This window comes from Flavobacterium ovatum, from assembly GCF_040703125.1.
In the GTDB taxonomy this organism is placed as follows: Bacteria; Bacteroidota; Bacteroidia; order Flavobacteriales; family Flavobacteriaceae; genus Flavobacterium; species Flavobacterium ovatum.
The window spans coordinates 3,210,001-3,440,686 of record NZ_CP160035.1; the positions used below are offsets into that span (position 1 = coordinate 3,210,001).

The window sequence follows — 230,686 nt, forward strand, 5'->3', positions numbered from 1 at the left end:
TTTGATTGGCCTTTCACCCCTACCCACAGATCATCCCAAGACTTTTCAACGTCAACGGGTTCGGTCCTCCACTTTGGGTTAACAAAGCTTCAACCTGTCCATGGGTAGATCACACGGTTTCGCGTCTAACACTACTGACTAAAGCGCCCTATTCAGACTCGCTTTCGCTACGGATCCGTGGCTTAACCACTTATCCTTGCCAGCAACGTTAACTCGTAGGCTCATTATGCAAAAGGCACGCCGTCACCCCACGAAAGGGCTCCGACCGCTTGTAAGCGTATGGTTTCAGGATCTATTTCACTCCGTTATTCACGGTTCTTTTCACCTTTCCCTCACGGTACTGGTTCACTATCGGTCTCTCAGGAGTATTTAGCCTTAGCGGATGGTCCCGCCAAATTCAGACAGGATTTCTCGTGTCCCGCCCTACTCAGGATACCACTATCTATTATATTCATTACTTATACAGGGCTATCACCTTCTTTGGCTTTACTTTCCAGTAAATTCTAATTCTTCATACATAAAATGTCGTGGTCCTACAACCCCAACATTGCCGTAACAACATTGGTTTGGGCTAATCCGCGTTCGCTCGCCACTACTTACGGAATCACTTTTGTTTTCTTCTCCTCCGCCTACTTAGATGTTTCAGTTCAGCGGGTTTGCCCACCTATCGGTGTACTAGATCTTCAATCTAGTGGGTTGCCCCATTCAGGTATCTACGGATCAATCGGTGTGTGCCCGTCCCCGTAGCTTTTCGCAGCTTATCACGCCTTTCATCGCCTCTGAGAGCCAAGGCATCCCCCATACGCCCTTATTTTGCTTATTGTACCAATCTTAAAATTAATTAAGACCGTTTTTGTTTGTTCTTTACTATTACTAGTAAAAAACGCTTTCTACTTTTAATATTTTTCTTATCTCAATATGTCAATGAACTTTTTCTTTCTACTTTCGTAGATAGATAGTGGAGAATAACGGAGTCGAACCGTTGACCCCCTGCGTGCAAGGCAGGTGCTCTAGCCAGCTGAGCTAATTCCCCATTTTTTAAGTATGAGTTATTAGTTTTGAGTTATGAATTCATATCTCATACATTCTCAACTTCTAAAATTTCCTTTAAGTTTTTTTAAACTTATAAATTATATTTAATAACTTATAACTTTAAATTAGTTGTCTCGGACAGACTCGAACTGTCGACCCCTACATTATCAGTGTAGTACTCTAACCAGCTGAGCTACGAGACAAGGTGATTTGGGATTTATGATTTTAAATTAACGATTGCAGATCTAAATCTGAAATCAAAAATCGTTAATCAACAATCTTAAATCGTTTATCTTTAACTTAAATTTTATTCAATTTTTTTAAATTAACAGCAAGAGTAATAAATTCTTAATATTCTAAATCCTTTAGATTCTTCGTCTTTTTCCCTACCGTGCTTATAAATAAGCTAACACTAAGGCTCTAGAAAGGAGGTGTTCCAGCCGCACCTTCCGGTACGGCTACCTTGTTACGACTTAGCCCTAGTTACCAGTTTTACCCTAGGCAGCTCCTTGCGGTCACCGACTTCAGGCACCCCCAGCTTCCATGGCTTGACGGGCGGTGTGTACAAGGCCCGGGAACGTATTCACCGGATCATGGCTGATATCCGATTACTAGCGATTCCAGCTTCACGGAGTCGAGTTGCAGACTCCGATCCGAACTGAGAACGGTTTTGTAGATTCGCTCCTATTTGCATAGTGGCTGCTCTCTGTACCGTCCATTGTAGCACGTGTGTAGCCCAAGGCGTAAGGGCCGTGATGATTTGACGTCATCCCCACCTTCCTCACAGTTTACACTGGCAGTCTTGTTAGAGTTCCCGACATGACTCGCTGGCAACTAACAACAGGGGTTGCGCTCGTTATAGGACTTAACCTGACACCTCACGGCACGAGCTGACGACAACCATGCAGCACCTTGTAAATTGTCTTGCGAAAAGTCTGTTTCCAAACCGGTCAATCTACATTTAAGCCTTGGTAAGGTTCCTCGCGTATCATCGAATTAAACCACATGCTCCACCGCTTGTGCGGGCCCCCGTCAATTCCTTTGAGTTTCAAACTTGCGTTCGTACTCCCCAGGTGGGATACTTATCACTTTCGCTTAGCCACTGAAATTGCTTCCAACAGCTAGTATCCATCGTTTACGGCGTGGACTACCAGGGTATCTAATCCTGTTCGCTACCCACGCTTTCGTCCATCAGCGTCAATATATTAGTAGTAACCTGCCTTCGCAATTGGTATTCCATGTAATCTCTAAGCATTTCACCGCTACACTACATATTCTAGTTACTTCCTAATAATTCAAGCCCTACAGTATCAATGGCCATTTCCCGGTTGAGCCGGGAGATTTCACCACTGACTTATAAGGCCGCCTACGGACCCTTTAAACCCAATGATTCCGGATAACGCTTGGACCCTCCGTATTACCGCGGCTGCTGGCACGGAGTTAGCCGGTCCTTATTCTTACGATACCGTCAAGCTAGTTCACGAACTAGTGTTTCTTCTCGTACAAAAGCAGTTTACACACCATAGATGCTTCATCCTGCACGCGGCATGGCTGGATCAGGCTTGCGCCCATTGTCCAATATTCCTCACTGCTGCCTCCCGTAGGAGTCTGGTCCGTGTCTCAGTACCAGTGTGGGGGATCTCCCTCTCAGGACCCCTACCCATCGTAGTCTTGGTAAGCCGTTACCTTACCAACTAACTAATGGGACGCATGCTCATCTTTCACCGTTGTGACTTTAATAATGTCTCGATGCCGAGTCATTATACTATGAGGTATTAATCCAAATTTCTCTGGGCTATCCCTCTGTGAAAGGTAGATTGCATACGCGTTACGCACCCGTGCGCCGGTCTCTAGGTCCGAAAACCTATACCCCTCGACTTGCATGTGTTAAGCCTGCCGCTAGCGTTCATCCTGAGCCAGGATCAAACTCTTCATCGTATATTGTGCGTTTGAATAAATTCAAACTATTAATTGTCGACTCAGTTTCTATCGGTTATTATTCGAATCTCTCGACTCTATTACTCTTATTCTTGTGCTCTAACATCTCTGTTAAAGCGGCTGTCAATTCAATATGTCTAGGAACGTGTTCTTATCTTGTTTTTCCGTTTCGTTGTCATGTTAAACATGTTTCTCGAAGCGGGTGCAAAAGTAAAAAACTCTTTTGTTTCTCGCAAGAAAAATTTAAAGTTTTTTTTAGAATTTAAATCCTAATTTCTTTATTCTTTCTTACCAGTATCTCAAGGAACTTTCATCGTTTTGCGGGGTGCAAATGTAATTCGTTTCCTTTAACCTCACAAGCTTTATTTGATATTTTTTTTTGAAGAATTTCTTCCCCTTTATATCTCGTAATCCTTGCCAGTGTGTCAGTGAACATATTCGTTGTTGCGGGTGCAAAAGTACAGAGTCTTCCCCCTTAAACAATACTTTTTAAACGCCTTTTTTTAATCTTTTTTTTAATAGACTGAAAAAGCGGGGTTTGGGATTTTAGAGCTTTATAGTTTGTAGGTATTTAGAGTTATTTACGAACGGATTTTGAATCGTTTGACTCCTACCCTAATACACTATCTCTTATATAATAGGAAATGATATTGGTGGTTTGATGAACATACAAGGACGCCTACTGAATTAAAACTAACAGAAAAAGCTGCTTTAAAAATAATGGCTTACGTTCAAAAATTAGTTAATGAACAAGATCATTTAGATAATGCACCTTCACAGTACAATGCAAAAATGCAGATTTCAATACATAAATTAATATTATTTGTACCTAATACAGCGTAAAAACCGTAAACAAACTACATTTACACGGCAAAATGAGAATCAATCATGATTTGAAGTCACAATTACACGTTTAAGACTAAAAAGAAATCATTTTTAACATAATTTTACTATCCTATCTTTTACAAAATTCTATTTTTGTGACTTTAACTATAATAAATAAAATCATGAAAGAATTAGTAGCCAAAATTAACGCTGAGTTTGAAGCATTTACTGCAGAAACAGAATCTCTAATTGAAAAAGGAGTAAAAGCGGCTGGAGCAAGAGCACGTAAATCAACTTTGGAAATGGAAAAAATGCTAAAAGAATTTAGAAAACTTTCTATCGAAGAGTCTAAAAAATAATTCCATTTACAGCAAAAGTCCTTACTGATAGTAAGGACTTTGTTTTTGAAGCTTTTGAGTATTCAAGCTAAATATATTTTGAAAATCTACTCTAATTTATTTATAACTATTATAGTACATTACATTAATTAAAACCAATTAATTAGCACCTAGTAATTATTTTATTCCTACTACTATTTAACTTCCCTGCGCTACATTTTCACCATCAGCAATGGTAAGCTGCGATTCACTAAATTCACCAATTAAGGTATTTCCTAACTCATCTTTCCATTGTGTGACAACAATTTCTTCTAATCCTGGTTCCAAATCAATTACTTTCATAATTTGAACTCCAGATTCCTCCTGTACATTTTGTCCTAGTTTAAACATAAAATTATTTTTTAGTCTAGCGTTTTCCTATTATATTCTTCAGAAACCCTAATAGTAGTTGAATAATCCCAATCGAACTATTTTTGGCAATCATAAAAACAACAGAAGCCTGCTGAAACCTATTATACTATTCCCTATAGATCTTATAGGATGTTTTCAAAATACTAAATTATTTCACAATTAGCTAATTATACACAAAAAAAACAAAGCAAAACCTTTAAAAAACACATGCAAATCCAAGCTAAATAACTTATTTAAAACAACTTACATCTTTTTACCACCAATAATAATTAGACTACCATCTCAAGATCATTCACTACAAATTAGAAGGAATCAACCATAAAGTAAAACCCCAAAACGAGCTTTGCTGTTTTGGGGTTTTGTTTCATTTATATTTTCCGAATCACTTATCAGCCAATTTCCATGTTCTTACCCAGTCATATTTGGTTGTTAAATCATCAAATGATCCTGTTTCCCATATCGTATCAGCGGGATCGATTGGGTTCCAATCATACACCTCAATTGCCATAGTTATAAAGCCGTCAATATCATAATTTGTTGGAGGGGTAATCGTATAAGCATATTTACCGTCTAAATAAAACACCAACTCAGTAGCAGATTTCCACCAGCAAGCATACACAAAAAAACGATCCGTATTTTTCTCTGATAAATTTACTGCCCCTTGTATTTGTTGCGTTTGAGTAATACCCGTATCACAACCAATGGCATGTCTGAAAGCGTTAGAATGAAAGATGTTTGTATATTTTGTAGCCCAACTAGCCGTTCCACTATTAGTTTTTCCCACACATTCCTGAATATCCAACTCTAGTTTTCTAGTCACTGTAGGACAATTATTTTTCATCGCTAACCAAAACGTAGAAGACATGACCGTTTTATTTGCTTTCATTCTACACTCATAATACATTCCCAAATTCCCTGGGTTTTTGGAACGTACAATTGCTCCTCCGTGGGTATAAGTGTTCCCGTTTATCACTTCAGGACTACTCCTCTTTCTAGTGGTCACATTAAGATTACCATCTGAAACGGTCACATTACTTGGTTCAAATAACCCTGGAGCTCTACCAATCCATTTAAAACCATCATTGCTCGGATCATTAATCCATTTTGTATTATCCAAGGTAGAACCACTAAATTCATCAGACATATTTTCAACTTTTGTCCATTTTTTATCCGTTGGTGTCGGATTTACATCTACAAAGTAAGGCAAATCTGCAGAAGGTGCGTTCTTAACAACAGTAACTTTAAAACTACAAGAAACAGCATTACCAGCAGCATCTTTCACTTGAAAAGTATTCGTAGTTACTCCCACCTGAAAAGTAGCGCCAGATGCCAAACCAGCAGTTTGCGTGGTCACAGCACCTGGTAAATTATCGATGCCTGCAGGAGTAGAATAAGTCACTATCGCTGCATTTGCAGTTGCCTCGATATTTACATTCATATCTGCAACACAAATGATAGTGGGATTAACAGTGTCGGCAATAGTCTTTTCTTTTTCAGAATTTCCACTATCGCTGCTACAGGCAATAACCGTTGCGACAAATGATATCGCAAACGGAAAAAAAAGTTTATTCATTTTCATTATTCAAAGGTTTTAGTTAGTTATCCAAAAATATGATTCCCTGACTAGTTAAGAGTATTCATATGATTCAGAATAGAGCACATATGACCCAAAAAAAACTTTTTAATAAAAACACAAACTAGATCACAACTGAACAAAACCCCTTATCTTAAACAAAAATGGTACATTACAGCTCTTTTTAAAACTACAACTAGAAATGACTACTATACAAAATCGCTATTCATTAGTAATCAGTCCTCCTAACGAAATTATTAGTTTGGTGAAGTCCATGAAAGAAAAACTAGCGGAAGAAATTGGTTGGTACCATAGTAAAAACTCATTAGCACATATTACCATCAACGAATTTATGGCAACAGATAATGAAATCGAAAACATCAAAAAACAACTGATCAATATTTGCGACGGCATAAAACCAATAGACGTTCACTTAGACCACTTTAATACCTATCCTAATGGTGCTTTTTTTATCGCACCTGATGACTTTTCAATAATTGAATTGAAACAAATTATGACACAAATCCATCAATTGTTTCGCACAAAAACACTCCTTAAAAGTAATGAACCTCATCTATCAATTGGTCGCCAACTGAAGCCAGATTATATTGCTACAGCCTATCGTTTGTTTCCTTTTATCAATTTAAATTTTCGTTGTGATAGCGTAACATTACGCCGTTTCAACCCAATAATAAAACAGTTCGAAATAATAGACCGTTTTAGTTTCAATGATAATCCGAAACCTGTTTATAAACAAGGAACTCTTTTTTAAGTTTTTCTAAAAATTAATCCGTTTTTAACCAACCCGTAATACTCATTCTGGTATTTTGGGTTACTAAAACTTCATGTAGTAATTCGTCACTTTTGAAGAAAACTGTTTTGCCTTGAGTAGGACTTATTTTTTGAAGATTATTTTCCTGATGAATCAATAATTCGCCACCATCTACAGGTTGCCAATTGCTGTTTAAATAACTAATCATCGAGTATTTTCGACTTGGATTACTTTTAAACTGATCTAAATGTTTGAGGTAAAAATCGCCTTTTTCATATAAGGAATAATGAAATTCATAACCAGTAATTCCGGTATAGCAACTTTCATTTAGATAACTTACAAAAGCATCGATTTGGTCAAAAAACTCATTTTCAAAAACATTATTGTGTTTTTTATCCAACCAATAAATGGAATCGCTGCGTACAGCACTATCATAAGAAACAGCTTCTGAGTTTCCTGTTCCTGCCTCCATCAACAAACTTTGTTCTTTTAAAGAGAATAAATTCTGCTTTAAATTATTGACTAATGCATCGTTTAAAAAGTGTTCGCATATACCCACTTTATTTTCAATATAAGAAGCAATAAGAGCTTCAAAGCTATTTTCCATTTGGTTTTTTGGAGACCGCAAATACAGCCAACGCGCGAAAGTAGACTAAATTGAAATACAAATTACATTTGGCGATTTTATTATCACTAAATAAAAAAAAAGGATTTAGAGACTAATCTAAATCCTTCTTAATCAATATCATAATAACCGTTACAATTTACTGATATAACTTCCATAAATATCCTTGAACTGATACCCTGTAGCAATACGATCTTTACTCAGTTTTCTATATTCTACCATTGCCCACAAGATGAATTCCTTCATAAACAAATGGTCTTCTATGGCAAGGTCTGGTTGGTGTTTTTTAATTAAAATTTCCAACGGTACAATCGCATTCAGAATATTTTTATATTCGGCATCAGTAGTATCATCTAATAATTCGAAACCACTTTCGGCAAAAAACCATTCTATCAAATCCGTATAAGCAGTTTTTTCATTCGGCTTTTCTAGTTTTTCAATTTTCGGAAAATACATTGGAAACAATGTACTAATCGCTGCACCTAGCAAATGTTGTGCTACAAAAGCCGCTCCCTCCTGCTCTCCTTCATAAACCAATTCTACTTTACCCGTAATAGCTGGAATCACGCCCATAAAATCAGATAAGCGAACGGTAGTTTTGTCCTCACCATTCAACAAAGCTCTACGTTCCGCCGTACTCAACAAATTCTCATAAGCCGTAATACTCATTCTAGCACTTACGCCACTTTTATAATCTACATATTCACTGTCTCGTGCTTCAAAACTAATTTGCTCCAGCAAATCCTTAGCCAATGACGGAACATTTACCCTACTCGATTGTGTAGCATCCAATTTTGCTTCTTGTTCGGTAATCGTTCTCGCGATCTGCACCGTTTCTGGATAATGTGTCAAAATTTGAGAACCAATTCGGTCTTTCAATGGTGTTACAATACTACCACGATTAGTGTAATCTTCTGGGTTGGCAGTAAATATAAACTGAATATCCAGCGGCATTCTTAACTTAAATCCTCGAATCTGGATATCTCCTTCTTGCAAAATATTAAACAATGCCACTTGAATACGAGCTTGTAAATCGGGTAATTCGTTTATCACAAAAATACAACGATTGGCTCTCGGAATCATTCCAAAATGAATCACACGATCATCTGCATAGGACAGTCTTAAGTTAGCAGCTTTAATAGGGTCTACATCTCCAATCAAATCGGCAACGGTAACATCTGGCGTCGCTAATTTTTCCGAAAAACGGTCGCTACGATGCAACCATGAAATAGGTGTATTCACTCCTTTTTCAGCAATTAAATCTTTTGAAAAACGAGAAATGGGATGCAAAGGGTCATCATTAATCTCCGAACCCGTCACAAACGGAATGTATTCATCCAACAACTCCACCATCTTACGCGCCAACCTCGTTTTGGCTTGCCCACGAAGCCCTAAAAAATTGATATTATGACGAGACAAAATCGCACGCTCCAACTCTGGAATCACCGTGTTCTCAAAACCATGAACCCCTTCAAAAGTAGGTTTACCCAATTTTATTTTAGCTATCAAATTGCTACGTAATTCGTCCTTTATAGACTTCGATTGATAACCCGAAGCCTTTAACTCTCCTATTGTATTTATATTTTCTATGTTCATGTTTTTTTGTGTAGTTACTAAATTTCTGAGACCCTAAGTTGCTAAGTTTTTTTATTTTTGCCACAAGGGCACTAAGTTTTTTTATTTTTTGGAAATTTGACCTTTGATTTTTGATTTATGAAAACTACTTTACTCGCTTCTTCCTATTCGTCTCATAATCCTCAAAAATCATTTCGCCCAGACCTTTCAAGCCTGTATAAAACGCTTTTCCTTGATTGGCTTCCGTAAATTTATTGACAAATTTTTGCAAATACGGATCACTCGCAATCATAAAAGTCGTAATCGGAATGTGTAATTTTCTTGCCTGTTGTGCTTGTGTGTAGCATTTATCCACGATATACTCATCAAGCCCATTGCTGTTCATATAGTAGGAACCATCACGTTCTTTTACGCAACTCGGTTTCCCATCCGTAATCATAAAAATTTGCTTGTTGGTGTTTCGTTTTCGACGAAGCATGTCCATAGCTAGTTGTAAACCAGCTACTGTATTAGTATGAAAAGGCCCAACTTTCAAGTACGGTAAATCCTTAATCGCAATTGGCCAAGCGTCATTCCCAAAGACTAATATATCTAAAGTATCTTTTGGATAACGTGTCGTAATCAATTCAGCAAGAGCCATCGCTACTTTTTTTGCAGGCGTTATTCGATCCTCGCCGTATAGAATCATACTGTGGCTAATATCAATCATCAGCACCGTGCTCATCTGCGATTTATGCTGTGTATCTTCAACTACCAAATCGTTTTCAGTCAGTCTAAAGTCGCCCACACCATGATTTATTTGAGCGTTCCGTAAACTCTCGGTCAACGATATTTGTTCCAGTCCATCGCCAAAATGGTACTCCCGTAGCTCTCCCGTATGTTCATCACCCGTACCCGAATGTTTGGTCTTGTGATTTCCAGAACCCGAACGTTTCAAATTCCCAAAAATCTGATCCAATGCTTGTTGTCTGATGGCTCTTTCCGTCTTGGCTGTAATCCCTAAACCCCCAGAACCATCTTCCTTAACTTCATCCTTAATGTACCCTTTCTTCTTTAAATCTTCAATAAAATCATCAATAGTATAGTTATCGTCAGTCAGTTTGTATTCGACATCCAACTCTCTCAACCAACTGATAGCCTCATCAAAATCTCCCGATGTATGCGTGATCAACTCTTTGAAAATACCAAAAAGTTTATCAAACGGAGATTGCTCTTGTGCTGTATATTGCTTAAAATAAAACCCTTTTTTAAACTCGTTTTTCATACGTAGATACTCTTTGTTTTTTATTGGAATATGTAATTGCTTCGCCTATTCGCAAATACTCGAGTCGCCAATAACATTGGCATTATAAATCAAATTTTGATCATGCTCATTTCATAATTTTAAAATTACAGCTTTTTAGAGTATAGGGATAGCAAACGGTTATTAATTTTAAGTTAAAATCAACTTTTTATGCTGTCCGGGCAGGCTATCCATTACAAGTCCGCAGGAACAAGCCCATAAAACTAGGTCAAAAATGAGCTTCCTACGGTCGCTATTTTTGCCCAAGTTTTATAAAAAAGGCTTCTTCCTTTACGGGCTTTTCGTTTCTATCCTTGACAGAAAACAAAACTGCTATACAATACATTTTTCTTTGAATTTTTTAATCCTTGGAATGAATTTTGTTTTGTATTTTTGAAACCAAATCAAGCAATCACAAATGAATAGTTATTTCCTGCATAACGGAGTTGAGAGTAGCGGACCTTTCACAATAGAAGAATTAAAAACTAAAAACATCAAAGCGACCACTCCGGTTTGGTGTCAAGGTATGTCCGATTGGACTACTGCTTCTGAGGTTGAAGAACTAAAAAGTTTACTGACTGTTAATCCACCACCCATTAAAAATTTTGTTCCAGTTGTAAACCCTGTTTCTGCACCTACTCCAACACCAAAAGTAGAAACGCCTAAAACAAAAAAAAACAAAAGCATTTTTGGATTAAATAAAAGCGTCTTTACCTTTATCCTTTTTTTTGGTGTTTTAATTATCGCTAGTTTTTTCTTGAGTATGTACCAAGACAACCGTCGTGAAGCCTCCGAATTAAAAAACAAACAAACCGAAAAAAATAACGTCCAATACCGCTTGCAGCAAAAGGAAATTGAAGAACAAAAAATTCAAATGGCTATCCAAGAAAAAATTGATGCAGACCGTCTTTTAAAAGAAAAAAAAGAAACCGTTAATAATCAATTATCCAACAATCAAGAATTACTATTGACAGCCACCTCCAATTTTGAAAACTCTAAAAAGAGACTAGCTGAAGCTTCTAATTTTCAGTTTTTCAGATCAGCAGCTGAACGAGAAGAAGAAGTCAACTTTGCTCAAAAAGATGTTTCATATTGGAAAAAAGAAGTTGAAAAAATTAAAGACGAAAGCTATCAATTAAAATTGCAACTAGAACATTAACACCAAAGGGTTTAGATATATGAATCTAAACCCTTTGGTCGAATAATAATTTGATAGTCTTTTATTAAAATCTTCCATCTACGTAATACCAATTCTCATTCTCTTTTTTGAAAGTAGAAAATTCATGATGAATGTATTTTTGTCCTGAAGTATCTTGATAATAAGCTTTGAACTCCACCGTAGTTTCAGTTGTATTCAAAACTTCTAGTTTCAACCATTTATTGGTTGTTGCCCATTCTAATATATCCTTTTTATGGTGGTTTTTTCGAGTAGAAAAATGAGTAGTAGACACAAGATAATCCGCTTGTTGTGTTGCAAAAGCAGAATATCTAGAACGCATTAATTCTTCGGCAGTAGTTGTTTTTTTTGTCCCTAATAAATACGGTTCACAGCAACTATCAAAAATTTTTCTTGAACAGCAGTAACAATTTACAACTTGCATTTTTATACCTGTAAAAAAATTAATCTTCAATAGTCGGATTTATTTTTAAAAACAACTGATTTAATAAAACTTGGTATTTACTAATTTCAATTAAATCATCGTCTTCTTCAGCAAAGTCAAGCAATTCATCTAGTTGTTCACTAACTACAATTAACTTATTTCCTGCCTCGATGGTGTCATTTGCCGCTATTAAATCGATGACCTCTTGAACACTTTTTTTTATTCCTAAAAATTTATTTTCTTCCATTTTAAATCAATACACTACTCTTTGGCAGCTTTACTTTCGTTATACTTTTTAGTAATTTGTTTTAATTGCTCTTTACGATCAATTACAGCCTGCTTTGCTTTATCCTGAGCTTTGTGTAATTTATCATTATGCTTTTTTATATTCCTATCATTATTTCTCCCCATTACATTTTCCTTTTTATTGACTCCAAATATAATGTAAAACTGCGATTATACAGGTATTTATCATAACAACTATTAAAAACAAGTCTAATTTAAATTATAATTATTAGCTAAAACGATGTAATCCAGTCTATACATAATAAATAGTACTTTCTTTTTTTAACATAAAATAGACTAACTCATTTTCTCTTTACCTCTTTTTTCAAATGTCAGTTTGATAATAATTTTACTTTTATATTTATTAATTCTGTATCGTATATTCAAGACCAGTTATTTATAGAAAACAAAAGACGGCTAAAAATATTTAAAACACGATAACACACTAAAAATCAATACTATTTAAAAATAATTTAATTATTAAAGTTCTTTTAGTATCTTTAAATAGTTTACTAATTAAACCTATATAATTATGAACAGAATCATTTACATACTGTTTTCTTGTATGCTTATTAGTTGTCATGCTCAGGACAAGTCCAATAATATTCTCCTTCAAAACGAAATTGTCAGTTATACATTTGAAACCATTGCAGATGGTATTCTAATACCTTGGGGAATGGTTTTTTTGCCAGATGGCTCACTCTTAGTTACTGAAAAAAGTGGACAATTACTTCATATTAAAAACAAAATAAAAACTGAAATAAAAAATGTTCCCTCAGTATATAATCGAGGACAAGGCGGATTATTAGACATTGTTTTACACCCTAATTATATTCAAAATGGTTGGATTTATATCACTTATGCTTCCACTGAAGGCGATGGCGAAGGAGGAAATACCAAACTCATCAGAGCCAAACTGGAAAATGAATCGTTAACCCAAATTGAATATTTATACAAATGCTCTCCTAATACTACTAAGGGACAACATTTTGGTTCCCGAATTGTTTTTGATAACCAAGGCTATTTGTATTTCTCAGTAGGAGAACGTGGTGAACATTTTGTAAATCCACAAGACATCAGTCGTGACAACGGAAAAATATACCGTTTAAATGATGACGGTAGTATTCCAAGAGACAACCCTTTTGTAGGTCAAGCCAATACAAAAGAAGCGATTTACTCTTACGGTGTTCGTAATCCGCAAGGTTTGGCTAAAAACCCCATTACAGGAGCCATTTGGGAACACGAACACGGTCCTCAAGGAGGAGACGAAATCAATATTATCAAAAAAGGAACGAATTACGGTTGGCCAATCGTTACTTATGGACTCAATTATGACAGTACTATAATTAGTACCAAACAAGAAATAAAGGGAGTAGAAAATCCCCTTTATCAGTGGACTCCCTCTATTGCTCCCTGTGGAATGGCTTTTGTAACCAGCAACTTATATCCAAATTGGAAAGGTCATTTGCTTGTAGGTTCCTTAAAATTCCAATACCTAGAACTAGTTAAATTAAGAGGAACGGAAATCATCGGAAGACAAAAAATTGCAACCGACATTGGACGTATGCGTAACGTGATTGAAGGACCAGATGGCTACATCTATATAGCTGTTGAAGGAAAAGGAATTCTAAAAATTATCCCTAATTAAATACACTAATAATGCATTTTATAATAACCCTATTGTTATCAACATATATATATCTTCCAGGTCAATTTATGATCATCCATTCCGATTTAAAAAAAGATTATTCCCTTATTACTGGTCCCCAACAAAAAAATAATCCTTTGCAAGAAAGCATCCAACGAGGACAAGGAATCTATACTGATTTTTGTATCCAATGTCATTTGATAAACGGCAAGGGTGATAGCAAAAATTTCCCTCCATTAGACGGGTCAGATTGGTTCCAAAATAAAAGGCTCCAAAGTATTCATGCCGTAAAATATGGTCAAAGCGGTGCAATTATAGTCAATCAAAAAAAATACAACAACTCCATGCCTGCTATGGGGTTAAGTAATCAAGAAATAGCCGATGTGATGAATTACATAATGAATTCATGGAGCAATAAACAGCGTAAAATGGTAATAGCTGAAGAGGTCGAAAGCATAAAATTTCAGAAATAGCTAACGACTCAAAATTGAGATATTATTTAATTAAAAAAAAACTAAATAATAATAATAATAATAGTAAACTCTTTCCGTTTACATAATCGAACAGTTATTCAATACTAAATTAAAAAATATATTATGTTAAGTATGCAAGTAGGACTATTTAAAAAAATCACTCCACACAAAAATCAAACCCTTCATTATCAATAATATACCATAAGTAAAAACTTTCTTTTATACAATTAAGCGACAATTTAATTAAATTAATCGTAAAAAATTTGTTAATTAATAACATGTGTGTATCTTTCAATCCCTTTATTGCTGTAAAGCTGTAAACCATTAACAACCGACCAGAAATATGAAATTAAAATTAGTTAAAGTAAAAATATATCCACCTGTATTTTTTCTATTACTTTTCCTCCTACTTAGCATCTCTAACGGATATGCTCAATCCGCGAAAGAGGATGATTGCAATCAAAAAAAGTATGTCTCAGTAGATGTTCCTAAAACTTATGAACGAATTATCGCTAAGGGATATGAATCACTAGAAATGTTTGACTACCTAGGAAATTATTATTACAAGGTAAATGAATTAGAAAAATCAAAAACATACTTCGATATGTTGTTTAAAAAATATCATATTTCTAAAATTTCTCAAAGTAGTATTGAGATCTATAAAAAAATTATAGAGATAGAAAAATCAAAAAAATACTTAACCGCAGCGGATTAATTTTATAAAAAAAGCTTCCTACTGGAAGCTTTTTTTGTGACTTATATTTACAGTAAACTATCTTTTATCTTTAGTAGCTTTTTTCAATTCATCGCCACCTGGTATTTTCATTTTATCGGTAAGCACTGCTATTTCATTCAAATTAAAATTGCCTGTTAATGACATCAAAACGGTTTCATTATCTCGATTACCACCTTCAATGAACATCAATAATTCTTTGATCTTAGCATCTCCGGTACCCGACTTTACTACAATTCGAATATTTTTACCTGCTTCATTCACTTTCATTAGTTCTTCAAGACCAGCAGTTTTTATGTATTTATCAGCAGTTGATTTCATGTCCAATGCTGCCTTATTATTTGTAGTTGTATATACCTTTAAATTATCTAACTTTTTTATCAAGTTCATGTATTGCTGTGTTTCTTTATCAGAAGCATCGACCTTTACTTTACTCATTAAGTCAAACATCTTTTTATTGACAACTACAGCAGTAATATCATCTTGATCATTGAATTTATCCAATGCATTTTGTGAAAACACTGAAATAGAAAACAAGACAAGTACTATAGCGGTTATAAAATTTTTCATCTTTAAAAAATTGATTAATATTATTGTTTAATAAATATTTTAGCTTTAGCTATTTCGTATTCTTGAATATACATAACAGTTTCCATGCCACGATTAACATTAGTGGAAACAAGCGCCAAAGCCTTTTGAGTTTCAATAAACGCTAATTCTGGATTATCAAAGCTTCCTAAATTAGACTCTATTTTTTTTTCTTTGCAACCAACAAAGACTCCAATTCCAATAATGATCGCAATTATTGAGGGTAAAACTACTTTTTTAAGGCGCTGTGTTTTCATATTTTCAAAAATTAATTATGTTAAATATATCCACAATTTAAAACTAAAGATAGTATTTTTACGTTAATTACCTATACCTAAATAATTTTATGAAACGTAAATCACAATTTCTTATTCTTCTCTTTCTTTCTGTTTTCAGTTTCCAAAGTTGTGAAGACACTGATGATATTGCACTTCCAAAGGATTTACAAATTAATGACTTCATATGGAAAGGGCTCAACGTGTACTACTTATGGCAATCTGACGTCCCGAATTTAGGAGATAATCGATTTGCTAACCTCACCCAATACAAAGATTTTTTGGGCAATTACACTCCCGAAAATTTATTTGAAGCTTTAAGAGTAGCCAAAAGTATTGACCGTTTTAGTTGGATTGTAAGTGACTATACCGTTCTAGAACAGAGCTTTCAAGGGACAACTAAAAATAATGGAATTGAATTTAAACTTAGTCTAGATCCTAATGATAATACTAAAGTAGTTGGAATCGTTAGCTATATTATCCCAAATTCGGATGCGTCAACTAAAGACATCAAAAGAGGAGAAGTTTTCTACGGAATAAATGGTACTGCTCTTACTCTAGATAATTATAGTTCCTTATTATTTAGTTCCTCTGAAATTTACACCATGAATTTTGCTGATTTTAACGGCAGTTCCATTATTCCAAACGGAAAATCAATTGATTTCACCAAAACATTATTGGATGAAAATCCCATTCTAATTAATAAAGTAATCAATTCTGGAAGTTATAAAATAGGGTATTTAATGTACAACGGATTTTACTCTAGTTATGATACACTTTTAAATAATGCTTTTGGTACTTTAAAAACAGAAGGAATAACAGACTTAGTTTTAGATTTACGATACAATCCAGGTGGTTCTGTGCAAACAGCAACTCGATTAGCCAGTATGATTACTGGGCAGTATACAGGGCAAATTTTTTCTAAACTAACCTATAACAGCAAAAAAAGCAGTAATAATACTAATTATTTATTTCCTGATAAGATAGGAACTACCCCAATTAATAGTCTCAATTTATCAAAAATTTATATTTTAACAACTGCAGGAACCGCTTCCGCTAGTGAATTAATCATAAATGGATTAAAACCTTATATCAATGTGATTCAAATTGGTGATAAAACAGTTGGAAAAAATCAAGCCTCTGTAACATTATATGACTCTCCTGATTTTAGAGCGTCAAACAGGAATCCAAATCACAAATATGCTATGCAACCTATTGTAGCTTATACTGTAAACAAAAATGGTTTTGGAGATTATCCATTGGGTATTGTTCCTACTTACTCTTTAAAAGAATCCGTAAGTACTTATGGTATATTAGGTGATTCTTCTGAACCTTTATTGAGTAAAGCCATAGAGAAAATTACTGGTACGGCTAAAACGGCTAAACAAACTACTGAAAAACCATTCCAAGAATTGGGCGATTCCAAAACACTCTCTGGCCGAGGAGGAATGCAAATTGAATAGCAAAAAAAATCTCGTTCTAAAACAATAGAACGAGATTTTTTTGATTATCAATATAGTTTCTACAAACTAGTTATTAAAAAAGAAACCACCTGGAATAATACCTACAGCGTAAGTAGATTTTAAACTTCCAGCAGTATCATAAATAGCTATTTTTCCGTCTGAGCTATAATCCCCAGCATCTCCAGTATAGATCAAATTATTATTTACAGCAAATCCGTAAGGGCTAAAAGTAGATTCAAATAATGCCGTTGTTGGCAAACTCGTATCACTTGTATTCATTACATAAACATTTTTAGCTTGTGTAAAATAAATTTTGTTATTTTCAATATCCATTTTTCCAGGATGAGACGTCAAAGCAAAATCTAAACTAGTCGTAACTAAATTTGTTGCAGGATTAATTTTTTGGATTTTACCGGCAGATTCAGCACCTGACCACACCGATTTCCCTTGGCATAAAACATAAATTACCCCTTGATTCTCTTCAATAGCAGCAGGAACATCACCAACAGGAACGGTAGTTGATACTTTGGCCGTAGCAACATCGATAACAGATAGTGTGTTTCCAGAACCATACCCTCCTTTGTGCGCAACATATAACTTGCTGTTGTACACTATTAGTTTCTCTGGTCCTTCGGCAACTGGGATTTTTGATTCAACAAGGTTCGTTGTTAAATTAATAACCGCTACATAATCGTCAGTAGCATCATCACCATCTCCCCAATTGGTTACATAGCCTTTGCCATTGGCAAACACAATATATCTTGGGTTGTACAAATCTTTACTTATTGTAGCTATTCTTTTCAACGAGTATCTCTCTAGAACCTCAATCTTATTCGAACCATTCATTACTACATAAGCAGTTGCTCCGTTAGCATTAAAATTTTGTGCTACATCACCCAACAAACTTCCTCCGTTGTTTAGAGCAAACAACTTATTTTCTGTGGCTACACCTGCGTTGGCAAGAAACGAAATCTCAGCGTTCCCTTTAGTAAAACCGCCTTCGTTCAAAATAATCACACCTTTGTCATACGTCCCTTGTGATTTGGATTCATTATCATCATTCGTACAAGAAACCAAAGATAAAGCAGTGGCGATGCAAGCAATTGTAATTTTTTTAAAGTTCATTATTTAATATTTAATTGTTAAGGATAAATTATAATTAATTCCAGGCATAGGCCTAATTTCTACTGTTTGATAGCTTTTATTAAATAGATTCATTACCTGAAACCCTATTTTATAATGTTGTTTTTTATCTATTTCACAAAAGGCAGATAGATTAGAAACCTGATATTCTTTGAGTCTATATAGATTGTCTGCCGTTGTAAACACAGCACCATTAAACAGAAATTGATAATTAACACTCCAATTTTCAAAAGAGTAATCCAGACTTGATGTCAATTTATGATAAGGTACATAAATCAATTGTTTTTCCTTTTTCTCATCTACAGACGAGGTGTAAGCATAAGCTACATCCAAATCAAAACCGTGCTTTTTATACCTTTTCTTGTAATGTCCTATCAATTCTAGTCCTTTATTATTGACAACATCTGTATTTATAGGTTTCCAAAGACCGCTCTCATTAGGCACCCAACGAATCATATCTTTGGTATGTATGTAATAAAGCGTTGCCACAAACTGAAAAGCTCCTGTAACCAACTCCTGCCCCAACTCTACTTGCTGAGACAATTCTGGATTCAAATTTGGGTTACCGCTACCCTGCCAATACAAATCATTAAAGGTGGGAACTCTAAAGTTCTTGGAGGTATTCAACTTTATTTTGTAGTTATCCAATGGCATCACAACTAGTCCAACCGAATATAAAAAAGGAGCTTTATAATTGGTTGTTACTTCCTGCCTTGCACTTGCCTCCATTTTCAGCCTAGGGAATAGTGTATATTTTGCCAATAAACTAGCAGAACCTACTTCTCTCTTTTCGTTATTTATCGAACTCCCAAAACCGTTTATTTGTGTGTAAGTAAAACCCGAATTGAGGGTAAAATCTGTAGAGAACGAATAATCTAAATCATATTTTAGCAGCTTAGTATTGGCTCCACCTTTACTAAAATTATCCTTGTTCTTATTTTCAAAATATTTGTACTCTTCAGTGATATAAGCTGCCTTTAGGGTCGAAGTAAAATCAGTAGTTCGGGCTATCCATTCTAATAAATTTCGAGAATTAAGATCCTTATATTTACTAAGTGAAGTGGTAACTACTGTACCTGAAAAGTTTCTTTCTCCATCATACAATTGGCTATAAAAGTTGATTTTATGATTTTCATTCAATTTGTAACCAAAGTTGGTGTTCAATCCAGAATTGTAATATTCTCCGTTTTGGTTGACTTGATTTTGATTGAGATATTTATAATTGTTATCCGATTGATTTCTCGAAATACTTATTTGGGAAGCAAATTTACTATCAGAAACCCGTAGATCATAGAAATAACCTTGGGTATTGAAACTCCCCAAATTAACTCGTAACGTATTTTTGAATTGTTTTTTGAAGTTCAATTCGTTGTTCAAATGCACACTTCCACCAATTGCCGAACTGCCATAAATACCACTTCCTCCTCCGCTCCTGACAGAAATACTAGAATAACCCAATGGTGTAATGGTATTAAAATCTGTTTGTCCTAATAGTTGTGAGTTAATATTTATTCCGTTCCAAATAACTGCTGTTTGAGCGGCTGTTGTTCCGCGAAATGAAACTGAAGACACCATGCCATTACCATTTTCTTTAAAATAAAGTAAGCTGTTATAGCGCAATAAATTGGTAAGGGAATTGTAATTTTTTTCGATTACAGAATGGATCAAGACAAAAAGTTGTGGGGAAATATTTAAATAAGGATATTTGTATTTTAAAATCTTTTCCCAATGCAAGATTCTTTTAATGAGATCCTAAAATTATTACTACCTGAGATAATAATAAACTATTTTGAACTTACTTCTTATAAAAAGGAAAATGAAGCACTCCATCTTTATCTAAAAGAGATTAATTCACTACCAAAAGAATATCGTCAAAACAAATTAAGTTCAAAAGGATTCTTCGATGAAATAACAGTCCAGGATTTCCCTATCCGCGGTCATAAAGTATATCTTCATATCACTCGTAGAAGATGGCTTAATGAAGACACTGGTAAAGTTGTTTTTAGAGATTGGAATTTAGTAGCAGACGGAACTCGTGTAACACAGGAGTTTGCGTCTTTTTTAAAAGAGATCAATAGATTCTAGTCCAAATGATTGTAATACTATTGCTTCTTTCTATGGAGTTTCTGGTAGAAACCTCCAATGTCAATACAAAGACTTTTTAAGTGATTTTAAAGCTTGGGATCAAATAAAACATGCTAAAAAATGGCTTGTTTTTCCGCAAAACATTGGAAAGAACCTGTCAATAGATGAAACCTCCCTTTCAAATGGCGAACTCTATACTATTTTAACTAACAAATCTGGAAAAGGGAGAAAGGGAACTATTGTAGCTATGATTGCAGGAACTAAAGCCGATACAGTTATTGCAGTTATAGAAAAAATCGCTCTTAAACAACGAAATCTAGTTCAGGAAATAACTTTAGACATGGCGGGAAATATGAATTTGATTGCCAAAAAATGCTTTCCTAATGCAACTCGTGTCACAGATCGATTTCATGTTCAAAAACTAGCTACAGAGGCTTTACAGGAAATCAGGATTAAATATCGTTGGGAAGCTATCGATCAAGAAAATAATGCTATTGAAAAAGCAAAAAAAAGCAAATCTAATTTCGAATCTCAAATACTTTCAAATGGAGATACACTTAAGCAATTACTCGCTAGAAGTCGTTATTTCTTATACAAAAACAAATCAAGATGGACGCATAACCAAACGCAACGTGCCACTTTATTGTTTGAATTATATCCAGACATTTTAAAAGCATACGATTTAGCACAAGATTTGCGTACTATCTTTGAAAAAACAACTGACAAAATCATTGGGTTTGCAAAACTAGCCAAATGGCATGAAAAAGTAGATCAATCCGGATTCAAATCTTTCGGCACAATCTCTCGTACAATTACAAATCATTATCAGACCATATTAAATTATTTTGACAATAGAAGTACTAATGCCTCTGCAGAATCATTCAATGCCAAAATAAAAGCATTCAGATCAAAATTCAGAGGAGTTAGAAATATAGAATACTTCCTGTTTAGACTAACTAATATATATGCTTAATTTGTTCCACTCCACAGGTTTTCGTTATGATCCTACAGAATCAGCTATTTTTTTGATTTGAAGAGAACTAGAATAGTTACGTAAAGCTACATCAGTAATCACCACCTCCTGCAAAGAAATAGGTTCCTTGGTTTGAGAGACAATCAGTTGACTTATCAAAAATAAGCTGTAAAAAAAAGTTTGTTTTGCTTTCATCTATTTGAAATCCCTTTTTCCCGAGAGATTTGTATTTGTTAAGAATAAAGGCAGGTCTCCTGGCTTGCGTCTTGTTGTTTACCTTCCCACTCGCCGCGGCGAGCAGTGGTTTTGTAGATAACAACAAGCTTTGTAGCTTACAGTTGCGGGTACAGCTTAGGATTAACGATTTTAGATTGTAGATTTATGATTTTCGATGTATTTCAATCTGGTATCAAATATCTGCTTTCAGGTCTCGTTCACCTAATTCCCTTTTAATGTTGTTTTTGGTTAAAAAAAACAACAACCTTAAATTCTCGACAAAGGTAAATGATAAAAAAACTAAAAAGCAAATTTTATTTCAAAGGAGTATACTTAATCAAATTTGAATGAATATAATTGTTCTCGCTAGCCATGATAGTCCCGAAGCTTCGGGAGATATCCTCGTGTGAAACGAAGAGATAAAGGCGAAAGCAGGAACCCAATATTATAATGGAAACTAAAACATCTGCTCCAAAATAAATTAGTCTTTTTTATAATTTCTCCTACCTTTGTGCCAAAACTTGAAATAAAATAATGAAATTCATTCCCTATAAAATCCTTTTTACTTGCACTTTTTTCATTTTAATGAGCTGCAAAAAGTCGGATAAAGTACAAGCTGAAAGCGTTCCAAATATGACTAACAGTATCGAGTACGCATCGAGTTTAGCCATTTATAAAAAAGAAGGGTATTCTGTTGTAAAAATCATCAATCCTTGGCCAAATGCTACTAAAAACCTGACTTATATTTTAAAAGAAAAACAGACTACGCTTCCAGATAGCTTACAAAAATATCCTGTAATTACAGTTCCCTTACAATCTATTGTAGTGACATCAACAACGATTATTCCGTATCTCGAAATGTTAGGAGTTGAAAATAAATTGGTTGGATTTCCGCATACAGATTACATTTCGTCCGAAAAAACAAGAGCCTTAATTGATCAAGGAAAGATTAAAAATCTAGGTCAAAATGAAAAATTAAACGTCGAGCAATTAATTGATTTATCACCCGAATTGATTGTGACTTTTAGCATGGACAATCACAATCCGATGATTAAAAATTTAGAAAAAAGCGGTTTAAAAACACTTATTCAAGCCGACTGGATGGAACAAACTCCACTTGGAAAAGCGGAGTGGATTAAGCTTTATGGAGCTTTGTTAGGTAAAGAAACAGATGCTCAAAAACATTTTGATCAAATTGTAAAAGACTACCAAGATGCGGTGGCACTAGCAACTATGACCAATGATCAAACATCTGTTTTGTATGGTTCTATGTACCAGGATCAATGGTTTGTAGCCAAAGGAAATAGCTGGGTTGCACAATTTATAAAAGATGCCAAAGCAGATTATCTTTGGGCAAATTTAGAAGGTTCTGGAAGTTTGTCTTTATCATTTGAAACGGTACTCGAAAAAGCAAAAAATGCAAATTTCTGGATAGCAACCAGTTCGTTCAAAAGTTTAAACGAAATGACCAATGCTAATCCACATTACAGTCAATTTGAAGCTTTCAAGAAGAAGCAGGTCTATACCTTTGAGGGAAAAATTGGCGCTACAGGTGGTACAATTTATTATGAATTAGCACCTAGCCGACCTGATTTAGTTTTAAAAGATTATATCAAAATATTTCATCCTGAGTTACTTCCAAATTATACCTTTACCTTTGCACAAAAATTGAACTAACATTGGCTTCAAAACAATCTACTTTTCTATTATTTGCCTTGGTTGGAATCGGGTTCCTAAGCTTGTTTTTTCTAAACATTAGTTTTGGGTCTGTGACTATTCCGTGTAAAGATATTTACCACAGTTTGAGTGGCGGCCAAGCTAGTAAATCTACTTGGGAATACATCATCATCAACTATAGATTACCCAAAGCGATTACGGCGATTTTGGTCGGAATGGGACTTTCAATCAGTGGTTTGTTGATGCAAACGCTTTTCAGAAATCCACTTGCTGGACCTTACGTTTTAGGATTGAGTTCAGGCTCTAGTTTAGGCGTAGCCTTCGTGATTTTGGGAGCAGGATTCCTTCCACCTTTCTTGAGTAGTATCCTATTGTCATCTTACGGAATTGTATTGGCTTCCACCATTGGCAGCACTTTGGTTCTACTAGCGGTTTTGGTCGTTGCACAACGATTGCGAGATACCATGGCGATCCTTATTGTAGGACTGATGTTTGGGAGTTTTACCTCAGCCATTGTAAGCACACTCACCTACTTTAGCACCGCCGATCAACTGCAAAAATTTACTTTTTGGGCTATGGGAAGCCTTGGGAATTTGTCATGGAATTCGATTCTTATTTTGAGCACAGCTGTGGCTATTGGTCTATTACTAAGTCTATACAGCATCAAGCCTTTGAACGCTTTACTCTTAGGAGAAAACTATGCCAAAAGCATGGGATTGAACTTCAACAAAACCCGTTTTATTATCATCTTAGCAACTAGTATTTTGGCTGGAAGCATTACTGCTTATGCTGGCCCTATTGCCTTCATTGGACTTGCCGTTCCGCATATTGCCAAATTGGTTTTTCAGACTAGTAATCATGTGGTGTTGTTTTGGAGTACCTTGCTTATTGGTGCCAGTATTATGTTACTTTGTGATGTTATATCTCAAATGCCTGGTTATGAAATAACTTTACCAATTAATGCGGTTACGTCGCTGTTTGGAGCACCAGTCGTTATTTGGTTATTGGTTCGAAAAAGGAAATGATTTAATTGTTATTAATATTTAAAAGAATAATTATCGCTAAGGAAAATTAATTTTATTATTTGAGATATATTGGTCTTTTTTACATATTCATTATAACCTGTATGAGTTTATAAATTGAATATTTAAAAAAAGACAGTGAATTATTCACTTAACTGCCCCTAGGATTAAAAGTTATTATTTTGACTTAAATTTATGTCTTTTTGTGCCTTTGTGGCTAAAAAATCATAATCTATTATATTCATAATAGAACTTTTCTTATTATAACAAAAAAACCCTTTGATAAAAGCAAAGGGTTTGGTTTAACTAAAAAAAGCTAGTGAATCTAAATTATTGTTTTATAATTTTACTACTTAATCCTGTATCTGTTTTCAAGATATAAGTTCCTGTTGCCAAATCAGAGATGTCAATTGTATTTGTTGCAGGAAGAGTTTTTACAACAGCTCCCAACATGTTGAATATGTTAATAGTTTTACTGTCTTTTAAATCTGAAATAGTAATCGCTCCAGTTGTTGGATTAGGGTATACATTTACGAACTCTATAACTTGTTTTGTATTCAATCCTAAAGTTGCACCTGTAGAAAATTCAATTCTGTCAATTTCTAAAGTTCCTACTAATGAACTATTACCACTCGTTCTGTGCTGTACATCAAAAGTATCAATATTCCCAGTCCATGTTACTGCATTAGTTAAATTAACAACAGCAACTTCATAAGGACTTGCATCGGTCATGTTTAAAGTTAATGTTGTATAATTTGATCCATTAGTACCACTAGGAGCACTACCAGTAGAGATCCTAAGTTGATTATTTTCTGATTTGTTTCTATAATATACATGTGCATATTTAAAAGTATTTGCATTTACATAATTTGTTGGATCAGTTTTTCTTATAATTCCAACAGCGTGTGGTGCATTACCTGCGACTGCATCAGTTGTAATAATCATTTTACCTCCTGAAACTGTTATAGCAGAATTTATTGCATTGAAACCTTCGGTGTTAGTCCCATTATTAAATTCATAACTATGTTTTTCTACAACAGGTATAGTGTAGGTTGGTACAATTGTAACTGCTTGAGGTGGATTACTTGAAGTCCCACCAGTAGGTCTAAAATCATAACCTGCGCCTAATGGTGTAATATTTCCTGAAGATAGGGTTAACAATGAAATTACCCAAGTTCTAGTGTTTATAGCTGCGTCAACAGGATCAATGGATACAGTAGTAGCATTTGCAGTAGATAAGGTTCCTGCCGTAGCAACGTTTGTAGGTACGCTATTTTTGACAACAAAAAAAGCATTGTTATATCCACCAGAACCATCTCCAGGATCATTCGTCGAAGTAACCGTTATTGTTCTTTGTGCGTAAACTCCAGTGCTAGTTTCTTCTAGAATATAACCATTGTCTGAAATTACAATAGCGCTTAAAGAGGTTGCATTTGTACTTAAACTAAGATTTTGCTGTGCCTGAGAAATTGTTATAGCTCCAAGGCTAGTAACAAATAAGAGTAATAATTTTTTCATAATTGTTTTATGTTTAAAGTTTACACAAAACTATAATTCATTAGTGAAACAGGCATTCGCATATGGTTTTTACCCTATAACATATAGTTAACTTATTATAGGTCAACTACTTGTTAAGCGTATTTATTGTGGTTAAATACGATAAAATGAAAAAAAAAGCCTTTAGAAACAAATTCTAAAGGCTTTTTTGATTGTATTTTAGTTATATTTTTGGAACAATATTTTTTGGAATGTCGATTTTCTTATCATCTGCACCCAAGGCAAAAGTACTGGTGTTGTAAACGTTTTTTTGTTTCCAATCACATTCAATACGACCATCACCTAGAATAATATTTCCGAGTTTGGCTCTAAACCAATCTGTCAAAGCAATGTAGTTTTTGTCATTAGCCAGATTGTTTCGCTCCATAGGATCTTTACGTAAATCATAAAATGCCAATTGCACTTCTTGTCTTGGAGCATCCAATCCCCAACGTACGTTTTCATTTGGTTTGTATCTTCCTCCAGGTCCTCCATTCAATGGACGTGGACGCATTGAGAAAGCGAAATCCTTGGTACGCATATACGAGCGTGGACCTGCAACACTATTTATTTCACCAATAATGTAGTCTTTATTTAGTTTTGGGTTCGAATACATTTCGGCTAAATCAAATCCGTCCAAAAATTGGTATTCTTTGGCTTTCAAATCAACACCTCCAGCGGCCAAAACGGTCGGCATGATGTCTACATATTCAGCAAAGCCATCATACACTTTTCCTGCAGGTACCGCTTTTTTGTCTGACGAAACCAAAATTCCAGTGGTATGTGTAGAAAGTTCCCAAGGCGAAAATTTAGATTCAATACCTTGTTCTCCCAATTGCCATCCGTGATCTCCACAAGTGTACAAGATCATGTATTCTTGATTGTTCTTTTTCGAATAGGCTTTGAATTCGGCAATTGCTTTCCCGATGATATAATCTCCAAAAGCACAAAAGGCATAATAATCTCTGATGGCTTGTTGCTTGTCTTCATAAGAGTAGCCGTCAATTCTTAATTTATTGTATAAGTCCACCAATTGTTTTGGTAGTTTACTCAATTCTTCTTTTTTATCGAATGCTGGAATTTTATACACTTTATCTTTAAAGCGATCTCTAAATTCCTTTGGAGGCATCACAGGTGTGTGTGGGAAATGAAAACTCAAACTCGTAAAAATAGGTTTGCTGGTATCGGCACCCGCCATTTTATCTCCTAATAAGGATTGGTAAGGCTTATTTTGATTTTGCAAATAGTTACGGTATTCGGTCAAAATATTACCATCCAATGTTTTGTCTGCCGGCATAGAGTTAACTCCACCAATAATCAAAGTAGACTCTTCTCCATCGCTGGCATTGTGATACAGGATATCCAATTCTTTTTCAACAGAAGCTTTGATAGCTTTTTCTGCATCTGAGATATTATCTTCTGTAGTCCAAGATTTTTTGACATTATTCGGATAGAAAAATTGCATGCGCGTATCTATTTTAGCCGATTTTCCGTTTACTTTCCCGTAAGTCGTTTCTTTGTTCCAGTCGGTTACGCCACCTCTTTCCAGTTCGGTATCCAAAACATATTTTTGATAGAAACCTTTGTATAAGTCTTCCGTTTTTTTAGTAGCACTTTTTTTGTCAACGCTTTTATTACGGTAACCAGCCTTTCCAAACAAACTGGTTTCGTACCCGTTTTCAACCATAATCTGAGGCATCGTTTTGGTGAAAAATTCGGCCTCACCATTAAAATATTCAAAACCATAGACTCCAGAATGGTGCGGGTATTTCCCAGCTAAGATTCCGTTTCGTGATGGAGCACAAGCGGGTGAGTTGCAATACATATTCGGGAACACAACTCCCTCTTTGGCCAAAGCATCTAAGTTTGGAGATTCAATATACCCCAGTGGACTATCATTTTTTCCTGTTGTGATTTGGTTGTAATAGCCGTTGGAATCTTTTCGTTGGTCATCAGTCAAAATCCAAAGAATATTTGGTTTTTTGACTGTTTTTTGTGCCAACAATTGTGAATTGGATGCCGCAAAGCTCAATACACAAAGGGCAAATAATTTTACTTTCATAGTGTTGTTTTTTGGTTATTGAAAAGTATTGGTGTTATGATGGTATAAAAGTGTATTGGTTTAATATTCTTTTTTTGTTCATTTTCAGTCACCTTTTACTTTCGAACAAAACTAAACTAGGATGTGGTAAGTCTAGTAAATCAAATGTTTTTATCTCTATAACAAATGGATTTTTGGACGTATAAGATGCTGTATTGTTGCTCCTTTGAAGTAAAAGATTGTATTTTTCAGTCTCTAAATTATTTTTCGAATAAAATGAAAAAAAATACAATATTTACGCTTTTTCTTATACTTTTTATTTTGGTAGTAAAAGCGCAAAATCCGATTGTTCCTGCAGGGATGTATATTGCTGATCCGGAAGCGCATGTGTGGAAAGATGGCAAGTTGTACCTCTACGGATCTCGTGACGAGAGTGATGATTATTGGTGCTCTTATTCGCATCATGTATTGAGCACTTCTGATTTAAAAAAATGGACGGTGACCGAAAATGCTTTCGCATCCAAAGGCCCATACGACCAAGTTTCTTACCATGACAATTTACTATTCGCTCCAGATTGCGCCTACAAAGACGGAACTTATTATCTCTACTATTGCTCACCAGGCAAAAAATTAACCGAAGGTGTTGCGACTAGTTCGTCTCCTTTTGGACCGTTTGTGAACGGGAAACAAATCAAAGGAGCCAATCAAATTGATCCCGCTGTTTTAATTGATGATGATGGTCAAGGCTATTATTATTGGGGACAAGGCAAACCTAAAGTGGCCAAATTGAAACCTAATTTGATCGAAATAGATTCTACTACAACTACAGAACCATTAGATGCTAAAGGTAATATAGCTTTTCATGAAGGTTCTTCTATTCGAAAAATAGGAAAACTGTATTATTTTGTTTTCGCAGATGATAGCCGCAACAATAAACCCACCTGTTTGGGCTACGCAATAGGAAAATCGCCTATGGGACCTTTTGAATACAAAGGTGTTTTGATTGATAATGTGGCCTGCGATCCCGCCTCTTGGAACAATCATGGCTCAATAGAAAAATTCAAAGACCAATGGTATGTGTTTTACCACCGTTCGACTCACAATTCTCAAAAATTTCGAAAAGCATGTCTTGAACCTATTTTCATCAATAAAGACGGAACTATTGATGAAGTCGAAATGAGTTCGCAAGGAGCAAGCGCACCCCTAGATGCCACCGCAATTATAGAGGCCGAGTGGGCGTGTCACTTATCTAGTAATGTTCGGGTTACAGGAATTGCAGCGACCGATATCAAATCAGAAGGTCTTGCGGCTTTCAAAGACGGAGATTTTGTAGCTTACAAATATTTGGATTTTCCTAAAAACTGTAGTGAGTTCGAATTAAAAGCAGTAGTTCATTCAAAAATAACTATCGAAATAAGACAAGGTTCGGAGCATGGAAATCTAATTGGTACTTGTGCATTAGAACCTTCAAAGGACTATCAAATTGTAAAAACTTCGATTCGAAATGTAAAAAAAGGAAAGCAAGCGCTGTTTCTAACTTTTAAAAATGAAACCAACAGTACCGATAATAGTTTGGACTGGTTTCGATTCAATTAATAAAAAATCAAAACAACTATATAAACCAAAGAATGAAAACAGTACTATTAACTATCGTTTCTACTTTTACATTTTGTGTGACTGTACAGGCACAGGATTTAACCATTCCGCCAAAAAAGTATGCAGATTCGATTCAACTCGAAAAAGCACCTTCTAGATTGAACCAAGAATTTCCGCTTTCGGATCAAAAAAATTCTGGAAAATGGAAACTTCTAAAAGAGTATTCCGATGAATTTGATTCGAAAACTTTAAACGAAACAAAATGGTTTCCGAACAATCCTAAGTGGAAAGGTCGTGCGCCAACTTATTTTCATCCTTCGAATGTAAGTCTGGAAAAAGGAGAGTTGGTCATTAAAGTAAACAAACATGACAACGAGCAATTGCCAAAAGATTTTACGCATTCGACAGGATTTATAAAAAGTAAAAAACAATTTTTGTACGGCTATTTTGAAGCCGAATGTAAATTGATGGATGCGCCATGGGTGTCGGGTTTTTGGATGACCAATGTGGACAAAGATTGGTGGACAGAAATTGATATTTGCGAAAACGCACCTGGAGTTGTATACAACCGTCATGATTTGAATTCGAATATTCATGTTTTTAAATCGCCAGCCGATCAAGGCGATGTGAAGGCCCATTTTTCAAGAACTATCAAATATTATTTTCCGAAAGAATTGCAAGCCGATTACCACGTTTGGGGCTTAGAATGGACAGCCGAATTTATTCGTTTTTATATTGACGGAATCCTTTTTAGAGAAGCGCCCAACACACATTGGCACCAGCCGTTGGAAGTCAACTTTAACTGTGAATCCAACAAATGGTTTGGTGCTTTGCCAGACGATAAACGCTTGGACGGCGAGTTTCATGTGAAATACTTTAGAGCTTGGGATCATAAATAATTACTACAAAAACCTTAGAATTTATTATACAATGAAAAAAACTATTCAAATACTTAGTCTACTGTGCTTCATTTGCACCCTGAACGTGCATAGTCAGACCCAACAGGAGAAAGACACGAGAACCAAAAAAAGCATCAATTTTGGCTGGAAATTTCATCTGGGAGATCCCGATGGTGCTTTATACACCGAAAAACTAGACGATTCAAAATGGGAGTCTGTCAATGTTCCGCATTCATTAGAATTGACATCGATGGATTTGAACGGAAACCAAGATGACAAGTACCAAAAGACTTTTATGAGAAACGTAGGTTGGTATCGTAGAGATATTACGGTTACTGCAGATACATCCAAAAAAGTATTTCTCGAATTTGAAGGCGTGCATCAAGTAACCAATGTATGGGTCAACGGCAAACATGTGGGAGAATATGCGGTAGGAGGGTATACACCCTTTCATTTTGATATTTCGAAATACGTGACCTATGGCGGTAAAAATCAAGTAACAGTAAAGGCGGATAATCGCAAAAGCGATATCATTCCGCCCGATCCAGGACCTATGGATTATATCAAATTTGGAGGTTTGTACCGTGATGTGTATTTGGTCGAAACCAATTCTACGCACGTGACTTTCAATTGGGAATCGGATATTTCGGGACAAAATATAACAACGCCTACGGTAGACCCAATCAATTTGAATGGTACTGTAAATATCAAAACGGGAGTTCGAAATGAAACCAACCAAACGCAAAAAACTACTGTTGTCAATCGATTGGTAGACAAAAACGGACTGGTGGTTTTGAAGCTTTCGCAAACCAAAGAAATTGGTGCAGGAAATGAAGTTCAGTTTAACGAAATTGGTAGTATTGAAGATAATTTTCATTTGTGGTCAACGGATAATCCGTATTTGTACCGTGTGAATACCACCGTATTTGAAAACGGAAAATTAGTAGATGAAACCGAATGTAAAATGGGTTTTCGAAAAATCGAAATGAACAATGTGCAAGGTTTATTGCTCAACGGAAAACCGATTAAGTTAATTGGTGTCAACCGCCATCAGCATTATGGGTTTATAGGAGATGCAATGCCTAATTCGTTACATTATAAGGATGTTTTGCAAATCAAAAAACTGGGTATGAATGTCATTCGCACCGCACATTATCCACATGATAACGCTTTTATCGAAGCTTGTGACGAATTGGGGATTTTGATTTATGAAGAAGCGCCAACATGGATGTCTATTGGTAGCAATGAATGGTTTGACAACTATGAAAAAGCCGCCAGAACCATGGTGCGCAACCACCGCAACCACCCATCGGTATTTATTTGGGGAGCCGGAATTAATCATCGTGGTTATGTGCCAAGAGCGCATAATATAATGAAGCAAGAAGACCCAACTCGATTTACGGCTTCGCAAAGTAGCCGCTGGACAGGATGGCAAAACTCGGGACTGACCGATATTTTTGCACAAATGATTTATGGCGATTATTATTGGAGCGGTGACGAACCTATTCTAGCCATGGAAGGAAAACGTGGTCCCGAAGCGGTAAACGACTTTATGAGCAGCCCAATGAAAATTGGTCATATCGCGTGGACGGCGCATGCTTATTACACTTTTCACCCCAATCCAGACAAAAGAGATAAAAGTCGTAGCGGTATGATGACGGTTTTTAGATACCCAAGACCGGGACTTTTTTGGTACCAGTCGGAGTTGACCAAAGTGCCTTTTACTCGATTGGAAACCGATTGGAAAGAAGGAACTCAAGAGGTAATTGTGTACAGCAACGCCGATCAAGTAGAACTGGTTTTGAACGGAAAAATAATTGCAACGCAATCTCCAACGATCAAAGACGATTATAAAAATCTAAAGCATGCTCCATTTCATTTTAAAATAGAAAATTTCGAAAAAGGGACGCTTACCGCTAATGGTTTGGTCGAAGGACAAAAAATGTCTAGCGATACCAAAATGACACCCGAAGCTCCAGATCATATAATATTGGAATTGGATTCAGATGGTCGAAAATTGACTGCTGATGGGTCGGATATTATCGTAGGTTACGCCAAAGTAGTCGACAAAAACGGTACGATATTGCAAGATGTGGATATGGACATTAGTTTTTCGGTAAAAGGAAACGCTACTATTGTTGGGGATCAAACGGCCGCACATTCCAACCCAATGTTTACGACTCATGGGGTTGCACCCGTCCTGATTCAGGCAGGTACAGCGGTTGGGAAAATTGAAGTTACCGCTTTTGCGAAAGGTTTGAAGTCGGGCAAAGCTAGTATCATGAGTACCAAAGTAGATGACAACGCATTCGAACCAGAAACCATTCACGATTTAGAACAAGTAAAAGTAGATTTGGGAGGAAACGATCAATTGGTGCAATTTGATTGGACTCCATGGAACGGAAATGACAACAATGCAGGCATTAAAACCTTCAGCGAGATGGGTGGATTTACAGCCAAAATCGAAGCTATTGGCAAAGTTGAAAACACGAGATGGTTGGGCGAAATTAATGTTATTGGTAAATATGGATTTGCTTGCGGAGATGGTGTTTTAGGCGCGACCAAAGAGGGTTTATCGCTAGAATTAACGGGACTTAAAAAAGGAAAATACCAATTAAAAACGGTACACCATGCCCCAAGAACCAATACAGACAGTATGGATCCAAATCAAGAAAAAGCGGCGACTTACAAGATTTACCAAATTCCGTATGCTAAAAAAATAAACATCAGTACTACAGATAAAAACGGAACTACAGTAAAAGAAAACATTGTAGTAACGGAAGGAAGTGATATGCAAAATAAATCTTTTGGTAACAGTACACAGTATTTTGAATCTGACGGTATAAATTCAGTTAAAATTATTTTTAAAGACCCAAAAGGTGCGGCAGTTTGGTTGAATAATTTTGAATTGAGTCAATGGTATTAATGGCATTCATTTTATTAAAACATTTAGCATAAATCCTCACTGATGAAGACTATTAAGAGGTAAGAAACATTTAAATCATAGATAAAAAAATAAATTTTCTTACCTCATCATTTATGCAGACTTGAATAAAGTTCATGACATTCAAGTTGTATGCTTCGACTTCGCTCACAGAGGCTAAACTGTATGTTTCATGATGTTCATTATTTAAATTTATGTGTTTTATTTTACGAAAATAAAACCATCTAAAATATTTTATTTATTTCAAAGCAAAAAAAAGGAGCGTTTTTCAACGCTCCTTTCTCATTTTTACTGAATTTTATTTTTGCCAGTATGCATTCCATTCTTTCATTTTTTCTGGTCCTAGAATACGTTGTGTCTTAGGCCAATACTCTTTGTTGATTTCTTGAATTTTAGCTTTTTCTTCTTCGCTTTCCAATTTCAGTTTTTTTACATCTTGAATTCTTTGAGTTCTTTCTGCAGCCATCGCTTTAAGTTGATCAACTTGTTCAGTAGGCAAATTCAATTCTTTTGCGCCGTTCTCTAAACTTTTTTTCTCTTGCGCATTTATTGCTGAAGTACAAAGTGCTAAGGCTGCAATTACTAATAGTTTCTTCATGGTTGTTTTTGATTTAAAAATTAATATTCATTTAGGTAGTTAAAATTCTCATTAATAAATATACACTCATCATAATCTATACCTTTTTGATATAAACATAATAAGCAACATTTTCTTGCCCTTGAGCATTAATAAAACTGGCATTTAAGATGGTTTTTCCAGCTTTCAAATGCATTTTAAAATCTGCTGACAAAGCATTTGGATTGACCTTAATTTGTTCTTTTTTTTCATTTCCAAACTGAACGGTTGCCGATACATAATTCATTTTTGTACCTGCAGGAACTGGGTTTTCAAGACCAGGAAGTTCTTGTTTTGAGATTCCTTTGGCAACGGCATTAAGAGCCAATTTAGATTCAACAGGATAACGACGCAATTCAATTTCGTAATTACCTTCTTCCACAATATCCACATTCCAATATCCTAATCCCATAGATCCGTTGCGAATCATGGTTTGATTCCAAGGTTGTTTTCCTTCTTCTCCATGAACATCATGAGCAGTCAATGTAATTGGGTTTTCTACTTTTGTTCCTACTTTGAATGAAACTACATCTTTAAAAGTTGGAGCTGTTTTATTCCACCAGTTTTCATAAAAAGATTTCAATTCAGCTACTTTTTCGGGATTTTTACTTGCTAGATTATCTTTTTGCCCAATATCTGTAGAGATATTATATAAGTCTTTACCGTTAATCAATCTCCATTTATCCTGCATTACCGAAGAGTTTTTCCATTTTCTAGGCTCTTGAACCCGTTGTGAATCGGTGATCAAAATTCTATTGCTGTCAAAAGCTTTTCCTTTCAATAAAGGAACAAAACTTTTTCCTGCCAATTCTAAGTGGTCTTTTGGCAATTGAATTCCACACAATTCTGCTAGTGTTGGCATAATATCTACATGAGCAGTCAAGGTATTAATATCTTTTGACCCAGTAATTTTACCGTTTTTCCAATAGATAAAGAAAGGGACACGGTGTCCACCTTCATATTCACTACCTTTATTTCCTTTCATTCCAGCATTGTAACCTCTCACTTTTCCTTCTTTAAAAGAATAACCACTAGAAGTACCGTTATCTGTCATGAAAATTAAAATCGTATTATCAGCGATTCCAAGTTGTTGAATAGACTTTCTCAGTTTACCAAAATTTTCATCTGCATTGGTGATCATACCATAAAAGCGTTTTTGAGAATCAGATAATAAATCATCGCTTATGTCCTTATACATGTTATAATATTCGACTGGCACATTATAAGGACCGTGTGGAGCATTGGTTGCTATATAGCAGAAAAACGGTTTGTTTTTATTAGATTTAATAAAATCAATTGCTTCGCCAAAAAACACATCAGTGCAATATCCCGTGTATTTTTGTGGTTTTCCGTTTTTAAAATAAGTGTCATTAAAGTAAGTGTTCCCCCAATAATCTGGTGTTTGTTCTACTCCACCACCTTGATGCATAACAGTATGTTGAAAACCTCTGTTTTCTGGTAAAAAATCATGATTATCACCCAAGTGCCATTTTCCAAATCCACCTGTAACATATCCTGCTTGGGTAAACATATCCCCCAAAGTTTTTTCGTTTTCACGCAATAATGACCATCCTCCTACTGTGTGCCAAACCCCCACTTCATCGGCATAGCGACCTGTCATTAATCCAGAGCGAGTAGGTGCACAAGTTGGCCCTACGTGAAAATCGGTTAAATGATAACTTTCTTTATAAAACAGATCTAATTCTGGTGTTTTTATGATTGTATTTCCATGAGCTGCCACATCGCCATAGCCTTGATCATCTGTCATTACAAGAATAACATTGGGCTTGCTGTTTTTAGAAGTTTGTGCTTCATTTTTTGATGCACAGCTAATCAATAATACACTCAAAAGTGCGGTGATTTTTAGAGTTTTCATTTTTTATATACTAGTTAATATTTTTCCATTGTTGTTAATTCTGGTGAACCTCCACGATTGCCACAACCAGATGCAATATATAATGTATTATTATAAATCACGACTCCCGAGCCGTGTCTTCCTGTAACCAATTTTGGAAAAACACTCCATTCATTGGTTTTTATATTTAAGGCATCTACCTCAGCATGTGCTGGATTTTGTCTTATGGACTCTCCTCCAATTACCAAAACCTGATTTTTATACAAAGTTGCCATTGTTCCTGCTCGTTCATTAGGAAGTGGAGACTTCAAAGTTTCCCATTTGTTTTTTTTAATATCAAATACATCGACAGCGCCAATGGTTTCGGCAAATGTGTTTTTAGGCGCTTTAGACAATCGTCCTCCCAAAACATATATTTTGTCTTTAGCTAAAACAGCTTGAAAATGATCTCTCGCTCTTGGAGCATCAGGAAGTACTTTCCATTCACCTGTTTTGATGTTGTAGCTGTCCATCTTATTTTGATGTCCGTCTATATGTCCGTTTGTAATTCCGCAAGAAATATATACAATGCCATCGTGAATGACATTTCCTGTTGAACCTCTCAATCGAGCAGTAGGGATTTTATCTCCCGTAGCCCATGAATTTGTGGTTGTATTGTAGCTATAAATTACAGGAACCGGAACTTCGGCAGGATATTGGCCAGTCAAAGCACCAATAAAATAGACGTTATCTTGATAAACAACCGGTTGAAAATGGTGTAATTCTATTGGCGGTTTAGCCCCTAAACTCCATTTTTGAGTTAGAGCATCATATATACTTACCGGTCTAATTCCACGTCCTCCCAATAAATACATTTTAGAATTCACGCGTACAAAAGCCGCTTCATGACGAGCAATTGGTTTGGAGTCATCTTTTGAATTGACTTCCTGCCATTGTTTGCTTACCGATTCTGCGCTGGATTGTATCTTTCGACTACAGCCCAAAGCAATTATCAATACTCCCAAACCTGTAAAAAGGTATTTTTGTGTCAAAATTATTTTAACTTAATTATACTGAAGTAAAAGTACCCAATCTATTAAGTGACTAGGATAAGTTATGGCTATAAAGCTAGAACATATGTTTTTTCATGGGTAAAACACCAATAAAACTAGTAAAAAACAAAACAGTCTATCGATTTTATTACTTTTGCTTCAAAAATCAAACATGTCCCAATACTTCCTTGATATAAACTATAACGGTCAAATATATTCCGAAGAAGTACTTAATTTTAAGGAATTCGAAGCTTGTGTTTTTACTGATTGTGATTTCTCTGCTTGTAGTTTTACAGCGGTGACTTTTATAGATTGTAATTTTAACAACTGTAATTTTAATGGTACCAAAATCAGTCACGTTGCTTTTAGAACCGTACATTTCAATAATTGCCAAATCAAAGAAGTGAATTTTGCCATGTGTGACAAACTCATTTTTGAAATTCATTTCAACAACTGTTTTTTGGATTTCTCCAAATTTTATGCGCTAAAAATGAAAGCTACCAGTTTTACTAATTGTAGTTTAATCGCGGTCGATTTTATGCAAACTGATTTGACGGCTGTTTTCTTTAACAACTGTGATTTGTATCGTGCCGAATTTGATCACGCCAACGCCAACAAAGCCGATTTTAAAACCAGTAGAAATTATACTATTGACCCCAAAAAGACCAAATTAAAGAAAGCCGTTTTTTCGTTAGCAGAACTCAAAGGCTTACTTTTTAGTCATAATATTATTGTGGAATAATTTAGATCCGTATCTCCATCACATAATCTTCCATCCAATAGCCTTGACCGATGTCAATATTTTCTTCTTTGACAATCGAAAAACCTATTTTTTTATAAAAACCCAATGCTTTATTGAATCGATTGACGTTTAAACAAACGGATTGAGATTCATTATCTTTTGCATTTTTAGCAACATAATCGACTAACAACTTCCCCACTCCTTTCCCTTGTGAAACTGGTAATAAATACAATTTATGAATTTTGGTGGTTTGATTATTGAAATAGTGATGTTCGAAAGAAACAAAACCCAAAATCGTTTCGTTTTCTTTAGCTAGCGCAAAATAATGTCCATTGGCCGAATCCGCTTTCATTTTATCAACCGAATAAAATAAATCCAACATATAGTTCATTTGTTCGATTGATAAAATAGCGCCATAAGCTTCAGGCCAAGTCGCCTTTGCTATAGCTTGAATAATTTCAAAATCAGCTGGATTGGCTGCGGAAATTTCAATCTTATTATTTGGTAAAAATTCTGTCTTTGCGTTCATTCAGTATGATGAAATTAATTTTATTAACCTTTTTTTTTAATTGAATAAATTCTGAAGAAACATCAGTCCATTCTCTATCTTTGATTCTCATTCAAAAATACCAATTTCTAAAACTTAAACCTTTAGAATAAACCACTTTGGACTTAAAGTCCATAGATTTGGTTGGCAGACTTAAAGTCTGCAAGGATGAATTACAAAAAAAAAGAAAATTAGTCACAGATTAAATTGATTTACACAGATTAAATCCTTCTAATCCAAATAATCTGTGGCAAAAAGTTTTTAGAAGCTAAAGCGAAATGCACTAAAGTACATATTTTTTAGCTATAATTTGAGACCAATAGAACAAAACTTATTGTTTTAACCTTTCTTCTTTTCTAAACTCAAAAAAGCCTTCCCTAGATACTGAATAATATCAGAAGCGATAAAAGACTGAGTCCCCATTTCGGGCAAAGCAAGATCAGCGGTTAGTCCATGGAGGTAAACACCAATAATTGCCGCATCCAAAGAATCATAGGATTGCGCTAATAAACTCGTGATTATTCCTGTCAACACATCACCACTTCCAGCTGTTGCCAAAGCGGCATTTCCTGTTGAATTTTGATACACATAAGAACCATTAATAATATGTGTAGGCGCTCCTTTCATTACAACAATAACATTGTGTTTTATCGAAAAACTAATGGTTTTAGCCATTTTGTCTTCCTCATTTTGCCAATCCCCAACCAACCTTTTCAACTCTTTGGGATGAGGAGTGAGAATCGTTTTTGGAGATAAATAGGCTAACCCTTCTGGGTTCTTTGATAGAATATTCAATCCGTCAGCATCAATAACCATAGGGTAATAATTTTTTTTCAAAAAATTCAAAACTGCCTTCTGTGTTTGTGGAGAAATTCCCAAACCTGGACCTATCCCAATCGCGTTAGGATGAAAACCTATATTTATATTCGAAATACGTTTTTCAACATCATCGGTATACACCATCACCTCAGGATTGGCCAATTGAAGTATGTGATAACCACATCGAGGTATAAAAGCCGTTACCAATCCACAACCTGTTTTAATACAAGACTTTGTAGCCAAGACTGCTGCGCCAATTTTCCCATAACTTCCCGCAATAATCAATGCATGACCTTGAATTCCTTTATGCGTATCAAAAGCTACAGGTTTGAATCTTTTTAAAATTTCATTTTTATCAATATATTTAATCGGTCTCATTATTTGTAAATATTTACTTAAAATTACAACTAATTTTAGGAACAGTTGTGAAATTTGCACATAATTTAAACCCGAAACCTAAACTTGAAGGTCATAAATCCATATTATATAAAAACTATAAAGTCTAAGCCGTTGGGTGAAATTGGTTTTATTAGATAAATTATCGTCAGTTCGAGTGATTTTCGACAGAAAATTGTATCGAGAACTAGAATATTTATCTAATAAAACGGTTCTCGATACATTTTTTGTTCCATTTCATTACACAAAAAACACTCGAACTGACGTTTTCAATAATTTCACCCAACGAGTAAAAATCTAATCAATGTAATAAATCAAGCCTGATTTTAATTCCTTAATAAGTGATAGCTTTCACTTTGGTCAGTCCATAAAAAAGCAATAAATTAGCGACTTCAAAATCATAGACAGACAAAATGAAAAATACAGCGTTAACGCACATACACGAAGCTTTGGGAGCAAAAATGTTGCCTTTTGCAGGTTACAATATGCCTATTTCATACGAAGGAATCAATGCAGAACACGAAACAGTTCGTACTGCCGTAGGTGTTTTTGATGTTTCGCACATGGGAGAGTTTTTACTCTCGGGACCAAATGCTTTGGCTTTAATCCAAAAAGTAACTTCCAATGACGCTGCTGTTTTAGTAGACGGAAAAGCACAATATTCATGTTTACCCAACGCAACAGGCGGAATCGTAGATGATTTATTGGTTTACAAAATCAAAGACGAGCAGTATTTATTGGTGGTAAACGCCTCTAATATCGACAAAGATTGGGAATGGATTTCGAGCCAAAATGATCTAGATGTCGATATGAAAAACCTATCCGAAGATTATTCCTTATTGGCGATTCAAGGACCAAAAGCCGTTGAAGCTATGCAAGCATTATCTTCTATCGATTTAGCTTCTATCGAATATTATAATTTTGTAGTAGGTGATTTTGCAGGAATCGAACATGTAATCATCTCTGCAACGGGTTATACTGGTGCGGGTGGATTTGAAATTTATTGCAAAAACAGTGAAGCCAAACAAATTTGGAACAAAGTTTTTGAAGCTGGTGCAGCATTCGGAATCAAACCAATTGGTCTAGCCGCTCGTGATACTTTGCGTCTCGAAATGGGTTTCTGTTTGTACGGAAACGACATCAACGACACCACTTCGCCACTAGAAGCCGGTTTGGGATGGATTACCAAATTCAACAAAGAATTCACCAATTCGGCTAACCTAAAAGCACAAAAAGAAGCTGGTGTAACTCGTAAACTAGTCGGTTTCGAAATGCAAGAGCGCGCTATCCCAAGACACGATTACGAAATCGTAGACGCCAACGGCAACGAAATCGGAATCGTAACTTCGGGAACCATGTCACCATCTTTGAATAAAGGAATCGGTTTGGGTTATGTCACCGTTGAAAACAGCAAAATAGACAGCGAAATTTTCATTCGCATTCGCAAAAAAGACGCAGCTGCCAAAGTAGTCAAGTTGCCTTTTTATAAAAAATAGCAACAAGAAAACACCATTTTACCTATAAAGAACATTTCTTTTATTAACCATTAAGAGATTAAGAAGCATTAAGTCTAAATTTTCTCAATCTCTTAATGGTAAAACAAATTACAAGAACGTTGAATTTAAAAGTAAACTGGTTTAAAATCATTTGAAACTTACATAATAATTGTATTTTTGCAATCGTTAAATAAAAAATAGAAATGGGAAGAGCATTCGAATTTAGAAAAGGAAGAAAGATGAAACGTTGGTCAGCAATGGCAAAAGCGTTTACACGTATAGGAAAAGATATTGTAATGGCCGTAAAGGAAGGTGGACCAAATCCTGAAGCCAACTCCCGATTAAGAGCCGTAATCCAGAATTCAAAGGCAGTCAATATGCCAAAGGATAACGTAGAACGCGCCATCAAAAAAGCAACCGACAAAGATACTGCCAACTACAAAGAAGTACTTTTTGAAGGGTACGCACCCCACGGAATCGCCCTTCTAGTAGAAACCGCTACCGACAACAACAACAGAACCGTTGCCAACGTACGTAGCTATTTTAACAAATGCAACGGAACATTAGGAACACAAGGTTCGGTAGAATTTATGTTTGACCACACTTGCAACTTCCGTATTCCTGCCGAAGGTCTTGACCCAGAAGAACTAGAATTGGAACTAATCGATTTTGGTGCCGAAGAAGTTTTTGAAGACGAAGACGGAATCTTAATCTATGCTCCTTTCAACAGCTTTGGAACCATCCAAAAAGAACTAGAAAGCCGCAACATCGAAATCCTATCATCAGGTTTTGAAAGAATTCCGCAAATCACCAAAAAACTATCCGAAGCCGAAATGGCCGACGTAGAAAAATTGATTGAAAAAATGGAAGAAGACGATGACGTCATGAACGTCTATCATACTATGGAAGAAGCTTAAACCCTTCTCTCCTATCCACATACAAGAACTCTAGCGAAAGCTGGAGTTTTCTTTTTGGAGCTGATCCAGCTATGCGTTCCCGCTTTTTTCTGATACAAAGTAAAGGAGAAGTCTCACGACTCATACCCTATCAAATTGTCACTTACTCAAATTTCTGTTGCATAATATTTACACTCAAAGGATTTACAGTGAATGAGATACCTACGGAACAAAACAAGGGGGATTATTGGGAAAATAGCATCTTATAAACTCAAATACACTACATCATTATCAGCAATTCACCTGAAGTATTACGTACTTAAAAACACCGATTTTCTTTCTTTTACACTAAAAACATGTATTGTAATTAAATGAAACAAACAGTAGTTTTTCAAAGACTCATGTTATCCGCTATTATTTTCCCCACCTTCTGTTTTTTTTTACTTAAAACACTGTATTTATGTGTTTTACAAATTCAACAAGCTCAAATAACGCAACAAAAAGTAAGCAATTACTTGTTTATCCGTATCTGTTTTTGTACCTTAGTAATCTGTTTCAGAAGTGTTGAAATACTTACACTATATTAAAAACATAGTCAACAACATTAATTTTTGATTTTCCTATCTTAAATTAATCCGCAGAAAACACCAGTAATACCCCACTGGACACTGCCCTACTTATATATCCAATTATAAGAGACAGAAAAAACAAAATTAATTACTGCTGAAGTAAAACACAAAACTATCGAAAGCGATAAAGAAAAACTATCCTAAGAACGTCCTTCTGAACAATGATTCCCAACTATACAAACCAACACAAAACCTAATCATAGCAATAATATATTTACACTAACATTTAAAAAAATGATATTATGAAACATAGAAATACAATGACGATTGCGGTGTTTATTCTCTTAAGTAGTGGAGGACTGCAAGCACAAGAAAGCTCAACTGCAACAGGTGGAGAAGCTTTTGGAGTAGGCGGAACAACAAGCTACTCGATAGGTCAATTAGTTTACACTACTAATTCAGTAACAAACGGAAGTATAGTACAAGGTGTACAACAACCTTACGAAATTTCTACAATATTAGGCGTAAAGGAAACAACTATTCGATTAGAACTTTCTATTTATCCCAACCCTACAACCAATTATTTAACCTTAAAAACAAAGGATAGTTCTAATTTGAGCTATCACCTATACGATCTACAGGGAAAAGTAATTGAAAATAAAAAAATAATTACAACTGAAACTACTATAAAATCAGAAGAATTACCCACAGCTACTTACTTATTAAAAGTGATTAAAAACAACAAAGTAACCAAAACATTTAAAATTATTAAAAATTAAAAATCATGAAAAGAATATTTACTATAGCTGCAGCATTAATGATGACTGCAAACATATGGGCTCAAGCCCCAGAAAAAATGAGCTACCAAGCTGTTATTCGGAATGCAAGTAATGAACTTGTAAATACCCAAAACGTAGGTATGCAAATAAGTATACTACAAACTTCGGCAACTGGAACTGCAATTTACGTAGAAACCCAAACACCAAGTACTAATGCCAATGGCTTAATAAGTTTAGAAATAGGAACAGGAACTCTTGTCAGTGGAGATTTTACGACAATTGATTGGGCTAACGGTACCTATTTTATAAAAACAGAAACCGATCCTATTGGTGGGACAAGTTACACTATTACAGGAACAACACAACTAATGAGTGTTCCTTATGCATTACACGCTAAAACAGCTGAAAACTTTACAGGTAATATTACTGAAAGTCAAATTTCTGATTTAAAGCATGAAAAGATATCTAATATCCAATTAAACGGGTCTATCCTAGAAATTACTGAAGGTGGTCAAGCTTTTTCTATTGATTTAAGTCCAATTACATCTCAAGCATATTCAGAAGGATATAATTTAGGTTACGATACTGGATACGATAATGGATACGATACTGGATTTGATGATGGATACAACATTGGAGGTCCATGATTAATACGATAATGGATCAGGTAACAAATTAAAAAAACTTTAGATCACAAATGTAGTGCATTTCCTTTATAATCTACTACTTGAAACGTCTTTAGGGCATAACAGCTATTCGTTCACTCTTTTTATTTATCTTGTAAAAAAATATAAAATAGCTCTCGCGAAGCGTCGCGATTACCTGGGCTAGGGATTTCGAGGATTAAATTATTTTATATACATAAATAAACAATAAAAATTAATAGTACATGAAAACCTCAAATTTTAAACTACTTACAGTTTTAACTGCAATGATACTATTTATTGGAACATTTACATCTTGTTCTGATGATGATGGACCAACTGTAAAAATCACTGTTAACGAAGGACCTTCCGGAGATATTGGTGGAGACTTTACTGGTAATGGCGGAAATGGATCAAGAATAATTAATTGGAAAAACAACTTAGCAACGGCTGATTATAATGCTGATATTACTGCCACAGCATCTGGAACATTCCAAATGGTAGTTGCAGACGCTAATGGAACTGTGGTGCTTGATAGAAGAATTAATGGTGCAACTGAACCAGATTCTATAGATGGCGTAACAAATGCAGGAGTACCCGGAAATTGGACTGTTACTATTACGCTGACTTCATTCAATGGAGACGGTAGTTATTCATTAAGTGCTGGAAACTAATAACAATTAACACATAAATTATTAAAAGGGCTGTCTCAATTTGACAGTCTTTTTTTTTAAAATAATGTCCCGTCCTGAAATGGCGATACTCAAATAGTACCCTAATGAAGAAACAAAGTAAAACTGAAATTTGAGTACTTTAAATCATAAGCCCTCTAAATAAGTTACAATAAAAATATTAGTTATATTTGAAATACAATAGTGACGGCTCCTGTCTAAGTCTATAAATTTCGACCACGCAGATATGACGGCAGTTCATCGGTTCGTTAGCGGATTTGCAATCCGTGCCCGCAAACAAAAAACAGACTACATTCATAACAATCCAGTAAAAGAGAAAATTGTCACCTTACCCGAAGATTATTTTTTTAGTTCTGCTAGAAATTATGCAAGTTTAGACCATGATTTAGAAGTAGTTTTATTGGATTTATTTTAATTAAAAGTTTTAATCGGAATTAGAACCTTTGTAAAATTGAAAATGACTACAGCCAATCTTTGTGGGCACGGAATGCAATTCCGCGCTATCGTTGACGTTGATAGAAATTATAAAAAAAACGCTCTTCGAAGGCTTCTTGTGACAACAAAACATAATCAGGACAGCTGTGCGTACTCCCCCCGCTCTTCGAAGTCTTCATGCAACAACAAAACATAATTAGGAACGCTGTGCGAAGTCTCCTGACTTCGTACCCATTCCTATTTTCCAGACTTGTCGACAGCTTGCATATAACGGCAGTTCACCCGACCGCGCGGATATGACGGAAGTCCATCGATTCGTTAGCGCGGATTTGCAATCCGTGCCCGCACAGAAAATCAATCAAAAGAAAGAGTTATGTCAACAAAATATAAAGCAACAACTTCAGAAGAAGCATATTTTATCACCATAACAACAGTAGGTTGGCTAGATGTTTTTACAAGGTTGAATCAAAAAAAGGTACTTATTAATGCACTTCAACATTGTCAAGAAAATAAAGGATTAGAAATATATGCCTTTTGTATCATGAGTAGCCATATACATTTACTTTGCAAAACAACAAACGGTTTCATACTTTCAGATGTGGTGCGAGATTTTAAAAAATTCACTTCAAAAAAAATAGTTCAAACTATTATTGAAGAACCAGAGAGCAGAAGAGAGTGGATGTTGGAGTTTTTTCAAAAAGCATGCGATCATCTTAAACGAGAACAAAAATATAAGGTCTGGCAAGATGGTTATCATGCAGAACACATTTACAGTAACTCGTTCATCAAACAAAAAATAGATTATATTCATAACAACCCTGTAAAAGAGAAAATTGTCACCTTACCCGAAGATTATTTTTTTAGTTCTGCTAGAAATTATGCAAGTTTAGACCATGATTTAGAAGTAGTTTTATTGGATTTATTTTAGTTATAAGTATAACTAGGAATTAGAACTTTTGTAAAGAAGTTAACCGCAGCCAATCTTTGTGGGCTCGGAATGCAATTCCCCGCTATCGTTGACGTTGATAGAAATTATAAAAAAAACGCTCTTCGAAGTCTTCTTTTGACAAATGCAATTCCGCGCTACCCGACCGCGCGGATATGACGGAAGTTCATCGGTTCGTTAGCGCGGATTTGCAATCCGTGCCCCGCTCTTCTAAGTCTTCATGTAACAACAAAACATAATTAGGAACGCTGTGCGTACTCTCCTGAGTACGTACCCATTCCTATTTTCCAGAGCAGTCGACAGCTTGCATATAACGGCGGTTCATCAGTTCGTTAACACGGATTTGCAATTTAACGTGTTTATAACAGTTTGGTATACATATTTGTTATGAAACAAAACCTGAAATTCTTTCAGAATGACAAGATTGAGGAGATACTTTACGTGATTGCTTTCCCGAATATCGGGACAGGCTATTCGTCGCAATGACTAAATCAAAAACAAATTTAGCTCGTCTACCCTACTTTCTAATGGAACTACACGATTTGTCAAAATTGGTTAAATGTAAGTTAAAAAGCACGAAGGCAATTTTTTATATTAAAAAAAAGTCGTGATTTGTCTTAAATAACTTAAATTTTAAAGGAAATGAAAAAAAAATTATTAGTAGCGCTTATTGCAGTTATGGGACTAGCAAATGTTACTGCTCAAGAAGTTCAATTTGGTGTTAAAGGTGGTTTAAACTTTGCATCCCTTCAAGGAGATAATACTGCTGGAACAAGTACCGTAACGGCTTTTAATGTTGGTGTTATGGCAGAAATACCATTGTCTGCCAAATTTTCTTTCCAACCCGAATTACTATTTTCTGGTCAAGGATTTAGTTTCAATGATAAAATCAATGCGTTAAATTATTTAAACGTACCGTTAATGGGTAAATATTATGTAACCAAAGGATTGAGTATTGAAGCTGGACCACAAATTGGTTTTTTACTATCGGCAAAAAATGATAACACAGATGTGAAAAATTTATACAAAAGCGCTGACATTGGTGCCAATTTTGGCTTAGGTTATAAACTTAACAACGGACTGAATTTTGGAGCACGATACAATCTTGGACTATCGGACATTAATAGTACTACTAGTAAAAATGGAGTAATTCAATTATCTGTTGGTTATTTCTTTTTCTAAAACGTACAGATTCACGCTATTTATGAGGCTGCCTAAAAAGGGCAGCCTCATTTCTTTTAATCAATACCTAGTTCATCCAAAACTTTCAATCTCTTTTAAAAAAAAACAATTTTTTAATTTCAATTCACTAATTTGTGCTTATTATAACGATGACTATGAAATCAATATCAACTGACCAAATAAAAGAAATTGCGGAGCACATAGATATGGGCTTACAATGTTATTATAATGCAAAAAACAACAAACTTCTTTTCATTCCTAAAGATTTAGATTACGATGATGATATGGCCGAGTGTTGGCAAGAAGAAATAGACACTTTAGGGAACAACCCAAAAGATTTTATAGAAATTGAAGCACCAGAAAGTCATGATTCCTTCAGAATAATGAAGGATTTTACGAACAGTATTGTAAAAGATTCTGTTTACCAAAATCAACTTTTCAATATACTAGAAAACAGAAAACCATTCGCTAATTTCAAAAATAGTATTGAAAATTCATCCTATAGTGAAGATTGGTTTTTGTTTAAAAACAATTGGATGATTCAATGGGTTGAAAGCCTAATTGAACTAAACAACGAAGAATTCGAATAATAAAAACACGGCTCGAACTACTATCTTTATATAGACCACACTACACTTTCAAAGCTAAAACAAACTCATGACAGCTAAAGAGTTCATTGAAACTTTAAAAATAATCGCTCAAGATTATTCGGGAGAAATTCCGAAAAGGGAATTATTTTCATTAGCAAAAGAATATCAGTACATTTCTGTATTGGAAGTTATAAAACTACTACAAGATGACAATGAGAATCATCGACTAGGAGCGGTATCTATTTTGGATTGGAAAGCCCGAAATAAGAAAACTTCCGAAGAAGAAAAGAAAGAAATATATAGAGCCTATATTGACAATCACAAATGGATCGACAACTGGGGTTTGGTAGATCGAGCAGCACCTTATGTAGTTGGAGGATATTTGTATAACAAGGATAAAGCAGCATTATACGGTTTAGCCAAATCCAAAAACCCAATGGAACGAAGAACTGCTATAGTAAGTACCTATTATTTTATTCGAAAAAATGAAATAGAGGACACCTTTAAAATTGCTAAAATCCTTGTGAATGATTCCGATGAATATGTCCAAAAATCTGTGGGAAGTTGGATAAGAGAAGCTGGAAAACGAAATGAAGAAAAACTAAAACACTTCCTTGAAAAACACGCTACAGAAATGCCGAGAATTACGCAGCGGTATGCTATTGAGAAATTTGACAAAGCAACTAGAGAACATTACCTCAAATTGAAATAACTAAAGAGAAAGACTACCAGAAAGAACAATAGTATTCAATGGTTTCTACTTGATTAACTTTTTTTTATCTCATTTAATTTAAATTTCCAAGCTGAATGATGATTCTAGTTCACAAAATTAGTACGGATTTAAAACCTGAAAAAGACTTATTCACCGATTTCCGTTTGTACTACAAATTTATTCTCATGAATTTGTGATCACACACTTTTAAGAACTGACTAAGAAATTTACTTTTAAAAGTCATCATCCCTAAATTTTTAACACCAAATAGCCTGTCATTAGGGTAACAATGGCTAAATAGTGAAATTTAATTACTAAATTACACCCCATTTAAATTGCAAAGGACTTCGCAACCTATACATATAAACGGCTGGGACATCTAGTTAATTAAAACACTGCTATTTAAAGAATACCGTTCTATGGAACGTTTTAAATTATACCATCTTATGACAAACAACATTCTGATTGAAAACCAATATAAAAGATCTAGTTTATTTGAAAAAGAGAATGTCAATTATTTAGTTCGTATTTTAAAGCGATTTAATACCGTACCCAAGATAAACAACATCAATATTATCACCTCAACCAGTGAGCCTACTATTTTTAGAATCGTTCCCAACAAATCGATTATAATTGGTACGCATTTCTTGGACAAACCCATTTTGGCCCTAGTTTATTTAAGATATGGAATCGAATGGCAACTCTGGTATAAAGCTCTGAATAACGAAAAAGAAGATACTGTTTTATGCGATACTGCGGCGCTTGAAGTGACTCGAATATTTTATAAACTACTTCCTAAAGACGATAAAGAAAAATTAGAAAATCTAGATTATCTTTTAACAAATTTAATTAAAAATGAAAACCATTTAGAGCCCGAATGTTCATTACAACACGAAGGACTACAAGCTTTTCATGGATTGAAAACTTCTGAAAATGAATGTAAAGAATCCTGGAAACCAATTGTTGAAAATCTAGCAAAACCTACCGAATATTTATTGATGTCTGGAGGAGATTTGCGATTGAATATTGACGAAATTCATTTGCTTAATAAATATGGCTGTCGTCCGTTCCCTAGGCCTGATGCATTTACTTTTTCGTCGTCAACAGCATCAAGTGTTTCCAATTTCGCCTATGATAAAACAGACAAAGTAAGAAGCATATTGATTCGAAATAGCTTGAAAAATGGGTTTAAAAAAGCATCTATAGAGTTTTCTGAATTGCTAAAAACCAATCTTAGAAAAATATTCAAATTAAGTGAAGAATGTGAAATAATTTTTTCTCCATCGGGTACCGATTCGGCTCTTCAGATTGCGGCAATCACTCAAATTATTTCCGATAAAGAGATCACACATATTTTAGTGGCTTCTGATGAAACTGGTAGCGGTGTGGCTTCGGCATTAAAAGGATGCCATTTTGAAAACACAACAGCTTTAAATCATCCAATCAAAAAAGGGGATAGAATTGAAGGTTTTAGAGAGGTCGATTTGATTAAAATTCCTTTTAGAGATGAAAATGGCGCTTTAAAATCGGCCAGTCAACTAGATGAGGAGGTATTTAATGCGGTTTCAAAAACCAATGAATTAGGCAGGTATGTAGTTTTGCATACGATGGACCAATCAAAATTAGGGTATCAATCTCCTACTGACGAATTAATTAAAAAACTGAACTCACTCGATAGCTTATCGATTCAGATTATTGTCGATGGCTCGCAACTTAGATTAGACCCAAGAGACATTCAAAATTATCTAAATAAAGGGTATATAGTGACCATTACAGGAAGTAAATTCTTTACTGGCCCTCCTTATTCCGGTGCGTTAATTCTACCTGAAAATGTTAATAAATCAATTCAATCTGTAAAAAATAAGCTACCTGAAGGTTTAACCCAATATTACAATCATTCGGAATGGCCCACATCGTGGTTCTGCTCTAATGAATTATCAGATGGCTTTAATTATGGTTCCTATATGCGCTGGAATGCAGCCATAGTCGAAATGATTCGATACTATAAAACTCCCATTTTATATAGGAATATGGGAATTGAAATGTTTTGCAATTTTGTGGAAGACTCCATAAAAGATGCCAGTTTCCTTGAACTGATTTATGATGATGAAGTCAAAACAAACAATTATAATAGTAAAGAGTTTGGAATAAGAAATATCCGTACTATTTTCCCTTTTTTCATTCTTAACAACAAGGAAGCGTTATCTGTAGAAAAAGTAAAAAAACTCTATACTTTATTAAACTCGGATTTATCTGATCAGTTTGAAGATTCTTCAATTGAAATCATTAGACTTGCTGCTCAAAAATGCCATATAGGCCAAGCGGTTAATGTAAAATATGCTAATGATATTGAAAGTGCTGTTTTAAGAATTAGCTTGGGTGCAAGAGTTATTTCTGAAAGTTGGGTCAATAGAGATATTAGTCTCTTTTTTAGAAATATAGAATTACAAATGAATCAAATCACGATTACTATTAAAAAGATAGAATTAATACTCAGTAATCCTGAATTATTAGATTAAAATTTCATTATAAGTATTAAATATAATTTGCTGAGTTGTCTCGCTGAGCGAAGTCGAAGCGTACCACTTGTGTGCCTTCGACTTCGCTCAGGCTGACATAAATAGTAAGATTAAAAAATCACGTTTTTCCATGATATGAATAACTACTTTTAAATATTATGACAATTTAGATCAAAAAAAAAGTCCCATTTGCAAACGCAATGGGACTTTTAAATTTATACAATTTCAATTTATTTTATCATTTCAATTTTTTGAGCTTCTTCTTGGTGTACACTGTCAAAGAATCCTTGTTCGTTCATCCAGTCGTCACTAAATACTTTACTCATATAACGAGAACCGTGGTCTGGAAAAATAGCGATGACATTACTGTTGGCGTCGAATTCTCCTTCTTCTGCGTATTGCTTAATCGCTTGTAAAACTGCTCCCGAAGTATACCCTACAAACATTCCTTCTTTTCTAGTGATTTCTCTAGCAGCGTGAGCACTCTCTTCGTCGGTTACTTTCATGAATTTATCAATAACATCAAAGTTAGTTGCTGTAGGAATTAAATTTTTACCTAAACCTTCAATACGGTATGGATAAATTTCATCATTATCAAATTCTTTGGTTTCATGATATTTTTTCAAAACAGAACCAAAAGCATCTACCGCTAAAATCTTGATATTAGGATTTTGTTCTTTCAAATACTTGGCTGTCCCAGAGATTGTTCCTCCAGTACCACTACAAGCTACTAAATGTGTGATTTTACCGTTAGTTTGTTTCCAAATTTCAGGCCCAGTACTTTTATAATGAGCATCAATATTCAATTGATTGAAATATTGATTGATATAAACAGATCCTTTGGTTTCTTCATGTAATCTTTTAGCAACACTATAATAAGAACGTTCATCATCTGCCGCTACGTGAGCAGGACAAACATAAACTTTAGCTCCCAAACTGCGTAACATATCAATTTTGTCCTTAGAGGACTTTGAGCTTACAGCCAGAATACAGTTATACCCCTTAATAATACTCACCATAGCTAAACTAAAGCCCGTATTACCAGAAGTAGTCTCTACTATTGTATCACCTGGGGATAATATACCTTTTTTTTCTGCTTCTTCAATAATGTACAAAGCTATCCTATCCTTAGAAGAATGTCCCGGATTAAAAGCTTCTACCTTAGCATAAAAGTTTCCTTCTAGGCCTTCAGTCACTTTATTTAGTTTAATAAGCGGGGTATTGCCTATTAGTTCTAAAACATTATTATAAGCATTTATTTCTTCTTTCATAAAAAAATAGTTAATCAACGTTAATTTTATTTAACAATGATACATTGCAAATTTAACAAAAAAATCCGATTAGTGTTTAATTTTTTCTAAATCTAGTAAAAAACTAAATTCCTTTGCTAATTCTTTAAGAGCTTCAAATCGTCCTGAAGCTCCTCCATGACCTGCATCCATATTTGTATCAAGATACAATACTGTATCCTCTTTTTTTGCTATTCTCAACTTAGCCACCCACTTTGCTGGTTCCCAATATTGCACTTGTGAATCATGTAAACCAGTTGAAACATACATATGGGGATATCTTTGTTCTTTGATATTATCATAAGGTGAATACGATCTCATATAATTGTAATATTTTTTCACATTTGGATTCCCCCATTCATCGTATTCCCCAGTTGTCAAAGGAATAGTGTCATCTAACATAGTAGTCATAACATCTACAAAAGGAACTTGCGCAATGATTCCATTATACAATTCTGAAGCTTCATTGATAATCACTCCCATTAACAAACCGCCAGCTGAACCGCCTTCGGCATACAAATGTGCTGGACTAGTATAATTTTGTTCAATGACATATTTAGAGCAGTCAATAAAATCTGTAAAGGTGTTTTTCTTACTTAACAGCTTTCCGTCTTCATACCATTGCCTTCCTAAATCTTCCCCTCCGCGGATATGTGCAATTGCATAAATAAATCCTCTGTCTAATAATGACAAACGAGTGGATGAAAAATGAGCATCCATAGAATGGCCATAAGAACCATAAGCGTATAGCAACAATGGATTTTGGCCGTCTTTCTTTAGCTCTTTACTATATACCAATGAAATTGGAACTTTAGTTCCATCAGTAGCCGTAGCCCAAACACGTTCTTCTGTATAATTATTTTTATCAAATTGTCCTCCGAGAACTTGCTGCTCTTTTAATACTTCTTTTTCTTGAGTTCTCATATTGAAATCAATAATTGAAGCAGGAGTAGTCATTGACTGGTAACCATATCTTAATATTTCCGTTTCAAAATCTACATTCGTTGATGTGTAAGCAGTATATGTTTCACTACCAAAAGGTAAATAATATTCTTCCGTACCGTCCCAAGACATGATTCGGATTTTATTCAAACCTCCCGTTCGTTCTTCGAGAACTAAATAATTAGCAAAAAGCTCAATATCTTCTAATAAAACATCCTCTCTATGCCCGATTAGCTCTACCCAATTATCTGAAGTAGTAGCCCCTTCATGAGTTTTCATTAATTTAAAATTCTCAGCATCATCTTTATTGGTCAGAATATAAAAGCTGTCTTTATAGTGATTGATGCTGTACTCTACTCCTCTTTTTCTTTTTTGGAACATTTTAAATTTCCCATCAGGAGTGTCGGCATTCAAAATACGATATTCCGTTGTAATAGAACTTCCGCACTCAATAGCCAGATACTTTCTAGATTTTGATTTAGCTATATCAACACTGTAAGTATCATCTTTTTCAAAATACACCAAAACATCTTCTTCTTGTTTGGTTCCTAATTTATGTTTCAAAATTTTATCAGAACGTAAAGTAACTTCGTCTTGTGAAGAATAAAAAATAGTATGATTATCATTTGCCCAAACGGCAGAACCTGTTACATTTTCAATCTTGTCCGATAAAATTTCGTTGGTTTCCAGGTTTTTTACTTGAATCGTATAAATTCTTCTACCTATTACATCCGTACTAAAAATAGCCATTGTGTTATCAGGACTGATACTCATTCCACCTAACTTAAAATAAGGTTGACCTTCTGCTAATTCATTACAGTCAAAAAGAATTTCTTCTTTTGCCGAAAGGCTCCCTTTTTTTCGAGCATAAATCGGGTACCCTTTTCCAATCTCAAAACGCGTTATGTAGTAATAATCGTTATAAAAATAAGGAACAGATTCGTCATCTTCCTTAATACGGCTTTTCATTTCCTCATACAATTCCTTTTGAAAGTCTTGAGTATGAGCGGTCATCTCTTGATAATATTCATTTTCTTTATTAAGATAATCAATAACTTCTGGATTTTCGCGGTCATTTAACCAAAAATAATCATCAATTCTAACGTCATTGAATTTTTCTAGCGTAGTAGGTATAACTTTTGCAACAGGTGCAGTTCTGGTTTTTATCATTGGTATGATTTCGAATTTTGATACGATCGATGGCAAAAATAACATAAGCCAACGGAATCACAGCCTGTTTTAACCTAATTTAACATTGTGAATTGATTTGAATATATTAATTTAGCCTTATAAACTGCTAAAAGAAATAAAAATGGATTTAATGGGAATGATGGGTAAATTGAAAGAGACCCAAAATAAAATAGAAGCTACTAAAAAACGTTTGGATACCGTTCTTGTTGACGAACAAAGCACAGATGGTTTATTTAAAGTGACCATGACCGCTAATCGAAAAATAACAGCTGTATCTATTGCAGATGAATTATTGGAAGATAAAGAACAACTAGAAGATTACATCATCTTAGTCCTTAACAAAGCGATTGAAAAAGCCACTAAAGTTAACGAATCGGAACTAGATGCTGTTACAAAAATGGATATGCCTATGATTCCAGGAATGGATAATTTATTCAAATAAAATACAGATAATTTAAAAACTAAAAAAGCATGAAAAAATTAATTTCATGCTTTTTTTAGTTTTATTAAACTTCTAATTTCCCAAGGATTTCCAGAACGTATCCATGCATGACCTCTCGATAATCTAAATGAGTAACAATGCGAAGTTTACCTTGTCCCATTGTACTTATTGATATGTTTTTGAGTTTAAATTTTTCTACAATTAATTTTTCATTGTATTGTGGTTTTATGGTAAAAACAATGATATTCGTTTCTACAGGAGCAATATGTTCCACCCAATGCGTTTTTCTTAAAACTTGAGCTATTTCTTTGGCCCTACGGTGGTCTTCGGGTAATTTTGAAATGTTATTTTCTAAAGCATACAAACCTGCTGCTGCTAAATAACCTACTTGTCGCATTCCTCCACCTAATATTTTACGGATTCGCAAAGCTCTATGGATAGTCGCTTTATCTCCTAACAATACCGAGCCAATAGGCGCTCCCAATCCTTTGGACAAACAAACCGAAATCGTATCAAAGAGTTGACCAAATGCTTTTGGATTTTGCTTTTTTTCCATTAAGGCATTCCAAATTCGGGCACCATCTAAATGGAATTTTAAATTATTAGCGACACAAACAGCTTTAATTTTTTGCAAATCCTCGAGTTCATAACAAGCACCTCCACCTTTATTAGTCGTATTTTCAACACAAACTAAACTCGTTAGGGCACTATGATAAAATTCTGGATTATTGATAGATTGTACTACCTGATCGGCGGTAATCATTCCTCGATGACCATCAATTAAACTAAACGATGCGCCACTATTAAAAGAAGCACCTCCTCCTTCATAAAGATAAACATGTGAGTTTTTATCAGCAATGATTTGATCTCCTGGATTGGTATGTAATTTAATAGCCGTTTGATTAGCCATAGTTCCTGATGGAAAAAACAATCCTTCCTCCATACCAAATATCTGAGCCACAGTAGCTTCTAGTTCTTTTACTGTAGGATCTTGTTTGTAAACATCATCCCCTACTTGAGCGTTAAACATACACTCCAGCATTTCGAAATTGGGTTTAGTAACAGTGTCACTAACCAAGTTTATTTCCATATCTTTCTATATATATACAAATACTCACAAGCCACGACTTGTGTCTTTGCTAAATTTTTCTATTTTTGTGGCACAAAATTACAAATTTTATGACAACTACCGAACAAATTAAAGGTATTGTAGAGCGCCTTGGTGCGTTGAGGAGGTATCTTTGACGTTGATGCCAAATTAATCGAAATTGCAAACGAAGAAGAAAAAACTTTTGCTCCTGACTTTTGGAACAATGCAAGAGAAGCAGAACTTATTGTTAAAAACCTGAGGTCCAAAAAGAAATGGATTGAAGATTACAATAAAGCGATAGAGTTGACTGACGAATTGCAATTAGCCTACGAGTTTTACCGTGAAGGAGAACTCACCCCAGAAGAACTAGATGAACAGTATGCAAAATCTGAAAATCATATTGAAGCCATAGAATTCAAAAATATGCTTTCAGATGAAGGTGATTCACTTAGTGCAGTTATACAAATTACAGCTGGAGCTGGAGGAACTGAAAGTTGCGACTGGGCAGAGATGCTTATGCGTATGTACATGATGTGGGCAGAAAAAAACGGGTACAAAATCAAAGAACTGAACTTTCAAAAAGGAGATGCTGCAGGAATTAAAACAGTAACTCTAGAATTTGAAGGTGATTACTCTTTTGGGTATCTCAAAGGTGAAAATGGCGTTCATCGTTTAGTACGTATATCACCCTTTGATAGTAATGCCAAAAGACATACTTCTTTTGCGTCCGTCTATGTTTATCCCTTAGTGGATGACACTATAGAAATTGAAATCAATCCTGCTGATATCGAAATTACAACTGCTCGTTCCAGTGGAGCTGGTGGACAAAATGTAAATAAAGTAGAGACTAAAGTTCAGTTGGTACACAAACCTTCTGGAATCCAAATTCAATGTTCTGAAACACGTTCACAACATGATAACAGAAGTAGAGCCATGCAAATGTTACGTTCTCAGTTGTATGAAATTGAATTAAAGAAGCAACAAGAACAACGTTCTGATATTGAAGCGGGTAAAATGAAAATTGAATGGGGCTCTCAAATTCGTAATTACGTGATGCAACCTTATAAATTGGTAAAAGACGTTCGTACAGGTTACGAATCTAGCAACGTTGACGCTGTAATGAATGGTGAAATCGATGAGTTCTTAAAAGCCTACCTGATGATGATGGGACAAAAAGAAGAAGAATAAAGTTCTCTTTTATTATTACATATCAAACCCGACAGTTTAAAACTGTCGGGTTTCTTTATTTAACTTTACATTATTTGTTTAGCCAAATGAAAAAATACTGTAGTTTTTAAATTACATTTACAAAAACAGCGCTACTAATAGCTAATAAACCTTTCGATGAAAAAAAATAAAATCGTATTGATTCTCTTTATGATTTCTGTTATTTCTTATGCACAGAAACCAATCTTTACTTCGGCCAAAGTAAAAGCCGCCACTGTATATTCAAATGCTGCAGAGTTAACTCAAAACACGACAGTAAACCTTCCTGCTGGAACGAGTGAAATTGTCATCAAAAATGTGGCGAATAATTTAAACGAAAGTACCATTCAAATTGGGGCTCCAAGTTCCGTAACTATTCTTTCGGTTCAGTTTACCAATAATTACATTTCAGAATTTGAAATTGATGAAAGTAATCCTGCCATAAAAAAAGTGCGTGACAGTATTACATTGGTACAAAAAGAAATAAAAAAAATTCAGATTCAAGTGCTGTCCAATACACAGACCATTGCATTATTAGATAAAAACCAAACCGTTTCTGGAATAAATTCTGGTCTAAATGTAGCCGAATTAATGAAAATGGTCGAATATTATAAAACCAAAAGAACGGAACTTGAAATTACAGTTGTAGATTTAAAAGAGAAAGAGACTAATTGGAACAAAAGGCTTATCATTTTAAACAACAAATTAGATTTCAACACTAAAAATGAAGAGAAATCCTCTTCAGGAAAACTGATTTTACAAGTCATGAATGAAGTTGCGGGAACTGTTCCTTTGAATATAACCTACATCACGAACGCTGCTAATTGGAAACCATTTTACGACTTACGAGCCGAAAGTATCAAGGAACCAATCAATATGATGTATAAAGCGCAACTGGTACAAACTACCGGAATTGATTGGAGAAAAATACAACTAACGTTATCCAGCGGAAATCCAAACCAAAATAATCAAGCTCCCGAATTACAACCTTGGTTTTTGAGATACAATCAGCCTATAACTTATGCTAATAAAAGTGCTGAATTAAATGAAGTGGTTGTAATAGGTTATGGTACGCAAAAAAGAAGCAGTCCTAGTCAAATTTCAAGTGTTTCTAACTACACAACAATCAATGAAAACCAACTCAATGTTTCCTTTGACATTGAGATCCCTTATGATATTCTATCCAACGGGAAAGTACATAGTGTTGCTTTGAAAGAAATTAAATTACCTGCAACATATAATTACTATGCTGCTCCAAGACTTGACAAAGAAGCTTTTTTATTGGCTGAAATAATTGATTATTCAAAATATAATCTTTTAAAAGGAGAAGCTAATATCATTTTTGAAGGTATGTATGTTGGAAAAACGACGATCAATCCAAATCAAACTGCTGATACTTTAAAATTAAGTATGGGTAGAGATAAGAAAATCTCCATCACACGCGAAAAAATAGTAGATAAGTCGGGAACAAAATTCTTATCTTCATACAAAGAACAAACGTTTACTTATGAGATTACTGTTCGAAACAACAAAAAAGAAGCTATTGAAATACTATTAAAAGATCAATACCCATTGAGCAATGACAAAGAAATAACAATCGAAATTTTAGAAAAAAGCAAAGCCAAAGTCAATGAAGAAACAGGGATTCTAACTTGGGAATTAAACCTTACCCCTAACGAGACAAAAAAAATAAGGCTTAGTTATAAAGTAAAATATCCAAAAGATAAAGATATCAGTAACTTATAGAAAGTCTTAATAATAATTTAGCTAAAAACACAAACCCGAAAGTTCAAATGGACTCTCGGGTTTTCGTTTTTACCACTAAAACAAATTCATTCAAATCGCAAAACATTTTTCTACTTATCTCTTATTCTTCAAACAATCATGATATAAGTTTGCCAAAAAATTAGGAATACCTAAATCAAATCACTTATTTTGAAACTAAATAACGAACTACATTATGAAATCATATTCTATTTTAGAAATAAATGAAGTCCTTCAAGGAATTATCCTGGGGGATACTCAACAAAACATAACTGCTCCTGAACAATTAGAAGTTGCCAGTAATACTGAGATTTCATTTATTGGAAATAAGAAATATGAAAAACTTTGGGCTACCTCTAATGCTTGTGTTGCTATTGTCAACGAAGATATTTCTATAGAGCCAGGTGAAAACAGAGCTTTTATTAAAGTTAAAAATGCTGATTTAGCGATGTCGCAAATCTTAGAACTTTTTGCTTTTCCAATGCCTGAATTTGATTCCGAAATTCATCCTTCAGCAACTATTGATATTACAGCTACTATTTCAACTGGAGTAAAAGTGGGTGCTGGTTGCTATGTGGGACCTAAAGTCGTTATTGGTAAAAACTCTATTATTTATCCAAATACAACCATTTTGGATGGTACCACTATTGGTGAAAACACTGTAATTTGGTCAGGAACTGTCGTTAGAGAACGATGTCATATTGGCAATAATTGTATTATTCATCCCAATGCTACTATTGGTGCAGATGGATTTGGTTTTCGTCCATGTCCTGAAAGAGGATTGGTAAAAATCCCGCAAATTGGAAATGTAATCATTGGAAACAATGTTGAAATAGGTGCCAACAGTTGTGTTGACAGAGGAAAGTTTAGCTCGACTGTAATAGGTGACGGTTGTAAGATTGACAACTTAGTACAAATAGGTCACAATAGTAAACTAGGTCGTTTTTGTATTATGGCAGGAAATAGTGGGTTAGCCGGTTCTGTTACACTAGGAAATGGAGTCATGATTGGCGGAAGTGCTTCTATCAAAGATCATACAACTATTGGTGATGGTGCTATTGTAGGAGCTGGTTCAGGAGTTACAGGCGATATTCCTGCAGGAAAAACAATGCTAGGATATCCAGCAGTTGAAGCGCGTGACGCACTCAAACAATGGGCTATATTGAAAAGATTAGTAAACGATTCTAAAAAATAAATGTTTTTTTTTTCATTAGAATCACTCTATAATTGAATGTTTTTATTTTATTTTTGAATAAAACAAAAGCCCTTTAATATGAAAAAAGCCCCGATACTAAGCCAAAAAAATATTGAAATAGCTGGAACAATATTAGGTTGGACTGCAGTATTAATTCAACTCTACCTCATTATAAATAACCGAATAGCTTCAATCCCTGAAACGCTTATTCGGTTTTTTAGTTTTTATACAATCCTAACGAATATCTTAGTTGCTTGTTGTTTTTCAATTCTTTGGTTAAAGCCCGAAAACGGACTTTATTCCTTTTTCAAAAATTACAAAATACAAACAGCGATTGCAGTTTACATAAGTGTTGTGGGATTGGTGTATAATGCAATTTTACGATTTTTATGGAATCCAACTGGTTTACAGTATATTGTTGATGAACTACTCCATTCAATTATTCCCGTTTTATATCTAATTTATTGGTTTAATTACCACCAAAAAGAACGTCTAAATTTCAAACCTGTTATTAAATGGCTTATTTACCCTTTAATTTATCTTCTTTATATTTTAATACGGGGTCATTTTTCAAACTATTACCCTTATCCGTTTATTGATGTAAACATTCTTGGATACAATAAAACATTCTTAAATAGTACATTTCTATTTGGCTTCTTTGGACTAATTTCAATTCTGTTTATTGGAATATCGCGTCTCATTAGCAAAACAAAGACTCCTTAAAAGTAAATAAGTTGGAATGACTGAATTCGAATTGTTTTTTTTAATTATAAAACTCCATTTTCCTGAAATCTTATTCTAAATTTTCACTGGATTTTGTAATTTAGCCCTGCATTATAAAACTCTCACTTCACATGGATTTAAACTTCAATAAAAACGAAGATCACAATAAACTATTAGTATCCGATTTAAAACAAAAGTTTGCAAAAGTAAGATTAGGAGGAGGTGAAAAACGCATCCAAAAACTTCACAATGAAGGTAAAATGACTGCTCGTGAACGCATAAATTACCTACTTGATAAAGAAGGTAAAGTAATTGAAATTGGAGCTTTTACAGGAGAAGGAATGTATGCAGAACATGGCGGTTGTCCTTCCGGAGGTGTGGTAATCAAAATTGGGTATATCCGAGGAAAGCAATGTATTGTTGTTGCCAATGATGCCACAGTGAAAGCAGGCGCTTGGTTCCCTATTACTGGTAAGAAAAACTTAAGAGCACAAGAAATCGCCATGGAAAATCGCTTACCTATTATTTACTTAGTAGATAGTGCGGGCGTGTTTTTACCATTACAAGATGAAATTTTCCCAGATAAAGAACATTTTGGACGTGTTTTTAGAAATAACGCTTTGATGAGTAGCATGGGAATTACTCAAATATCAGCTATTATGGGAAGCTGTGTGGCTGGAGGAGCTTACTTACCAATTATGAGTGACGAAGCTATTATTGTGGATAAAACGGCAAGTATTTTCCTTGCTGGAAGTTATTTAGTAAAAGCTGCTATTGGTGAAACCATTGATAATGAAACTTTGGGTGGGGCTACTACGCATTGTGAAATATCTGGGGTTACGGATTATAAAGCTAAAGATGATAAAGATGCACTTGACAAAATCAAAAATATTATTGACAAAATAGGTGATTACACGCCAGCAGGTTTCAGTCGAGTCAAAGCTATAAAACCGAATTTAGACGAAAACGATATCTACGGTATTTTACCTAAAGCTCGAAATGAACAATACGATATGATGGAAATCATCCATCGATTGGTTGATAATTCAGAATTTGAAGCATACAAAGAGGGTTATGGACAAACCATTATTACTGGTTATGCCCGTATTGACGGTTGGGCAGTTGGAATTGTTGCCAATCAACGCAAAGTAGTAAAAACCCAAAAAGGCGAAATGCAATTTGGAGGAGTTATCTATTCGGATAGTGCTGATAAAGCTACTCGATTTATTGCCAATTGCAACCAAAAGAAAATACCATTAGTTTTTTTACAAGACGTTACTGGTTTTATGGTAGGTTCTAAGTCTGAACAGGGCGGAATTATTAAGGACGGTGCTAAAATGGTGAATGCTGTAAGCAATTCTGTAGTGCCTAAATTCACTGTGGTAATAGGGAATTCCTACGGTGCTGGAAATTATGCCATGTGCGGAAAAGCATTTGATCCTAGATTAATTTTTGCATGGCCAAGTGCTGAGTTGGCGGTAATGGGAGGCACTCAGGCAGCCAAAGTATTGGCACAAATTGAAGCTTCGTCTTTAAAATCCAAAGGAGAAACTATTGATGAAGCGAAAGAAAATGAATTGTTTACAAAAATCAAAGCAAGATATGACGAACAGGTTTCTCCTTACTACGCTGCGGCACGCTTGTGGACTGATGCTATTATTGATCCTTTAGATACTAGAACATGGATTTCAATGGGTATTGAGGCTGCTAACCACGCTCCTATTGAAAAGAAATTTAATTTAGGTGTGATTCAGGTTTAGGCTGTAAGACAAGTCCAAATCACAGCTTATTGAAGGAAATTTTTCGACACTACTATCACCTATTATCTTAAAAATCACTACCTTAGTGTATTAATTTAAAAAACTATAGTATTATGAACAACGTAAAAACCTTAAATAAATGGGCGAATGCGCACACTTATTTATCTATAGATTTAATCCGAATTGCACTGGGGATTTTTTTATTCATGAAAGGTGTTGAATTCATTACAAATATTCAATATCTAGTAGATTTGATTTCTCCCATCGATAGAATTGGAGGAGGAATGTTTCTTATACATTATATTGCTCCTGCCCATATGATTGGTGGTATTATGATTGTTTTTGGACTCTTGACTAGATGGGCAATAATAGCACAACTACCAATCCTTTTGGGAGCTGTTGTTGTAAACTTCATGGGAGAAATGCAATCACAAAACCTTATCTTAGCAATAGCAACTTTAGCTGTATGTATCTTCTTTATGTTTTATGGAAGCGGAAAAAATTCAGCAGATTACTATTTTAAGATGGAACAGTAGCGAAAGACAATTGCAAATATCAATGTTTATGTTCAATAGAACATAAAAAAAGGAAGCATTTTGAAAAATCAATTTGCTTCCTTTTTTTAAAATATATAGTGACTATTTTAATTTAGACAATATTTCTTTACGCTTACATTTTCCTGTTTCTGTTTCATCAAATTTAGAAACAAATAGAATTTCTTTTGGCTTTTCATATTTGTCAAGAGCATCAAAGATAGAAGTATCAAACTCTTTATTTTCGCCTTCTATTACAAGTACCAATTTTTCACCAAGTACTTCATCTGGTAGTCCGCCAATAAAAAATCTGTTAGAAATAGCGTTTGATAACTTTTCTTCAATTACCTCAGGAAGCATCTTGATTCCCCCACTATTAACAACATTATCAATTCTACCTAAGAAAACAAATTGTTTATCGTTAAGGATTTCTACAATATCATTAGTAACAATCTGTTCTTTAGCAACCCTTGGCGCATCAATCACCAAACATTTTTGATCGTTTTGAGAAACTTTAACCCTTGGCAAAACAGTAAATGCTTTTTCTCCAATTTTTTTAGCAGCAATATGAGTCATTGTTTCCGTCATACCATATGTTTCATACACTTTGGTATTTATCATTAGTAAACTTTTTTCCAATTCCTTACTCATTTGTGCTCCACCTACTATTAACTTTTTAACATTCCTTAAAGCTGCAATAGAATTTTTAGCTTGCAAAGGAACCATTGCTGCAAAATCATACATAGTTTCATTTCGTTCCAAAGGAGTCGAACTAGGCGCTACAAAATCAATATCTAATCCTAAGATAAAACTTCTAACCAGCATCATTTTTCCTGCAATGAATCTAGTTGGCAAGCAATACAATGCTTTATCTCCTGGAGATAACTCAAAAAAATCTCCCGTAGCTAAAGCAGAATTCACCATAATCTGCTTGTCAGTTCTCAAAATTTTTGGAACTCCTGTTGTGCCTGAAGTCTGTAAATCAATATATGACTTATCATCAAACCAATCTAGTAAAAAATCCCCAATAGATTTTTCAAACTCATCACCCTCTTTTACTAATGAATAGGAAACATGAATCAATTCTTGTTTGTTTAAGTAAACTCCGTTTAATCTAAAACGATTATGAACGTTTTTATAAGTAACATTTCTCATTGTTGTTAGTTGTGTATTATTATATGTAGTTAGTGTATTTTACCTGTTAGTTTCTCTTTCCAATCAACCCACTGGTATTTACGACTAAAGATAAATAAAAGCATTGGGTATATTACAAATATTGGGAAAATAATATCAAAACCTGCATCAGGAATTGAAATATCTTTAAAAATAGAATGAGTTTGAAAAGCAGACCAATCTGCCGTAATTAACAACGCACTTATCAAGTTATTAGCAGCATGAAATCCTAGCGCTAATTCCATTCCCTCATCCATCAGCGTAAGAATTCCTAAAAACAATCCCGTTCCTATATAATAGACAAAAATAATATTCCCCAACTTAGAAACTTCTGGATTAAACACGTGCATCATCCCAAAAATAATGGAAGTCATCATTAATGGAAACCATTTATTTTTAGCCAAATTAGCAAAGCCTTGCATCAAATATCCTCTAAAAACATATTCTTCAACACTGGTTTGAAAAGGAATTAAAAGTGTTCCAATCACTATTAATAGTATAAAAGGAATAGGTTTAAAATTAAAAACATAATCAGAAGGATTAAGATAATAATCACTCAATGTAGTGAGGACAATAAAAAAAGACCAAATAGAGAAAGAGAAAAATATCCTTTTCCAATCCATTTTCAATCTAGAAGTAGTAACTGAAAGTAACGTTTGCTGATGCAAATGACGTACAACATAAAAAATTCCAAATAGCGTTAAAACAGAAGGGATTAAAATTAAAACTAATGTTACATTAGAATCAAAAAAATGCATTAACTCTTCATTTCCTGAAGGGTATTTTACTTTATTAAAAAACACTTGATAAAAAACCCCTAGTAATAAAGGAATTTGACCTATAAATGAAACTGTAATTATCAAAAAAGAACCTATAATATATTTCCAAAATTTATTCTCTGAAGTTACTCCTTGTTCAACAAACATTAATTTACAATTTATTTAGGACTAAGATAGGATTCGAAATAGTATTTTAGCGAAATATTTCATCTTTTTTAACATAAAATCAACCTTAAGGATAGCAAGCTATTTTAAATAAACATTAAATTATACTTATGATGCAAATTTATCACAATCCAAGATGTGGGAAATCAAGAAATTGTTTAGCTTTCATGGAAGATAAAAATATGGATTTTGAAATCATCAAATATCTTGAAACTCCTCCTACTATAGAAGAATTAAGATTGCTTTTAAAAAAACTAAATCTTGAGCCAATTGAATTAGTAAGACAAAAAGAAAAAATTTGGATCGAAAACTATAAAAACAAAACACTTAGCAATGAAGACATTATAAAAACACTAGTTTCAAATCCAATTTTAATTGAAAGACCTATCGTAATTTACAACGATCAAGCCATAATTGGCCAGGAATTTGACAAATTAGAAACTTTTATCAAACAATAGTTTAATTTTAACAACACTTAATCATTTTGAATATTTTAAACCTTATGACAGTTTAGTATTCTAATAATAAATTAATAACAAGGTATCAATGCGACATTTTCTCAAGCATCTCTTAGCTCTCAGTATTATTTTTAGCTTTTTAAATACTACTGCACAACAAAAACCCGTTTTAAAAGAAAAAATTAAAATCTCGGGAACAATTATTGAAAAAACGACTAAGCAACCTCTAGAGTATGCAACGGTAACTTTCATTAATCCTAAAAACCCAAAAGCGCTTTCTGGTGGAATTACTGATTCAAAAGGTACTTTTGACATTGAAATTTATCCTGGAATGTACACTATTAAAATTGAATACATTTCTTTCAAACCTATCGAAATTAATCAACGATTATTGCAAAAAAGCACTTCTTTGGGTACTTTTTCTCTAGAAGAAGATGCCGCACAATTAAAAGAAGTCGTGATTACAACTGAAAGACCAGCGGTTGAAATAAAATTAGATAAAAAAATATATAATGTCGGCCAAGACATGTCCGTAAGAGGTGGAACTGCTAGTGATGTTCTTAATAACGTCCCCTCAATAGCAGTTGACACTGATGGAACCGTAAGTCTTCGTGGAAACGATAATGTCCGTATCTTAATTGACGGAAGACCTGCTAATGTTACCAATATTAGTGATGCTTTAAAAAGTATTTCATCCGATGCTCTAGATAAAGTTGAAGTCATCACCAATCCATCTGCCCGCTATGACGCAGAAGGTGGAGCTGGAATTATTAATATTGTACTTAAAAAAGGAAAAAATAATGGATTAAATGGTACTGTAGTAGCTACAGTGGGAGACCCAAAAAATCTTGATTTAAATTCTAACATCAATTATAAAACAAATCATTATAATTTATTTACCTCAATTGGTTACAATGACAGTAGCTCTCCTGGAAATACTAAAACCAACACCAATTATTTGAATGAAGATGGTTCTATAGAAAAAACAATCAATGAAGTAAACAAACGAGTTCGTGAAAGAGATGGATTCAATACTGTATTTGGAGCAGATTGGTTCATAACCCCATCCATAACATGGACCAATTCTATTAAATACAGAAATCAGGATGGACATAATCCTGAAGATGTCAACTTTGACAATTATGTGGGTAGTGACTTTTATGTGAGGAATCGTTATAATGACGAACTATCTAATGATGAAGATTTTCAATACAATACTAATTTTACCAAAAAATTTAAAAAAGACGGTCACAAATTGACATTTGATTTTTCAACTTCAAATAACAAAGACATTGACGATTCAGTTATTACGGATCAAATCATTGGTAGCCCTAACAGTAAATTTGAACAATTTACAACTAGTTTTAGAAGAGATGTTAGCCAATTAGTACAAACAGATTACGTACTTCCTATTGGTGAAAATACGCAATTTGAAATGGGGTATAAAGGGCAATTTAAAGTCCTAACTACTGATTTTAAAATAGGTGATATTGAAACAAATGGGGATTATACCGCAGACCCAAACTACAGTAATATATTAGAATATAAAGAAAAAATTAATGCTATTTACACGCAATTTGGTTCGAAAATAAATAAATTCTCTTACCTGTTAGGAGTTCGTTACGAAGATTCAAATATTGACATCAATTTGCTTAGTTCTAACAACTTCAATACTAAAAAGTATAATAATTTTTTCCCAAGTGCATTTTTAACCTATGAGTTAACTGATGAAACTAGTTTATCTGTTAATTACAGTAAAAGAATATCACGTCCAAGCTCTCGATACATTAACCCTTCATCAAACTATTCTAGTAATGTAAATATTTTTCAAGGAAATCCTGATTTAAATCCATCTTTTACAGATGTTTATGAATTAGCATCTATGACAAAAATTGGAAAAGCAACACTAACCTCTTCTATTTATTACAACTATAGCACTTCTGTTTTTCAATTCATCAGAAGACCAAACGGAGATGTCGTTGAAACTGAGGTGGACGGACAAATTACAGAAACACCTGTAATATTAACAACTCCAATCAACTTAGCAAAGGAAAGCCGTTATGGTTTTGAACTTAATATAAACTATTCTCCATTCAAATGGTGGAGGCTAAACAACAGCTTTAATGTTTATAAAAGCATTACAACAGGTAACTACACCTATACTGATATTAATGACGTAGAAGTAACACAGAATTTTGACCGTACTGCTACGAGTTGGTTCACAAGACTTTCTTCAAAAGTAACATTACCAAGCAAAATCGACTGGCAAACTAATCTTATGTACTTTGGTCCTAAAAATAGCGCACAAGGAAAATACCTAGGAATGTTTATTGCAACTGTTGCACTTAGTAAAGACATACTAAAAGACAAGGCTACCATTTCCTTAAATGCTAATGATATTTTTAATTCAGGTAAAAGAAGGTTCAAAACCTTCATTCCGGGTGTAATTGATTCTTATACTGAACTACAATTTAGACAAAGACAAATTAACCTTTCCTTTACTTATCGTTTCAACAAGAAAAAAGGGGAAACAGAAAAAGGAGGAAGACAACAAAACAATGAAAATGGTGATGGAGATTTCCCAGGTTAAAACTATTCCAGACACATTATACCATAAAAAAAGGACTCGAATATCGAGTCCTTTTTTATTTCAAATCAAATTAATACTAAAGTGATTCTTGTTTCTTTGCTTTCTTTGCTTTGTATCTTTCCCATAAAGCGCCTCCGATCCAATACTGAACGAAACCTACTAGAAAAAACATTAACCAAAAACCTATAGTTAATACGGTTAAAAAAAGTAAAAAGCCTAAATACTGTGAAAATTCAAACATGTTTTCCGGAATTTTTGAATGTAGCCACAAATATAGGTTTTAAATCATTTGCTAACAATAAAAACCAAATCAAATTACATAAAAAATAATAATGCGTACTTTTATAGAAGAAACAAAATTCTACATTTTTTTTAAATCATCACATTATGAAATTTAGAATCGAAAAAGACACTCTTGGAGAAGTATCTGTCCCTAGTGACAAATATTGGGGAGCACAAACGGAACGATCTCGGTCCAATTTTAAAATTGGTAGTCCAGCATCTATGCCTAAAGAAATTATTATGGGTTTTGCTTATTTAAAAAAAGCTGCCGCTTATACCAATTGTGATTTAAATGTTTTATCAATTGAAAAAAGAGATACTATCGCAACCGTTTGTGATGAAATTTTAACGGGACAATTAAAAGAACATTTCCCTCTAGTAATTTGGCAAACAGGCTCAGGAACACAAAGTAATATGAATGTAAACGAGGTAATTGCTAATCGTGCTCAGGTTTTAAATGGATTGCGAATTGGCGAAGACGAACCACTTATCAAAGCTAATGACGATGTCAACAAATCACAATCCTCTAATGATACCTTCCCTACTGCTATGCATATTGCTAGTTATAAAATGCTTATTGAAGTTACAATCCCTGCCATTGAAAAACTTAGAGATACGCTACAAAATAAATCTACCCAATTCAAAGATGTTATAAAAATAGGACGTACACACCTTATGGATGCAACACCACTTACCTTAGGACAAGAAATTTCAGGTTATGTTTCACAACTCAATCATGGGCTAAAAGCTTTAAAAAACACTTTACCGCATTTATCTGAAATTGCATTGGGAGGAACTGCTGTAGGTACTGGTTTAAATACTCCTGAAGGCTACGACATTCTAGTAGCTAAATACATTTCTCAATTTACTGGTCTTTCCTTTAAAACAGCCGAAAATAAATTTGAAGCTTTGGCAGCGCATGATGCCATTGTAGAAAGTCACGGTGCCTTAAAACAATTAGCGGTTTCTTTAAATAAAATAGGGAATGACATACGAATGTTAGCCTCTGGACCTCGCTCTGGAATTGGCGAAATTTTAATTCCTGAAAACGAACCTGGTTCATCAATAATGCCTGGAAAAGTAAACCCTACACAATCTGAAGCTTTAACAATGGTTTGTGCCCAAATCATGGGAAATGATGTGGCTATTACCATTGGTGGTATGCAAGGGCATTATGAATTGAATGTTTTCAAACCCATGATGGCTTTTAATTTTTTACAATCTGCTCAATTATTAGGAGATGCTTGCCACTCTTTTGACGAACATTGCGCCCAAGGGATAGAACCCAATCACAAACGTATTGATGAATTAGTAAATAATTCCCTAATGTTGGTAACCGCCTTGAATACTAAAATTGGTTATTATAAAGCTGCAGAAATTGCTCAAACAGCTCACAAAAACGGAACAACTTTAAAAAAAGAAGCAATTCGGTTGGGATATGTTACCGCTGAAGAATTTGATGCTTGGGTAAAGCCTGAAGATATGATTTAAAAAACATCACGGATAATAGTATTTTACCCGTGAATAGTTTCTCCTTTTCCGTAATTAGCAATTACCGATTCTTCAAAGGCTAACCATTCTCTCCAACGTTTTTCTACATCAATTCCTTTTCCATATTTTCTAGCATAAGTAATGAATGTGGTATAATGCCCCGCTTCACTTTCCATCAAATCTCTATAAAAAACAGATAATTCTTCGTCTTTAATATTTTCAGATAAAACCTTGAAACGCTCACAACTTCTGGCTTCAATCATAGCCGAGAACAATAATCTCTCGACCAAACCAGAAACTCTACTTCCATCATTCGATTTTTTCATGTACAAGTACAACTCATTTACATAATCATCTTTTCGCTCACGACCCAACTTCAAACCACGTTTGATTATGATATTATGAACCATTTCAAAATGCTCGATTTCCTCTTTAGCTAAAGCCAATAAATCTTGAACCAAATCTTGATGTTCCGAGTTATGGGTTATAATAGTAATCGCATTGGTAGCTGCTTTTTGTTCGCACCAAGCATGATCTGTCAAAATCTCCTCTATATTCTTTTCTACAATATTTACCCATCTTGGGTCTGTAGGTAATTGTAATCGTAATACGCCCATACTTATTTTGTTTCAGGTTATAGGTTCGAAGTTTCAGGTTATTGTAAAGCTAAAAAAAGTTTAAAGTTTCGGGTTGTTATTGACAACCGCGAAACTTTAAACTTTAAACCTGAAACTTTAAACAAAAAGTTTTTATTTAGAAAACGAAAATAGCTCTTTCGCTCATCATTTCATTTACTTCGTCAGCAACTGCTTCAATAACATCTTCGTCAGTATGATTTGTCAATACTCTGTCAATCAAAGCAACAATAGTTTCCATATCTGCTTCCACCAAACCACGAGTGGTAATAGCTGCTGTTCCTACACGGATACCAGAAGTAACAAATGGTGATTTATCATCAAATGGAACCATATTTTTATTTACTGTGATTTCAGCTTTTACCAAAGCATTTTCAGCCTCTTTACCAGAAATCCCTTTGTTTCTTAAATCAATCAACATCATATGGTTGTCTGTACCACCTGAAATGATATTGTATCCTCTTTTCACAAAAGCATCAGCCATTGCATTCGCATTTTTTTGCAATTGTCTAGCATAAGTAAAAAACTCATCTTGAAGAGCTTCACCAAAAGCAATTGCTTTTGCTGCTATAATATGCATTAATGGTCCACCTTGATTTCCAGGGAAAACCGCTAAATCTAATAATGAAGACATCATTCTAATATCACCTTTTGGAGTTTTCAATCCCCATGGGTTTTCAAAATCTTTCCCCATCAAGATTAAACCACCTCTAGGTCCACGTAATGTTTTATGGGTAGTTGTAGTAACAACATGACAGTGAGGAATTGGATCATTCATTAAACCTTTAGCAATCAATCCAGCAGGATGAGAGATATCAGCCATTAAAATAGCACCAACGCTGTCAGCAATTTCTCTAAAACGAACAAAATCCATATCACGAGAATAAGCCGAAGCACCTGCAATAATTAATTTTGGTTGCTCTCTAGTAGCAATTTCTTGAATTTTATCGTAGTTCAAACGACCTGTTTCTTTTTCAACACCATAAAAAACGGGGTTGTAAACACGTCCTGAAAAGTTGACTGGAGAACCATGAGTTAAGTGACCACCGTGAGATAAGTCAAATCCTAAAATTTTATCACCTGGTTGTAAACAAGCATGAAATACAGAAGCATTTGCTTGTGAACCTGAGTGAGGTTGTACATTTGCATAAACAGCACCAAACAATTCTTTAGCTCTATCTATAGCAATTTGCTCAACAACATCAACTACTTCACAACCTCCATAATATCTTTTTCCTGGATACCCCTCGGCATATTTATTAGTCAAAACTGAACCTGCAGCTTCGATTACTTCGTCACTAACAAAGTTTTCAGAGGCAATAAGTTCTAATCCGTGTATTTGTCTATCTTGTTCTTCAAGAATAAGGTCAAAAATTTGTTTGTCGCGTTGCATTTCTATCAATTTAGTTAATTTGAGGCAAAAATACAAAAAAACGTTTGTTCAATAGCTAGATTATGATATATTTGATATAATAATTTTCAATAAAAAAACTCCCTATGCCAATTACCGCTAACGATACTAAAAGAAAATCTTGGTTGTCAGTCCCTGAAAACAGTGATTTTCCTATTCAAAACATTCCGTTTGGCGTTTTTTTAACAAGAGAAAACGTGGTCACTGTAGGAACCCGAATAGGTGATTTTGCTATTGATTTAGGTGCTTTGCAGCAAATGAATTATTTCTCAGGAATTGAATTGACTGATGATATGTTCATGCAAGACACTTTAAATGATTTTATATCTGATGGAAAAAAAACATGGAGGCTAGTTCGAAACAGAATTGCTGATATTTTTGACGAAAAAAACCCAACACTAAGAGACAACGAAAAGCACCGAGATATCGTTATTTTTAACATTGCAGAAGTCGAAATGCAATTACCTGTATTAATCGGTGATTATACCGATTTTTGTTCAAGTAAAGAACATGCTACCAACGTAGGTAAGATGCTTCGTGATCCCGAAAACGCACTGTTTCCTAATTGGTTGCATATTCCAATCGGATATCATGGAAGAAGTTCCTCGATAATCCCAACTGATATTCCTATACACAGGCCAATTGGTCAAACACTTCCTGCAGGAGAGTCTACACCGGTTTTAGGACCATCACGTTCAGTCGATTTTGAACTAGAAACCGCCTTCATCACTACTGATGCTAATATTATGGGAGAAATGATTCCCATAAGTGAGGCTGAAGATTATATTTTCGGAATGGTATTGATGAATGATTGGAGCGCAAGAGATATCCAAAAATGGGAATACTTACCTTTAGGTCCCTTTTTATCAAAAAATTTCGCTACTTCTATTTCGCCATGGATTGTAACATTAGATGCCCTAGAGCCATTTAAAGTCCCTGGCCCAAAACAAGTACCTAGCCCTTTACCTTATTTACAACAAAAAGGAAAGCACTCATTTGACATTCAACTTGAAGTTGCCATCCAACCAGAAGGCTCAACACCAACTGTGGTTAGTAAATCAAACTTTAAACACATGTACTGGACTATGAACCAACAGCTAACACATCACACATCTAATGGCTGTAGAGTAAATTCAGGTGACATGATGGGTTCTGGAACTATTTCTGGCCCTACACAAGATAGTTATGGCTCTATGTTAGAACTTACTTGGGGAGGTAAAAACCCAATACAATTAAATGATGGGACAGAACGTAAATTTATTAATGATAACGATACTGTTATCATGAATGGATTCTGCAAAAACAGTCAAGTTCAAATAGGTTTTGGAGAGGTTAAAACTAAATTACTTCCTCCATTTGTAAGAAAATAAAAAAAGGGATAATTAAACTTTATCACTTTTTTATACTGAACAAAAAAGCATAATGAATTAGGTTTCATTATGCTTTTTTAATTTATACTATTGATTTTTTGTTTTTTAGACTAACTAATATTTATGCCTGATTTTTTACTATACAGACTCTAAGACTCAATGGTTGTTTTGACTATTAAAATTTTGAATAATCTACACAATCCTAACCGAAGTCATACTCGCTGCGCCTCCCACTAATTTATCATTAAACAAAATCAATTCTTCTTTCTTTTCTTTCAACCCCAAAGTATAAATTAGAGGCAAATAATGATCTAGTGTTGGAATTGCCAACTGCAAAGCTTTACCTTGTTTATCGTAATCTATCAAGGCTTGGAAATTGTTATCCAATAAAAAATGGTTTATTTTCTCTCTAGCTTCTATTGCCCAATCAAAACCATAATTTTCTTTGTCGAAATTAGCGAAATCAAATAATCGTAAATTGTGAATGATATTCCCGCTACCAATAATCAAAATACCTTTATGTCGTAAACTGCTCAATTTTTTAGCTAAATCATAATGGTATTGAGCGGGTTTTGAGTAATCAATACTCAACTGAATCACTGGAACATTAGCATCGGGATATAAATGTTTAATTACACTCCATGCACCGTGATCCAATCCCCATTCTTGATCGAGTTCGATCTCAGTTGGCAATAACAATTCTTTGGTTTCTATTGCCAAATGTGGATTTCCTTTAGCTGGATATTGTATATCAAATAATTCTTTTGGAAAACCACCAAAATCGTGAATCGTTCTAGGCATTTTCATCGCAGTAATCTTTGTTCCTTTAGTAAACCAATGCGCCGAAATGCACAAAATCGCATTCGGCTGTGGCAAGATTTTAGCAATATTTCTAAAACCTGCCACAAATTGATTTTCCTCAATAGCATTCATTGGACTACCGTGTCCTAAGAATAAAACAGGCATTTTTTCAGTACTGGAAAAAGTACTTGAAATGGTATGTAAGCTATCTAAAGTATTCATTTTTATCAAAATTTAGATCATTCCACAAAACTCTCGTCTTTAAAACCTATCAAATATAATTTACTTTTAGCACGCGTCATAGCGGTGTACAGCCATCGGATATAATCTCGATCAATACCGTTGGGTAAATAGGGTTGTTCTATGAATACAGTGTTCCACTGCCCTCCCTGTGATTTATGACAAGTAATTGCGTACGAGAACTTTACTTGCAATCCATTAAAGTATTCATTTGCTTTTACTTTTTGGAATTTCTTGTACTTAGTAGTTTCACTTTCATAATCTTTCATCACTTCTTCGTACAGTCTATTAGAATCTTCGTAAGACAATGATGGTGATTCACTTTTGATAGTGTCTAATAATAATACGGTTTCAAATGGTTTTTGGTTGGGGTAATCAACCATTCTGATTTTTACTTTGGCAAACTTAAATCCATACAATTCGATGATGGTAAAAATCTCCAAAACCTCGATAATATCTCCATTGGCAATAAAACCTGCTTCGTCTGAATCTTTTAACCAAAAATAATTATTCTTCACCACCATTAGAAAATCACCTGTGGAGAGTTCGTTTTCTTTATCTAAGATTTTAGTTCTAATTTGCTCGTTGTATTGATTCGCTCTTTTGTTGGAACGAACAATAAAGGCAGTGTCTTCAATACTGTAATTGCTGTAAGCCGAATTGATAGCATCCTGAATATCATAGCCATCCACCAATCGAACAATATCTTTGAATTTTTTTACATCAAATTGAAAATCGGTAATAAATGAATCTTTAAGCAAGGCACGTAATTCTGTGGCATTATACAAAATTCCTGAATCCTCCTCTTGACGCATAACTTCATCAAGTTCGATATGATCTATTTCTTTATTGTAATGCAAACTAAGGGTATCGATATCTAAAGCAGGACTGACATCTAAGTTTACTGGTGGCAACTGAGCGGTATCTCCCAATAGGATCATTTTACAATTGGTTCCCGAATAAACATAGGAAATCAAATCGTCCAGCAATGAACTACTTTCGTATAATTTAGAATCCGAGTTGGTATCCGAAATCATCGAAGCTTCATCGACTATAAAAATGGTATTCTTGTGTTTGTTGGGTTGTAAAATAAAAGAAACGCCCCCACCTGAAGACTTTTTGGGAAAATATATTTTCTTATGAATCGTAAATGCTGGCTTTTCTGAATAGTTCGCAATTACTTTTGCCGCACGACCTGTAGGCGCTAGCAAAACGTATTTTTTATTGATTTCAACCAAATTATTGACAATAGTCGAAATAACAGTTGTCTTCCCTGTTCCTGCATATCCTTTGAGTACAAAAATCGTATCATCATAAGTATCTGTTAAGAAAATAGCAATTTTTTGAAAAAATATATCCTGTTGGTATGTTGGCGTAAAAGGGAATTTCTTTCGTAAAAGACTATAAAATAATGAGGAGTTCATCTTGAAAAAAGGGATTGTAAAGTGAATTTCAAAGATAGGTTTTATTGATGGTTTAATATAAAAAGTGAGCTCTCAAAGTGATAAAAAATCAAACTTGGATAAATTCGCCACAATCCATTCGGATGTCTTCACTTTTTAATTCTTGATTTAATAAACCACAAAAGGGAACATTCTCCTCCTTTGAAAAAAACTTGCAATTGTAACACGTTCTTTGAATGGTAATTATCTTCATTTTATTTAATTGAAGAATCATATCCGAAATATTCCTCCACAGAATAATTTTATCATCGGCATCCGATTTAGAAATAATATCAAACAAAGGATCAGCAAAATTCTCAGTTTCTAAAACAATATCCTTACCCAATTCAGTCAACTCAATGGTGTAGCTTCTAGCATCAACTTTATCAATAATTTTTTTGATATATTTCTTTTGTTCTAAAGTTTTGATAGTATCACTAATCGTTGGTTTCGAAACATTAAATTCATGTGCCAAATAACTGACCGTAGATTGATTTTGAGTATGATACTTAATAAAAATCAGTAATTGTATTTGAATGGGAGAAAGTTGGTGTAGTTTCGACTTTTCCCAAAGCAATATTTTAAAAACTTGAGAAATACGCTCCAGTCCTGCTACAATTTTTTTGTCAAGATTAGCATTTTGCTCGTTAAGATTGAATACTGACATCTTTTTAGTTTTTAAAACTCTATAATTATTGTAAAAGTAAACGTTTTTTTAATAACGCTTAAAATGAAAAAAGAACTTGAACCCGTTTACTATTTCTTATTGATTACAAAAAAATAATCCCTGCGGATTTGATTCAACAGGGATTATAAAGGTTAACCTTTTAAATCTTGAATTGAAGCACCAAAATTTAAATGTAATACATTCCCTTTTGGAGTTACCAAAGCTGGAACTGATTTTACCCCTGCTTTTTCTGCTTCATTGATTTTCGATTTGTCCTCTCCCAAATGAATGATTTGGACGTTATTTTGACCTATTAAATCTATAACGTCTTGTTCTGCGCTTACACAAACAGGGCAACCTGCGTGATAAAATACTGATTTACTCATGACTTTAAAATTTTAAATTAGACATTAACTTTGTAATCATAATTATATATAACAAATATAGTTAGTTATCCTAACTAATTAAAACATTTTAACAATTAATTATTTAACCTCAAAAAGACGAAGAGTTAACTTTTAAAATAGTTAGTTAATTCAGGATATCATTTACTTCAAAAAAGTAATATGAAATTTCCTTAACTTAATGACATTGAGTTCGAGCATAGGTCTAGTACCGCTATACTAAAATTCTTTAACTAAACCACTCCTACGGACTTAAAGTCCATAGATTTAGTTAGCAACCTTAAAGTCTGCAAGGATGAATTACAAAAAAAATAAATTAGCCACTGATTAAATTGATTTCCACAGATTAAATCCTTCTAATCCACATAATCTGTGGCAAAAAGTTTTTAGAAGCTAAAGCGAAATGCACTAAAGTACATAGTTTTAACTATAATTTGAGACCAATAAAAAACATCTTGATTACCATAACTATGACAAAATGAAAATTCCTTTTGAATTAGCATTTTGGTTCCGTAAATTTGCTAGAAACACAATCAATCTAGGATTTTGCCGTTACAAAAGACAACCTAAGATTAAAATTTTTAGAATGAAAAGATTAGCCATAGTACTCTGTTTAACTTTATTTATTGCCTGTAAATCCAAAAAAGTAATAACCACTCAAATTCCTATTGAAACAACTCCAGGAATTGAAGAAGTTATTGAAGAAACAAAAGAGGAAGAAAAAGACAAAGTGGATTTTGTAAAACTGAAACTCACAGCCGTTAGTACTGCACAAAAGAAAAAGGCGTATGAATTGGGGAAACGAATTTTGATGACTTGTAATACTTCTAAGTTCAAACCTTTTACTACTACCGAAGCTACAGCTTCAGTTATCAACAATATTACTATTGAAAAACTATCTGCAATATGCAATCGTTATCGTCAATATTATGGAACTTTTGATGATATTGAACTTGTGGAGACTTTTCAAAATCCTAAAAACAGAACTACAATTTATAGATTCAAAGCACTCTATTCTAAAAAAGTAGCCAATAAAGAACTTCGTGTGACCATGAATGCCGATAATAAAGTTTCAGCGATACAAACTATGGATTGGGTTAATACATTTTAAAAAGTAAAACTGATTTAAATTCACTACTTCCCTGACCATCTTTCGTTTAGCATTAAGTGAAAATATTTTTGATTGCAGATTAGTATTGGGTTGAAATATTTTAAAGCTGTTATGGAAGAACAGGCTTTTTTTAAAAATGTGTCCACACGATAAAATCCATTATCTAAAATATAAAACACAGCCTCTTTTCGAACCAAATTACTAAAAAAACAACGCCTTTTTTTTTTAAAGAATAGAAACTATGATAACAAATTTAGAAAACGAAGATTGCAATCAAATACTCAATAATAATTAATGCGAATCAAGGGTTAAAAAATTAAATTTATAAAAGCGGAGGCTATTTTTCCAAAAATATGGATTAGCAATCCCTTACTTGACCTAACTTTACTTGCTTTTTGAATATCCGTCTTTTGAATTAACCAATTAAATAGCGATTCTATAGGTTATCTAATCCTTGATACCGCTACTGAAAACAAATCATCAGCAGCTTTGTCTCTATTTTTATTTTCTAGACATTTACCTTTAACTCCTTTTATAGGAGTCATCATTATTGAGTTTTTTTCATTTTCTAAATCTGAAAAAAAGTCTTGATTGATGTAAATTTTGTCTCCAAAAAAACATCTATTTGTTTTATTAGACCAAGCTTCTTTAAATACTGTTAAGTCATTTACCGTAGCTGGTGTTATTTGAATTTCTTCTGGAAAAGGAATCGTTTTATCGCGTCTAAAGGCTAATGCGTGAAGCTTTACTCCAAAATAATACAAACTTTTAGTAGAACAATATCCTTTATCTGTAAGGTCTTTAGCGACTTTAGCAAATCGTTTTCCAGAACAAGTAATTATCGGCATAGAATCGAGCAAACTTTGATTTACGTGACAATCTTGAGGCATAAAATTTTCAAAAAGTGAACTTGTAAGATTTCTAAATGCTTCAGATAATTGATTTAGTCTATTTGAAAATCCTGAATAAGAACCTAAATTTGGAAACCAAGAACGCAAATAATCAGATGCAAATTTATGTATTAGCTTTATCGTGAATCGTTGTTCTTCTTCAATGATAAATAAATAGATGCTCATAATTTCTTGGTCTGTTAAATTCTGTTTAGTGTTGTTACTAAATCTTTCACAGGTATATTTTAAATCTTTTTCAAATTTTTCACAAATCGTTGAATAGATTTTTACTGATTTTAGTGTTTTAGTCTGAATAATCATATGTTTAAATGTGCGTCGAATACACTTTAAATATACTGATTTCCAAGCTATCAACCTAGTTTATTGAAAGGTATTTCTTTCTTTTTTATCGTCTTCTCAACCCTTGATTCGCATTATTCAGGAAATTATAGGAAAAGAGCGGAAATTTTAAACAATAAAAAAATGACTTGGATTTATTACTAACCCAAGTCATTTTTTACTACTTACACCGTTTTTGGTACACTATAATAATATATAGGAACCTTATTAATCCAATAGAAAACTCACATTCACATTGGCTGTAATTTCGATTTCTCCAGCTGCCAAAGTTTCTCTTGGAGTAGATGCATCTTCACTAATTACCATAGTCTTCATACGAGCATAAACAGGTTGCGGACTATATCCTTGTGAATTATCTGTAATTGTCAACGCACGACCTATTTTCTGTCCCACTACAGATACATAATCCTCGGCCTTACTCTTTGCTTCTTTTATCGCTAATTTTCTCGCCTCCGATTCGTATTGTGCCATTTTTGAAGATTGAAAACTCACATTGTCAATTCTGTTAATTCCATTTTCAACCAAACCTTCCATTAATTCATCATATTTCGATAAATCCTTCAACGTTATTTCGATTGTTTGTGTAGCATTGTAATTGTGTTTCTTTTTTTCATAATCGTATTGCGGATTCAAAGCCACACGTTGTGTTTTGTAATCAGCAGGATTCAAATTCATTTTTTTTATTAATTTCAAAACAGACTCTACTTGTTGGTCGTTTTGTTTCTTTACTTCTTTAGCCATGGTACCTTTAGTTTCGACTGTAGCTGTAATTAAAGCTTGATCGGGAACCACTTTTACTTTTCCTTCTCCAGACACATTAATTTGTGGAATTAGTTTTATTTCCTGAGCATAGGACATCGTCATAACAAACACTGTAAGAACTAAAATTATCTTTTTCATAATAGTTTTAAATATTAAATTATTTTGAATAATTACTTTTCAAAAGTTATGCCATTATAGTTTCCCCATTTTTGCCATTACAAAAAGTACTACTATAGGAATCGTTAATAAAACAACCATAAACAGATGATCTACCAATACGCTTGGGTAAATCAATAAAGTAATCAAATAACCACCTATAGCGCCTCCAAAATGCGCCGTGTGCCCAATGTTATCATTCTTAGATCTCATTCCGTAAATAGAGTACAATAAATACAGTATTCCAAAAACATAAGCTGGCATTGGAATTATAAAAAATATTCCCAACATCATATCAGGACGCAATAAAATAGCAGAATATAAAATACCCGTCACCGCACCAGAAGCACCAATTGCACTGTAGTTATAGTCTTTTTTATGAAAATAAACAGTCAGTAAACCTCCAACTAGTAAACTCCCAAAATAGACAATTAGAAAAGGAAAATCCCCCAAATAACTGATCACCACAGGAGCGAAGAAATAAAGCGTAAGCATATTAAAAGCCAAATGACTAATATCCGCATGTAAAAATGCCGAAGAAACAATTCTTATTTGCTCTCCAGCTAGATATCGTCCCATGTGAAACTTATATTTACTAAAAAAAGTAGTATCATTAAATCCTTTAAAACTCATCAAAACATTAGCAAGCATTATTGCTATTAAAAAAATATTCATAAAAAGTATATTTGTGAAATGTAAATGTAGTAAAACTAAAATCCCCAAACCGCTCCTCTATAAAAGTTTATAGGTATTCATTTTTGACCTATATTTGCTAAAAAAATACCGCATGCAATTTTTGGTTTATATAATCGCTTATCCCTTACTCTGGATTATCTCCATTCTTCCTTTTCGAATATTATATTGGTTTTCTGATTTTGTATATCTCATCGTATATTACATCATTGGCTACCGAAAAGAAACGGTTCGATACAACCTTGCGCTGACCTTACCAAACCTAAATACAAAAGAACGCCTTTTGATAGAAAAAAAATCCTATCATCATTTATGTGATATGTTTCTTGAAATGATAAAAACAATGACTATTTCCCCAAAAGAAATGAGTAAAAGATTTCATGTTACAAATCCTGAAATTTTCAAACATTACGAAAAAGAAAATAAAAGTATGATGTTGCTAGCATCACACTATGCAAGTTACGAATGGTTATTAACCATGAATAATCAGACTACCTTGAAAGGAATCGCAGTATATAAAAAAGTGAACAACATCTATTTTGATCGTTTGGTTCGAAATATTAGAACTAAATTCGAGACCGAATTGATTGTAACTAGAGAAACCATTACATTCATTGCCAAAAAACAAAAAGAAAATATTGCTTGTGTATATGGACTTGCAAGTGATCAATCCCCTAAACTAGATCGAATATTTCATTATTATAATTTTATGGGTATTGAAGTTCCAGTACATACCGGAGCAGAAATGATTGCTAGAAAATATAATCTAGGAGTTGAATTTATAAAAGTAAAAAAAGTAAAAAGAGGTTTCTATGAAGCTACTTTTATTCCGATTGCAAAAAATGCGAAAGAAACTCCTGAATTTCAGATCACCCATGAGTATATTCACGAAGTAGAAAAGCAAATCCTTGAGGCTCCTGAATTTTACTTTTGGACACACAAACGCTGGAAACATCAAAAAACAGAAATTCAAGTGTCTAGTCCTAAATAAACGATACAGATTATTAGACTAAAAATAATTAATTAAACACTTGCAAGAACTTTTTTGCAAGTGTTTTTTGTTTTATATGTTCTCATTTTAATTTGATTCTGCAAGTGCATTTGATTTGGTGTTAGCATATAATTAGAATAATGTGGTCGTAATTCGTTATATATATCAACTGATTCTTTTACGATTTTCTTCATAATTTTCAAATCTAGATTATATTTATCAATCATAAATTCCTGTTTTAGAATTCCATTTATTCTTTCAGCGACCGCATTTTCATATGGATCAGAGTTCTGTGTCATACTTGGCAATATTCCATTTTTACTTAGGATGTTTTGGTAATCATTGGCACAATATTGCAATCCTCTGTCTGAATGATGAATCAAAGGTACTTCCTTGTTTTTTCTTTGCTGTATAGCCATCTTTAGGGCTATAACACTGCTTTCGGTGTTCATATTGTTAGCAACATAATAACCCACTATCTTTTTAGAATAAGCATCAGTAACGATACTTAAATAACACGGTTTATCTCTTTTCCCAATGTATGTTATATCAGAAACCCAAACCTGATCGGGTCTATTTATTTCTAAATCTAGAATTTTATTTTGGTGTTTTCTAAAGCGATGATGTGAATTAGTTGTAATGTGATAACTGCGTTTTGGTTGGATTAATAAGTGATTAGCTCTGAGTATATCAAATAATTTATCTCTACCAATTTTCATTGGTTTAAGCTCGTCCAATAACAAAAGATATGATTTCTTAGTGCCTAATCTAGGCATTGATTTTCTTATATCCATAACCAATGAAACCGCTTGAATTGCTTTAGATTCTTTGATAACTTTCCTTTTAATTCTACGATAATAAACCTGTCTGTCTACCCCGAACAAATTACAGGCGAACATTATTGTTTGCTGTTCTTTTTGTTTAAAATGGTCGATTGTTCGGGTGATGAGTTTTTTCGGATATCAATTTGATATTCTTTCTCGGCTATTTCAATCATCATATCAAAAATGATTGCTTTTTTATCCGCAACAAAGGCTTGTTGTTCCAAAAAGGACTTCTGCTTCTCTAGAAGTTTTACTTTGGCTTCAAGCTCCATTATCTTTTGTTCTGGTGACTTTGACATAGTAAATGGTGTTTGGTTCTCCCAATCAAAGTTACCAAATTTCTTGAGCCAATTGACTACAGTTTTTCTACATTGAATTTCATACTTTTTTGTAGCAGCTGTTGCCGTAAGATGTCCTCGTTCAATTTCTTGGACAATTTGCAATTTAAAAGACATTGAGTAATCTTTTTGCGTTCGCTTAACATAGCGTGTTTCTTCATGTTTTTCCATAAGGATACTTTTTGTGTATCGCTATTTCAGGACGGGACAAAGCATAAATTAAAAAACCCTTTCAAATTAAACTCTGAAAGGGTTTCTTGTATTCTATACTAATCGAAAATTAAATTCCTGCAATTACTTTGATTTCATCAATAATTCGAAGTGCTAATACATCTGCTTTTGCTTGTGAAGCAGCTTCAGTATAAATACGAATGATTGGTTCTGTATTTGATTTTCTTAAATGCACCCATTCTTCAGCAAAGTCAATTTTAACTCCATCAATAGTTGTGATGTCTTCATTTTTATATTTGTCAGTCATAGCAACCAAAATGGCATCTACATCAATTTGAGGGGTCAATTCAATTTTATTTTTACTCATATAATATTCTGGATACGAAGCTCTCAATGCCGAAACGGTCATTTTTTTGTTTGCCAAATATGTCAAGAACAAAGCAATTCCGACCATACTATCACGACCGTAATGTGATTCAGGATAAATGATTCCACCGTTTCCTTCACCACCAATAATGGCGTTGTTTTTCTTCATTAAATCTACTACGTTTACCTCTCCTACAGCACTCGCTTCGTAAATTCCGTTGTGTAAATTGGTCACATCACGCAAAGCACGTGAAGACGACATATTAGACACAGTATTTCCAGGAGTTTTACTCAAAACATAATCTGCACAGGCTACCAAAGTATATTCTTCGCCAAACATTTCTCCGTCTTCAGAAATAAAAGCCAAACGATCTACATCTGGATCTACTACGATCCCGAAATCTGCTTTTTCTTTTACAACCAATTCACAAATATCCCCTAAGTGTTCTTTTAAAGGTTCTGGATTATGAGGAAATTCACCAGTCGGATCACAATACAATTCCACTACTTCGACACCCATTAACTCCAATAACTTAGGAACAATAATTCCGCCAGATGAATTTACTCCATCTACAACTACTTTAAATTTTGCCGCTTTAACTGCTTCTATATCTACTAATGCTAAATTCAAGACTTCATCGATATGAATATCCATATAAGCATCATTGATTGTAATGGTACCCAAATTATCAACATCTGAGAAATCAAAAGCTTCGTCTTCGGCAATTTCAAGGATTTTCTCTCCTTCTATTCCATTCAAGAACTCCCCTTTTTCGTTCAATAACTTTAAGGCATTCCATTGTTTTGGATTGTGAGAAGCAGTAAGAATAATTCCGCCATCAGCTTTTTCTAGTGGTACAGCAATTTCTACAGTTGGTGTCGTTGACAATCCTAAATCAACAACATCAATTCCTAATCCAATCAAGGTATTCACTACTAAGTTGTGAATCATTGGTCCAGAAATACGAGCATCACGACCTACAACCACAGTTAATTTTTCTTTTCCTGAGTAGTTTTTTAGCCATGTTCCATAAGCCGAAGCAAATTTCACTGCGTCAACCGGTGTTAGGTTATCCCCGACTTTTCCTCCTATTGTCCCACGAATTCCTGAAATTGATTTGATTAATGTCATGCTGTATATTTTTAAAAAATTGGTTATTTCTATTTGTTTGCACAAATATAATAATTGAGAGATTAAATAAGTGGTTTAGAATTCATATTTTAGTCGAATGAATTTTTTAGCACACATCTACCTCTCCGGAAATAACGATTTAATTAAAATCGGCAATTTTATGGCCGATGGAATTAGAGGCAAACATTTTGAGACCTATGCAGTTGACATTCAAAAAGGAATCATTCTTCATAGAGCCATTGATACCTTTACTGATGCACATCCAGTTTTCCGAATGAGTACCAAAAAACTACACGAACGCTACCATCATTATTCGGGAGTGATTGTTGACGTATTCTATGATCATTTTTTAGCCAAAAACTGGAAAAAGTACTCAGATGAAAATTTAGCAGAATTTATTGACCATTTCTATACTTCTTTGGAACAAAATAAAGAAATCCTTACGGAACGAACAGTTGCCTTGATGCCATATATGATTAAACAGAACTGGTTATTGAGTTATCAAACCGTAGAAGGAATTCGAGAAATTTTGACGCAAATGGATTCCCGCACCAAAAACAAATCACAAATGCGATTCGCAACAGAAGAACTGGTTCTATTCTATGATGAATTCGAACAAGAATTTTCTACTTTTTTTGAAGACCTGAAAAATCATTCGAAAGAAAAATTAATGAGTTTATAAAATAAGTTTCATTCCGTCACTTCAAATTGCTTTTGAACCGAATACCAATAAAGAGGATGCTTTTGTAATGCCAAAATACATGAAAAATAAATTTGACTTCTTTGAAATAAAAACGAATCTAAGACGGTTATTATTACAATCTGTATGGAAAGAAAACTAAATAGGAAATCAACCAAAATGTGCGCGATATTGTACCCAAATTCTTTTCTAAAAAAGAAAGAGAATTTCATTATTGTACTAGTGAAATCCTGATAGAGCAACTTAAAAACAACTACAAACCAGAAGGTATCCTTTTAATAAAAAAAAGGTTAACCACACATTCTGGAAGGAACAGTGTCCATATCATTTACAAACCTATTTTAGGGAACTATTTGCTCCAATTCTCTAATAGCATCTCAACGATAATCAGCGATTTTTCTACCGATGAAAATAGATGGCTTAATAGATCCGCTATTTTATTTCAATTGGGTTATAAATCGAGAACTCACTTTCAATTGTTAAAGCATATTTGTTTACAACTTAAAGACTCCAATGAATATTTCATTCTAAAGTCGATTGGTTGGGCATTGCGAGAATATGCTAAAACTAATCCAGAGGCCGTTAAAGAATTCGTTTTCGTTAACAACTTAAAACCTTTAAGCAGAAAAGAAGCCCTCAAAAAAGTATCTGTTGCTTAAATTAATAGTATTTTTGCATTTCAAAAAACAAAACTAAAATGTTCAAAAGGTATATTTCTAAATTAGAAAGTATAATTGAGTTATTACAATCAATATTAACTGAAAAACAATTTATTTTCCTTTCGAGTGTCTTAGTAGGTATTAGTTCCGCATTTGCCGTAATTGTCTTAAAATCTTTCGCACACTGGGTATTTAAATTTGCGACCTATGTTAACGGCATTTTAAAACTTAGTTTTATTAATAGTATTTTACCTATTGCTGGACTGATATTGACCGTTTTTGTGATCAAACGATTATTAGGTGGAAGCATCGAAAAAGGAACGTCTCAAATATTATATTCCGTTGCCAAAAAAGCGAGTATCATCCCTCGTAAACAAATGTATGCTCAAATAGTAACGAGTTCCTTAACAGTCGGTTTGGGTGGTTCTGCAGGATTAGAGAGTCCAATTGTAGTTACAGGTGCCGCTTTTGGTTCTAATTATGCTCAAAATTACAAATTAAGCTATAAAGACAGAACTTTACTGATTGGTTGCGGAGTAGCTGCCGGAATTGCTGCTGCCTTTAATGCGCCAATTGCTGGAGTGTTGTTTGCCATCGAATTTTTATTGGTAGATGTAAGCATCTCCGCTTTTACACCAATTATGATTGCAGCTGCCACTGGAGCTTTGGTATCGGTTATCGCGTTAAACGAAGAGATATTACTGAATATCAAGCACCAACCAGAATTTAACTACCACAACATTCCTTTTTACGTTTTACTCGGAATTATAACTGGTTTTGTTTCGGTCTTTTTTACTCGAAATTTTCAAAAAACAGAACACTTTTTTGCGCATTTAAGAATGAATGCTTACAAAAAAGCATTACTAGGAGCTTCTTTATTAGCGGTGTTGATATTTGTTTTCCCTACACTTTTTGGAGAAGGATATGAAAGCATACGAACATTGGCAAACAATGACGCTAGCGAATTATTAGAAAACACCTTGTTTAGCTCCTTTCGAAACAACAATTGGATCGTATTACTTTTTGTCGCGGCCACCATGATGATAAAAGTTTTTGCTACGGCAATCACTTTAGGTTCTGGCGGAAACGGTGGTAACTTCGCCCCCTCTTTGTTCATGGGTTCCTATGTTGGTTATGTGCTGTCCAAAGCCATTAACTTAACTGGATTGACCCATTTACCAATTGGTAACTTTACGATGGTCGGTATGGCAGGAATCCTTAGTGGTTTATTTCACGCTCCTCTGACTGCGATTTTCCTAATTGCAGAAATAACAAGCGGATACAGCTTGATGCTGCCCTTGATGATTGTAGCTTCAATCAGTTATGCTATTTCAAAACGATTCGAAAAACACTCTATGGATGTAAAAGAATTGGCTAAAAAAGGACATGCATTTACCAATAATAAAGACCACAATGTGCTATCAACTTTGGACATTGAATCTTTAATACAAACGGATTGTTTAACAGTTGCCCCAGAAGATAGTTTAGTTAAATTAGTCGATTTAATTTCACATTCTAACCAAACTGTTTTTGCAGTTATAAATAAAGAAAGAGAGCTCGAAGGAGTCGTTCACTTTAACGATATTCGTGAAATTATTTTTAATCCATATCGTGTAAAATATACTTTGATTAAAGATATAATGAAACAACCCCCATCTATAATCTACACTATAGATAGCATGGAAGTGGTGATGAATAAGTTTGAAAAATGCAAAAGGACACATTTACCAGTAATTAAAAACGGTAAATATTACGGTTATCTATACAAATCAGTAGCTCTGGAAGCTTACAGGTCAAAACTAAAATCGATGACGATCGAGTAACGTTTGCTATTACACAGCCATTCGCAGAGAATTCACAGAGATACAATAAGTTATTTTTTAAAATTCTCTACGAATCTTTGTGCCTACTTTGCGAATCTCTGCGGACCCCTATTTTCCTAATCTCTCTGCGAATATTTGTGCCTACTTTGCGAATCTCTGCGTATCCCCTATTTTTTACTAAATTCTCTGCGAATCTTTGCGTAACAACTAGTAACTTTGCGTTTTTGCCAAAATTATGCTAGACAACAACAATACCATTGAAGTTATAGGAGCCCGTGTTCATAACTTAAAAAATATAGATATTTCCATTCCTCGTGAAAAACTCGTAGTGATTACGGGACTTTCAGGCTCTGGAAAATCCTCCCTCGCTTTTGACACTATTTATGCCGAAGGGCAACGTCGTTATGTAGAAACTTTTTCTGCCTACGCTCGTCAGTTTCTTGGTGGATTAGAGCGTCCCGATGTCGATAAAATTGACGGACTTTCTCCCGTTATCGCCATCGAACAAAAAACAACTAGTAAAAGTCCACGCTCTACTGTGGGGACGATTACTGAGATTTATGACTTCTTGCGTTTGCTTTATGCACGTGCCGCAGATGCGTATAGTTACAACTCAGGTGAAAAGATGGTCAGTTATTCCGATGAGCAAATCAAAGATTTGATTATCACTGACTACAACGACAAACGCATCAACATTCTAGCACCGGTAATTAAAGCTAGAAAAGGACATTATGGCGAATTGTTTCAACAAATTGCCAAACAAGGTTTCTTGAAAGTACGTGTGAACGGGGATATTCTGGACATTACACCCGGAATGAAACTCGACCGTTACAAAACTCATGATATCGAAATCGTAGTCGATAGAATAGCAATCGACACCACAGCAGACACTGCCAAAAGAGTTAGCGAAAGCATCAACACCGCCATGAATCACGGTGAAAATGTATTGATGGTTTTGGAACAAGACAGTCAAGAAGTACGCTATTTTAGTCGAAACTTGATGTGTCCTACTTCTGGAATTTCGTATCAGAATCCAGAACCCAATCTATTTTCTTTTAATTCTCCAAAAGGAGCTTGTGACCATTGCAAAGGCTTGGGAACGGTTAACGAAATCAATATTCTTAAAATTCTTCCCAACCCAAAATTATCAATCAAAGCAGGTGGTTTTTTACCTTTGGGCGAATACAAGTCGACTTGGATTTTTAAACAATTGGAAATTATTGGAGAGCGTTTTGGCTTCAAAATCACCGACCCAATCGAATCAATTTCTCCCGAAGCCATGGAGATGATTCTCAACGGTGGTAAAGAAAAATTTAGTGTCACCTCCAAAGATTTGGGCGTTACTCGTGATTACAAAATCGAATTTGAAGGAATAGCTCATTTTATCAAAAACCAACATGACGAGAGCGGTTCTACGACTATCAAACGATGGGCAAAAGAATACATGGACGAAATTGATTGTCCCGTTTGCGATGGTTCTCGATTGAAAAAAGAATCTCAATACTTTAGAATAAACGAAAAAAATATCACCGAATTAGTCAATATGGATATATCCGACTTGACCGTTTGGTTTGAAGACCTAGCCTCTCATTTATCCAAAAAACAAATGGCGATAGCGGGCGAAGTCTTGAAAGAAATAAAAGACCGATTGTATTTCTTGATGAACGTAGGTCTAGATTATTTGGCGTTAAGCCGAAGCTCCAAATCGCTTTCTGGTGGAGAAGCACAACGCATCCGTTTGGCGACCCAAATTGGTTCGCAATTGGTGGGTGTATTATATATTTTGGACGAACCCAGTATTGGTTTGCACCAGCGTGACAATGGTAAACTGATTCACTCCCTAGAGCAATTACGTGATATTGGGAACTCAGTTATTGTCGTAGAACACGACAAAGACATGATGGAACGTGCCGATTATGTAATCGACATCGGTCCCAAAGCAGGGAAATTTGGTGGCGAAATCATCAGTATTGGTACCTACCAAGAAACTTTAGATTCAGATACCATAACCGCACAATATTTGAACGGAAAATTAAAATTTGATATTCCCGAAAAACGCCGTGAGGGAAACGGAAAATCACTAAAACTCACAGGAGCAACCGGTAACAACCTCAAAAATGTTACTATCGACTTGCCTTTGGGGAAATTAATATGTGTAACAGGCGTATCTGGTAGCGGAAAATCGACTTTGATCAACGAAACCCTCTACCCTATTTTGAACGCCTTTTATTTCAACGGTGTCAAAAAACCACAACCTTACAAAAAAATTGAAGGACTCGAACATATCGACAAAGTCATCGCCATCGACCAAAGTCCAATTGGGCGCACACCACGTTCCAATCCTGCGACTTATACAGAAGTGTTTACCGAGATTCGCAAGCTTTACACCATGACATCCGAGAGTATGATTCGTGGGTACAAAGCCGGTCGCTTTAGTTTCAACGTCAAAGGCGGTCGTTGTGAAACCTGTCAAGGCTCTGGTGTCCGCACCATCGAAATGAATTTTCTACCGGATGTTTACGTAGAATGTGAAACTTGTCAAGGCAAGCGTTTCAACCGTGAAACACTCGAAATTCGATACAAATCAAAATCAATTTCCGATGTCTTGAACATGACCGTTGACGAAGCCGTTCCGTTTTTTGAGAACATCCCAAAAATATACCGAAAAGTCAAAACCATTCAGGACGTAGGATTGGGTTATATCACCTTAGGGCAACAAAGTACGACCCTTTCTGGTGGCGAAGCACAACGTATTAAACTAGCAGGTGAACTCTCCAAAAAGGACACTGGAAACACCTTTTATATCCTTGACGAACCTACCACAGGACTGCATTTTGAGGACATTCGCGTCTTGATGAACGTCATCAACACCCTCGTTGACAAAGGCAACACCATCCTCATCATCGAGCACAACATGGACGTCATAAAACTAGCCGATTACATAATAGACATCGGTCCCGAAGGTGGAAAAGGCGGCGGAACCCTTGTCGCCAAAGGAACTCCCGAAGAAGTCGCTAAAAACAAAAAAAGCTATACAGCCAAGTTTTTAAAGAAGGAATTAGAATAAAATAACCTTTTTACAATTAAAATATTTTGGGCGTCCCCTCCGTAAAACTACGGATCGGGCTGTCGACTTTATCGTTTGCTTACGCAACTATAAAGAAAACTTTGGGTAGGTTTTTATAAGTTTGTCCAAAACACAGTAAACAGTGTACATCGAAACTATATTATCTGATACGTTTTGAATTTTATTTAAAATAACTCCGCCACCAATCGTGAACGAGTATGGAGTTTAGAAAGCCGTTTGGTATATTTCCATCTATAGTAGCAGGTCCTATTATATGTTTAAAAATATAATTTTGGTTTTTAAAGCTTATTTTTGTCTTTTGATGGTGAAACTGAACTATTACGACTGTTTTTACGATGTGTTAAGTCAACGATTTTATCAAGTAATTTTTCAATTAATGATTCTAATCAGATAACTTTGATCTCTAATTCGGTAACACGTTTTTTATCGAACTTCAATTACTATTTATTTGAAAAACAAAAAAAACCTCTAAAAAGCAAAGAGAATCAAGCAGTTAATTAATAATGAATAAGTATTCACAATAAAGCTAATTTGCTAAAAATATAAAACTAAAATTGTCCCTAACTATGTTTTTTTAGCACAGGCTGATTAGTCACTAATAGTCTTTTAATTGTAAATAAACAACATCTCGTTAAAACATTGTTAGAAAAAACCATTTTATACTAGTCGTTTTCAAAAAAATTTGTACTTTTGCCCCATGAATAAAACACGTGTATATATCACTTCTATCTCACGGATGAACCGACATGTTACCTCTCCCGAGGTACGGATACTATTAGTATAGTATTCATTATGCTTGGTCCTATCATTAATTATTCATTTTTCATTTTTTTTGCTTTGGAATTTCAACTGTTATCTTTCATTGGATTAACAAATCCGAAAAACAATATTTATAACTTAATTTTGTATTCATTTTTATGGATATTGAATACTATTATAACTGTTGGTAATTCCAAAAACCAATTACAATTTGTTTCACAACTCAATAAATCAACTTATAAATGAATATTGATATCGTTATAGCACAGGATGAACATTTTAAATATGCGCAAGAAATTTGCGATACAATTGAATCGTCCGCATTATTAAGGGGTACCGGAATTGCAAAAAGAACTCCAGAGTACGTTCAAAAAAAAATGGCAAACAAAGATGCAGTTATCGCCTTAGATAATGGCAAATTTGCAGGTTTTTGCTATATCGAAAGTTGGCAAGACAGTAATTATGTGGCTCATTCCGGGCTGATAGTTCATCCCGATTATAGAAATTTAGGATTAGCAAAAAAAATCAAATCTAAAGTTTTTGAATATTCGTTAGAAAAATATCCAAACGCTAAAGTTTTTGGTATCACAACAGGATTGGCAGTAATGAAAATCAATTCGGACTTAGGTTACAAACCAGTTCCTTTTTCAGAGTTAACAACCGACCCAAGTTTTTGGAAAGGATGCCAGACTTGTACCAATTATGAGATTCTAAAAAGCAAAGACAATAAATTGTGTTTGTGTACTGGAATGTTATACGACCCAAAAGAAAAGCCAAAAGATCCGCCCAAACATCCTTTTAATGTAATTGTATTAGATCGATTGAAAGCTATCAAACAAGCCTTATTCTTGAATAAAAAAGATAAGAAAGATAAAAAATAAAAGCAACATTAAATAATAATCCGCTAAAAGCCCTTATAGCTATTAGCCAAAAATAAAAAGATGAAAAAAGTAGTATTAGCTTATAGTGGAGGTCTTGATACCTCATATTGCCTTAAATATTTAAAGAACGAAAAGGGATACGAAGTTCATACAGTATTAATTAATACTGGTGGATTTGATGACCAAGAACTAAACGATATTGAAGAACGAGCGTATGAGTTAGGAAGTGCCAAACATGCTAACCTTACTATTGTAGATAAATATTACGACAAAGCCATCAAATATTTGATTTATGGTAATGTTCTAAAAAACAATACGTACCCATTATCTGTAAGTGCCGAAAGAGTTTTTCAAGCGATTGAAGCAATTAAATATGCAAAATCAATTGGTGCTACCGCTATCGCACACGGAAGCACAGGTGCAGGAAATGACCAAATTCGTTTTGACCTTATTTTCCATACCATCGCTCCAGAAATCGAAATCATCACTCCTATTCGTGACTTGAAATTATCAAGACAAGAAGAAGTGGACTATTTAAGCCAAAATGGGGTCCACTATTCTTGGGAGAAAGCACAGTATTCTATCAACAAAGGACTTTGGGGAACAAGTGTTGGAGGAAAAGAAACCTTAACTTCACACCAATCATTGCCAAACGAAGCTTATCCTTCACAATTGGTAAAAGAAGGTGAAGAAAAAGTAACGCTTGAATTCAAACATGGTGAGATAGTGTCTATCAACGGTAAAAAAGACAAACCTTCAAACAACATCGTAACTCTAGAGAAACTAGCAAACGCTTATGCAATTGGTAGGGATACTCACGTAGGAGATACGATTATCGGAATCAAAGGAAGAGTTGGTTTTGAAGCCGCTGCGCCACTTATCATCATCAAAGGACACCACTTACTAGAGAAACACACCCTAGGTAAATGGCAACAATACTGGAAAGAGCAACTAGGAAACTGGTACGGAATGCTTTTCCACGAAGGTCAATTTCTTGACCCTGTAATGCGTAATATCGAAGCATTCCTAGAAGACACTCAAAAGAATGTAAACGGAAAAGTATTCGTAACTTTGAGACCCTATCATTTTGTGTTGGACGGAATCGAGTCTGACAACGACTTGATGACTAACAGTTTTGGTCAATATGGCGAAATGAACAACGCTTGGACATCAGACGATGCCAAAGGGTTTATCAAAATTTTGGGTAACGCTCAAAACATATTTTCGGCTGTAAACAACGAAACTTACGAATAAATAAAGGCTTTTTCTAAGGAGCAGAAACATTTTGCTCTTCAGGAAATTTCGTCCCGCTATTCGTTACAATCTTTTTGGGCTGAACCCCAGCCCAAAAAGGATTTTCACTGCTATCGGGGCTAAAGAGAAACATTTTGATTTTTCAGGATATTTTTCAAAATAAAAAAGTTGAAGTATTGTAAAAGGCTTTAACTCTATTTTAAACCATTTAGAAATTAAGAAAATTTCAGCTAAATGAAACTTAATTTCTTAATGGTTAAAACAATAAAAATGTTTAAAAACAAAGAGTTATGATTTCTATTGGAATAATTGGAGGTTCGGGATATACAGCAGGAGAATTAATTAGAATTCTTATGTTTCACCCAAATGCGAAACTAGATTTTGTTTACAGTACCACAAACGCTGGAAAACCATTAACTACTGCGCACCAAGATTTGATGGGCGATATCGAAATGAATTTCACCGATACCGTTAACCCAAATGTAGAGGTGCTTTTCTTGTGTTTAGGACATGGTAAATCCATTTCGTTTCTAGAAAATAACAAATTCTCTGACGCGACTAAAATCATCGATTTAGGAAACGACTTCCGTTTGACCAAAGACAAAGATTTCGACGGAAAATCATTCGTTTACGGTTTACCAGAATTAAACAAAGCCGACATCAAAAAAGCACAACATATTGCCAATCCTGGTTGTTTTGCAACTGCCATTCAATTGGCTTTATTGCCATTAGCAGCAGACGGATTGTTGAGCGAAGATGTTCACATCAACGCAACAACAGGAAGTACTGGTGCAGGAGTAGGATTATCATCTACTTCGCATTTTAGTTGGAGAAACAACAATTTCTCGCACTACAAAGCATTCGAACACCAACATTTGGGCGAAATAAACCAAAGTTTGAATCTATTGCAAGCGTCTTATTCAGATGAATTGATTTTTGTACCCAACAGAGGGGATTTCCCAAGAGGAATCTTCGCTACTTTGTATACAAAATCAGAAGAAAGCTTAGAAGATTTGGTTGCCAAATACGAAGCTTTTTACAAAGACCAACCATTTGTAACCGTTACTACGAGCAACATTAACATGAAGCAAGTAGTACAAACGAACAAATGTATTATTAGTTTATTGAAAAAAGGAAACCGGATTTTGATAACCTCTGTTATCGATAATTTACTCAAAGGCGCCTCTGGTCAAGCCGTTCAAAACATGAATTTAATGTTCGGATTGGACGAAACTACAGGATTGCATTTGAAACCATCCGGATTCTAAAAAACGTTTATTTGTTTAATCGGTTAATCGGTTAAATAATTAAGCAAATAACCGATTAAACTTTACAAAATGAACTTATTTGACGTTTACCCATTATACCCTATTACTCCTGTAAAAGCACTAGATTGCATCATTACAGACGACAAAGGAATCGAATATTTAGATTTATACTCTGGTCACGGAGTGATTTCTATAGGTCACACCCAACCGGATTATGTGGCCAAAGTAAAAGAACAATTGGATAATTTGAGCTTTTACTCGAATGCAATTCAAAATCCATTACAAGTAGAATTGGCGGATAAGCTTGGAAAACTTTCAGGTTATACCGATTACAGCTTGTTTTTGTGTTCTTCTGGAGCTGAAGCGAATGAAAATGCTTTAAAAATGGCCTCTTTTCATACTAATAAAGCAAGAGTAGTATCTTTTCATAACGCTTTTCACGGACGTACCTCTGCAGCAGTTGCTACAACTGATAATCCGAAAATTGTTGCGCCGATTAATGCGCAACAAGTGGTCACTTTTTTACCCTTGAACGAAATTGATTTGGTAGAAGCCGAATTGAAAAAAGGAGACGTTTGTGCGGTTATCATCGAGCCTATTCAAGGTGTTGGTGGTTTGGACCAAGGAACAACCGAATTTTTTCAAGGATTGGAAAGAATTTGTAAACAGTACGAAGTGGTATTGATTATGGACGAAGTACAATCTGGATTTGGAAGAAGCGGAAAATTCTTTGCGCACCAATTTCACGGAATCACACCAGATATTATTTGCATGGCAAAAGGTATGGGTAATGGTTTCCCGATCGGTGGAATCTTAATCGCTCCTCATTTCAAAGCAAGCTACGGTTTGCTAGGAACTACTTTTGGTGGAAGTCATTTGGCTTGTGCCGCAAGTATCGCCGTTCTTGAAGTAATGGAAAAAGAAAACTTGATGGCAAACGCTACCAAAGTTGAAGCCTACTTTTTGGAAGCAATCAAAGTGATACCCGAAATTATCAAAGTAAAAGGTAGAGGTTTAATGCTTGGAGTTGAATTTGACTTCGATGTAAGTGCTTTGAGAAAGAAATTGATCATCGAAAAACATATTTTTACCGGCGGCGCTAATAATAAAAATCTATTGAGAATTCTTCCTCCCTTAACAATTACTACTGATGCAATTGATACTTTTATCGTAGCATTACAAGAGTCGTTATCGGAGTTAAAATAATTATTAAAAGTAGCTAAGCGACTAAGTTAATGAGTTGCTAAGTTTTAGACATAAAGTAAAATCTGCTTAAATCAATAAAATCTGCGTGCAATTATTTTCACGCAGATTTTGCAGATTAAACAGATTTAGTAATACTAAATAAAAAACAATGAACAAAATACTTCCAATCGAAAAAAGAAATGCTGTTTTAACAACAATGGCGGCTTTATTAGAGCAAGAAAGAGAAAACCTAAAAACGATTAACCAGCAGGATTTAGCCAACTATAATGGCGAAGATTTGGCAATGGAAAAACGTTTGATGGTAGATAATGCCAAAGTAGATGGCATGATTCTTTCGTTGCAACAATTGGCTAGTCAAGAAGACCCTGTTGGACATGTTCGTTTTACGTTTACACACGAAAACGGAATGAAAATCAGCAATAAAACGGCCGCTTTTGGAACTATTTTAATAATATACGAATCACGTCCAGACGTAACTGTGGAAGCGGGAGGAATTGCTTTTAAGTCGGGAAACAAAATCTTGTTGAAAGGCGGAAAAGAATCTTTACTTTCGAACCAAAAAATCGTGAGCCTTTGGCACCAAGCTTTGGATAGCAATGGCGTTGCTACAGAATGGGTAGAATATCTAAATTACGATAGAGTACAAACTCAAGCTTTCTTGGAAAAACCAACACAAAAAGTGGATTTAATCGTCCCTCGTGGTGGCGAAAAATTGATTGAATTTACAAAGAAACACGCTACTTGCCCAGTTATTGTAAGCGGTCGCGGAAATAATTTCGTTTATGTAAACGCGGATGCTGATTTAGAAAAAGCAATGTCCATTATCATCAATGGTAAAACATCCAACATTTCGGTTTGTAATGCTCTAGACAAAGTTTTGATTGACACGAACTTGCCAAATTGGGAAGTTTTTGCAAAACAATTGGTAACTGAATTAGAAAAATTCAAAGTCAGTATTTTAGGAGATGATGCTTTCGCAAAAGCAACTGGGGTTCCTGCAATAGAAAACGATTTAATTTGGTACGAAGAATTTTTGGATTATAAAATCGTAATTGGAACCATTAACGGAAACCAAGAAGCGATTGCAAAAATCAACAAATATTGTGGAGGTCACTCTGCTTCTATTATCACCATAAACGATGCTTTGGCACAAGAATTCATGGAAAATGTAGATGCATCTTCTGTATACCATAATGCTTCGACTCGATTTACCGATGGAGGACAATTTGGTTTAGGAGGTGAATTAGCGATAAGCACTGATAAATTACACCAACGTGGACCAATTGGTTTGCAACATTTGGTAACCAATAAATGGTATATTTACGGAGACGGACAGATACGATAAAAGATTTTAGATTGCAGATTAACGATTTTTGATTTCAGATTTATTAAAAAAATGAGATTAATTTTTGATTTATTATTCTAGATGCGACACAACTTAGAACCTTAGTAACTTAGCATCTTAGAGACTTAAAAAAAATGGCTAAAAAAAGAATTTTATTAAAGATAGGAAGCAATACGCTCACCAAAGAAACCAATCACATTTCGAGAGGAAAGATTGAAGATATTGGAATGCAGATTGCAGCTCTAAAAGACGAATACGAGTTTATAATTGTGAGTTCGGGTGCGATTGCAGCGGCAAAACAATTTGTAAAACTTGACAATAATGACCAAGAAGTTTTTGTAAAACAAGCTTTGGCATCTATTGGTCAGCCTCATTTGATGCGGATTTACCATGAAAATTTCAGCGATTTAGGATTGCATACCTCACAATGTTTACTTTCTTATTCTGATTTCGAAAAGGAAAATACGAAGGTCAATATTGTCAATACTATTAATGTATTGGTCAAAAATCAATACATTCCGATCATCAATGAAAATGATACCGTAGCTACGGACGAAATTAAATTTGGAGACAACGATAAACTAGCGGCTTTGACTGCGGTTTTATTGAAAGTTGATATTTTGATTATCGCCACCAACACCAACGGAATTTACACCAAAGCCTCATTTCAAGACGAAGTACCAGAAACCATTTCAATAGTCAATGATTTAAAAACATTGGAAAAAGAAATCGGAGATTCAAAATCTTCACATGGAACAGGTGGAATGCAATCTAAAATCGAAGCCGCAGCTATCACCAAAGCGGCCAATATTGAAACTTGGGTAGTAAACGGCTTGAAAGATAATTTTATTTTGAATGCTATAAATAATACAATACCTTTTACCAAGATTGTGTAGAGTTGGGACACGGATGAAACGGATTCGCTATCGCGAAAACGCAGATTAAAACTGATTTCTTTTTTTGAGTAGTTTAAATAGATAATTTAATATTATTAGAACTTTAAATATGGAATTGAAACATCAGGAATTATCAGATGCTATTTTAAAGACGTTTTATGAAGTTTACAATGAATTGGGGTTTGGCTTTTTAGAAAAAGTATACCAAAATTCGATGTATGTGGAATTAAAAAGCAGAGGTTTTAGTGTGGAAGCTCAGAAAAGAATTGAAATTTATTACAAAGGTGTTGAAGTAGGAGAATATTACGCAGATATAATCGTAGAAGATAAAATCATACTCGAACTAAAAGCTGCTGAATGTATAGTGAAAGAGAATGAAAATCAGATTCTAAACTATTTACGAGCAACACATTGTGAAGTAGGTTTGCTTTTAAACTTTGGAAAAAAACCAGAATTTAAAAGAAAGATATTCGAAAATGATAGAAAGTAAAGTATTTCAAATTAGTATTTTTGCTCATCACAAAATAAAAAATTAGGTTTAAAAAATAATAATCCGCTTATATCTGTGTCTTCGCGATAGCGAATCCGTTTTATCAGCGTACCATTAACCACCAAAACAAATAACAAACATAAAAAATCCGCTCTTATCCGTGTCTTCGCGATAGCGAATCCGTTTTATCAGCGTACTAATAAACATAACAATGAACTATATCTCTATAAAAAACATCGACAACCTATCACAATGGGTTAAGGACGCTATAAAAATCAAAAAAAATCCACTTAAAAACAAAAAACTAGGGAAACACAAAACCCTTGGAATGTTGTTTTTCAATCCAAGTTTAAGAACACGTTTGAGTACTCAAAAAGCGGCCTTGAATCTAGGAATGAATGTGATGGTAATGAACTTTACCAGTGAAGGTTGGACACTTGAATTTGAAGATGGTGTAATAATGAACCAAGGAGCTTCCGAACATATTAAAGAAGCTGCAGAAGTAGTTTCTCAATATTGCGATATTGTTGCGATTAGAGCTTTTGCGGGGTTAGTTGACAAAGATAAAGACAATGCTGAAACAGTTTTAGCAGGATTCTTAAAACATGCTACTGTACCCATTGTAAATATGGAAGGAGCCACTGGTCATCCCTTACAATCTTTAGCAGATGCAATTACCATTGAAGAGTTCAAAACAACTCACAGACCAAAAGTAGTTTTATCGTGGGCTCCACATCCTAGAGCTTTGCCTCAAGCCGTTGCCAATTCATTTGTAGAAATGATGCAATTACAAGATGCTGATTTTGTCATCACGCACCCAGAGGGATACGAATTGAATCCTGAAATTACTAAAGATTCTAGAATAGAATATGATCAAGACAAAGCTTTTGAAAATGCTGATTTTATCTATGCTAAAAACTGGAGTAACTACAACGAATACGGACAAATTACCAATGCTGATTCAAATTGGACGATCACTTCCGAAAAAATGGCTTTGACTAACAATGCAAAATTCATGCACTGTTTGCCTGTAAGACGCAATGTAATTGTTTCTGACGAAGTACTTGATAGTGTGAATTCAATTGTAATTCAACAAGCTAATAATAGAACTTATGCAGCTCAACTAGTACTTCAAAAAATATTGAAAGATGGAAACTAAACAATCATTAACCCTTGTGAAAATTGGTGGAAACATTATTGATGATGCTAATGAGTTGAAACAATTTTTAGTAGATTTTTCTAAAATTGAAGGACACAAAGTTTTGATTCATGGAGGCGGAAAATCAGCTACCAAGATGGCAAAAAGCATTGGACTTGTTCCTCAAATGATTGATGGTCGTCGCATTACCGATGCCGCTATGCTGGAAGTAGTTGTCATGATTTACGCTGGTCAAATCAATAAAGAAGTCGTTGCACAATTGCAAGCGATCGATACCAACGCAATCGGATTTTCAGGTGCTGATGGAAATTTAATCCAATCCGAAAAAAGAAACCATCCTACAATTGACTACGGATTTGTAGGTGATGTAAAAAAGGTAAACACTCCTCTTTTACAAACCCTAATTCAAGCTGGAATTACGCCTGTATTTTGTGCCATCACACACGACAAAAAAGGACAATTGCTAAACACCAATGCAGATACTGTTGCCAGCGAATTGGCTATAGCATTATCTGAAGTTTTTGAAGTAACGCTAAATTATTGTTTTGAGAAACCAGGTGTACTTTACGATGCTGAAGACGATGCGTCCGTTATTGACCAAATCAATCAAGAATTATATACCAAACTAAAAGACGAAAAAGCGATTCATTCAGGAATGATTCCTAAATTGGACAACTGTTTCAATAGTTTAAACAAAGGTGTTCAAAAAATCAGAATCGGACACCACAAAATGTTAAAAGATGCCAATTCAATTTGTACCACAATTCAACTTTAAGAAATTGTGTAATTTTCAAAATTGCAACTAAAAAAACCAAAATGAAAAACCAACAAACCCTTACCCAAGAAGCGATAGCCTTATTAAAGAATCTAATTGAAACCCCTTCCCTATCTAGCGAAGAGCAACAAACAGCGGCTTTAATAGAGCAATGGTTTATTCAAAACGAAATTCCTTTTAAAAGAGAAAACAACAATATTTGGGCATTCAATAAAACTTTTGATTCCAGCAAACCAACACTTTTATTAAACTCACACCATGACACTGTTCGGCCAAATCAAGCCTACACCAAAGATCCTTACAAGGCCATTGTCGAAGATGGTAAATTGTATGGATTAGGTAGTAATGATGCTGGAGGATGTTTAGTTTCCTTAATGGCAACTTTTGTCTATTTCTACGAAAAAGAAAACCTGCCATACAACATTGTCATTGTAGCTTCTGCCGAGGAAGAAAGCAGCGGTAAAGATGGATTGAATAGCGTGTTAAAACATCTTCCAGAATTATCTTGCGCCGTTATTGGAGAACCAACTTTAATGCAGTTAGCTATTGCCGAAAAAGGATTATTAGTACTAGACATCAAAGTAAAAGGAACGCCAAGTCATGCTGCACATCAAAATGATGACAGTGCGATATACAAAACCTTACCTATTATCGAATGGTTCAAAAACTATTCTTTCGATAAAATATCAGAGCAATTAGGTCCAGTTAAAATGACTGTGACGCAAATAAACGCAGGAAAACAACACAATGTTGTACCTTCTGATTGTGATTTGGTCGTAGACATTAGAGTAAACGATTGCTACAACAATAAAGAAATTTTAGAAACTGTAAAAGCAAATGTTGATGCCGAGGTAACGCCACGTTCAATGCACTTAAACGCTTCGTCAATCCCCGTTGAACACGGATTAGTACAAGCTGGAATCGCCTTAGGACGCACCACTTATGGCTCTCCTACCCTTTCAGACCAATCGGTTTTGACTTGCCAATCGTTGAAAATGGGACCTGGAGACACCTTGCGTTCCCACTCTGCTGACGAATTTATTTACTTAAACGAAATAGAAGAAGGAATCGATTTATATATTAAAATATTAGGCGATTTCTTGAAACAGTAAATTGATGGGAAGCGATTTCCCTCACACGAGGCTGAAAGCCGAACTGGCAAAGCAATCTGCTATATCTTTCTATCCCGAAAAAAAATCGGGATAAAAAGGATGCCGCTTCTATCGGGGCTAGGGATTTGGGGTAATTGATAAAATTTGAACTGTTTCTAAATTAAAAGTTATAAATAACAAATAAAGTTTCAGTTACTCGAAGAATTCGACCAACTGAATAAAACCGTATTAAAAACTATCTTTTAGAAAAATTAGAAGAGTTGAAAGTAATATCAATTTCAACTACTCGAAAAATTCGAGCAGTTCATATTATAAAAGTAACTAACCGGTAAAACCGGATAGTTCAAAAAATAAAAAATAAAAACTTTGCGAATCTCTGAGACAACTCTCTGTATATTTGCGAAAAAAAAAGAAACAAACATGAAACTTTGGGAAAAAGGAATACCTACTGACAAACAAATAGAACATTTCACTGTTGGAAACGACCGTGAATTGGATTTGGTACTAGCAAAATACGATGCTTTGGGCTCTATCGCTCATGCCAAAATGCTTGGTCAAATAGGATTATTGACAGCAAGCGAAACAGATTCTTTGGTGGTAGCACTAAACGAAATCATTGTAGATGCTGAAGCTGGCAATTTCGAAATCGAAGATAGTTTTGAAGATGTACACTCCAAAATCGAATACCTATTGACGGTAAAACTAGGAGATGCAGGGAAAAAAATCCATACCGCTCGTTCTCGTAACGACCAAGTGATGGTCGATGTGAACTTGTATCTTAAAGATGTCGTTATCGAAATGAAAGAGCAAGTCAAAACAACTTTTGACTTACTAATGGAAATGGCCGATAAATACCAAAACGTATTGTTACCAGGATATACGCATTTGCAAATCGCCATGCCATCTTCTTTTGGAATGTGGTTCTCGGCTTATGCTGAAAGTTTGATTGACGACATTACCTTATTGAATGCTGCTCTGAAAGTTGTAGACCAAAACCCATTGGGTTCTGCTGCTGGTTACGGAAGCTCCTTCCCTATCAACAGAACGTTTACTACAAAAGAATTAGGTTTTGAAACCTTGAAATACAATTCGGTTGCGGCACAAATGAGTCGTGGGAAATCTGAGAAAATTGTCGCTTTTGCCATGAGCAGTGTTGCGGCAACATTAGCAAAATTCTCTATGGACGTTTGTTTGTATATGAGTCAGAACTTTGATTTTATTGGTTTGCCTGCGCATTTGACTACAGGTTCAAGCATTATGCCCCACAAGAAAAACCCAGACGTTTTTGAATTAATTCGTGGGAAATGTAACAAGATTCAAGCTTTGCCTTATGAAATCACTTTGATCACCAACAACCTACCGAGTGGTTACCACAGAGATTTACAGTTGTTGAAAGAAGGATTGTTTCCTGCGATTCAAAACTTAAAAGCGTGTTTGGATATTGCGATTTTCTCTATCAAAGACATTACGGTAAAAGACAATATTTTGGCTGATAAAAAATACAACTACTTGTTCACCGTAGATACGTTGAACGAAATGGTAGTAGCAGGAATGCCTTTTAGAGATGCCTACAAAGCCGTTGCAGAGCAATTGGAAGCAGGAACTTACGAATCTCCAAAAGCAACCCAACACACACACGAAGGAAGTATCAACAACCTTTGCTTAGCAGAAATTAAAGAAAAAATGAATCGCGCTTATTAATTTTAAGGCCTTTATTTCTAAATATAACGCATCGCTAATCACGATGCGTTTTTTATTGGAGCCCATTTTCAGAGGACATGCCCAAATTGCACATAAAACAACTGCTGACTTTGAGGACAATTACTTACATTTGATCTACAATCTATAACCATTATGCAAGAAGTAAACCAGAGAGCATCAAAATCACTATTGGACAGCGGTTTCATAACCCAAGAGCAATTAACCGAAATCACGGCCTATCGAAAGCGAAATATCTTTTCATTAAACGCTGAATTAAAACTCTTCCTTTATTTGTCTGTAATTGCATTTACAACAGGAATTGGAATGTTGATTTATGATAATATCGATACCATTGGACATACGATTATCATTGGGTTGGTTTTTATTTTAATGCTGGTTTGTTATTATTTTAGTTTTAAAAAAGCACCTCCTTTTAAAAAAAAACAAACCGAATTTGAAAGTCCAGTTATGGAATATATTGTGCTTACCGCCAATTTACTGACTTGCATTTTTATTGGTTATCTGCAAGTTCAATACAATACTTTTGGTACACATTACGGTTTGGTTACCATCATTCCGACGGTAATTGGATTGCTTTCAGCCTTTTATTTTGATAATAAAAATGTGCTTAGTCTTTCGATTACTGGACTGGCGGCTTATATTGGTTTGACGGTAAACCCGCAATCGTTATTGCAAAATGAAATCTATAATACCGATTCGCTGAGTTATGCGGCGATTGGAATAGGAATCGCTCTTTTGGCTTGGAATTTCTATTGTAATAAAGCAAATTTCAAAACTCATTTTAGTTTTATCTACCTGACTTTTGCGCAACATCTTATAGGAATTTCGTGTATCAATAACTTAATAGATCAGGAAATGTCCTTTTTATTTTTTATAATCTTGGCCGCAACCACTTACTATTACTATATTTTGAGTTACCAGCTGAAGTCTATTTCACTTTTTGTTTTTATGATTATTTACGGTTTTATAGGGTTTAATATTTTCTTTTTTACTCTTATGGACCAAATCAATTTTGCAGACTTCTTCAGCTTTTTAATGGTATTTAGCCCTTTTTATTCTTTTGGGATGGTGTACCTTTTTATTCAAATGGTTAGAAAATTTAATACCGAAATCAAAAAATGATAGTTTACGATACACAGTTGCTAGAAAATCAAGTTTTAATTGATGAGGCACAATCCTTATTCAAAGCAGGTTTTATTTCGAAAGAACAAGCGAAAGAGGTGGAAACGCAATTACCAGAACTTAAACAGCAAAAAAATATCCTTTTCAGAATAGCTTTGTGTCTTTTGGGAATTGTTTTGTACTCGTCAATTTGTGGCTTTGCCTCTGTACTAGGACTCAATTTAATCGACAGTAATTTTACTTTTTTTATCTATATATATGCCTTAATTGGTTTTGTGGGAACGGAGTTTTTTGCTAGGCAAAATATCAAAGGGCAAGGTCAAGATGATACTTTTATTATTGGCGGGCAAGCGCTGTTGGCAACTGCTGTTGGCATATCCTCTGATGGGAACGGCTTGTTAATCGCAATTATAGCCACCATCGCCGCTTGCTTGACTTACCTTAGATATGTAAAAACAATTTCAGCATTGATTTTTGCAGTTTCGAGCGCAGCCATTGTCATTTATGGTTTGTTTGAGATGGGAAGTATTGGTAAATTAATTTTACCGTTTGCGATGATGATTTATGCACTGGGAGTTTACTTTATATGTAAAAAAGCAATCAAAAAGAATCCGTTTTCTTTTTATCGAAAAGGATTGGTTTGGATAAAATACTTCAACCTAATACTGTTTTATGTTGCAGGGAATTATTTTGTAGTTCGTGAATTATCCGTTGTTTTATTGGGGAACGAAATTGCACCCAACAGTGATATTACTATGGCTTGGTTTTTTTATGCGTTTACGATCCTTGTTCCAATTGTATTTCTCGTTAATAGCTTGAAACAGCAAAATCGAGCAATGTTATGGATTGGATTGGCAACGACAGGATTTACAATTTTTACAATTCGAAATTATCACCATCTTCTACCAACCGAAGTAGCGTTGACAATTGGCGGTTTGGTTCTTTTTGCGGTAGCCTATTTCAGCATCAAAAAACTAAAAGACAAAACAAGCGGAATTACTTTTCAGCCCGACCGCTTTATGAATACCAGCGACTTCATGCACACCGAAGCCTTACTACTCACCTCACAATTTGGACTAAAACCAGAAATTGCTCCCGAAGCTTCCCCCATGGAGTTTGGTGGTGGAGATTTTAGTGGCGGCGGTTCTGGAGGGAGTTTCTAAAAAAAATAACTAACGTCAGTTCGAGTGCTTTTATTTCCAAATGTGATAGCTTTTGGATGTAAAAGTGTATCGAGAACGCTACTGAAAACAAGGCGACTTCTCGATACATTTTTTCCTCCGCTCCGCTGCACAAAAAACACTCGTACTGACGATGTATAGGATATATTTTTAACTAATTGCGAAAAATCCGTTTTCATCAGCGTTTTCGCAATAGCGAATCCGTTTCATCAGCGGACCAACAACGAATCCTATTGAAAACAAGGCTTCGACAAGCTCAGCCAGACAAAGAAATCCGTTTTCATCTGCGTCTTCGCGATAGCGAATCAGCGTCATCCGTGTCCCAACAACTAAATTTTGCTTTTCAACTCCACAGCATCGATATCACTGTGCGAAGCATCATAAACCGCTTTACCATTTTTAATCACAATCAACTGAGGTGATTGGTGGTACACGCCAAACTTAGAAGCAATTTCGTTCGAAATATCACGGTGCTCCAATAAATCTAAGAAATAAGGAGTCACTTCCGCTTCCGAATTAAATTCGTTTTCGAACTGTTTCAAAGCCATTCGGCTAATGCTACAACGGGTACTGTGTTTGAAAATAGCAGCTGGTTTTTCACTTGCAGCTATTGCGTCTAATTGTGCTAAATCAGTCAATGCCGTCCAATTCATTTTCTGAACTTCTTGTTTTGGAGCGTCATCACCCCCGAAGATATTTTTTAAAAAACTCATATTTTGTCTTATTTTATGACTTTTTGACACTATAAACTGATAAATATCAGCTTTTAAACGTCAAATTGTCCGTAATTTTATAATGGAATATAATTTGTCGATTGGTTGACAAAGTTAGTTAATAAAATAATCATTCAAATCATAAATAAAATGAACATCAATAAATTTACCATAAAATCGCAAGAAGTTATTCAGCTCTCGCAACAGCTCACAGAACGAGCTGGTCAACAACAAATCGAAAACGAACACCTCTTCAAAGCTATTTTTGAGGTGGACGAAAACGTAGCTCCTTTTATTTTGAAGAAACTCAATGTGAATGTGCCGTTGTTTTTGCAAATCTTGGACAGCACCATTGCCAGTTTCCCAAAAGTTTCGGGTGGCGAAGTGCAGTTTTCGAGAGGAACAGGAACCACTTTGAACGAAGCCGAAAACATTGCACAAAAAATGAACGATGAATACGTTTCTATCGAACATTTACTATTGGCAATTTTTGGTTCGAAAAGCAAAGTAGCGCAAATCTTGAAAGACCAAGGCGTAACCGAAAAAGGCCTAAAAGCCGCCATCGACGAATTACGAAAAGGAGAAAGAGTAACCTCTGCATCTGCCGAGGAAACCTATAATTCTTTGAACAAATACGCCAAAAACCTCAACGAATTGGCCAAAGCCGGAAAACTCGACCCCGTAATTGGGCGTGATGACGAAATTCGACGTGTGTTGCAAATCCTTACCCGTAGAACCAAAAACAACCCCATGTTGGTGGGTGAACCTGGTGTGGGTAAAACCGCCATTGCTGAGGGATTGGCGCATAGAATTGTGGATAGCGATGTGCCAGACAACCTAAAAGATAAAATCGTATTTTCTCTCGATATGGGTGCTTTGATTGCTGGAGCCAAATATAAAGGAGAATTTGAAGAACGTCTAAAAGCAGTCGTAAAAGAAGTGACCGCTGCCGAAGGAGATATTGTTCTTTTCATTGACGAAATTCATACGCTTGTAGGTGCAGGTGGCGGCGAAGGTGCGATGGATGCCGCCAATATTTTGAAACCCGCTTTGGCTCGTGGCGAACTCCGTGCGATTGGGGCAACGACTTTGGACGAATACCAAAAGTATTTCGAAAAAGACAAAGCCCTAGAACGTCGTTTTCAGAAAATTATCATCGAAGAACCCGATACCGAAAGTGCGATTTCGATTCTGCGTGGTATCAAAGAAAAATACGAAACACACCATAAAGTACAAATCAAAGACGAGGCGATTATTGCCGCTGTAGAGTTGTCGCAACGCTATATTTCGAACCGATTTTTACCAGACAAAGCCATTGATTTAATGGACGAAGCGGCATCCAAAATCCGAATGGAAATCAACTCCAAACCAGAAGAACTGGATATTTTGGATCGAAAAGTAATGCAACTCGAAATCGAAATCGAAGCCATCAAGCGTGAAAAAGACGAAAGTAAAATTAAGATTCTAGGTCTTGACCTGGCCAACCTCAAAGAAGAGCGCAACCAAATTTACACCAAATGGAAAACGGAAAAAGATGTCGTAGACAACATTCAAACCGTAAAAACTGAAATCGAAGATTACAAACATGAGGCCGAACGTGCCGAGCGTGATGGCGATTACGGAAAAGTAGCCGAAATACGTTACGGAAAAATCAAAGAAGCACAAGAACGATTGGACGGATTTACCAAGCAATTGCAAGACAACCAATCGGGAACTTCGTTGATAAAAGAAGAAGTAACCCGTGAAGACATTGCAGAAGTAGTTGCCAAATGGACCGGAATTCCAGTCATGAAAATGCTTCAAGGCGAGCGCGAAAAACTACTGCATCTTGAGGAAGAATTGCACCGCCGCGTGGTAGGACAAGAAGAAGCCATTGAGGCCGTGAGTGATGCCGTGCGTCGTTCTCGTGCCGGATTGCAAGACATGAAAAAACCAGTAGGAACCTTCCTTTTCTTAGGAACCACCGGAGTCGGAAAAACCGAGTTGGCAAAAGCCTTGGCTGAGTATCTTTTTGATGACGAAAACGCCATGACCCGTATCGATATGAGCGAGTACCAAGAACGCCACAGCGTGAGCCGTTTGGTGGGTGCACCTCCGGGATATGTGGGTTATGAAGAGGGTGGTCAGCTGACCGAAGCCGTGCGCCGTCGCCCCTATTCTGTCATTTTGCTTGATGAGATCGAGAAAGCACATCCAGATACTTTCAACATCCTATTGCAAGTATTAGACGAAGGGCGTTTGACAGACAACAAAGGACGTTTGGCCGACTTTAAAAACACCATTATCATCATGACCTCCAACATGGGAAGCCAGATTATCCAAGAGAAATTTGACAACATGAAGGGTAGCATAGAAGCAGCAACCGAGCTCGCCAAAACCGAAGTTTTAGGATTACTAAAACAAACCGTTCGCCCCGAGTTCATCAACCGTATCGACGAGATTGTACTGTTCACGCCGCTTACCGTGGCCAACATCACTCAAATTGTAGAGATACAGCTCAAGTCGGTAACCAAAATGTTGGCGCTGCAAGGCATCGTCATGGACGCCACACCACAAGCCATCGAGTACCTTTCGCAAAAAGGTTTCGACCCGCAATTTGGTGCCCGCCCAGTCAAAAGAGTCATCCAGCGAGAAGTCCTCAACAAACTCTCCAAGGAAATTCTAGCCAACAAAATCGCAACCGACAGCATCATCCTATTGGATGCCTTCGACGGCGAATTGGTCTTCAGAAACCAAACAGACTCGAGTATTTAAATATTCTACGTCAGTTCGAGTGTTTTTTGTGTAATGAAATGGAACAAAAAATGTATCGAGAACTTTTTACAAAACATCAGTCGCAAGATTGGTGTTTTTTTGTTTAGGAGCAGAAGGTTTGGGTTTTCATAAGGACGTTTTGTCCTGCTATCCACTGTATCTTTATGGCTTTAAAAAAAAGCCATAAAGGATGCCGTTCCTATCAGGGCTAAAGTTTGATGAGTTGTTTTTTTAATTACGATTTGTAGGAATTAAATTTATATATTTGGAGGAAGAAATAAAACGAAATAAAGTTATGTAAGTATACTCATTTATGGGTAGACTGGGAAAGGATAGTTTCGAATATATACTAGTTAGCTATAATTAAAGAATGAACAAAGAAAATTTAATCCATAAAATAAATTCAAGTACAGAGTTAGATATTTATTACGAATATTTACTTGGGCAAGAAGTTTGGTATTTTAAAAACAATGGAGACAATTTTAGTTCTGATTATGATTCATTTAAGAAATTCATATCTAGAAAACTAAATATTCCTTTTAATAATGTATCAGTTGTAGGCAGTGCTAAAACAAGGTACAGCTTTTCTCCAACAAAAAAATTATCCGAATTTCACAATAAATCAGATTTTGATTTAATTATCGTTTCTAGAAATCTCTTTTATGATATTTGGTCTGCTTATCGAGAAGTTTCAAAAGGTCAATATCTTGATGGCTTTAGTCAAAAGTGCGGCAATATATTTGGCGGTTTTATAAGCGTTAAGGATGATGATAAAACATATGGAAATTATACTCTTGAAAATTGGCAAAAAAAGGTTCTTTCTTTTAAAGCCGAACTTCAGTTAACATTTAACATACAACACGAAATCAATTATAGAATTTATTCTGACTGGGAATCAGTTGAAGCATATCATTTAAAAGGAATAACAAAATTAAAAAACATCATCAATGAAATTAATTGAACAAATTGACATTCAACCTCAAACAGCAAAATGGCTATATGATTTAAGCCAAAAAGGACTATTAGAAGTTGATAATTCTTTTCAAAGAAATTATGTGTGGATAGAAAAAAACCAAATTCAATTAATCGAATCAATATTAATTGGCTACCCTATTCCTGAAATATATTTATGGAATACGGGAACTGATGAAAATACAGGAGACACTAAATATTCAATAATTGACGGACAACAAAGATGCGGAGCTGTATTTCAATATATTGCTAATACATTTAAACTAAAAGCTTCAAGTTTAAACGAAAACAATCCTAAAAAAACTACTATTCAAGATAGATTTTTTAAAGATTTAGAAGCTGATGACAAAAAGGCAATTTGGTCATATGTATTCTCTGTTAGACTAGTAAGAAATCAAGTACAAAGAACCGCTATTGTAAATATGTTTCTTAGATTGAACAGTAATAATATGACATTAAATCCTCAAGAATTAAGAAATGCTGAATTCGAAGGGGAATTTATGCTTTTATCATCTGAGTTAGCCGAGCTTGATTTTTGGGAAGACAATAAACTTTTTGGTATTGCAGATCGAAGAAGAATGAGAGATGTATCATTTGTAAGTACTCTATTAGTCTTTCTAAAAAAGGGAATAGAAGAAGATATAGGAAACTCTAATTTGAATCAGATATACGATTTATACAATGATGACTATACAGATAAGCAAACTGATATAGATAAATTTAAGGTGATTTTAGATGAAATAAATACAATAATTGATGGCAATACTGAGCGAATTAAAATATTAAAAAGGCAGGTTCATTTTTACACGTTATTCACTGTTGTTTTTGATATTTTAAACAGTCAACCAAATTTAACTGAAAGACAAATTGCAAATTACAGAGACTTCATTGATAACTATGAAAATGAAGTCCTTTTAGCACAGTATTATCCTGAATTAATTTCAGAAATTTATGATTATAAATCACTAGTCAAAGAAGGTACAAGACAAAAGACTAACCGATTTAGTAGACATCTTCATTTAAAGAAAATAATCAATAAATGAACCAGCAGCTCTTCGAAGTCTTCATATAACAACTAAATATCATTAGGAATACTGTGCGAATATCTCCTGACTTCGCACACGCTCCTATTGTCTATAAAGTAAAATCAAATTATTTATACTTAAAAAATGAAATACTGTACGTGATTGCTTCCTTCGTCGCAATGACCTTAGTTTGCGTCCGTTGTTTGCCTAGAGATTCTTCGAGAAAGACAAACTTTGTGGATTTGCATTGCGCATAGTTTGGCGCTCATGAGCGTTCCAAAGCTTATATGAACTTCTATTGAATCCAGTTATAGAACCGCTATAGCCCTGACGACAAAGAAAAACTTATATGTCTTATATGGTTTAAAAAATTGCTAAAATAGCTGTAATTTGTAGAAAAGCTATGATGGGTTTCAAAATTTATAAAACTATTCACCTGCCATGAAGAAATGAGAAAGTAAAAATAGCCTACTATTATAAAACTTTCCTAATATAGTAGCACAATTAAAAAGGCTGTCCTAACTTGTAATCGCAATAAACAGCTTACCTACTAATATATAAAAAAATGAATTTAAGAAATATAAAAAAATCCACCGTTCACAACATAATTTTCTTCGTGTTCATTGGTTTACTATTGTTCAGCCCTATAGGAACGTTTGTAAAAGTGCAATTGAACCGATTAATAGCGTTCTCCCCAAAAACAATTGCGGTTACGGATCAAAAGAAACTCTCTAGCTACGAGTGGCAGTTGATGGATGCTAGCGGAAAGACGGTTTCGCTAAAAGATTATAAGGGCAAAATTATATTCATTAATTTTTGGGCTACTTGGTGTCCTCCCTGTATTGCTGAGATGCCGAGTATGCAGAAGTTATATGACGATTATCAAAACAAAATCGTATTCTTGTTTGTTACCAATGACGACTTTACGAAAACAAATGCTTTTTTGACTAAACAGAATTTAAACTTACCCATCTATAAAGCTGCTGGCAATCCTCCTTTAGAATTGGAGTCTTCGACAATTCCAGCTACTTATGTCATTGATGCGCATGGCAATATTGTTTTGGCTAAAATTGGAACAGCAGACTGGAACAGTGACTCCTTTCGAAAAGAATTAGATGTATACATAGGTGAATGATTAGTTTTGCCTTACTATGGTTTTAAACAAAAAAAGCGCCAATATCTACATATCGGGGCGGTCAATCATTTAGTTTTCTTTTCTTCATTGTTCAATTTATCATCAAAGTCGGGTTCTTCTCCTTTGAATTTTTGAGTGTCCACATCGTAGTTCTCATCGTTTGTCAACGTCTCATCGTGATCTTTATATTGATGTTTTCTCATATCACTTCTGTTGTCTCCCCCTTTTTGATTCGGTTTTTGTGGATTGTGGTTGTTTGTGCTCATAATTTCTTGTTTTAATGTTTCTATAAAATTACTCATTAAGCAATGGTCTGCTGTTACGAAATTTCACTTTAAACTTACAGAATTTTATACAAGCTGATATGGCTTCCGATACAGTACCAGTCGTTATTGCAATCTATGAGGGTTTACAAAGATTCTATTACAATTATTTGAAACGAATTTGGATAATTTATAGCTATTAATTGAATAGTACGTGTTTATCACTCCTAACATACTTTTATAAATTTATAAAAAAATTTCTATGTTAAAATTATTCCCATATACGTTTTTAATCATCTTCTTTTCATGTGCTTCTAGTCCTGAAACAATTAAGCCAGAACAAGAAGCATTACCTAGCACAATTATAAATCAAGGTGAGGTTTCTGATATTTCAATTTATCCCTCTCAACCCTATTATCAAGAGGAAGCGGGTTATAATGGTAGTGAACTAACCAATTTACCTGCAGAAAGAAATGTGAATTTTGAGCACGTAGATGGTACAAGTGATACAGTAGCACTTGAAACCCTTATTAATACTTTGAGTAACAATGGTGGTGGTAAAATAAGAATAAAATCAGGCGACTACAGGTTTAGAGATGTTTTATTGAAATCTAATGTCCACATCACTATTGAGAGCAATACAACCATAAAATTAGAAAATCAAGATCAAGGAAAAAATGCTATTAACGGTTTTCGTCAATTTTTTTCATTGAATGGTAGTGAAGTTGGAAAACCACTTGAAAATGTTAAAATTATTGGCTTAGGCACACCAAACACGCGTCCAAAATTAGTCGTAGAAAAATTTGCCGAAGTTTGGGGAGAAGCTTTCAATAGAGCCATCTCGTTTGGTTATGTAAAAAATGCTTTGGTTGAGAATTTGACTATTGTAGATAATTATACTTTAGGGGCGGCCATAGCTTTTAATCCTGTGGACTTGAACAACGACGGAGAAACCGCTGATCTGGCTGAAAATGTTACAATTGCTAATGTCTCTTTATCGAAGGCTTCCATTGGTTATGGATTGATACAAACCAATGTTGGCAGAAATATTTTACTTAAAAATTTATCTTGCGAAGGTGGCATGACCTGTCGTATAGAAGCGCATACTGGCAGACAATATGATTTAGGGGTGTATAACATTGTTGTCAAAAACGTAGCTAGTATTCATGGAAAAGCTGCTGTTTTACTGCAACCTCATTCGGTTTTAAATGGTAGAATTTTAGTTGATATAGCAAAATCTGAAGGTAGTAGTTGGACTCTGTTCTTAAAAGAAGGCTTTGTTGGTGCTGATTCTAAAAGACGAGAAAAAGGAAGCTTTGCCTCCAACTCCGAATTCAAAAACATTAGTTTAACTTCAACCGATAACACCGCAACGCTATCCTACAAAAATTATTCGTTTATACCATTGAATTTAAAATCCTTGTACTTCGGACCAAATTTTGTCTTAATTCCAGAAGATTCCAATCACACTTTAAATAATGGTGTACCTGGAAATGAGAGTCCAATTGTGGGACCCTCTGTTGCAGTTGTTTACATAGACGCAAGCTATCCTATGATTTTACCTATTGAAAAAGATCTAGTTTTAACCGGTAAAACCGATTATAGATTGAAAATTTTAAAGCAGTAAAGGGTTGAAACTTTATAATTGGAAACTTTTGCGAGCCTTCCTATAGTAACTACAATTTACAAAATGGGTTTTGCTTTATTTATTTGTGGAAGGAAAAAAAATAGAGTTTTTATCTAAATTTCTTTTTTTGCAGAAAATCCGAGTTTAAAATCTTTGGTTGCAGAACAAGAAAACTTGCTAATCGGTAATGCAACATTTATAAAACAGTTTTCGACTTGGGATGCCCATTTTTACATCTACCTTGACTGTCTATACCTCAAAGAACATACAAGAGAAAAAGGTCTAGAAAAAATGATAATACAAAAGATTAAAGAATATTGCAAATCTCAAAATTGCACTATTGCTCCATAACAAACGCCCGAATTTAAGAAGCAAAACGCTGCCTATAGCAGGTGGAATTATCACTCAAACCTATAATAAAAAGTGCGTCGGACTTTTTGGCTTGTTAGCAGAATTTAGCCCCTTTCGGAATTGAATAACAGAACGTGGCATACATTTCTCACTCCTACTCTGAATAAAAACTGCGTCGGAAAATCATAGCTGAAAAATTACAACTGAAACTAAGACTGTATCTAAATAATCACTATATTCATCTAACGCAAAGGTAGTTACATGTTTTTTTAGATCTTATTTTCCTTCGAGAAATCCTCGTACACAAACATGTAACTTTCCATATACATAAACGTTGGTAGTACTCCAAGTGTAATTAATAGCTAATTCTCGCCTACTTACGAATCCCGAAGCGTCGGGACTCAAGGATTTTCTATTTGGTTTGTATTTGTTTAAAACTGCAACGAAATCATACACAAATACGCAAACGACAACTTTTGAATAGCGATTCGAACAAATAATTAAGTCATTCGGGCTTTAAAACCGATAAGAGTAGGCCATTATAAAAACAATAAATAAATAAACATGGAACAGAACGAAAATCATCCAACAGCTGAAAACATCATGAAAATTGGGACAGGATTTTGGGCCTCTAAAATTCTTTTGTCAGCTGTAAAATTTCAAATCTTTACAACACTTGCCGAAAAAAAATCAATGTCGGCTAAGGACATTAAAACTCATTTAGGTTTAAAATGCACCGACAGAAATGTGTATGATTATTTAGATGCGCTTACCACTTTTGGTTTCCTTAATCGTGAAGGTTTGTTGGAAACCGCAAAGTATTCGAACCACAACGACACCAATTTTTTCTTAGATAAAAACAAACCATCATATATTGGTGGGATGTTAGAAATGCTTAATAATCGTCTTTATAATTTCTGGGGAAATTTAGAAGATGGACTGCTTACTGGATTGCCACAAAACGAAGCAAAAAGCGGAGGGAATTTATTTGAAGCTCTTTATTCCGATGCCGATAGATTGAAAGAATTTATTCACGCCATGAGTGGTATCCAAATGGGGAACTTTATGGCTTTTGCTCAAGCGTACGATTTCTCTAAATCTAAAACAATGCTTGATGTAGGTGGTTCAGGTGCTATGCTTTCGCTGATGGTTGCTAAACATCAAACACATATGTCTTGTGTTTCGTGGGATTTACCAGCAGTTGCGCCCATCGCAAACGAAAACATTCAAAAATTTCAATTACAAGACAGAGTTAAGACTGCCAATGGTGATTTCTTTAAAGATTCATTACCAACAGCCGACATTATAGTGATGGGGAATATTTTGCACGATTGGGATGAAGAAACAAAACTGATGTTAATGAAAAAAGCATTTGATGCCTTACCAAGTGGTGGAGTATTTGTAGCCATAGAAGGTATTATTGATGACGAAAGAAACAAGAATGTTTTTGGAATGATGATGAGTATAAATATGCTTATTGAAACCGGAAAAGGGTTTGACTACACCTTTGCCGACTTTAATAAATGGGCTAAAGCTGTAGGCTTTACATCAACTAAAATAATTCAATTGGCTGGACCATCAAGTGCAGCCATCGCTTTCAAGTAAAACTGCCGCTAAAAGGTAAGGTTTCGTAGGGCTTGAAAAGCCAACAATGAAACCGCGGTTGAACGGAACCGCTCTACTTCCGCCACTAACTGTTTGGCGAGATTGTGGTTTTAGTAGAATTAGCTTTTTTATCCTATATTCGTTTAGCAGAAAACACTCTTCTTTAAAGTTGCAGCCATCGTGTAGCGTCAAGACGTAGCTACAATTACGAAAATCAACCATTAGCAAAAGTCTTATAAATGTGTCTGCAATATAAGTGTTAAATCAAAGCCTCACTTAGTACTTTTAACTATTTAAGTATTAAGAGATTCCGACGGAATGACAAACTTTATGAAGTTTGTTTGTGTAATATCACTTATATGATATAAGTTTTAAATCATCATAACTAATTTCTACAAATAAAAAAACCGCTAGATGATATGTTACATTATATTTATATATTTGGCCACAAATAACACTTAAAATACATCATTCCTTTTTACATTATCTAAAACGCATAGGATTGATAAAATCCCAAAACAGAAAAACATATGCTATCTGAAAATAAGATTGTGCAATCAATCCTTCTTAAATTATCAACACTTTTTAAAACTGATAATTTCATAATTTCTATCGGCATTATGTCAATCTTGACTTTTATACTAATTTCCTATTTCAATAATCCCGCTTCCGATGACTTTTGTTATAATTGTGCTAGTCGCGATCAGGGATTCTGGAATGCCAGTTGACTACCTATAATGAATGGTCTGGACGGTATTTTTCAACCGCTTTTTTGAGTAACCCGTTTTTGTTTTCTGACACTTTTTGGGTCTACAAATTAATGCCTATTCTTTTAATACTCGCTCTTTTTGCTTCCCTATATTTTTTGAGTTCCATATTATTCCAAACATTAAAATAGGAGAGATAAATATATTTTAACCTTTTCGATAATGACAATGTATTTGATCCATGCACCTACTATTTCCGAAGGGTTTTACTGGTTGGCAGGTTCAGCAACTTATTTATTATCCAGTATTTTGGCTATTATCTTATTGGTTTTTTTGATAAAAATTATAGAAACTAATGAAAAGAAATACCTGTTTCTTTCTATCCTATTTTCGTTTTTTGTTGTTGGTACAAATGAGGTTGCCATGCTTTTTATCAACTTCATTATTAGTATTATTTTAGTTTATCAATTTGTTCAACTCAAAAAAATTAATTATCCCCTATTGATCCTATTATTTTTCACAATTACCTTCTTCCTTAATTGTGTTTTTTGCTCCTGGAAACAGTCTAAGAAGCGCTTATTTTCCCTTTAAAAATCATTTTCTGTACAGTGTATATTTCTCCTTTTTCTCCCTAATTGACTATTTAAGTATCTGGTTACCTTTTGTTATTGTACTTAGTATTATCCTATTTGATTATTTCAATAAAAATCAAAGTTTGAAAGGATCTAAAATTTTCGATCTTAACCCAATGTTGGTGTTGCTTATTGTTTTAGCGATTCCTTTTCTTGGTTTTTTTATCGGATTTTGGACTATGGGAAGTATAGCACCATTGAGAACGATAAATATTATTTATTTCTATTTTTTACTCGGACTTATATTTCTAGCTTTTGTACTTTTTTTCAGGTTTAAAGCAGAAAAATCGAATTTTATAAGCTATTCAAAATAGGTTAAATACTTGTTTATTCTTGTCATTGTTAGTCAATTGGTGCAAAAAAACAATATTAGAAAAGCTTATTCTGATTTGTTAAGTGGACGAGCCTATTAATATGATTTGGAATTAAAAAACAGGTATAAAACCATAAAAAATAGCACTTCTATTATTGTTTATGTTCCTGAGTTAGTTTCTATTCCTGAAACACTATTTTCTGGAGACATTACAGGTGACACCAAAGATTGGAAGAATGAATGTTATGACTTATTTTTTAAACCCAAAAAAGTGATTACAAAACCAAATAAAGATAAAGAAAACTAATTACTTTCAACATTAGTAAATGGTAATGGATTGAATAAAGGTTGGTGAGTGAGACTGTAATTTTACTTTGTTCTCAAGATGTAAACCAACACTTCTCTTTAGCCCAGATAGTCCCAAAGTTTCGGGAGAAATCCTGTTGTGTTGCCATAGCAAACACAACAGGATTTCTCCCGAATCGTCGTGGGCAGGAACCCAACTATCCCAAAAAGGCTCAATCATTCTGCTCTTAAAAACAAAATAACATACACTACAAAGAGTTGTGGATTCAGAATTACTAAAAAGGGTAACCAATGGCGAGATTGAAAATCAAATTATCGCTACGCCAAGATTTGTCAGAAAAATTTATTTGGTCTATTACCCATTCATTTCCTTTTGACAAATAGGGTTTTCTTAATGGGAAAGCCAAATCTGTTCTAAGGATCAAGAAGCTAAAATCAAAGCGGAGTCCAACTCCTGTTCCCACTGCCAATTGATTGAGAAACTGACTGGAGAATTCTGCACCTGGTTTCTCATCACTTTTGTTTCGCAACCAGATATTACCTGCATCTATAAAAACGGCACCTTTAACAAAGCTGTATATTTTACCTCTTAATTCGGTACTGAATTCTAACTTCAAATCACCCGATTGATCTGGTAAAAAGGAATTGGTTACAGTGGAGCCATCAAAGGTTCCCGGCCCAATAGATCGTGCTCTAAAGGCTCTAATACTGCTTGTACCGCCTATAAAAAACTGTTTTATATAAGGGAGATTATTGGAGTTTCCGTAAGGAAGTCCTGCTCCTACTATGATTCTACTGGCCAATTTGGTTTCGCTATTAAAATTATAATAATGACGAAACTCCATTTCTGCTTTTGAATATTGACTGAAGGGAACACCAAAAATACTTTTGGGATTATTGCTGTCCTTTGCCCCCATAAGCAACGCCAATGCGTTTCCAGAAAAATCTAAGCCTCCTTTGAAATAGATGTTGCTTTTTCTATTTTTCAACATCGTATTGGTGTAGGTATACGAATAGTTGGTTCCAAAAATAAGCTGCTTGTCTATGATGCTTTGCAAGGAAGGACTAGCCGCAATTTGCGATAGATATAGGTCCGAAACATTATTAGACGAGGTAAAAGCAATGTTCACCAGATTGAGACTATGTTCTTTTCTTTCATTCTCCTTCCATAAATAACCAAAGGTACTATTGAATGTTTTCAAGGAGTACAATTTTGATCTAAGTTGGTATTCATAGCCAATAGATGCCTTTGTATTAGGAACATATCCACCACCAGATTTCAACTCCAAAGGAGCTATAAATCGAGGCCAAACTAAACTAGCTTCACCTCCAAAACGATACACGTTAAAACCATTATTTTGACCAGAAACCTGAACTTCTATCCCTGTAAAAGCTGAGATACTCAAGAGTTCTGCTCCTTTGAAGGTATTGCGATTGCTCCAATTGATGTTTAACTCGGTACCGGAATAATTGGCAGTATTGGTTTTGGCCAACGCTTCTATTTGAATTGATTTTTTGGGCAAAGGTGTCAAATAATAGTAAGTGTCTAACTGATTTTTGAAAGAATCATTGACTTTAAATTCGTTCTTTACAAATTTAAAAGTTCCCAAAGTGATTAACCTATTTAAAGATAGATTGTGAGTCGTTCTATTGTAATAGTCACCTTTATGGAATAACAATGTTTTATCGAAAATAATGGGTTTGAAAACTGTTTTATTTTCAATTATGGTAAAATCTCCATGCTGAATGGTGTCCATAACTCGTTTTGATAGGGTGTCTCTTTTTAAATTATAACTAGGATAAACAAATATATCATTGATACTATACTGTACTTTTGCTTTCGCGGGCGTTTCTTTTTTTATTTTAATAATTAAATCCACTTCCTGCTTACCCACCGTGCTATCTACTTGTACCAAAATGTAGTCCTCACTAAAATAGTAAAAACCACGTTCTTTTAATTTGGCATCTATTCGGGTGCGCTCCGTTTTTATCTTATCTAAGCTATAAGGCTGCCCTAATTTTAAAACACTTTTTTCTGTGAGTAAGTTAATTTCTTTACTTAAAACAGTAGTGTCTCTTGGGAAAACAACTGATTTGATGCTAAACTGATTGTGTAATTTAACTTCGTACTTTGCCTTGGCTTTCTTGCCTTTTGAAATTGAATCTGCTTTGGATTCGGCATTAAAAAAACCGTTGTTCTCTACATAATTTTGTATGACTTCTTTATTATAATCCAAATTGACAGCACTAAGTAGAATAGGTTTTTCTCCAATTTTATATTTAAGCCAATATCTAAAACCCTTTTCTTTTTTTACTTCACCTGCCAAATTATAAAAAAAGATCCCTGGCCTCATTCCTAATAGCGTTTTATTGGGAATGGGACGAATTAAATCCTTTAATTCATTTTTAATATTTTTACTATTATCTTGAGATTCGTTTCCTTTTTCGACCGTAATGGTATGACCTGTATACAATAAATCGCCCTCGGGAATTTTGCTAGTTCCGCTGCAACCCACGAGTACTGTTACTATCAAAAGTAATGCTATGTAGTTACTACTTTTCATCTTTTTCAGGAGTCTTATTACTATTTGATTTCTTCGATTTACCCTTTGATTGAAACAACTCTATAAACTTATTATAGTTCATTGTAATAATAAACGCAACACCCGTTTCAACCACTTGACCTTGTAAGGCTACTTGATAATTATTTTTTCGGTATGCTCGTATTTTATATCGTCCATCTGTGGTTAGCAGATAATCTGCAGTAAGATCACCGGCAATATTATTAGCTTGTTCGTTCGTGTTTTGCTCGCCTTCGACACCAAAACTACTCCCCAAAGTAACCTTTAATCGATCATTGAATAATTTTTTGGAAAGCCCCACATTCAAGTCGGTTCTTTCTTTACGTTCACCAGTAGAATAATCCTCCGAGGCTTGTAAGTCAAAATCGAGTTCGAATCCTTTTATCAAATCTCCTGCGAAATTATTGAGTTGTTGTGATAGAATTTTGCTCACACTTTGTTTGGCCAAATAAGAACCACTACTTCCTCCTACTTCACTCTCAAAAGGATTGTCGCCAATAAATCTGTTCAATAACAATAGCGCAAACACTTGCTTATTTAAGGCATCTTCATCACGTTTAAGGTCTGTTAATTTTGCTTGAGTAGTATTGATTATTTCGGTTGAAACATCATTGTTTCCATCTGGTAAAACAATATCAAATGAAATCCTAGGTTCCAATAACTCTCCTTTCATGATTAGATTCGTTTCGAAAGGGATTTTTTGCTTGTACGTGTTTCTTGTTTCCGTACTTATACCTGTTAGTTGATCATCTACCAAGTCTAACGGAGAAGCTTCGACTTTGTACACGGCAGTTATATTAATATTTGCTGTTGTAGGTTCCCCAGTCCAAAGGATATAACTTCCAGGCTGGATTTCAAACTTTCTTTTAATTAAGTTGAAACTCATTTCGTATGCACCACCTGTAAATTCATATTTTCCAGTTAGTGTCGTTTTTCCAGAAGGATCAATTCCACCAGTTAATTGCGCTTCTCCCTGTAGTTTTAAATAATCTCCATTGGATTCATCAATTACAATTGAAATTTCAGCATTTTTATCTACTACAATATTTACCGAAGCATTTATTCCTTTTATTTCCGTTTGAATGATCTCTTTCATTGGGTCTTCAATTGTAAATAAAACAGGCTGATCTTGGTCTATAAACTCAATTATACCCTCTCTGTCTGCAATCGAAGGATCATCTTGAGGCAACACCATCGTAAATTTTGTATCAGCGTTTATTTTGACTGTACCATCAACGATTGGATTGTTTAATGTTCCTTTGATCCCCAAATTATTATCCAAATACAATTCCCCATAAAACAATTTGTTGTCTTTCGCTTTAGAATTGACTGCTCTAAAATTCTTGGCAACTACATTCAAATTAAACCCCACATTAGAATAATCTTGACTGTCTATAAAACCGTCTACTATTAAAGGATTGTTATTCTCATCCTCTAATTTGAAGTTGTCAAAAACAATTTTATTTCCTTGAAAAGCTATTTGATCATTATTCAGTTTGAATTTCGAATTTAAGGGTATTGCAACAAATCCAACTGAATTAAACTTTAGGCTTCCATTAATTTCAGGGTTTGTTGCTTTTCCAGTTACAGCCAATTGACCATCCATAAACCCTTCCGTATCCTTTAAATACGCTGCAGTAAAAGCCTGTAATGATTTCATTTGAAGTTTTTGTATAGCAACTATCAAGTCTAAACTTTCCCCGCTTGAATTATAATTACCATCAACATTTACTTGATTTCCTAATCCTGTTAAGGCAATATTTGCACTATAAATATCCGCGTTTTTATTGGCTACTTTCAATTGGAGGTTCCCAATAGAATCCCCTTTCATGGTCAAATTATCAATACTTAAATCAGCTACGAACAAAGGTTTTTTGGTTAGGTCTACAATCGTTGTTTCTCCATTGATGGTACCGCCAATTTCAAAATTTGATTTGGCGATACTCGTCAACGATTCTATTTGGAAATTTTCAAATTTGGCTACAATAGGAGCATTATCCATCTTATTTTGTGATTGAACAGAAAAAGATTGTCGACCGTTTTGAATTTTAAAATCAGAAAACAAAATACCTTTTGGAGCAATTTTTACAAAATTATTAGCATCAACAGCCCAATTATCATAATTCAGAAGCATTTTTTCAGGATTAAGAGTAACTATTGACGCACCCAAACTATCTTTCATTGTGCCCGAAATCAAATACTTTTCCTTATCCTCAAAATCTTTTACACTCAAACTATAATCAATTGCATTGCTTTCAATCTTACCAACAATTGCTGTTTTTGGAATTTCAAATTGCGGATTTTTAATGAGTGCTACCGACAAATCATACTGTAATGTGTTTCCTTGCGTATTCATTTTAAAAACGCCATTTGAAATTTCATTATCCGCATAATTCATTCTGGGTAAAACTGCATTGACCACAATACTATCGTTAACCGAATTATAAGCGCCGCTAAGTGTAATCTCAGACAACTCTTTTATTTCTGGAAGTATCTTTTTTACAACCAGATTGTCTTTAATTCTAAATTTAAAATCTAAATTTTGATTTTCTTTATTCGGAACATATTTTTTGTCGAATTGATAGTATTTTGAAATAGAATTAACCAATTGGTCACTTATCAAAGACAACTTATAATTCCCACTTATCAAGCCATCAGCAAATTGAGATTGTAATACTATAGAATCTTTTTCAACGGTTGAAATTGCCGCAATGCTAATCGAATCTAATGGAAACTGCTCCTTTTCTAAAGCGACTAGAAAATCAGTCGCATGAACCGCTCCATTGAGATTGTCAAGTCTTAAATCGTCAAAATTAGCCGTAATATTTCCCTTCAATTTTAAAGGGCCAGCGTGCAGATTTAATTTATTAAGGTCAATAAAATCAACGTTTAATTTCAAATCTAACGTAGGTTTTTCTGGAAGCGAAGATCCTTTGGCATCCAGTTTAAAGGATAAATTGGGATCTGTAGCAGTTGAATTCACAACAAACTGACCTTTGTCCATTGTAGCATTCAAATAAATATCTTTATAATCGTATTGATTAAAATTGGCTTTTACAATTTTCGAAGAAAGTTTGGCTGTAGCCAATGCAGGATCAAGACTCACTCCTTTTACGGTAGCATTTGCCGTTATTCTCCCTATTTGCTTATTTTTTATGAACTTCCCTAAATCAAAATTTTCAACAGAAGCATCGGCAATGTACTTTTCACTATTTTTTCGACTTTGGTCAAAGGTTGCGTCAACAACAGCATTACCAAATGAACTCTTTAAATCCAATTTGGTTTTAAAATTATTCATACTTCCGTTGAAATTTCCTTTCACATTAAATGTCGCTGGTAGTTGAACGGTATTCGGAATTGTATTTTTGGGTACAAAAGCATCAATATCTTTGGCTGTACTTTCTAGGTATAATGAACTAATATTAAAAATACTTTTTTCGACTTTTGGCAATCCAGAAATAGTTCCCTTTAAAGCCACTTTTGTACTTCCAAGTCCATTAGCATCGAAAGTGTCAATGGTTAATTTGTTCAATTTGCCTTTTACTACTGCATTGAAATTCACAATTGCATTAGGATAATTTTTGAAAACATCAATAGAATGAAGCGTAGGTACCAAAAACAAAACGTCTCTAAAACTCAGTTTACTGTTTTTTAGATTCGCATCAATAGTTAGATTTTCTAGATAATCATTCAACGAAGCTATCGACGGATAAGTGGTTACAATAGATTGCTGTAAGGTAGTTTGAGGTGTTTTTAAGAACAACTTCTTCAAAGAAGCCCCTTTTGTCGTATAGACAAAATCAGTCCTTAATTCATCTAACTGAAAACCGCTTTTATCTTTAAATTTAAATGAATTGATAGTCCCTTTGTACTTGTTGTCAGATATAGTAATCGCTTTACCTTCCAAATACAAATCATTCAATTTCATGTGATTGTAATCCAATCCCTTTTGAATACTAGAAGCATTATTATTGTCAAATGTAAAATTAAAGTCAGCAATAGAAACCGAATTGATATCAATTTTCCATGGTAAACTTGACGAACTGCTAGTGGAATCATTGACCTTTTCGCTCGATTTAGATAAAGTCAACTGACCTTTGGAACTTTTTAATTCTATGGATTCTAACGCTATAATTTGTTTCTCTAAATCTATTGTTTTTACTTTTGTACTTAAATGAAGAACCTCAATCTTGGTTCCAATATTTGTAATCGCATTAATGTAACGAATGTCGATATTGTCTAATTGAATGTTTTCTAAATTCAATTTTAAAACTATACTGTCTGCTTTGTCTTTTATGTCTTTGACTACTTTTTCTGTCGTCGCTACTAAATCTTGGTTTAAATCTAATTTAAAACCATCAAGATTGATGTCTGGAACATCAAACGCTAATTTTTTTAAATCGAAATTATCAATTTTTGTATCAAAATGATTGACATATAAAGCCAATTCTGTATTTGAAACAGCATCATTATATCTGAATTTAATAGTATTGAGGTTTATTTTTTTAATAGAAATCGCCATTGATTCTCCTTCTTTTTTAGTTTGGTCAGGAGTTTCAAATGCTTTGGTGATATAATCAAAATTATAAACCGAGTCTTTACTAATTTTGATATTGGCTACAATCTTTTCTAATTCAATGGAGTTAACTTGTACTTTGTTATTAAACAATTGAAATAAATCTATATCAATGTTCAAAGATTTACCTGCCAACAAAGTATCTTTTGACTGATCTTCAAAGTAAAAATCATTTAGGATTACTTTTTTAGGTAAGCCTATTTCTATAGATCCTACTGCAACTTTAGTTTTTATTTTACTTTCCAAATAAGAGACCGCTGCATCTTTTACTTTATTCTGAACATAAGGTATCTGTAATGCAAGCACTATTAATAAAAAAAGTGTCACAAGTCCTATTCCTATTTTTAAAATAATTTTAAAGGCTTTGTTCAATTTCAAAAGGGTTAAAATTTAAAAATAATAATCACATCGTTATAAACAGTGTATTATTAACGTATTTGCGAAGATAAGCTTATCTAAAATCGTTTATCTTATACAATTAAAATAAAATTTTATAAGATATACCCAAAAGTAAGAATCGATCAAATAGGAGATTGTCATAAATTCTTGTGCCTAAATATTATAAAGAAAGAAACACATAGATAACCAAACACTTTTTTCTTGTACAATTGAAGATTTTAAAATTCGCTTTATAGACAAGATTTATCAGCTTACTGAATGATTCGACTTCCTGAATTTATAAAAACCTGAAACGACCAACATTGTACTTATATTTTTTTAATCTCCATTTTGCTGTTTCTCAAAATAAAGTTCAGGTAAAATAATCTTCAATTCTTCTGTTGCTCCTTCTTTTAACCAGTAAACAATAAAGTTCACTTTTACGGTTTTTAACACATATTTTTTCTCTTTTAAGCTCTCCATTTGTTGCAAAAAGTATTTAGAAAATTTCAACACCGATTGTCCATTCGAGTTTAAACATTCGTCATTTTGCACAGTCAACGCATTCCCACTCACGAGTTGGGATATTAAATATTGTCTGTTTATAAAATAGTCTAACCAAACATCTTTGTAGGTTAAATGCATTGAAAAACCTTTTGGTGGTAGGTAAATTTCATTATCCTCAATTCGTTCTAAGTTTTCTACCGACAGATTGTCAAGAAAGTTGGAATTAAGATGTACCGTCAAATTTTGCTTTGCTCTTGTCATGGCGACATACAACTGCCTCATAGCTTCATCTGTAGCACAATTAAAATTTTTAAGCATCAAAAAAACAGTATCAAACTCTTTTCCTTTTGCTTTATGAATGGTTGAAACGAAAATGGTTTCACCATTCTCATTGAAAAAGTCTTCCAATTTAGATTCTCGAATGTAGACCTCCAGATCTGATTTGTATTTCTTCTTTGGATTGGTTGCTTGAAAATCCTTGATGATATTCACACATACTTCGAACTTTGAGCTGTTGCGAAACTTATTTATCAATTCTCGTTTGGCGTATTCCCAAACCTCATCGCTGATCATAAAAACATCATCAGCCAAATTTAATTGTTCCAAAAAGAACCTCACTTCCACCAGATTATACAAATTAAACCCATCATTGGTCTGAATCAACTTGGCTTGCAATCCGTTTTTCAAAAGCAGTCCTGTAATCTGTTAAAAATATTACAATTGAATAACTCAAATATAAGTAAATAAAACTTGTAAGCGAAAGAAAAGTTGTATGGAGGAAAATGCATTACTGCAAAACAATCGCGTTGCAAACACCAAAATCTTTGGCATTAATTATAGTTGGCATTCGATGAAATCAAGCAGCAGGATGGACGACAAATGAGAGCCAGTGGGATTACTAATCTCAGCAAATTTTGTTAGAAGAAGGACTTTTAATCATCTGTTAAGAAATTACGTTGAAAATGGCCCAAAAATTAAAGAATTATTTTAGTATTCCTGCAGAAGTTTTTCTTCATAGCGCTTAAATTATATTCTAGTATTGCGTTGTAATGTTTGTGAGATTTGAAATTATTACTAAAGTTTCATATATAAATCAAGATAGCGGTTCAAGTTAAACCTGAACCGCTATTTTAAGTAAGGGTTTTTGAAACTTTGATATAAAATTATCTCATTCCGCGACCACCGCCACCTTCGGGTCTGCTTTCGCTTGGTGTTTTAGGCTGCAATGCTTCTTTTTGATCTTTAAGATAATCCAACCATTTTTTGTTGATTTTTTCTGAAAAAGAACTTTCTATTTGTTCGTTTAATTCTTTTTCTACAGTAGCAACTTCATCTCTAATTGGCTTTAATTGCTCATTGATGCTTTTGCGAAGTTCCATTAATTGCTTACGGTCGTTATTTTCTACCGCTGCTTTTTGTTTGGTCATTGAAGTGATTTCAATAGTCTCTAAGGTCACTATATTGGCTTTTTGAATAGCGAGAATTTTACTATTGTAATCATTAATGAGTTTTGTCATTAATTCTTGTTCCGGTGCTTTTTTAACTTTAGCCTCCTTGATTACCGTTTCGGGATTGTAAACTATAAGTCCGGCGACATCAGTAATTTTAAGCGCTTTTACGGTTTCTTTTTGCTGTGTGCTTTCTTGTGGAGGTGCGCCTTGACCAGATCTTCCGCCTTGACCAGATCTTCCACCTGAATGCTGACAGAATGCAAATGAAAATTGAAAACAAGTGAATGCGATAATGAATAAGTACTTCATGATATTATAAGTTATGTTTTAGCCTTTAGACGACAAAAAAAAATTACTTGCGCAGTTATTTAAAAAACACAGTTAATTTTAAACTTCTTCAACTTTTGGTATGGGTGTACCCCCCTCACCTCAGCTGCATAGCTAAATTTTCGTAATAACCATTCCCGTCTTCTTTCAGGATGTTCTTTTATCGCTTCAATAATTTTTTTTGAAGTAAATTTTTTAAAATCACGAACGATATTTTGAAGCTCACCATCTGGTGCTGTGACCACCAAATGTATATGACTTGTCATATACACATAAGCGTGTACACTAAGTTCTTTTTCTTTAATGCAGTAATTTAAAGAATCGTCTAGAATAGAACAATAAACGGGTCTGGTAAAAACCTGTCTGCCGACAGGCAGGCATCCACCCAATCTACAATGGTCATCGTTATAAAAGTCGGTACGGTACTGTCTATTACTTTGTATTTTTCGGACATCGATTTTTCATTTTAGTGTGGCAACTGAAAAGTACATTCCTTAAAGAACCGCGTTGCAAACGCTACGTTTATTGGTCATAATTTAAATAGGTACTCGACGCAGTCAAGCACCAGGGTTTAGGATAAACGAGTGCCAGTTGGGGGCGCTAGTCGAAGGGTTCAACCAAGGTTTCATTGTTGGCTTTTCAAGCCCAACGAAACCTTGGCTGTTATGGGCAGTTATTTTATACATTTTGTTTATTAAGTTTATCAATTTCGAATATTAAAGACATTGGACTTTCTTTTACAAATGATTCAAATTTGTCTTCGTATTGTCTTATTGTAATTCCTAAATTTAAAATTTCTAAGCCAGCACCAATTGTACTCGTTAATATAGCATATTCAGGCATTTTTACTAATAAAGCACATAGAGTAATTCCTAAAGTTCCAACAATTGATTTAGAATTTGCCAAAGATTTATATGTTTCATTTGCTAAACCAATTCCGTGTTTGTTACATGCGCTTTTATAATCTTCAATCTGAATTGAAAGGTCATCAATAATGTATGGAATTTCTCTTCCTTTATAATTTTTATTTATAAAAACCCCAAATCTTTTAACTTTATTGTTAAAATCTATATCTTTTTTTGCTTCTACTATTTGATCCCATTTTAATTCGGAAGCTATAATTACTGGAGCATTTATTATTTTAATCTCGACTTTTTCTTGGGAAATATTGTTTTGATAATCATTTTCAAGATGATCTTTAAAGATTGTTTCATTAAAAATTGGAATTCCAATAGTCTTATTATGTGATAATTGCTTTGCGGCTTCTAGCGAAAATAGATTATTGGCTTTTGCTCTTGCTTCTTCACCTATTTTAGTCAATATTTCTAACACAGTTGCTCTATCAACTTCTTCTTTTTCTTTAAAATATTTTGGTAAAACTTGTTCAGAAAAAATATGTTTGTAATCAGTATCCATTTTTGCTTGAAGGCTTTCTGAAATTGGAACAAATTTTTTCACGTCAATATTTGAGTTAACGAGCAAACTTCGAGGCACTTCAATATTGTTAGATATGTTATAGATTTTATCAAAAAAAATTGCTGCTAATTTCAGTTTCGCTTCATCAGAACCAATTCCGACTGTATTGTATTGTTCTAAAATCATTAGTTGTTCTTATAATTGCTGGTAACTAATATATACTCGCTACAAAGTAGCGACAATCCACCCAATTTGGGGTGTATTTGCGCTACTTGGTAGCGTATTTTTATCAAATATAAACCTAATATTTTTATTACAACCAATCAAGAAAAATAATTTCTCAACACCTTTATCAATTTTAAATTGAAGTTACCATTGGCAATCAAATTTACATATAAAAAAAAACCACTATTTAAAACAGACAAGACTAACATTCAACCCATTTTGACTTTATCAAAAAAAGTAACCCCAATCATTGACAACATTAAAATTCAAATCAAAAAAAAAAGCACCTTAAACAATCAAAGATTGTAAAAGGTGCAATTGTATAATTTGAAAAAAATTTACTCGCTAATACTAGGAATTCCAACCATTTCGTCTGTGTCTGCTTTATAATCAACTCCTTCTACATCAAAACCAAAAAGGTTGTAGAAATCTTTGCGATATCCTTCTAAATCCCCAATTTCTTCAAGATTTTCAGTTACAGCATCTTGCCATAAAGCGGCAACTTTTGCTTGAACATCTTCGCGCATTTCCCAGTCGTCAATACGGATACGTCCTTGTTCGTCTGTAGCAACTTCTGTTCCGTTGTACAAACGATCAGCAAATAAACGTTGGATTTGCTCGATACAACCTTCATGAATACCTTCAGCTTTCATGATTTTGTACAATAATGAAATGTATAATGGAATTACTGGAATCGCAGAACTAGCTTGAGTTACCAAAGCTTTGTTTACAGAAACATAGGCTTTTCCGTTAAGGTCTGCCAAGCTTTTAGTGATTTCAAAAGCAGTAGATTCCAAGTGATCTTTGGCACGACCAATTGTTCCTTTACGGTAAACTGCCTCAGTCAATGATGGCCCGATATAAGAATAAGCAACAGTTGTAGCTCCAGGAGCTAGTAAATTAGCCGATTTTAAAGCGTCCATCCACATGGCCCAATCTTCACCACCCATTACAGCAACCGTGTTTTCGATATCGTCACCACTACAAGGCTCGATAGAAACATCCGAAACTTTACCTGAGTGAAAATCTACGGTTTTATTTGTAAAGGTACCTCCGATTGGTTTCAAAACCGAACGGTGCATTACTCCTGTATTAGGATTGGTACGCACTGGTGATGCCAAACTATAGATGATTAAATCTATTTGCCCTAAATCTTGTTTGATTAAATCTAAAGTTTGCTTTTTAATTTCGTTTGAAAAAGCATCTCCATTGATACTTTTAGCATACAAACCAGCTTTGGTAGCTTCTTTTTCGAAAGCTGCAGAGTTGTACCAACCTGGTGAAGCTGTTTTACCAGCTGCAGGTCCTTTTTCGAAAAATACTCCTATTGTAGCAGCATTAGAACCAAAAGCACTTGTGATGCGGGAAGCTAATCCAAAACCTGTTGAAGCTCCGATTACCAATACTTTCTTAGCACCGTCAATCGCTCCTTTTGATTTTACATATTCAATTTGATTTTTTACATTCTGTTCGCATCCTTTAGGTTGTGATGTCAAACAAATAAATCCTCTCATTCTTGGTTCTATGATCATTTTTCTCTTTTTATCGTTATTTATAAATAGCTATAAAGCGTTTTAAATTTATTTTTTTGAGGTACAAATATAATTGAATATATTAGTTCAACAAGGCTTTAGCGTGATTTAAAGCAGAATCTGAAACCACTGCTCCAGAAAGCATTTGTGCAATTTCTACAATTCGTTCCTCAGCACTTAATAAAACCAATTCAGACTGCGTATCTTCTCCAACTGTAGATTTGAATACTTTGAAATGTGCGTTTCCTTTGGCTGCAATTTGTGGCAAATGTGTAATGGCAAAAATTTGCATGGTTAGACTCATTTCTTTCATGATTTCGCCCATTCTAATGGCTATTTCGCCAGAAACTCCCGTATCGATTTCGTCAAAAATTAAGGTTGGTAATTTAGAATATTGTGCCAAAATTGCTTTGACTGCCAACATAATTCTTGACATCTCTCCTCCTGACGCTACTTTTTTTAATAATCCAAAGTCAGTTCCTTTATTGGCTGCAAATAAAAACTGTAATTCGTCTTTTCCATTATCAAAGTAATTTGCAGTTGGAGTCACTTTAATATCAAAACGCACATTAGGCATTCCCAAAGTAGCTAAAATCGAAATTAATTTATCGGATAAAACAGGAATAGCTTTTTCTCTATTTGTCAAAATAGTATTTGCCAAAATATCTAAATCTCCACCTTTTGCTTGAATTGAAGCTGTTAATTTTTCGATTTCATCACCCAAATTTCCTAGCTCTAAAACCGAATTATCCAACTGGTTTTGAATATCCAAAAGTTCCTCCACCGTTGAAACTTGGTGTTTCTTTTGTAAATTATAAATGAGTTGCAACTTTTGATTAATCAACTCCAATTGTGCTGGATCACTGAATAAGCTTTCTGCACTATCATTCAATTCATTAGTTATATCATCCATTTCGATCAAAACACTAACAACACGTTCTTGTAACGATTGGTATTCTGGCGAAAAGGAAGCTATCTTTTGTAAAGCTGATTTGATTTCATTTAAATTAGACAATACTCCAACCGACTCAGTGCTCGTAATCGATAATGATTTATCTAGAGACTCTTTAATAATCTCAACATTATTTAACTTTTCAAAATCAGCTTCCAGTGTTTCTTGTTCCCCTGATTTTAATTTGGCTTCCAATAATTCAGTCAATAAAAATTGATTGTACTCTTGCTCTTTATAAGATTCAGCTTGTTTTTTAATCAAGGAATTCAATTTTGATTTCTCTGATTTGTATTGTTTCAATAAACCTTGATACGTTACAATCGTTTCTGAGTTATTAGCAATAGCGTCAATAATTTTGAATTGTACATTCTCGTCAGACAACTCCTGGGTTTGTTGTTGTGAATGAATGTCTATTAAGAATAAACTCAATTCTTGTAATTCTTGAAGATTTACAGGACTATCATTGATAAAAGCACGCGATTTTCCAGATGGCAATATTTCACGTCTGATAATAGTATCGTCCTCATAATCGAGGTCGTTTGCTTCAAAAAAAGGTTTGAGGTTGTATTTGGAAATTTCAAAATGTGCCTCGATAATGCATTTTTCCTCTTTATTTTTAAGCGAACTCAAGTCTGCTCTTTTTCCAAGAACTAAACCTAAAGCACCTAAAATAATTGATTTCCCTGCCCCTGTTTCTCCTGTGATTATTGAAAATCCTTTTGAAAAATCAATTGACAATTTTTCAATTAATGCATAATTTTTTATCGATAGTGTGGTAATCATCTAATCCAGTTTTTTTTTTGTAAAAATGAAATCAACCTAAAAAGAAAATCTCTTAGTATTTAATATTTTCCCATTTGCTAGTATTCAATGGAGAGGTTTTATTCAAACTTTCCACTAAGTCAGTAATACCAACACTTGGACCGCCTGAAAATATAGAAACAATCTCATCTGACTTTGCATCAAAAAAGACTCGTGTTAAGAAAGCATTTGGCTTTGCCGCATATAATTTATTCAAATCTATCAACGAATTTTTAATTTTTTCTTTTGATCCCTTTAAGTCTTTGGTCATGGTATCCAAACCTGTGTGATAATCTGTAATCGTTGAACGAATCACAGAAAATGTTGGTGACAGCAAATCATTGATTAAGAAATACCGGTTTTGAAAACCATCAGATTGACTCCAACCTTTATAACCACCTTGTTGTGCATTATTTGCAATATTCTGAGCCATTGTCAAATGTGAATCTCCTGATTTAGGCACAAAAGAATCTGCGTCTAGTCCTAAAATAACATAAGCGTAAAACGAAACTACTGAAACTAAATTAGATTCAAAACCATTAGGATTAAAAATAAAATTTTCAAACTCTATGTATCTAAAATTAAAATCTTTGTCGTTAAAATTTAGAATTGGCGAAGCATAAGAAGAATTATAAATAGGTCTTGAAGATTGCACTTGTATGGTCGCAACAAACTGATCCGAATTATTAGACGAAATAGTAATATACATCGAGCAATTAATTTTCTCACTTTGCTTTAAGGCTTTACCCGTCCAATCTGTTTTGTTGACAAACTCAGTCAATGATGTTTGCAAGGTTTTGTAAACCGACTGATTAGTATTTGCCACTCTTTCAGAATTTACGCTGATGGTACAATTTAATTGTTGTGCTTGAAGCGTAGTGAAAAATGTAAGTGTAAAAAATAGAATCCATTTAGTCATGAAAGTAGGCTTTTATTTTATTTAAAATATCATCCGCAACTTCTTCCTTGGGTTTTAACTCCATAGGTTCAATATTGAAATCCTTATCAATAAAGGTTACTTTGTTGGTTGCTTTTTTAAATCCTGCTCCCTCATCTTGCAAAGAATTGAGAACTATCAAATCTAAGTTTTTTTTCTGGATTTTCAGCTTTGCATTTTCAATTTCATTCTCTGTTTCTAAAGCAAAACCAATTAAAAATTGATTTTTCTTGATCTCTCCCAGAGACAATAAAATATCTTTGGTCTTTTCTAACTCAATCACAAAGTTATCCGCCGATTTCTTAATTTTTTGGGTAGCTACCGTCTTTGGCCTATAATCTGCAACAGCTGCAGCAGCTATAACCACATCCATTTGAGAAAAATGAGCATGACAAGCTTTATACATTTCTTGTGCTGAAACTACTGGAATTAATAGAATGGAAGGGTGATTGGTTTTGAAATGCGTTGGCCCCGAAACAAGAACAACTTCAGCACCTAAATTAGCTGCACTAGATGCAATATCGAATCCCATTTTTCCTGAAGAATGATTTCCTATAAAACGTACAGGATCAATAGCTTCGTAAGTTGGCCCTGCAGTAATTAGAAACTTCTTCCCTTTTAGAGGTAATTTACTTTCTAAATCTGATTCGATAAAAGCTACAATATTCTCAGGTTCGGCCATTCGACCTTCGCCCGAAAGTCCACTGGCTAATTCACCTGATTCAGCGGGAATAATGGTATTTCCAAATTTTTGTAAAGCTGTAAAACTAGCAATTGTTGATGGGTGCTTATACATATCCAAGTCCATAGCTGGCGCTACATAAACAGGACACTTAGCAGATAAATAGGTTGCAATAAGTAGATTATCACAATTCCCATTAGTCATTTTGGACATGGTATTAGCGGTTGCAGGAGCAACCAACATTAAATCAGCCCAAAGCCCTAACTCCACATGATTATTCCACTCCGCTTCTTGATCATCTTCATTATAAAAACTAGAAAAAACAGGTTTTCTAGAAAGAGTGGATAACGTTAACGGGGTTACAAAATCCTTAGAAGCAGGTGTCATTATCACTTGGACATGTGCACCTGCTTTTATAAAAAGTCTAACTAAAGAAGCTGTTTTATAGGCAGCAATCCCACCAGAAACTCCTAGTAAAATTTTCTTACCGTTTAAAACTGACATCTAAGGTTGTATTATTTATTTGAATCTCTGTGGTAAATTTTACCATCTAACCATTCTTGAACTGCTAAAGCGTGTGGCTTTGGTAATTTTTCATAGAATTTTGAAACCTCGATTTGCTCTTTGTTTTCAAAAACTTCTTCAAGACTGTCATTATATGTTGCAAACTCTTCCAATTTCTCAGTCAATTCTTTTTTGATTTCAGAATTGATTTGATTAGCTCTTTTAGCCATAATGGTTATTGCTTCATACACATTTCCAGTAGGTTCTTCAATAACTGTTTTGTTGTAAGTTATTGTATTTACTGGAGCATTCGTCTTTTTTAAATCCATGACTTTTTTTATTTAGTAAATTTTTGTAAATCTTGTTCCACTCTAGCTAACATATCGTCAGCTTTTTCTTTATACTTAGTATCCGGTTTAAACTTAATCAAACTAGAATGCGCTTTTTGGGCAACCAATAAGCGTTCTTCCATCTTATCTTTAACACTATTAATACCTAATTTATAAGCAGAATCCAGTCTATAATACAAAGCATCTTCTTTATACGGTGTTCCTGGGTAATCATTTATAAAATTATTCAAAGCTACTAATGCCGATTTATAATCTGAAATCGTGTTGTAACCTTTGGCATTTTCGTATACTTTTTTCTCTATTTTTTCAGCTAAGTTTTTCACCAACACATTAGCTTCTGCTAAATAAGTTGAATTGGGATAACTGTCGATAAAGTTTTGTAATTTCTCAATTGCTTTATGGGTATCCGTTTGATCCAAACTATAAGTAGGTGATAATTTAGAATAACTTTTAGCACCTAAAAAAGCGGCTTCTTCTGCCTTTTCACTCTTAGGGTAACTTGACGTAAAACTTTCAAATTGGTAACCCGCTAAATAAAATTGATTAGTTTTATAATAAGATTGAGAAAACATATAAAACAACTTCTCTGCCTGAGGTTTCCCTCTATAAGTAGTCGCTACTTGCTCAAACAATCGAATTGCTTTAGAATACTTCCCTGATTCGTACAATTTAGTTCCCATTTCATATTTTACGGAAATATCTTCATTTTTTAATGCTTTCTGATATTCGTTGCAAGATGTAAATAGCGCTAAAAGAAGTAATAACGATACAATTTTTTTCATTTTATTTTTTTTTCGATTCAATTGTTAGTATCAACCTACAAAAAACCGCACCGAAGTTTCGGTGCAAATTTAGGTATTAATTTAGCCACTACAAAATATTTCTTTCGTTAAGAAAAAGTATGTATTATTTATCAAATTTCGACACAAAAACATCAATTCTAGCGGCCAAAGACTCATCCACTGTAACTAATGGCAAACGAACATGATTTTCAGAAACACCTAACGATTTAAAAACTTGTTTAATCCCTGCTGGATTGCCTTGTTCAAAAATCATATCAATGCATTCCGACAGACCGTAATGTAACTCATAAGCTTCATCAACTTTACGGTTCAAGCCTAGACGTACCATTTCAGAAAATGCTATTGGAAAACATTGAGCAATTACCGAAATAATTCCAACACCACCAGCTAATATAATTGGCAGAGCCAACATATCATCTCCAGAAATAAGCATAAAATCTTTAGGTTTATTTTTGATGATCTCCATTGCTTGCACTAAATCTCCTGCAGCTTCTTTTACGCCAATAATATTTTTACAATCATTAGCCAAACGTATTACAGTTGCAGGCAACATATTACTTGAAGTACGGCCTGGAACATTATAAATAATCACTGGTAGCGGAGAAGCTTCTGCCACCATCTTATAATGTTGGTAAATTCCTTCTTGAGTAGGTTTATTATAAAATGGTGAAACTGATAGAATCGCTTCAAAAGCAGATAAATCTCTTGTTTTCAATTCTTCCACCACCTTCATCGTATCGTTCCCACCAATTCCTAGAACAAGTGGTATCCTTCCATTGTTAGCGGCAACAATTGTTTTTATTACTAATTCTTTATCCGCTGGAGATAAAGTAGCTGTTTCAGCAGTAGTCCCTAAAACTACTAAATATTCAACTCCTCCATCTACTGAAAAATTTACTATTTTACATAAAGCTTCAGTATCAATTGACAAATCTTCTTTAAAAGGAGTAATTAATGCAGCTCCAGTTCCTATTAATGATTGCATGTTTAGGTTATATTTTATTTAATATTTTTAAGTATCGAAACAACTCGTGAATAAAAACTTTATGATTTTCAGCATTTATACTAATCATCAAATCATTTAGCCTTTTATCTATAGAAGAGAAACCTACTTTAAAATCTGCTTTTGAATGATGTGTTACCAATAACAACAAGGCTTTTTCAACATCATAATAACTTATTAATAAATCAAATTCTTTATTAATAAAATCTTCAACATTTTTATTATTTATTTCCGCATTCCAGTTTAAATTTTTAGGAGTAAAAACAGGATATTCACACTCCTTGTTTTTATTTCCCCTGTTTTTATAAACTAAAACCTGAATATCTTCTTTCAAAATTCCATTAGAAACAATCTGGCTTATTAAATCGATTTTTTCTGAAAAATAATTTTCATCAATCAACAAACCAACTGTCTTTATCTTATTTGAATTCGGAACAGTTCTTTCAGCAAGTAAACTATTTTTTACTTTATTTTTTACTAAAAAACCTTTTAAATAATTCAACAGCATATCTCTTTTCTAATCCACAAAAATAATTAATTATGTCACAATTTGAGTGGCAAATCTAAAAAAGTATAAGTGTGATTTAAAACTTTTTGTTATATAATTAACAATTAGCGACTTAATCACACAACTTATTAAATCTACATTACACTATCAAAACTACGTAGGTATACGATAATACCCAATCAAATTAACCTGTACTCTACAATATTTCAATTCGTTATCATTTATAAAAACATAAAAAAAACGCCCAGAAGGCGTTTTAAATATTTATATAAATCACTTACAATTAATTGTAAATACTTTCTTTTTTAAAGTGAATAGCTAACAGATAATACACTACAGCTCTATATTTATTTGCATTTGAACGACCATATTTTTCAATTACAGTATCAATTCCTGCATCTAATTCCGGACCATCGTTTAAACCTAATTTTTTAATTAAAAAATTATTCTTAACGGTATCTAATTCGGATTGTTGACTTCCTGCTACTGTAGAGGAATCTTTATTATAAATAGACGGACCACAACCAATGGTCACTTTAGTCAATAAATCCATATCCGGAGTTACCCCACATTTGTCTTTTAAATCTGCTGCATACTTCACAATCAATTCTTCTCTTGCACTCATAAAAAATTATTTAAGTTAATAAACTCAAATATAACGAAATGAAAATAAAAAATCAATTATTTACTTACAAAATAATATTTTAACCATTTTATTAAGCTTAAACTAATTCCTTGAAAAACTGAAGTAGTATTTTATCATTATCCAACGTAGGTGTGAAAATCTCTAAGATGGACGGTGTGTCATTTTGTTGAAAAAAAGCAAACAAACTCGTTTCTAAACTTTTTATTTCGTGAGCCACACTATATGTAAACCCATACATTTTAGCTAAATGTTCCGCTGTTAATTGATGTGAAGTTTCAAAAAAAGTATTAAAAACAGGCGTCTCTTGATGTCCAGGAAGAATTCTAAAAATCCCCCCTCCTCCATTATTAATGATAATGATTTTGAAGTCCTTAGAAATATAATTATTCCATAAAGCGTTACTATCGTACAAAAAACTGACATCTCCTGTTATCAAAGTAGTTTGTTTTTTATTGACTAATGCTGCACCTATAGCTGTCGAAGTACTTCCATCAATACCGCTAGTTCCTCGATTGCAAAACACCTCAACAGTTGAGTCAATGGCGATTAATTGCGCATAGCGAATAGCTGAACTATTACTTATTTGTAACTGACTTTCTTTAGGTAAACTTTTAATTACTTTTTCAAAAACGACAAAATCTGAAAATGGTATTTTATTTAAATATTCAGTACTTTTTTGATTTCTCAAAATCGCCACCTGATTCATTTTATCAAAATAACTGCTATTTACCTTTTGCGTAAGCGGTAAGAAACTCTTGAAAAACGAATTGGGTTCTTCCTTAAAATGATGTGTTAAAACTCCAAAGGTGTCATATCCTCTCAAACGATCAATATGCCAATGCTGTTCTGGTTTGTACTTTCGTAAAAAGGCTTTAATTCTTTTAGAAACAATCATTCCGCCAAAACTAACCAGAATATCGGGTTGAAAATTTTGAAAATCAACTTCGGTAAAAGGAGTAATTATGGTATCAATATTAGATATAAAATTGGGATGATGTAAATTGGAAGTTGTCTCTGTCATCACCACAACTGAAGGATCATTCGCTAAGAAATCAATAATTTCTTTATCAATCGTATTCGGATCATTGACACCAACTAGAATTAATTTCTTCTTGGATTTGTTCCAAATCGATGCAGGAATATCTAATTCAGATTTTGAAATAAGCAGAGGCTCTTTCGCGAAAGCGGAAACATTCACAGCAACTGATAAATCGGAAACGGTTTCATACAAAGGCTCTTCAAAAGGCGCGTTGATATGAACCGGCCCTTTTTGATGTAAAGCCGTATCAATTGCTTGGCAGATTTTTAAATCATTTTCGGCAGATGCTTCTTCAAGAAGATTGGCGTTGTAAAGCGAATGATTGGCAAAGACATTTTCTTGTCGAATGGTTTGCCCGTCACCTATATCAATTTTGGATTGTGGTCGGTCTGCAGAAATAACAACAAGCGGAATCTGACTGTAAAAAGCCTCTGAAACCGCGGGATAATAATTCAACAAAGCCGAACCAGAGGTACAAACTACCGCCACGGCTTGCTTTGTTTGTTGCGCTATTCCTAATGCAAAAAAGGCTGCACAACGCTCGTCTGCTATACTATAACAGGTGAAATTTGGATTATTTACAAATCCAATAGTCAAAGGTGCATTACGAGAACCTGGAGAAATAATTATTTGGGTAACTCCTTTGGCCAAACACAACTCAATGATGCTTTGCGCTAAAGGTATTTTTGGGTATGTCATTGTATTCATTTGAAGAAAACAAAGATACTAAGTCGAAAGGTAAAAAAAGTTATGAGTTAGGAATTATTAGTTATGGGTTATGAGTTATGAGTTATGAGTTATGAGTTATGAGTTATGAGTTATGAGTTATGAGTTATGAGTTATTTTTTGGTTTCCAAAAAATAAAGACACAAATAGTCACAAATTTCATTTGTGTAGATTTTTATTTGTGAGAATTTGTGCAATTCGTGGCTAAAAACATTTTTAAAAAAAACTAACTGTCCTAGAAAGAACACTATATTTGCACAACTTAAAAATGCTATGGATTACACGTTATTATCTTCCCCACTACAAGGATTTACCGACTTTAGATTTAGAAACGCTCAAAACAAATTGTTTGGCGGAATTGATACTTTTTACTCACCATACATTCGGTTGAACGGTAAATTGGTTATCAAATCTTCGTATGATCGCGATTTATTGCCTGAAAATAATGTGGGTTTGGAAGTGATTCCGCAAATAATCACCAATGATGCCGACGAATTTTTGTTCGTTGCCAAGTATGTCAAAGAATTAGGGTATAAAGAGCTGAATTGGAACCTTGGTTGTCCCTACCCGATGGTTACCAAAAGCGGAATGGGAAGTGGATTAATTAGCAATACCGAAAAAATCAACCATATTCTAGACAGAGCACATTCTGAAACAGATATTCTTGTTTCTATGAAAATGCGTTTGGGATACGAAACGACTCAGGAGATTATTGATGTAATGCCTATTTTGGACAAATATCCGCTAAAAAATATTGCCATTCACGCTCGTTTAGGCAAGCAATTGTACAAAGGTGGTGTTCATTTGGATGCTTTTCAAAATTGCATTGACACTACCAAACACAAATTGTATTATAACGGCGATATTACATCAGTTGCGAAGTTTCACGAAATGCAAGAACGCTTCCCAACTATAGACCACTGGATGATTGGTAGAGCCTTGATTGCCGACCCTTTTTTGCCGTCAATGATTAAAAATAATACCCACGAATATCCTGACAACAAACTAGAAGTTTTTAAACAATTTCACGATACTTTATACGAAATCTACAGCGAATCGTTATCGGGACAAACCCATATTTTACTAAAGATGTATCACCTATGGGAATATTTTTCGACTACTTTTTCTAATCCGCACAAAGTATTGAAACAGATTAAAAAAGCACAAAGTATAAGAAACTATGAAGCTGCAGTTGTTGAAATTTTCAAAAAAGGATAAAAAAACAAACACAGATTTTAGTGAAAATATCTTTGTGCAAAATTTTTCAGCAACACAGATAGGAGAAATTCAAGAAATCAAAAAGAGAAATAATTAAAAACAATCCTTTTAATCAGTGGCATAAAAATAAAAAGGTCTAGTGCCATACTAAAACACTAGACCTTAAAAACAAACAAAAAAACATCTCTAAAATTTGTAACTAATCTTTCCTTTCAAGTAAAAAGGGGTTCCGGGTGTAAAATGAATTTCTTCTACACTATTGGGTTCATTTTGCAATCTTGTTTCGGTTGCAAATTGTGTTTCATTCCATTCTTTATTAAATAGATTTTCGACAGACAAACCGAAGGTTACATTTTTTACATCATAATTGATATTGCAATCTACAATTCCGTATCCTTTGGCAATGATTGAATTATCTTCGTTGGCAGGTCGGCTTTTTAAGTGTCTGTAATGTATTCCTCCTGAGAAACCATTCCATTTTTGAAAACTCAAACCTCCAGTAGCTGTAAAATCTGGCGCTAGCGGAATGTAATTTTGTCCAGATGGTTCGTCAATACTTCTAGCATAAGTGTAGGTAACATCAGAATCTAAGAACAAATAATCATTCATTTGATAACGAATTCCTAAATCGGCTCCCATACGTTTGGTTTTCCCGCTTGGTTCAATCACACCTGCATCACCTACATACACAAACTCTTGTTGAAGGTATAATGCCCACAAAGCAGCATTTACTAACACTTTGGGTGTTGCTTTGAAAATAGAACCCAAATCAAAACCAATCGATGTTGGCAAAATTTCTTTTCCATTATTTTGCACTACTACCCTAGCATCATTTGAATGAAAACCAAATCCTGTCTTAAAAAAGAACTGCAAACTATTATTTTGGGTATAAATAAAATTCAATTTCGGTGAAACTTTAAATTCCGTTTCTGACTGTGTTCTATAGGTTGCGGCCAATTTATCTTGGTAATTAAATTTGAAATAATCAAAACGAACGGCTGGGTTGATCATCAACTTTCCGTATCTGAATTCGGCATTCCAATAATTAAAACCATTAAACTCTTCAATATCTCCCAACTTAATTGGGTCTATAACCGTTGTTCTACCTTTGGTGTGAGATAATTCGGTATCAATAGTAGCATCTGCTCTAAAACCAGCACCAACTTGTAGTAGCACATTCCAATCGTTGTATTTTAGCTTTTTGTTCCATTCAGAATTCATACCATATATAGAACGATTTTCTTTTTGCTTGATTTGATCGCCGTTTATAGGATCGTCTAAGAAAAATGTAAAATTCGAAAATAATTCAAAATCATATTTAGAATAAAAAACATTGGCTTTTACAAACGTATTTTCATCAATAGATTTCACCAAAGCAACGTTGATATTCGTTCTAGAGGTACTTCCTCCTTCGGTATTATCTACAGCTCCAAATCTAGAAATCGATCCTTGGTCCACCAAACGCTGCGGAATTTGTCCTGACGCATCCCAACGACTTGAAAAATGGGAAGCCGTAAAGATAAATTTGCTATTCTCATCAATCAAGGTCGTGTATTTACCCAACAAATTCACTCTATTAAAATTTTGCGAACTATCAAATGGTCCATCGCTCAAAATATATTCGGTAGCAATATAGGCTGATTGCTTTTTTTGATTTCCTAATAAGTTGAGCATCCCCACCAACCTTTGTGTATTGAATTGCCCCACTTCAAGACTAATTATGCTTTTGTCTAATTTTTCTTTGGTCTGAAAAGCAACATAACCTGCTGTTGCAAAATCACCTTTATCAGCATAGTACGACCCTTTTCCGAAATCAATTTTCTCTACCGTTTCTGGAATCACAAAATGCAAATCGGCATAGCCTTGTCCGTGTGCGTGCGAAACCATATTTACGGGCATTCCGTCTACAGAAATTGATATATCGGTTCCGTGGTCAATATCAAAACCTCTCAAGAAAATTTGTTCGGCTTTTCCACCACCCGCATGTTGACCGATGAATAAACCAGGAACTTTACGCAATATTTCTTGTGACGAATTAACGGGAGCGATTTGCAAATCGATTTTGGAAATCACATTCATAGCAGACAATTTTGGCTGAATAATAATTTCGTTCAATTTGAAAATAGCATCTTCCAATACAATTCTATTTCCATTAGATTGTACCAAATAGTCTGTCTTTTTATAACCGAAAGCTGTAATTTTCAATGTATTTCCGCTTTCTGATTTTTCGATACTAAACATTCCCAACTCATTGGTGTGTGCGTGCGTATTGAATTCTGAATTGACCAAATAAGCATTTTCAATAGGATTACCTAGTTCGTCTACCACTACTCCATTACTTTTTTGAGCAGAAATTGAAAAAGCTATGCACGAAAAAATAAAAGTATATAAAATTTTCATCTGTTTACAATTTTTGAATTTTCGCTTCAAATTCAGGGCCTAATTCATAGATACTGCTTTCCAATTCTTTTTTCAAACCAGGTACTTTTTCCATTTTATTATTGGCTTTGTAAATCATCGCCAAATGATACTGAACATGAGGTTCAAAAGATTTACCAACTACTTTTTCGTTCATTATATGTAATGCCTTTTTAGCATCACCCGTTTTTAAATAAGACCAAGCCAACAAATTATACGAATCTGGTGTAGGACGATGATCTACTTCAACTTTTGCAATTTCTAATGCTTTATTTGCTGTCATCTTATCATCTGCATAAATCAAAGTGTTGTATTTGTTGTACATCGCACCATAATTATGTTGTGCCAACATATCAAAATAAGCTTTTTTATATTTTTTAGATGCTTCTTTATCGCCTTCAAACGAACTGATTTCAGATTTTAGTAATAAAAAATCAGGAGTATTATGGGTGCGTTCAATCGTTTCAATAATACGTTTGGCCTCTTTGGTATTTCTTTCGTGAGAGAAAACGATCCATGCAATTCCTTTCAATGCGTAAGTATAATTTGGGTCAATCGATAAGGTTTTCAAATAACTATCGTAGGATTCCTGTATTCGTCCTGCATGACCATAAAAATCACCCAAGTTGGAGTAAGACCAAATTTTCAATGTTTTATTATCCTCCTTTTCTGCAATTGTTCTGGCTTTTTCCATAAAAGTAATGGCGGTATCCAAATCTCCTTTGTGGTCATTCCATTTTGCCAATCGAATAAGGTAATCGTAGTCTTTCATATCCTTTATAGCTTCCAAATTGGCAAGAGCTGCGTCATAATTCCCCAATTCCATTTGAATATCAAACAATAATTTTTGAGATTCAGCTTTTCCTTCGCCAATAACCAACGCTTTTTCTGCCAAGGTCAATGCTTCTTTAAATCGATGTTGCGCAATAAAGTTTCTGGCAAGAGAACGCAAAGTTCCTACTTTGGCATAATTTCTAACTTCGTTTGACTTCGTTAATAAGTCGTCCGCTTTATACAAATCTTTAATATCGCCAGTATATTGAAATAAGGTCGAATAATTGGAAGCAATAATTCCCAAATATGAATTTTGAACTGGATCTGCTTGGTATTTTGCCTCCCAAAATTTAATTTCTTCCAAAGTAAAACCCATACCTTTATTTTCTTTTATTTCTAAAAAGGCATTATAATCTTTAGGATTTGTAATTTGTTTGTTTGTTTGATCGCAGGATACAAGAAGCAAAATAGCTGCCGTAATTCCTACTATTTTTTTTAGAGTTTTCATAATTTTAGTATGTATGAAATTGTTTGTTTTTTATTCTGTAGGTAAAAAAAAACAGAGTGCTCTATACTATTGGCAAACACTCTGTTATTTTCTTTGTAACGATTCCGTTTCTATAAGCCTCTAAGTTCCTCAGTTTTATTTTATTTAATCGATAGAAAATTATTAGATGGTACTATCATTTATAATCCTCATCATAAATCTTAGGAACTTAGTAGCTCAGAAACTTTCGATTAATTAAACTACCAAGCAGTAGCCAAATAAGGGAATGAAACCGTAAAGTCTTTGTCGTTTTTGTTTACATTATCCTTAATTAATCCAGGATTTGAAGTTCCTCCCGAACCACCAAAGATTAACAATAACTCCGTATCAATAACATCATCACCCAAGGCTCTACCAGTTAGAACCGTTGCTGGTGAAGTTGTCCCATCAAAGAAAGTTGTTTTTCCAGAAGTTTTCACATTAAGAACATCTGTTGCCAAAACCGAAGTGAATACATCTGCTGTATGCCCCAAAGCGTTTGTAGTATATGCTCCATTCAAAGCCAATAATCTTGTTTTGAAAATTGGTTGGTAAATTGCTCCCATCGCAGACGGAATTGTTCCGTTAAAATCATCTTTTGGCTGACCCGATGCCACAAAAACTGTATTTATCGCTGGTCGTCCCATTTGATCTTGCTGTGTATAAGTTCCAGAAAAATCTGCAGATGCCATTGCATTATCATTATTATTATCGTTGTTATCACAACTTACCGCTCCTATTGCACTTACTAGCACAACTGTCATCAATTTTATATTGTTTAGTGTTCTCATAATATCTTATTTTTTGATTGTTTTTAGAATCTAATTTTTTAGAAATCTTGTTTTACTTTAATTAACTTACCTCTTATTGTTTTTTCTTAGTCTCTACCCAAGTACTCAAACTTGCAGCGGTTCCTAATTTAGTTTTTGGTACTTCAACTACTATAGAAAGAACATTACTTCCTGCAAACGTATCAACACCAGTTGCTCTAAAACCTGATTCTTTTTTATCAAGAATATCTTGGTAACGACCTAAATCAAAGAAAAATGGATCATCTCTTGGTCCTGCAAAAAATTTCATTCCGTTCTCGTTAGAGATAATTGCACTAGCGCCATATTTTGAAATCTCTACGCTTCCAGATGCTTTACTCACATCAATTGTACTCGTTTTACCAGTTGTAGATGGTGCATAAGGTCCAAAGAAATACATTTTACTCCCTTTTCGAATCGCTTGAATCACCAAGTCTTCTTTGTTGTCATCAGTATTGTCGATATTTACTTCGATTAACATGTTTTCACTAAAACTTGCTGCTGCAGTAGCATTTGGAGTTAAAAGCCCTTGCGTATTTACCGCAAACACCATATTATTGGTGTCTTGTCCCTGAAAGGCATAAAAATCTGTAATATCTGCTGCGTTTCCTGTTACAGCTGGCGCATCAATATGATCGGCTGCTACCAACGTTAAACCCGCAATCGCTACTAGCGACATTCCTAAAATCATTTTTGACTTTTTCATTGTGTAAATTTTTAATGGTTATAATAGGATTTACGAGAGAGCTCTCGATATGGTTTTAAAAAAATTGAAAAAAAATAAAAATATTTATCAAATAACTGATTATCAATTGTTTAAAATATAATTATTTTATATTTATATTTATATTTGGGCGTGCCCCGCCAAAAAAAGCGGGTCAGGCTCTTCGCTACAATCTTTTTTGGGGCAGAAAAAGCCCCAAAAAAGGATTTTCACTACAATCCTTCACGCAAACCCGTCTACGTAAATCAATTTCTATAATCAAGGAACCATTAGAACACACAAATAGAAGACACCTATATATAAAAACTAATTTTTATTTGTATTTGATTTTTTGTTAAAAAAATTAAAATCTTAATTAGTTTCCATAAGTTTGTAATTGAAAAAATAAAATAATTATGACCCAAGAAGAGTTATTAGTTTTAATTTATAAAAAAGACGACAAGGCTTTTACCTATCTATATGATATGTATTCCAAAAGTTTATTTTCTGTTATAAATGTACTTGTAAGAAATACCGAAGAAGCCGAAGATGTCTTGCAAGACGTATTTGTTAAGATTTGGAAAAACATGGATTCTTATAATGAAAGCAAAGGAAGATTTTATACCTGGATCCTTAATATTGCTAGAAATACTTCCATAGATAAATTGCGTTCTAAAAACTTTAACAACAGTCAAAAAAACCTTTCCTCTGATAATTTCGTAAATCTATTAGAAGACAGTACCAGATTGACAAACAAAGTGGACACTATAGGTCTCAATGAATTTGTAAAAAGGTTAAAACCAAAATGCATACAAATAATAGATTTATTATTCTTTAAAGGATATACCCAACAGGAAGCTGCTGAAGAGTTAGAAATCCCTTTAGGAACGGTGAAAACCCACAATAGGAATTGTATAAATGATTTAAGAACCTATTTGAAAGTATAATGGAAAATAAAGAATATATAGAATCAGGAATATTAGAACTTTATGTTTATGGCTTACTTAGTGAAGCTGAAAACGTTGAGATAACTAATAGAGCTAATAATGACCCCGAGATAAATGCAGAAATTATAGCTATTGAGCAATCTATTGTCTCCTTATCTTCTAGTTTCTCTCCTTTTAATTCGGTGAGTAATTATGATAAAATAAAGAATGAATTGGGATTAAGGGAGGAACCAAAAGTAGTGCAATTAGAGCCAAAAAGGTCTATTTCACCTTATATTGGTTGGGCCGCAGCCATACTATTATTAATAGGTATTGGTTTTCAATACAGTCAGCTTTCTAGCTCCAATGATCAAGTGGTAAATGCAATAACTGAAAAAGGAAAAATAGAACAAGAACTCAATACTTTGACTTTGGAAAACAAAGCCATAGAATCAAGTTTGGCAATCATTAGAGACACAAACAATACAGTTGTAGCTCTTGGTGGTCAAGCGGTATCACCAGAATCCTTTGCTAAAATTTATTGGAACAAAGACTCTCAAAAAGTATATGTAGATGCTTCGGGATTACCAGAACCGCCAAAAGGAATGGTATATCAAGTATGGTCCTTAAAATTAAGTCCATTAACTCCTACAAGTATCGGTTTATTGGATAATTTTGTAGCTAACAATCAACGTATTTTTGCTGTTGACGCAACTGCTGACGCTGAAGCTTTTGGTATCACATTAGAACCATCGGGAGGAAGTTTAAGCCCTACAATGGAACAATTATATACTTTAGGTAAGGTATAAATATCTATTACAGTATATCAAACGGGGTTCAACTATCAATTTAGTTGAGCCCCGTTTTAATTTAAGCTTATTAATAATTGATATTTGTCTTAAAAAAACAATCTTTTATTAACAAAAAGTTACCCTTTCAGCAAAAAAAGCAACTTAATGTTAAAATTAAAAAACTATAACAAAATTTTAGCCATTTAAATTAAGTGACTTCTATATTTTTATAATACTTTTGTTCGCTTAACATATTAACCAATTTAATTGTAATGAAAAAAATATTTTTTTTACTATCTGCTTCTCTTTTATTATTTTCATGTAACAAAGACAAGTACACCGTTTCTGGAACTATAGAAGGAATTGAAAACGGAAAAACAATCATCCTTGAAACACAAGACGAAAGTGGAATGGGATTAAAATCTATTGATACTGTAAAAGTTGAAAATGGTAAATTCGTATTTGAAGGTAAAGCTTTAGAGCCAGCTTTCCACACTTTACAAATTGAAGGAATACAAGGTAAAGTTCCATTTATACTAGAAAATGGTGACATTAAAATTACTATCAATAAGGATAGTATTCAAAATGCTAAAGTAACAGGATCATACAACAATGATGAGTATGTTAAATTCAATGAAGAGATAAAAGTAATCCAAAAGAAATTAATGGATTTCCAAACTCAGAATATGGAAAAAATGAATGCTGCTCAACAAACAAAAGATACTGTTGTTATCAATGGTTTGATGCAAGAATTTTCAAAACTTCAAGAAGAAGTTGGAAACAATTCAAAAGCTAAATATGTTGGATATGCTGAAACTCATCCAAAATCACTTATTAGTGCGTTAATCATCCAAGGAATGTTAAACGATCCAAGTGCTGATGTTAAAAAAGCAGAAGGAATCTACAACGGATTTGAAGATGCATTAAAAAACACAAAACCAGGTAAAGCAATCAAAACTAAACTTGGCGAAATGAAAAATCCAGCTGTAGGAGCAGTTCCTCCATCAGCAGGATCTCCTGAAGGTAAATGAAGTACAGATTTTTCTGCGCCTAATCCAGAGGGAAAAGTAATCTCACTGAAAGAAAGCTTAGGAAAAGTTACAATCGTTGATTTTTGGGCTTCATGGTGTGGCCCATGCCGACAAGAAAATCCAAATGTAGTAGCCATTTATAACGAACTACATTCAAAAGGTCTTAACATTATTGGAGTCTCTTTAGATAAAGACAAAGCCAAATGGAAAGAAGCTATTGCAAAGGACAAATTAACTTGGACGCATGTTTCCAATTTAAAATTTTGGGATGAACCAATAGCAAGACAATATAAGGTTGAATCCATACCAGCAACTTTCATTCTCGATGCTTCGGGAACTATCGTAGCAAAAGATTTAAGAGGAGACGCACTAAGAGCTAAAATCATTGAACTTTTAGATAAAAAATAGTCTACCTTATCATAAAACAAAAAAAATCTCCCTAGTGGAGATTTTTTTTTGCTTTATTGTCCCGTCCAGAAAAAGAAAGGTTAGATAAATGGCACTTAATAATATCACTAAGAATATTCAAAAGCGCATCCCTACAGCCAACAACAAAGACCATGATTATAAGCGCCATCTTAAAGCTATTTACCTTCGCTTTAAAGCAGAAAGAAGAGCAGTAATTACAAAGTTATACCTTACCAAAAGATCGCTTCATTTTCTAATGAAAATAATTCTCAGCAACCAATTCCTGGCTGATAACAGATATGAAACAAATCACTTTTTAAATATTTTTTTGAGATGCGACTAGTAGAGAACAGTTGAACTTTCAGCTAATTATACGTAAGTCTTTTCCTGTTTTAAAAAATAATTCCAATTGCGGCGTTTATTATTTTATTCAATACCAACAGTTTAAAAAAACATTGAAAAAAGCAGTAAAATTAAGCTTAATTTTGTTTGTAGAAACCAAAACTGTTCTTATATTTGCAACCGCTTAGCAATAGGCAAACAGACAATGGTCACGGGGAGATACTCAAGCGGCCAACGAGGGCAGACTGTAAATCTGCTGACTACGTCTTCGTAGGTTCGAATCCTACTCTCCCCACTATAAGGGATTAAGATAGAAAAATAAAAGCTTTTCAATCTTTTCAAAAGTCCTCAAAAATAGTGTTAAGCCTGCAAATCCAGCGATTTGCAGGCTTTTTTTGTTTTCTGTACCTAGTCAAAATTTATAAAAGCGCTCAAAGTTTCTGTGGCAGAATCGTGGCACATTTGCATTTTTTTAAATGTGCCACAGAATATCATATAAAACCCCATTAACACAGGGGTTAACGTACTTAACGACTTGATTTTTTGGACTTATAATTCTACATTTATTAACCCTAAAAGTTGAATTATGTTAGAAAGCAGTTTTGGGCTGGTTTTCTTTTTGAAAATCCCCCGCAATGAAAGTAAAATTAGAACTATCTACCTTCGAATCACCGTAGACGGAATTCCAAAAGAAACATCTACAAAACGGAAATGGGATATCTCTCGTTGGGATCAAAAATTAGAAAGAGCAACTGGTTCGAAAGAAGATGCCAAATCTATTAACTTTTTCTTGGATTCTCTTATTCTTAAAATTAATCAATATAAGACTGAGAATATGTATAGCGGTAAGCTTATAACTGCTCAAAAAGTTATGGATTACATCCTGGGTAAAAATACAACCAAAGCTAAAGTGCTTGAAGAATTCCAAAAACATAACGATGAAATGACTGCCCTATTGGGTAAAGGATACGCAAAAGGAACTCTAGATCGTTTCACTATTACTATTAATCATTTAAGAGCTTTTATTCGACTTAAATTTAATGCCGAGGATCTCGAGTTTTCTGAATTGAATCTCGAGTTTATAAAGGATTTTGAATTCTACTTACGGTCTGTTCGTAATTGCAGTAATAATACGACTTTAAAATATATCGCTAACTTTAAAAAGATTGTACTACGTGCTATTGATCATGAAGTCATTTTAAAAGACCCGTTTAAGAACTTTAAAGGTAAAAAATCAAAAATTATTAAAAAACCTCTTTCTACCCAAGAATTATATGAGTTAGAGAGACACTATTTCAGTACTGATCGACTCAATGTAGTCAGAGACGTTTTCGTTTTTCAATGCTACACAGGACTTGCATATATCGATGTGTATCAATTAAAAAAAACTGATATTAAAGTGGGTATAGATAAACAATCATGGATCATGTCTGAAAGACAAAAAACAGGCACTTCAACTAATGTGCCTCTCCTACCTCAAGCGCTTAAAATAATCGAAAAGTATAAAGATCATCCGCTTTGTTTGCAACGTGGCACTGTATTGCCTGTAGCCTCAAATCAAAAAATGAATGAATATTTGAAGGAGATTGCAATGCTGTGTGCTTTTCCTTTTACTCTGAATACTCATATGGCTCGCAGGACCTTTGGAAGTACCGTTACGCTACAAAATAATGTCCCAATCAATGTTGTGAAAGAAATGCTTGGACATTCCTGGATATTCAGGAGCACAGTACACATATTGTATTGGAATTATTGGAAATTTTACTGGATGCCAATTCATTAGATTTAAAATTAGCTGAAATTGAAGGAGATACCTTGTTTATGTACACAACAAAATCATTAGTATTTCAAGAAATTTTAGACCAAACGGAACAGATGATGACTGCGTTTCATACTCATACTAAAATGTACGAAAGTAAACGAATATGTAATTGTGGATCGTGTAGAACAACAAATAATTTGTAGTTAAAATTTGTAGTCCATTGTGGTAATTTAAATTTTATAAAGGTCAAAGATATTATAAAACCTTATGGCAAGGATGTTATCAAAACACATCGCTTATTAAAAAATAAAATCCCTTTACAAGAGTATTTATTAATTACAAATTCTGTTTATCACTTATTCGAAAAAGAATTAGACAGTACCTGGGAAAAAAAATCTCAAATACATGACTTACAGTAAGTTAATTACTTTTATAAAAACTTAACTTATATAGAAAAAGAACTCAAAATAGAACAAAGTGAGTTAGAAGAAGAAAAAGCACCAAAATACAGCATTCAAAAAACAATTGATACCACTATCGATGATGTTTACAAATTAGTTAGCGAATTAAAGTACAGACATTTATGGGACAACGATGTGAGACGAATTGACTTTGATGAAAATAAAATTAACTGAGTTGGTACACAGCACAATTGTGTCTTGCAATTTGGTAATTTGAATTTTGAAACTATTTCCAATAAATCAAAAAATAGCTAGATTTATGGAGAAAAAACGAAAGAAATGATGTTTGCCAAAAATTATCAATATTTAATTCGCCTTAATAAAGTAACAGATAACATCACTAATTTAACCTTGGATTTATATTTAGACTTTACATCCCTAGGAAGTTTTATGAAAGTCAATATTTTAAAAACATTAATAAAAAATTGGAATAAAAAGCTTGATAAACTCAATTTATTATCCATAAACCAAACCATTTAAAAGTAAAACAAATTATATAAACAATTCAAAAACAGAACATTAGATATTAAATTTCCAGTATTATAAGATCAATTATTACCCTTATTTATCACTGTTATATTAGACAAATCTCCTAATCCTAATTTAGGAATTTAAGAAATCAAACAGAGAAACAACCCTCTATTTATTGGTCAGGATTTAGACAATTCTTCGTCTATTACTATAAAATTATAGGACAAATGAAAGCACTTATAATTTCTGGTGGTGGTAGCAAAGGAGCTTTTGCTGGTGGTGTTGTAATAAATACGAATTATTTGTAGGTTGTTCTACAGGAAGTTTATTCCTACCTCATTTAGCTTTGGGCAAAATAGACAAAATAAAAGAGATCTACACATCTGTTTCTCAAAATGATATTTTTAGCATTAACCCTTTCAACATAAAATAGACTAGAAATGGTATGGAAACTTCTATTAATCATTTCAATATGTTACGCGTTTTTTTAAAAGAAAAGATTCAAATTACTGCAGGCCCAACAAGAGAATACATCGATCCAGTTCGTTATATTTCAAAAGGATCAAGCAAAAAATGGGTTATGCCATTGCGGAGGCTTTGCACAATTTGAGAGCAGAAGTGTATATGATTAGTGGTCCCGTTACAATTACAACAAGTTTCTCCAAAGCTAAAATCATATCCGTTCAAACACCAAAAGAAATGATACGATACCAATAAAATCACTGTATTAAAAAAAAAAAATTAGTCTTAGCGGAATATGCTTTAAAAAGTAAACACAAAGTAGCCTTAGATATCGTTAAGCTTCTCGAATATATCGTTTATAGTTATATACTATAGAATTTCAAAATTTTTTTAAACACATATTTAATAATTTGCTTAAATAATAAAATACTATATCTTTGTTTATAACTAAATACCAAAAAATGAAAAATCAATCATGCATTAGACAATTAGCCGACCAAAATCAAATAAAGGAATGCAGAAGTAACATTTTATCTAATGAAATTGCGTTTCAAGAATTAAGTACACTTCTGGCTTTAGCAGGAAATACGGTTCGTTTAAAAATTTTATATTTATTAGACGCAGAAAACGAACTCTGTCCTTGCGATTTATCAGATATACTTGGAATGAGCGTACCTGCTATTTCTCAACATCTTCGTAAAATGAAAGATGGCAATGTCATCGAATCAAGACGAGATGGTCAAACGATTTTTTATTCTCTTAAAGTAAAACAATTGGAATTATTACAGTCCTTATTCAAAATTGTAAATACAAACACATTAAATAACGCACAAATATGAACTCAAAATCTAAATCAGGAAAATTAGCTGGCATAAGTATTTTATCTGCAATCGCCGCTTCATTATGTTGCATCACACCCGTTTTAGCACTTATTTCTGGAGCTACTGGAGCAGCTTCAATTTTATCTTGGATGGAGCCCTTCCGTCCTTATTTATTAGGAGTAACCCTTTTAGTACTAGGATTTTCATGGTACCAAAAACTAAAACCACTCACAGCCGAAAAAATTAAATGCGCTTGTGAGGAAGATGAAAAACCACCTTTTATGCAAACCAAAAAGTTTTTAGCAATTGTAACTGTATTAGCAATCCTGATGATGGGTTTCCCTTATTATGCCGAAATTTTTTATCCGAAAGAAGTTCAAAAAGAAGTCGTAATAATTGACAAAGCGTATTTGCAAAAAGTAGAATTTAAAATCGATGGAATGACTTGTGAAGCTTGTGCCTCGCATATTAGCAATGAAGTAAACAAAGTGAATGGCGTATATTTAGTTACACCTTCCTTTCAATATAAAAACATTTCCATTCAATTTGACAATACGAAAACTAATGAAAGTGAGCTTTTAAAAACAATTAAAGAAACAGGATATAAAGTGAAAAACAATTAAAATGAAACCCTTGCAGTTCACGAAAACCTTTAAAATCAATTAAATTATGAGTGAAAATGAAATCAAATTAAAATCGACTATAACTTGCCCAGAATGTAAGCACCAAAAAGAAGAAACAATGCCCACAGATGCATGTCAGTTTTTTTATGAATGTGAAAACTGCAAAAAAGTCTTACGACCACTTGAAGGCGATTGTTGCGTATATTGTAGTTATGGAAATGTGGCTTGTCCGTCAATACAAGAAAAGAAAGATTGTTGTAGTTAAAATATAAATGATGCTTAAGAACCTAAAATTATTATTGCTAATACTTTTTTTTTTTTCAATTATCATTGATGTCAAATCTTTGGTGAGAACGCTTCACCTAGATAGCATTTCAAAAGATGAAATAGCAAAATTAAAACAGAATAACAGATTAAAAGGTTTAGTTTTAAATCACTCAACAACAATACAATTACCTACAATTTACTTGATTTTTCACCGTTAAGCAGCCCTGCAAAAAAATACAGCGAAAAATAAGACATTCTTAATTGTTTTTGCGGAATGTAAAGTATTTATGTTTATTTTTAAGAAATGCTTTAAAGCATTATATTTATGAAAAACAATATACTCGAATGTATCGATTTCAGAAAAATAGATACGCTACTTAAAGGGTTCAAAAAAACAACTGGAATAGCTATTGCTATTGGAGATCTTGAAGGAGTTATTTTGTCTCAATATGAATGGAGAAAATTACAAAATGATTTCTACTTTAATAATCCAGAAACTTCAAATTGGAGCACTAACATTAAAATAGAATTAACTAAGGTTGAAAAATTTCAGTTTCACAAGTACTTAAATGGATTAGCTGAAGTAACTATACCAATAGTACTTAATAATGAACATTTTGTAAACATACTTTCTGGATATTTCTTTTTTGAAAAACCTGATTTGCAATTTTTTAAAGAAGAGGCAAAACAGTATGGATTTGATGAAAAAAAATACATTGATGCAATAAATATTCTGCCTGTATTTTCTTTGAAGGAAATCCAAAATACCATGACGTTTTTGATAGAAACCCTTCATTATATTTTCGAAATGGCTTCTGATAAAAAGAAGCAATTAGATTTGACCGATTCATTATCCACAAACAAATTATTTCTTGAAAATATTATTGACAACAGTCCTGCCTTAATTTATGTATCTGATCTTGACGGTAAAATTAAGTTAGCAAATAACGAATTTGGACAAATATTTCAATTAGACAAAACAGAAATAGTTGGTAAATACCGCCAAGAGATTATGCCTAAGGAAATTGCAGAGCAACATCGCAACAATGATATTGATGTTATTCAATTAAAAAAATCAATTATCAGCGAAGAAGAGAATATGGAAACTGATGGGAAACATTTTTATATTTCTCAAAAATTTCCGCTTTTTGATACTAAAGGAGTTATTCAAGGCGTGGGAGGGATATCTACTGATATAACGGCGAAAAAAAGAGCAGAAGAAGCCCTCATAAAGAGTGAAATCAAATATAAAAGTTTATTTAACAATTCAGTTGATGGCATTCTAGTATTAAATGAGCAAAGCGAAATTCTAGAACTTAACAATAAGATTTGCGAGATATTAGACTATAGTCGTGAAGAATTGGTCTTATTAAAAAGATATCAATTCATTCATAGTGAAGACTTCGCCAACAAAGACCATACGATTGCACTAGAAGAACTCCAACAAGGTAAAACGATTATCTCGCAATATCGATTACGCAGAAAAGATGGTAGCTACATCCCTACTGAACTAAGTACCAAAATGATTGCAGAAGGCCAATTCCTAAACATTGTTAGAGATATTACGGAACGCATAGAAGCTGAAAAAACTTTGCAGGAAAGCGAAAAAAAACTCTCTGCTATTTTCAACAATCATACTGATTTACAAGTGTTAGCAAGTATTAAAAATCAAAATGAGTACACCGTAGACGCTATAAATAATCCGTATATCAGTACGCTGGCCAGTTTGGGTATCAATGTTACTATTGATGCTATTATAGGTAAACCCTTAAGTCAATTAAATGAAATAATTGGTTTAAATGAGGATTACTATGAGTCAACAATTGCTAAATACAAAGAAGTTGCTCGCACCGGAAAATCGCTAAATTTTACTGAAAATCTTGATATAGCAGGCCAAATCTATACTTCTGAAATAACAATTATTCCTATCATGAATGATCATGGTGTATGTGAGTATATACTTTATAATTCCCATAACATCACGGAGCAAAAAAGAGTCAATCGTGCGCTAATAGAAAGTGAAGAAAAATTCAAAAAGATTTTCCTCACAAGTCCTGACATTGTTACCATAAGTCAAATTGAAGACGGAATATATGTTGATGTTAATGAAAATTTTATACAAATATCAGGATATTCACAGGAAGAAATAATAGGAAAAACATCTACAGATATAAACATTTGGCACGATCTGGAGGACAGAAATCGCATGGTTTCTAAATTGAAAGAATGTGGAAAAGTTGAGAATTTCGAAGCACAATTCACATTAAAAAACGGACGTATAATAGAAGGTTTATTATCCGGAGCGTTAATAACAATCAATAATAAACCACACATTCTTACCATAACAAGAGATATAACTGAATTTAAACTTACAGAACAAGCTTACAAAGAGACCGCAGCGAACTTGAGGTCAATGATAGATAATCGAGAAGATTCCATTTATTCTATTGATCGTGATTTTAACTATATAATCTTTAATAGCACTTTTGAAAATATTATAAATAATCAATATAATATTAAGCTAAAAAAAGGAATGAGTTCTATTGACCAACTTACTGAGGAACAAGCTAATTTCTGGGTGCCAAAATTTAAAGCTGCTTTTGAAGGAGAGAGTGATACTTTTGAATTTAATCTTACAATAAATGATGAAACTCAATATTTTCAATCTACTATAAACCCAATAGTTGAAGATCATTTAATTACAGGAGCTTCTGGAATAAGCATTGACATAACCAAACGAAAACTAATAGAAGAAGCCCTTAAATTATCAGAAGAAAAATTTGAGAAAACGTTTAGATTAAGTCCTTATTTGATTTCACTTACCAACATGGAAGGACAAGTGTTTGATGTGAATGATCGTGTCATATCTACTCTTGGTTATACAAGGGATGAGTTTTTAGGAAATAAAACTACTGAATTACCTCTTTGGGTAAACCTTAAAGAAAGAGAAAATTTCACCAATCTATTGACAAAAGATGAATCCGTACACAACATTGAGGTACAGCTTCGGAAAAAATCAGGAGAAATAGGCGATTACTTACTTTCAGCTTGTATTATTGAAGTAAACAAAAAAAAGGTCTTCCTTAATATTGTCCATGATATAAGTCTAAGAAAAAATGCGGAGAAAGAAATTATTAAACTAAATAATGATCTCGAATTGAAAGTGAAGCAGCGAACTGCTCAACTTGAAGATATGAATAAAGAATTAGCAACTTTTACTTATTCGGTATCACATGATTTAAAGGCGCCTTTGCGAGGAATTGATGGTTATAGTAAGTTATTAGCGGATATATATAAATCCGATTTAACCGATGAGGCACAATCATTCATTGAAAAAATACGTACTTCTACCCTACAAATGAATCAAATTATTGATGATCTTTTAGAATATTCCCGTTTGGAAAGAAGTCAGTTGCACATTGGAAAAATAAAAATAAAAGAGCTGATTGAATCTGTACTTTCTAGTTACGATGAAGAATTCAAAGCAGGGTATTTTAAAGTCAATATTAAAATTCCTAATTTCGAAATCGATGCCGATGCTAAAGGTTTTGTAATTGCTTTTCGCAACCTTATTGAAAATGCCATTAAATTTAAAAAAGAAAAAACAAATCCTACCATCATAATTAAAATTGAAGAGAAAGAATTATCTTGGATCATTAGTGTTAATGACAATGGAATTGGTTTTGACATGAAATACCACCATAAGATATTTGATATATTTCAGCGCCTACAACGAGTCGAAGATTTCCCAGGAACAGGAATAGGTTTGGCTCTGGTGAGCAAAGCAATGCATAGAATGAATGGAAAAACATGGGCAGAAAGTAAACCCAATGTAGGCTCAACTTTTTATTTAGAAATCCCCAAAAATCAATAATATGACCTCACAAAATAGCGAAAAACCTATCCTACTTGTAGAAGACAACCCTGTCGACATCGATCTAACTTTGCGCGCTTTTGCTGCAAAAAAAATTGCAAATCAAATTCAAGTAGCCCGAGATGGTGAAGAAGCTTTAAAATATTTTGATCGATGGGATAATGGAGAACCAAAGCCAATTGTCATATTACTTGATTTAAATATGCCTAAAGTTAATGGTCTAGAAGTACTTAAAAATCTAAAATCGCATCCGGAATTTAAAACTATTCCAGTAGTTATTTTAACCACTTCATCCGAATCTATAGATTTGAAAACAGCTTATGAATTGGGAGTTAATTCGTATATTGTAAAACCAGTTAACTTTGAAAAATTTCTAGATGTTGTAGGTCATATTGATTTATACTGGAGATTAACCAATAAAACGCTATAAAATACCATTTTCACATTTTAACCCAAAAGTTATATGAAAATATTACTCCTTGAAGATAACTCAACAGATGCCGACTTAACAATTATAGGTCTATCCCAACTTATACCAGATATTAGTATTGAGCATGCTGTAACATTGCGGCAAGCAAGGAGTCTATTAACAGCAAATCATTCCTTTGATATTGCGGTTCTTGACGTTAATTTACCTGATGGGAATGGTCTTGAAATTCTTATTGAAATTAGACAACAAGATTTGAATTTCCCAGTGATTATGTTGACAGGCTCTGGTGATGAAGAAACTGCTGTTACTGCACTTAAATCAGGTGCTGAGGACTATATTGTAAAACGAGATGATTATGTTTCAAATCTGCCTGAGTCCATAAATCAAGCTATTACAAATTTTAAGGAAAATGCGTTTAATAAATCAGAGGTAATACAAGTACTTTATATAGAGCATCATGCTGCTGATATTGATTTTACAATTCGCCATCTTGCACAATATGCACCTTATATACATATCGATCCAGTAACAACGGTAGACGAAGCTTTAATTAAATTAAATTCTGAAAATTTCAAAAAGTACAAGCTAGTCTTGATGGATTATAGATTACCCGGAATGGACGCCTTAGAACTAATAAAAACGATACGACAAAAAGTAAAACTTAAAATTCCTATCATTTTAGTTACAGGTCAAGGGAACGAAGAGTTGGCTGTACAAGCGCTAAAACTTGGTGCAAATGATTATCTTACAAAGAGTGAAAACTACTTATTCAAACTTCCTTCAGTTATAGTAAACTGCTATCAACATTATGAATTAAAGAAAAGACATTTAGCCCAAGTAGAAAGCGAATCGAAATACCGTCTTCTGGCTGACAATTCAGGTGACATCATCTTCACGCTTGATATGGACCTCAATTATACCTATATAAGTCCCGCGGTCAAAACCATGAGAGGTTTCACCCCAGAAGAAGCCATTACACATAAAATAAAAGAGGTATTAACTCCTGCTTCTTACCTAAAAGTAACAAAGTTAATAGGAACTATTCAATCTGAAAAATCATTAATCACCGGCCAAGAATGTTTGATTAATGCAGTTGAATTAGAAATGTATAAAAAGGACAAAAGCACGATTTGGACTGAAGTAAAAACATCGCTAATTTTTGATGAGAATAAAAATGCTGTGGGTATATTAGGTGTTACAAGAGATATCTCCGAACGCAAAGCTATTTCAGATAAATTAATTCAACTTTCTCGTGCAGTTGAACAAAGTCCTACTCTAGTAGAAATAACAGATATAAAAGGGAATATTGAATATATAAATCCAAAATTTACTGAAACTACAGGCTACTCATTTAAGGAAGTAGTAGGTAAAAACCCAAGATTTTTAAAGTCCGGATATACTACAGATAAGGAGTACAAAAATTTATGGAACACCATTACCTCTGGTGGTGAATGGCGTGGTGAATTTCACAACAAACGAAAAGATGGAACATTATACTGGGAAGAAGCTTTAATTTCCTCGATAAAAAATTCCGAAGGAGAAATAACGCATTACTTAGCTCTAAAATCAGATATTACTGAAAAGAAAAAAATACTTAACGAACTTATAGTCGCTAAAGAAAAAGCAGAAGAAAGCGATCGATTAAAATCAGCATTCTTGGCTAATATGAGTCATGAAATTCGAACTCCTATGAATGGAATTTTAGGGTTTTCTGCGTTGTTGAGTGAGCCAGAATTAGGAAAAGAAGAACAGCAAGAATACATCAAACTTATTCAAGTAAGTGGAGCACGCATGCTTAACCTTATTTCGGAAATTATAGATATCTCAAAGATTGAATCTGGAATGATGGAAATTAGTCTCCAAGAAGTAAATATTAATGAAGGAATGGATTTTGTATTTAATCTTTTAAAATTAGATGCCAAAGAAAAATCAATTGATATAACCCACAACAGCAACTCGTTTCCTGATCTTTATTTAATCACAGATTCTGAAAAGTTGTATGCTGTTTTAACAAACTTAGTAAAAAATGCTATCAAATACACCGACAAAGGTTCGATTGAATTTGGCTATAATATTAAAAATTCAACTGTAGAATTTTTTGTAAAAGATACTGGAATTGGAATCCCATTAGACAGGCAATCTGCCATTTTTGAGCGTTTTATTCAAGTCGATATAGCCAATATAGCAGCGCGTCATGGTGCTGGATTAGGACTGGCAATAGCAAAAGCTTTTGTTAAATTATTGGATGGTGATATTTGGCTTGAAAGCCAGGAAGGAATGGGTACCACCTTTTATTTCACATTACCATTTAACACAAAAAATAAAGAACCAAGTTTACAAACTAACACAATTAAAAAAATTGGAAAAGAAAATGCAACTCATATCAATTCAAAACTAAAAATATTAATAACTGATGACGACACCATTTCAAGAAAATTAATATCAAAGTCGGTAAATGAATTTGCAAGAGAAATAATTGAAGCCAAAAATGGTCTTGAAGCAGTTGAAAAATTCAAAGAAAACTCATACTTTGATTTGATCTTAATGGATGTTCAAATGCCTATAATGAATGGTTATGACGCTATTACAGAAATTCGAAAATTAGATAAAAATATTATTATTATAACACAATCTGCATTTGGACTCACGGGTGATAGAGAAAAAGCAATTTCGGCTGGTTCTAATGATTACATTACCAAACCGATTGATAAAAATGAGTTAGTTCTTTTACTCAACAAATATTTTAATCCCTCAAAAGTTAATTGAGCCAAATTATTTTTTGATATAACTACAGAAAAAGCGCTACTATTTTGTAGCAGTTTATATTTCTAAATAATTTTTCTTCAAAAAACTGTATAGTTCGTATTATAAAATCTACTTCCTTTTTACTTTTAAATTTAATAGCTATTTCTAATAAGTTTTTATGGAAAAATTTGGTACTACTCGCGACTCAATTCTATTTATAATTTACTTCATTAGGAATAGTCTTGTAGTAAATAAAAACACAACTTTAATTTCTCAAAAAAATTTAGACAAAATGGAAAAAAATATTAAAATGTACGGTGCTGAATGGTGTCCAGATTGCAGAAGAACCAAAGAATTTTTCACTAAAAACAACATAGATTTTGAATATGTCAATATTGACATCACTCCCGAAGCTTCTCAATTGGTAGAAGGTTATAATAAAGGCAAAAGAATCATTCCAACGGTCTTAATTGATGATGTGGCTTTTAGTAATCCTCAAAACTATGAATTAGCACAGCAGTTAGGAATAAATAAACAAGGACGCATTAAATTGTTTGGCGCAGATTGGTGTCCTGATTGCCGAAGAGCCAAACGTTTTTTACAAGACAATCAAGTTAACTTTGAATTTATCGATGTAGAAAATATGGATGGAGCAAGTGAATTTGTGATGAAGGTAAACAATGGAAAAAGAATTATCCCAACCATTTTGTTCAATGACAAAGCCTATTCCAATCCTGATAATGCGAAACTTACCTCCTTATTGGAAATAGATCAAGTGGCCGATACTAGAGTTTACGATCTGCTTATCGTGGGTGGTGGTGCGGCGGGACTTACAACATCTATCTACGCACAAAGAGATCGATTTGACAGTATCATACTCGAAAAGAAAAATATTGGTGGTAATGCTTTTATAACTAAAAAGATAGAAAACTACCCTGGATTTAAAGAAGTTTCAGGTCCTGACTTAATGGATAGAATGGCTGATCAAGCCGAAACGCTAGGTGCCAAAATAGAAACTGGTGAAGAAATAGTCAATATCGAAAAGACAGAAACTTTTTTTAAGGTTGGTACCAAAATGCAAGAATATCGTGCCAAATCAATTGTCATAAGTACGGGCAGTACCTATAGAACTCTTGGTATTGATGGTGAACAGGAACTGATAGGCTCTGGTATTCACTTTTGTGCTACTTGTGATGGTGCTTTTTACAGAGACAAAGAAGTAATCGTGATCGGTGGCGGAAATAGCGCTCTAGAAGAAGGAATGTTTCTGGCCAGTTTTTGTAAAAAAGTGAGCATCATTCATCGAAGTGAAAAATTTTCAGCTAATGAAGTCTATACAGAGAAGTTAGACTCCTTTCCAAACATTGAAATCTTTTTAAATATAACACCCAAAGCATTTATTCCAAATGAATCAGGAAGTTTTGAAAAATTGGTTTACACTGATAATGAAACTAAAAAGGAAGCGGAAATAAAAGCTGATGGCGTTTTTGTGTTCATTGGATTAATCCCAAACACGAAACCTTTTGAAGGATTGATCAATCTTTCTCAAAGCGGACATATCCTCACCAAAGGGTTAAACCAAACCAATGTCCCTGGAATATTTGCTGCAGGCGATTGTAGATTTGGAGCAATTGCACAAGTTGCGGCTGCAACAGGTGAAGGTGTTGTTGCTAGTTATGGAATCAAGGAATATTTAAAAAAATAACAAGGAATCTTAGCGTATGAAAAGTCCTAAATATTAATACTGATAATGATGAGTTGTAATACCAATATTATTTATAAAATAGTTCAATTATCAGTTAGATCACAGTCGAGAACCACCATTACATCTCAACTGCGCTACCAATGACATTTTACTTTAAATATCTGAATTACAAAACTTAAAAACACACACTTCTAACCCCTCTCAAGAGGAATTAGAAGTGTTAACATTCAAATAACGTCATTTTATATTGCTTTTTTTAGAATAAAAATTACTCCTCGATCTGACAAAAATTAGATTAGACTAGTTTTTTGGTATACAAATAATTTAGGATGAGACAACTTAGATACGCCTATATCGCTGTAGTTGTTATTCCTTCGTGCATCTTGGAGAAAGATTTTATTTTTAAAATCATCTACCTAAACTTAAAACAAAAAAATGGGAATAGATCCCATTTTTTTTTGTTTTAAGTTTAAAGAAGTATTTCTTAAAATTTGAAATTTAATCCTGCTGTAAAAGTAGTACCGCTGATACCAAACTGACTGACTTCCCAAGGATATCTAAAACGACCACCTAAATTGGTAATAACATCTCCTTTGGTATCAATCTCATCTGGATAGATATTCAATAGATTGTTTACCATTACATTGGCAGAAATTGTACTAGTAAATTTATATGCAAAACCAAAATCAGTGATTACTTTACCTTTGAAAGTTTGATCTTTTGATACATCTTTAGCATGTTGCCAAGTAACTTTCCCGAAGTAATTGTTATTCAAAATAACACTCAATTTATTAATGTCGTAATTCAACCCTAACAAAACTTTGGTATTAGGTCTTGCGCTTAAAATTCTTCCTTGTTCTTTACGGTTGAAGATATCGTATCCATTGGCTTTCAAGATTTCTGGAGTTGCAATTTGTCCATCAATCTCAGTTTTAGATATATTTGAAGCTAAATTGATAGCTAATTTTCCGTTTCCAATTTCCATATTTTTGTAATTCATCACAATATCTACCCCTCTAGAAACAGTGTTTACGGCATTGATAAAGAATTTCATACTTGTAACTTTGTTATCTAGTAAGATTTGTTCCACTGGGTTTGTACTAAGTGTATCTTTATCAAAACCAACTTCCCCTGAGAATAACACACGATCTTTAACTTTGATATGGTAGAAATCAACTGAGGTTGAAAAATGAGCACCTGATCTCAATGTAATTCCTGTTGAAATATTTTGAGATTTTTCAGCATGCAATTTAGGAACTCCTAAACTTATAACGGCAGGATCCACATTATTGAAAGTTCCTTGATTTGAAATTGTATTTCCAGAAACAAGCGTTTGAATGTTACTCAAATAAATTTGGTGTAAAGCAGGCGCTCTAAATCCTGTACTATAAGAAGCTCTTACCACAATATCACTGTTAAGTTTGTAACGTGAATTTACTTTCCAAGAGAAATTATCTCCAAAATCTGAGTAGTTTTCATATCGTAATGACCCCCCAATTAAGAAAGCTTCGGTCATGTCATAATCCAAAGTCGTATAAAGACCAACGTTATTACGGTCTTTTATTAGTGCATTTGAAGGTTGTAGTCCAGGAAAAGATTGTACACCTCCACCAATATAAGATTCTACTTGACCCGCTCTTGCCTCATATTGCTCTTTTCTTATTTCTGATCCAAAACCAAAAGTTACTTTATCAAAACTTCTAGAGAAATCCGCATTTGCAACTAACTGGCTGAAAGTGTATCCACCAGCTTTAAATTCTGTTGGGCTACCAGCGCCAAGATCAACATTTAAAGAGTTCTTTACTGTATAATCAACTTTGTTCATACCAGTAGTTAAACTGAAATCTGCATTAAATCCTAACAAGTTTGTTTTTATACCAGCACTACTCAAATTATCAAATACATCTGTATTAAATGTAGGCTGAAAACCGTTATAAGTAGTTCCAGGAGCATGCAATAAATTATATGGATCTGAAACATCAGGCCAGTAAGGAACTCTGTAAAGTGCTGAACTTGTTCCTTTTCTGATATTAATATCTCCAAAAGCATAAAGAGTAGTTCTATCTGAAAGTGGGTATTCTACATTAAAAACCAATGCACCCATTTTAGTATCTGGCTGACCGATATTCATTCCTAAACTTGGGTTGTTTTTTATATAATCTCCCCACTGAGGATCATTTGCATATTTTTCGAATAAATCATCTTTACCAGGAGTCCCAGGTCTATTGGTTTTATTTTGATCTAAATAAGAAACGTTGAAGTTTACAAATCCTTTATCCGCAAATTTAAACCCTGAGTTCAAATCAGCGCCAAAATTAAATCCATCTCCTTCTGAAGTAATTCCAGAAGTAAGACTCACTTCTGTAAAGTTAGTTTGTTTTTTAAGAATGATGTTTACAACACCCGCAATCGCATCAGATCCATACTGAGAAGATGCTCCATCACGTAATACTTCGACTCTTTCAATAGCTGAAAACGGAATACTTTTCATATCTGTTCCTACTTCACCTTTTCCTGGAGTATCATTAATATACACTAATGCGCTTTGATTCTTTCTTTTTCCGTTTACCAAAACTAACGTACGGCTTGGCCCTAAGCCACGTAAATCTGCAGGATCAAAATGTGCTGTAGCATCAGATACAGCTTGAGTGCTCGAATTAAACGAAGGTATTTTGTAGGCTAACATCTTATCAAAAGTTACTTGTCCGCTTGACTTAAGATCTTCAGAATAGATTTTGTCAATTGGAACTGCTGAACTTAATACGGTACGTGTTTTGGCTCTATTTCCTGTTATAACCACTTCATCTAAACTATTATTTGGATCTAATTTAATTACAACTGCTGCTGCAATGCTAGTTACCTGAATAGCTTTGTTTTGGTATCCAACGTATTTCGCAATTAAAGTAGCAGGCAATGCTTTTACTTTAATTTCAAATTTACCATTTGCATCGGTAGTTACCCCATTTGATGTGTTATTATCAACCACATTTGAAAAAGGCATAGCTTGTCCGTTTTCGTCGTTCACGACCCCTTTAATGGTTTGGGCATTCATTACCGCAGGCATTATTAACGTAAATAATACGCCTAAAATAAAATGTTTAAATTTCATAAATCTTGTGGGTGTTTTGTCTTAAAATTTCTTAACAAAATTAAAACTAAAAGTTAATAAAATTATAACAGATTGGTATTTTTACACAAAAACAGACATAATCTTAATTGTAATAATAAATTTTAAATTATCAACAACAAAACCACACAATAACTACACATAAACAACCAAAAACACCAAGCAAAAGTATTTTACTCACTAATACATAGATATGTTATTGTACGAAGTATCCTTTTTTATTAGTCATTACGAAATTATTTAATCGTGTCTGCTTACACAATTGATGCAACCGAAGCGTTTAAAAGTTAATGAACCAACTATTATAGCTCAAAATTTCATAGATTCAATAACGTATCCATAACGTTTTTATCATTCTGAATTAAGTTTATAAATTCACAATTCATTTAAGCCCTTATTATAGTAAACTTTTTACGAATAATGATCCCCTCCTTTGTGAAATTATACTTTCCTACCAAATTTCTAATACCACTGAAATAAAATAGCCTTTGAACCTTATCAAAATTATTCGTCTGCATCTTTTTATGGACGAAAACCTCTGTAAACTCTATTTAGGACTAGACATCTACACATTTATCGATGTTATTGCTATAAAAACCGTATTTTAGATTAATCATACATATATAAAACTAAAATGACTCCAGAACTTCATCATTATTACCTCAATAAGGAAGAGCCTAACAAGAGTTGTTTACTTGCTTTGCGAACGATTATTCTGAAGCAAGATAACAACATCACTGAAACTCGAAAGTATGGAATGCCTTGTTTTTGCTATAAAAAAAAGATGTTTTGCTATTTATGGACAGATAAAAAAACAGACGAACCTTATATTCTGATGGTAGAAGGAAAATACCTTGATCATCCACAACTAGAACAAGGAGACCGCTCTCGAATGAAAATTTTAAGAGTGAATCCTAATGCCGATTTGGACCTAAAAACTATTGAAGATGTGTTACAAATAGCCTTAAATCTTTACAAAACAGGTATTGTAAAACTCAAAAAATAGCCGTTTAATAAAAAAGCCTTTTCAGATTATAGACTGAAAAGGCTTTACTATTCTATGTTTTTTTTTAACCTATCTATTAAAAGGTACAGCAACTCTTGTAGTTCCCCAACCAATAAACAAAGTTCCATCATTCTCAAAAGTCATTGATAAAGCATCTAAGGCTTCTCCAGAACTTACAGGAGCTGAAATGCGTACAACATCATTGGATTCGTTATAACTATAAGCTCCCCAAACATTAATATCTTTGTTTAAAATAATCGTCCATTCTTTTTCGCCTGGAATGGTAAAAAGGGAATACTCCCCTGCTTTGACTACTTTACCTCCCAATTTCATGTCTTTATACAAAGTCACACTTACAGCTTCATTTGCACCAGTACGCCAAACTTTTCCGTTTGGAGCCAAACTAGTAAGTTCTCTACCTTTTAATTGTGGTCTGCTATAAATAACTTTGATAGATTTATTGGTTTCTTTGTTACTCGTTGGAAAAGCAACGGCATCCATTGGACTTGCATCTAAAGCTTTAAATTTTTGAGCCTGCACATTGGAACTAAGTAAAAAAACTAAAATGGAAGCAAGTGTAATTAAGAATTTGGATTTGTTCATGATAATGACGTTTGTTTATTAATCGTCTAAATTACTCAAAGTTTTAAAACTTATTGTTAAGGAATAACTAATGTTTACAAATTGTCATTCAATACTATTCTATTGATCCAACTTCTAGTTCAGTAATGATTGCTTTTGAACCAATAGCTGCTAAAATCTCAATTTTTAAGTAACGAGCTTTGGATTTAGTAAATGTAATATTGCGATAGTGGTTGTTTGATTCCCAATTATAAGTCCCTACTTCTTTATAGTTCTTATTATCACAACTGGTATACACTTTACATTGGGTAATATTCCCCTCTGACAAAGCTATTTCTGGAGCAGGTTTTGATCGATGTTGCGGAACAATATTAATGACTTCAATATTTTTTGTGCTTTTTCCTAAATCAAGTGTAATGGTTTGCGGAAAACTAGCATCAGATTCCCAAGTGTAATAATTAATTTTTTCTTTAGTACCATCAATCAAATAATTTGCATTTCCGCTAGTAGCAGTGGCAGATTGAATAGGCAATGAATTGGTAATTATTTTTCCTTGGTTGGGTAACGTTGCTCTTGTGGTATTGGGTTTCCATTTTAAACCTAAATCCTTTAATAAATTGATAAAAATTGGATCTAGAACACCCTCACGATTGGGCATACAATTCAACATGAAATTGCAATAACGAGATTCACAAGTCGTTAATTTATCCATAATTAAGTCCACTCCATCTTTTGGGAATAAACCATTTGGAGTTTTCTCATCCCAAAACCAGCCATTTCCTTTTACACTACAATGTCCCAATGCTGATGCCATTGTATTATTCTCAGACGGAAAAGCTCCAAAAGGACCTTCAAAATAAGGAATATCTAAATGATATGGCGCCTGCATATGAGTGTGATCGGTAATCAAACAATTGGGTTGTAATTTACGAATCAATGCTCTTATTTCTTGGTAAGGAACTTCGTTGTGTCCCATACGCCAAAACCAACCATCAATGACAAAATAATCAATCGCTCCGTAATTGGTTAATAATTCGGTGATTTGACCTTTTATGATTTTCATTTTTGCAGTATTAATAGTTCCTTTATCAATACCAGCAGTACTGTCCCATATGGAATAATACAATCCTACTGCCAATCCTTTGGCTCGAAAAGCGTCTGTATATTGCTGAACAATATCTTTTTTATAAGGAGTAGAGGCAACATCATAATTTGTGAATTTACTGTCCCATAAACAAAAACCTTCATGATGTTTAGTGGTCAATACACCATATTTCATTCCAGCAGAAACTGCCGCATCTGCCCATTGATTACAATCTAATTTCTGTGGATTGAACTTTGAAATATCAAAATTGGCTTCGCCCCATTGCGCTCCGTAAGACATGATGTTGTAACAAATAAACATTCCGAAACGCTTGTCTATAAATTCTTCTAATAACTGCTGTTGTGTCTTTACTTTTGGTTTTGGAACAAAGCCCAAAAATAACAACGAAAAAAAGACTAATACGATAATTTTTAAGGAAATTTTATTCATTGGTTTGTGAATTTAGAAGTGCTTGTACGCCATAGAATTTTATTCATTCCCTGTTCCTTTTTTGGCTAATTCATCATAGGTCCCTGTTAAAAACGGTTTTTTGGATGCAGTGTTGGCTTTTCGATCAAACAAAACAATGTACTTTTCATAATCGTTGTAATGCACTATATTTTTGGCTAAATGGTCATAGTGTTGGTCATAGATCGTTCTCATTTCGGATAGCTTTTTTAGATATACTGGGTCTTTCGAATGGTTGTATAATTCTAATCGGTCTTTGCCTACATAATACAGTTCTTCTGCAGGTTTCATTAATTCACTTCCATATTGCCAATAAATGTATTTCCAATCTTTGGAAACGACAGACATTTCTTGAATTTCGTCATTACCCCACATATTGGTCAGGGTGATAAATTCGCGTTTAATACCTGCTGGATTTTTTATTAAGGGCAATAAATTTTCTCCATCCATGTTTTTTGGAATCGGTAAGCCAGCATATGATAAAATGGTCGGTGCGATGTCAATGTTGGCAGTAACGGCTTCTCTTTTGATTCCTTTTTCGTTTTTTGGAGCACGGGGATCATAGATTATAAAAGGGGATTTTGATGCTTCTTCATAAGGCAATTCTTTTCCTCCGAGATTGTGTGCCCCACAGCTATAGCCGTTGTCACTAGTAAAAATGATTATGGTATTTTCGTCAGCACCGTATTGTTTTAACGATTTTCGAATTTCGCCAATGGTATAATCCACTTCAAAAATAAGTTGATTGTACTTGCTTATAGCTGTTTGGTACGATTCTTCAGAATCCCTCCAAAAGCTATAGTCTTTGTATTCACGACCAGACTTGGCTTGTGCGGGTAAGTAAGTAGCGAAAGCTTCACCGTAATTTGCTGGTTTTGTGAAGGTTTTTCCTTTGTAGACATAGTCGAAATATTTATCGGTTGTAAAGGGAAGATGCGGTGCTTTGAAACTGATGGACATGCAAAATGGTTTGTCTTGATTGGTTGCTGTTTTGATAAAGTCAGCTGCCCAAGCACCGTAGGCACGGGTCGCATGAGGGTATTCTTTTGCATATTTAGCAATGGTAGGGTTTTTGGCTGTTTGATAAAACGTTTGTCCAGGACCACCACCCCAAACGTCAAAATAACCGAGTGGTAGTTTGTCTTTAATTTTATCTGTTTCAGCTTCTGTCATTTCAAAACCTACTTTACCTGCAAAACCAGTGAAATAACCTGCATTTTGTAGTAAAACGGGATAGGTTTTTTCGAGTTTATCGGTGGTTAAATCACCGTGCATAAAATTCACTCCTGTTTTGTACTCATACATACCAGTTAAAATACTTACCCTACTCGCCATGCAAATCGCTGTTGTATTGTAGTGATTGGCAAAGAGAACGCCCTCTTTGGCCAATCCGTCCATATGTGGGGTTTGTACTTGGTTGTTGCCATAACAACCCACAGATATACTAGTTTGATCGTCAGTTAATAAAAAGATGATATTGGGTTTTTGATTCTTATTTTGAGCAGCAACGATTCCAATGTTGAAAACCAATAAAAGAAGTGTATAGGATTTTGAAAATTTCATGCCAAGGAGTTATTTAAAGATACGTTCAAAAATAATTGATTTTATAGGATTTATTCGAAACAAATGATTCTGGATGTATCTGATATGATTTTACTTTTTTGAAGTGAAAAAAAAAACAGTGGTAACCAAATGGGTCACTACTGTTTTTTGAAAATGATATACTTGTTGCTTGAACTACTCTTGCGCTTTGAGGTTGTTTTTTGGAGAACAATTATCTCGCGAAGTAGTTGTTGCATGAGGGATCGAAGTGGAGCTCTTTTTTATCCGCCGCGGCGGATAAAAAAAGCGGGAACGTAGAGCCGAGGGCACTGAAAAAGTCATTTACAAAAAATCAGCATAAAAAAGGAGCAGTAAAATTTTATTTACTGCTTCTTTTTGGTTATATTTAACTGTAATTATAAGGCTTTTTAGATGTTAGTTCAGCAACAACAAATTCAGTTCAGCGAGCATTCCTCGTTATATGATTTAATCATTCCTAAAGATAATCTTCTTCGAAAAATCAATGAATTAATTGATTTTTCATTTATCACCGATGAACTTATACATACCTATTGTGTAAATAATGGTCGTATGGCAGAAAGTCCTATTCGTATGTTCAAATATCTACTTTTGAAAACGATTTATACGGTCTCGGATGTTGATGTTGTTGATCGCTCTCGTTTTGACATGTCCTTTAAATATTTTTTGGATATGACACCCGAAGCCGATGTTATCAACCCAAGTTCATTGACAAAATTTAGAAAACTCCGCTTAAAAGACACCGATTTATTGAATTTATTGATTAACAAAACGGTAGCCTTAGCCATTGAAAAAGGTGTTATTCGTTCTAAATCTATAATAGTTGATGCCACACATACTTTATCAAGGTCAAATCCATTTTTAGCTATAGACGTACTGAGAGAACATTCCAAACAACTTCGTAAAGTGGTTTATTCATTTGATGAACAATGGAAAGAACGTATGCCAGAGAAGAACAACGAGAATGATTTAGAAAAGGAGTTGGCTTATAGCAAAGAGTTAGAGAAAAGACTAGAAGAAGATCCTTCGGTGAGTTTGATACCGGCCGTAAAAGAAAAACTCAACTTGCTAAAAGAAACCATCGAAGATACACAAGAAAATTTAATTTTATCAAAAGATACCGATGCCAAAACTGGGCATAAATCTGCCGAGAGTTCTTTCTTTGGCTACAAGACTCATTTAGCTATGACCGAAGAGCGCATCATAACAGCAGCCGTAGTAACATCGGGAGAAAAAGGAGATGGACCGGAGTTGCCAAAACTCTTAGAAATTAGTCAAGAAAATGGAATTGAGGTAGATACTATTATTGGCGATGGTGCCTATTCGGGGAAAGAAAATCTTAAAATCACAAGTGAGCAAAATATTAAAGTAGTGGCCAGACTAAACCCATCCATAACACAAGGATTTAGAAAAGACGAGGATAAATTTGATTACAATAAAGATGCCGATAGGTTTGTATGTCCTGCGGGTCATATGGCAATACGAAAAGCACGAGGTGGAACCAAAGATATCGGGGAAAATCAAGTCGACACTTACTATTTTGATGTTGAAAAATGTAAATCATGTCCTTTAACAGAAGGCTGTTATAAAGAGGGAGCAAAAACAAAAACATATTCGGTATCCATAAAATCAGATTTACATCAAGAGCAAATATCCTTTCAAGAAACAGACTATTACAAAGAAAAAGCAAAGCACCGATACAAAATAGAAGCGAAGAATAGTGAGTTAAAAAATGCACATGGTTTTGACAGAGCGATATCTTATGGCATAAACAATATGCAAATGCAAGGAGCAATGGCTATTTTTACAGTAAATTTAAAAAGAATCATAAAACTAATGTAGGAAATGCGTTCTACTTGCGTATTGTCTAAAATACACTCATTTTAAGCCAAAAAATAGACTCCTAAAATCTAAAATAAAAACAGTTGTAAAATTTAAAACGCTTATAACGGATGTTTGAAATCCTGTTATAAGCGTTTTTTTAATCTTTGAAAAATAACACAAATCGAAATAAGCGAGGTTTTTCAGTGCCCTCCGTAGAGCCCGACCCGTTTTTTTTCGGGTCATGCCCAAATGCTTTTCCTATTATTTAGAATTCTTTACTTTTTGGTTTTCTTCGGCAATTCGCTTTTTCTGATTTCCGTTTAGGCCGTGCGTGTATAGAAATTCGGGTTTGTAATTGATGTTTGTGCGTTTCATTTCGGGATCATGTAGGTCTTGGCTTAGATCGCAATCAAAACGAACGAGAAGCGCGTGATTGGTTTCTCGATTGCCAATATTGGTAACATGCGAGATTCCCCAAGTGATACCGCGACCATCTTTGGTATCGGTAAATGCATCTGGAATATACGGTCCGGCGGCGTCTGGCATCAATGTGGTGATGGCAGCAATGTCAAAATTGATTCCGTCTTTGGCGTATTGTACCGTAAAATGCTCATTTCCATCACGAATCACAAGCGCTGCTATACCTTCTTTAAACGGAAACATAGTCGTTTCGTGACCAGAATTCATGACTGGATTGGTTGGGTTTTTGGTAAAGGGTCCAAGTGGATTATCGGCAATTGCAAGTCCTTGCATGCGCACTAGATTTGGTTTTTGGTTAAAATCGGATTTGTAATACAAGTATATTTTTCCGTTGTGCACCAAGGGATATGGATCGTGGATGGAAAATTGGTCCCATTCGCCTTCTTTACCATTTGGAATAACGATTTTGTTGTAGGGTGTCCATGGCCCATCAGGTGAATCGGCGTAGGAAACCGCTACAGGGCAGTCATCGCCACGTTTTCCACTGGTTTGCATAAAACCTTGGTAGTACAAATAGTATTTTCCTTTGTAAACCAAAATATCAGAAGTAGCTACAGAACGCCATCCCACTTCGGGTTTTGGAGGACGAGGCACGGCAACACCTTGCTCTTTCCAAGTAAAACCATCTTCGCTCGTTGCGTACCATATATCGGATAAATCCCAATCTGCAGACGGAATAACATCTGTAGATTTATCAGCTCCTTGCGGTGGCGTTGGGGTTTGCCTATGGGTGTACCAAACGTAATATTTTCCGTTGGCAAAAATCACTTTGGAAGGATCACGGCGGGTAATTGTTCCGTCGTGGTTGCTGTAATCTAGTCCTTTTAATTCGGTGTATCTAAATTGGGAATACAACTCGTTGGACTCTGGAGTTGGGCCCATGTAATTATCATAATTTCGTTCTAAGGCTTTGCTTAGTACTCTATTGGGTTTCTCTGTTGGGAGAATAAACGGAAAACCGTCTGCTGTTTTGGTTTTGGTTGTTGAGCAGGAAGTAAGCGCTAGTAAAGCACCACAAGCTGCTGCTAGTGTTAGATTTTTCATTGGTTTATTTATTTGCTATTTGTTGTTGTTTCGATTAGTAAAAGTCCAAGTCATTTGTTTTTAAAGTTTTTTGGCAGGTCGCGAAGCGTCGGGAGCAGGAATTGACACAGATTCCAATGTGTATAAATTGAATTACTCGAATATTTATCTGTGTTACATATTCGTGTAATCTTCAAAAATTGTTATTCGTGCAAATTGGTGTAATTAGTGTCTAACTTTTTTCAGGGTTAATGTCCTAGTAAAAGTCCCAGAAATCATATTTTTCTCCAGATACATTTTCTTTTTTATCGCCCAAAAGAACCGCTTGCTCTTTCATCTCTTTTCGCATTTGTTCGATTAAGGCTTTATTTTTTGGAAAAAAAGATAAATCTTGTGTTTCCCAAGGATCTGTTTTAAAATTGAATAATTGAGTTACTCTTGAACCCGCTATAGATTCTCCTTCTTTTTTATCGTAATCTTTGGCTCGTACATATTCGATCAATTTGTAATCGCCTTTGCGGTAGGCTCGTTGAAATTGTCTGTAAGCATGATACGTAGAATTGCGAACTTCTTTTACTTGATTATTGATAATTGGCATCAAACTTTTTCCAGTAACGGAAGCTGGAATTGGAATGTTAGCAAACTCACAAATCGTTGGAAAAACATCAAAATTGTACGCAAAGGCATCGTTGCGAATCCCTTTGTTTTTGATTAAATTACCTGCAAAAATTAGCGGAACATGTACTCCGTCTTCGTCATAGATGTTTTGTTTCCCCATCAAACCGTGGTTTCCAACGGCAAGACCGCTATCTCCAGACATAACAATTAAGGTGTTCTCGTACTGTCCGCTTGCTTTTAAACCAGCAATTACTTTTCCGATTTGCGCATCCAAATGAGTGATGATCGCATAATAATCAGATAGTTGTTGTTTGGAAACGTCTGGAGTTCTTGGCCATGCCGCCAATTCCTCGTCACGCAAGAACATATGTCCGTTATCGAATGGGTGCTGTAGCATGTATGAAGGTGTCAATTTCATCTGGTCTACGGGGTACATATCACGATAGGCTTGTGGTGCTTGGCGTGGATCATGCGGTGCATGAAAAGCCAAATACATCAAAAACGGATTTTTACTTTTGTAATTTTTAAAATAATCTACTGCGGCTTCACCAATAACTTCCGAGGTGTGTGGGCCATTTTTTTCGGTTCCGATTGGGCCACGAACGGCATTTTTGGGAATGTCTTGTCGTACCACTTTTCCGTTTTCATCATACACTAACCAATAGGCATCTTGCGGACTAAATTTTCCGGCTTTGTCCCAATCATAGAAAGGCATTCTAAAGTGATCGACCAAATACAAACCTCGACCCATAATTTTTTCTCCCGATGTAAAACTGCGTTTTAGCGTTTCGCCATCTTGGTGCCACTTTCCAATTACCTCAGTGTTATAGCCTTGTTTTTGAAAAGCTTCTCCAAAAGTGGTATGCGTTTCTGGAACGTCATGTCCTATACCGTCAAGTTCAAAAACGTTTCTACCTGTAAGCAACATCGCTCTACTGGCCACGCAGGTAGCACCTGTAAACGCACCCATGAGGTATGCGTTGTTGAAGGCAATACCGTCTTTGACCAAAGCATCTAGGTTTGGTGTTTTTACATCCATTCCGGCCAAAGCATGAATACCTGAAAAGCGATGATCATCGGTGAAAATAATCAAAACATTTGGTTTTTTATTCTTGTTTTTTTGTGCCATTGTCCCAAAAGAAACAAGTTGGAAAGCAGCCAATGCAACCGTGAAATATTTTTTAGTATTCATATTTTTATTTTTTCAGATACGCTAGTCGTCTTTGTACTTGATCGTTTGCAGCTACTTTTTTATCCATTTTGGTAACATCAATTGCAACGGGTTGTTTTTGGTAATAATCTTTCAATAAAACTACTGCATTCAAAATCAATAAAGCCTCTGTATCGCTTTTGGCGGCGTAAACTATACTAGCTAAGTTTTTCGTTGTGTTTTGGTGTGCCACAATCGATAGAAATTCGACTGCTCTCAATTTGTTGATGTTTTCTGTTTCAGAATCCATTGCTGCTTGTACGGCAGCCGTTAAGGATTTAGCTTGGTCACCAAAAGAAGTCGCCACGATCATAGCCCAATAACGTTCCCATTGGTCATTGGATTTTAAAAGCTTTTCGATTTTTGGCGCTGCTTTGTCGAAATCTAGGACTTCCAAATTGGCAATGTCGATGTATTTTCGAATATCTTTTTTGTGTTCTTTTCCAAATGCAATCGGATTTTGGATGGCATTTTCTATCAAATAAAATTCAGGATAAAAAGATAAATCGGGCATCGATTCCATCCAGCAATTCAAATCTTTACGCATTTTTTTCAAATCAGACTTATGCTCAGGAAGGCTCGCTAAATTATGTAGTTCGAAAGGGTCTTTCACGACGTCATATAATTCTTCGACTGCCTTTATTTCGAAAAACTTAGACTGATCTTTATTTAATTTTCCTTGTTTGTATAAAGTTTCCCATTCTTGATACGCCAATTGTTTGTAGCGGTATTCATTCATCAAACCATTAACATTAAAAGGTTCAAAATTTCGAATGTATTTTAAGTTTCCTTTTCGCACCGAGCGTACCATGTCGTATTTCTCATCAAAACGATCTGCATATCCAAAAGTTTCGTCTTTTTTGTCTAAAGTTTTGGTAGTAATATTTTTTCCTAAAAATGGTTTTCCATCCATAACTTTCGGAATTTCAACACCAGCAAGATTTAACACCGTTGCGCCAAAATCGACAAAACTCACAAAAGCATTGGTTCTGGTTCCAGATGCCAACGGACTTAAATTTTTGTATTTTTCTGGAACATGCACCACAAGAGGCACGTGTAATCCTGTTTCGTTCAAGTAGCCTTTACTTTGAGGTAAAACACCACCATGATCGCCATAATAGAAAATAATAGTATTATCATACAAGCCGTCTTTTTTTAGTTTTTCGATTACTTCGCCAACTTCCGTATCCATTTGCACTATTTTGTCACGATAGTAGGCATTAGAATATTTAAAAAGCTCCGTTTGTGGATGATTCGGTTGTACAAAAACAGTAGCGGGATTTGTAATGGTTTTGGTCGAATTCATCGTCTCTTTTGTGAAATGCATTCTTCCTTCGTGGGTAGTTTCAATATTATAGACATAGAAGAAAGGCTGTCCTGTTTTTCTATTAGTCCAACTGGCTTTTTTGGATGAATCATCCCAAACATCCTCTGGTTTTTTGATATTATAATCTTCTTTGGCATTATTTGCAGTATAATATCCCGCTTTTCTCAAAAAGGCAGGAAACATATCTTGACCATTAACCAAGGTTACTTTGCCTTCGGCACGGTGGTAGTGGGTTGCCATCTTAGGTCCAAAAGTACTCAATATCAAAGTCGAACGAGCAGCACTACATACGGCAGCATTAGAAAATGCACGATCAAATACGATTCCGTCCTTGGCAAGACTTTCTACATTTGGCGTAGCAACTCCGTGCTCGTCAAAAAGTTTCATATAGTGTTTGGAGTTGTCTTCTGAAACTATCCAAACAATATTGGGTTGTTGTGCTTTTGCGACTGTAATCGTAAAAAGATTGGCTATTAAAAATAATCGGATCGATTTGTTCATTCTATTTAGAATTAAATATTAATTATTATTTTAGACTGTTTTTGATTTTATTTCGATTCAAAAAAACCGCTTGAACCTCGCTGTTTAAAACGTCATCAAAAACGATGGGTAAACGTTCGTCTTTGCTGATGGTGTTTATATTGACGTTGTCAATATACAAACCATCAATATGCCTAGCGTAAATTCCGCTTGCTGGTAAAGTGCCTACTTTGCTAAATTCGGGCCACCAGTTTCCTAGGGTTTCTAGAGTGAATTCTTTGATGTTTTTAAGAGCGGCATCGGCTTTGGTTCCGCCACCAGAAACCGTGATTTGAATGTTTTTCAGCTGAATGTCTTGGATGTAATGATTGGGCATTCCGGTCAAAAAGAGAACTGAATTTTTATCTAATTCCCGATTATCAACTATAATGTTTTCGAAAATAAATCCCTGCATTTCTTTCATAGGAGCCATTTCCTCAGGGGAATCTACACCTGCGCGTTGTTGGCAAAAAGTCATAAAAATAGGTCTTGGAACATTCTTCATTACGATGTTCGAAAAAATCATATTTTTCATTATGCCGCCTTCATTCATTTGGATTTTTAATCCCGAATCTAAGATATCATGGAAAGTACAATTGGTCACCGTCACCGATTCAAAATCACCTCGCGAAGCCAAACCGAAACGCATAGCTGCCCATTTGCTTGTAAAAACACAATTGGTAATCGTAATATCTTTGCAAGGTTTATCAGGTCTTGAAGTCTGTAAACAAATAGAATCATCGCTAGTATCAAATGACGAATTGGAAACGCGCACATTGGTACAACCGTCAAAATCCAGACCATCCCCGTTATGATTGACTCTGCTGATAATTTTAATTCCGTCTACTACAATTTCGTTGCAATACAACCAAGCCGAAGTCCAAGCCGCAGGATTGATTAGGGTAACATCTCTCACACTAATATCATTGCAATTCAAGAAACGCAACATCATTGGGCGTCCTCCTTTTTCTTTAGTAAAATTTTTAGGATGACCATTGGCGTCAATCGTTCCTTTTCCTTCGATAGAAAATGATTTTGCATCACGAGCAAAAATCAAACAACGATCCATATGAGTTTCGTTTTTATAGGTGTTTTTGTGTGTATCGGTCGTATAATCCGCATAATTAGGACTTCCTAATAAAACAGATCCATTTTCTAAATATAGCGTCACAAAATCTTTTAGGTAAATAGTCCCGATCATGACTTTTTTACCTGCTGGAATAATCACACGACCACCGCCTTCACCAGTACATAAGTCAATGGCTTTTTGTACAGCTTGCGTATCGAGCGTTGCGCCATCAGCTTTGGCTCCAAAGTTCAAAACATTGTAATCCTTGGCTTGAACAGTGTATGATAGCAGTATTAATATAAAAAATAATATTTTTTTCATTATATAGTTTAGTTCAAATACTGGTTATAAATTGGGGATAGGTCCGTTAGGTCATTTGTTTCAGCCTGCCAATCTTTTAGTTGTTTTAAAAGTAATTTGATGTTAGCTTTACTACTAGTGGCTTTAATAAGGTTGTTTGTTTCCCAAGGATCCTTTATCAAATCATAGTATTCTAAATCGGCTGTTTTAGGATATACAATAAGTTTTTTATTCTTAGCAATTATCGCCCTTTGATCATCAAACATGGCCAGATAAATAGATTCTCGCGCTTTCCCTTTTTTTGTGATTATAGGAATCAAACTTTGAAATTTGGAGTCTTTACTGTTTTTAAATCCTAACATATCTGTAAGCGTGGGACCTATATCCTGCAGGTATACACGCTGATCAATTTTGGAATTGGCAGCAATTTTAGGAGCTTTGATGATAAGTGGTGCTGTTACGCTAGGTTCATACAAGCAAACTTTTCCCGCTACAGCATTTTCGCCAAAATTGATTCCGTGGTCAGATGTAAAGACGATAATGGTTTTATTATAAAGATTTTTGTCTTTTAAAGCTTGAATTATTTCACCAATTCTTGTATCCATATGCGTCACCATAGCATTGTTTTGCTGAACAGTTTTTTTCATTTCAGCTGCTCTGATAGGATTGCTGGTGTACTGATACTTTACATTGGGATTAAACGGACTTTTGTCGACCATACTAGGTGGCAGAGTAATCCCTTCTGTAGGATACAAATCATAGTATTTTTGCTCCGTTTGACGAGGGACATGTGGAGCATTAAAAGCTACATAGGCAAAAAACGGTTTTTTATCATTGTAGTTTTTCAAAAACGCAACTGCTTCATTTGCTGTAATATCCGTTATATGTCCTGCCGGTGCGTTATAAGTCTTGAGTTGTCCCGGCTGAATGCTTCCCGTTTGATCAAATACTTCCGTGGCATTTTTCCCCATAGCGTGCCACTTACCCGTCATAAAGGTATAGTAACCGTTGTCTTTAAATTCTTCGGATAAGGCTTTGGGGCTGTTTTGCTTGCTAATATTTTGAGATTCCCATAAATATTTCCCATAGAAAAGCATGGTTCTACTAGGGATACAAACCGCTGGAGACCAACAACCCATATTGTAAGCAGCCGTAAAAGAAACACCTTCACTTGCCAGCGCATCAATATTGGGTGTTATCATTTTCTTGTTGCCATAGGCTTGAACGGTCTGATTGCTTTGATCATCAGATTCGATAAAAAGCACATTCATTTGTGCGTTTGAAACGGTAATGCATCCAAAATAAAACAATAAACTACATAACTTTTTTTTCATCTTATAAATTATTCTTGTTTAAAAAAATAGCATGATCTCAATTTATTCTAGTGTTCCCCATCAGGATACAAATCATTGGTGTATCGGTACACTTCTGGTTTTCCTTCGCCTCTAGCATTTTTGATTTCGATTTTCCACTGCTTTTTTAAGTTGTCCAAAATAGTGGCGTGTTTCTTCTCTGCAACCAAATTGTGTAGTTCAAAAGGATCATTTTTCAAATCATACAACTCTTCATAAACTGGCTTTTCGCCGTTCAATGGTGAATCAATGTAATCACGGTAAATAGCAATTTCGGGATCGTGCATTTTGTATAGCATCTCATTAACATTCATTCCTAATTCTTTGGCATATTTGATTTCTTTTCGAGCCGAAAAATTATTGTTTTTATAGTATCGAATGTATTTCCACTGTTGATCTTGCACCGACTCACAACGAGGGTTTCCAAAATGCGTTGACCATAAATTTTCGGTATAAACGTAATTTCTAACGCCTTCTTTTCCGCCATTTATTAAATTCGAAATGTCTTTTCCTTGAAAACTATTTGGAATTTTTATGCCGCCCATTGCCAACATTGTCGGGGCAATATCGATCGTTTGTACCAAAGCATCACTTTTTAAACCTCTCGCTTTTTTGGGCGCTTTTGGATCGAAAACAATAATGGGAACATGCGTTGTCTTTTCGTAACACATGGATTTTCCCCCTAATCCTTGTTCACCACCAAATAAACCGTGATCGGATGTGAAAATGATTACTGTATTTTTATCAATTTTTAAATCTTTCAATTTCTTTCTCAAATTTCCAATCAAGCGATCAATTCCTGTCATGGCTTCCATTTCACGAATGTATCTTTCTTTGATTCCAGCAGGGGTATCTACATAGTTGTAACCATCTTGACGGTCTTCTACATGAAAGAGATCTTCGGGTAATTTTGGCGTTTTTATATCCGCTTTGGCAATATAATTAGGTGGCAACGGAATGTCTAAATCACGGTATAAAGTTCTATAAATAGCATCATCTGTTGGTTTCATTTTCATGGTACTTGTACTCGCACCATGTGGTAAATTGAAATTTATAGACAACATAAAAGGTTTGTCTTTCGGTCTATTTTCTAAGAAACGCAAAGCTCCTTTTAGTTTTCTTTCGTTTGGATCCAAGAATTCATTTACCCCTTCATTGATAATTTCTGGTTGTGTAAAAGCAATCGCATCGTTAAAAATGTTATGTCTGTCTTTTGGATAAAAACTCAAATGCCCATGTCCAGCATACCAATAATCAAAACTTTTTTCCATAAGCCCGCTGTCATAACCACCTTTACCAGTTGGAGCGTGGTTTTTACCAACCCATCCTGTGTAGTAGCCATTGGCACGCATCACCATAGGATACGAGCCTTCCCAACCTTTGTCGGATATGCTTGTTCCAGAGTTGAAGTTTACACCATGCTTGCGCTCGTATTGTCCCAATAAAATGGAGACTCTACTCGGCGTACAGATGGCGCTGGTCACGTGGGCGTTGGTAAACAAAATTCCGTCCTTGGCCATTTTGTCGATGTTGGGCGTTTGTACGATAGTGTTACCCGTACAGCCTAACAATTCATAGGATTGATCGTCTGTAAGTACAAAGACGATATTGGGACGGTCTTGAGCTGTCATTCCAAGAATACCTTGAAAAAGAAGTGCAAGAGTTATTATTTGCTTTTTCATTATTTATTTGTTTTTCAACTATTTATAAAATGTAATTAATCCTTAGCGCCACCTGGAAACAAGTCATCAGTATAACGATATACTTCTGGTTTGCCCTTTCCACGAGCATTTGTGATGGCAATTTTCCATTGTTTTTTCAAATTTTCGACAATGGCAGTATGTTGTTTTTCTGCTATTAAATTTTTTGCCTCGAAAGGGTCATTCTTTAAGTCGTACAGTTCTTCGTAAACAGGTTGTTCACCATTCAACGGGGAATCAATGTAGTCACGGTAAATAGCAATTTCTGGATCATGTAAATTGTATAACATGTCTTTTTGCGGAATTCCCATTTCTTTTCCGTATTGAATCAATTTTACGGCCGAAAAATTATCGTTTTTGTAGTATCGAATGTACTTCCAACGTTTGTCTTGAATGGATTCACAACGAGGATTTCCAAAATTTGTAGACCATAAATTTTCTGAATAAGAATAGCTTCTTACATCCTGTTGTTGTCCTCTGATAATTGTAGAAATGTCTTTTCCCTGAAAAGTATCTGGAATTTTTATACCTGCCATTGCTAACATGGTAGGAGCAATATCAATCGTTTGGACCAAAGCATCGCTAACCACACCATGTGCTTTTTTTGGCGCTGTTGGATCATAAACTATAAACGGAATATGAGTGTTTTTTTCATAGCAAGTCGCTTTTCCTCCCAAACCAAATTCACCACCAAACAATCCGTGGTCTGAGGTGAAAATGATAATGGTATTTTTGTCGATTTTAAGGTCTTTCAATTTCTTTCTTAAATTTCCAACCATTCGGTCAATTCCTGTTACAGCCTGCATTTCACGAATCGCTCGCTCTTTGGCAGTATCGGGTTTATCAACATAATTGTATCCTTCTTGGCGATCATCAGTATGCCATAGATCTTTAGGTAACTTTGGATTTTTGATGTCTGCTCGAGCCACATAATTAGGTGGCAACGGAATGTCTAAATCACGGTACAATGTGCGGTAGATGGCATCATCTGTCGATTTTGATTTCATTTCGCGCGTACTTGATCCGTGCGGTAAATTGAAATTGATGGACAACATAAAAGGCTTGTCAGCTGGTCTATTGGTAATAAAATGAACAGCTCCTTTTAATTTTCTTTCGTTAGGATCTAGAAAATCATTTACCCCTTCATTGATAATTTCAGGTTGTGTAAAAGCGATTGCATCATTATAAATATTACTAATTTCTTTTGGATAAAAGCCGACGTGAGCATGATTCGAATACCAATAATCAAAACTTTTTTCGATAAGACCACTAGTATATCCTCCTTTGCCTATAGGCGAATGATTTTTACCAACCCATCCTGTGTAATAACCGTTGGCACGCATCACTACAGGGTACGAACTCTCCCAAGCTTTGTCTGAAACGCTGGTGCCCGAATTAAAATTGACCCCATGTTTGCGCTCGTACTGGCTTAGCAATATACAAATACGCGATGGCGTACAGATAGCGGTCGACACATGCGCATTGGTAAACAAGATTCCATCTTGCGCCATTTTATCTAAATTGGGCGTCTGGATGATATTATTTCGTCCTGAACTGCCCATTAATTCATACGATTGATCATCTGTCAATACAAATATGATATTGGGACGCTGTTGGGCGCTAATGCTGAGCATCGATTGAAAAACAACAGCTAGGGTTACAATTTTTTTGATCATTTTTTTATTTTAAAACTTAATCTTTATGAGCGTCAACGTCTCCACCAATATTATTTTCTTGATAGCCTTCCATTTTAATTTTGAAAGAATGTGCGTAATCAGATGGGTATGATTTGGGAGCAGTGATGAATAATCCTTCTTCATTTCGGACCCATTTAATCTTTTCATCACTACCTAAAAGTGTTATACTTTCTATTTTAGAATTTAAAACGCCTATTTGTGTACTCAATGATTTGATTACAATTTTATCTACTGGTTTATCCAATACAATAGCATAAAAGATTTTGTCTGATTTTTTTGTGAATCGAATGTCTTTATTCGAGTATTCTATTTTATTTTTCTCCTCAACTTTATGACCACCTTCTGGTAATCTATTTGGGCCTTCGCCAAAAATAGTCCATGGGCGTGTGCCATAAATCGCTTCACCGTTCACTTCCAACCATTTTCCCATATCGGTCAATAAATTTTCCATTACTGGCGGGATAGTTCCGTCTGGATCTGGTGGTACATTCAACAGCATAACTCCGTTTTTGGAAACGATATCAACTAAAATATCTACCAATTCGTTAGGCGATTTAAACTGCGCATTCGGTCTGTAGAACCAGGCTCCTGGAGAAGTATCTGTCAACCAAGTTGGATTTTTGGGTTGGTTGGGTCTTCCTCGTTCATAATCTTTAATCCCAGTGTCCAAGGTAAAGGTACTTTCTTTGTAAGCAACTCCCACTTCTTTATTCCATTCGATCCCTTTGTTGTAATAATAGGACAAAAATTTAAGTCGGCTTTCTTCCGTCATATTTTCCAACCACCAATCAAACCAAATTAAATCTGGCTGATAAACATCAATATATTCCTTTAATTTTGCCCACCATTCTTTATAAAAACGATCGTCTGGAGTATTCGATTCTAAGGAATGCGGACTTGTGTACAAATCATAATCTTTTGGATCAATACCACCATGTGCATGCGCTGGTGCAAAATATTTCCAAGTAAAAGCGTGATGAAAAGAGGCCATAAACTTCATCCCTCTAGCTTCAATTTCTTTTTTCAGGGCTGCTGATGGGTCAATACCTCCGTAATTCATACTGTTCCAACGCGTCGCCTTGCTGTCCCACATTGCAAAATTATCATGGTGCATGGCTACAGGACCAGAAAATTTTGCCCCCGATTTTTTAAACAATTCGGCCCATTTTGCTGCATTAAAACCAGTTGGTTTGAATTGCTCAATAATTTGTTTGTATCCAAATTCTTTTACGTTACCGTATTTACTCGTGTGATGAACATAATTGGTTGATGGTTTTCCGTTTTTGGTAGGTACAATTTTACCATCTTGGTACATCACCATTCCGTGCCAACCGCCATAATATTGTTTAGGATCAGATCCTTCAAAAGCGGCAGAAACAGGTCCCCAATGCGCATAAATTCCAAATTTAGCATCCTGAAACCAATCAGGTACTGCTTTTACAGTTGATACCGATTCCCAAGTTGGTTCAAATTTTTGTGCTTTTTGCTTTGATTTATTTTGAGCTTGAACAGAACCAAAAGAGGCTGCAGCGAACAAACAAATCAGTTTGATGTTATTTTTTTTCATCTATCGAATATTTAAATTATTTTAAGGTGATCGAATGATTCGAATACCTATCCATAAAGAGTTATAGTGTATCTATTATTTAGTTGTAACGATGGTTTCTGCCGTTTTCAAATTACTAGATGTAGCAGTAATTTTGATGGTTCCTTTTTTGTCGGTAGCTTTTACAATCAATAAACACATTCCACTGAAAGCTTTGCTGTTATTCGCTTGAAAAGAAGCCAATGAAGCCGAATCACCATTGCCAACTGCCGCTTGAATTCCTGCGCCTTCTACTTTAAAATTCACCAAATTATCAGCGTTTGGACACAAATTTCCGTTGGCATCTTCGATTCTTACCGTGATAAAGGATAAATCTTTTCCGTCAGCGGTGATCACGTTTCTATCAGCCGAAAGTTTAATTTGAGCTGGAGCGCCCGCTGTTTTAATTTCTTTTACAGCAGCTTGTTTTCCGTTTTTGTAACCTACAACTTTGATACTTCCTGGTTGGTAAGGTACATTCCATGACAAACGGTATTTAGTTTTATACATTCCTTTTTCAAAACCATGATATTCTGATGGGATTTCGGTAAAGTCTTTTCCTTTTACTTTTTTACCCATCGATTTTCCGTTCACAAACAATTCCACTTCCTCACAGTTGGTATAGGAGTAAACCGGAATAATGTCGCCTTCTTTTCCTTCCCAATTCCAATGTGGTAAAACATGTACCATTGGTTTGGTTGTCCATTGACTTTGGTATAGATAGTAGCGGTCTTTTGGAAAACCACACAAATCTACGGGTGCAAAATAGGAGGCGTGTGATGGCCAGTCTTTGTTCCAATACCCATTGGTGGAATTGTCACGACCTCCATAAGGTGTTGGTTCGCCCAAATAATCAAATCCTGTCCAGATGAATTCCCCTAACGAAAAAGAGTTTTTCTCCTGAGCGTCAAATTCTACATCGGGTGCGTAAGCCCACGGTGGACCAACGGTGGTGTCATAGCTCGAAACTTGATTGGTTTCATGTTTTTCATTAAATTCAATTGGTAAATGATATACTCCACGGCTACTAGTTTGCGAAGAAGTTTCAGATCCGTACAAAATGATATTCGGATTTTTTTCTTTGATTTCTTTGTAATCTGCAGGCCAATAGTTCATTCCTACGACATCTATTTGGTACGCTAGTTTATTCGTAAAAGGTTGTGGGTAATAGTTAAATCCAGCTGTTGTAGGACGTGTATTGTCTTCATCATGGCAAATATCATTGAGGTGTTTGGTCAAAATCCAACCGTCTTTTTTGCTTTGTTCCAAAATTTCGTTACCAATACTCCACATGATTACCGATGGATGGTTGCGGTCTCTTTTGATCATGTCACGCAAATCTCTTTCATGCCATTTATCGAAAAATTTGCTGTAGCCGTTTGGAACTTTAGGGAGTTGCCATTCGTCAAAAGCTTCGACAATAACAACGATTCCAAGTTTATCACAAACTTCCAACATTTCTGGAGATGGTGGATTATGACTGGTACGCAATGCATTTGTACCCATACTTTTCATAATTTGCATCTGGCGTTCGGTAGCGCGATAATTCACGGCAGCACCCAAAGGTCCCAAATCATGATGCATACAAACTCCGTTCAACTGTACTCGTTTTCCATTCAATAAAAAACCATTGTTGGCATCAAATTTTATCGTTCTAATTCCAAAATTAGTTTGGTATTCTTCAACAACTTGATTGTTTACTTTTACTTGACTAAATGCAGTATATAAGGTAGGAGATTGTATATCCCAACGAGCAGGTTTTAAAACCTCTAGATTTTGACTTAGTTTTTGTTCTGAAGATTTATCTAAAGTAAGAGCTTTCGATTGGCTAGCCACAACAACGCCTTTATTATTCTTGATAGTTGTAACCAATACGGCATTCGAGCTTAGATTCCCAGCATTTTTAATAGTGGTTTGAATTGCCACTGTTGCTTTTGCATCGCTTACAGTTGGCGTCGTAATGTATGTTCCCCATTGCGGAATGTGGATGTCATTTTTGACTTTCAAATATACATTGCGATAGATTCCAGCTCCTGGATACCAACGAGCAGACAAATCCTCGGGTGCAACTTGTACGGCAATAACATTTTCTTGACCATATTTAATGTATGGTGTCAAATCAAGTTCAAATCCAATGTAACCAAACGGGCGTTCTCCCACATAATTACCATTTATCCAAACTTTGGCATTATTCATCACACCATCAAAAGCTACAGCAATTTGACTCCCTTTATTTTTATTTTCGACAACAAAATGTTTTCGGTACCATGCAATTCCGTGAACGGGTAGTCCGCCAGTTCTGGCATTATTTTTATTACTAAAAGGACCTTCGATAGCCCAATCGTGTGGCAAGTTTATTTTTTTCCAATTCGAATCTTGGAACGCAACTTTTTCAGCTCCTTGTAGCGTGTCTTTTTTAAACAACCAATTCTGATTGAAATTTTGTACTCCCTTTTTATCCACTATGCTTTGAGCGGAACTATTTTTCGTAGCAAAAAGAGCTAGGAAAGCTACCGTGCTTAAAATTAATTTTCTTGCTTTCATTCGTGTTATTTTAACTTTCAGAATTGTTTATAAGGTAAATCTAAAGGATAAAAACTGGACAATAAAAGTTTGAGGAGTTTAAATGAAGTCAAAAAACATCTGTTCTACGGAAAAAACCATTTCGTTTATGGCAACCGTTATATTCACTGTATTTTTATAGTTAAAGACAAACTATTATGAATAAAATAAACTATGCTATTTTAGTACTTTTAGCCTCTTATTCGAGTCTAAAAGCACAAGATTCTACTCGTCCGGCGAGTTATTACACAGATACAATTTCGTTTTCTGCGGCACCAAAAAGAATGACAGACAAACTCCCTTTATCCCATCAAAAAGATAAAAAGTGGGTTTTGCAAAAGGATTTGTCAGATGAATTCGCTGGATTAAAACTAGACTTAGACAAATGGTATGATACCAATCCAAAATGGTTGGGTAGAGCACCATCTATGGCAAATTCAGAGAATGTTTCATTAGAAAAAGGAAATCTTGTCCTAAGAATTAATCAAGTTAAAGAACCGAAATACAAAAATGATTACACGCATAATGTAGGTTGGGTTGTGAGTAAAAAATCTATTACCTACGGTTATTTTGAAATGCGAGCTAAGCTAATGGATGCTCCTTGGGTAAGTTGTTTTTGGTTGTACAACTGGTGGTATAAAGACAATTGGAAAACAGAAATAGACATCTGTGAAAACAATCCTGGAGCGGCAAAAAACAGACATACGCTGACATCCAACTTGCACGTGTTTTCGGCACCTGTGGACAAAGGAAATGTAACAGAACTAAAATCTCACCCGCAGAATTACTATATTCCGTTTGAGTTGCAAAAAGACTATCATGTTTGGGGAATGGAGTGGGATAAAGACTTTATCCGTTGGTATATCGATGGTATTCTATTCAGAGAATCACCAAACGTGTATTGGCACCAAGATTTGCACATCAATTTTAATAGTGAATCGAATAAATGGCTATTAGCGTTTCCTGATGACAACCGCTTGAATGAAGATTTTAACGTAGATTATGTGAGAGTTTGGCAGAAGAAGTAATTGGTAAGCTGAATTTTATAAAACCAAAATCCCCTCAAAGTGTTTGAAGACAAGCCTGCGCGATCAGGTTTTTAAATTAGAATGTTTTCGTTTCTATTCACCTACCACACGAAAGGATTCGTGTGGAATCAGGGTGAAAATTTTTAATTACTTTTTGTTCATTTTATAAAGTAAACTTATTATCTGTAAACCAATATCGGTCGTTATTTACCTTTAAATCTTTAAGGAAATCTATTGTTGTTGTAGAAATAGATGTCATAATATTAATTTCGAAATGTAAATATAAAAGGACTTTCCTGAATTTGTAATTATTTCTGAATAAGACATATGCAATATGTTTTTGGTCATATCAGGTATAACTGAAATCTACTATTTCCTATTTTTGGTCAAACCAAAACCCTTAAATTATGAAACTCACCATTTCAATTTTATCCTTAGTGGCTATTAGCCTTTTATCTTGTTCAAAATCGAAAGACGATATTGATTTAATCGAAATTACGGATCCAGAGACAGAGGTTATTACACCTAAAGAAGAAGAAGTTATTGTTGAAGGAACCGACCCTATTAAAATTCCTATTTGTGATGGAGTAACTCAACCTGTGCCAGAGTTGATAAACGAAAATGTTATCCCCACAGATAAAAAATGTGGCATATTTTTAGAAAAAAATGGATTACTGATATTTGAAGCAGAAAACACAAGCTCTGATTTTGATAAATGGATTTATGAAACTGTCATTCCTGGTTATAGAGGTACTGGTTATTTAAGATACAATGGCCCTTTTACAGGAAGCTCGCCTTTGGTTTATAAATTCAAAATTGAAAATTTAGGAATTTATCGTTTTATGATAAGAAGTTCAAAACCAGCAGGAGTTGAACAAGATGCAAATAACGATTGCTTTATTAAAATGGAAGGTAATTTTGTTGCTGGAGAAATGAATTCTTGTCTAGCAAACGCTGATAGAAACTCCACTCAAACAAACTCTTTAAAAACGGATACGAAATTTTTTGGAGCAGGTGGTGATGGAGAATTTAAAAATGCTGCGGGACAATTGGACATAAGCAGTGTAAAACCTTGGGCTACTTATAATTTTAAAGCTGGTGAAACTTATACACTTACTATTACTGGAAGGTCATCAAAATTTAGTATTGACAGAATTTTAATTGCCGACTTAAACAAATACGATTATGCGAAATACAATGCCTATGCTAAAAATGCGGTTCAAAACGAATGTGTTGTAGGTAATTAGCAACTAAAAAAAGCGACTGAATGATATTCAGTCGCTTTTAAGAATTTTTAAATTAGAATATTTTCGTTTCTATTCACGAACCACACGAAAGGATTCGTGCGGTAGCGAGGGGTAGCGGGACAATCGGGAACTATTTAATATTAAAGATGATACAGATACCAACTGCCCAACCTCATAATGATATAACTTAATGCACCAAACAAACCTATAAGTACTAAAATATAAAATCCTCTTTTATTATTATCTTTTACATATTCATCTGTATATTTTGCCATTGAGAAATCTACATTTGGTTTTATAATATATTCTTGAATTAAATTTTTATTAAAATATAGTACTAATGCAACAGGCATTAAACACAAATAAAGGCTCAATCGCGTTACTTTTAATTTAAATATTCCTAAACTTATAACTGCAAAAAATACTGAAAGTGTTATAAATAGAAAAAATAAAATAAGTAAAGAAATATTATTGTAAGTTGTACTTTTTGATTCTTCAATACTACATTTTTTTTTAAAATGGAAATTTATAAATGTGAAGTCAAAAAGGGGTGTTATTATTTTTTTTATTAAATTAATTTCCACTTTGATTTATTTGTGTTCTAAATTACTTTGATTAGCGGCCCGATTGTGCACACTTACCGTATTAGTTAGCGCACCCGTTCCAAATATAACCCAAAAATAATCTATTTTAAGTCATTTCTTATTTTTAAAAACAAAGAAAGTTGTAACCGTTTTCATGATTACAACTTTCTTGTTACTTTGCTTGCTCAACTTTCTGCGTACAGAAATCTCGACGCTTCAGGAGCACGCTAATGATTTAAGACAAGCCTGCGCAATCGGATTTTCTATTAGCAGTCCTGGTCAAAAAAAATTTTAGTTATCAATTAATTTCCATGTTCGTACCCAATCGTAGTAAGTGGTTCTGTCTTGAGCAGTGCCATTCATTCCTCCGCCAGCAGGTGTCGGATTCCAATCATAGGTTTCAACGACCATTTTCATATACATTCCGAGGTTAAAGTTAGCAACTGGAGCCACAGTTCGTACTTTTTTGCCATCCAGATAAAACTGAATTTCGGTAGGGCTTTTCCACCATGCTGCGTACACATGGTACTCATCAGACGCCTTACCACTTAATAGAGTATTGCCTCCAACAGATCCAACTGGGGTTTCTGGACAGCTGGTATTTCGACTATGTAGGTTAGATCCCATTTGTTTATCAGTAGTTAATGTCCACGAGGCTGTGCCTGTGACTTGTCCAACACATTCTTGGATGTCTAATTCTGTCGTTCTAGCATCGCAACCTGTTGCCTCATTTCGTTTGTTGATTAACCAAAAGGTAGACGACATAAATGTTTTATTAGCTTTCATTCTGCATTCTATAAAATAACCTACTTGCGCAGCTGTATTAGAGGTGATATAAGAACCTGCGTGCGTAAACGTGTTTCCATTGACAACTTCTGGAGCAGGTAAAATATCGGCTGTAAGTTGTAAGTTTCCGTCATTTTGCGAAACGGTACTCTTTTTAAATAATCCAGGTGCTCTACCAATCCACTGGGATGGATCTGTATTTTTCCATTTAACTTCATCAAGAGCATTCAAATTAAACTCATCTGATAGGGCATCTACCTTAACCCACTTTTTTGAGGTTGGTGCAGGATTTACTTCTGTTAAATAAGGTAAATCAGCTGAAGGATCGTTTTTTGATACAGTTACTTTAAAACTACAGGATACTGAATTTCCAGCAACATCTTTTACTTGAAAAGTATTGGTAGTGACTCCCACTGGAAACGTTGCACCAGATGCTAATCCTGCCGTTTGGGTAGTTGATGCTCCTGCTACATTATCGGTACCAATTGGAGCGGTATAGGTTACTACAGCATTGGTAGCAAAATAATCTATACCCACATTGATATCGGCAACACAACTGATTTCTGGCGGGGTTGTATCTACTTGCTTTTCCTCTTTCTTTGGTTCATTATCTGTCCCATTAGTGCTACAGGCAGAAAGAACTAGATAGAAAAAACCAAGTAAGTAGTGTTTTTTAATCATAATAATAGTTTTGGTTTAGTTAAGATGTAAAATAAAGCTAAAAGTTGTTTGTAGATGTAATCATATGGTTTACAAATTATAACAGATGATTTTGATCAAGAATTTGATAGTGAAAATCAAAAGCAGTGGTAATAAAAAAGGCTGCCTCAGATGAAGCAGCCTATACTGTGTTTTAATCGAATTTAATCATTCCAATGTTTATCAATCACTTTTTGAATTTCTGGATAATTGGCATCCGTTTCATTTAATTCTTTGCGTTGTTTTAAAATTTCTTCTTTTAACGAAGCAATAATATCCTTGTATTTTGGGTCTTTGTAACGGTTATTCATTTCTTCGGGGTCATTTTTTAAATCATAAAATTCCCAAGCTACAGGCGTGTTATAGCCATAAATACGCATTTCTTTATTCCAATAAAATTTATTCCATTCGGCTTCTGGTAAATAATGTTTGGCATAAAAAAAGATTAACTTATATTGTTTGGTTCGAACACCAAAATGCGCAGGAACCCAGTGGTGAATGTTGTGCATCCAATACCGATAATAAGTTGCTGTTCTCCAGTTTTTTTCTGCTTTTCCTTCCAAGGTATTTATAAAACTAAACCCTTGCATGTACGAAGGTTTTTTACCTTTTGCCAATTCGATTAGCGTTGGAGCGAAGTCGGTATTGTTGATGAGCAAATCGGTTTTGGAACCTGCTTTGACCATTTTTGGATAGTGTACAATAAACGGCATGCGCATCGATTCGTCATACATCCATCTTTTGTCAATTAAATCGTGTTCACCAAGCATCATTCCTTGGTCACCAGTATATACGATTACGGTATTTTCCCAAAGACCTTCTTTTTTTAGATAATCGAACAATCGAGCCAAATTATCATCCACACCTTTGACACATCTTAAATATCTTTTTAAGTATTCTTGATAAGCTAAATGAGTAGCGATTGTTCCAGAAACAGTATCCTTCAAAAGCATATCTACATAGTTTCGGTATAAATGTCGGTCTGAAACCGAGCTTCCGATTACGGCACCTAATTTTCCGTTTTTACCAACAGTTGCCTCCGAACCAAAATTGGGTTGAAAATACAAACTCGCTGGTTCTGGAATTTCAACGTCTTTTAAATAATCTGCATATCGTGGAGCGAACTCAAACATATCATGCGGTGCTTTGTAGTGGTGCATGATGAAAAAAGGTTTCGATTTGTCTCTTTTTTGCAAGTAATCCAAAGTGATATCGGTAATCACATCGGTGGAATGTCCTACTGTTTTCACTTCGTTTTTCAGCCACTCCCCTTTTCCTTTTTCAAAAAAAGAAGGATTGAAATACTTTCCTTGCGAATGCAAAACTTTGTAGTAATCAAAGGCTGAAGGTTCGTTTTTCAAATGCCATTTTCCAATCATAGCTGTGGTGTATCCCAGCTTTTTCATTTCCATTGGCAAGTATTCTTTTGCGGGATCTAATTCCCCATCCAAGTCCAAAACACCATTGGTTTGTGAATACTGACCTGTGATAATACAGGCACGACTAGGCGTGCAAATGGAATTGGTTACAAAAGCATTTTCGAAAAGCATTCCTTCGGCCGCCAACTTATCGATGGTAGGCGTTGGGTTTAATTTTGCCAAACGACTCCCATAAGCACCAATGGCTTGTGCAGTATGATCATCAGACATGATGTAAATGATGTTGGGCTGTTTGTTGCTAGAACGTTGACTAATACCCAATTGACAAAAAAGGAGTACTGCCAATGTGATTGATAATCCTGTCTTTTTCATGTTTTAAATTTTACTATTTATGTAGATTTTACCTCTTGTATGTTTTGCGTGAGGGATAGCAGCGGAAATCCTTTTATGGGGCTTTTTCTGCCCCGTAAAAGATTGTAGCGCATAGCCCGACCCGCGTTTTTCAGCGGGTCACGCCCAAATGCTTTTAAAACTATTTCTTTGGTGTTATTTTGAATGCAAAAGCATAATCACCTACTTTTTCTTTTGGTAATTGAATGTGTAATCCGTCATTCTCCACTGAGAATTTCATTTTCTTTTTGTTGGCCAAAAATTCAATCGATTCGATTCCATTGGTAAAATACGGACTTCCTTTTTTGAAGGTATGAATTACTAATTTATTGTCGGTTGGCCAATCTAGAACCGTTGCATAAACAATGTCTCCTTTGGTTGTAAAACGAATATCTTTGGCTGTATTATCAGCATTTTTATCTTCACTCAAATGACCTTCTTTGACTACTGCATCGCCTTCGCCGTAGATATCAAAAGTACGAGTTCCGTAAATGGCTTCGCCATTTGTTCGCAACCAATCTCCCATTTGTAGCAAACGTTCTTTGACAGGCTCTGGAATTTCACCATTTGCTTTTGGTGTGATATTCAATAAAACCGCTCCGTTTTTACTCACTACATCAATCAAGAAATCCAGCAAACGATTGGTCGATTTGTAGTTTGGGTCAGAAATGTGTGACCATGATTTCCAGTCAATAGAATCATCTGTCAACCACGGAAAATCTTTTTTCTCACTCATTCTTGCTCGTTCCAAATCTAGAACAGCAGTGCCTTCGGCAAAATCATGAAATTTGTAAGTTGACACTACTTCTTGATTGTTTTTCTCAGCATGATTGTAATAATATTCTAAGAATTCTTTACGATAATCTTCGCCAATGATGTCCATTTTATTATCAAACCAAACCATATCTGGATTGTACTTATTGGTAATCTCCTTCAAACGGTCCAACCATTCTTTATTAAATTGCTCGTCAGCCAATGGGTAATAAGATGCCGCTCCTAGTTTTTTTCTATTTGGATTATCTGGGAAAAGGAAATCACCTTTTTTAACTTTTGGACCGTACAAACCCGCATATCTTGGGTCTGATGCATCGGTAGTTTCATCCCAAGTTGGGTACCAAGCATACAACCATTGACGGTGAAAAGTAGCGATAAATTTCATCCCTCTTTTTCTAATTTCCTTAGACAGTTCGCCCATGATATCACGTTTAGGTCCCATTTCTTTGGCATCCCATTTGGTCAAATCACTATCCCACATGGCAAAACCATCGGCATGTTCAGAAACGGGTCCTGAGAATTTTGCACCTGATTTTTCAAATAAATCTGCCCAAGCAGCAGCGTCAAACTTTTCAGCCTTAAACATCGGAATGAAATCTTTGTAACCAAATTTATCCAAAGGTCCGTAGGTATTTACGTGATGCGTGTAGTACTCACTTTCTTTCCCTTTCCTAGCCTCAGGATTGTCCTTGTTTACATACATCCAGTGCGAGTACCATTCATTTTTATATTCTGGAACCGAGTACGGTCCCCAGTGGCAGTAGATTCCGAATTTAGCATCCAAGAACCATTCTGGTGTTTTGTGTTGTTCCAATGATTTCCAATCGGCTTTGTATTCGATCTTTTTGTCGGCAACTTTATTTTTGGTTGTTTTCTGTTGTGCATTGCAGGATACTAATGCAATAGTCACTAATCCTAAAACAGTGTTTTTCATAATATTTGGTTATTTTTTGGTTATACAAACATAGGTGAAACCGCTAACTAAGGCATTCACATATGTCCATTATAGTAGAACAAACGTTATATTTTCTTTTTTGCTAATAAGATATGGTCGCACACAAGCACTAAATCACCATTTTGATTGAAAATTTCGACATGCTCGTTTATTTGTCCAAATTCGGGTTTGTTGGAATCTTTCTTTTCGCTAATGGTAATTACCACGTTTATGGTATCACCAATATAAACGGGTTTTACAAAACGCAAACGGTCGTAGCCCTTTGAAAAAGCCTCTGGATTAATTTCTGTAGCGGTCATTCCGATTCCCACACTAAAAGTCAAGGTTCCGTGAGCAATTCGTTGTTTGAAGGGTTGTGTCTTGCACCATTCAGCATCCATATGGTGCGGAAAAAAATCCCCCGTATGTCCTGCGTGAACCACAAAATCCGTTTCGGTTATGGTTCGTCCAAAAGTTTCTCTTTTGCTTCCTAGTTCGTAATCTTCGTAAAATCGTGATAGTATGTGCATGTTTCTTTATTTTATATAGAATAATTGGGTAAAATACCTCCGTTGTCATTCGATTCATAGGCAGCTTCTACGATTGCCATCGAGTGCACCACATCTTCCACGCTAGTGGGTAATTCGGTGGTAGAACCTTCTACAAATCGCATTAAGGACGCCATTGTTCCCACAAATGCATCGGGGAACCAAGAGCCTTTTAGCGGCACTTCAATCCATTTTGGTTTTTCTCCTTCGGTTACAATGCAGTACTCAAACAAATCGGGTTTGCCATTTGGGTAGTCTAGTAGCAATCCTATTCGAGCTTTGATAGCTCCTTTGGTACCTTCCCATTTCACAAAACTTTCTTGGTTTTTCTCGCCAAAATTATGATCGTGATTGGTGTTGATAATTGCTCGCATCGCATCATTATAATCCATAATCGTCGTCGTACGAGTAGACGACATTGTTTTACCTGGATTTCGTAAGGTTTTCGAATACACTTTTTTTGGGTTACCTAAAAACGAGCGAATCAAATCAATATAATGAATGCTGTGTTGCTGAATTTCCAATCTCGGGTGATTCACCACATTCGGGAAATATTCCCAAGGGGTATATATGGACAAACGCACTTCAAAATCGTACAATTCGCCAATCAATCCTCGGTCGATGATGTCTTTTGCCGCCATAATATAGGGTGCAAAACGCATCTGACAATTTACGGCTGCCTTTAGTTTTTTTCTTCTACAAACTCCCAAAATCGCCAAAGTTTGCTCAAAATCATCTCCCATGGGTTTCTGAATCAAAACTGCTGCTTCGTCAGGCAATTGCTCCAATGTTTGCACAAACTGATTCGGCATAAGGGTCAAATCATAAATAGCGTACGAAGGAGCATCTTTGACCATATCGGCAACCGTTTCATAGACAGTCGGAATCGCAAATTTCTTTGCCAATTCCTCCGCTCTTTCGCGAGTTCTATTGGTGATTCCCGCAATCGTAAAGCCCACACTTTTGTAAGCAGGCAAATGCGCATCACGCACAATTCCGCCCGCTCCAATAATGTAAATCGGACGATTTTCAATGGGTAATGTTGGTTTGTAGTTAATATCCATTATCTGTTTTTTTTAATAGTATTTTTTATTTGGGCGTGCCCCTCCGTAAACTTCGGGTCGGGCTTTTCGTTCCCGCTTTTTTTTATCAATTGCCTCGGGTTTAAACCCGAGGCAATTGATAAAAAAAGAGCTCCACTTCAATCCCTCACGCGAGAATCAAAGGTCAAAGGTCAAACTTCAAAAATCAATTTCAAAAGTCAATTTCAAAAATCAAATCTTAATTCACTTTTACGCTTCGAACAAATCAAAAATCAACAATTGTTGATCAAAAATCGTTAATCTTTTTCCCCGTTCCAACAAATCAGAAATCAAAAATCGTTAGTCAAAAATCGTTAATCATTTTCCCCGTTCCAACAAATCAAAAATCAGCAATCGTTAATCACCAATCGTTAATCATTTTTTTCAATCAAATCAATCTTCCCTTGCGCTTCCTCCAAAATAAATGCAATGCTTTTGTCGCTATTGATTACTTCCACAACAATCTGGTCAATTACGTCTGCAATTTCAGACCAATTGCTTTTGCGGGGTAGGGAGCGGGTATTTTTATGTAATTCCTCTAATTTGTAATAATAGGGAACCAGTTCGTTTACTTCTTTATCGTGCCAAGTTGATTTTCTACAACCAATTCCGCCTTCCAAAGTAAGTAGTTTATCGTTTTTTGCATTTACAGCAAATTGTATAAAATTGTAGGCAAGGTCTTTATTGGTACTCCCTTTTCCAATTACGTACATCCAATAAGCGTTGAGAGAAACTCCTTCGCCATTCGGACCCGCAGGAACATTCGTCACATCGATTTTGCCTTTCACTTTCGAATCGGGATATACTTCACCAAAAGAGGCAAAACCAAACCAATTGACCATCATCGCCAAGTTTCCGTTGGCGAAAGCCATTCCGGACTTAACCGAATCAAATTCGCGAGAATCAGGGTGAATAGCTTTGGTGTTCTTCAATGCTGAACGGTAAAACTCCATACCCTCGATAGCTATTTCAGTATTGATTTTTATTTTTTTATTCGAATCGAATAAATCGCCTCCACGGGTCCATAACTGTAGGCAGAAATCAAAAACGGTATTGTGTCCGTCAGGATAAGCTGCAAATGTAGTTCCGTACAAACCTTGTTCCGGTCGGTTAAAAAATTTGGCCACCTCCATCAAGTCATCCCAAGTTTTGGGAACTTCCAATTTTTTTCCATATAAACCATAAAAAGCAATTTGCTCTTCCATTGAGTCGAATAAATCCTTTCGATAAATCAAACATTCAGGTCCATCATGAAAAGGTAATCCAACGGTTTTGCCTTCAAATCGTTGTTTATACAACAAGGATTCTGACCAACCTTCGGAGAAATCAGCGGGTGAATGTGCAGCGATATAAGGTGTTAAATCTTCGACGGCATTCGTTGCAAAAGCTTCTGTAATCCAATCGGTATTGATTAAAGAAACATCCCAAGTTCCATTTGCTAATCCTTTGTTTTTTAAAATAGTATCATACAAGGGGTGCAAATCAAAGGCGGTTGCTTCCAATTCAAAATCACATCCCGTTTCGGCACAAAAAGCCTCCCATATTTTTATTATGGAAGTTTCGAAAGCATCAAATTTACGTACGGCTATTTTAAATTTTGGTTTACTCATTTTACAACATTTCTTTGATAATAGCTTGTGTGTGTTCTCCTAATGCAGGGGAACCCAAACTAGATTTCATGTATTGTCCGTCAATTTTAATTGGGCAACGTGTAGTTTCATATTCAAAACCATCTCCCATTTTTACTTTCTGAATCATTTCTAAAATCTTGAATCCGTCGTGAGCAAAAAGTTCGTCCCAGTTCATGATTTTTGCACACCAAATATCAGCAGGTTCCAACAAACTCAACCAGTGTTCTGTGGTGTTTGTCAATAAGTGATTGGCCAATATTTTCTTGATTTCGTTACGTTCTGTAAACCAACTAGCACGTTCTGGATAAGCGGCCAAAGCATCGCATCCAATCAATTCTCCAACAAACGGAATGGCTCCCATGGCAAGTGACATATAGCCCGAAGCCGTTTGGTATACCCCATAAGGTGCACCCAAATAGGCATGTGCACTATTACTTTCTGGCCGAATAGTAGGCGCGCCACCATCATGGTAAAAAGTAGTAATCGATTCAAATTGAAAATCAAGAATAGACTCCAACATACTTATCGAAACTTTTGAACCTTCGCCAGTTTTTGCTTTTTTGATTAATCCAGCCAAAATACCTTGTGCCAAATGCGCTCCTGCCAATATATCAACAATTGCCAAACCTACCGGTACAGGACCATCGGATATTTTTCCGTTCAACCAAGTCACACCCGATAAGGATTGTACGAGCAAATCTTGTCCTGGCTTACTTTTCCACGGACCCTCATCACCATAACCAGAAATATCACCATAGACAATCGATGGATTTATTTTTTTGATAGTTTCATAATCAAATCCCAAGCGCTCAATCACTCCTGGGCGGAAATTGTGCACCAAAACATCGGCTTTTTCGATTAATTTTAAAACTTGTGCTTTATCTTTTTCGACCTTTAAATCGGCCTGAAAACTTTCTTTATTTCGATTAATAGCTCTAAAAACAGTCGATTCTCCGTTCAATATCACATTTGAAACATATAATTGACGGCAAATATCTCCTGTTTCTGGACGTTCGACTTTAATGACACGTGCGCCCAAATCGGCCAATCGCAAAGTAGCTGAAGGAGCAGACAAAAACTGACTCAAATCAACGATTAATATATCTTGTAATGGTTTCATTATTCTACGTATTACAGTTATAAATTAAATTCTTTTCTAATGTCAGCAGTATGTTGACCGACTCTTGGAGCTGGTTTTGGAGCAAAAATCCTTTCGTCATCCATTCGAATAGGACAACGCAACGTGTGTACTTCTTCACCAGAAAGTAATTCCAACTTTTGATCCATTTGTAAAACTTTATACCCTTCGTGGTTCAATAAATCATCATAATTGAAAACCGCAGAAGCCCAAATTCCAGCAGGCTCTAAAATATCCAACCATTCTTGTGTGCTTTTTTCGATAAAGAAATCACTCAAAATAGTCATGATTTCATCTTTTTTTGTAAACCATGAATCCGAATCGGTGTACGATGCGATAGGGGCACAGCCTAATACTTTTCCAATATTCAAAATATTACCCATAGCCAAAGAAAGGTAGTTATCTTTGGTTTTATAGACACCATAAGGAGCGCCTAAATACGGGTTTGCATTCCCTTTTTCAGCTCTTATTGGTTTTTGATTACCATCATTAAGGTAGGTTGTCAAGACTTCGAACTGTAAATCAAGTGTTGATTCTAGTAAACTTACTTCGACCCAAGCACCTTGGTTGGTTTTGGTTCTTTTATAAATCGAAGCCAAAATACCTTGCGCTAAATGTGAACCTGTAATAATATCCGAAACCGCCGCTCCCACAGGAACAGGATCGTCGTTTTTGTTCCCTGTTAAGTTCACAAAACCCGACATGGATTGTACCAATAAATCTTGTCCTGGTTTTTTTACCCAAGCACCTTCTGTACCATAACCGGTTACGGTGGCGTAAATCATTTTTGGGTTGATGGCTTTTACTTTTTCATAATCCAAACCGATTTTCTCCATCACTCCCGGACGGAAGTTGTGGGTCATGACATCGGCTTTGGCTATTAATTGTCGAACGCACTCCAAATCCTCAGGATTTTTCAAATCGGCTGCATAAGATTCTTTGTTACGGTTAACGGTGTGAAAAACCAAACTGCTACCATCCAAAAATAAATTTTTCAATGCAATTTGTCTCCCAGCTTCTCCGTGAACCGGACGTTCTATTTTTATTACTCTTGCCCCTAAATCTGCCAATCGCAATCCCGCAGACGGGCCTGCCATAAATTGAGCAAATTCGAGTACTACAATTCCTTCTAGTGGTTTCATATTTTTAATTTGTTTAAAGTAAAAAGTTCATATTGTTAACGATTAGTCTTTAAACAATTTTTAAACTTTTAATCTTTTTTAAACTTTTTCTAAATCTCTAATGATTTTAAATACAACGCATTCAATTGTTGCAATAAATCCAACTCATCTCCTCCGTTCATCAAATAATTTCTGATTGGAGTACCCGCTCTGTCTTGAAAGTACATGTGTCCATTGTATCTAGGACGTAAAAATGCTCTGTCTAATCCAGGTAATGTGTTCTTGAAATAATCGGCTGTGATGCTGTTTGTATATTCATCTGTCCATGCTTTTCTGTGACCCGGTTGTCCACCGCCGTCAAAGAAAACCGTTTTTTGACATGCTTCAGAACCTACATATTCTAGGTATTTCATTGCCGTTTCAATTTCTTTTGATTGAGCAGAAACCGCCAAACCTGTTCCTCCTAAAGTTGATATTGCCCCTACTCCATTGATTTCAATCATATCATGAAAATGCAGTAATTTTCGAGCATACCCATTACGGCTATAGTTAGAATATCCATAAGCCCAAGGACAATACGCATATTTGTCTGTCAAAGTCATGGCTTCGTATACTTTGATCGGATTCCAATCGTACATAGCAGGATCCATTTCTACGGCCAAAGCGCGCAACATTTGCAAAGCTTTTATACCTATTTCCTGGCTTACAACATGTTCTTTGGACACACAAACTTCTTCGCCCAAGTTGCAGCACATCATATAGAAATTCATCAACGTATCTTGTGGAATACCTGGCATTATAACCAATCCTTTTTTTGCCAAAGCCAAAAGTTCGTCATAATTGGTCGGTAATTTTAGACCTTTAGCTTCCAAAATATCAGGACGACTAGAGGCCACTGGAGTAGCGGCATCAATCGCTAAGGCATATTGGTGACCGTTTGAACTGTAACTCACATGAGAATGCCCCACCGTATTTTCGGCCAAATCAGCTATAAACGCTTTTGGCAAATACTCGTCTAGCGGTAAGATCACCTTTGTTTTACCCGCAAAACCTGCCCAAGGGTGGTCAATTACCAATAAGTCATAGCGTTTTGCTAATTCGTCGATAGGCTCATCGGCGAAAGCTTGCAAAGATCTTTTCTCCCATGTAATTTCTACATTCGGATTCAGTTCTGAGAAACGTTGTGCCGTAGCGACCATTGAGGTAAAACCTCTACTGTGATTCCAAGTAATTCCTTTTAATTTGATTGGTTGTGATTCCATTGTATTGGTTTATTATATTATTAGTTTGTTTTTTATCTTGTTATTCTCCTTGCATGCTTCCGTAAGTCATTACAAAAAAGGAAACCACTAAGATTATTAAAGCATATAGTAATGTGGTATATGTTCGTTTGCTTACTGCTACCCATTCTTTCATAACAATTCCGATGATATAGCTAAAGAAGATAAGCATGGACATATGAATAACCCAACTCGCAAATTTGTAAGCACCCATTTGTACGTGTGCAATACCATAAAAGAAAAATTGACCGTACCAAAGTGCACCACTCAAAATGGACATTCCGGCATTGATACCGTAATTTTTTGCACCGATGCTTTTTACATCTACAAATTCTTTTAAAGTTTTGTTTTTGATCCCAGCGATTAGAAACCAAATCAAATTGGTTACAAAAGCACCAAAAGTGGAAAGAATCAAGTTTGCGTTTCCTTCGTAATTTCCAGCACCGTATTTCCCCGCCAACTCGGCTACGGGAGCACCCACTTCTAATGAGATTCCGAAAACAGCCGACAAAACACCAGCTATAATAGTTAAGGTCAACCCTTTTTTCATATCGAAAGAAGGAAGAGTAGCACCTTCAACCGCATTTCGTTTCAAGTCCGCTTCTTTTCTATAGCCAGCAACACCGCAAAGTGCGATACCTATTAAGGCCAAAAACATTCCTATAAATATGGTACTTCCACCAGCAGCGTTGTATTTTTCTACAAACTCACCGTGCATAATTAAGGGAACAATGGTTCCTAGAATGGCAGAAATCCCAATAGAGATAGTGTACGTCAACGAATACCCAATGTGTTTAATGGCAAAACCAAAACACATTCCGCCAAATCCATAAACAGCTCCTAATAAGGTAGCGTTAATTAAAATAGTAGTATCCGAGTTTTCAAAAACACCTAATAAATCAGGAACCGTAAGAAATCCGATGACGAAAGGAAAGATGAACCAAGCGAAACTGGCTTGAAACAACCAGTAGGTATCCCAAGACCATTTTTTTACTTTTTGATAGGGAACATAACAGGTTGAAGCAGATACACCTCCAACTCCGTGGATAAAAGTACCTAATAAAGGATTTGCCATAATTTGCGTTTGGTTGGTTAGTTATTGTGATTCATATACAAATGTATATTTTATATATGAAACAAACAAGAAGCGGATTAAATTTATTAAATTTGTCTCGTAAAACACAAAAGATGGCTGAAGAAAACAATACAAAATATAATGCTCCCGCACTCGATAAAGGCTTAGATATACTCGAATATTTATCTTCTGAAGGGATTCCGTTGTCGCAAGCAGAAATTGCCCAAGGAATTAGCAAAACGCCAAGCGAAATTTACCGAATGTTAGTTTGCTTGGAAGAAAGAGGGTACTTAATAAGAGGTTCGAATGCGGGAAAGTATCGTTTGTCTTTAAAAATGTATAGCCTTTCGCACCGACACACGCCTTTTGATGAGTTGAAACGAGTGTCGCATTATCCGATGCAAAATTTATCCGAAAAAATCAGGCAGTCTTGTCATTTAAGTATCATCAATAATGACCAATTGTTGATTATAGCCCAAATGCGAAGTCCAAATGCGGTTTCACTTTCGATAGAAGAAGGAACCCATTTTCCACTAACGTTGACTACTTCGGGCAGGGTATTTTTGTCGATTTATTTAGAGGACAAGCGAAACGATTTTTTAAGTCGTGATGAACATTATAGTAAATGGACCAAGAAAAAACAGGAAGAATTCAAGGAATCGATTCTACAAGTTCAAAAAGACGGCTACCGTTCTGCCGAAAGTAACATCACCAGTGGTATCACCGATTTTGCCGTTCCAATAGGGTTGAATGATTCGGATTTGAATGCCGTTTTGGCAGTTTCTGTCTTTTCTTCAAGCATTGATAACGAAATTTCAAGAGAAAAAATTATCGAAGCGCTTAAAGAAGCGCAGGGTGAGATTAATAAATTGATTGGGGGGTAGGGACGTGTTTGAGGTTGTTTTTTGATTAAATGAAAAAACTTCGATGATATTTAAAATTGAAAGAACACATAGACTTTAGTATATTAACTAGTTTGTAGCAATAGTAAGAACAAACCGCAATGAAAGACGATAAATCAGAGTATTACGTATATGTTTATATTGACCCGAGAAACTTTGAGGAGTTTTATTACGGCAAAGGAAAAGGAAGTCGAAAAGAAGCTCATCTGAAAGATGATAGTGACTCGGAAAAAGCAAAGCGTATTAAAGCAATTCAGAACTCGGGACTTAAACCGATAATAAAAGTTATAGCAAAAGACCTAACAGAAAGAGATGCGTTTCTAATAGAAAAAACTTTATTGTGGAAACTAGGAAGATTACTTTCTAATAAATCATCTGGTCATTTTGCTGAAAAATTTCGTCCGCATTTTACTTTGCACCAAAATCTATCTGGTTTTGATTTTAAAAACGGATTATATTATGTTAATATTGGAGAAGGTATTCACCGTTGCTGGGATGATTGTAGACAATTTAATTTTCTATCGGCTGGACAAGATAAGAAATATAGCGATCCAATTCGAACTTTAGAGCCAGGTGATATAATAGTTCCATATTTGAAAGGTCACGGATATGTTGGTATTGGACGAGTAGAAGAAAAAGCTGTACCTATTTCACAATTTAAATATGATGGAAAATCGCTTCGGGAAATACCACTTAAAAAACAAAGTATGTTTGACAATTACGATAATGAGAAATCAGAGTATCTAGTTAAAGTAAATTGGATTAAAACTGTTGAGAGTAATCAAGCAAAAAAAGCAACAAGAAAAGATGGTATATATTCTACCCAATTAATTAAATCAACACTTCAAGGTCAGCCAAAAACTGTCGAATATTTAGAAAAAGAGTTTGGAATAAAATTTGCCGACTTAATGTTGACTGATTAAAATGGCAGCTATTAAAAACTAAGGTTTCGTTGGGCTTAAACCAAACTGGTGCTCGTTTGCAACGAGTACCTATTTTCATCATTAATAAAGTTGTAGCATTTGCAATGCGGTTCCTATAAACCAAACGATTATTAACCTAGAACGGAATTAGTTTGTGTAGAGATTCTTCCAGAATGACAAACTTAGTCGATTTTACTTGCGTTACGTTTGTTGCTTTAAAGCGACAAAACTTATATGAACTTCCATTTTTAGTAGTCTAGTATTTCAAGTAAAGAAAAGCTTATATGTCTTATATGGTTTAAAAAAAAGATGCAGTTTACGTGATTGCTTTCCCGAACAAACGGACAGGCAGTTCCGCGCAAAGACTTTGTAGATGTAGGTTGTTTTAATCTGTTTGCTATAAACAAAACGTTTATTACACCTAGAACGGAAGTAGTTTGTGTAGAGATTCTTCCAGAATGACAAATTTTGTCGATGTTGCTTGCGTTACGTTTGTTGCTTTAAAGCGACAAAACTTATATGAACTTCCTTTTTTACTAGGTTACAATTTTAAGCAAAGAAAAGCTTATATGTCTTATATGGTTTAAAAAAAGATGCAGTTTGCGTGATTGCTTTCCCGAAAAACGGGACAGGCTCTTAGTCGCAACGACATTGTAGATGTGGTTTGCTTTAATCGGTTTCCTATAAACCAAACGTTTATTAAACCCAGAACGGAAATAGTTTATGTAGAGATTCTTCCAGAATGACAAACTTTGTTGATTTTGCTTACGTTACGTTTGTTGCTATAAAGCGACAAAACTTATATGAACTTCCTTTTTTACTAGTTTACAATTACAAGCAAAGAAAAGCTTATATGTCTTATATGGTTTAAAAAAAAGATGCCCTTTGCCGTGATTGTTTATTCCGCACAAAGACTTTGTGGATGTAGTTTGTAAAACGTTTGCTGCTTTTAAGCGACCTAAAATAAGTCGCAAGCTTGTCGTAAATTTTATGTTTGGGTATTATTTACTAAATTGGGTGCTTAAACTTGCAAAGAATTTTAAAGTTTGAAAGCTATAACTAAGTACAAGACCATTAATGACAAACGATTTATTAAAGAAGAACATCCAAAAGAACATTGAACTTTCTGATTCGGAGCTAGAAAGTATTTGCTCGTACTTCAAGCCTCAGGCCATTCAAAAAAAAGAGTTTTTGCTTACACAAGGTAGTATTTGTAAGTTCGAAGGTTTTGTTCTAAAGGGGTGTTTTAGAATCTTCACAATTGATAAAAAGGGAAACGAAAACACCTTATATTTTGCAACCAAAGACTGGTGGCTCATGGACATTGATAGTTTTATGAATCAGTCACCATCGGATTTAAATATTCAAGCTTTGGAGGACAGCGAGCTACTTCTCATTAGTAGAGAAGATAAACTTACGCTTTATGACTCACTTCCTGTTGTCGAGAAATTATTTAGAGTAATGTCGCAAAAAGCCATAGTTGCTTGGCAGCGTCGCCTGATAAGCAATCACTGTAAAACTGCCAAAGAACGCTACTTTGATTTTGTAGATGCCTATCCCACTATCGTTTCTAAGATTACAGACAAACAAGTCGCTAGCTATTTGGGAATAACACATGAATTTTTAAGTAAAATCAAAAAGGATCAGTAACTATTTTCTGTTTGTTGAACTTGTTCAACAATTTTGTCCTTGTTGTTTATGAATTTTGTATTACTAAACTATAAACAGAATTTATGAAATTATTTAAGCAAGTGAAGATGGGTGTAATTGCACTCGTACTAACAGTGATGCCTAGTATTACGCAAGCACAAATTACCAATGATATTACAGAAGGAGAAGCTTTTAAAGTCCTTTTGGCAGCAAAGAAAAATGCAGAAGTTCAAAATGTAGTCGTTAATATCGCTGTGGTAGATGCTGGTGCAAACTTGAAAGCTTTTATACGAATGGACGACTCTTTTTTGGGAAGTATTGATGTAGCCATAAAAAAAGCCAAAACCGCACGGTATTTCAACATGGATACCGGAAAATTAGGAGAGTTAACGCAACCTGGAGGAATTATTTATAACATCGAACATTCTAATGGTGGCTTGATGACTTTTCCTGGTGGGGTTCCTATCAAAAATAAAGCAGGCAAGATAATTGGAGCTATTGGCGTGAGCGGCGGAACTATAGATCAAGACAGAGCTATTGCAATGGTAGGAGCAGCGGCAGTTGTGGAGTAATTTTTTGAATTTAAAAAGATATAATTATGAATAATATAAAGAGTTACCTTCAAATAAGTCTATTGTTATTAACCCAAATTTGTTTCTCGCAAGTTACGGAGGACTTAATGCTTTATAGAAAAGATTTCCAAAATATTTCTGCCAAGAACACTGTTTCTGTTACAAGTTACGAAATAGACGGTTCGCATTATGTATATGCAGGAGGAGCGGGAAGTATTGATGTTTACAGCTTAGATTCCGAAGGAAAGCTAAAGGCAATCAGTAGCCATGAACTTCATATGCAAAAAGGACCTGCAAGAGGTATGGTGGCCGATACTATTAATGGAACCCACTTTTTGTTTGTAGCGAATAAATACGGAAATGTCATCGAGACTTTTAAGATTGCAAAGTCTGGTTCTCTCGAACGAGTTTCTTTGGTCGAAGATACTGCTGAAGTTCATCTTGGAACCGCAATTACGCTGCAGGTGATACACATGAAAAAGTTTTCGTATCTCTTTGTTGGAGGTTTGGAGGAAAACCCGGGATTGAGTTCTTTTAAAATTGAGGATGAAGGAAAACTTACGCATGTGCAATCGATGAAAGATGACGATAAAATACATACGGATGGAATTATAGGCATGTTTACGCACAAGATACAAGGTAAAACATTTCTTTACACAGGCGGTTTTCAAGATAACGGAGTCAGTAGTTTTAGAGTTTTCGAAAATGGAACTTTTAAAAATATCAATAATATAGATGATAATGACACGGACCGCTACTTAACGGGTGCCTATCCTGTAACAGGAGTTACGCTAGGAAAGCATAAATATGTAATTGTAGGTCACCGACATCATAAGTATTATGACACGGAATCCAATTTTATAAAAAAGAAAGATTTTGTGTACCACGGCGATGGTGTTAGTGTTTTTAAAATTAATAACAAAGGGGAATTAGTGCCGCATTTTGTTTTAAAAGATGATGAAAATACGAAGTTAAAAGGGCAAACACGAATAGAAATTGTATCTGTAAATAATAACGAAGCGATTCTGGCCGTGGGGACTAGAGACGACGCTAGTATTCAGTTGTGTAAACTAGATGAAAACGGAATATTGAGTCCGATGAGTTATTTAGAAACTGGTTTTTCTATCTACTACGGACTGCGCTCTCACAAAATTGGCGAAGACCATTTCTTAATCGCAGGGTCTAACCGCTTTGATTTACAAAAGCTAATTTCCTATAAGGTTTCGCCTAAAATCAATAGGGATGGAAAACTTTTAAGACATATTGTAAATCTAAAATACAAAGCCGATGCTACAGCGAAACAAATTGAAGAAGCAGAAAAAGCATTTGTAAATCTAAAAAATGAAATCCCCGAAATTGCAAATATAGAATGGGGAATAAACGATAGTACTGAAGGAGCTAGCAAAGGTTTTACGCATTCTTTTACTATTACATTTAAAGATGAAAATGCTAGAGAAATCTACTTGTTTCACAAAGCCCATTTGAACTTGGTGAGTACAATAGGTCCAATTATCGAAGATGTTTTTGTGATGGACTACTGGACAGCAACGAATTGATAGATATAGTATTAAAAGCTTTGTAAGTATTTAAAAATGACTTGGATTGGTGATAAATCCAAGTCGTTATTTTTTATATTTATTTGAGTTTGTTATTTATATGGTCTTATATTAAGATAATTACTATTACAGGTAAAACGTTTATGAATCCAATAATCAAGGCCGAGTAGCTAGAGATTCTTTTATAATGACAAAATGCGTAGATTTTGAATGAGAATGTTTTACGTCTACTTTGAGCATCTTTGCGCAAAAAACGTATATGTACTTATGTTTCTTATAGAATTTGCAATATAGATCCATTACTAACTTCACACAGAATATCTTCAATATTAAAATCTAATTATTTTCAATTAACGAATGATGCCGTTGGTATGATTGCTTCATATCTCATGATGATACAATTTATGGAAGCCCTCTATAAATGGCAGTATATTGCAGCGTTAAATTCCTATATAACGATAAACTTTGTAGAGGTACTTTGCTAATCTTAGTGTTTTTTCTTCTGAGTGCCTCTGCGAAACAAAAAATCATATTCCTGATCAACAAGATTTGTTTGTGAAAACTAAGTAAATCTTAGTCCTTGATATTATTTCCTTAGGATATCTTAAAATAAAACCTAATTTTGGAAAAGACTAACCAAACAAATAACTTATGGAAAATAAATTAGCAAACCCAGCACCTTTAGGTCTGATGGGTTTTGGGATGACAACAATTTTATTAAATATTCACAATTTAGGATTATTTCCTGTTAGCGCTGTCATTTTATCCATGGGGATATTTTATGGTGGCATAGCACAAATTATTGCTGGAATTTTAGCCTTTAAACGAGAAAAAACCTTTGCAGGAACAGCCTTTATCTCTTACGGTTTTTTTTGGCTTTCATTAGTAGGCATTTGGCTTTTGCCAGCCTTAGGTGTTAAAGCTGCCGAAGAAACACCCGCTTCTTTTTTTGCTTGCTATCTTGCTATTTGGGGGATTTTCACTGGATTTATGTGGTGGGGAACTTGGGGCGGTAGCAAAGTGCAACAATTTGTTTTCTTATCACTTACATTATTATTTTTACTATTAGCACTTTCAAAAGCGACAGGCAATGATACCATTGGAGTTATTGCAGGTGGACTTGGCGTTATTTGTGGATCAAGCGCAATTTATTTAGCGATGGCTGAATTACTTGAAGAAGTAAAAAATAAAAAAGTACTCCCCTACTAAGAAACGCAAAGTATATTTTTAATTCTTCAATTTTAAAACAAAATAGTATTCAGGTCAGCTGCGCAAATGTCTCTTGACTTTGCGCCTGACATTATTTGTAACAATACCAAAACTAGTACAATATAGTCCAATCAATTTTTTGTTACATCGAGTGCAATGTCATTAAGTTAAGCAATTTTCATATTGCATCTTTCTGATTTTCAAGTACTAAAGGTCTTTTTCGATTGAGATATTTACCTGCTTCTCGTTTATTATTCCGATTTAATCTAATTGGAATTGTATTTTTAAGAAATAGATTTTCTAATTCTTCGAATACTTCATCCAAAGGAGCTTCTTTAAAAAGCAACTCTAGTATTCTATTTTTTAAAAAACCGTAAGACAAGTTTGTGTTTATCTTGTAATCCAGTTTTGTGGTTTTGTTCTTTAATTTTAAGTCATCTTGTAAGTCATTTACAATGGTCGATTGCAAATTACTTATGAATATCGTGCAGAAAAAGTCCTGTTCTATACTTGCTTTGGAATAACCCGTGAAGTATTCCAATTTCAGTTTGTTTTTCAATTCGTCGTAAAATGTCTCAATGCCCCATCTCAAAAAGTATAATTCTTTAAATATACTGGCTGGAAAAGTTTGACTATCCAATAAAGATGTTATCAAAACTTCAATTTCTCCATTAGACAAAACGATTCTAATTAATCGAACTTTTAGCGATGTCTCTTTTGTGTATTGCTTATCAACTATAGCGTGTTTTTGATTTGGAAATAAATCAACTATGGCTGATTGTTTCTTGCTTTTTACAAAATCTTTTATTAGGTCACTATGGGAAACACTTGTTCTGATTAAATAATCTATATTCTTTTTAAAATGTTCATACTGAAAATCATAACCCACGTAGCCTCTATCATATATAATCAAATCGTTCTTGGCCCAATAATCAGAATGTTTCAATGCCAATTGTCTTTCTCCCAATGCTGAATTATTCAACGACGAATCCAATGCGAGACGATTCAGTACGTCATACAAAACAGAAGCCCTTCCTTGCACTAGAACTGTTTTAGTGTTGTTTTTTGATACTCTAAATACATTCTTTAAATTCTCTGTATATGGTAGAGTAACCATAGAACCATCAACTGCAAGGAGTCTATAACCATAAAATAGTTGGACATTTTTATTTCTTTCAATATAAGTTTTTTCCATAATTACTCTCGATAAATATTTAAAAACCTCTGGATTTATCTTTTGTCTTTTCTGAACAAAAGCACTTTTAGTGAAATTTTTAATAGGCTCGGATTCGAGTTTTGAATTAAGATGATTTATAAAACTATCAATTTCTATTGCCAAACTTTTTCTCAATAAATTGAACATGAAAAGTAAAACTTCTCCAAAAGGCTGTTTACGTTTTCGACTAAAATCTTTATCATTCATTTTAAATTCAATTCTTATTTTATCACTAAATATCACTTCTTTTAATATTTCAACTATCGCGATTGAGTTCTTTGGCATATTCAAAACTATATATTTTATAGTATAAATACAAGAAAAATAATACGATATCACCAATTTAAAATCAATTAAATAACTGTTAATCAACTAAATAAAACATTAACTTAATGACATTGGACTCGACTAGGCTAGAATAAAACCGTTTTCAAGTTTTGAATTTTCTGGATTTTATTCTAGATAGTGTAAACAACAAAAAAGCAAACTTTGTTAGCGCATAGGTTCACTTTGTCAGTTTGGTTGATAATCAAAATTTACGAATAATTCAATATGTAAATATAAAGGTTAGCTAAGGTATTTACCAATGCCTGCAAAGTATATCGTCAACAATAAAAAATTGCAAGTCAGTACTACTATATTCGATATAAAATCAAATTATATACATTTAGCAAATGATTGTGTAAGATTCTTTCAGAATGACAAACTTTGTCGATTTACATTGTGTTTAGTCGGGTACTTTTAAGTGTTCCAAAACTTATATGGACTTCTATTTATAACAGTTCAAAAAACTCTTTTATTTTTTAGACAGAGAAAAACTTATATGTCTTATTTGGTTCTTAAAAAAAATAGCGAATCGCTACATAACCAAAAAGCATAAAAAAAGAGAAACTCCGCAAATGTCAATGACCTTGCGGAGTTATTTACTCTATTTCAATAAATGATTTAATTAGTTAGGACAAATTACCTTCATCTCAGTACGTCTATTCAATTGGTGTTGGTTTTCAGAACAATCAACGCCATCAGCACATTTGTTTAGTAATTTAGTTTCACCGTAACCAATACCTGTAATTCTTTTTCTATCTATTCCTTGAGAAACTACGTAATCTACTGCTGCATTGGCTCTATTTTGAGATAAAGTAGCATTATATTCATGAGAAGCTCTTGAATCAGTATGTGAAGATACTTCAACACTGATAGCTGGATTGTCTTGCATAAATTGAACTAATCTGTTCAATTCTTTTTTCGCTGCTTCTTTGATGAAATATTTATCCAAATCATAAAGAATGTTTTTCAATCCGATTGCTTTACCGCAATCTGCTTCTTCCATACAAACTTCTAGTTTTACAAACAATGTCGTATTTCTATCATAGTCTTTGGTCGAAATCGTTTCTGTTTGAGAAAAATAATTATTTTTTTTACCGTACACTTCGTAAGTCGTGTTTTTAGCTACATTAAAGACAAACTCTCCTTTGTCATCTGTCAAACTATTTTTCTGTTCAGCAATAACTAAGTTTTTCAAATTCACCGAAACACCTTCTATTGCATTTGGACTGTTACACACTACTACTTTACCTTTCAATATAAAATTCAAATCAGTATATAAAATTTCTTTCTGTAAGGTTTCTTTAGGTTTGAACTCGTTTACAGCAGTAGAGTTACTTTCCATTTTGGTATTGTACAACATTCCATCAATAGTGTAATTATCTGGAAGTATATTATTAAAAACAACAACACCATAAGCATTAGTTTTACCAGTTTGCGCTACTTCACCTTTCAAATTTTTAACAACAACATCTGTATCAGGCAAAATTTCTTTAGTGTATTTATCTCTAGCCGTTACAGCAAGTGAATAAATTGGACAAGCTTTACACGTTTTTTCTGTTTTATTGGAAGCTAGTTTCAAAGATATACCTGCAAACACCCCAACTGAAGAAATAGCACCTTTCAGAGGTTCAATTCTCTCGTTTGGAAAATTTTTAGGATCTAAATTTGTTATACTTTGACCTGCAGTACCAGTCGTAGTGATAAAAGGATTGTAACTTGCAGCTATACCAAGCGTTGGATCAACCAATTCTTCAACATCAAAATGTCTCATATAATAAGCTCCTGCATGCACTCCAAAGAATTGATTAAAAAAGTAATTCACGCGCACTTGACCTTTGGCCGTCAATACATTTTTGGCATTATATCCTGCATGAAAATTTAATAATTCATTAGCCATAGTTGTTGTTTCTCTAAGTTCGGTACGTCCACCTTTGATACTACTAAGTCCTGCTCTAGTATTCAACTCATAAACCCATTTTCCGCTATTGCTTTGGTGTTTAAAGTCCGGACCTATACCGTAGAAAAAGCGTTTTATTCCGTTTTCAGACAAATTAAAACTAGTAAGTGGTACATTTCCCCTATTGAATAATCCTTGAGTTGGATACGTACTTTCGGGTGTGTTTGCAATATAATCTACATCAGCACCTACTCCAAACCATTTCCAGTAGTAATCAACAGATATTCCTAAATCCAATCCACCTTTATAATCGATATAAGGAGTGTCATTCGAATAAAAAGGAACGTCATAACCTGCTCTTGGACTGATCTGTAAATAATTTTCATTTTTCAATAAATTATTCTGCACCAAGGTTTTTGCTGTTTGAGCTGTTACTACTTGAAAAATCGAACTGACTAATAGTAATGCAATTAATTTAAAGAGATTTAAAGTTTTCATAATTTGAGTGTTTTAAATTTATGTTTAGTAATTAAATTCACCTAAATATTTTTTTCAATATTTAGAGGTCTACAACCTTATATCCCTTTCAGACTAGTATTGTTACCCCCATTTTGGAAAAAAAATTAAAATAGCTCTAAATTCATTATTACCTGACTTAAAAAAAGGCAGCAGGCCCTGAAAGCACAGCATTTTTTTACTAGGAACTAAAACCCAACACTTTTCTATTGAAAATAAAATCTAATTATCATCTACCTCTTTTCTGCTATCTCATCTCTACTATTTTCTGTGCGTCAAATTACATAAATACTTGCTTAAAATTTTAACCATACTATCGTGACTTGAGTTTTTGAAATTCAATTGAGAGTTTTCTAAATTAATATTATAAATCCCGTTAAAACAGAACATCTATAGTTAAATCATATGCTAAAACAAAGCACTTTATCTGAGATAACTAAGAGTAGAAAATACAACCCTGTTTTACCTGACACACTAACCAATAACACATTGATAATTAAACAGATAAAAGTATAATTCTATTGAATTATACTTTTATCAGACAATAATGTGTGATCAACTATATAATCAATTGTTTAATTTTTTCTTTTCGTCATTTTCTACTCTTAATAAAATCCTTATTTTTGCACTTTAAAATTGAAACTATGTCAAATAAAAAATATAAAATTGCCGTAATTCAGCTTAACTTAAATGATGTAGCCGAAAACAACTTAAAAAAATGCATCAGTTGGGTACGTGATGCCGCTGATCAAGGTGCCGAGGTGATTTCTTTACCAGAATTGTACAGCAGTCATTATTTTTGTCAAAGCGAAGATGTAGATAATTTTGCATTGGCAGAACCTCTTTATAGCACTTCTTTTATAGCTTTTAGCGAATTAGCAAAAGAATTAGGTGTGGTTATTATTGTTCCTTTCTTCGAAAAAAGAATGGCTGGAATATACCACAACAGCGCCTACATTATTGATACCGATGGTAGCGAAGCGGGTTTATACCGAAAAATGCACATTCCAGACGACCCCCATTTCTATGAAAAATTCTATTTTACACCAGGAGATTTAGGGTTCAAGACCATTCCTACACAAAAAGGGAAAATTGGGACTTTAATTTGTTGGGATCAATGGTTTCCAGAAGCTGCTCGTTTGACTGCTTTACAAGGTGCTGAAGTCTTGTTTTACCCTACCGCCATTGGATGGCATCCAGGTGAAAAAGAACAATATGGTGAAAACCAATATGGTGCTTGGATGAACGTAATGAAAGGTCATGCTGTTGCAAATGGTGTTTACGTAGCTGCCGCAAATAGAATAGGTCTTGAGAAATATTTACCTGATACTGCCGGAATTGAATTTTGGGGTGCTTCGTTTATTGCGGGACCACAGGGCGAAATTTTAGCGCAAGCGTCACACGATAAAGAAGAAATTTTAATTGCCGAAGTAGATTTAGATTTACAAGAAAATGTACGCCAAAACTGGCCCTTCTTTAGAGACAGACGTATTGATGCTTTTGGTGATATAACCAAAAGAGCTATTGATTAATTTTTTTGGAATCAACATAAAATGGACTATATACAATAGACCTAATCCAAAAGTTTAGTAAAATTTATAATACATTTTGATAATAATGAGCTCGATATTCCATCGAGCTCATTTTGTTTAAATTAGAATCAATTCCCTTTATTTACTCCTGACCAAAGTTGTAATTAATGAGCCTTTTAAGCTGTGAATTGAGAAATACTATTAGACTGAAATTTTGACCAAAGCCAAATAGCACTATTTATTATAAAAGATAAGTCTTTTTTGCACATGAGAGCTAAAACGTAATTGTAATTTGACAGAGGTAAATATAATTCTGATTTAGCTCATCGAAAAGATGAAAAAAAATAGAGTTACTAAATACGTTGAATTGAAAATGAATTGATTAAACAGGCTACTATTAAATTGTTAGAGGGCTTGAAACCCCATTTATTAATAACACCCAATAATAAAAAACTGCTTGCATTACATCCAGAAATTAGTATAGCGCTAGAAATTGATTTTTATCCTGCAAGTCCTTAGTGTCCATAGGAATGACATAGAGCCAATGAAAATCTTAATGCATTAATAAGACAATATATACTTAGAATTAACATTTTTTGACCAAATCACAAATAATCAAATTATAGAAATACAAGAAAAATTAAATAACCGTCCAAGAAAAAGATTTAATTTTGAAACATCAAATTATATGTTTAACCAAAAGTTGCATTTGTAACTTGAAAACTGCACCATAAAAATGACAACAATAAAAATTGCAAGCGTACCCGAACATTTCAATTTACCTTGGCATATTGCCATAGAAAATAAAGCATTCGAAAAACAAAACATCGACTTACAATGGACAGATGTTCCCGAAGGAACAGGAAAAATGTGTCAAATGTTACGTTCTGGTGAAACAGATATAGCCATCATTTTAACCGAAGGAATCATCAAAGACATCAATGCTGGCAATCCAAGTAAATTAGTTCAAATTTATGTAGAAACACCTCTAATTTGGGGTATTCATGTCGCTACAAATTCAAATTATAAAAAATTAGAAGATTTAAAAAATACCAAAGCAGCTATTTCTAGATTAGGCTCTGGTTCCCAATTAATGGCGTATGTCAATGCCAATAATCAAGGATGGAAAACGGATGAGCTGCAATTTGAAGTTGTAAATACGATTGACGGTGCTGTAGAAGCTTTGACCAACGGAACCGCTGATTATTTTATGTGGGAACGATTCATGACCAAACCACTAGTTGATAAAGGAGTTTTTAGAAAAATAGCGGACTGCCCTACTCCATGGCCTTGTTTTGTAATTGCTGTGCGGGTTGAAATTTTAGAACAAAAACCTGAAATCATCCAATCTATTTTGACCATCATTAACCAAACCACAAAAACATTCAAAAAAATTCCAAATATCGATGCTGTTTTAGCCTCAAATTACCACCAAAAACTAGAAGATATCCAAGAATGGCTTTCATTAACTGACTGGTCACAAGAAAATGTTGACGAAAAACTGTTAAACAATGTCCAAAAACAATTATTTCAACTGAAAATCATCGATAAAATGGGTACTTTTGAAGAAATTGTAAAATCAATTTAGTTTTTACCATTTCAGGTTATATATGTTAGAATTAAAAAACATTACTTTTTCTCAAATAAGACAGAGTCTGCAGGTCAAAAAACCTTGGGACGACGTTATTATTTTCATACTTAATGTTTTAATTGCAATTCCATTATTCTTAATTGCTCACGAAAATTTAATTGAACTTAATTGGATTTTCAACTTTGACCGTATATTAATTTTCATAGTAATTATCGTACTTATACAGTTATTACTAAGACTCTTACGAACCATTATTATTATTTGTATATTTTTATATATAATGCTTTTATTTTACGGAACTACAATTGGAAATTACGGTTTTGAAAGCGTATTTGAAGACTACAATTCTATGATATATACCATGTCTGACAATCCTTACCCACAAGACATTATTGTATCTAAGCTTTTGCCATTTCCAAATAAAACCAAAATTCTAAATGCCATAGAATATCAAAATCCTAGAGTGAGGAATTTTGCTGTTATGGCAACGACTAAAAATTTTAAAAACGTCCGAGGTTATGCTGATTACAGAACCATCATTCAATGTTTTGCCGTATTTAAGGAAATAAATGAACGTTGGAACTATGTCAGCGATCCAAAAGACGGTGATTATATAGCTACAGCTAGTGAATCCTTAAATTATTTATCTGGGGATTGTGACGACCATTCTATACTTATGGCGGCTTGTGTACGTGCCATTGGAGGAACTCCTCGGTTGATTCATACCAAAGGGCATATTTATCCTGAAATACTCATCGGAAAAATGAATGACTTAGAAACCGTTAACTTTTTGATTAAAAATATTTTATTTACCAAAGAAAGCTATCGTAAACAACTGCACTACCATATTGATGAAAGAAATCAAATTTGGCTGAATCTAGACTATACCGCCTCTTATCCCGGAGGTCCATTTATGTCCGAAGAGATTCTTGGAGCTCTTACCTTAAACTAAAAAAAGCCTCATTTTATAAAAAAATGAGGCTTTAATTTTATCTAAAAAAAGTATTACTTATTTCCTTTTTCAAAATCAGCTACAAACTGAGCTAATCCAATATCTGTTAAAGGATGTTTCAATAAACCATAAATAACTGATAATGGTCCAGTCATAACATCAGCACCAATTTTCGCACAATTTACAATGTGCATAGTGTGACGTACAGATGCAGCCAGAATTTGAGTTTCATAACCGTAGTTGTCGTAAATCTCTCTAATTTCTTGAATTAAGTTCAATCCATCAGTAGAAATATCATCCAAACGACCAATGAAAGGAGACACATAAGTTGCACCTGCTTTAGCCGCTAATAATGCTTGACCTGCTGAGAAAACTAAAGTAACATTGGTTTTAATTCCTTTATCAGAGAAATATTTAGCCGCCATTACACCTTCTTTAGTCATTGGTAATTTAACCACGATTTGCTCGTGTAAATCTGCCAATTCTTCTCCTTCTTTTACCATTCCGTCAAAGTCTAAAGCATTTACTTCAGCACTTACATCACCTTCAACAAGGTTACAAATATCTACATAATGCTTCAATATACTGTTTTTTCCAGTGATTCCTTCTTTAGCCATCAAGGAAGGATTAGTCGTTACACCATCCAAAACACCTAAAGCTTGCGCTTCTTTAATCTGAGCTAAATTAGCTGTATCAATAAAAAATTTCATATTTCTATATTTAATTGTTTTTAATAATTTGGGCGTGCCCTCCAAAAAAGTCGGATCAGGCTATTCATTTCAATCTTTTTATTTTTTTAAAGAAAAAACGAATCTTAGACACTTTCTTCGATGCAAAATTACAACTGATGATGATTTATAATAGAACATCAAAGGGTTTTACACCTTACCAGTGTATACATCTGTGTACATACCTATGATAAATTTCTAATTTTAACTCCGCAAAAGTAGTTAATTTGAATTAATTTACCCAGACTGAATACCAAATAAAAAAAACGTGTTACTGAACTGTTATGTTCTTAATTATAACCCTTTATAGAATGCTTTATAAATATTGGGGTAATTACAAATTAACCAGGTGAAAAATTTGACACTAGTTTTATATTAAAAAAACGTATAAAAAGCTTCCCAGCTCCTAACGTATTACTTCAATTTTCGCAAGCTATTTTGATAGTCAAGAAAATAGAGTTACAATGTTTAATACAGGCTTTTCTTAATAAATTACTCAACCTCAAATAAATCGTATTTTCATACTTTATAAACCTTTTCCATCAGTGTGGTAAATTCTTTCTTCATCGAAAAAAAATATTTATTATAATCTTTAAAGAAAGATTTATTAATCGCTCTCAATTTTGTCATAAATATTTAAATGCTAATGATTTAGAATACAATTGAAGTTATAATGAAGTTTTTTTTAACATTACTTTTTTTTAAAAAAAACATTGAACTGATTCAACAAAGGGTTCGTTTCATTTTTTCGATAGCAAAAAAACCACTGTCAATCGATTACTTCTATCAATTAATTTAGATGAATCAACTATATCTTCAGTTACAAATTATAATATAAAAGACATAACAATCATAAATTGTTTTATTGAAAAACATGATAAAATCTTATATTTTAAAGAATATACTACTAGTTTATTTAGAATATAAAATAAACCCTAATAACACTATATTTTATAGTATACATTACAAAAAAACCTTCCATAAGCGTAAGATTAAACCTTATTTTACACTCAAAAACACACTTAATCTATTTTATCTGCACTTAATCGGGTTTTTTTTATGCGTTATGTTAAAATTTAATTTACATTTGAACATTAAAAATGCAGCATATAAATACTCCTTTTTTTATTTAAAATGTTAAAAATTTTAATATTCTGATTCGTATTAATCAAAGATTAACACTAAAAGAGACTTTTAACAACTTATAAGTAAGACAAAATAGTCATTTAACGAGTATTTAGGTTGTTTAAAGATAAAATTAATTTAAAAAGCACAATGTTTATAAATTAGTTAAATAAATTAAATTTTAGAGTTCTTAAAAAAATAGAATTAAAAAATATCTAAGTATGAAAACAAAAATTACTCTTTTATTACAGAATCTTATAGTTCTGTTATTTTCACCAGTAAACAGCTAGCAGACAATTCCTTTTATTAACAAATAATGAATCAACTGCTTGTTATATATAGATTGAAATGCAAAAAACATAACAACCACAAGTCTTTTTTATTAAAAAATAGTATTAAACCTAATATTTTAAGAGGTTCGTTACTAGTTTATTTAAATAATAAAATATTATGAAAAAAATTACTTTTATTCGATTTTTAGCTTTTCTAATATTGTTGTTTTCAACAACAATTGGTTTTTCACAAACTGTATTTTCAGGCACTCCTGCTTTAGTAGACGCATGTGTTTTGGGAAGTAATGATTGTACAACGAATGCCGTGACTATTGGTGAAGTTTACTTAGGGGACGCTAGCGGTACAGCAATTACTGCTTGTACTTTTGGAACTACTTTGTCAGATGTTTATATCTGGGTAAATGTTTTAAGTTCTACTAAAGAAAACATGTATATTCAATTCGATTTATATAAAAACAACGTTAAAATTGATTTTAATGGAGCAAATTATTTAGGTAGCAAAAAAATAGGTATAGGTAATGTTGGTGTTTTCTCACCTGGAAAATATAGAATTTTTGCGGTACCGAGTTATACTTGTGGACAAACTTTAGAAATTAAGAATTTATTGATGTCTTGGCAAACTAATGATAAATCCCCTCCTGGTTGTCATACTCAAAATTCAATGTGTAGTAGAGAGCTATTAACATCTACAATAATTGTAAACACGCCTATATTTACTAATTTCACAATAAATAAAGTATGTAATGGTGGAACTTTTCAAGAAGTTACTTATACAGACTCAACTACTGGAGGTGTTACAAATAACGTTTATGCATGGTCTTTCCCTAATGCTACGACTATTTCTCCATCCAATTTGTCAACAAGTGGACCATACACCGTGACTTATTCTTCTGCTGGTCCACATAGCGCAAGTTTAACGGTTTCACATCCAACAAATGTGGTAAGTCCAAACACTAAAACAATTAATGATATAAATTTAGCATTGTGTTGTACTACACCAGTAATTTCAAATAAAACGGCAACGATTTGTTCCGGAACTGCATTTAGTGTCAACCCAACAACAGCCGGTAGTGATATAGTTCCAACTGGAACAACTTATACTTGGTCAACTCCTGTAAGTAGTCCTTCAGGAGCAATAACTGGTGGGTCTTCTCAAAGTACTGGTGCTGTTGGTCCTATTAGTCAAGCTTTAACAAATACAACAAATAGTGCTGCTACATTAAATTACACAGTAACACCAAAATCTGGTAGTTGTATTGGAAGTACATTTACAGTTATAGTAACTGTAAACCCTAAACCAACAGTTTCCAATACAGCTACAAAAACTATATGTAGCGGAAAGAGTTCAGACATTTCATTGACAGCATCCACAGCAAGTAATTTTACTTGGACATTAGGAACTAACACAGGAAATATTACTGGAGCTTCTGCTGGTTCAGGGGCAACAATTAATCAAACTCTAACAAACCCTAGTAGTTCAGCTGTAGGATCGATAGAATACATCGTAACCCCTACTTCTACTACTGGAACTTGTACAGGAAGTCCTTTTACTATTACAGTAACTGTTAATACTGCGCTTATTTTAGGATCGAGTAGTTCAACAAATGTAACTTGTTTTGGATTATCAAATGGAACAGTAACTGCGGGTACAGTAACAGGTGCGGTAGGAACAGTAAATTATTCTTGGAAAAATGCTACAAATACTGAAGTTGGAATTACGGCATCAGTTTCTAGTCTTCCTGCAGGTACTTACACCTTGACAATAACTGATCAATGTACAAGTAAAACTGCAAGTTCTGTTACCATATCTCAACCCATTGCTGTAGCTCTTAACGTAGCGTCTACTAATGTTTCTTGTAACGGTCTTGCCGATGGAACGATAACCGTTTCTGGGGTTAGCGCTGGCGCAACTACAACTATTAAATTAGACAATACAGGGGCTGACTTAAGTGCTCAAACTGCTTTTGGTCCTGGTACTTATACCATTACCGCTACTGCTGCTAATGGAAATAATAATGGTAATTGTACGGCTTCGAAAACAGTTACCATATCTCAACCCATTGCTGTAGCTCTTAACGTAGCGTCTACTAATGTTTCTTGTAACGGTCTTGCCGATGGAACGATAACCGTTTCTGGGGTTAGTGCTGGCGCAACTACAACTATTAAATTAGACAATACAGGGGCTGACTTAAGTGCTCAAACTGCTTTTGGTCCTGGTACTTATACCATTACCGCTACTGCTGCTAATGGAAATACTAGCGGAAATTGTACGGCTTCGAAAACAGTTACCATATCTCAACCCATTGCTGTAGCTCTTAACGTAGCGTCTACTAATGTTTCTTGTAACGGTCTTGCCGATGGAACGATAACCGTTTCTGGGGTTAGCGCTGGCGCAACTACAACTATTAAATTAGACAATACAGGGGCTGACTTAAGTGCTCAAACTGCTTTTGGTCCTGGTACTTATACCATTACCGCTACTGCTGCTAATGGAAATAATAATGGTAATTGTACGGCTTCGAAAACAGTTACCATATCTCAACCCATTGCTGTAGCTCTTAACGTAGCGTCTACTAATGTTTCTTGTAACGGTCTTGCCGATGGAACGATAACCGTTTCTGGGGTTAGCGCTGGCGCAACTACAACTATTAAATTAGACAATACAGGGGCTGACTTAAGTGCTCAAACTGCTTTTGGTCCTGGTACTTATACCATTACCGCTACTGCTGCTAATGGAAATACTAGCGGAAATTGTACGGCTTCGAAAACAGTTACCATATCTCAACCCATTGCTGTAGCTCTTAACGTAGCGTCTACTAATGTTTCTTGTAACGGTCTTGCCGATGGAACGATAACCGTTTCTGGGGTTAGCGCTGGCGCAACTACAACTATTAAATTAGACAATACAGGGGCTGACTTAAGTGCTCAAACTGCTTTTGGTCCTGGTACTTATACCATTACCGCTACTGCTGCTAATGGAAATACTAGCGGAAATTGTACGGCTTCGAAAACAGTTACCATATCTCAACCCATTGCTGTAGCTCTTAACGTAGCGTCTACTAATGTTTCTTGTAACGGTCTTGCCGATGGAACGATAACCGTTTCTGGGGTTAGTGCTGGCGCAACTACAACTATTAAATTAGACAATACAGGGGCTGACTTAAGTGCTCAAACTGCTTTTGGTCCTGGTACTTATACCATTACCGCTACTGCTGCTAATGGAAATACTAGCGGAAATTGTACGGCTTCGAAAACAGTTACCATATCTCAACCCATTGCTGTAGCTCTTAACGTAGCGTCTACTAATGTTTCTTGTAACGGTCTTGCCGATGGAACGATAACCGTTTCTGGGGTTAGCGCTGGCGCAACTACAACTATTAAATTAGACAATACAGGGGCTGACTTAAGTGCTCAAACTGCTTTTGGTCCTGGTACTTATACCATTACCGCTACTGCTGCTAATGGAAATAATAATGGTAATTGTACGGCTTCGAAAACAGTTACCATATCTCAACCCATTGCTGTAGCTCTTAACGTAGCGTCTACTAATGTTTCTTGTAACGGTCTTGCCGATGGAACGATAACCGTTTCTGGGGTTAGCGCTGGCGCAACTACAACTATTAAATTAGACAATACAGGGGCTGACTTAAGTGCTCAAACTGCTTTTGGTCCTGGTACTTATACCATTACCGCTACTGCTGCTAATGGAAATACTAGCGGAAATTGTACGGCTTCGAAAACAGTTACCATATCTCAACCCATTGCTGTAGCTCTTAACGTAGCGTCTACTAATGTTTCTTGTAACGGTCTTGCCGATGGAACGATAACCGTTTCTGGGGTTAGCGCTGGCGCAACTACAACTATTAAATTAGACAATACAGGGGCTGACTTAAGTGCTCAAACTGCTTTTGGTCCTGGTACTTATACCATTACTGCTACTGCTGCTAATGGAAATACTAGCGGAAATTGTACGGCTTCGAAAACAGTTACCATATCTCAACCCATTGCTGTAGCTCTTAACGTAGCGTCTACTAATGTTTCTTGTAACGGTCTTGCCGATGGAACGATAACCGTTTCTGGGGTTAGTGCTGGCGCAACTACAACTATTAAATTAGACAATACAGGGGCTGACTTAAGTGCTCAAACTGCTTTTGGTCCTGGTACTTATACCATTACCGCTACTGCTGCTAATGGAAATACTAGCGGAAATTGTACGGCTTCGAAAACAGTTACCATATCTCAACCCATTGCTGTAGCTCTTAACGTAGCGTCTACTAATGTTTCTTGTAACGGTCTTGCCGATGGAACGATAACCGTTTCTGGGGTTAGCGCTGGCGCAACTACAACTATTAAATTAGACAATACAGGGGCTGACTTAAGTGCTCAAACTGCTTTTGGTCCTGGTACTTATACCATTACTGCTACTGCTGCTAATGGAAATACTAGCGGAAATTGTACGGCTTCGAAAACAGTTACCATATCTCAACCCATTGCTGTAGCTCTTAACGTAGCGTCTACTAATGTTTCTTGTAACGGTCTTGCCGATGGAACGATAACCGTTTCTGGGGTTAGCGCTGGCGCAACTACAACTATTAAATTAGACAATACAGGGGCTGACTTAAGTGCTCAAACTGCTTTTGGTCCTGGTACTTATACCATTACTGCTACTGCTGCTAATGGAAATACTAGCGGAAATTGTACGGCTTCGAAAACAGTTACCATATCTCAACCCATTGCTGTAGCTCTTAACGTAGCGTCTACTAATGTTTCTTGTAACGGTCTTGCCGATGGAACGATAACCGTTTCTGGGGTTAGCGCTGGCGCAACTACAACTATTAAATTAGACAATACAGGGGCTGACTTAAGTGCTCAAACTGCTTTTGGTCCTGGTACTTATACCATTACCGCTACTGCTGCTAATGGAAATACTAGCGGAAATTGTACGGCTTCGAAAACAGTTACCATATCTCAACCCATTGCTGTAGCTCTTAACGTAGCGTCTACTAATGTTTCTTGTAACGGTCTTGCCGATGGAACGATAACCGTTTCTGGGGTTAGCGCTGGCGCAACTACAACTATTAAATTAGACAATACAGGGGCTGACTTAAGTGCTCAAACTGCTTTTGGTCCTGGTACTTATACCATTACCGCTACTGCTGCTAATGGAAATACTAGCGGAAATTGTACGGCTTCGAAAACAGTTACCATATCTCAACCCATTGCTGTAGCTCTTAACGTAGCGTCTACTAATGTTTCTTGTAACGGTCTTGCCGATGGAACGATAACCGTTTCTGGGGTTAGCGCTGGCGCAACTACAACTATTAAATTAGACAATACAGGGGCTGACTTAAGTGCTCAAACTGCTTTTGGTCCTGGTACTTATACCATTACTGCTACTGCTGCTAATGGAAATACTAGCGGAAATTGTACGGCTTCGAAAACAGTTACCATATCTCAACCCATTGCTGTAGCTCTTAACGTAGCGTCTACTAATGTTTCTTGTAACGGTCTTGCCGATGGAACGATAACCGTTTCTGGGGTTAGTGCTGGCGCAACTACAACTATTAAATTAGACAATACAGGGGCTGACTTAAGTGCTCAAACTGCTTTTGGTCCTGGTACTTATACCATTACCGCTACTGCTGCTAATGGAAATACTAGCGGAAATTGTACGGCTTCGAAAACAGTTACCATATCTCAACCCATTGCTGTAGCTCTTAACGTAGCGTCTACTAATGTTTCTTGTAACGGTCTTGCCGATGGAACGATAACCGTTTCTGGGGTTAGCGCTGGCGCAACTACAACTATTAAATTAGACAATACAGGGGCTGACTTAAGTGCTCAAACTGCTTTTGGTCCTGGTACTTATACCATTACCGCTACTGCTGCTAATGGAAATACTAATGGTAATTGTACGGCTTCGAAAACAGTTACCATATCTCAACCCATTGCTGTAGCTCTTAACGTAGCGTCTACTAATGTTTTTTGTAACGGTCTTGCCGATGGAACGATAACCGTTTCTGGGGTTAGCGCTGGCGCAACTACAACTATTAAATTAGACAATACAGGGGCTGACTTAAGTGCTCAAACTGCTTTTGGTCCTGGTACTTATACCATTACCGCTACTGCTGCTAATGGAAATACTAGCGGAAATTGTACGGCTTCGAAAACAGTTACCATATCTCAACCCATTGCTGTAGCTCTTAACGTAGCGTCTACTAATGTTTCTTGTAACGGTCTTGCCGATGGAACGATAACCGTTTCTGGGGTTAGCGCTGGCGCAACTACAACTATTAAATTAGACAATACAGGGGCTGACTTAAGTGCTCAAACTGCTTTTGGTCCTGGTACTTATACCATTACCGCTACTGCTGCTAATGGAAATACTAGCGGAAATTGTACGGCTTCGAAAACAGTTACCATATCTCAACCCATTGCTGTAGCTCTTAACGTAGCGTCTACTAATGTTTCTTGTAACGGTCTTGCCGATGGAACGATAACCGTTTCTGGGGTTAGCGCTGGCGCAACTACAACTATTAAATTAGACAATACAGGGGCTGACTTAAGTGCTCAAACTGCTTTTGGTCCTGGTACTTATACCATTACTGCTACTGCTGCTAATGGAAATACTAGCGGAAATTGTACGGCTTCGAAAACAGTTACCATATCTCAACCCATTGCTGTAGCTCTTAACGTAGCGTCTACTAATGTTTCTTGTAACGGTCTTGCCGATGGAACGATAACCGTTTCTGGGGTTAGTGCTGGCGCAACTACAACTATTAAATTAGACAATACAGGGGCTGACTTAAGTGCTCAAACTGCTTTTGGTCCTGGTACTTATACCATTACCGCTACTGCTGCTAATGGAAATACTAGCGGAAATTGTACGGCTTCGAAAACAGTTACCATATCTCAACCCATTGCTGTAGCTCTTAACGTAGCGTCTACTAATGTTTCTTGTAACGGTCTTGCCGATGGAACGATAACCGTTTCTGGGGTTAGCGCTGGCGCAACTACAACTATTAAATTAGACAATACAGGGGCTGACTTAAGTGCTCAAACTGCTTTTGGTCCTGGTACTTATACCATTACTGCTACTGCTGCTAATGGAAATACTAGCGGAAATTGTACGGCTTCGAAAACAGTTACCATATCTCAACCCATTGCTGTAGCTCTTAACGTAGCGTCTACTAATGTTTCTTGTAACGGTCTTGCCGATGGAACGATAACCGTTTCTGGGGTTAGTGCTGGCGCAACTACAACTATTAAATTAGACAATACAGGGGCTGACTTAAGTGCTCAAACTGCTTTTGGTCCTGGTACTTATACCATTACCGCTACTGCTGCTAATGGAAATACTAGCGGAAATTGTACGGCTTCGAAAACAGTTACCATATCTCAACCCATTGCTGTAGCTCTTAACGTAGCGTCTACTAATGTTTCTTGTAACGGTCTTGCCGATGGAACGATAACCGTTTCTGGGGTTAGCGCTGGCGCAACTACAACTATTAAATTAGACAATACAGGGGCTGACTTAAGTGCTCAAACTGCTTTTGGTCCTGGTACTTATACCATTACCGCTACTGCTGCTAATGGAAATACTAATGGTAATTGTACGGCTTCGAAAACAGTTACCATATCTCAACCCATTGCTGTAGCTCTTAACGTAGCGTCTACTAATGTTTTTTGTAACGGTCTTGCCGATGGAACGATAACCGTTTCTGGGGTTAGCGCTGGCGCAACTACAACTATTAAATTAGACAATACAGGGGCTGACTTAAGTGCTCAAACTGCTTTTGGTCCTGGTACTTATACCATTACCGCTACTGCTGCTAATGGAAATACTAGCGGAAATTGTACGGCTTCGAAAACAGTTACCATATCTCAACCCATTGCTGTAGCTCTTAACGTAGCGTCTACTAATGTTTCTTGTAACGGTCTTGCCGATGGAACGATAACCGTTTCTGGGGTTAGTGCTGGCGCAACTACAACTATTAAATTAGACAATACAGGGGCTGACTTAAGTGCTCAAACTGCTTTTGGTCCTGGTACTTATACCATTACCGCTACTGCTGCTAATGGAAATACTAGCGGAAATTGTACGGCTTCGAAAACAGTTACCATATCTCAACCCATTGCTGTAGCTCTTAACGTAGCGTCTACTAATGTTTCTTGTAACGGTCTTGCCGATGGAACGATAACCGTTTCTGGGGTTAGCGCTGGCGCAACTACAACTATTAAATTAGACAATACAGGGGCTGACTTAAGTGCTCAAACTGCTTTTGGTCCTGGTACTTATACCATTACCGCTACTGCTGCTAATGGAAATACTAGCGGAAATTGTACGGCTTCGAAAACAGTTACCATATCTCAACCCATTGCTGTAGCTCTTAACGTAGCGTCTACTAATGTTTCTTGTAACGGTCTTGCCGATGGAACGATAACCGTTTCTGGGGTTAGCGCTGGCGCAACTACAACTATTAAATTAGACAATACAGGGGCTGACTTAAGTGCTCAAACTGCTTTTGGTCCTGGTACTTATACCATTACTGCTACTGCTGCTAATGGAAATACTAGCGGAAATTGTACGGCTTCGAAAACAGTTACCATATCTCAACCCATTGCTGTAGCTCTTAACGTAGCGTCTACTAATGTTTCTT

The 230,686-nt window shown here is 34.6% G+C and carries 178 protein-coding genes, 3 tRNA genes, 2 rRNA genes, 5 pseudogenes and 1 riboswitch (2 of these 189 running past the window's edge); of the genes and pseudogenes, 96 read left to right on the forward strand and 92 right to left on the reverse strand.

Translation table 11 applies throughout. The features are described 5' to 3' along the window. The 4 genes from ABZP37_RS13480 to ABZP37_RS13495 all read right to left on the reverse strand — a co-directional run. A 23S ribosomal RNA gene (locus tag ABZP37_RS13480) occupies window positions 1-823 on the reverse strand (it extends 2,063 nt beyond the left edge of the window). A gap of 136 nt (window positions 824-959) precedes the next feature. Beyond that, window positions 960-1,033, reverse strand: a tRNA-Ala gene (locus tag ABZP37_RS13485). 128 nt (window positions 1,034-1,161) lie between these two features. Next, window positions 1,162-1,235: transfer RNA gene (locus ABZP37_RS13490), tRNA-Ile, on the reverse strand. Between the two features lie 221 nt (window positions 1,236-1,456). Continuing rightward, window positions 1,457-2,970, reverse strand: a 16S ribosomal RNA gene (locus tag ABZP37_RS13495). Together the 16S and 23S rRNA genes with 2 tRNA genes alongside form the textbook arrangement of a ribosomal RNA operon. A gap of 1,007 nt (window positions 2,971-3,977) precedes the next feature. On the opposite strand from ABZP37_RS13495, the gene ABZP37_RS13500 reads away from it, so the two are divergent. Next, window positions 3,978-4,154: a histone H1 gene (locus ABZP37_RS13500; protein WP_074723847.1), complete on the forward strand. Its 177-nt coding sequence runs from the start codon at window positions 3,978-3,980 to the stop codon at window positions 4,152-4,154. A 177-nt stretch (window positions 4,155-4,331) separates the two neighbouring features. Here the strand turns inward: ABZP37_RS13500 and ABZP37_RS13505 are convergent, their stop codons facing one another. Both ABZP37_RS13505 and ABZP37_RS13510 read right to left on the reverse strand, forming a co-directional pair. Further along, entirely contained in the window at window positions 4,332-4,523 is a 192-nt protein-coding gene (locus ABZP37_RS13505; RefSeq protein WP_366183633.1) for a hypothetical protein, read from the reverse strand. A 403-nt stretch (window positions 4,524-4,926) separates the two neighbouring features. Further along, window positions 4,927-6,123, reverse strand: coding sequence for an HYR domain-containing protein (locus tag ABZP37_RS13510; protein WP_366183634.1), 1,197 nt, complete (start codon window positions 6,121-6,123; stop codon window positions 4,927-4,929). Between the two features lie 196 nt (window positions 6,124-6,319). Between ABZP37_RS13510 and ABZP37_RS13515 the strand changes: the two genes are divergently transcribed. Further along, window positions 6,320-6,889, forward strand: a complete 570-nt coding sequence (locus ABZP37_RS13515) for a 2'-5' RNA ligase family protein (protein WP_366183635.1) — start codon at window positions 6,320-6,322, stop codon at window positions 6,887-6,889. Window positions 6,890-6,902: 13 nt separating this feature from the next. On the opposite strand, the gene ABZP37_RS13520 is transcribed toward ABZP37_RS13515, so the two are convergent. The 3 genes from ABZP37_RS13520 to ABZP37_RS13530 form a co-directional block, all read right to left on the reverse strand. Beyond that, on the reverse strand, window positions 6,903-7,496 hold the full coding sequence (locus ABZP37_RS13520; RefSeq protein WP_366183636.1) for a 2OG-Fe(II) oxygenase: 594 nt from the start codon (window positions 7,494-7,496) through the stop codon (window positions 6,903-6,905). Between the two features lie 150 nt (window positions 7,497-7,646). After that, entirely contained in the window at window positions 7,647-9,110 is a 1,464-nt protein-coding gene (locus ABZP37_RS13525) for a sigma 54-interacting transcriptional regulator (RefSeq protein WP_366183637.1), read from the reverse strand. A gap of 124 nt (window positions 9,111-9,234) precedes the next feature. After that, window positions 9,235-10,353 carry a VWA domain-containing protein gene (locus ABZP37_RS13530; protein WP_366183638.1) on the reverse strand — a complete coding sequence of 373 codons (1,119 nt, stop codon included), beginning with the start codon at window positions 10,351-10,353 and terminating at the stop codon, window positions 9,235-9,237. Window positions 10,354-10,789: 436 nt separating this feature from the next. Here ABZP37_RS13530 and ABZP37_RS13535 point away from each other — a divergent pair, with 436 nt between their 5' ends. Continuing rightward, on the forward strand, window positions 10,790-11,530 hold the full coding sequence (locus ABZP37_RS13535) for a GYF domain-containing protein (protein WP_366183639.1): 741 nt from the start codon (window positions 10,790-10,792) through the stop codon (window positions 11,528-11,530). A 64-nt stretch (window positions 11,531-11,594) separates the two neighbouring features. Here the strand turns inward: ABZP37_RS13535 and ABZP37_RS13540 are convergent, their stop codons facing one another. Genes ABZP37_RS13540 through ABZP37_RS13550 form a run of 3 tightly spaced genes read right to left on the reverse strand, consistent with a single transcriptional unit; the run spans window position 11,595 to window position 12,383 of the window. After that, complete coding sequence (locus ABZP37_RS13540) at window positions 11,595-11,972, reverse strand: YchJ family metal-binding protein (RefSeq protein ID WP_366183640.1); 378 nt, start codon at window positions 11,970-11,972, stop codon at window positions 11,595-11,597. A gap of 19 nt (window positions 11,973-11,991) precedes the next feature. After that, window positions 11,992-12,219: a hypothetical protein gene (locus ABZP37_RS13545; protein WP_366183641.1), complete on the reverse strand. Its 228-nt coding sequence runs from the start codon at window positions 12,217-12,219 to the stop codon at window positions 11,992-11,994. A gap of 14 nt (window positions 12,220-12,233) precedes the next feature. After that, a complete protein-coding gene (locus ABZP37_RS13550; protein WP_366183642.1) occupies window positions 12,234-12,383 on the reverse strand; it encodes a hypothetical protein in 150 nt (49 codons plus the stop codon). A gap of 406 nt (window positions 12,384-12,789) precedes the next feature. On the opposite strand from ABZP37_RS13550, the gene ABZP37_RS13555 reads away from it, so the two are divergent. The 3 genes from ABZP37_RS13555 (at window position 12,790) to ABZP37_RS13565 (ending at window position 15,093) form a co-directional block, all read left to right on the forward strand. Continuing rightward, window positions 12,790-13,905 carry a PQQ-dependent sugar dehydrogenase gene (locus ABZP37_RS13555; protein WP_366183643.1) on the forward strand — a complete coding sequence of 372 codons (1,116 nt, stop codon included), beginning with the start codon at window positions 12,790-12,792 and terminating at the stop codon, window positions 13,903-13,905. An 11-nt stretch (window positions 13,906-13,916) separates the two neighbouring features. Continuing rightward, entirely contained in the window at window positions 13,917-14,378 is a 462-nt protein-coding gene (locus ABZP37_RS13560; RefSeq protein ID WP_366183644.1) for a cytochrome c, read from the forward strand. A gap of 343 nt (window positions 14,379-14,721) precedes the next feature. Next, a complete protein-coding gene (locus tag ABZP37_RS13565) occupies window positions 14,722-15,093 on the forward strand; it encodes a hypothetical protein (RefSeq protein WP_366183645.1) in 372 nt (123 codons plus the stop codon). 57 nt (window positions 15,094-15,150) lie between these two features. Here the strand turns inward: ABZP37_RS13565 and ABZP37_RS13570 are convergent, their stop codons facing one another. Together ABZP37_RS13570 and ABZP37_RS13575 are read right to left on the reverse strand one after the other, a co-directional pair. Continuing rightward, window positions 15,151-15,681 (reverse strand): DUF4252 domain-containing protein, encoded by a 531-nt coding sequence (locus tag ABZP37_RS13570; protein ID WP_366183646.1) that lies wholly within the window; start codon window positions 15,679-15,681, stop codon window positions 15,151-15,153. A gap of 20 nt (window positions 15,682-15,701) precedes the next feature. Further along, a complete protein-coding gene (locus tag ABZP37_RS13575; RefSeq protein ID WP_366183647.1) occupies window positions 15,702-15,956 on the reverse strand; it encodes a hypothetical protein in 255 nt (84 codons plus the stop codon). An 89-nt stretch (window positions 15,957-16,045) separates the two neighbouring features. On the opposite strand from ABZP37_RS13575, the gene ABZP37_RS13580 reads away from it, so the two are divergent. Next, window positions 16,046-17,437 carry a S41 family peptidase gene (locus tag ABZP37_RS13580; protein ID WP_366183648.1) on the forward strand — a complete coding sequence of 464 codons (1,392 nt, stop codon included), beginning with the start codon at window positions 16,046-16,048 and terminating at the stop codon, window positions 17,435-17,437. 66 nt (window positions 17,438-17,503) lie between these two features. Here the strand turns inward: ABZP37_RS13580 and ABZP37_RS13585 are convergent, their stop codons facing one another. Then, window positions 17,504-18,562, reverse strand: coding sequence for a DUF5074 domain-containing protein (locus ABZP37_RS13585; RefSeq protein ID WP_366183649.1), 1,059 nt, complete (start codon window positions 18,560-18,562; stop codon window positions 17,504-17,506). Between the two features lie 3 nt (window positions 18,563-18,565). Further along, on the reverse strand, window positions 18,566-20,248 hold the full coding sequence (locus tag ABZP37_RS13590) for a TonB-dependent receptor (protein WP_366183650.1): 1,683 nt from the start codon (window positions 20,246-20,248) through the stop codon (window positions 18,566-18,568). A 60-nt stretch (window positions 20,249-20,308) separates the two neighbouring features. On the opposite strand from ABZP37_RS13590, the gene ABZP37_RS13595 reads away from it, so the two are divergent. Both ABZP37_RS13595 and ABZP37_RS13600 read left to right on the forward strand, forming a co-directional pair. Then, on the forward strand, window positions 20,309-20,665 hold the full coding sequence (locus tag ABZP37_RS13595) for a transposase (protein ID WP_366182372.1): 357 nt from the start codon (window positions 20,309-20,311) through the stop codon (window positions 20,663-20,665). A 19-nt stretch (window positions 20,666-20,684) separates the two neighbouring features. After that, window positions 20,685-21,638, forward strand: a complete 954-nt coding sequence (locus ABZP37_RS13600) for a transposase (protein ID WP_366187450.1) — start codon at window positions 20,685-20,687, stop codon at window positions 21,636-21,638. Between the two features lie 24 nt (window positions 21,639-21,662). On the opposite strand, the gene ABZP37_RS13605 is transcribed toward ABZP37_RS13600, so the two are convergent. After that, a complete protein-coding gene (locus ABZP37_RS13605; RefSeq protein ID WP_366183651.1) occupies window positions 21,663-21,833 on the reverse strand; it encodes a hypothetical protein in 171 nt (56 codons plus the stop codon). Between the two features lie 31 nt (window positions 21,834-21,864). Then, window positions 21,865-22,139, reverse strand: a riboswitch (cobalamin riboswitch). A 249-nt stretch (window positions 22,140-22,388) separates the two neighbouring features. Here ABZP37_RS13605 and ABZP37_RS13610 point away from each other — a divergent pair. Further along, window positions 22,389-23,531, forward strand: coding sequence for an ABC transporter substrate-binding protein (locus ABZP37_RS13610; protein ID WP_366183652.1), 1,143 nt, complete (start codon window positions 22,389-22,391; stop codon window positions 23,529-23,531). Between the two features lie 2 nt (window positions 23,532-23,533). Continuing rightward, entirely contained in the window at window positions 23,534-24,556 is a 1,023-nt protein-coding gene (locus ABZP37_RS13615) for an iron ABC transporter permease (protein WP_366183653.1), read from the forward strand. Between the two features lie 327 nt (window positions 24,557-24,883). Here the strand turns inward: ABZP37_RS13615 and ABZP37_RS13620 are convergent, their stop codons facing one another. Both ABZP37_RS13620 and ABZP37_RS13625 read right to left on the reverse strand, forming a co-directional pair. Continuing rightward, the gene (locus ABZP37_RS13620) at window positions 24,884-26,071 is read right to left on the reverse strand and encodes a T9SS type A sorting domain-containing protein (protein WP_366183654.1); all 1,188 of its coding nucleotides are present in this window, start codon (window positions 26,069-26,071) and stop codon (window positions 24,884-24,886) included. Window positions 26,072-26,273: 202 nt separating this feature from the next. Then, entirely contained in the window at window positions 26,274-28,151 is a 1,878-nt protein-coding gene (locus ABZP37_RS13625; protein WP_366183655.1) for a sulfatase-like hydrolase/transferase, read from the reverse strand. Between the two features lie 255 nt (window positions 28,152-28,406). On the opposite strand from ABZP37_RS13625, the gene ABZP37_RS13630 reads away from it, so the two are divergent. The 3 genes from ABZP37_RS13630 to ABZP37_RS13640 are packed head-to-tail and all read left to right on the forward strand — an operon-like array spanning window position 28,407 to window position 33,551. Next, a complete protein-coding gene (locus ABZP37_RS13630) occupies window positions 28,407-29,726 on the forward strand; it encodes a family 43 glycosylhydrolase (protein WP_366183656.1) in 1,320 nt (439 codons plus the stop codon). Between the two features lie 32 nt (window positions 29,727-29,758). Further along, window positions 29,759-30,625: a family 16 glycosylhydrolase gene (locus ABZP37_RS13635; protein ID WP_366183657.1), complete on the forward strand. Its 867-nt coding sequence runs from the start codon at window positions 29,759-29,761 to the stop codon at window positions 30,623-30,625. Window positions 30,626-30,656: 31 nt separating this feature from the next. Further along, window positions 30,657-33,551 carry a glycoside hydrolase family 2 TIM barrel-domain containing protein gene (locus ABZP37_RS13640; RefSeq protein ID WP_366183658.1) on the forward strand — a complete coding sequence of 965 codons (2,895 nt, stop codon included), beginning with the start codon at window positions 30,657-30,659 and terminating at the stop codon, window positions 33,549-33,551. Window positions 33,552-33,867: 316 nt separating this feature from the next. Here ABZP37_RS13640 and ABZP37_RS13645 read toward each other — a convergent pair whose 3' ends face one another. The 3 genes from ABZP37_RS13645 to ABZP37_RS13655 all read right to left on the reverse strand — a co-directional run bounded on the left by ABZP37_RS13645 (window position 33,868) and on the right by ABZP37_RS13655 (window position 37,071). Further along, window positions 33,868-34,167 carry a hypothetical protein gene (locus tag ABZP37_RS13645; RefSeq protein WP_366183659.1) on the reverse strand — a complete coding sequence of 100 codons (300 nt, stop codon included), beginning with the start codon at window positions 34,165-34,167 and terminating at the stop codon, window positions 33,868-33,870. A gap of 76 nt (window positions 34,168-34,243) precedes the next feature. Continuing rightward, complete coding sequence (locus ABZP37_RS13650; RefSeq protein WP_366183660.1) at window positions 34,244-36,061, reverse strand: arylsulfatase; 1,818 nt, start codon at window positions 36,059-36,061, stop codon at window positions 34,244-34,246. A gap of 14 nt (window positions 36,062-36,075) precedes the next feature. Continuing rightward, window positions 36,076-37,071: a kelch repeat-containing protein gene (locus tag ABZP37_RS13655; RefSeq protein WP_366183661.1), complete on the reverse strand. Its 996-nt coding sequence runs from the start codon at window positions 37,069-37,071 to the stop codon at window positions 36,076-36,078. A gap of 172 nt (window positions 37,072-37,243) precedes the next feature. Between ABZP37_RS13655 and ABZP37_RS13660 the strand changes: the two genes are divergently transcribed. Continuing rightward, on the forward strand, window positions 37,244-37,813 hold the full coding sequence (locus tag ABZP37_RS13660) for a pentapeptide repeat-containing protein (protein WP_366183662.1): 570 nt from the start codon (window positions 37,244-37,246) through the stop codon (window positions 37,811-37,813). 1 nt (window position 37,814) lies between these two features. Here the strand turns inward: ABZP37_RS13660 and ABZP37_RS13665 are convergent, their stop codons facing one another. Next, window positions 37,815-38,342: a GNAT family N-acetyltransferase gene (locus tag ABZP37_RS13665; protein ID WP_366183663.1), complete on the reverse strand. Its 528-nt coding sequence runs from the start codon at window positions 38,340-38,342 to the stop codon at window positions 37,815-37,817. Between the two features lie 357 nt (window positions 38,343-38,699). Continuing rightward, window positions 38,700-39,557 (reverse strand): NAD(P)H-hydrate dehydratase, encoded by an 858-nt coding sequence (locus tag ABZP37_RS13670; protein WP_366183664.1) that lies wholly within the window; start codon window positions 39,555-39,557, stop codon window positions 38,700-38,702. 431 nt (window positions 39,558-39,988) lie between these two features. Here ABZP37_RS13670 and gcvT point away from each other — a divergent pair, with 431 nt between their 5' ends. The 11 genes and pseudogenes from gcvT to ABZP37_RS13725 all read left to right on the forward strand — a co-directional run bounded on the left by gcvT (window position 39,989) and on the right by ABZP37_RS13725 (window position 51,035). Further along, a complete protein-coding gene (gene gcvT / locus ABZP37_RS13675; RefSeq protein ID WP_366183665.1) occupies window positions 39,989-41,071 on the forward strand; it encodes a glycine cleavage system aminomethyltransferase GcvT in 1,083 nt (360 codons plus the stop codon). 203 nt (window positions 41,072-41,274) lie between these two features. Beyond that, window positions 41,275-41,988 (forward strand): YebC/PmpR family DNA-binding transcriptional regulator, encoded by a 714-nt coding sequence (locus ABZP37_RS13680; protein ID WP_366183666.1) that lies wholly within the window; start codon window positions 41,275-41,277, stop codon window positions 41,986-41,988. Window positions 41,989-42,838: 850 nt separating this feature from the next. Continuing rightward, window positions 42,839-43,315: a T9SS type A sorting domain-containing protein gene (locus ABZP37_RS13685; RefSeq protein WP_366183667.1), complete on the forward strand. Its 477-nt coding sequence runs from the start codon at window positions 42,839-42,841 to the stop codon at window positions 43,313-43,315. A 5-nt stretch (window positions 43,316-43,320) separates the two neighbouring features. Then, a complete protein-coding gene (locus tag ABZP37_RS13690) occupies window positions 43,321-43,962 on the forward strand; it encodes a hypothetical protein (protein ID WP_366183668.1) in 642 nt (213 codons plus the stop codon). A 242-nt stretch (window positions 43,963-44,204) separates the two neighbouring features. After that, on the forward strand, window positions 44,205-44,633 hold the full coding sequence (locus tag ABZP37_RS13695; protein ID WP_366183669.1) for a hypothetical protein: 429 nt from the start codon (window positions 44,205-44,207) through the stop codon (window positions 44,631-44,633). A 292-nt stretch (window positions 44,634-44,925) separates the two neighbouring features. Beyond that, window positions 44,926-45,066 (forward strand): annotated as a pseudogene (locus ABZP37_RS13700) (transposase); the annotation flags it as partial. Between the two features lie 393 nt (window positions 45,067-45,459). Continuing rightward, window positions 45,460-46,014: a transposase gene (locus ABZP37_RS13705; RefSeq protein ID WP_366183670.1), complete on the forward strand. Its 555-nt coding sequence runs from the start codon at window positions 45,460-45,462 to the stop codon at window positions 46,012-46,014. A gap of 660 nt (window positions 46,015-46,674) precedes the next feature. Beyond that, window positions 46,675-47,214 (forward strand): porin family protein, encoded by a 540-nt coding sequence (locus ABZP37_RS13710; RefSeq protein ID WP_366183671.1) that lies wholly within the window; start codon window positions 46,675-46,677, stop codon window positions 47,212-47,214. Between the two features lie 155 nt (window positions 47,215-47,369). Next, window positions 47,370-47,804 (forward strand): UPF0158 family protein, encoded by a 435-nt coding sequence (locus tag ABZP37_RS13715; RefSeq protein WP_366183672.1) that lies wholly within the window; start codon window positions 47,370-47,372, stop codon window positions 47,802-47,804. Window positions 47,805-47,871: 67 nt separating this feature from the next. Beyond that, a complete protein-coding gene (locus tag ABZP37_RS13720; RefSeq protein ID WP_366183673.1) occupies window positions 47,872-48,516 on the forward strand; it encodes a DNA alkylation repair protein in 645 nt (214 codons plus the stop codon). 446 nt (window positions 48,517-48,962) lie between these two features. Next, the gene (locus tag ABZP37_RS13725; protein WP_366183674.1) at window positions 48,963-51,035 is read left to right on the forward strand and encodes a hypothetical protein; all 2,073 of its coding nucleotides are present in this window, start codon (window positions 48,963-48,965) and stop codon (window positions 51,033-51,035) included. 230 nt (window positions 51,036-51,265) lie between these two features. Here ABZP37_RS13725 and ABZP37_RS13730 read toward each other — a convergent pair whose 3' ends face one another. Together ABZP37_RS13730 and ABZP37_RS13735 are read right to left on the reverse strand one after the other, a co-directional pair. Next, window positions 51,266-52,306: a cysteine synthase family protein gene (locus tag ABZP37_RS13730; RefSeq protein WP_366183675.1), complete on the reverse strand. Its 1,041-nt coding sequence runs from the start codon at window positions 52,304-52,306 to the stop codon at window positions 51,266-51,268. 69 nt (window positions 52,307-52,375) lie between these two features. Next, window positions 52,376-54,436: a S9 family peptidase gene (locus tag ABZP37_RS13735; RefSeq protein WP_366183676.1), complete on the reverse strand. Its 2,061-nt coding sequence runs from the start codon at window positions 54,434-54,436 to the stop codon at window positions 52,376-52,378. A gap of 142 nt (window positions 54,437-54,578) precedes the next feature. On the opposite strand from ABZP37_RS13735, the gene ABZP37_RS13740 reads away from it, so the two are divergent. Beyond that, window positions 54,579-54,899 (forward strand): YbaB/EbfC family nucleoid-associated protein, encoded by a 321-nt coding sequence (locus tag ABZP37_RS13740; protein WP_366183677.1) that lies wholly within the window; start codon window positions 54,579-54,581, stop codon window positions 54,897-54,899. Window positions 54,900-54,963: 64 nt separating this feature from the next. On the opposite strand, the gene ABZP37_RS13745 is transcribed toward ABZP37_RS13740, so the two are convergent. Continuing rightward, the gene (locus ABZP37_RS13745; RefSeq protein WP_366183678.1) at window positions 54,964-55,989 is read right to left on the reverse strand and encodes a GntG family PLP-dependent aldolase; all 1,026 of its coding nucleotides are present in this window, start codon (window positions 55,987-55,989) and stop codon (window positions 54,964-54,966) included. A gap of 89 nt (window positions 55,990-56,078) precedes the next feature. On the opposite strand from ABZP37_RS13745, the gene prfB reads away from it, so the two are divergent. The 6 genes from prfB (at window position 56,079) to ABZP37_RS13775 (ending at window position 63,173) form a co-directional block, all read left to right on the forward strand. Further along, a protein-coding gene (gene prfB, locus ABZP37_RS13750) for a peptide chain release factor 2 (RefSeq protein WP_366183679.1) occupies window positions 56,079-57,177 on the forward strand; the annotation gives its coding sequence in 2 pieces (ribosomal slippage) (window positions 56,079-56,141 and window positions 56,143-57,177; 1,098 coding nt in all). Window positions 57,178-57,333: 156 nt separating this feature from the next. Next, a complete protein-coding gene (locus tag ABZP37_RS13755; protein WP_366183680.1) occupies window positions 57,334-58,941 on the forward strand; it encodes a DUF4139 domain-containing protein in 1,608 nt (535 codons plus the stop codon). A gap of 214 nt (window positions 58,942-59,155) precedes the next feature. Further along, window positions 59,156-60,154 (forward strand): UDP-3-O-(3-hydroxymyristoyl)glucosamine N-acyltransferase, encoded by a 999-nt coding sequence (lpxD, locus tag ABZP37_RS13760; RefSeq protein ID WP_366183681.1) that lies wholly within the window; start codon window positions 59,156-59,158, stop codon window positions 60,152-60,154. A gap of 78 nt (window positions 60,155-60,232) precedes the next feature. Then, the gene (locus ABZP37_RS13765; RefSeq protein WP_366183682.1) at window positions 60,233-60,877 is read left to right on the forward strand and encodes a Pr6Pr family membrane protein; all 645 of its coding nucleotides are present in this window, start codon (window positions 60,233-60,235) and stop codon (window positions 60,875-60,877) included. A 131-nt stretch (window positions 60,878-61,008) separates the two neighbouring features. Next, entirely contained in the window at window positions 61,009-62,637 is a 1,629-nt protein-coding gene (locus tag ABZP37_RS13770; RefSeq protein WP_366183683.1) for an acyl-CoA carboxylase subunit beta, read from the forward strand. A gap of 113 nt (window positions 62,638-62,750) precedes the next feature. After that, a complete protein-coding gene (locus tag ABZP37_RS13775; RefSeq protein WP_366183684.1) occupies window positions 62,751-63,173 on the forward strand; it encodes a DoxX family protein in 423 nt (140 codons plus the stop codon). A gap of 102 nt (window positions 63,174-63,275) precedes the next feature. Here the strand turns inward: ABZP37_RS13775 and ABZP37_RS13780 are convergent, their stop codons facing one another. Both ABZP37_RS13780 and ABZP37_RS13785 read right to left on the reverse strand, forming a co-directional pair. Further along, window positions 63,276-64,325, reverse strand: coding sequence for an AMP-binding protein (locus ABZP37_RS13780; protein WP_366183685.1), 1,050 nt, complete (start codon window positions 64,323-64,325; stop codon window positions 63,276-63,278). Window positions 64,326-64,354: 29 nt separating this feature from the next. Beyond that, entirely contained in the window at window positions 64,355-65,269 is a 915-nt protein-coding gene (locus ABZP37_RS13785; protein ID WP_366183686.1) for a CPBP family intramembrane glutamic endopeptidase, read from the reverse strand. Window positions 65,270-65,397: 128 nt separating this feature from the next. Between ABZP37_RS13785 and ABZP37_RS13790 the strand changes: the two genes are divergently transcribed. The 3 genes from ABZP37_RS13790 to fumC all read left to right on the forward strand — a co-directional run bounded on the left by ABZP37_RS13790 (window position 65,398) and on the right by fumC (window position 70,108). Then, window positions 65,398-65,745 (forward strand): ArsC/Spx/MgsR family protein, encoded by a 348-nt coding sequence (locus ABZP37_RS13790; RefSeq protein ID WP_366183687.1) that lies wholly within the window; start codon window positions 65,398-65,400, stop codon window positions 65,743-65,745. Window positions 65,746-65,833: 88 nt separating this feature from the next. Further along, complete coding sequence (locus ABZP37_RS13795; RefSeq protein WP_366183688.1) at window positions 65,834-68,335, forward strand: outer membrane beta-barrel family protein; 2,502 nt, start codon at window positions 65,834-65,836, stop codon at window positions 68,333-68,335. Window positions 68,336-68,722: 387 nt separating this feature from the next. Next, on the forward strand, window positions 68,723-70,108 hold the full coding sequence (gene fumC, locus ABZP37_RS13800) for a class II fumarate hydratase (protein ID WP_366183689.1): 1,386 nt from the start codon (window positions 68,723-68,725) through the stop codon (window positions 70,106-70,108). A gap of 23 nt (window positions 70,109-70,131) precedes the next feature. On the opposite strand, the gene ABZP37_RS13805 is transcribed toward fumC, so the two are convergent. Together ABZP37_RS13805 and glyA are read right to left on the reverse strand one after the other, a co-directional pair. Further along, window positions 70,132-70,725, reverse strand: a complete 594-nt coding sequence (locus ABZP37_RS13805; protein WP_366183690.1) for a tRNA-(ms[2]io[6]A)-hydroxylase — start codon at window positions 70,723-70,725, stop codon at window positions 70,132-70,134. Window positions 70,726-70,861: 136 nt separating this feature from the next. Beyond that, complete coding sequence (gene glyA / locus ABZP37_RS13810; protein WP_366183691.1) at window positions 70,862-72,136, reverse strand: serine hydroxymethyltransferase; 1,275 nt, start codon at window positions 72,134-72,136, stop codon at window positions 70,862-70,864. Between the two features lie 104 nt (window positions 72,137-72,240). Here glyA and fahA point away from each other — a divergent pair, with 104 nt between their 5' ends. Then, window positions 72,241-73,524: a fumarylacetoacetase gene (fahA, locus tag ABZP37_RS13815; RefSeq protein ID WP_366183692.1), complete on the forward strand. Its 1,284-nt coding sequence runs from the start codon at window positions 72,241-72,243 to the stop codon at window positions 73,522-73,524. A gap of 192 nt (window positions 73,525-73,716) precedes the next feature. On the opposite strand, the gene ygiD is transcribed toward fahA, so the two are convergent. The 4 genes from ygiD to ABZP37_RS13835 all read right to left on the reverse strand — a co-directional run bounded on the left by ygiD (window position 73,717) and on the right by ABZP37_RS13835 (window position 77,060). Continuing rightward, window positions 73,717-74,547, reverse strand: coding sequence for a 4,5-DOPA dioxygenase extradiol (ygiD, locus tag ABZP37_RS13820; protein WP_366183693.1), 831 nt, complete (start codon window positions 74,545-74,547; stop codon window positions 73,717-73,719). A 17-nt stretch (window positions 74,548-74,564) separates the two neighbouring features. Further along, window positions 74,565-75,989, reverse strand: coding sequence for an AAA family ATPase (locus ABZP37_RS13825; protein WP_366183694.1), 1,425 nt, complete (start codon window positions 75,987-75,989; stop codon window positions 74,565-74,567). An 88-nt stretch (window positions 75,990-76,077) separates the two neighbouring features. Beyond that, the gene (locus ABZP37_RS13830) at window positions 76,078-76,674 is read right to left on the reverse strand and encodes a MarR family winged helix-turn-helix transcriptional regulator (protein ID WP_366183695.1); all 597 of its coding nucleotides are present in this window, start codon (window positions 76,672-76,674) and stop codon (window positions 76,078-76,080) included. Between the two features lie 152 nt (window positions 76,675-76,826). After that, a complete protein-coding gene (locus ABZP37_RS13835; RefSeq protein ID WP_366183696.1) occupies window positions 76,827-77,060 on the reverse strand; it encodes a thioredoxin family protein in 234 nt (77 codons plus the stop codon). Between the two features lie 496 nt (window positions 77,061-77,556). Here ABZP37_RS13835 and ABZP37_RS13840 point away from each other — a divergent pair, with 496 nt between their 5' ends. Beyond that, window positions 77,557-78,189, forward strand: coding sequence for a hypothetical protein (locus tag ABZP37_RS13840; RefSeq protein ID WP_366183697.1), 633 nt, complete (start codon window positions 77,557-77,559; stop codon window positions 78,187-78,189). Between the two features lie 443 nt (window positions 78,190-78,632). Here the strand turns inward: ABZP37_RS13840 and ABZP37_RS13845 are convergent, their stop codons facing one another. From ABZP37_RS13845 to ABZP37_RS13855, 3 genes are all read right to left on the reverse strand, one after another. Beyond that, entirely contained in the window at window positions 78,633-79,265 is a 633-nt protein-coding gene (locus ABZP37_RS13845; protein WP_366183698.1) for a transposase, read from the reverse strand. A 381-nt stretch (window positions 79,266-79,646) separates the two neighbouring features. Then, on the reverse strand, window positions 79,647-80,339 hold the full coding sequence (locus ABZP37_RS13850) for an SIMPL domain-containing protein (RefSeq protein ID WP_366183699.1): 693 nt from the start codon (window positions 80,337-80,339) through the stop codon (window positions 79,647-79,649). Between the two features lie 54 nt (window positions 80,340-80,393). Further along, window positions 80,394-81,032 carry a rhomboid family intramembrane serine protease gene (locus ABZP37_RS13855; protein WP_366183700.1) on the reverse strand — a complete coding sequence of 213 codons (639 nt, stop codon included), beginning with the start codon at window positions 81,030-81,032 and terminating at the stop codon, window positions 80,394-80,396. A 112-nt stretch (window positions 81,033-81,144) separates the two neighbouring features. On the opposite strand from ABZP37_RS13855, the gene ABZP37_RS13860 reads away from it, so the two are divergent. Continuing rightward, window positions 81,145-82,041, forward strand: a complete 897-nt coding sequence (locus tag ABZP37_RS13860; RefSeq protein ID WP_366183701.1) for a lysophospholipid acyltransferase family protein — start codon at window positions 81,145-81,147, stop codon at window positions 82,039-82,041. Between the two features lie 32 nt (window positions 82,042-82,073). Here ABZP37_RS13860 and ABZP37_RS13865 read toward each other — a convergent pair whose 3' ends face one another. The 3 genes from ABZP37_RS13865 to glmM form a co-directional block, all read right to left on the reverse strand. Beyond that, entirely contained in the window at window positions 82,074-82,940 is an 867-nt protein-coding gene (locus tag ABZP37_RS13865) for an IS3 family transposase (RefSeq protein ID WP_366183702.1), read from the reverse strand. After that, window positions 82,940-83,374 carry a hypothetical protein gene (locus ABZP37_RS13870; RefSeq protein ID WP_366182920.1) on the reverse strand — a complete coding sequence of 145 codons (435 nt, stop codon included), beginning with the start codon at window positions 83,372-83,374 and terminating at the stop codon, window positions 82,940-82,942. Before ABZP37_RS13870 ends, ABZP37_RS13865 begins: the two co-directional genes overlap by 1 nt. A 109-nt stretch (window positions 83,375-83,483) precedes the next feature. Then, window positions 83,484-84,872, reverse strand: a complete 1,389-nt coding sequence (glmM, locus tag ABZP37_RS13875; RefSeq protein ID WP_366183703.1) for a phosphoglucosamine mutase — start codon at window positions 84,870-84,872, stop codon at window positions 83,484-83,486. 97 nt (window positions 84,873-84,969) lie between these two features. Here glmM and ABZP37_RS13880 point away from each other — a divergent pair, with 97 nt between their 5' ends. The 4 genes from ABZP37_RS13880 to uvrA all read left to right on the forward strand — a co-directional run bounded on the left by ABZP37_RS13880 (window position 84,970) and on the right by uvrA (window position 91,121). Further along, a complete protein-coding gene (locus ABZP37_RS13880; RefSeq protein ID WP_366183704.1) occupies window positions 84,970-85,554 on the forward strand; it encodes an acyl carrier protein phosphodiesterase in 585 nt (194 codons plus the stop codon). Between the two features lie 179 nt (window positions 85,555-85,733). Next, window positions 85,734-86,231 carry a DNA alkylation repair protein gene (locus ABZP37_RS13885; RefSeq protein ID WP_366183705.1) on the forward strand — a complete coding sequence of 166 codons (498 nt, stop codon included), beginning with the start codon at window positions 85,734-85,736 and terminating at the stop codon, window positions 86,229-86,231. A gap of 38 nt (window positions 86,232-86,269) precedes the next feature. Further along, a complete protein-coding gene (locus ABZP37_RS13890; RefSeq protein ID WP_366183706.1) occupies window positions 86,270-88,054 on the forward strand; it encodes a chloride channel protein in 1,785 nt (594 codons plus the stop codon). A 235-nt stretch (window positions 88,055-88,289) separates the two neighbouring features. Next, a complete protein-coding gene (gene uvrA, locus ABZP37_RS13895) occupies window positions 88,290-91,121 on the forward strand; it encodes an excinuclease ABC subunit UvrA (protein ID WP_366183707.1) in 2,832 nt (943 codons plus the stop codon). Between the two features lie 299 nt (window positions 91,122-91,420). Here the strand turns inward: uvrA and ABZP37_RS13900 are convergent, their stop codons facing one another. Continuing rightward, on the reverse strand, window positions 91,421-91,516 hold the full coding sequence (locus ABZP37_RS13900) for a hypothetical protein (RefSeq protein ID WP_366187542.1): 96 nt from the start codon (window positions 91,514-91,516) through the stop codon (window positions 91,421-91,423). A gap of 627 nt (window positions 91,517-92,143) precedes the next feature. Between ABZP37_RS13900 and ABZP37_RS13905 the strand changes: the two genes are divergently transcribed. The 13 genes from ABZP37_RS13905 (at window position 92,144) to ABZP37_RS13965 (ending at window position 106,294) form a co-directional block, all read left to right on the forward strand. Beyond that, window positions 92,144-92,782 (forward strand): GNAT family N-acetyltransferase, encoded by a 639-nt coding sequence (locus ABZP37_RS13905; RefSeq protein WP_366183708.1) that lies wholly within the window; start codon window positions 92,144-92,146, stop codon window positions 92,780-92,782. 60 nt (window positions 92,783-92,842) lie between these two features. Further along, window positions 92,843-94,036 carry an argininosuccinate synthase domain-containing protein gene (locus ABZP37_RS13910; RefSeq protein ID WP_366183709.1) on the forward strand — a complete coding sequence of 398 codons (1,194 nt, stop codon included), beginning with the start codon at window positions 92,843-92,845 and terminating at the stop codon, window positions 94,034-94,036. 290 nt (window positions 94,037-94,326) lie between these two features. Then, window positions 94,327-95,304, forward strand: a complete 978-nt coding sequence (gene argC, locus ABZP37_RS13915; protein WP_366183710.1) for an N-acetyl-gamma-glutamyl-phosphate reductase — start codon at window positions 94,327-94,329, stop codon at window positions 95,302-95,304. 69 nt (window positions 95,305-95,373) lie between these two features. Beyond that, complete coding sequence (locus ABZP37_RS13920; RefSeq protein WP_366183711.1) at window positions 95,374-96,510, forward strand: aminotransferase class III-fold pyridoxal phosphate-dependent enzyme; 1,137 nt, start codon at window positions 95,374-95,376, stop codon at window positions 96,508-96,510. Between the two features lie 148 nt (window positions 96,511-96,658). Next, on the forward strand, window positions 96,659-97,855 hold the full coding sequence (locus ABZP37_RS13925; protein ID WP_366183712.1) for a glutamate-5-semialdehyde dehydrogenase: 1,197 nt from the start codon (window positions 96,659-96,661) through the stop codon (window positions 97,853-97,855). Window positions 97,856-97,989: 134 nt separating this feature from the next. Continuing rightward, window positions 97,990-98,751, forward strand: coding sequence for a glutamate 5-kinase (gene proB / locus ABZP37_RS13930; protein ID WP_366183713.1), 762 nt, complete (start codon window positions 97,990-97,992; stop codon window positions 98,749-98,751). A 109-nt stretch (window positions 98,752-98,860) separates the two neighbouring features. After that, complete coding sequence (locus ABZP37_RS13935; RefSeq protein ID WP_366183714.1) at window positions 98,861-99,241, forward strand: GxxExxY protein; 381 nt, start codon at window positions 98,861-98,863, stop codon at window positions 99,239-99,241. Between the two features lie 211 nt (window positions 99,242-99,452). Continuing rightward, on the forward strand, window positions 99,453-100,400 hold the full coding sequence (locus ABZP37_RS13940) for an N-acetylornithine carbamoyltransferase (RefSeq protein WP_366183715.1): 948 nt from the start codon (window positions 99,453-99,455) through the stop codon (window positions 100,398-100,400). Further along, window positions 100,390-101,175, forward strand: a complete 786-nt coding sequence (gene argB / locus ABZP37_RS13945; protein WP_366183716.1) for an acetylglutamate kinase — start codon at window positions 100,390-100,392, stop codon at window positions 101,173-101,175. The genes ABZP37_RS13940 and argB overlap by 11 nt, the downstream gene beginning before the upstream one ends. Window positions 101,176-101,216: 41 nt before the next feature. After that, a complete protein-coding gene (locus tag ABZP37_RS13950) occupies window positions 101,217-102,287 on the forward strand; it encodes a M20 family metallo-hydrolase (protein WP_366183717.1) in 1,071 nt (356 codons plus the stop codon). Window positions 102,288-102,707: 420 nt separating this feature from the next. After that, window positions 102,708-103,988 (forward strand): argininosuccinate lyase, encoded by a 1,281-nt coding sequence (gene argH / locus ABZP37_RS13955; RefSeq protein WP_366183718.1) that lies wholly within the window; start codon window positions 102,708-102,710, stop codon window positions 103,986-103,988. 153 nt (window positions 103,989-104,141) lie between these two features. Then, a complete protein-coding gene (locus tag ABZP37_RS13960) occupies window positions 104,142-105,131 on the forward strand; it encodes a DUF2157 domain-containing protein (protein WP_366183719.1) in 990 nt (329 codons plus the stop codon). After that, window positions 105,128-106,294: a hypothetical protein gene (locus ABZP37_RS13965; protein WP_366183720.1), complete on the forward strand. Its 1,167-nt coding sequence runs from the start codon at window positions 105,128-105,130 to the stop codon at window positions 106,292-106,294. The genes ABZP37_RS13960 and ABZP37_RS13965 overlap by 4 nt, the downstream gene beginning before the upstream one ends. Before the next feature lie 347 nt (window positions 106,295-106,641). Here ABZP37_RS13965 and ytxJ read toward each other — a convergent pair whose 3' ends face one another. Then, window positions 106,642-107,025 (reverse strand): bacillithiol system redox-active protein YtxJ, encoded by a 384-nt coding sequence (ytxJ, locus tag ABZP37_RS13970; RefSeq protein WP_366183721.1) that lies wholly within the window; start codon window positions 107,023-107,025, stop codon window positions 106,642-106,644. A gap of 150 nt (window positions 107,026-107,175) precedes the next feature. Here ytxJ and clpB point away from each other — a divergent pair, with 150 nt between their 5' ends. The 4 genes from clpB (at window position 107,176) to ABZP37_RS13990 (ending at window position 112,911) form a co-directional block, all read left to right on the forward strand. Then, complete coding sequence (clpB, locus tag ABZP37_RS13975; protein WP_366183722.1) at window positions 107,176-109,779, forward strand: ATP-dependent chaperone ClpB; 2,604 nt, start codon at window positions 107,176-107,178, stop codon at window positions 109,777-109,779. Between the two features lie 370 nt (window positions 109,780-110,149). After that, window positions 110,150-110,740 carry a hypothetical protein gene (locus ABZP37_RS13980; RefSeq protein ID WP_366183723.1) on the forward strand — a complete coding sequence of 197 codons (591 nt, stop codon included), beginning with the start codon at window positions 110,150-110,152 and terminating at the stop codon, window positions 110,738-110,740. Continuing rightward, a complete protein-coding gene (locus tag ABZP37_RS13985) occupies window positions 110,727-111,794 on the forward strand; it encodes a DUF262 domain-containing protein (RefSeq protein WP_366183724.1) in 1,068 nt (355 codons plus the stop codon). Before ABZP37_RS13980 ends, ABZP37_RS13985 begins: the two co-directional genes overlap by 14 nt. 547 nt (window positions 111,795-112,341) lie before the next feature. Further along, window positions 112,342-112,911, forward strand: coding sequence for a TlpA disulfide reductase family protein (locus ABZP37_RS13990; protein ID WP_366183725.1), 570 nt, complete (start codon window positions 112,342-112,344; stop codon window positions 112,909-112,911). 65 nt (window positions 112,912-112,976) lie between these two features. Here ABZP37_RS13990 and ABZP37_RS13995 read toward each other — a convergent pair whose 3' ends face one another. Further along, window positions 112,977-113,177: a hypothetical protein gene (locus ABZP37_RS13995; protein ID WP_366183726.1), complete on the reverse strand. Its 201-nt coding sequence runs from the start codon at window positions 113,175-113,177 to the stop codon at window positions 112,977-112,979. A gap of 259 nt (window positions 113,178-113,436) precedes the next feature. Here ABZP37_RS13995 and ABZP37_RS14000 point away from each other — a divergent pair, with 259 nt between their 5' ends. From ABZP37_RS14000 to ABZP37_RS14015, 4 genes are all read left to right on the forward strand, one after another. Next, window positions 113,437-114,801, forward strand: a complete 1,365-nt coding sequence (locus ABZP37_RS14000) for a hypothetical protein (RefSeq protein ID WP_366183727.1) — start codon at window positions 113,437-113,439, stop codon at window positions 114,799-114,801. Between the two features lie 117 nt (window positions 114,802-114,918). Beyond that, window positions 114,919-115,152, forward strand: coding sequence for a GNAT family N-acetyltransferase (locus tag ABZP37_RS14005; RefSeq protein ID WP_366187543.1), 234 nt, complete (start codon window positions 114,919-114,921; stop codon window positions 115,150-115,152). Between the two features lie 564 nt (window positions 115,153-115,716). Next, window positions 115,717-116,757 carry a methyltransferase gene (locus ABZP37_RS14010; RefSeq protein ID WP_366183728.1) on the forward strand — a complete coding sequence of 347 codons (1,041 nt, stop codon included), beginning with the start codon at window positions 115,717-115,719 and terminating at the stop codon, window positions 116,755-116,757. A gap of 1,758 nt (window positions 116,758-118,515) precedes the next feature. Beyond that, the gene (locus ABZP37_RS14015; RefSeq protein WP_366183729.1) at window positions 118,516-118,716 is read left to right on the forward strand and encodes a hypothetical protein; all 201 of its coding nucleotides are present in this window, start codon (window positions 118,516-118,518) and stop codon (window positions 118,714-118,716) included. Window positions 118,717-118,728: 12 nt separating this feature from the next. On the opposite strand, the gene ABZP37_RS14020 is transcribed toward ABZP37_RS14015, so the two are convergent. The 17 genes from ABZP37_RS14020 to menD all read right to left on the reverse strand — a co-directional run bounded on the left by ABZP37_RS14020 (window position 118,729) and on the right by menD (window position 140,633). Then, on the reverse strand, window positions 118,729-118,935 hold the full coding sequence (locus tag ABZP37_RS14020) for a hypothetical protein (protein WP_366183730.1): 207 nt from the start codon (window positions 118,933-118,935) through the stop codon (window positions 118,729-118,731). Between the two features lie 55 nt (window positions 118,936-118,990). Then, complete coding sequence (locus ABZP37_RS14025) at window positions 118,991-121,279, reverse strand: BamA/TamA family outer membrane protein (protein WP_366183731.1); 2,289 nt, start codon at window positions 121,277-121,279, stop codon at window positions 118,991-118,993. Next, window positions 121,269-126,251 carry a translocation/assembly module TamB domain-containing protein gene (locus ABZP37_RS14030; protein WP_366183732.1) on the reverse strand — a complete coding sequence of 1,661 codons (4,983 nt, stop codon included), beginning with the start codon at window positions 126,249-126,251 and terminating at the stop codon, window positions 121,269-121,271. Before ABZP37_RS14030 ends, ABZP37_RS14025 begins: the two co-directional genes overlap by 11 nt. A gap of 339 nt (window positions 126,252-126,590) precedes the next feature. Continuing rightward, window positions 126,591-127,445, reverse strand: a complete 855-nt coding sequence (locus tag ABZP37_RS14035) for a 3'-5' exonuclease (RefSeq protein ID WP_366183733.1) — start codon at window positions 127,443-127,445, stop codon at window positions 126,591-126,593. Between the two features lie 476 nt (window positions 127,446-127,921). Then, window positions 127,922-128,518, reverse strand: a complete 597-nt coding sequence (locus ABZP37_RS14040) for a hypothetical protein (RefSeq protein ID WP_366183734.1) — start codon at window positions 128,516-128,518, stop codon at window positions 127,922-127,924. A 59-nt stretch (window positions 128,519-128,577) separates the two neighbouring features. Beyond that, window positions 128,578-128,925 (reverse strand): transposase, encoded by a 348-nt coding sequence (locus tag ABZP37_RS14045; RefSeq protein ID WP_366183735.1) that lies wholly within the window; start codon window positions 128,923-128,925, stop codon window positions 128,578-128,580. A 289-nt stretch (window positions 128,926-129,214) separates the two neighbouring features. Further along, window positions 129,215-130,138, reverse strand: coding sequence for a hypothetical protein (locus ABZP37_RS14050; RefSeq protein ID WP_366183736.1), 924 nt, complete (start codon window positions 130,136-130,138; stop codon window positions 129,215-129,217). Between the two features lie 377 nt (window positions 130,139-130,515). Beyond that, window positions 130,516-131,709, reverse strand: a complete 1,194-nt coding sequence (fabV, locus tag ABZP37_RS14055; RefSeq protein WP_366183737.1) for an enoyl-ACP reductase FabV — start codon at window positions 131,707-131,709, stop codon at window positions 130,516-130,518. An 82-nt stretch (window positions 131,710-131,791) separates the two neighbouring features. Beyond that, entirely contained in the window at window positions 131,792-133,444 is a 1,653-nt protein-coding gene (gene recN, locus ABZP37_RS14060; RefSeq protein WP_366183738.1) for a DNA repair protein RecN, read from the reverse strand. A 52-nt stretch (window positions 133,445-133,496) separates the two neighbouring features. Further along, window positions 133,497-134,381 carry a DUF4835 family protein gene (locus ABZP37_RS14065; protein ID WP_366183739.1) on the reverse strand — a complete coding sequence of 295 codons (885 nt, stop codon included), beginning with the start codon at window positions 134,379-134,381 and terminating at the stop codon, window positions 133,497-133,499. Beyond that, window positions 134,374-135,585 carry a bifunctional phosphopantothenoylcysteine decarboxylase/phosphopantothenate--cysteine ligase CoaBC gene (gene coaBC, locus ABZP37_RS14070; protein ID WP_366183740.1) on the reverse strand — a complete coding sequence of 404 codons (1,212 nt, stop codon included), beginning with the start codon at window positions 135,583-135,585 and terminating at the stop codon, window positions 134,374-134,376. Before coaBC ends, ABZP37_RS14065 begins: the two co-directional genes overlap by 8 nt. Window positions 135,586-135,596: 11 nt before the next feature. After that, entirely contained in the window at window positions 135,597-135,914 is a 318-nt protein-coding gene (locus ABZP37_RS14075; RefSeq protein ID WP_026709525.1) for a DNA-directed RNA polymerase subunit omega, read from the reverse strand. An 8-nt stretch (window positions 135,915-135,922) separates the two neighbouring features. Continuing rightward, entirely contained in the window at window positions 135,923-136,717 is a 795-nt protein-coding gene (gene bamD, locus ABZP37_RS14080) for an outer membrane protein assembly factor BamD (RefSeq protein WP_366183741.1), read from the reverse strand. A 124-nt stretch (window positions 136,718-136,841) separates the two neighbouring features. Next, window positions 136,842-137,723, reverse strand: a complete 882-nt coding sequence (dapA, locus tag ABZP37_RS14085; protein ID WP_366183742.1) for a 4-hydroxy-tetrahydrodipicolinate synthase — start codon at window positions 137,721-137,723, stop codon at window positions 136,842-136,844. Between the two features lie 7 nt (window positions 137,724-137,730). After that, entirely contained in the window at window positions 137,731-138,249 is a 519-nt protein-coding gene (locus ABZP37_RS14090; RefSeq protein ID WP_366183743.1) for a hypothetical protein, read from the reverse strand. Window positions 138,250-138,532: 283 nt separating this feature from the next. Then, entirely contained in the window at window positions 138,533-138,874 is a 342-nt protein-coding gene (locus ABZP37_RS14095) for a DUF2853 family protein (protein ID WP_366183744.1), read from the reverse strand. 97 nt (window positions 138,875-138,971) lie between these two features. Then, window positions 138,972-140,633 carry a 2-succinyl-5-enolpyruvyl-6-hydroxy-3-cyclohexene-1-carboxylic-acid synthase gene (gene menD / locus ABZP37_RS14100; protein ID WP_366183745.1) on the reverse strand — a complete coding sequence of 554 codons (1,662 nt, stop codon included), beginning with the start codon at window positions 140,631-140,633 and terminating at the stop codon, window positions 138,972-138,974. A 300-nt stretch (window positions 140,634-140,933) separates the two neighbouring features. Between menD and ABZP37_RS14105 the strand changes: the two genes are divergently transcribed. Then, complete coding sequence (locus tag ABZP37_RS14105) at window positions 140,934-141,878, forward strand: tRNA-dihydrouridine synthase family protein (RefSeq protein WP_366183746.1); 945 nt, start codon at window positions 140,934-140,936, stop codon at window positions 141,876-141,878. 186 nt (window positions 141,879-142,064) lie between these two features. Here ABZP37_RS14105 and ABZP37_RS14110 read toward each other — a convergent pair whose 3' ends face one another. The 4 genes from ABZP37_RS14110 to ABZP37_RS14125 all read right to left on the reverse strand — a co-directional run bounded on the left by ABZP37_RS14110 (window position 142,065) and on the right by ABZP37_RS14125 (window position 147,111). Further along, entirely contained in the window at window positions 142,065-144,278 is a 2,214-nt protein-coding gene (locus ABZP37_RS14110; RefSeq protein ID WP_366183747.1) for a TonB-dependent receptor, read from the reverse strand. Between the two features lie 4 nt (window positions 144,279-144,282). Continuing rightward, complete coding sequence (locus tag ABZP37_RS14115; protein ID WP_366183748.1) at window positions 144,283-145,578, reverse strand: hypothetical protein; 1,296 nt, start codon at window positions 145,576-145,578, stop codon at window positions 144,283-144,285. A gap of 239 nt (window positions 145,579-145,817) precedes the next feature. Continuing rightward, window positions 145,818-146,387 carry a DUF4331 family protein gene (locus ABZP37_RS14120; protein ID WP_366183749.1) on the reverse strand — a complete coding sequence of 190 codons (570 nt, stop codon included), beginning with the start codon at window positions 146,385-146,387 and terminating at the stop codon, window positions 145,818-145,820. Between the two features lie 73 nt (window positions 146,388-146,460). Further along, window positions 146,461-147,111: a DUF4331 family protein gene (locus ABZP37_RS14125; protein ID WP_366183750.1), complete on the reverse strand. Its 651-nt coding sequence runs from the start codon at window positions 147,109-147,111 to the stop codon at window positions 146,461-146,463. A gap of 413 nt (window positions 147,112-147,524) precedes the next feature. On the opposite strand from ABZP37_RS14125, the gene ABZP37_RS14130 reads away from it, so the two are divergent. From ABZP37_RS14130 to ABZP37_RS14210, 17 genes and pseudogenes are all read left to right on the forward strand, one after another. Beyond that, the gene (locus tag ABZP37_RS14130) at window positions 147,525-148,055 is read left to right on the forward strand and encodes a sigma-70 family RNA polymerase sigma factor (RefSeq protein WP_366183751.1); all 531 of its coding nucleotides are present in this window, start codon (window positions 147,525-147,527) and stop codon (window positions 148,053-148,055) included. Further along, entirely contained in the window at window positions 148,055-148,843 is a 789-nt protein-coding gene (locus ABZP37_RS14135) for an anti-sigma factor (protein ID WP_366183752.1), read from the forward strand. The genes ABZP37_RS14130 and ABZP37_RS14135 overlap by 1 nt, the downstream gene beginning before the upstream one ends. Window positions 148,844-149,097: 254 nt before the next feature. After that, window positions 149,098-149,856, forward strand: coding sequence for a DUF4369 domain-containing protein (locus tag ABZP37_RS14140; RefSeq protein WP_366183753.1), 759 nt, complete (start codon window positions 149,098-149,100; stop codon window positions 149,854-149,856). 18 nt (window positions 149,857-149,874) lie between these two features. Next, window positions 149,875-150,264: pseudogene (locus tag ABZP37_RS14145) on the forward strand (TlpA disulfide reductase family protein); the annotation flags it as partial. A 555-nt stretch (window positions 150,265-150,819) separates the two neighbouring features. After that, window positions 150,820-150,901, forward strand: a tRNA-Tyr gene (locus ABZP37_RS14150). Between the two features lie 291 nt (window positions 150,902-151,192). Beyond that, window positions 151,193-152,389, forward strand: coding sequence for a site-specific integrase (locus tag ABZP37_RS14155; protein WP_366183754.1), 1,197 nt, complete (start codon window positions 151,193-151,195; stop codon window positions 152,387-152,389). Next, window positions 152,359-152,787: pseudogene (locus tag ABZP37_RS14160) on the forward strand (DUF2652 domain-containing protein). The gene ABZP37_RS14155 and the pseudogene ABZP37_RS14160 overlap by 31 nt, the downstream one beginning before the upstream one ends. A 321-nt stretch (window positions 152,788-153,108) precedes the next feature. Continuing rightward, entirely contained in the window at window positions 153,109-153,309 is a 201-nt protein-coding gene (locus ABZP37_RS14165; protein ID WP_366183755.1) for a hypothetical protein, read from the forward strand. Between the two features lie 218 nt (window positions 153,310-153,527). Next, window positions 153,528-153,799: pseudogene (locus ABZP37_RS14170) on the forward strand (patatin-like phospholipase family protein); the annotation flags it as partial. Continuing rightward, window positions 153,773-154,017: pseudogene (locus tag ABZP37_RS14175) on the forward strand (phosphopantothenoylcysteine decarboxylase). The pseudogenes ABZP37_RS14170 and ABZP37_RS14175, both read left to right, overlap by 27 nt. Window positions 154,018-154,223: 206 nt before the next feature. After that, complete coding sequence (locus ABZP37_RS14180) at window positions 154,224-154,601, forward strand: metalloregulator ArsR/SmtB family transcription factor (protein ID WP_366183756.1); 378 nt, start codon at window positions 154,224-154,226, stop codon at window positions 154,599-154,601. After that, window positions 154,598-155,206: a mercuric transport protein MerTP gene (gene merTP, locus ABZP37_RS14185; protein ID WP_366183757.1), complete on the forward strand. Its 609-nt coding sequence runs from the start codon at window positions 154,598-154,600 to the stop codon at window positions 155,204-155,206. Before ABZP37_RS14180 ends, merTP begins: the two co-directional genes overlap by 4 nt. 46 nt (window positions 155,207-155,252) lie before the next feature. Beyond that, a complete protein-coding gene (locus ABZP37_RS14190; RefSeq protein ID WP_366183758.1) occupies window positions 155,253-155,471 on the forward strand; it encodes a GDCCVxC domain-containing (seleno)protein in 219 nt (72 codons plus the stop codon). 327 nt (window positions 155,472-155,798) lie between these two features. Further along, complete coding sequence (locus tag ABZP37_RS14195) at window positions 155,799-159,347, forward strand: PAS domain S-box protein (RefSeq protein ID WP_366183759.1); 3,549 nt, start codon at window positions 155,799-155,801, stop codon at window positions 159,345-159,347. Window position 159,348: 1 nt separating this feature from the next. Further along, window positions 159,349-159,777, forward strand: coding sequence for a response regulator (locus ABZP37_RS14200; RefSeq protein ID WP_366183760.1), 429 nt, complete (start codon window positions 159,349-159,351; stop codon window positions 159,775-159,777). Window positions 159,778-159,810: 33 nt separating this feature from the next. After that, window positions 159,811-162,543 carry a response regulator gene (locus ABZP37_RS14205; RefSeq protein ID WP_366183761.1) on the forward strand — a complete coding sequence of 911 codons (2,733 nt, stop codon included), beginning with the start codon at window positions 159,811-159,813 and terminating at the stop codon, window positions 162,541-162,543. Window positions 162,544-162,814: 271 nt separating this feature from the next. Continuing rightward, window positions 162,815-164,227 (forward strand): FAD-dependent oxidoreductase, encoded by a 1,413-nt coding sequence (locus ABZP37_RS14210; RefSeq protein ID WP_366183762.1) that lies wholly within the window; start codon window positions 162,815-162,817, stop codon window positions 164,225-164,227. A 484-nt stretch (window positions 164,228-164,711) separates the two neighbouring features. Here ABZP37_RS14210 and ABZP37_RS14215 read toward each other — a convergent pair whose 3' ends face one another. Next, on the reverse strand, window positions 164,712-167,336 hold the full coding sequence (locus ABZP37_RS14215; protein WP_366183763.1) for a TonB-dependent receptor: 2,625 nt from the start codon (window positions 167,334-167,336) through the stop codon (window positions 164,712-164,714). 652 nt (window positions 167,337-167,988) lie between these two features. On the opposite strand from ABZP37_RS14215, the gene ABZP37_RS14220 reads away from it, so the two are divergent. Then, window positions 167,989-168,360: a DUF1801 domain-containing protein gene (locus ABZP37_RS14220; RefSeq protein WP_366183764.1), complete on the forward strand. Its 372-nt coding sequence runs from the start codon at window positions 167,989-167,991 to the stop codon at window positions 168,358-168,360. Window positions 168,361-168,429: 69 nt separating this feature from the next. On the opposite strand, the gene ABZP37_RS14225 is transcribed toward ABZP37_RS14220, so the two are convergent. From ABZP37_RS14225 to ABZP37_RS14235, 3 genes are all read right to left on the reverse strand, one after another. Beyond that, window positions 168,430-168,963: a DUF2911 domain-containing protein gene (locus ABZP37_RS14225; protein ID WP_366183765.1), complete on the reverse strand. Its 534-nt coding sequence runs from the start codon at window positions 168,961-168,963 to the stop codon at window positions 168,430-168,432. A gap of 94 nt (window positions 168,964-169,057) precedes the next feature. Beyond that, window positions 169,058-170,476 (reverse strand): alpha-L-fucosidase, encoded by a 1,419-nt coding sequence (locus tag ABZP37_RS14230; RefSeq protein WP_366183766.1) that lies wholly within the window; start codon window positions 170,474-170,476, stop codon window positions 169,058-169,060. Window positions 170,477-170,515: 39 nt separating this feature from the next. Beyond that, the gene (locus tag ABZP37_RS14235) at window positions 170,516-172,057 is read right to left on the reverse strand and encodes a sulfatase-like hydrolase/transferase (RefSeq protein ID WP_366183767.1); all 1,542 of its coding nucleotides are present in this window, start codon (window positions 172,055-172,057) and stop codon (window positions 170,516-170,518) included. 411 nt (window positions 172,058-172,468) lie between these two features. Here ABZP37_RS14235 and ABZP37_RS14240 point away from each other — a divergent pair, with 411 nt between their 5' ends. Then, window positions 172,469-173,917, forward strand: coding sequence for an IS1182 family transposase (locus ABZP37_RS14240; RefSeq protein WP_366183768.1), 1,449 nt, complete (start codon window positions 172,469-172,471; stop codon window positions 173,915-173,917). Between the two features lie 243 nt (window positions 173,918-174,160). Here the strand turns inward: ABZP37_RS14240 and ABZP37_RS14245 are convergent, their stop codons facing one another. The 9 genes from ABZP37_RS14245 to galB all read right to left on the reverse strand — a co-directional run bounded on the left by ABZP37_RS14245 (window position 174,161) and on the right by galB (window position 189,323). Continuing rightward, on the reverse strand, window positions 174,161-175,423 hold the full coding sequence (locus tag ABZP37_RS14245) for a family 43 glycosylhydrolase (protein WP_366183769.1): 1,263 nt from the start codon (window positions 175,421-175,423) through the stop codon (window positions 174,161-174,163). A 235-nt stretch (window positions 175,424-175,658) separates the two neighbouring features. After that, window positions 175,659-177,212: a sulfatase-like hydrolase/transferase gene (locus ABZP37_RS14250; RefSeq protein WP_366183770.1), complete on the reverse strand. Its 1,554-nt coding sequence runs from the start codon at window positions 177,210-177,212 to the stop codon at window positions 175,659-175,661. 4 nt (window positions 177,213-177,216) lie between these two features. Continuing rightward, window positions 177,217-179,058, reverse strand: coding sequence for a sulfatase (locus ABZP37_RS14255; protein ID WP_366183771.1), 1,842 nt, complete (start codon window positions 179,056-179,058; stop codon window positions 177,217-177,219). Window positions 179,059-179,083: 25 nt separating this feature from the next. Next, window positions 179,084-180,466 carry a glycosyl hydrolase family 28 protein gene (locus tag ABZP37_RS14260; protein WP_366183772.1) on the reverse strand — a complete coding sequence of 461 codons (1,383 nt, stop codon included), beginning with the start codon at window positions 180,464-180,466 and terminating at the stop codon, window positions 179,084-179,086. 8 nt (window positions 180,467-180,474) lie between these two features. Then, window positions 180,475-181,779 carry a sulfatase-like hydrolase/transferase gene (locus ABZP37_RS14265; RefSeq protein WP_366183773.1) on the reverse strand — a complete coding sequence of 435 codons (1,305 nt, stop codon included), beginning with the start codon at window positions 181,777-181,779 and terminating at the stop codon, window positions 180,475-180,477. A gap of 47 nt (window positions 181,780-181,826) precedes the next feature. Further along, entirely contained in the window at window positions 181,827-183,479 is a 1,653-nt protein-coding gene (locus ABZP37_RS14270) for a sulfatase-like hydrolase/transferase (protein ID WP_366183774.1), read from the reverse strand. Between the two features lie 35 nt (window positions 183,480-183,514). Next, a complete protein-coding gene (locus ABZP37_RS14275) occupies window positions 183,515-185,173 on the reverse strand; it encodes a sulfatase-like hydrolase/transferase (protein WP_366183775.1) in 1,659 nt (552 codons plus the stop codon). 16 nt (window positions 185,174-185,189) lie between these two features. After that, entirely contained in the window at window positions 185,190-186,761 is a 1,572-nt protein-coding gene (locus tag ABZP37_RS14280; protein WP_366183776.1) for an alpha-L-fucosidase, read from the reverse strand. A gap of 75 nt (window positions 186,762-186,836) precedes the next feature. Next, window positions 186,837-189,323 carry a beta-galactosidase GalB gene (gene galB / locus ABZP37_RS14285; protein ID WP_366183777.1) on the reverse strand — a complete coding sequence of 829 codons (2,487 nt, stop codon included), beginning with the start codon at window positions 189,321-189,323 and terminating at the stop codon, window positions 186,837-186,839. A gap of 176 nt (window positions 189,324-189,499) precedes the next feature. On the opposite strand from galB, the gene ABZP37_RS14290 reads away from it, so the two are divergent. After that, window positions 189,500-190,369, forward strand: a complete 870-nt coding sequence (locus ABZP37_RS14290) for a family 16 glycosylhydrolase (protein ID WP_366183778.1) — start codon at window positions 189,500-189,502, stop codon at window positions 190,367-190,369. Window positions 190,370-190,776: 407 nt separating this feature from the next. Beyond that, complete coding sequence (locus ABZP37_RS14295) at window positions 190,777-191,616, forward strand: hypothetical protein (protein ID WP_366183779.1); 840 nt, start codon at window positions 190,777-190,779, stop codon at window positions 191,614-191,616. Between the two features lie 140 nt (window positions 191,617-191,756). Here ABZP37_RS14295 and ABZP37_RS14300 read toward each other — a convergent pair whose 3' ends face one another. The 11 genes from ABZP37_RS14300 to ABZP37_RS14350 form a co-directional block, all read right to left on the reverse strand. After that, entirely contained in the window at window positions 191,757-192,200 is a 444-nt protein-coding gene (locus ABZP37_RS14300; RefSeq protein ID WP_366183780.1) for a hypothetical protein, read from the reverse strand. A gap of 291 nt (window positions 192,201-192,491) precedes the next feature. Beyond that, entirely contained in the window at window positions 192,492-193,667 is a 1,176-nt protein-coding gene (locus tag ABZP37_RS14305) for an HYR domain-containing protein (protein WP_366183781.1), read from the reverse strand. Between the two features lie 182 nt (window positions 193,668-193,849). Further along, the gene (locus ABZP37_RS14310) at window positions 193,850-195,436 is read right to left on the reverse strand and encodes a sulfatase (RefSeq protein WP_366183782.1); all 1,587 of its coding nucleotides are present in this window, start codon (window positions 195,434-195,436) and stop codon (window positions 193,850-193,852) included. 160 nt (window positions 195,437-195,596) lie between these two features. Continuing rightward, window positions 195,597-197,162: an alpha-L-fucosidase gene (locus tag ABZP37_RS14315; protein ID WP_366183783.1), complete on the reverse strand. Its 1,566-nt coding sequence runs from the start codon at window positions 197,160-197,162 to the stop codon at window positions 195,597-195,599. An 86-nt stretch (window positions 197,163-197,248) separates the two neighbouring features. Continuing rightward, a complete protein-coding gene (locus ABZP37_RS14320; protein WP_264619085.1) occupies window positions 197,249-197,692 on the reverse strand; it encodes a MaoC/PaaZ C-terminal domain-containing protein in 444 nt (147 codons plus the stop codon). 11 nt (window positions 197,693-197,703) lie between these two features. Then, window positions 197,704-198,774: a Gfo/Idh/MocA family oxidoreductase gene (locus ABZP37_RS14325; protein WP_264619084.1), complete on the reverse strand. Its 1,071-nt coding sequence runs from the start codon at window positions 198,772-198,774 to the stop codon at window positions 197,704-197,706. 389 nt (window positions 198,775-199,163) lie between these two features. Further along, on the reverse strand, window positions 199,164-200,402 hold the full coding sequence (locus tag ABZP37_RS14330; RefSeq protein ID WP_366183784.1) for a sugar ABC transporter substrate-binding protein: 1,239 nt from the start codon (window positions 200,400-200,402) through the stop codon (window positions 199,164-199,166). 1 nt (window position 200,403) lies between these two features. After that, complete coding sequence (locus tag ABZP37_RS14335; RefSeq protein ID WP_366183785.1) at window positions 200,404-201,543, reverse strand: CaiB/BaiF CoA-transferase family protein; 1,140 nt, start codon at window positions 201,541-201,543, stop codon at window positions 200,404-200,406. A 17-nt stretch (window positions 201,544-201,560) separates the two neighbouring features. Continuing rightward, window positions 201,561-202,703, reverse strand: coding sequence for a CoA transferase (locus ABZP37_RS14340; protein WP_366183786.1), 1,143 nt, complete (start codon window positions 202,701-202,703; stop codon window positions 201,561-201,563). 89 nt (window positions 202,704-202,792) lie between these two features. Beyond that, window positions 202,793-203,944 carry an extracellular solute-binding protein gene (locus ABZP37_RS14345; RefSeq protein WP_366183787.1) on the reverse strand — a complete coding sequence of 384 codons (1,152 nt, stop codon included), beginning with the start codon at window positions 203,942-203,944 and terminating at the stop codon, window positions 202,793-202,795. 40 nt (window positions 203,945-203,984) lie between these two features. Further along, the gene (locus ABZP37_RS14350; RefSeq protein WP_264619079.1) at window positions 203,985-205,037 is read right to left on the reverse strand and encodes an L-rhamnose/proton symporter RhaT; all 1,053 of its coding nucleotides are present in this window, start codon (window positions 205,035-205,037) and stop codon (window positions 203,985-203,987) included. Between the two features lie 56 nt (window positions 205,038-205,093). Here ABZP37_RS14350 and ABZP37_RS14355 point away from each other — a divergent pair, with 56 nt between their 5' ends. The 6 genes from ABZP37_RS14355 (at window position 205,094) to ABZP37_RS14380 (ending at window position 211,849) form a co-directional block, all read left to right on the forward strand. Continuing rightward, entirely contained in the window at window positions 205,094-205,921 is an 828-nt protein-coding gene (locus ABZP37_RS14355; RefSeq protein ID WP_159086033.1) for an IclR family transcriptional regulator, read from the forward strand. Window positions 205,922-206,040: 119 nt separating this feature from the next. Beyond that, window positions 206,041-206,862 (forward strand): GIY-YIG nuclease family protein, encoded by an 822-nt coding sequence (locus tag ABZP37_RS14360; RefSeq protein WP_366183788.1) that lies wholly within the window; start codon window positions 206,041-206,043, stop codon window positions 206,860-206,862. A gap of 1,077 nt (window positions 206,863-207,939) precedes the next feature. Beyond that, window positions 207,940-208,512, forward strand: coding sequence for a Crp/Fnr family transcriptional regulator (locus tag ABZP37_RS14365; RefSeq protein ID WP_366183789.1), 573 nt, complete (start codon window positions 207,940-207,942; stop codon window positions 208,510-208,512). Window positions 208,513-208,595: 83 nt separating this feature from the next. Further along, on the forward strand, window positions 208,596-209,084 hold the full coding sequence (locus tag ABZP37_RS14370; protein WP_366183790.1) for a heme-binding protein: 489 nt from the start codon (window positions 208,596-208,598) through the stop codon (window positions 209,082-209,084). Between the two features lie 26 nt (window positions 209,085-209,110). Further along, entirely contained in the window at window positions 209,111-210,640 is a 1,530-nt protein-coding gene (locus ABZP37_RS14375; protein ID WP_366183791.1) for a Dabb family protein, read from the forward strand. 651 nt (window positions 210,641-211,291) lie between these two features. Beyond that, window positions 211,292-211,849, forward strand: coding sequence for an acetate uptake transporter (locus tag ABZP37_RS14380; protein ID WP_366183792.1), 558 nt, complete (start codon window positions 211,292-211,294; stop codon window positions 211,847-211,849). A 178-nt stretch (window positions 211,850-212,027) separates the two neighbouring features. Here the strand turns inward: ABZP37_RS14380 and ABZP37_RS14385 are convergent, their stop codons facing one another. Both ABZP37_RS14385 and ABZP37_RS14390 read right to left on the reverse strand, forming a co-directional pair. After that, a complete protein-coding gene (locus ABZP37_RS14385; protein ID WP_366183793.1) occupies window positions 212,028-213,350 on the reverse strand; it encodes an IS4 family transposase in 1,323 nt (440 codons plus the stop codon). A 664-nt stretch (window positions 213,351-214,014) separates the two neighbouring features. Next, window positions 214,015-215,787, reverse strand: a complete 1,773-nt coding sequence (locus tag ABZP37_RS14390; protein ID WP_366183794.1) for an OmpA family protein — start codon at window positions 215,785-215,787, stop codon at window positions 214,015-214,017. 662 nt (window positions 215,788-216,449) lie between these two features. Here ABZP37_RS14390 and ABZP37_RS14395 point away from each other — a divergent pair. The 3 genes from ABZP37_RS14395 to ABZP37_RS14405 all read left to right on the forward strand — a co-directional run bounded on the left by ABZP37_RS14395 (window position 216,450) and on the right by ABZP37_RS14405 (window position 219,880). Continuing rightward, on the forward strand, window positions 216,450-217,337 hold the full coding sequence (locus tag ABZP37_RS14395; RefSeq protein ID WP_366183795.1) for a carbon-nitrogen hydrolase: 888 nt from the start codon (window positions 216,450-216,452) through the stop codon (window positions 217,335-217,337). A gap of 736 nt (window positions 217,338-218,073) precedes the next feature. Beyond that, window positions 218,074-218,925 (forward strand): substrate-binding domain-containing protein, encoded by an 852-nt coding sequence (locus ABZP37_RS14400; protein ID WP_366183796.1) that lies wholly within the window; start codon window positions 218,074-218,076, stop codon window positions 218,923-218,925. 22 nt (window positions 218,926-218,947) lie between these two features. After that, window positions 218,948-219,880 carry a transglutaminase gene (locus tag ABZP37_RS14405; protein ID WP_366183797.1) on the forward strand — a complete coding sequence of 311 codons (933 nt, stop codon included), beginning with the start codon at window positions 218,948-218,950 and terminating at the stop codon, window positions 219,878-219,880. A gap of 53 nt (window positions 219,881-219,933) precedes the next feature. On the opposite strand, the gene fsa is transcribed toward ABZP37_RS14405, so the two are convergent. Next, window positions 219,934-220,590 (reverse strand): fructose-6-phosphate aldolase, encoded by a 657-nt coding sequence (gene fsa, locus ABZP37_RS14410; protein WP_366183798.1) that lies wholly within the window; start codon window positions 220,588-220,590, stop codon window positions 219,934-219,936. Window positions 220,591-222,183: 1,593 nt separating this feature from the next. On the opposite strand from fsa, the gene ABZP37_RS14415 reads away from it, so the two are divergent. Next, on the forward strand, window positions 222,184-230,686 hold the 5' portion of the coding sequence (locus ABZP37_RS14415; RefSeq protein ID WP_366183799.1) for a gliding motility-associated C-terminal domain-containing protein. It continues 4,166 nt past the right edge of the window; the window shows 8,503 of its 12,669 coding nt (coding positions 1-8,503); the start codon lies at window positions 222,184-222,186; its stop codon lies beyond the right edge, outside the window.

Excerpts from the sequence above, each read along its gene's own strand:
- ABZP37_RS13500 (WP_074723847.1), top strand. The coding sequence starts at position 3,978 with ATGAAAGAATTAGTAGCCAAAATTAACGCTGAGTTTGAAGCATTTACT.
- ABZP37_RS13505 (WP_366183633.1), bottom strand. The coding sequence starts at position 4,523 with ATGTTTAAACTAGGACAAAATGTACAGGAGGAATCTGGAGTTCAAATT.
- ABZP37_RS13510 (WP_366183634.1), bottom strand. The coding sequence starts at position 6,123 with ATGAAAATGAATAAACTTTTTTTTCCGTTTGCGATATCATTTGTCGCA.
- ABZP37_RS13515 (WP_366183635.1), top strand. The coding sequence starts at position 6,320 with ATGACTACTATACAAAATCGCTATTCATTAGTAATCAGTCCTCCTAAC.
- ABZP37_RS13520 (WP_366183636.1), bottom strand. The coding sequence starts at position 7,496 with ATGGAAAATAGCTTTGAAGCTCTTATTGCTTCTTATATTGAAAATAAA.
- ABZP37_RS13525 (WP_366183637.1), bottom strand. The coding sequence starts at position 9,110 with ATGAACATAGAAAATATAAATACAATAGGAGAGTTAAAGGCTTCGGGT.
- ABZP37_RS13530 (WP_366183638.1), bottom strand. The coding sequence starts at position 10,353 with ATGAAAAACGAGTTTAAAAAAGGGTTTTATTTTAAGCAATATACAGCA.
- ABZP37_RS13535 (WP_366183639.1), top strand. The coding sequence starts at position 10,790 with ATGAATAGTTATTTCCTGCATAACGGAGTTGAGAGTAGCGGACCTTTC.
- ABZP37_RS13540 (WP_366183640.1), bottom strand. The coding sequence starts at position 11,972 with ATGCAAGTTGTAAATTGTTACTGCTGTTCAAGAAAAATTTTTGATAGT.
- ABZP37_RS13545 (WP_366183641.1), bottom strand. The coding sequence starts at position 12,219 with ATGGAAGAAAATAAATTTTTAGGAATAAAAAAAAGTGTTCAAGAGGTC.
- ABZP37_RS13550 (WP_366183642.1), bottom strand. The coding sequence starts at position 12,383 with ATGGGGAGAAATAATGATAGGAATATAAAAAAGCATAATGATAAATTA.
- ABZP37_RS13555 (WP_366183643.1), top strand. The coding sequence starts at position 12,790 with ATGAACAGAATCATTTACATACTGTTTTCTTGTATGCTTATTAGTTGT.
- ABZP37_RS13560 (WP_366183644.1), top strand. The coding sequence starts at position 13,917 with ATGCATTTTATAATAACCCTATTGTTATCAACATATATATATCTTCCA.
- ABZP37_RS13565 (WP_366183645.1), top strand. The coding sequence starts at position 14,722 with ATGAAATTAAAATTAGTTAAAGTAAAAATATATCCACCTGTATTTTTT.
- ABZP37_RS13570 (WP_366183646.1), bottom strand. The coding sequence starts at position 15,681 with ATGAAAAATTTTATAACCGCTATAGTACTTGTCTTGTTTTCTATTTCA.
- ABZP37_RS13575 (WP_366183647.1), bottom strand. The coding sequence starts at position 15,956 with ATGAAAACACAGCGCCTTAAAAAAGTAGTTTTACCCTCAATAATTGCG.
- ABZP37_RS13580 (WP_366183648.1), top strand. The coding sequence starts at position 16,046 with ATGAAACGTAAATCACAATTTCTTATTCTTCTCTTTCTTTCTGTTTTC.
- ABZP37_RS13585 (WP_366183649.1), bottom strand. The coding sequence starts at position 18,562 with ATGAACTTTAAAAAAATTACAATTGCTTGCATCGCCACTGCTTTATCT.
- ABZP37_RS13595 (WP_366182372.1), top strand. The coding sequence starts at position 20,309 with ATGCAAGATTCTTTTAATGAGATCCTAAAATTATTACTACCTGAGATA.
- ABZP37_RS13605 (WP_366183651.1), bottom strand. The coding sequence starts at position 21,833 with ATGAAAGCAAAACAAACTTTTTTTTACAGCTTATTTTTGATAAGTCAA.
- ABZP37_RS13610 (WP_366183652.1), top strand. The coding sequence starts at position 22,389 with ATGAAATTCATTCCCTATAAAATCCTTTTTACTTGCACTTTTTTCATT.
- ABZP37_RS13620 (WP_366183654.1), bottom strand. The coding sequence starts at position 26,071 with ATGAAAAAATTATTACTCTTATTTGTTACTAGCCTTGGAGCTATAACA.
- ABZP37_RS13625 (WP_366183655.1), bottom strand. The coding sequence starts at position 28,151 with ATGAAAGTAAAATTATTTGCCCTTTGTGTATTGAGCTTTGCGGCATCC.
- ABZP37_RS13630 (WP_366183656.1), top strand. The coding sequence starts at position 28,407 with ATGAAAAAAAATACAATATTTACGCTTTTTCTTATACTTTTTATTTTG.
- ABZP37_RS13635 (WP_366183657.1), top strand. The coding sequence starts at position 29,759 with ATGAAAACAGTACTATTAACTATCGTTTCTACTTTTACATTTTGTGTG.
- ABZP37_RS13640 (WP_366183658.1), top strand. The coding sequence starts at position 30,657 with ATGAAAAAAACTATTCAAATACTTAGTCTACTGTGCTTCATTTGCACC.
- ABZP37_RS13645 (WP_366183659.1), bottom strand. The coding sequence starts at position 34,167 with ATGAAGAAACTATTAGTAATTGCAGCCTTAGCACTTTGTACTTCAGCA.
- ABZP37_RS13650 (WP_366183660.1), bottom strand. The coding sequence starts at position 36,061 with ATGAAAACTCTAAAAATCACCGCACTTTTGAGTGTATTATTGATTAGC.
- ABZP37_RS13660 (WP_366183662.1), top strand. The coding sequence starts at position 37,244 with ATGTCCCAATACTTCCTTGATATAAACTATAACGGTCAAATATATTCC.
- ABZP37_RS13665 (WP_366183663.1), bottom strand. The coding sequence starts at position 38,342 with ATGAACGCAAAGACAGAATTTTTACCAAATAATAAGATTGAAATTTCC.
- ABZP37_RS13670 (WP_366183664.1), bottom strand. The coding sequence starts at position 39,557 with ATGAGACCGATTAAATATATTGATAAAAATGAAATTTTAAAAAGATTC.
- gcvT (WP_366183665.1), top strand. The coding sequence starts at position 39,989 with ATGAAAAATACAGCGTTAACGCACATACACGAAGCTTTGGGAGCAAAA.
- ABZP37_RS13680 (WP_366183666.1), top strand. The coding sequence starts at position 41,275 with ATGGGAAGAGCATTCGAATTTAGAAAAGGAAGAAAGATGAAACGTTGG.
- ABZP37_RS13685 (WP_366183667.1), top strand. The coding sequence starts at position 42,839 with ATGAAACATAGAAATACAATGACGATTGCGGTGTTTATTCTCTTAAGT.
- ABZP37_RS13690 (WP_366183668.1), top strand. The coding sequence starts at position 43,321 with ATGAAAAGAATATTTACTATAGCTGCAGCATTAATGATGACTGCAAAC.
- ABZP37_RS13695 (WP_366183669.1), top strand. The coding sequence starts at position 44,205 with ATGAAAACCTCAAATTTTAAACTACTTACAGTTTTAACTGCAATGATA.
- ABZP37_RS13705 (WP_366183670.1), top strand. The coding sequence starts at position 45,460 with ATGTCAACAAAATATAAAGCAACAACTTCAGAAGAAGCATATTTTATC.
- ABZP37_RS13710 (WP_366183671.1), top strand. The coding sequence starts at position 46,675 with ATGAAAAAAAAATTATTAGTAGCGCTTATTGCAGTTATGGGACTAGCA.
- ABZP37_RS13715 (WP_366183672.1), top strand. The coding sequence starts at position 47,370 with ATGAAATCAATATCAACTGACCAAATAAAAGAAATTGCGGAGCACATA.
- ABZP37_RS13720 (WP_366183673.1), top strand. The coding sequence starts at position 47,872 with ATGACAGCTAAAGAGTTCATTGAAACTTTAAAAATAATCGCTCAAGAT.
- ABZP37_RS13725 (WP_366183674.1), top strand. The coding sequence starts at position 48,963 with ATGACAAACAACATTCTGATTGAAAACCAATATAAAAGATCTAGTTTA.
- ABZP37_RS13730 (WP_366183675.1), bottom strand. The coding sequence starts at position 52,306 with ATGAAAGAAGAAATAAATGCTTATAATAATGTTTTAGAACTAATAGGC.
- ABZP37_RS13735 (WP_366183676.1), bottom strand. The coding sequence starts at position 54,436 with ATGATAAAAACCAGAACTGCACCTGTTGCAAAAGTTATACCTACTACG.
- ABZP37_RS13740 (WP_366183677.1), top strand. The coding sequence starts at position 54,579 with ATGGATTTAATGGGAATGATGGGTAAATTGAAAGAGACCCAAAATAAA.
- ABZP37_RS13745 (WP_366183678.1), bottom strand. The coding sequence starts at position 55,989 with ATGGAAATAAACTTGGTTAGTGACACTGTTACTAAACCCAATTTCGAA.
- ABZP37_RS13755 (WP_366183680.1), top strand. The coding sequence starts at position 57,334 with ATGAAAAAAAATAAAATCGTATTGATTCTCTTTATGATTTCTGTTATT.
- lpxD (WP_366183681.1), top strand. The coding sequence starts at position 59,156 with ATGAAATCATATTCTATTTTAGAAATAAATGAAGTCCTTCAAGGAATT.
- ABZP37_RS13765 (WP_366183682.1), top strand. The coding sequence starts at position 60,233 with ATGAAAAAAGCCCCGATACTAAGCCAAAAAAATATTGAAATAGCTGGA.
- ABZP37_RS13770 (WP_366183683.1), top strand. The coding sequence starts at position 61,009 with ATGGATTTAAACTTCAATAAAAACGAAGATCACAATAAACTATTAGTA.
- ABZP37_RS13775 (WP_366183684.1), top strand. The coding sequence starts at position 62,751 with ATGAACAACGTAAAAACCTTAAATAAATGGGCGAATGCGCACACTTAT.
- ABZP37_RS13780 (WP_366183685.1), bottom strand. The coding sequence starts at position 64,325 with ATGAGAAATGTTACTTATAAAAACGTTCATAATCGTTTTAGATTAAAC.
- ABZP37_RS13785 (WP_366183686.1), bottom strand. The coding sequence starts at position 65,269 with ATGTTTGTTGAACAAGGAGTAACTTCAGAGAATAAATTTTGGAAATAT.
- ABZP37_RS13790 (WP_366183687.1), top strand. The coding sequence starts at position 65,398 with ATGATGCAAATTTATCACAATCCAAGATGTGGGAAATCAAGAAATTGT.
- ABZP37_RS13795 (WP_366183688.1), top strand. The coding sequence starts at position 65,834 with ATGCGACATTTTCTCAAGCATCTCTTAGCTCTCAGTATTATTTTTAGC.
- fumC (WP_366183689.1), top strand. The coding sequence starts at position 68,723 with ATGAAATTTAGAATCGAAAAAGACACTCTTGGAGAAGTATCTGTCCCT.
- ABZP37_RS13805 (WP_366183690.1), bottom strand. The coding sequence starts at position 70,725 with ATGGGCGTATTACGATTACAATTACCTACAGACCCAAGATGGGTAAAT.
- glyA (WP_366183691.1), bottom strand. The coding sequence starts at position 72,136 with ATGCAACGCGACAAACAAATTTTTGACCTTATTCTTGAAGAACAAGAT.
- fahA (WP_366183692.1), top strand. The coding sequence starts at position 72,241 with ATGCCAATTACCGCTAACGATACTAAAAGAAAATCTTGGTTGTCAGTC.
- ygiD (WP_366183693.1), bottom strand. The coding sequence starts at position 74,547 with ATGAATACTTTAGATAGCTTACATACCATTTCAAGTACTTTTTCCAGT.
- ABZP37_RS13825 (WP_366183694.1), bottom strand. The coding sequence starts at position 75,989 with ATGAACTCCTCATTATTTTATAGTCTTTTACGAAAGAAATTCCCTTTT.
- ABZP37_RS13830 (WP_366183695.1), bottom strand. The coding sequence starts at position 76,674 with ATGTCAGTATTCAATCTTAACGAGCAAAATGCTAATCTTGACAAAAAA.
- ABZP37_RS13835 (WP_366183696.1), bottom strand. The coding sequence starts at position 77,060 with ATGAGTAAATCAGTATTTTATCACGCAGGTTGCCCTGTTTGTGTAAGC.
- ABZP37_RS13840 (WP_366183697.1), top strand. The coding sequence starts at position 77,557 with ATGAAAATTCCTTTTGAATTAGCATTTTGGTTCCGTAAATTTGCTAGA.
- ABZP37_RS13845 (WP_366183698.1), bottom strand. The coding sequence starts at position 79,265 with ATGAGCATCTATTTATTTATCATTGAAGAAGAACAACGATTCACGATA.
- ABZP37_RS13850 (WP_366183699.1), bottom strand. The coding sequence starts at position 80,339 with ATGAAAAAGATAATTTTAGTTCTTACAGTGTTTGTTATGACGATGTCC.
- ABZP37_RS13855 (WP_366183700.1), bottom strand. The coding sequence starts at position 81,032 with ATGAATATTTTTTTAATAGCAATAATGCTTGCTAATGTTTTGATGAGT.
- ABZP37_RS13860 (WP_366183701.1), top strand. The coding sequence starts at position 81,145 with ATGCAATTTTTGGTTTATATAATCGCTTATCCCTTACTCTGGATTATC.
- ABZP37_RS13865 (WP_366183702.1), bottom strand. The coding sequence starts at position 82,940 with ATGTTCGCCTGTAATTTGTTCGGGGTAGACAGACAGGTTTATTATCGT.
- ABZP37_RS13870 (WP_366182920.1), bottom strand. The coding sequence starts at position 83,374 with ATGGAAAAACATGAAGAAACACGCTATGTTAAGCGAACGCAAAAAGAT.
- glmM (WP_366183703.1), bottom strand. The coding sequence starts at position 84,872 with ATGACATTAATCAAATCAATTTCAGGAATTCGTGGGACAATAGGAGGA.
- ABZP37_RS13880 (WP_366183704.1), top strand. The coding sequence starts at position 84,970 with ATGAATTTTTTAGCACACATCTACCTCTCCGGAAATAACGATTTAATT.
- ABZP37_RS13890 (WP_366183706.1), top strand. The coding sequence starts at position 86,270 with ATGTTCAAAAGGTATATTTCTAAATTAGAAAGTATAATTGAGTTATTA.
- uvrA (WP_366183707.1), top strand. The coding sequence starts at position 88,290 with ATGCTAGACAACAACAATACCATTGAAGTTATAGGAGCCCGTGTTCAT.
- ABZP37_RS13905 (WP_366183708.1), top strand. The coding sequence starts at position 92,144 with ATGAATATTGATATCGTTATAGCACAGGATGAACATTTTAAATATGCG.
- ABZP37_RS13910 (WP_366183709.1), top strand. The coding sequence starts at position 92,843 with ATGAAAAAAGTAGTATTAGCTTATAGTGGAGGTCTTGATACCTCATAT.
- argC (WP_366183710.1), top strand. The coding sequence starts at position 94,327 with ATGATTTCTATTGGAATAATTGGAGGTTCGGGATATACAGCAGGAGAA.
- ABZP37_RS13920 (WP_366183711.1), top strand. The coding sequence starts at position 95,374 with ATGAACTTATTTGACGTTTACCCATTATACCCTATTACTCCTGTAAAA.
- ABZP37_RS13925 (WP_366183712.1), top strand. The coding sequence starts at position 96,659 with ATGAACAAAATACTTCCAATCGAAAAAAGAAATGCTGTTTTAACAACA.
- proB (WP_366183713.1), top strand. The coding sequence starts at position 97,990 with ATGGCTAAAAAAAGAATTTTATTAAAGATAGGAAGCAATACGCTCACC.
- ABZP37_RS13935 (WP_366183714.1), top strand. The coding sequence starts at position 98,861 with ATGGAATTGAAACATCAGGAATTATCAGATGCTATTTTAAAGACGTTT.
- ABZP37_RS13940 (WP_366183715.1), top strand. The coding sequence starts at position 99,453 with ATGAACTATATCTCTATAAAAAACATCGACAACCTATCACAATGGGTT.
- argB (WP_366183716.1), top strand. The coding sequence starts at position 100,390 with ATGGAAACTAAACAATCATTAACCCTTGTGAAAATTGGTGGAAACATT.
- ABZP37_RS13950 (WP_366183717.1), top strand. The coding sequence starts at position 101,217 with ATGAAAAACCAACAAACCCTTACCCAAGAAGCGATAGCCTTATTAAAG.
- argH (WP_366183718.1), top strand. The coding sequence starts at position 102,708 with ATGAAACTTTGGGAAAAAGGAATACCTACTGACAAACAAATAGAACAT.
- ABZP37_RS13960 (WP_366183719.1), top strand. The coding sequence starts at position 104,142 with ATGCAAGAAGTAAACCAGAGAGCATCAAAATCACTATTGGACAGCGGT.
- ABZP37_RS13965 (WP_366183720.1), top strand. The coding sequence starts at position 105,128 with ATGATAGTTTACGATACACAGTTGCTAGAAAATCAAGTTTTAATTGAT.
- ytxJ (WP_366183721.1), bottom strand. The coding sequence starts at position 107,025 with ATGAGTTTTTTAAAAAATATCTTCGGGGGTGATGACGCTCCAAAACAA.
- clpB (WP_366183722.1), top strand. The coding sequence starts at position 107,176 with ATGAACATCAATAAATTTACCATAAAATCGCAAGAAGTTATTCAGCTC.
- ABZP37_RS13980 (WP_366183723.1), top strand. The coding sequence starts at position 110,150 with ATGAACAAAGAAAATTTAATCCATAAAATAAATTCAAGTACAGAGTTA.
- ABZP37_RS13985 (WP_366183724.1), top strand. The coding sequence starts at position 110,727 with ATGAAATTAATTGAACAAATTGACATTCAACCTCAAACAGCAAAATGG.
- ABZP37_RS13990 (WP_366183725.1), top strand. The coding sequence starts at position 112,342 with ATGAATTTAAGAAATATAAAAAAATCCACCGTTCACAACATAATTTTC.
- ABZP37_RS13995 (WP_366183726.1), bottom strand. The coding sequence starts at position 113,177 with ATGAGCACAAACAACCACAATCCACAAAAACCGAATCAAAAAGGGGGA.
- ABZP37_RS14000 (WP_366183727.1), top strand. The coding sequence starts at position 113,437 with ATGTTAAAATTATTCCCATATACGTTTTTAATCATCTTCTTTTCATGT.
- ABZP37_RS14010 (WP_366183728.1), top strand. The coding sequence starts at position 115,717 with ATGGAACAGAACGAAAATCATCCAACAGCTGAAAACATCATGAAAATT.
- ABZP37_RS14020 (WP_366183730.1), bottom strand. The coding sequence starts at position 118,935 with ATGATTGAGCCTTTTTGGGATAGTTGGGTTCCTGCCCACGACGATTCG.
- ABZP37_RS14025 (WP_366183731.1), bottom strand. The coding sequence starts at position 121,279 with ATGAAAAGTAGTAACTACATAGCATTACTTTTGATAGTAACAGTACTC.
- ABZP37_RS14040 (WP_366183734.1), bottom strand. The coding sequence starts at position 128,518 with ATGAAGTACTTATTCATTATCGCATTCACTTGTTTTCAATTTTCATTT.
- ABZP37_RS14050 (WP_366183736.1), bottom strand. The coding sequence starts at position 130,138 with ATGATTTTAGAACAATACAATACAGTCGGAATTGGTTCTGATGAAGCG.
- fabV (WP_366183737.1), bottom strand. The coding sequence starts at position 131,709 with ATGATCATAGAACCAAGAATGAGAGGATTTATTTGTTTGACATCACAA.
- recN (WP_366183738.1), bottom strand. The coding sequence starts at position 133,444 with ATGATTACCACACTATCGATAAAAAATTATGCATTAATTGAAAAATTG.
- ABZP37_RS14065 (WP_366183739.1), bottom strand. The coding sequence starts at position 134,381 with ATGACTAAATGGATTCTATTTTTTACACTTACATTTTTCACTACGCTT.
- coaBC (WP_366183740.1), bottom strand. The coding sequence starts at position 135,585 with ATGTCAGTTTTAAACGGTAAGAAAATTTTACTAGGAGTTTCTGGTGGG.
- ABZP37_RS14075 (WP_026709525.1), bottom strand. The coding sequence starts at position 135,914 with ATGGATTTAAAAAAGACGAATGCTCCAGTAAATACAATAACTTACAAC.
- bamD (WP_366183741.1), bottom strand. The coding sequence starts at position 136,717 with ATGAAAAAAATTGTATCGTTATTACTTCTTTTAGCGCTATTTACATCT.
- dapA (WP_366183742.1), bottom strand. The coding sequence starts at position 137,723 with ATGCAATCATTAATAGGAACTGGAGCTGCATTAATTACTCCTTTTAAA.
- ABZP37_RS14090 (WP_366183743.1), bottom strand. The coding sequence starts at position 138,249 with ATGCTGTTGAATTATTTAAAAGGTTTTTTAGTAAAAAATAAAGTAAAA.
- ABZP37_RS14095 (WP_366183744.1), bottom strand. The coding sequence starts at position 138,874 with ATGAGTGCAAGAGAAGAATTGATTGTGAAGTATGCAGCAGATTTAAAA.
- menD (WP_366183745.1), bottom strand. The coding sequence starts at position 140,633 with ATGACATACCCAAAAATACCTTTAGCGCAAAGCATCATTGAGTTGTGT.
- ABZP37_RS14105 (WP_366183746.1), top strand. The coding sequence starts at position 140,934 with ATGGATTACACGTTATTATCTTCCCCACTACAAGGATTTACCGACTTT.
- ABZP37_RS14110 (WP_366183747.1), bottom strand. The coding sequence starts at position 144,278 with ATGAAAATTTTATATACTTTTATTTTTTCGTGCATAGCTTTTTCAATT.
- ABZP37_RS14115 (WP_366183748.1), bottom strand. The coding sequence starts at position 145,578 with ATGAAAACTCTAAAAAAAATAGTAGGAATTACGGCAGCTATTTTGCTT.
- ABZP37_RS14120 (WP_366183749.1), bottom strand. The coding sequence starts at position 146,387 with ATGAGAACACTAAACAATATAAAATTGATGACAGTTGTGCTAGTAAGT.
- ABZP37_RS14125 (WP_366183750.1), bottom strand. The coding sequence starts at position 147,111 with ATGAAAAAGTCAAAAATGATTTTAGGAATGTCGCTAGTAGCGATTGCG.
- ABZP37_RS14130 (WP_366183751.1), top strand. The coding sequence starts at position 147,525 with ATGACCCAAGAAGAGTTATTAGTTTTAATTTATAAAAAAGACGACAAG.
- ABZP37_RS14135 (WP_366183752.1), top strand. The coding sequence starts at position 148,055 with ATGGAAAATAAAGAATATATAGAATCAGGAATATTAGAACTTTATGTT.
- ABZP37_RS14140 (WP_366183753.1), top strand. The coding sequence starts at position 149,098 with ATGAAAAAAATATTTTTTTTACTATCTGCTTCTCTTTTATTATTTTCA.
- ABZP37_RS14155 (WP_366183754.1), top strand. The coding sequence starts at position 151,193 with ATGTTAGAAAGCAGTTTTGGGCTGGTTTTCTTTTTGAAAATCCCCCGC.
- ABZP37_RS14165 (WP_366183755.1), top strand. The coding sequence starts at position 153,109 with ATGATGTTTGCCAAAAATTATCAATATTTAATTCGCCTTAATAAAGTA.
- ABZP37_RS14180 (WP_366183756.1), top strand. The coding sequence starts at position 154,224 with ATGAAAAATCAATCATGCATTAGACAATTAGCCGACCAAAATCAAATA.
- merTP (WP_366183757.1), top strand. The coding sequence starts at position 154,598 with ATGAACTCAAAATCTAAATCAGGAAAATTAGCTGGCATAAGTATTTTA.
- ABZP37_RS14190 (WP_366183758.1), top strand. The coding sequence starts at position 155,253 with ATGAGTGAAAATGAAATCAAATTAAAATCGACTATAACTTGCCCAGAA.
- ABZP37_RS14195 (WP_366183759.1), top strand. The coding sequence starts at position 155,799 with ATGAAAAACAATATACTCGAATGTATCGATTTCAGAAAAATAGATACG.
- ABZP37_RS14200 (WP_366183760.1), top strand. The coding sequence starts at position 159,349 with ATGACCTCACAAAATAGCGAAAAACCTATCCTACTTGTAGAAGACAAC.
- ABZP37_RS14205 (WP_366183761.1), top strand. The coding sequence starts at position 159,811 with ATGAAAATATTACTCCTTGAAGATAACTCAACAGATGCCGACTTAACA.
- ABZP37_RS14210 (WP_366183762.1), top strand. The coding sequence starts at position 162,815 with ATGGAAAAAAATATTAAAATGTACGGTGCTGAATGGTGTCCAGATTGC.
- ABZP37_RS14215 (WP_366183763.1), bottom strand. The coding sequence starts at position 167,336 with ATGAAATTTAAACATTTTATTTTAGGCGTATTATTTACGTTAATAATG.
- ABZP37_RS14220 (WP_366183764.1), top strand. The coding sequence starts at position 167,989 with ATGACTCCAGAACTTCATCATTATTACCTCAATAAGGAAGAGCCTAAC.
- ABZP37_RS14225 (WP_366183765.1), bottom strand. The coding sequence starts at position 168,963 with ATGAACAAATCCAAATTCTTAATTACACTTGCTTCCATTTTAGTTTTT.
- ABZP37_RS14230 (WP_366183766.1), bottom strand. The coding sequence starts at position 170,476 with ATGAATAAAATTTCCTTAAAAATTATCGTATTAGTCTTTTTTTCGTTG.
- ABZP37_RS14235 (WP_366183767.1), bottom strand. The coding sequence starts at position 172,057 with ATGAAATTTTCAAAATCCTATACACTTCTTTTATTGGTTTTCAACATT.
- ABZP37_RS14240 (WP_366183768.1), top strand. The coding sequence starts at position 172,469 with ATGTTAGTTCAGCAACAACAAATTCAGTTCAGCGAGCATTCCTCGTTA.
- ABZP37_RS14245 (WP_366183769.1), bottom strand. The coding sequence starts at position 175,423 with ATGAAAAATCTAACACTAGCAGCAGCTTGTGGTGCTTTACTAGCGCTT.
- ABZP37_RS14250 (WP_366183770.1), bottom strand. The coding sequence starts at position 177,212 with ATGAATACTAAAAAATATTTCACGGTTGCATTGGCTGCTTTCCAACTT.
- ABZP37_RS14255 (WP_366183771.1), bottom strand. The coding sequence starts at position 179,058 with ATGAACAAATCGATCCGATTATTTTTAATAGCCAATCTTTTTACGATT.
- ABZP37_RS14260 (WP_366183772.1), bottom strand. The coding sequence starts at position 180,466 with ATGAAAAAAATATTATTTTTTATATTAATACTGCTATCATACACTGTT.
- ABZP37_RS14265 (WP_366183773.1), bottom strand. The coding sequence starts at position 181,779 with ATGAAAAAAAAGTTATGTAGTTTATTGTTTTATTTTGGATGCATTACC.
- ABZP37_RS14270 (WP_366183774.1), bottom strand. The coding sequence starts at position 183,479 with ATGAAAAAGCAAATAATAACTCTTGCACTTCTTTTTCAAGGTATTCTT.
- ABZP37_RS14275 (WP_366183775.1), bottom strand. The coding sequence starts at position 185,173 with ATGATCAAAAAAATTGTAACCCTAGCTGTTGTTTTTCAATCGATGCTC.
- ABZP37_RS14280 (WP_366183776.1), bottom strand. The coding sequence starts at position 186,761 with ATGAAAAAAAATAACATCAAACTGATTTGTTTGTTCGCTGCAGCCTCT.
- galB (WP_366183777.1), bottom strand. The coding sequence starts at position 189,323 with ATGAAAGCAAGAAAATTAATTTTAAGCACGGTAGCTTTCCTAGCTCTT.
- ABZP37_RS14290 (WP_366183778.1), top strand. The coding sequence starts at position 189,500 with ATGAATAAAATAAACTATGCTATTTTAGTACTTTTAGCCTCTTATTCG.
- ABZP37_RS14295 (WP_366183779.1), top strand. The coding sequence starts at position 190,777 with ATGAAACTCACCATTTCAATTTTATCCTTAGTGGCTATTAGCCTTTTA.
- ABZP37_RS14305 (WP_366183781.1), bottom strand. The coding sequence starts at position 193,667 with ATGATTAAAAAACACTACTTACTTGGTTTTTTCTATCTAGTTCTTTCT.
- ABZP37_RS14310 (WP_366183782.1), bottom strand. The coding sequence starts at position 195,436 with ATGAAAAAGACAGGATTATCAATCACATTGGCAGTACTCCTTTTTTGT.
- ABZP37_RS14315 (WP_366183783.1), bottom strand. The coding sequence starts at position 197,162 with ATGAAAAACACTGTTTTAGGATTAGTGACTATTGCATTAGTATCCTGC.
- ABZP37_RS14320 (WP_264619085.1), bottom strand. The coding sequence starts at position 197,692 with ATGCACATACTATCACGATTTTACGAAGATTACGAACTAGGAAGCAAA.
- ABZP37_RS14325 (WP_264619084.1), bottom strand. The coding sequence starts at position 198,774 with ATGGATATTAACTACAAACCAACATTACCCATTGAAAATCGTCCGATT.
- ABZP37_RS14330 (WP_366183784.1), bottom strand. The coding sequence starts at position 200,402 with ATGAGTAAACCAAAATTTAAAATAGCCGTACGTAAATTTGATGCTTTC.
- ABZP37_RS14335 (WP_366183785.1), bottom strand. The coding sequence starts at position 201,543 with ATGAAACCATTACAAGATATATTAATCGTTGATTTGAGTCAGTTTTTG.
- ABZP37_RS14340 (WP_366183786.1), bottom strand. The coding sequence starts at position 202,703 with ATGAAACCACTAGAAGGAATTGTAGTACTCGAATTTGCTCAATTTATG.
- ABZP37_RS14345 (WP_366183787.1), bottom strand. The coding sequence starts at position 203,944 with ATGGAATCACAACCAATCAAATTAAAAGGAATTACTTGGAATCACAGT.
- ABZP37_RS14350 (WP_264619079.1), bottom strand. The coding sequence starts at position 205,037 with ATGGCAAATCCTTTATTAGGTACTTTTATCCACGGAGTTGGAGGTGTA.
- ABZP37_RS14355 (WP_159086033.1), top strand. The coding sequence starts at position 205,094 with ATGAAACAAACAAGAAGCGGATTAAATTTATTAAATTTGTCTCGTAAA.
- ABZP37_RS14360 (WP_366183788.1), top strand. The coding sequence starts at position 206,041 with ATGAAAGACGATAAATCAGAGTATTACGTATATGTTTATATTGACCCG.
- ABZP37_RS14365 (WP_366183789.1), top strand. The coding sequence starts at position 207,940 with ATGACAAACGATTTATTAAAGAAGAACATCCAAAAGAACATTGAACTT.
- ABZP37_RS14370 (WP_366183790.1), top strand. The coding sequence starts at position 208,596 with ATGAAATTATTTAAGCAAGTGAAGATGGGTGTAATTGCACTCGTACTA.
- ABZP37_RS14375 (WP_366183791.1), top strand. The coding sequence starts at position 209,111 with ATGAATAATATAAAGAGTTACCTTCAAATAAGTCTATTGTTATTAACC.
- ABZP37_RS14380 (WP_366183792.1), top strand. The coding sequence starts at position 211,292 with ATGGAAAATAAATTAGCAAACCCAGCACCTTTAGGTCTGATGGGTTTT.
- ABZP37_RS14385 (WP_366183793.1), bottom strand. The coding sequence starts at position 213,350 with ATGCCAAAGAACTCAATCGCGATAGTTGAAATATTAAAAGAAGTGATA.
- ABZP37_RS14390 (WP_366183794.1), bottom strand. The coding sequence starts at position 215,787 with ATGAAAACTTTAAATCTCTTTAAATTAATTGCATTACTATTAGTCAGT.
- ABZP37_RS14395 (WP_366183795.1), top strand. The coding sequence starts at position 216,450 with ATGTCAAATAAAAAATATAAAATTGCCGTAATTCAGCTTAACTTAAAT.
- ABZP37_RS14400 (WP_366183796.1), top strand. The coding sequence starts at position 218,074 with ATGACAACAATAAAAATTGCAAGCGTACCCGAACATTTCAATTTACCT.
- ABZP37_RS14405 (WP_366183797.1), top strand. The coding sequence starts at position 218,948 with ATGTTAGAATTAAAAAACATTACTTTTTCTCAAATAAGACAGAGTCTG.
- fsa (WP_366183798.1), bottom strand. The coding sequence starts at position 220,590 with ATGAAATTTTTTATTGATACAGCTAATTTAGCTCAGATTAAAGAAGCG.